The following is a 230,686-nucleotide window of genomic DNA, read 5'->3' as shown; positions in this document are numbered from 1 at the left end:
ACGATCGTGTGCAACCGAATTCGCTGAGCAGGCGGTGGCCCGCGTACAGCACGAGATGCCGCTGCTGTTCCCGGACCCGCAGTCGGTGAAGGAAAACGTCGTCAGCACCGCGGCGAGCCTGCGCAATGTCGCCGACCTCCTCGACATCGGCGGCGACCCTCGTGAGGCCGAGTTGTCTGCGCCGACCCGGGCCGTTGCGCGTGCCGGGGTGAATCGTCAGATCCCGCTGGCCAGCCTGATGCGTTTCTATCGTGTGACCCACGAGCTGTTATGGCAGTGGATGTGGGACCGCATCGCGTCCACCGGGGCGGATCAGGCGGAGCAGGCCGCGACGTTGCGACTGGCCACCAGCTGGATGTTCGGTTATGTCGATGCCGCCCAGAACCGCGCGGAGGAAGCCTACGAATCCGAACGGGAAGTCTGGCTGCGCAACGCGGCGGCCGCCCGGACCGGGGCCATCGAGGAGATCCTGACGCAGCGCGAACGTGACCCGCAGCGGGCCTCGAAAAGGTTGCGCTACGACGTCAACCGCCATCATGTCGGGGCGGTGGCATGGCTGGAAACGGTGGAGGGGGACGTCGATGCGCAGTCGGTCTTGAGTGAGGCGCTGACCACGGTCGCACACGGGGTCGGTGGTGAAACCACCCTGATCCACCCGGCCGGCTCGCTGGTGGCATTCGGTTGGTTCAGCCGTCAAAGTGCTTTCTGCACAGCTGATCTCGATGCGCCCACACTGAAGCTCCCGGCCGGCGTACGGGTCGGCATCGGTGAGCCGGGCTTCGGCCTGAAAGCTTTCCGCTGTAGTCATCTGGAAGCCTCGAATGCGCGCCGGGTCGCGGCGTTGCTGGTGGCCTCCGGCGGCACGGTGACCCGCTATTGCGATGTTGCGGTTGCCGCGCTGGCCAGTTGCAACGCTGAACTCGCTGAAGCGTTCGTGCACCGGGTGCTGGGCCCGCTGGCGGCCGACGACGAGGCGACGTTCCGGGTCGCCACGACCTTATCCGTTTACCTGCAGGAGAATCGGAGCCGGACCCGGGCCGCGCGGCGACTCACCGTGCATCCCAACACCGTCAGTTACCGCGTCGATCAGGCGCAGACGATCCTCGGTCGCAGCATCGACACCGACAGCATCGACCTCGCGGTGGCACTGGCACTGCTGCCCACGTTGCCGGGTCTGACCCGGCAGTTGTGATCTCAGTACAAGCGTGGTGGCCAAGTCTGGTATCGGGCGCCAAGTAAATCGCGGGATTCCTCCCTACCGTCTCAGGCAGTTGGTCAACCGGCCATCAACCTGAAGAAGGAGACCCCGATGCAGACGATGCAAGAACTCGACGTCAACTACATGAGCGGCGCCGACAATCCCTGGATTCCGTTCACCCCGCTCAGCGACCAGGTCTTTCTGAAGTACTGGAAGGTCGATCCGGTCCGGGCCGAGATCGTCGTCTCGATGAAGTTCCCGGCTGGCCTGGAGCTGCCCCCGCACTACCACACGGGCATCGTGGTTGGGCACACCGTCAGCGGCGCGTGGCGCTACCAGGAGAACAACTGGGTCTCGCGCGCCGGTGACACCGTCTACGAGGTCGCCGGTTCCCGGCACACCCCGGAGAGCGTGGAGGACACCGAGGTGTTCTTCTTCATCGTCGGCGAGTTGCTGTTCATTGACGAGAACAACACCATCCTGTGGCAGGAAAACCACAAGACATCGGTTGAGCGCTACACGAATTACTGCGCCAGTCAGGGCATTCCGGCTCGTGACCTGACGAGTTGGGACGCGTAGCCGGCATTCGGCCCCAGGTTGAGAACCGTTCAAGATACGCGGTAAATGGTGCAAAACTGTCCATCGTCCGCATCGGCGGACTTAACCTGGGGACCGTGGTCTGGCAACGCCCGTCGCCGCGGGTGCGGGAACTGATTCGGCAGGGCGCCCGGATCGTCCTGGATGCACCGGCGGAGTGGCTCGAGGAATTCGATCGGGCGACGATGGCGGCCAACCCGTCGGTGGCCGAGGACCCCGTCCTCGCCGAGTCCGCTCGTCGCAGCGTCCGGTCCAGCCTGATGCACTGGGCCGCAGCCAATGTGAGCGATCCCGGTGCTCCGGTACCGGCCAACCTGGGTCCGGAGCCGCTGAGCATCGCTCGTGACATGGTGCGCCGCGGCCTGGAGCCGTTCACCTATCGGCCCGCGCAGAGCGTCGGCTGGCAGATCTGGATGGACACCGTCTTCCGGCTCACGTCGGACGCGGACGAGTTGCGCGAGTTGTTCGAGGTGTCGTTTCGGTCCATCAGCGACTTCCTCGACGCCACGTCCGACGGCATCGCCGCCCGGATTCGGCAGGAGCGGGAGGAATTGCTGCGCGGCACCCACGCCGAACGCCGCGAAGTCACCGCGCTCATTCTCGATGGCGCCCCGATCAGCCGCTCGCGTGCCGAAAGCAGGCTGGGTTACGCCCTGAACCGCAACCACACGGGCGCTGTCATCTGGTGCGACGAACCCGACGGTGACCTCGGCCGGCTCGACCAACTCGCCGACGCGCTCGGCCGTGCCGCCGGGTTCGCGCGCCCACTCACCGTGACAGCTGCCGCAGCCAGCCGCTGGGTGTGGATTCCCGACGCGACCCTGGACATCGAGCGCGTGCAACGGGCGGTGGAAGCTGCCCCGGGAACGCGAATCGCCATCGGCACCCCCGCTCTCGGGATCGACGGCTTCCGGCGCACCCACCTCGAAGCGCTCACCACCCAGCGCATGGTCGCCGGGTTGCGTTCTGCCCAGCGGGTGGCGTTCTTCGCCGAGGTGCAGCTGATCGCGCTGATCAGCCAAAACCCGCAAGCCGCAGACGATTTCATCAAGAACGTGCTGGGCGAGTTCGAGTCGGCCAGCCCCGAGTTGCAACACACGGTGCTGACCTTCATCAACGAACAGTGCAGCATCGGACGGACCACCAAACGCCTTTACGCGCACCGCAATACGCTGCTGCGCCGGCTCGACCGAGCCCAGCAGCTGCTTCCCCGGCCCCTCGAGCACAGCAGCGTGCATGTGGCCGTCGCGCTCGAGGCCCTGCAGTGGCGCGGCAGGCCGACCAGCTAACCGCGTCCCATCCCGCCCATGTGGCCACTGGCCATGCTGGGTCCGCCAAATCCACCCGGGCCGCCGATGCCACCGATCTGGCCGGGAGAGCCGATGCCGCCCGGGGTTCCGGGAGCTCCGGACTGGGGTCCGAACGGGCCGTACAGTTCGCCGGGTGCCGGAGGTCCGCCCGGTCCACCGGGCCCACCCAATCCGCCGGGCCCGTAGAGCCCGCCCGGCGTGCCGGGTGCCGGGGGCAGGGCGGGTGCAGAAGGTGTGGCGGGGCTCTCCACGCACTGCTCCAGTACGGCGTTCCAGACCGTGTCAATAGGGCAGGGCTCGTCCGCGTGGCTGATCGCCGGCAGCCCGATTCCAATCGCGGGCATCAACTCGAGCCCGAGCGCGATCGCGGCGGCTGCGGCACCGTTCCGGAGCAGGTTCCTCATCGTCAGACCTCTTTCTGTGGAGTGGGGTAGCTCCATAGTCGAGGCCGAGGCAACCCTTCCCAAGGGCGTATTTGCCCATATATGCGGACAAAGTAGTGCAGAAGTGTGCAGCTCTGAGCTCAGCCGCCGGGCGGAGTTGTCACCGTCTTGGGCGCCGTGGACGTCGTGGTCGGGGTGCTGCTGACCGTGACGGTGCTGGTGCTCGTGCTCGTGCTGGTAACCGGTGGCGGTACGGCGACCGTGGTGGTGACCGTGCTGACGCTCGTCGTCGTCGTGGACGAGGTGGTCGACGAGGTCGTCGTGGCGGACGCCGCTGCGATGACGCCGCATGCCACCCGCTTGCCGGTCTCTTCCGCCGAACTCTCGCCGAAGCTGCCCGGGTCCGCGGAGATGACCAGCGAGGTGCCGGAACTGTTTCTCAGGTCGGCGGCGGTGAACCCGCTGGTCGTGGTGACCAGTTTGGCCGAGCCGTCGGGCCGCACCTGTAAGGCGGTGAGTTGGCCGCTGGCGGGATAACCGGTGTGGCCGGACGCCTGGTACACGCTGCCGGCGGACTCGAAGGCGGCCGGCTCGCAGCTGCCTACCGCGTGGACCGCCAGGCCGTGGAAACCCGGCGTCAAGACCGAGTTCGGGCCGGCCTCCACCGTCACCGTCGCATAACCGTTCGCGAAATCAAAGGTTGCCGTGGCGATTTGGCTGCCGTCGGTGCCCTTGAGCTGAGTGGTCATCTTCTCCGCGCCACTCTGTCCGCCGGACGTGGACGAGGTGCCGCTCTGGCCGCCCTGCTGCGTCGAGCAGGCGGCCAACGGTGCAATGGTCGTGGCCAGTGCCGCGACAGCGAAGGTTACGCCCTTGTTCATGACGCGTACCTACCCCGATTCATCCAGGTCAAAACGCTCCGGATGCGGGGTGCGGCGCGGCATGTGTCAATGGGAGGGCGCATTACCGCGGATAGCCGAAAAAGGAGCATCCCGTGTCCGAAAAGACGCCCGACGACATCTTCAAAGTCGCCAAGGACGAGAACATCGAATATGTCGATGTCCGATTCTGCGACCTGCCAGGCACCATGCAGCACTTCACAATTCCGATTTACGCCTTCGACGAGAACGTGTTCGAGGAGGGCCTGGCCTTTGACGGATCCTCGATTCGCGGATTCCAGTCCATTCACGAGTCCGACATGCTGTTGCTTCCGGATCCGGAGACCGCGACCATCGATCCGTTCCGCAAGGCCCCCACGCTGAACGTGAACTTCCACGTGCACGACCCGTTCACGCTGGAGCCCTACTCCCGCGATCCCCGTAACGTCGCCCGCAAGGCCGAGAATTACCTGATTTCTTCGGGTATCGCCGACACCGCCTATTTCGGACCCGAGGCCGAGTTCTACATTTTCGATTCGGTGAGCTTCGATTCGCGCACTGACGGCGCGTTCTACAAGGTGGACGCGACGTCGGGTTGGTGGAACACCGGGGCCGCGACGGAGGTCGACGGCAGCCCGAATCTCGGCTACAAGGTCCGTCCCAAGGGTGGGTACTTCCCGGTCGCTCCGACCGACCACTACGTCGACCTCCGCGACGAGATGCTCAGCCATCTGACCAACGCCGGCTTCGCCCTGGAGAAGGGCCACCACGAGGTGGGCAGCGGCGGCCAGGCCGAGATCAACTACCGGTTCAACACGCTGCTGCACGCGGCCGACGACCATCAGATGTACAAGTACATCGTCAAGCAAACCGCTTGGCAGGCAGGCAAAACCGTGACGTTCATGCCCAAGCCGTTGTTCGGCGACAACGGCTCCGGCATGCACTGCCACCAGTCGTTGTGGAAGGACGGCGTGCCGCTGATGTACGAGGAGGACGGTTACGCCGGGTTGTCGGACATCGCCCGCCACTACATCGGCGGGTTGCTGTACCACGCCCCTTCGCTGCTGGCCTTCACCAACCCCACCATCAACTCCTACAAGCGACTGGTGCCCGGATACGAGGCGCCCATCAACCTGGTCTACAGCCAGCGCAATCGCTCTGCGTGCGTACGCATCCCGATCACCGGCAACAACCCGAAGGCCAAACGGCTGGAGTTCCGCTGTCCGGACGCGTCGGGCAACCCGTACCTGTCGTTCGCCGCCATGCTGATGGCCGGCCTGGACGGCATCAGGAACAAGATCGAGCCGCCCCCGCCGATCGACAAGGACCTCTACGACCTGCCTCCGGAGGAGGCCGCGGACATCGCGCAGGCCCCCACGTCGTTAGCCGCGGTGATCGACCGGCTGGAGGAAGACAGCGAATACCTCACCGAAGGAGGCGTTTTCACCCCCGACCTGATCGAGACGTGGATCAACTACAAGCGCGACTATGAACTGGCGCCGTTCAACCTGCGGCCCACGGCTTTCGAGTTCGCGCTGTATTACGACGTCTAGATGTACTGCCCAGGCAGGTTATCTAGACTTCGACGTCCTGTGCCCACCGCGGCGGGCGGACGTCCGGCCGGCGCGCGGCGGCCAGGGTGCTCGTCCGCTCGCCGTTGATCGCGGTCAGCGGGGGCGGTTGGCCCTTGCGCAGCGTGGCGATCAGTTCCCGGTAGGGGCCGATGAGGTAGACGGTGTCGCCGGCCTTGAGCCGGGCGTCGCGGCGGGGGCGCAGCCGGATCGGACCCTCCGGACGGATGATCGCTATGACGCGGGTCTGGGTGGACAGTTCGAGCATCAGCAGTCCGTCCAACTCGCTGCCGGCCGCCACCAGCATGGCGCCGACCATGAAGGAGCGCTGACCGACCCAGAACGTGCCCAGCACCTGCAGGCCCATCGCCGCCCCGATGAACCACGGAGCCGCCAGGTCGACGATCGACCGCACGTTCTCGAAGCCGAATCGCCGGTTGATCGCGGTGCCCAGCGCGCGCCCCTGCACACGCATCACGATCGGCACCTTGGTGTCGGAACCCAGGATCTCGAGCAGCACAATGCCGGTCTCGATGTTCTCCATGTCGTCCTTGGTCACCACCGCCACTCCCCGGGCGTGATCGACCCGCGCGGACTCCAGCGTCTGGCGCATCGTCGAATCACCGAAGATCACCGGCACGTCCAGCTCGGCCACCGTCTGCAGGAACGGGTTGTTCTCGTTCTGCTCCACCACCAGGACGTCGTAACCCGCGGCGGTCAGATCGGTGACCACACGGACACCGATCGAACCGAGTCCGATGACAACGACGTGGCCGCGCATGTGCCTGGCCCGCAGCCGTCCGGTGGTGTTCACGAAACGCCGCGACAGCAGCAGGTCCGCGAGAAAGGCGGTGAGGACCGCGGTGATGATCACGCCGCCGAACATCAGGCCGACGGCGAACAGTCTCAGGAAAGGGGACTGGTAGGCAAAACTGAAATCGCCGTAGCCCACGGTCGTGATGGTCTCCGAGGCGAAGTAGAGGGCGTCGAGCCAGGAAAGTTCCGGGTTGTGATGACCGAGGCGCACCACGACCGTCGAGCCGAGCGTCAGCAGCAGGGTGAATACCAGCGAGGGGTACACCATCGGGTTGAGGTCGTCGAGCATGGCGCGCACCGCATCGATGGCGCGGCGCATCCGGGAGTGGCGTGAGCGCGTCGCGTCCGCAGACGGCACGGTGATGCCGCGGGCCTCCAACTCGTCTTTGACGCCGATCATCGAGGTCCAGTCGCCGGCGTAGACCTTCTGATCCCGCCCCGGGCATGGCACCACCTCCCCGGGCACGGGCGAGTTTTTGCCGTGCACCACCGCCACCGGTGCCAGGTCGGCGTGTATTTCGCGCAGCGTTCCGTCATGCGGCGCCTCGGATCCCCAGACCACGAAATCGATACCGGCGGCGGCGAATTGGTGGGTGTTGCGGGACAGAACCGCCTCGACGATGGAGGGTGTCGCGAGGTCTGCGAGGTCCAGGATGGCCCCGGGGCCGTTGACTCCGGCCACCCCTCTGCGCAGCACCTCGTTGGCCAACCGCGCCACCACGCGCACATTCGGGCTGAATTCCCTTGCCAGTAATGCGATTTCGAGGTTCACCGCATCATTGGGTCCGGCGCAGACGACGGCACGGGCGCGATGCACGCCGGCGGCCCGCAGATCGGCGGCGGTGTTGATCTTGATGATCCGCGCGCCGGCGCCCCGGAGTTCCTCGGCGATCGTCTTCGACAGCGGGTCGTCACCGCTGACGATGATCTCACGATGAAACTGAAAAACCTCACCCATGCCCATTCCTATGTAGTCCCTATGACTATCGGTCACGGGATCAATAAGTGCCACCGGAAGCGGACGTCCTGTTTCGCGAATAGCTGTGGCGCGCAAGCACAGTCGCGAAAGTGCAACGAGATCGACTTGAGTCGGTCACGCACCCGCAACGTTCGCGGTGACAATGACCCGGGACCCCTGCGGATCAGGTGAGTCCGGGATTTAATCGCGGCCTGCCGTGGTTACACCACAACATGACCATTCGACTCGGATTGCAGATTCCCAACTTCTCCTACGGCACCCCGGTCGCCGAACTCTTTCCCGCCGTGAAAGCCCAGGTCCAGGAGGCCGAAAGCGCCGGATTCGACACCGTGCTGCTGATGGATCACTTCTACCAGTTGCCCGGACTGGGAGAACCCGACGAACCCATGCTGGAGGCCTACACCGCGCTGGGCGCCCTGGCCACCGCCACTGAGCGCGTCCAGTTGTCGACGCTGGTGACCGGCAACACCTACCGCAATCCCACGTTGCTCGCCAAAGAGGTCACGACGCTGGACGTGGTGAGCGGCGGCCGCGCCATCCTGGGCATCGGGGCCGGCTGGTTCGAGCTGGAACACCGGCAGCTGGGCTTCGACTTCGACACGTTCACCGAGCGGTTCGAGAAGCTCGAAGAGGCCTTGCAGATCATCCTCCCCATGTTCCACGGCGAACGGCCCAGCTTCTCGGGTAAGTGGTACCGCACGGAGAACGCGGTCAACGAGCCCCGCTACCGCGACCACATCCCGGTCATGCTCGGGGGCAGCGGCGAGAAGAAGACGTTCCGGCTGGCCGCCCGGTACGCCGACCACCTCAACATCATCGCCGACATCGACGACCTGCCGGCCAAGCTGGACGTGTTGCGCCGGCGCTGCGCCGAAATCGACCGCGACCCGGTCACACTGGAGACCAGCTGTCTGTTGACGGTGGTGCTCGACGGCTACGGCGCGTCGGGCGACATCGGCGAGGCGCGTGGTGGGCGGGCCGTCACCGGGACGGTCGAGCAGGTGGCCGAGGAGATCAAGCGCCGGGTGCTCGACGCCGGCATCGACGGTGTGATCGTCAATCTGCCGACCCACCGGTACACCCCCGGGGTCATCACGGCGGTGGGCGAGGCGCTCGGGCCGCTGGTTGGCGCCGGTTAAGCAGGGGTTTAACGGTCTGCCGTCGGAGTCGGCGAAGCTATCGGTGGCGGCGGCGATTGGAGCCAGGATGAGATGGAGTGCAGGCGACCGAGTGGCACCTCGGGCGCTGACAACGATCAACGGTGTCGCGGTGACCATTCCGGCCGCCAGCGGACCGGTGCACCTGCAATTTCGGCGGTTCGCCGCGTGTCCCATCTGCAGTCTGCACCTGCGCGAGGTCGCGCGTCGGCACGACGAGATCGTCAAAGCAGACGTCACCGAGGTGGTCGTGTTCCATTCGTCGGCCGACGCGCTGCGCCGTTACCAAGCCGACCTGCCCTTCGCGGTGGTGGCCGATCCGGATCGGAGTTTGTACGACCAGTTCGGCGTCGGATCCTCGTTGCGTTCGGTCCTCAGTCCCCAGGCGGTGCGGGCCGCCCGCCGAGGTCTGCGCCAGCTGCGATCGGTGCGAGCCGTCGCTGGAAGCCTGGCGCCGACGGAGAATCACCTCGGCAAGCCGGCCGACTTCCTGATCGGGCCAGACGGTGTGGTTCTTGCCTGCAAATACGGCGATCACGCCGACGATCAATGGTCGGTGGACGAACTGTTGAGACTGGTCGCCACCTGAATCCGCGGCACCGACAGAACACAGGCCCGGGGTACTCCACCCGGGCCTGCGTCGTCTCGAGTAATCAGGCCGAGCGGCGGATTCCGCGGTTGCGTCCGAGGGAGCCCTTGAGCAGCATGTCGCGCTCGGACTCTGACAGGCCGCCCCACACCCCGTACGGCTCGCCGACGTCCAGCGCGTGGGTCCGGCACTCATCGATCACCGGGCAACGTCGGCACATCTCCTTGGCCCGCTGCTCGCGCTGCATCCGCGCACGGCCACGCTCGCCGTCGGGATGGAAGAACATCGACGAGTCGACACCGCGGCACAACCCCTGCAACTGCCAGTTCCAGATGTCGGCGTTGGGTCCAGGTAGCTGTTCCGGCTGTGGCATTGCTGATTCCCTCTCTGCACGGCACACCTGAGTGGGCAGGCTCGCGAACGAGGCGAGTTGTGCAACTGAATGGCAGTGGCGTCACCGATGACTACACCGAACACGGTAGACGCTAGGTGGGCTATCGAAATTCAGTCAATAGGCGCACGGTGTGGCGAAATACTGGCCCGTTGTTTGAGAATTAACTCCGCGTTCATCTGTGGCGCTATTGCCGAAGGCTAGGTGTGCTAACCGGATGGTGGCGTTACGCCAAAGTCCCAGCTCAGTGGGGTGATGTGAGCAAGCTGTAATTGGCATCGAAGCCACTGTAGGTAATATCGCGGTAACACAGAGCGCACAAACTTTTTACCAACGATGCGCAGATATCACAGCGATTGAAACCCGTCATACCCGCAGGGTCGAGCGGCCGGTTGCGAGTAGCCGGCAACCGTCGCAGGCAGGCCGGGCGGGCGCATCCTGGACTTGGCCGACACCGACCACCACCGGGCCGGTTACGGTCGCTGCCGCCACCGTCCACGGTCGCGGTCAACGGGGCACAGCCCACCTGCCCGAGTTCGTCATCCGGCATCGGCGTGACCCCATGCAAGCAATTTGCTGTCGCCTCCACCGGGCCGAATGTTACGGCCGCCCGCCGGTTACCGACCGTCGTCGCTTGACGATCACCGTTGACCCGGTGTGCGTGAGTGGATAAGCGAAAAAGCGATGGGCCCTCCTGCGGTCCATTCAACCGCTTTGCAGGTGCCATTACGGCCGGGTGGCGGCCCACTCTCGCGACATCGCTGACCAACTCCGGAGGTATCGGAGGCACTGGCCATTACCGCCGGGGCGACCCAGCCGAACCGCAATACGGATCAAGCTTGTAAAACCGGTTGAGCGACCACGGGCGTGGTGGCGACCGGAGACACGGCGGTGGGCTGGGCAACCACGCTCGGGTCGACGGCGATGGGGGTCGACGAGATGGCACCACCCAGTTGATCGAGCGTCTGGGTGAGCAGAGCGGGATTGACTGCGATGGCGGACAGGTCGCCGGCGACCTGGCTGAGCACGCCGGGGTTGGCCGCGATGGCGGACAGATCGATGGCGACCTGGGTCAACAGCCCGGGGTTGGTCGCGACGGCGGATAGCTGGGCAGCGGCCTGCGTGAGCAGAATCGGGTCGCCGACTCTGACTAGCAGAGCCGGGCTGGCCGCGACTGCGGACAGCTGGGCAGCGGCCTGAGTGAGCACGCCGGGGTTAGCCGCGATCGCCGACAGTTCGCTTGCGGCTTGAGTGAGCAGGCCGGGGTTGGCGGCGACGGCCGACAGTTGGCCGGCGGCCTGGGTTAGCAGGCGAGAGTCGACGATCGATGCAAGCGCGGCGGGGTTGGCCACTGTCGCCGACAGCCGCGATGCCGCCTGGGTGACCAACGCCGGGTCGGCGACGACTGCGGCAAGCACGGTTGGGGCCGCGGCGACGGCGGACAGCTGCGCCGCCGCCTGGGAGAGAATCGCCGGATTGACGGCAATGGCAGACAGTCGGGATGCCGCCTGGGTGAGTTGTGGGTTTGCGGCCACGGCCGAAAGCTGTGCTGCCGCCTGCGTGATCAACACCGTGCGAGCGCCCAATCCCGCGGCCGCATCGGTGAGCTGGCGGAACGCCACCGCCAGAGGCGTGTCGACGGAGGCCACCGTTCGAAGTCCGGATGCGAGCCGGGAGGAAAGGAGTGCCGCAATCAGGCCGTACTCAACCGCTGTGGCAGCGGGCGCCGGCGGCGACGGCGGACTCCCGATGCCGGCTGCTGCCGTGACCTGACCGGACAAGCCCGTCAGGGTGCTCTGCCACGGCGCCAACTGTTCGGCGATCGCGCTGGCGCTGCCGTGGTAGCCGACCATCGCGGCGATGTCGGTGGCCCACATCTCTTCGTATTCGCCGTCAGTGGCGGCGATCGCCGGCGCGTTGAGCCCGAAGATGTTGGTCAAAGCCAGTGACACCAGGCGATCCCGGTTGAGTGCGATCGCTACCGGGTGTACTACGGCGGCCCGCGCCGACTCGTACACGCTCGCAACGGCCTGCGCCCCAGTCGATGCCCCGCCTGCCTGGGTCGCCGCCTTGCCAAGCCACTCCCCGTACGACGCGGCTATGGTGGTCATCGCGGTTGCCGCCGCGCCCTGCCAGGACGACGTCACCAGGTCGGAAATCAACGATGAGAAGGAGTCGGCGGCCGAACCTAGTTCTTCGGCCAACCCGCTCCAGGCGGCGGCCGCGGCCAGCATCGGTCCAGAGCCCGCACCGGCGTACATCCGCGCCGACGTCACCTCTGGCGAAGACATGAAGAAACTCATAGCAACAGTCCTTCCCGGCCGGTGTTTGCGGCCTGCCCGCCACGGCGATGGCGGTCTCGAGGATTACTCCATCCAGTCCCCCGCTGCGCGCCGTCTTTCGGCTCGAGTCGTTGCAATTGCGCACCGCATCCTTTCCGAAGCGGCTTGCATCGACCCGATCACACCGAAATTACGGCAGTAAAAACATAAACGCGGTGACGATAAATGTCAGCCCCCATTTTTCAGGAATGACCTCGCAAATTCGAATGGCATTCGAGTATTTGAAAATCGAGTCAGGGGCTTGCCAGTTCGCGGCGGTTTTCGCGTCGCGGAGGGAGCTGCTGCCCGCGACATGCAGTGCAGTAATCTTTCGGCGGGATTGTCGCAGCATCGGCAGGTGGGGGCGGAATCATCACTTCCAGTGAAATTTTAGGTGTTGCTGAGCTCGAGAAAGCATTCGAGGCCACCGCGTTCGGAGGCCGCTCGGCGGACTGGCCGTTGCCGACGGCCACTACGCCGCGGCAGCTGTGGCTACGAGCCGTCGCCGCCGGGGGACAGGGCCGCTACGCCAGCGCCTACGCCGACCTGGCCACGCTGCGCCGGCGGGTCGGCGCCGGCCCTTTGGCATCGCTGGCCCACAGCACCCACGGATCTTTTCTGCGCCAACTGGGTTGGCACACTCTGGCGCGCGGCTGGGACGGGCGGGCTTTGGCGCTGGCGGGCGACGACCCGGAGGCCCGGGCCGACGCGCTGATCGGGCTGGCCGCCGACGCGCTCGGCATCGGTCGTTTTGCTGCGGCGGCGACGCTTCTGACCCGCGTGGAGGCCGCGCTGGACGGGGCCCCGTTGGCCGCGCCGACGGCGGACCGGCTCGCGGTGCGCCGGGGCTGGGTCGGCGCCGAGCTGGCGATGGCCTCCGGTGACGGCTCGACCGCGGTGCGCCGCGCAGAAGAGGCGGTCGAAAAGGCGCGCGACATGGCCGGCGGGTCGGCGCGGCACCAGGTCAAGAGCGATGTGGTGCTGGCCGCCGCCCTGTGCAGCGCAGGGGCCGTCGAGCGGGCCCGGGCCGTCGCGCAATCGGCATTCGAAACCGCCGCGCCGCTGCGGCTCATCCCGCTGCGCTGGGCCCTCGCTTGCTTGCTGATCGATACCGGAAGCGTCACGGTTGAAGCACAGGGGCTGCCCGAACTCGTTGAAATCCGGGATATTTGCGCAGGTGAGGTACAACGCGCCGGTGGGACCTGGCGCACCGCCTGAGATCCTGTCCGCCCGTTATTGTCGCTCAGCGAGTTAGCCCGGGATGAGTCCCGTCCGTGACTTTGGAGAAACCACCGTCGATGACAATGCAGGGAGAACGTCTCGACGCTGTGGTCGTGGAGGCCGCCGCAGGGGACCGAAACGCGCTTCGGGAGGTGCTGGAGACCATCCGTCCGATCGTCGTCCGATACTGCCGAGCGCGAGTCGGCACCGTCGAACGGGGCGGACTGTCCGCAGATGACGTGGCCCAGGAGGTGTGCTTGGCGACAATAACGGCGTTGCCGCGCTACCGGGACCGTGGGCGCCCTTTCCTGGCCTTTCTGTACGGCATCGCGGCACACAAGGTGGCGGACGCCCATCGAGCCGCCGGCCGCGACCTGGCGTACCCGGCCGAAGAGGTGCCGGAGCGCCGGTCATCGGACGCGGGGCCGGAGCAGCGGGCCATCGAGGCCGACTCGGTGACCCGGATGAACGAATTGCTGGAGATCTTGCCGGCCAAACAACGCGAGATCCTGATCCTGCGCGTGGTGGTGGGTCTGAGCGCCGAGGAGACCGCTGCGGCTGTGGGCAGCACGACGGGCGCGGTTCGGGTGGCCCAGCATCGCGCACTTCAACGGTTGAGAGACGAGATCGTCGCGGCAGGTGAATATGCGTAGTTCTGATTTCGGTAATGATCGGCCGGCCCTGGACGAGGTGGCCCGCACCGACCTGCTGCTCGACGCGCTGGCAGCACGCACCGAGGGCGTGTTCGGCGACCCCGTCGGGTTCGAAGACGAGGCGCTGACGGCGCTGCTGGGCGAGTGGCGCGACGACCTGCGCTGGCCGCCGGCGAGTGCGCTGGTGTCGCAGGACGAAGCCGAGGATGCGCTGCGCGAGGGGATGATGGACAACAACCGCGGCCGGCGCGGCCTGGCCGCGGTCGGCTCGGTGGCCGCGACCCTGCTGATGCTCAGCGGCTTCGGTGCGGTAGTGGGCGACGCCCGGCCAGGTGACCTGTTGTACGGCTTGCACGCCATGATGTTCAACGAACCGAGGGTCAGCGACGACCAGATCATGTTGTCCGCGAAGGCCGATCTGGCCAAGGTGGAGCAGATGATCGCCCAGGGCAAATGGGACCAGGCGCAGACCCAGCTGGCCGAGGTCAGCAGCACGCTGCAGGCCGTCAACGACGGTGGCCGCCGGCAGGGCCTGCTCGACGAGGTGAACCAGCTCAACACCAAGGTGGAAAAGCGCGATCCCAATGCCATGACGCGGCCCGCCTCGCCACCCACCACCGAGTTGGCGGTCCCCGGTGCCCCGGCGAACTCGCGGACTCCGCAGCCGATGGCGCCCGCCACCGAACCTTCACCTCCGGTGGCGGTCGAAGCGTCGACGTCCCCGGAGACACCCGAACCGGTCGATTCCACCACCCCGACACCGACTCCCACGACCACGCCACCGGCGTCCACCACCACGGTGCCCAGCACGTCCCCGACACCGTCGACCACCAAGCCCAAGGCGTCCACCACCACGCCGACCACGAAACCCGCCACCACCACGCCGACCACCACGGCCACGCCCAAGTCGAGTACGTCCGCGTCGCCCAACTCACCGGCGGCGGGACCGGGTTCAACGGCGCCGTCGACACCGTCGGGAGAATTGTGGGACACGACATCCGGGCCCGCTACACCGAAAACACCAATCCCGACCAGCGCCAGGCCGTAAATCAGGGCCTCACATCAAAGATCGCGCCTCAGAGGTGGCGACGGAACCCGTCCGCGTCTGACGTCGCTTCGTTCAGCGAGGCGTCGGCATACCCGCGGCAGTAGTCCCACGTGACGTAGGCGTCCGGCTCGGGGTCGTAGGCCGGCTCGTGCGGACGTACGGTGCCGTCGATGAGCAGCTGCAGCAGGTTCGCCCGCAGCATGTCCCAGTCGTGGTAGTGATCCTGCTGGCACTCGTCACAACAGACCACCAGGCCGCGGATCCCGCGGTGGGCCAACAACGCCTCGTAGACCGCCAGGTCGGCCAGGTCCGCTTCGACGGCCATCCGTTCCTGCTGATCCAGCGGCTGTCCGGGCTCGACGGCCTCCAGAGCCGCCGACGGGTCCATGGGGTCGTCGGCGAAGGGATCGGGCGGCAAACCCGGCGGGAGGTGGTCACGCACCCCCATAGCCTACGCAGCCCGGTAGTCATTTCGCCAGAAATTGCCGGGGCGCGCCTGCCGCCAGCGGGATGACGCCGGAAACCGTTGAGACGGGCCCGCGCCGCTACCCGGATGACACGGCGAAGTCGCGAGTCGGGCTGTCCCCGGAAGCCGATAGGATGATCTTTCTTACCCCAGCCTGCATTTGGAGGGCCCCGCCGATGTCCCGTGGCATGTCCGGCCTCGAAGACAGCTCCGACCTGGTCGGCAGCCCGTACGTGCGCGTGGGCGGCCTGTCCGGGGACCCGGTGCCCACCGGAGGCGACGACCCGCACAAGATCGCGATGCTGGGCCTGACCTTCGACGACGTGCTGCTGCTGCCCGCCGCCTCCGACGTGGTACCGGCCACCGCGGACACCTCCAGTCAGCTCACCAAGCGGGTACGCCTAAAGGTGCCGCTGGTCAGTTCGGCGATGGACACCGTCACCGAGTCCCGGATGGCGATCGCGATGGCCCGTGCCGGTGGCATGGGCGTGCTGCACCGCAATCTGCCGGTGGCCGAGCAGGCCGGTCAGGTGGAGATGGTGAAGCGCTCGGAGGCCGGCATGGTCACCGATCCGGTCACCTGCCGCCCGGACAACACGCTGGCCCAGGTCGACGCGCTGTGCGCGCGGTTCCGGATCTCCGGTCTTCCCGTCGTCGATGACGACGGTGCGCTGGTCGGCATCATCACCAACCGCGACATGCGGTTCGAGGTCGACCAGAACCGGCAGGTCGCCGAGGTGATGACCAAGTCGCCGCTGATCACCGCCCAGGAGGGCGTCAGCGCATCGGCGGCGCTGGGCCTGTTGCGCCGCAACAAGATCGAGAAGCTGCCCATCGTGGACGGCCACGGCCGGCTGACCGGGCTGATCACCGTCAAGGACTTCGTCAAGACCGAGCAGCACCCGCTGGCCACCAAGGACAGCGACGGCCGGCTGCTGGTGGGGGCGGCTGTCGGCGTCGGCGGCGATGCGTGGGTGCGCGCGATGATGCTGGTCGACGCCGGCGTGGACGTGCTGGTGGTCGACACCGCGCACGCGCACAACCGCCTGGTGCTGGACATGGTGAACAAGCTCAAGCTCGAGGTCGGCGACCGCGTCGACGTGGTCGGCGGCAACGTGGCGACCCGCTCGGCGGCCGCCGCCCTGGTCGACGCCGGCGCCGACGCGGTGAAGGTGGGCGTCGGGCCCGGTTCGATCTGCACCACCCGGGTGGTCGCCGGTGTCGGCGCACCGCAGATCACGGCGATCCTGGAAGCAGTAGCGGTCTGTCGTCCTCATGGCGTGCCGGTGATCGCCGACGGCGGGTTGCAGTACTCCGGCGACATCGCCAAAGCGCTGGCCGCGGGCGCGTCGGCGGCCATGCTGGGTTCGCTGCTGGCCGGCACCGCCGAAGCGCCCGGGGAGCTGATCTTCGTCAACGGCAAGCAGTACAAGAGTTACCGCGGCATGGGCTCGCTGGGCGCCATGCAAGGCAGAGGGGGAGCCAAGTCCTACTCCAAGGACCGCTACTTCGCCGATGACGCGCTCTCCGAGGACAAGCTGGTGCCCGAGGGCATCGAAGGCCGGGTGCCGTTCCGCGGCCCGCTCGGTTCGGTGATCCACCAACTGACCGGCGGTCTGCGAGCCGCGATGGGATATACCGGTTCGCCCACGATCGAGGTGCTGCAGCAGGCGCAGTTCGTCCGGATCACTCCGGCTGGTCTGAAGGAAAGCCACCCTCACGACGTCGCGATGACCGTCGAAGCACCGAACTACTACGCGCGCTGACGGTGACCATGGTTGAGATCGGCATGGGCCGCAGCGCCCGTCGTACCTATGAACTCAGCGAGATCAACATCGTGCCGTCGCGGCGCACCCGCTCGTCGCAGGACGTGTCCACGGCGTGGCAGCTGGACGCCTACCGGTTCGAGATTCCGCTGCTGGCCCACCCGACCGACGCCCTGGTGTCCCCGGAGTTCGCCATCGAGTTCGGCCGGCTGGGCGGCCTGGCGGTGCTCAACGGGGAAGGGCTGATCGGCCGGCACGCCGATGTGCAGGGCAAGGTCACCCAGCTCATCGAAGCCGCGACCAAGGAGCCCGAACCCTCGGCAGCCATCCGGCTGCTGCAGGAGTTGCACGCGGCCCCCCTGAACCCTGACCTGCTCGGCGCGGCGGTGGCCCGCATCCGCGAGGCGGGCGTCACCACCGCGGTACGGCTCAGCCCGCAGAACGCCCAGGCGCTGACCCCGGTGCTGCTGCAGGCGGGCGTGGACCTGCTGGTCATTCAGGGCACCATCGTCTCGGCCGAGCGGGTTGCCAGCAACGGCGAGCCGCTGAACCTCAAGACCTTCATCTCCGAGCTGGACATCCCCGTCGTCGCCGGCGGCGTGCAGGACCACCGCACCGCGCTGCACCTGATGCGCACCGGCGCGGCCGGCGTCATCGTCGGCTACGGCTCCACCAGAGGGGTGACCACCACCGACGAGGTGCTGGGCATCAGCGTGGCGATGGCCACGGCGATCGCCGACGCCGCCGCCGCCCGGCGCGAATACCTCGACGAAACCGGCGGCCGCTACGTGCACGTGCTGGCCGACGGCGACATCCACACCTCCGGCGAATTGGCCAAGGCCATCGCGTGCGGAGCCGACGCGGTGATGCTGGGCACGCCGCTGGCCGAATCGGCCGAGGCACTGGGCGAGGGCTGGTTCTGGCCGTCGGCCGCCGCGCACCCGTCGTTGCCCCGCGGAGCACTGCTGCAGATCGCCGTCGGCGAGCGCCCACCGTTGCAGCGGGTTCTCAACGGCCCGTCCGACGACCCGTTCGGCACCCTGAACCTGGTCGGCGGTCTACGCCGGGCGATGGCCAAGGCCGGGTACTGCGACCTCAAAGAGTTCCAGAAGGTCGGTCTGACGGTCGCCAGCTGAGGGTCCGGTTCTGTCGCGAGCAGACATGAAATCGCACGTTGTAGCGCCAAAACACGCGATCTTGCGTCTGCTCGGCAGACTGCTTGACGCGCCCGATGTAAAGCGGGTCATACTGCTCCGATGAAACCGGACTTTGACGTCTTGATTATCGGTTCAGGCTTCGGCGGCAGTGTCAGCGCGCTGCGCCTGACGGAAAAGGGCTACCGGGTCGGGGTGCTCGAAGCCGGCCGTCGGTACGAAGACAAAGACTTCGCCAAAACCTCGTGGGACCTGCGGAAGTTTCTCTGGGCGCCGAAGCTGGGTTGCTACGGCATTCAGCGCATCCATCCGCTGAAGAACGTGATGATCCTCGCCGGCGCCGGCGTGGGCGGCGGCTCCTTGAACTACGCCAACACGCTCTACATCCCGCCGGACCCGTTCTTCAACGACCAGCAGTGGAAACACATCACCGACTGGCGCGACGAACTGATGCCGCACTACCAGCAGGCACAGCGCATGCTCGGCGTGGTCTACAACCCGACGTTCACCGACGCCGACCGCATCTTCAAAGAGGTCGCCGACGAGATGGGCTGCGGTGACACCTGGGTGCCCACTCCGGTCGGGGTGTTCTTCGGTCCCGACGGCACCCAGACGCCGGGGAAGACGGTGCCCGACCCGTACTTCGGCGGCGCGGGACCAGCGCGCACCGGCTGCATGGAATGCGGCTGCTGCATGACGGGTTGCCGGCACGGGGCCAAGAACACATTGCTGAAGAATTACCTCGCACTCGCGGAATCCGCTGGCGCACAGGTCATTCCAATGACCACGGTCAAGGGGTTCGAGCAGCGGGGCGACGGGTTGTGGGAGGTCAAGACGGTCCGTACCGGAAGTTGGGTGCGCCGCGACCGCCGCACCTACACGGCCTCCCACCTGATCCTGGCCGCCGGCACCTGGGGGACCCAGCACCTGCTGTTCAACATGCGCGACAAAGGCAAGCTGCCGCGGTTGTCCGAGCGACTCGGGGTCTTGACCCGAACCAACTCCGAATCCATCGTCGGCGCGGCGACGTTGAAGGTGGATCCCAAGCTGGACCTGACCCACGGCGTGGCGATCACGTCGTCGATCCACCCCACCAGCGACACCCACGTCGAGCCGGTCCGCTACGGCAAGGGATCCAACGCGATGGGCCTGCTGCAGACGCTGATGACCGACGGCTCCGGACCGCAGGGCACCGATGTGCCGCGCTGGCGCCAGCTGCTGGACCAGGCCCGGGCCAATCCGCGGCTGATGCTGCGGATGCTGTACCCCAGGCAGTGGAGCGAGCGGACCACGATCGCGCTGGTGATGCAGCATCTGGACAACTCGATCACCACGTTCACCAAGCGCGGCAAGCTCGGCGTCCGCTGGTTCTCCAGCAAGCAGGGCCACGGCGAGCCGAACCCCAGCTGGATCCCGGTTGGCAACGAGGTGACGCGGCGCATCGCGGAGAAGATCGACGGCGTGGCCGGCGGCACCTGGGGTGAGCTGTTCAACATCCCGCTGACCGCCCACTTCCTGGGCGGCGCGGCGATCGGCGACAGCCCGTCCAACGGGGTCATCGACCCCTACCACCGCGTCTACGGCTATCCGTCGCTGTTCGTCGTCGATGGCGCGGCCATCTCGGCGAACCTGGGCGTGAACCCGTCGCTGTCCATCGCGGCCCAGGCCGAGCGGGCGGCGTCGCTCTGGCCCAACAAGGGCCAGAACGACCAGCGTCCGCTGCAGGGAGACGCATACCGGAGGCTGGACCCGATCGAACCGGAGCACCCGGTGGTGCCCGCCGACGCGCCGGGAGCGCTGCGGTGGCTGCCCATCGACCCGGTCAGCAAGACCAAGACCGGCTGACCAGGTCGCCCGTCAGCTCACCAGAGCCAGCGGCGCCCCGCTGATCACCCGGCTGCGCTGCCCGTGCACATCGACGGGCACGTCGCCCATCAGCGTGATCCGGTTCATCAGCCGGTACTGGTCGTCGTAGTCGTCCACGGCGCGGTGCTGGGTGGCCCGGTTGTCCCAGATAGCGACGTCGCCCGGCTGCCAGTTCCAGCGAATGGTGTTCTCCGGCGCGGTGATCCGGTTCTGCAGCAACTCGAACAGAGCGCTGGACTCGCGGCTGTCCAAGTCGACGAAGCTACGCACGAAGTCGCCGGCAACCAGGGTCCGTTCCCCGGTCTCGGGGTGTACCCGCACCACGGGGTGCTCGGTCCGGAAGTCGGGCATCTCGAATGCCTGCCGGAACGCGCGTTGCAGATCCGTCATCGGCTGCTGCTGGATGTAGTCGTAGCGGTTGGTGTGCACCGCCCACAGGTTGTCGGCCAGGTGCTTCAACGGGTCCGGGAGGTCGGCGTAGGCCGTCGCGGTGTTGGCCCACAGTGTCGAACCGCCGTAGCTGGGCAGGGTAACCGCCCGCAGGATCGACGCGGCCGGGTAGTTGGCGGCGAACGTGACGTCGGTGTGCCAGCGGTTGGCCTTGCCGAGCTCGGAGTTGATCGGGGTGATGACCGGGGCGTCCGGGGCCAGCGCGGTGGCCGCCGGGTGGCCGATCGGGGTGCCGAGCAGCGCGGCGAAGGCGAGTTGCTCACGGTCATCGAGGTGGTGCTGGTTGCGGAAGAAGATCACCTTGTGGGTCAGCAGCGCCGCGCGGATCTCTTCCACCGCATCGGGGGAGAGGTCGCCACTGAGGCGGAGGCCGTCGACCTCCGCGCCGATGCGGCTGCCCAACTTGTGTACTGCTACCAGGTTTGTCATCGCTGTTCCTTCTGCGAGAGGGTGTAGTCAGATGACTACATGACAGCGAGTGTAGTCAACTGACTACGCCACGGCAAGGGGGGTGCCACTGATCACCCGACTGCGCTCGCCGCGGGCGTTGACCGGCACGTCGCCGAGCAGTGTGACGCGGTGCATGAGCCGGCGCTGGTTGTCGTAGTCGTCGACCGCGCGGTGCTGGGTGGCGCGGTTGTCCCAGATGGCCATGTCACCGGACTCCCAGCTCCAGCGAATGGTGTTCTCCGGCTGGGTGATTCGACGCTGCAGCAGTTCGAAGAGGACGTCCGAGTCATGCGGGTCCAGTCCGACGAAGCTGCGCACGAAGTTACCGAGCAGCAGCGTGCGTTCGCCGGTTTCCGGGTGCACCCGCAGCACCGGGTGCTCGGTGCGGAAGTCGGGTTGCTGGAATCCGGTCACCATGGCCCGCTGGGCCTCCGTCAACGATTTCAGGTCGGACTCGCTGATCGCGTAGTCGAACTTGTTGGTGTGCAGTCCCCATAGGTGCTCGACGAGGTGCTGCAGCGGTTCGGGCAGTGCGGCGTAGGCTGCGGCGGTATTGGCCCACAGGGTCGTCCCGCCGTAGCTCGGCAGGGTGACCGCGCGCAGGATCGAGGCCGCCGGCGGGTTGGCGGCGAAAGTCATGTCGGTGTGCCAGGACGTCGCCTTGCCCCACTCGGAGTTGATCGGGGTGATGATGGGGCCCTTCGCCCCGAACGCGGCCGCGGCCGGGTGGCCGACCGGGATGCCCAACAACTCGGCGAACGCGAGTTGCCCGTCATCGTCCAGGTGGTGCTGGCCGCGGAAGAAGATCACTTTGTGAGTGAGCAACGCCTGGTGAATCTCGTCGACGGTGTCCTGGTCCAGGTCGCCGCCCAGCTGCACCCCGTCGAGGCGGGCGCCGATCCGGCTGCTCAGCTTGGTGACGGTAACCGCGTGTGTCATCTCGTGTTCCTTTTCCGGACGATCTGTGTAGTCAGTTGACTACCACGTTAACGTAGACACGTGACTACACGGGCGGCAAGCGTTTCGCGCGGCGCGATTCCCACCGGCCGGGAAGAGGTGGCGGCCGCGGTGCTGCAGGCGGCCGCTGAGCTGTTCGCCGAGCGCGGACCCGCCGCGACCTCGATCCGCGACATCGCCGCAAGGTCAAAGGTGAACCACGGCTTGGTGTTTCGTCACTTCGGCACGAAGGAGAAATTGGTCGGTGCGGTCCTTGACCACCTGAGCACGGCCACCACCAAGGCGCGGCAACAGGGGGCCTCGGACGCAGAAGTCGAGCAAGCCATGGAGCGGCATCTGCGGGTGATAGCCCGCACCCTGCTGGACGGCTACCCGGTCGGGCAGCTGCAGACGCATTTTCCCGGCATGTCGCAGCTGCTGGAGGCGGCGCGACCGCATTTCCCCGACGATCGCAGCGCGCGGCTGGCGGTGGCCAACGCCGCTGCCCTGCAATTCGGCTGGCGGCTGTTCGAGCCGTTCCTGCGGGCTTCGACCGGACTGGATGACTTGTCCGACGATGAGTTGCGGCAGTCCGTGATGGCTGAGCTGGCCCGCATGATCCAACCGCACTGACTCACGAGAGCCGCGCTGCCTGCGGCGCAGGAATTCCGCAAGGTTTTCCCATGGATCGGGCCAGTGGGCCGGCCGATCCTTTGCACATGAAGACGAAGACAGCAAGGCAGTTAAGTTTCGCCGGGGCGCTGGTCGCGCTGGCCACCGCGGGACTGATCACTTTTCCCGCTGCGGCACAAGCTAATCCGGGTGGCGGTGCCGGCCGGATGTATGGCGACCCCGCGGCGGCAGCACCGTTCTGGCGCCGGCAGGCCGACAACCGGGCCTGCGCACTGGTCGCGGTGGCCGATGTGGTCGGTGAGATCACCGGCAACGAACCCACCGAGGGCGAGGTCAAGGCGGTGGCTTCCAACACCCCGAACTCGGCTGGGACCGGACCGATCTTCAACGGCAACGGCACCGACCCTTGGGACGTAGCGGTTCTGCTCGGGCACTACGGTATTGCGACCAACAGGGGCCAGTTCACCATCGGGACGCTGGCACCGGAGTTGGGTGCGGGGCACAAAGTGCTCGCCGCGGTCAACGGCGAGACGCTATGGAATCAGCCTGGCGACCATGCCCACGAGGACCACTTCGTCGTCGTCACCGGCATCGATACCGCCGCAAATGTGGTGCACCTCAACGATCCCGGCGTCGACTACGGCCGCGACGAGGTGGTTCCTTTCGCGGTCTTCGAAGCGTCGTGGGCCACCGGCGCCCACTTCGCCGTCATAGCCAAGTAATCGGGCCGCACTGATCGTCGCGGCGGGCCGTGCCGTACGGTGGGCCCGTGCGGGGGCAGGCATGACAACTCTGATCCTCACCGACAACGTCCACACGCACGCCCTGGCCGTCGAATTGCAGGGACGGTACGGCGAGAGTGACGTTTACCAGTCACTGATCGGCCAACTCCCGGGCGTGCCGCGCATCGACGTCAAGGGCAGCGTGGCGGAGATCTGTCAGCGTTATGACCTGGTCTTCTCGCTGCACTGCAAGCAGATCTTTCCGGCGGCGTTGCTCGACGGGGTCAGATGCGTGAACGTCCACCCGGGGTTGAACCCATACAACCGCGGGTGGTTCCCGCAGGTCTTCTCCATCATCGACGGACAGCAAGTCGGCGTGACGATCCATGAGATGGACGACCAGCTGGACCACGGCCCGATCATTGCGCAGCGGGAATGTCCGGTCGCTTCCTGGGACACCTCAGGCAGCGTGTATGCCCGGCTGCTGGCTATCGAGCGGGAGCTGGTGCTCGAACACTTCGCCGCGATCCGCGACGGAAGTTATCGGGCGGAGCCGATGTCCAAGGAGGGCAACCTCAACTTCAAGAAGGACTTCGAGCGGCTGCGGCAATTGGACCTGGACGAACACGGGTCGTTCGGGCAGTTCCTGGATCGCCTCCGGGCGCTGACGCACGACGAGTTCCGCAACGCCTGGTTCGTCGATTCGTCGGGTCGGAAGGTATTCGTCCGCGTCGTACTCGAGCCTGAAGAGCAGCTCTGACTAGGCCGCTCTCATTATGTTAGGCTTCCCTAACTCGACGGCTTGCGGGACGTCCCGCTGATTCTGGAGGCGGGGTCATGCTGCGCGACAGCGCTGTGCTTCCCGTACCCGCGTTCGACATCGTGTTCATCGGAAGCGGTATCGCGTGCTCGATGACCTTGCTTGAGATGGCCGAGGTCCTCGTGTGTCGCCCCGCGCCCGCCAAACTCCGCATCGCGGTGGTGGAACGTGACGAGCAGTTCTGGTGCGGGATCGCCTACGGGCGGCGGTCAAGTATCCGCTCGCTCGCCATTCAGAAGCTCGACGAGTTCGCCGACGAACCCGAAAAGGGTGCCTACTGCGGCTGGCTGGAGCGGCACAAGGACGCCTGGTTGACATTCGTGCGGGAGGAGGGGGGCGAGGCCGCGGCCCGCTGGCTCGACGACAACCGCAACGCGCTGAGTCAGAACCGGTGGGGCGGGGTCTACCTACCGCGATTCCTGTTCGGCCGGTTCATCTCTGAGCAGATCGCCGACACGATCGCTGATCTCGGCGGCCGCGGACTGGCCGAGATAACGACCATTCACGCCGAAGCCGTCAGCGCGGATGCGGTGGACGGGCACTTCGTCGTCGGCTTGGTCCCGTCGGCCGGCGGCGGTCCCGCGGAGATCCACGCACAACGGGTGGTCGCGGCTATCGGCAGCCCGCCGGCCAAGGCGATCGTCGATGGTGATCGCGAGCCGGCATTCACCTACATCAACGACTTTTACAGCCCTGATGGTGAGAGCAACGTGCAGCGGTTACGCCGGGCGCTGGACGGTGCCCCGGTGCGGGAACAGCGCAACGTCCTGGTCGTGGGATCGAACGCCACCTCACTTGAAGTGCTGTACCTGATGCACCATGAGCCGGCCATCCGCGAACGGATCGGCTCCATCACCGTCATCTCGCGCTCCGGGATGTTGCCCCACATGATCTGCGACGAGCCGCTCGAGTTCGAATTCCCGCGACTCGGCGAGTTGGTGGCGGCGCAGACGGTCAGTGCCGCCGAGTTGATGGACGCCATCCGCGCCGACCTGCGAACCGCCGCGGGACGGTCGCTGAACCTGGCCGACCTGTACCACGACGTCGGCGCGCTGATCGGTGCGGCCTTTCGCAAGATGGGCCCAGAAGAGCTGGAGGAGTTCTTCTGCGTCCACGGCATGGACTACACGAAGCTGGTCCGCCGTGCTGGACGCGACTGCCGACAGGCGGCAGCGGAGTCGGCCGCCGAAGGCAGGTTGACCATGGTTGCCGGAGAGGTGCTGGGTGTCGAGCCGTGCTCCTCCGGCGGACCCTTCGCCCGGGTGCGCTACCGGGCGCAGGGCATCGAGCAGACGTACCCCGAACAGTTTGCGGCAGTGGTGAATTGCGGCGGTTTCGAAGAGCTGGACACCTGTTCGGCACCATTTCTGGCCAGCAGCCTGCGCAACGGTCTGTGCCGGCCCAACCGCACCAACCGGGGTGTCCTGGTGAACGACGAATTCGAGGCCAGCCCGGGATTTTTCGTCATCGGTCCGCTGAACGGTGGCAATTTCAATCCTCGCATCCGCTTCTGGCATGTCGAGAGTGCGCCTCGCATCCGCTCCCTGGCGAAATCGCTGGCCGCTGTCCTGGTTTCATCGGTGCAGCCGAGCCTGGTCGAGAGAGTCGGATGAACGCCCGAGACGCCGAGCGGCTCATCCGGAGCCTGATATTCCGGGGTCCGGGTCGATGCAATCTCTGCGACAAGAAGGTCCGCTTCAAAAGCATCAGCCGCACCTTGGGCCGGACCCTGGCTGAGCGTGAATTCCCCTACTCGCTGGACGAATTCGAGACGTTGAACCATCGCCGGTACCTGTGCCCGGTGTGCGGGTCCACCGACCGGGACCGGCTCTACAAGCTCTATGTCGAGCGGTTCCTGCCGCCCGGCGGGTTGCGCCGGGTGGTTGAATTCGCACCTGCCGCAGCACTGTCTGCATATCTGCGCGGCCGGGACGACTTCCAGTACCGATCCGCCGACCTGATGATGCCCGGCGTCGATGACCTGGTGGACATCACCGATATGCCTCTTTACCCGGATGATTCGCTCGACTTCTTCATCTGCTCACACGTACTCGAGCACGTCACCGATGACGGCCTGGCGCTGGATGAGCTGTACCGGATCCTGGTACCCGGCGGGCGCGGCATCATCATGACACCGGTGACGCCGCAGGGCAGTTTCGACGAGGACCCCGCCGTGGCCGACGAACGTGAGCGATGGCGCCGGTTCGCGCAGGGCGACCACGTGCGGCTCTACGACCGCGCCACCCTCTGCTCGCGGATTCGCCGGCACGGTTTCGGCATCGATGTGCTCGACTCGCGCGACTTCGGCCGAGACACGTTCTCCCGGCACGCTATCGGCTTTGGTTCGGCTCTCTACGTGGTGCGGAAGCCGTTGTCAGTCGGCGCTTGACGCGCGACGAGTACAGATACGCATGCTTGCGAACACTGGCCACGTCGCCGGAGAGGCGATGCTCGAGCCGTCGCCAGCGCGTCTGCGTCCACCGGTGCTGCAGTGAGAGCATCGTTATCCGCGGGTGGTCGGCGACCGAATTCAGCAGTGCGGCGCGTCCTTTGGGGCCCGGTACCTTGGCGATCTCGCCGAGCACCCAATCGGCCACCTTGCCGATGATCTTTTCGCGTGCATGGTCACCGGGGAACAGGTCCGCCATCGCCTCCAGCGTGGCCACCACCCCGTAGCCGCGTGACTGCCAGAACTTCTGCCGGTCGTGATCCGACTCGTACCAAATCCCTTGCGGGTGGCGCCGATACACCGCCATCGTGTCGGGCAGCATCGCGATCTCACCATTGATCGCATGCCGCACATGCAGGTACCAGTCGATCGGCATGATGTTGACGGGGATGTCGTCATAGCGCTGCTGGCGACGGTAGACGACCGAATTGGTCTGGATGAAATTGCGTGCCAGCAGCGCTTCCAGGCTCATGTCGCGACGCCAGCCGACCGGGGGGAACTCCGCGTCGGGTGCATCGTCGTGGATGACCCGCACTGGGTGGAAACACACGCTCGTGCGCGGATTCCGGTCCAGAAACTCCACCTGCTTGCTCAGCTTGAGCGGATCGGTCCAGTAGTCGTCTCCCTCGCACAGCGCGAGGTACTCGCCCCGGGCCGCAGACAGACTCGCGACGAAATTCGCATGCACGCCGATGTTCGTGGACCTGAAAATCGGACGGAAAAGCTGCGGGTGGCGGTCAGCGTAGTCCCGGATGATCGCCGGCGTGGAGTCGGTGGACGCATCGTCGGCGATGACGACCTCGACGGGGAAATCGGTTCGCTGCGCGACGAAGCCGTCCAGTGCTTGGCGGATGAAGTTCTCCTGGTTGTAGGTGATCGACACCACGCTCACCTTCGGGTGGTCGCTCGGTGCGGCCGGCCGGGCGGTCACGCTTCCCGCACCGCCGCGACAACCCGCGCGACATCCGCTGAGGCCATGTGGTCGTGCACCGGCAGCGACACTATCCGTGAGCAGAGGTCTTCTGTGACAGCCAAATCGGTCGACTCGAGCAATTCGTCGTTGGCAACGAAATACGGATGCCGATGTTGGGCCGGGTTGTAGTAATCGCGTGCCCGGATGGCGTTCTGGTGCAGGTTGGCGAGGACGGCGCTCTTGTGGTCGGGTGTCGTGCAACACGCACTGGCAAAGCAGAGCGCGGAGGAGTCGGCGTTCTGCTGGAACCGCATCCCGGTGTCAGCCAGTCCTGCGCGGTAGCTGGCGAGCACCGCGCGGCGGCTTTCCAAGCGGTGATCGAGCCCCGCCAGTTGGCGCAGACCGATGGCGGCGTTGATCTCCTGAAGTTTCGCGTTCATCCCGAAATGGCCCGCCTCGCGGGAGTTTCCGAATCCGAAGTTCGCGAACCGGTAGGTCTGTTCGACCACGCGTGGATCGCGCGAGACCAGAGCGCCACCCTCGCCGACGGCGAACGGTTTGGTCGCGTGCAACGAGAAGATCTCGCATGTCCCGCGTCCGCCGACGCGGTCGCCATCTGGGTAAGTCGAACCGAAGCCGGCTGCCGAGTCGATCACCATGGGCAGATCCCATTCGGCGGCAAGCTCTTCCCAAGCCCCGATCTGAGGGTTGCCGACCCCGAAGGCATTGGCGAGCACGATGCCCGCGATCCGGTCGCGGGCGCGCTCCAGAACGGCGCGGGCGGATTGGGCGCTTGGTTGCCATGAAGCGGCATCGATGTCGATGAACCACGGGCGGTACCCGTTCCACAGTGCAGCCTGGGCGACGCCGACGAACGTGAACGACGGCATCAGCACGTAGCGATCCCGGTCACCGGCACCAAAGGTGACGTGCATCGCGGCGATCAGCGCCATCGTGCCGTTCGCGAGGGTGGCAACATGCAACTCCGGTCCCAGGTATTCGCTGAGCGCGTGGGCGAACTGGCGCTCCTTGGGGCCGAAATTCGTATACCAGTTGGTGTGGGCGATCCGCCGGAAGTCCTCCGCCAGCTCCGCCGGCCCGGGGAAACTGGGGCGGATGAAGGGGATCTCGCCCGTGGCCGTATCGCCGGCCCCGGACCCGGTCCTGGCTCTGTGCGGCGAAATACGTGCCGATGGCCGTTCCAGCATCGAGCCATGGAACGTGCGGAACTTCATGAACGCGGAAGTCAATGTCGGCCTACCAGGGCTCCGGGTGATCGGGGAGTTATGAGGTTAGCCTTACCTGTATCCGATTGTCACGCCGGGGTCGGTCGTTCATGCCAACGGCATAGACACCACCGCGAAGGCGGGACGACGGGCCGAACTACGTCGCGGGCGCCATTCTGGCCAGGCTCCGGCGATGAATCGGCTCGCGGCCCGGCGGCTGCGGCGGCGGAGGCAGCAACGCCTCGCGCTGGCGCACCGCGATGGTCGAGGGCTCTTCGGTGCTCAAGGTGAGATCCTCGCCAGCGTGCTTGATGATCAGCTCACCGCCTGGACCGTCGCGCAGGGTGTAGGTGACGTTCTCGTGGTCAGCGTCCACCGTCACGCGAAAACCGCGCCAGCGCAACCGGAATCGCAGCCGGGAGATGCCGTCGGGCAGCTGTGGGTCGATGGACAGCACGCCCTCATCGTCGCGGAGCCCGCCGAAGCCGGCGACCAGCGCGGTCCACGCCCCGGCCAGCGACGCCATGTGCAGACCGTCGCGGGTGTTGCGGTGCAGATCGCGCAGATCGATCAGTGCCGCCTCATACGCATAGTCGTGAGCCAGCTCCAAGTGACCGACCTCGGCGCACATCACCGCCTGGGTGCAGGCCGACAGTGACGAGTCGCGGACGGTCCGCCGCTCGTAGTAGTCGACGTTGCGCGCCTTCTGTTCGGGGGTGAACTCATGGCTCTGCCACTGCATGGCCAGGACCAGGTCGGCCTGCTTGATCACCTGCGCCGGATAGAGCCGGACGTAGGCCTCGTGCATCAGCAGCGGGTAGGTGGCGTTGGTCTGGAAGTCCCATTCCGCGAAAGTGGTGAATCCTTCGCACTGTTGGTGGACGCCCAACTCCTCGTCGTAGGGGATATGGGCGGCATTGGCCGCGTCGCGCCATGCGGCCATCTCCTCGGTGGTGACGCCCAGGGCCCCGGCCTTGTCGGGGTGACGCTTGGCGGCATCGGCGGCGATGCGCAGGTTGTTGGCCGCCATCAGGTTGGTGAAGACGTTGTCCCGGACGATCGCGGTGTACTCGTCGGGGCCGGTGACCCCGTCCAGGTGCCACACCCCGTGGCGGTCGTGGTGCCCCAGTGACATCCACAACCGGGCGGTCTCGATCAGCACCGGCAGGCCGCACTCTTCTTCCAGGGAATTGTCGCCGGTGACCAGGCGGTAGCGCTCGAAGGCCATGGCAATGTCGGCGTTGATGTGCCAACCCGCGGTGCCGGCCGGCCAGTATGCCGAGCACTCCTGACCCCGGATGGTGCGCCACGGGAAAGCCGCGCCGTCCAGGCCCAGCTCGGCCGCTCGTTCCTTGGCCAGGTCCAGCGTCGAGGCACGCCAGCGCAGGGCGTCGGCGACCGCGTGCGGCACCGTGTAGGTGAGCACCGGCAGCACGAATCCCTCGGTGTCCCAGAAGGCGTGGCCGTCGTAGCCGGTCCCGGTGAGGCCCTTGCTGGGGATGGCGCGGCGCTCCGCGCGGGCGCTGGCCTGCAGCAGGTGGAACATCCCGAACCGCACCGCCTGCTGGCTTTCCGGATCCCCCTCGACCTCCACGTCGGCCGCGTCCCAGAACAGGTCCAGGTAGGCACGCTGTCCGTCGAGCAGACCCTGCCAGCCGCTGTAGCGGGCGCTGGACAACGCCGCGGCCGCCTGGTCCCGCAACCCCGGACGGGACCGCAGGCTGGACCAGCCGTAGGCGAGGTATTTGACGATGCGCAGTTTCTGGCCGGGCCGCAGACCGCAGATCACCGTGGTGCGCGCCAGGTCAGCGCGGACGTCGGTGCTTATCTCACAGCGGCCCGGAACCTCGACCTCGTGATCCATCGCCGCAGCCATCATCAGCGCGCTGCTGCGGGTGCGATGCATGAGAAGCGCTCTGCCCTCGGTGATTTCGTGATCGACGGCCTCCAGCGGGTTCTCCAGGATGGCCGACACCCGGGGGTCGTCGGAGGTTTCCGGCTGGTCCTCGTTGGTGACGAGTTCGGACTGCACGGTGACCCGGGAGAAGTCGTCGATGGCTTCCACTACGTACTCGATGGCGGCGACGCTGCGGTGCACCAACGACACCAGCCGGGTGGATGTCACCTTGACCTGTTTGCCGGTGGGGGAGCGCCAGTGTGCGCAGCGGGTCAGCGTTCCGGCGCGCAGGTCGAGAATGCGCTCGTGGTCCAGCAGTTCGCCGTAGCGGACGTCGAACGGCTCGTCGTCGACCATCAACCGGATGATCTTCCCGTTGGTGACATCGACCACGGTCTGACCGGCTTCGGGATAGCCGTATCCGGCCTCGGCATACGGCAGTGGCCGGATCTCGTAGAAGGAGTTCAGATAGGTGCCCGGTAGCCCGTAAGGTTCGCCTTCGTCGAGATTGCCGCGTAATCCGATGTGCCCGTTGGACAATGCGAACAACGACTCCGACTGGGCCAGCAGGTTCAGATTCAGCCGGGTCTCGCGAATCTGCCACGGCTCAACCGGAAACGCTTCCTCAGAAATCATGTTGTTTCCCCGTCATCGTCGTTCAGCAGTTCGGCGAGATCGGTCACCACCACGTCGGCGCCGTTGTCGCGCAGTTCGTCGGCTTGACCGACCCGGTCGACACCCACCACGAGTCCGAAGTTACCGGCCCGGCCGGCCTGCACGCCGGAGATTGCGTCCTCGAAAACCGCGGCGGCGTCCGCCTCGACACCGAGCAGTTCCGCGCCGCGCAGGTAGGAGTCCGGCGCCGGCTTGCCGGCGATGTCCTCCTCGCGCAGTGTGACGCCGTCCACCCGCTGTTGCACGAACCGGTCCAGCCCGGTGATTTCGAGGACGTCGCGGGTATTGGCGCTGGACGAGACGACCGCGATTTTCAGCCCGGCCTTCTTGACCGCTTCCAGGTAACGGCGCGAGCCGTCGAACACCTTCACGCCGTCCTTGTGCAGAACCGCTTGGAACGCATCGTTTTTCCGCGTGCCCAGGCCGTGGATCGTCTCCGCGTCAGGGGAATCGTCGGGGCCGCCGTCGGGCAGTTCGATGTCCCGGCTCTCCAGGAATGACCGGACTCCGTCCTCGCGTTTCTTGCCGTCCACGTACTGGCGGTAGTCAGAGTCGGCGTCGAAGGGAACGAACTCTTCTCCTGACTGCTCGGCGCGCTGCTTCAGGAAGGCGTCGAACATCTCCTTCCAGGCCCTGGTGTGCACGCTCGCGGTGTCGGTGAGCACACCGTCGAGGTCGAACAGGCAGGCGTGCACTTTCTCAGGCAGACCGAGCGCAGATACCACTGGCGCAACCCCGCTTCCAAGTAGTTGGCGATGTAGTTGGCAACACCCCTCCACATGCCCGGTGAGGCGCAGGCGGCAAACTATGAATCTATTAAGCCGTGTTTGCGGGCCACCTCTTCAAAGCTGCTGCGCACCGCCAGGATCTGTTGAGCATTCAGTGCTGGAGTTATGTGCAATAGCTTCTCGGTAATTGTCTGACGGAATTCTTCGGGCGAAAGCACGTCGAAATATTCGTCGCCAGCCACTGACGGATCGTCGTCAACGGGTCCGGAGCCGTTCGACAAACGTACTTCGCGCGCGAATTTTCCCCGATTTCCCTCATCAATCTCAAAAGACACCTGAGCACCGCGCACGGCGCGGTTCTTCTCCATTTCCAAGTCGTTGACGTGCAAAAACACGTCTTCACCGCCGATGTCGGGGGTGATGAACCCGTAACCACGAACCCCGTCGAACCGCACAATTCTGCCCGTGACCCGCACGCCTTTTACCCCTGATCGATCCGTCGCCTGCTCCGGCGAGCATACCGCCGCAGACCCGTCCGGAGATGGCGGGGCGATTCGACGTCAGCAAGCTGAATTGAGGCTTCAGCAGGTCTAAAGGAGGGCGGTGAGGTCGGCGACGATCGACTTGGCCGCGCCGTAGTAGGCATAGGCGAGGAAGAAGCTCAGGAAGGTCAGTAGTCCGGTGTTCGCGGCGACGGGATAGCCGATGGCGTTGACGATGCCGGCGGGATCTCCTTCGACGGCTTGCCTGATGCCGTCCAGGAAGAGGTTCAGGTCATAGGACGGCAGCGAGACGGCGATGGCGGTCAAGGTGTCCACGGTCGGCAGCAGGGTGGAGTACGCCGACGCCGCGGCATGCGTGGCTGCGGTGGTGATAGTGGTGTTCGCCATCTGCAGGCCTTGGATGAGGCTGTCGACCGACGGCGGCGTGAATGCCGGCAGGGTCAGGTGCGGGAGGCCTGGCGGTGAGACGTTCGGCAGAGACGGTGGGTGCCAGGAGCGGAGGTCGGCGGCGGCGGCGCTGATGCCCTGCTGCGTTCCGCTGACCAGGTCGTTGAAGACCGTCACGGGGCTGACGTCCGGGAAGAGCCCGAACGGGGTGGGGACGTTGGCCGGCCCGGTCGAGTATCCGTAGTCGGGGTCGCCGTAGCCCAGGTTCACGATCACCTTCAGGTCGGGCTGAATCAGATCGGCGATCGTGTTGCCCAGGAACGACGTCCGCAGCGGCTCGAGCAGTGGCAGATTGTGGGTGGGGATCATGTAGTACTTCGTCATCGTCGGTCCCGCGGTGGGCAGTTGGACGGCAGTGGCGACCTGCTCCGCGGTGAGGGTGGGATACAGCGGGTGGACGTAGAGCGCGCCGAGCATGGCGTTGGCGTCGGCGACGATGTTGAGCGGATACCGCGGAAAGTCGGCGAAGCCGTCGTACTCGATCGTGTACATGACGGTCGGATAGTCATTGGCGGGTGTGGATCCCGGAAACGACTTGCCCAAACTCGGCAGGTTCAGACCGTCGAAGCGCGAATACAACCCCCCGTTAGGATTCATCGGGTTTCCGACCAGTGCGAAGCTCACGGCGTCGCTCGGCACCCCGGCGGCCTTCAGGTTCGCCATCTCCAGTGATGCGATACCGGCTCCCTGCGAGAAGCCTTGCACAACAACGGTATTGCCCGATGTCAACTGTGCGTGGATCGCGCTGTCGAGAATAGTCAGCCCCTGGGCCCAGGATGCGTCCTCGGTCAGGGTCTTGATGCCGGTGATCCAGTACGACTGCGCGGGAGTCAGCAGAGCCTGGGCGTTGGTCACGGTGAAGGCGGGGAAATTGGGCGTGACGTAGTTGGCCATCACGGAGTTGACATAGCTCTGCGAGGGCAACGGGAATCCGCTGCCGCCGATGACCAGGGTGACGCCGGAGGCCGCTGGGGCCGTCGGAGCGGCCTGCCACGGGCTGAGCCGGGCGACTGCGGCCGAAGCGCCGGCGTAGTAGTCCGACATGGCAACCACATCCTGGGCCCACATCCGCTCATACTCGGCCTCGGTGGCAGCTATCGCTGGTGCGTTGAGCCCCAAGATGTTTGACACCGCGAGCGAGATCAACTGCATCCGGTTGCCGGTCAGTGTCTCCAGTGGGACGGTGGCGGCGAGCGCCGTGTCGTAGGCGGCAGCCGCGGACGCCGCGTGACGGGCGGCGTCGGCGGCGTTCGTCGCCGCGTCCCGCAGCCAGCAGGTATGCGACAGCGCCAGTTCGGTCATGGCTGTCGCCGAAGGTCCCTGCCACGCCGATTTCGTCAGGCTCGATATCACCGACGAGAACTCAATCGCCGTGGCCGCCAGGTCTTCCCCCAGACCGGCCCACGCCGACGCCGCGGCCAGCAGAGACCCCGATCCCGGCCCGCGTGCGATGCGTGCGGAAGTGATCTCCGGCGGTGAGACCAGAAAATCCACCCAAACCACCTGCCCATTCGAACTGTCAACTTAAGTAGACGATTGGAGGGACTATAGGGGCGGATTGTGATTTCCGTCAACTTGGGTTGACAACCATGGAGTCCGCCGCATGGCTAAACTCGGTCCCCGTGGAATCAGCCTCCCCGCGGCCCGTGTTGGTGGTCGACTTCGGTGCTCAGTACGCCCAGTTGATCGCCCGTCGGATCCGCGAAGCGAGGGTGTACTCGGAGGTGATTCCACACACCACCTCGATCGAGGAGATCCGGGCCCGCAACCCGCGGGCGCTGGTGCTGTCGGGGGGGCCGGCCAGCGTCTATGCCGAGGGCGCTCCACAGCTGGATCCGGGCTTGTTCGACCTCGGCCTGCCGGTGTTCGGCATCTGCTACGGATTTCAGGCCATGGCCCAGGCTCTCGGTGGCACCGTCGCGCACACCGGAACCAGCGAGTACGGCCGAACCGAATTGAAAGTCCTTGGCGGCGAACTGCATTCAGACCTCCCAGGGGTCCAGCCGGTATGGATGAGCCACGGCGACGCGGTCACCGGGGCGCCGGAGGGCTTCGAGGTGGTGGCCAGCAGTGCTGGCGCGGCGGTAGCGGCATTCGAAGCTCGCGAACGTGGCCTGGCCGGTGTCCAGTACCACCCCGAGGTGATGCACACCCCGCACGGGCAACAGGTGCTCAGCCGGTTTCTGCACGAGTTCGCCGGGATCGGCGCGGAGTGGACGCCGGCCAACATCGCCAGCGCGCTGGTCGAGCAGGTGCGCGAGCAGATCGGCGACGGCCAGGCGATCTGCGGCCTGTCCGGGGGAGTGGACTCGGCAGTGGCCGCCGCGTTGGTACAGCGCGCCATCGGCGACCGGTTGACCTGTGTCTTCGTCGACCACGGGCTGTTGCGGGCCGGTGAGCGTGCGCAGGTGGAGCGCGATTTCGTGGCCGCCACCGGAGCAAATCTGGTCACGGTGGACGCCGCGCAGACCTTCCTCGAGGCGCTCTCGGGGGTCAGCAATCCCGAAGGCAAGCGCAAGATCATCGGCCGGCAGTTCATCCGGGCGTTCGAGGGCGCGGTGCGGGATGTGTTGCACGGCAGCCAGATCGACTTCCTGGTGCAGGGGACGCTGTATCCGGACGTGGTGGAGTCCGGCGGCGGCAGCGGCACTGCCAACATCAAGAGCCACCACAACGTCGGAGGCCTGCCCGACGACCTGAAGTTCAAACTCGTCGAACCCTTGCGACTGTTGTTCAAGGACGAGGTGCGTGCGGTCGGCCGGGAGCTGGGGCTACCGGAGGAAATCGTTGCGCGCCAGCCGTTCCCGGGGCCGGGGCTGGGCATCAGAATCGTCGGCGAGGTCACCGCTTCGCGGCTGGACACGCTGCGGCGCGCGGACCTGATCGCACGGGAAGAGCTGACGGCGGCGGGTCTGGACAACCAGATCTGGCAGTGCCCGGTGGTGCTGCTCGCCGACGTCCGCTCGGTGGGCGTACAGGGTGATGGGCGTACCTACGGGCACCCGATCGTGTTGCGGCCGGTCTCCAGCGAGGACGCCATGACCGCCGACTGGACCCGGGTGCCCTATGAGGTGCTGGAGCGCATCTCGACCCGCATCACCAATGAGGTCCGGGAGGTCAACCGGGTGGTGCTTGACGTCACCAGCAAACCGCCCGGCACCATCGAGTGGGAGTGAATCTGATCGGCCCCGAACGCCGCTGACCCGGGATACGATATCGCGATGATCGGGAGCCTTTCCGCTGTTCAGGCGGAGCGTCGCGAGTTCTGGGGCGAGCTGTGCCCGGGGATGTCGATCGAAGGCGGCGGTTACGCCAGACCGGCCGCGGTCGGCGAGATCGACCCACTGCTGGCCAATTTGAAGCGCGAGGGTTACGTCCAGATACCCGACGCGCTTTCGGAAGCGGCCATCGCACCGATCCGCTACGCCGTGTCGACACTGTTCCAGCGCGGCATCCCGCTGGCTTTCGCATTCGTCTATGACGAGTTGTGGCTTGCGTTCCAGGGTCTTTCGCGATTCCTGACGTCCGTGCTGGGCGAGGGTTACCAGGCACTGCCCGACTTCTGGGTCTGGCACGTCAACCCCAACGAGAACGCGCTGGGCTGGGGGCCGCACCGGGATCGGGTGATCCCGACCCTCGATGCCGACAACTCGCCGCACACGCTGACGGTCTGGCTGCCGTTCACCGACGCCACCCCGCTCAACGGGTGCATGTACATGCTGCCCGCCCACCTCGACGACCGGTTCCGGCAGCGCCGGTGGGACGGCGAGAACAACACCGTCGTCTACAACCCGCAGGACATCCGGGCGTTGCCGGCGACGGCCGGATCGGTGCTGGCCTGGAACCAGGCCGTGCTGCATTGGGGCGGGCGCGGCAGCCGGCTGGGATCGGCGCCGCGGATCAGTGCTGCCTTCGAGTTTCAGCGGGCCGACCGGCCGCCGTTCAACAACCCGCTGCTGGATCCGGCCCGGATGCCGACCTTCCAGGAGCGGCTCGGGCTGATCGGCAAGCAGGTGCTGCAGTACCGCCACATGTATCCGCTCACCGATGAGGTCGCGGGGATCGCCACCTCGCTTTTTCAGCGGTTCATGCCGGGTGTGCCGATCCCGACCCCGTTTCCGGTGCCGACGGGCGTCGCGGCCAACTAGCTGCTACCGGACGATCTCGCGGTCGCCGAAAGCGATGACGGCGGTGGCCCAGTCGCCGCCGGACGCCTCGACCAGCCGGTGGGCGATGTCCAGATCGGCTGTGTGCGCGATCAGGATCAGCGTGGGCTCGGCTGTGGTGACCGATCCGCCGAGCAGTCGGCGGTGTGCGTCCTCGTCGGCGGTGAACGCGTCGCGGAAGCGGGCGAAGTCGATGCCGGGCACCGTGATGATGGCCGCCTGCGAGTCGCGCGCCGCCTCGGTCGGGTAGTCGAAGGTCAGCACCGCTTGCTGGTCGAATTGACGGCGCAGCGCCTCGGCGGCGGTGTGCAAGGTGGGTTCGTCGACGACGCACAGATGGAACTGGCGTGCGCGTTCGACGGTGACCTGCTGGCCCTCGTCGGACCAGAACACACCGTCCACGAGCACCGAACCCGTGGCCGGTGCGCTGTTGAGCGCGAGCGTGGCATCGGCCTGGATCTCGAACAGTCGTAGCTCGTCGATTCCGCTCGAGTCACTGTTGTCGGTGGCGAACAGCTCCGCCGGGTGGCACGTGGCTGAGTCGGCGTTTGCTGACGCAGGTGCCACAGCAGTGCCACCGGCTATCAGCAGCCACACCAGCACCAGGGCATTTCGGGCGTCGTGAACCGGGCGTCCCCGCCCGCGCCTTGACGCTGTCGGGGGGTGGGTGTTTACTCGAATCGAATCGAACATACTTTCGAAAAAATTTGGTTGGGAGGCTGGTCATGACTGCGGCTTTTGCCTCCGATCTCCGCCAGGAAAGCCGTGTTGAGCAGCTAAAACAGCTGCGTCAGAAGATCGCCGCATTATCTGGCAAGGATACCGCCCCCGCCGAAGAGCTGGTGCCGTCGGGTCCGGCGCTGCTACCCCGCGGGACGGTGGCGGTGCTGTCGGGAGCGCGGTCGCTGGTGCTGCGCATGGTGGCCACGGTGACGGCGGACGGGGGCAATGCGGTGATCGTCGGGCAGCCGGACATCGGGTTGCTGGCTGCTGTTGAAATGGGGGCGGACCTGAGCCGGCTCGCGGTGGTGCCGGATCCGGGAAACGATCCGGTGGAGGTGGCCGCGGTGCTCATCGACGGCATGGATCTGGTGGTCCTCGGCCTGGGGGGCCGGCGGGTGACGCGGACCCGGGCGCGGGCGGTGGTGGCCCGCGCCCGTCAGAAGGGGTGCACGGTGCTGGTCACCGACGGCGACTGGGAAGGAGCGTCGACGCGGCTGGAGGCCCGCGTCTGCGGCTATGAGCTCGCCGGTGGTGGCCGTCCCGGGGTTGGGCGCATCAGCGGAGTCCGGCTGCAGATCAGCCGGTGCGGACGGTCGGCCGACCGGTCACGAACCGGCTGACTCTGATGTCTTCCCGCGTTTTGGCGATCTGGTGCATGGACTGGCCCGCGGTCGCGGCGGCGGCGGCCGCGGACCGGTCGGCGACGGATCCGGTCGCGGTCACCCTGGCGAACCGGGTGATCGCCTGTTCGGCGACGGCCCGGGCGGCCGGGGTCCGGCGTGGGCTGCGGCGGCGGGAGGCCGCGGCGCGGTGTCCGGAACTGCACATCGTGACCGCCGATGTGGACCGCGACGCCCGCTTCTTCGAAGGGGTGATCGCCGCAGTGGAGGATCTGGTGCCCCGCCCGGAGGTGTTGCGACCCGGTCTTCTGGTGGTGCCGGTGCGCGGCGCGGCCCGATTCTTCGGATCTGAGCAGCAGGCGGCTGAGCGGCTGATCGACGCGGTGGCCGCCGCCGGAGCCGAATGCCAGATCGGCATTGCCGACGGGTTGTCCACTGCGGTCTTCGCCGCCCGTGCGGGTCGCGTGGTGGAGCCGGGAGGGGATGCGCGGTTCTTGTCGGCACTGTCGATCCGCCAGCTTGCCACCGAGCCCAGCCTGTCCGGACCGGGTCGGGACGAGCTGGCAGATCTTTTGTGGCGGATGGGAATTCGTACCATCGGACAGTTCGCCGCGTTGTCCCGCACCGACGTCGCTTCCCGGTTCGGAGCGGATGCGGTGACTGCGCACCGGTTCGCCCGCGGTGAATCGGAACGGGGGCCTTCCGGGCGGGAACCGCCACCAGAACTCTGCGCTGTGCTGGACTGCGATCCACCGATCGACCGGGTCGACGCCGCGGCATTCGCTGGGCGCTCGCTGGCTGCCGCGCTGCATCAGGCGCTGCTGGCCGCCGGCGTGGGGTGCACCCGGCTGGCCATCCACGCCGTCACCGCCACCGGTGAAGAGTTGAGCCGGGTGTGGCGGTGCGCCGAACCGTTGACCGAGGACGCCACCGCCGACCGGGTGCGCTGGCAACTCGACGGGTGGCTGAGTCATCGGATGGCGCGAGGCCGCCCCTTGGACGCGCCGGTGACGCTGTTGCGGTTGCAGGCCGTCGAGGTGGTTTCGGCCGGGGCGCTGCAGCTGCCGCTCTGGGGTGGTCTGGGGGAGGAGGACAGGCTCCGGGCCCGACGGGCGCTGGTGCGGGTTCAGGGATTGCTGGGCCCGGAGGCGGTGCAGGTGCCGGTGCTGTCCGGAGGTCGGGGACCGGCCGAGCGGATCACGATGACCCCGCTGGGTGACGAACCGGTGCCGCGGGCCGATCCCGCTCAGCCGTGGCCCGGTCAACTGCCTGACCCGTCGCCGGCGGTACTGGTCGACGACCCGGTGGAATTGCTTGATGCACAAGGTAATCCGATTCGGGTGACCAGCCGGGGGGTGTTCTCGGCCGATCCTGCCCGGCTGGCCGTCCGGGGACGGGACGACCGGCTGCGCTGGTGGGCCGGGCCGTGGCCCGTCGACGAGCGGTGGTGGGACGACCGGTCTGAAGCCGGTCAGCGGGCCGGTCGCGTCGCTCGCGCCCAAGTGCTGCTGGAGAGCGAGCGTGCGCTGTTGCTGTGTTACCGGCAGAGGAGGTGGTTCCTGGAAGGTATCTACGAGTAATTCGCGCGCTGATCAGCGGAAATGCCGCGGATTTACCGCCGGGTAAAAAATCAGCGATTCGGGCCGGACTCGCCGATTAGGCAAATCCGTTGCGCTGGTGTGAGATTCATCGAGTAGGGCCGGAGCGTTGGTCGCGTCTGTAACAGAAAAGTAATGATGACCGCCGGCTCGGTCTACCCGACGGAGCGGGACTTGCGCTTGTTCAAGAAGCTCGACCACGACACCACGTCGGGGTTCTCCTTGAGCAGGGCCCTGCGCTGACGTTCGGTCATGCCACCCCACACGCCGAATTCGACCTTGTTGTCCAGCGCGTCCGCGCCGCATTCCCGCAGCACCGGGCAGTGCCTGCAGATGGCTGCTGCCTGACGTTGCGCCGCCCCAGTCACGAACAGTTCGTCGGGGTCCTTTGTCCTGCACAAACCCTGCGATACCCAGGCTCGATCCCCGCCATCTTCGGCGTGCTGGGTGCTGCTGACGGCGACAAGGTTCAGCCGCCGAGCGGCCGGGCGTGTTCCTGACACGAAGTGCTCCCCTTAACTATCCGGCCGCGATGTGCGGCCGCCTCCCCGCGGTGCAGACCAAGTTGTGACCAACGCTCCGTTGCTTTGTCGCCTCATACGTGATCTGAATCTCACCGTGCTTATAAGTTAGGGGGTCAGGGGCCAATTGCGCAACAGTTCAACGGTAATTTTTGGGACGCATGTGCCATACGGTCGGTATGGTTTCAGCCGTTTGACCTTGACTTTCGGTCTTATTGCCGGTAGTAGGTGGCCTCGACCAGACCCCGAACACAGGCACCCGGGTCATTGCGTCCGGCGCGCGAAGGCCGCCACCCGCTGCGTGAACCGATCGAAGAACTCAGTCGCGTCAACATCAATGCCTATCTGTGCGTTCGGCTTTCGCGCACCCGACCAATCGGCGCTGGTCATCCCGGGGTTGCCCGACACCTCGACGTCCACCGAGGCGGGCCGGGTCTTGACCAGTTGTGGGTCCAGCGCCACGGCTGCGGCCAGTGGATCATGCAGGTGCGCCAGGTATCCGAGGCCGCGGTCGCGGTACACCTCGAAGTAGAACCGCATCGCATCCTCGACGAACCGAGTCACCGGTGCGGGTGCCGGCAGGCCGTCGAGCATGTCCGGCGTCATAACCACCTTGCGGGTCAGGTCCAGCCCGCACACCACGGGTAGTCGTGGTCGGCCCGCCCAGGCCGCGAATACCTCGGCCGCCGCCTCCGCGTCCACCCGCACGTTCCATTCCGGCGGCCCCTGGCCATCGAACACCCCGCCCATGATCACCAGTCGCTGCAACAGTGCCGGCAGCTCCGGTTCGATGCGCAGCGCCAGCGCCAGGTTCGTCAGCGGCGCGGTCGTCAACCCCACCAGCTCACCGGGGTGGGCGTGTGCCGCGCGCACCCAGGCCGTCGCGGCATCGTGATCGGTGAGCCGCCGGTTGCTGGGCGCCAGCTCGGCATACCCCACACCGTTGGGGCCGTGGAAGTCCCCGCGCCGGGGACGCTCGCCGTTCAACGGCCGATCGGCTCCGGGAGAGACAGGGATGGGGGCGGCCCGGCACAGATCGAGCAGGCCGAGATTGTTCGCACACACCTGATCGACGGCGATATTGCCTCCCGTGGAGGCGATACCTATCAGGTCGGTGTCGCTGGCCAGCAAATAGATCAGGGCGAGCGCGTCGTCGATGCCGGTGTCGACGTCGGCGAACACGGCGCTCACCGGGGCCACGTTACGCTGTGCGGATGCCCGATGATCTGACCCCGCACTTCGACGAAGTTCAGGCGCATTACGACCTCTCCGACGACTTCTTCCGGCTGTTCCTGGACCCCACCCAGACCTATAGCTGCGCGTACTTCGAGCGCGACGACATGACTCTCGAACAGGCGCAGATCGCGAAAATCGATCTGGCGCTGGGCAAACTCGGGCTGCAGCCGGGCATGACCCTGCTCGACGTCGGCTGCGGCTGGGGCGCCACCATGATGCGCGCGGTGGAGCGCTACGACGTCAACGTCGTCGGGCTCACCCTGAGCAGGAACCAGGCCAACCACGTCGAGCAGCTGTTCGCGAAATCCGACAGCCCTCGCACGAAACGGGTTCTGCTGCAAGGCTGGGAACAGTTTGACGAACCGATCGACCGGATCGTCAGCATCGGCGCGTTCGAGCATTTCGGGCACGAGCGCTACGACGCGTTCTTCGCACTCGCGCACCGCCTGCTGCCGGATGACGGAATCATGCTGCTGCACACCATCACCGGGCTGCACCCACTGGAGATGAAGGAGCGCGGGCTGCCGCTGACTTTCGAGTTCGCCCGATTCGTCAAATTCATTGTCACCGAGATCTTTCCGGGCGGGCGGTTGCCGTCGATACCGATGGTGCAGGAGCGGGCCACCGCGAACGGATTCAACGTGACCCGCGTGCAGTCGCTGCAGCCGCACTACGCCAAGACCCTCGACATCTGGTCGGCCGCATTGGCGGCACACAAAGACCAGGCCATCGCCCTGCAGTCCGAGGAAGTCTATGAGCGTTACATCAAGTACCTCACCGGTTGCGCCGAGATGTTCCGCATGGGCTACATCGACGTCGACCAGTTCACCTGCGAAAAGTGATCACCAGTGCACGCCCGGCACCAGCCGGGCCATCTGCTTGACGGGCCTGGGCACCCCCACCCGCGGCACTGCGCGTCCAGCCCGACTCGGGCGCCTGGGCCGACGGCGTTGTGCGGCAACGGGTTCGGCGGGTTCGGCAATCCCGCGCGCGGCAGCTGAATCGGGATACCCCAGATAGAGCTGATGCAGAATGCGGCGGGACAGCCTGGGCGCGAACTGGTGACCGGCCTCGGCCAGGGTGCCCATCGGGGTGTCGATGCGCACCGGCTTCTCCACCAGGCCGCGCACCACCATGGCCGCCGCGCGTTCGGCGCTGATCGCCGGCACCGGGTTCAGCCGCTTCGACGGCGCGATCATCGGGGTCGCTACCAACGGCATGTGGATGTTGGTGAAAGTTATGTGGTCGGACAGCGTCTCGGTGGAGACCACGTCGGCGAACGCATCGAGCGCCGCCTTGGTCGGCAAATACGAGCTGTACTTCGGGTTGCGGGCCTGCACACCGGCGCTGGAGACGTTGACGACATGGCCGAACCGGCGCTCCCGCCAGTGCGGCAGCAGCGCCAACACCATCCGCACCGCACCGAAGTAGTTGACCGCCATGACCCGCTCGTAGTCGTGCAACCGGTCGGTGGAGTTGACCACCGAGCGGCGGATCGACCGGCCTGCGTTGTTGACCAGGTAGTCGACGTGGTCGAAGCGGCCCAGGATGTCTTTGACGGTGTGCTCCACCGACGCCGAATCGGTGATGTCGCAGGTGAAGGCGTACGCCTGCCCACCGCCCGCGCGGATCTCGTCGACCAGATCGTCTAGAGCCGCGCCGTTGCGGGCCAGCGCGAACACCGTGGCGCCGCGCCGCGCCACGGCCAGCGCCGAGGCCCGCCCGATACCACTGGACGCGCCGGTGATGATGACGTGCCGGCCCACCAGCGGCCCGTTCGGGTCGTCGCGCCGGGCCCGGTCGGGATCCAGGTGCTCGGCCCAGTATTGCCACAGTTTCGGCGCGTACGACGCGAACTCGGGGACCTCGATACCGGTGCCGCGCAACGCCTTCTGCGTCTCGTCGCTGACGAACGTCGGAGCCAGGTCGATCACGTCGAGAACCTCGGCCGGCACGCCCAATTGGGTGGCCGCCATGTTGCGCAGCACTTTCGCGCGTCCGCTTACCTTCAGCACCGAGGTGGCCATCGAGCGGGGCAGCGTCCCGCGCAGTGGGGGCAGCCCGGCGGCCCGCGCGATGCCGCGGTAGATGCCGCGCAGCCCCACAGTGGTGGGAGCGGTCAGGTGGAACGTCCGCCCGTCTAAAGAAGCCGAGCCGTCGGCATGCATCAGCGCCACCAGCGCGTCGGCCACGTAGTCGACCGGGACGATATTGGTGCGCCCGGTGTCCGGCAGCATCATCGGGGTGAACGACGGCAGGACGGCCAGCCTGGCCAGCACGCCGAAGAAGTAGTAGGGCCCGTCGATCTTGTCCATCTCGCCGGTGCGGGAGTCGCCCACCACTACCGCCGGGCGGTAGACGCGGTAGCGCAGCCCGGTCGCGTTCCGTACCAGCGCCTCGGCCTCGAATTTGGTCCGGTGGTACGGCGTCGGCAGGCCTTGGCCGACGTCGAAGTCATCCTCGGTGTACTCGCCCCGGAAGTCGCCGGCAACCGCGATCGAGGAAACGTGGTGGAACGTGGCGCCGAGTTGTTGCGCCAGGGCGATGACGGCGCGGGTGCCCTCGACATTGGCCGCGCGTTGTTCGGCCTCGCCGACGGTGATGTCGTAGATTGCCGCGCAGTGCACCAGGTGGTCGACGTGCCCGAGTTCGGCGATCACCGGATCGGCCAGGTCCAGCTCAGGCAACTCGCCGACCAGCGGTCTCACGCGCTCGTCCCAGTCCAGGGCGAGGCGCTCGAAGCGACCCAGCGACGCGCGGCGGACCAACACCCACACCTGCGCATCGGGTTCGCGGTCGAGTAGCCGGGAAACGATTCGGCGGCCAATAAACCCGGTACCGCCGGTAACGACATACCGCATGCAGCCCATCGTGGCGGCATACGGCCGCCCACGTCAACCTCGACGCGCGGCTGAGTTCAGTTGAAGCTGCGCACGCCGTCCCAGTCGACCAATGTCCAGCCGGTTACCGGGTTCCCGGTGATCACCACACGTCCGACGTTGGGCAGCGAGTGGCTGTTCAGCAGGCTCAGCTTGGGGTTCTTGACGTTCATCAGCGTCCACACCATGATCGCCGTGCCCTGGGAGAAGACCGCGGGCTTGTTGTGGCCACTGTCGTAGATCTTGCGAATCGCCGCGCTGAACTGCGAGTTGAAGTCGCTGCCGCTCAACGAGCCCGGGATGCTGGTGTCCACGTCGCCGTCCACCCAGCGCACCGGCGCCAGCATGTAGGTCGAGTTGGCCATCGACTCGGGCTTGCCGTTGTACCAGCCGGCGTTGATGGACTGCAGGCCCTGCAGGACCTCGACCTGCCGGCCGACCTCGGTGGCCAGTGGCCCGGCGGTTTGCTGATCGGCGGCCATGGGGGAGGAATACAGCGCGTCGAACTCGGTGTGTCCAACCTGATGGGCGAGCTGCTGAGCCTGACCCTTGCCGTCGGCTGTCAGGCTGGGACCGGGCACGGCGGTGTCGATGACGCCGTCGGCGTTGGCCTGGGACTGCGCGTTGCGGATGAACGTCAGGGTGATGCTGCGGGCCTGCGGGCTGCTGCTGCAGGCCCCGACGATCACCGCCACGGCGGCCACAGCTACGAATTGGGAGGCCCTCCGGATCAATATGCGCTTCGCCATGGCGATAGCCTGCCCTGCCGACACCGTCGGTGGGAAGGGTTTGCGATGGTTACGTCACCGAAATTGCGGAATTGAAATCTCAGAGGAGACTCGCATGGCGATTGACCCGAGTGCCGTCGGCGCGGTGACCAAGCCGCAGTTGTTCGAGTGGACCGACCGCGACACGCTGTTGTACGCGCTCGGGGTGGGCGCCGGGCTCGAGGATCTGTCCTTCACCACCGAGAACAGCCACGACATCCCGCAGCAGGTGCTGCCGACCTACGCGGTGATCTGCTGCCCGGCTTTCGGCGCGGCCGGCAAAGTCGGAACGTTCAACTGGGCCATGCTTTTACACGGATCGCAGACCGTCCGGCTGCACGCGCCGCTGCCACCGGCCGGCAAGCTGTCCGTGGTTTCGGAGGTGGTCGACATCCAGGACAAGGGCGAGGGCAAGAACGCGATCCTGATGCTGCGCGGCAAGGGGACCGATCCCGAGACCGGCAACCTGATCGCCGAAACGCTGACCACCCTCGTCATCCGCGGCGAGGGCGGCTTCGGCGGTGAGAAAGGGGAGCGGCCGGTGGCCCCGGAATTCCCCGACCGCGATCCCGACGTCCGTATCGAGCTGCCCACCCGGGAGGATCAGGCACTGATCTACCGGTTGTCCGGCGACCGTAACCCGCTGCACAGCGATCCCTGGTTCGCCACCAATTTGGCCGGATTCCCCAAGCCGATCCTGCACGGGCTGTGCACCTATGGCGTCACCGGCCGTGCGCTGGTGGCCGAACTGGGGCAGGGTGTCGCGGCCAACATCACCTCGATCGCCGCGCGCTTCACCAAGCCGGTGTTTCCCGGCGAGACGCTGTCGACGCTGATCTGGAAGACCGGACCGGGCAAGGCGGTCTTCCGCACCGAGGCGTCCGGCGCGGAGGGTCAGGGACCGCGGTTGGTGCTCGACGACGGTGAGGTGGAGTACGTGCCGCCGGCCGTCCGGTAGTAGTGCACATAGGCGATCGCCGGCACCACGACAAAGGTGAGCACGATCAACACGATCGAGTAGTAGTTGGGTCCGCCGTGCGGGCTGAGAATCAGGGTCCGGTAGTCGAAAGACACCGCGAGAGCCACCGAGATCGCCACCGCAACGATCGGTAACACCTTGTCGGTGAAAGTATTTCGCCTGACCTCTGAATGCGGGCCGGTGCGGTCGCGGGCCAGGGCGATCAGTGCGATCGGGACGATGATGAACTGGATGAAGCGCGCGATGACGGCCAGGCCGGTCAGGGTTTCGTTGTCGAAGCGCAGTGCCAGCGGGAAGGCGAGCGCCAGCGCCGCGGTGATGGCGAAAGCCAGCATGGGGACGCCGAACCGGTTCTTGCCGGACAGGCGGGCGGGCAGGGTGTGGGTGTCCGCCAGCGCGGTCCACAGCCGCGGTGCGCCGAACGACGCCGCCACGTTGATGCCGAACATCGACACCAGCGCGCCCAGGATGACGATGCCGCGGAAGGCGTCGTTGCCGATGGCCGCCGCTAGTTTCACCGTGTCCGGCGATTGGACGATCTTGTCCGACCCCAACAACATCGCGACCGTGACGGCGAGTACGTAGACGGTGCCGACCGCCAGAATCGACAGCGGGATGGCCCGGGGCAGGTTGCGGTCTGGTTCCTCCATCTCCTCGGCGGCATTGGCGATCGACTCGAAGCCGGTGAATGCGTAGAGCGCGGCCACGGTGGCCAGGACCACGCCCGTCAGCGTGCTCTGTCCGAGTGGGACGAACCCGAATAAGGCGTACGGAGCCGGTTGGTAGATGCCGGGGGCGCCCGCTGTGTCGTAGTGGTCCACGTGCTGGCTCGTGATCACCCACAGACCGCCCCCGATGAAGACGGTCAACGCGAAAATCTTGCCGGCGGTGGAGATTCCGTTGGCCCACTTGATCGCCCGGTTGCCGAACAGATTGATCACTAGCAGCACGACGATGAACAGCAGGAAGGTCAACGTCTTCACGCTGAACAGGTGCGTTTCCTGAGCCCAATGACGTTGCGGGAAAACAACATTAAGCAGCGTCGAGACGAAGAGTGACGCCAGCACCCCCCAGGCGATGGAGGCGACGATCGCGTGGGTGACACCCACGTAGATGCCGATCCGCTGGCCGAATGCCGCGGTGGTGTAGGCATACGAGGCGCCGTTGGTCCTGACGTAGCGGGCGGCGGTGGCGAAGACGAGCGCCATGATGCCGGCGAACAGCCCCGCCAGGATGTAGGCGACCGGCGCCCAGGTGCCGGCGAGCCTGATCACCGCGCCGGGGGTCAGGAAGATGCCGGCTCCGATGACCGCGTTGACCCCGAGCATGACGATGCTCCAGAAACCGAGCTTGCTGATCGGACACACTCCTAGCCGCGGTCGTCCAAGTTCCTAGCGCCGGAGTGTCCAGCGTGTCACAACTTGCGCGACTGACTGCCAGTGCGACCCTGGTTTGTTCCGGAATCGTCGCTGCCATCGGTTTCAGATAATTGCCGGGCCAGCTGGAGGGTGAATTCGGCGGCCTGGGCGGGACTGTCCAGGGCATACAGCGCCGCGGTAGCGCGATCGCCATCATCGTTGTGCCGCACCAGGATCGGGATGCCGTCGGCGCGGACCGTATCGAACGCGTCTTCATCGGTGATGTCATCGCCGAGATAGATCGGCAGCCGGGAACCCGCTTGCGCGCCCAGATGCTCCATCACCCAGCGCAGGGTCTTGCCCTTGTCCCAATCCAGATCCGGACGCAATTCGATGACTTCGCGTCCCGTCGTCACCCGCAGCGCGTCGCGCTGGCCCGCGGTGCGCACGGCCGCGGCCACCTCGCCCACCCGGTCCCGTTCGGCATTGCGGTAGTGCACCGCGACGCCGAATCTCTTGTGCTCCACCACCACCCCGGGAATTGACCCGAGCTGTTCACGAAGTTCCGCCGCCGCCTGCTCCAGCACCGGTATCGCCGCCGCGGCTTCTTCGTTCTGGTGGTGGGTGCCGTCGGGTGCGGTGAGCTCGAACCCGTGGCTGCCGGCATACCAGATGCCGGGAAGGCCCACGCGTTTGGAGACGTCGGCCAGGTCGCGGCCGCTGAGTATCGCGACCGGGCACCGCGCGGCCAACTCCTGCAGCGCTTCGGATGCACCGGCCACCGGCCGGGCCGCGTCGGGATCGTTCACGATGTCGGACAAGGTGCCGTCGAAGTCGAAGAACACCGCCGGGGCTTTGCCGGCGAGATCGACGGCGTGCCCGGCATCGGGCAGCTCGGACATGCGCTTGTCACCGGTGCGTACCTCGACCTCACGAGGGTCGGCGACCACCGCGTCGGAGCCCGGGACGCGGTCGGGGCCGACCGCGATCACCAGCGCGAAACCGGCGTCGCGCGCGGCGGTGACACCGGCTGCGTCCGACGCGACGACGGCGCACCGACCCGGCCGGGTGGACAACCGCCGGGCCGCCTCGACCTGGCCGTCGGGCGCGCAGACGGCGGTGCCGACACGCACGGAGCGCAGGCGCTCGAGCAGCGGATGGGCGGGCGGCAGCGCCGCGTCGAACAACACCGCATCGTGGTGGCGTGGGTCGATTGTCACCGGCCCCGATTTTGGCATGCCCCACCTTCTCACGGTGGCCGATGCGGGTGTCGGTCAGTGGCGCACTCGGGCGGACGCCGGTGACGGCCGCCACCGCACCGCGCTGTTGGGTAGGGCGCGGCGCTTGCGTCGGCGGTCGAAAAGCACGACCGAGTCCCGGCCGAGCGCGGTCAGGCGCGCCACCCCCGATTCGATGCCGGCGGCAAGGATGTTCGGGTCGGCGTCATAGTCGGTGGTGATGCCGAAGACGAGGTCGCTGCCGTAGCTCAGTACCGCGACCCCGGTGCCGTGTTGCGGCGCCGTCGGCGGGATCGGCAGTAGCCGCTCGAGCCGCCGGCCCATCAGCCACAACTGGTAGCGCGGTCCGGGGGGTGCGGTGGCCAGCGCGACCACGTCCGGCTGCGGAGTTCGGGCCAGCGCGTGAATCATCTTGGCGCACAGCGCCAAAGGTGAGTCTCCCGGTGATCGCCGGCCTGCCTGGGTGCGCACCGCGTGCAGCTGGGCGAACGGGTCCCGGTGCTCGACGGGTAGGTGAGTCAGCGACGTGCCCAGAGTGCGCAGCGAATCTGCTTGTGGTTGTACGCCTCGATCGATGAGAACGGCGCGGAATCCCTCGGTGATCGCCGCCAGGGCGATGTCGTCGGAGGTCGCGCCGAACTTGCGGGCGATGTGGTCCACGGCGCCGCGGGGTACGACGACCGTCTGGTAGCGCAGGACGGTCGGCGGCGGGCCGGCGGACGGCCAGGGTCGCAGGATGCCGGCCGCGGCGGAAAGGCCGTTGACGAGGCGAGTCGCGGCCTGCCGCGTGGCGTCGGCCCAGCCCGGCGTGGGTTCGGGTGAAAAGGTAACTGCGGCAGTCGAATCACTGAAGGCGTCCCGGTCGTGGTCGCAGAGCCGTGCGAGCAGCTGGGCCGGGGACGGGTGCTGGTCCTGGCCCGCACCGACCTTGACCAGCATCGCCCAGCGGCCGTCCTGCAGGCCCTCGATGATCCAGCACTCGCAGAGCGGGAAGTCGGGTTCCAGTGGTCGCTCCAGGGCGTGTGCGATGGCTCGGAACAATTCGCCGTCGTCACCTGGCGCCGGCAGCGCCACCCGTTGCAGGTGCGCGCTGATGTCTGATCCGGATGTAAAGCGTTCGGCCAGCAAATCTTTGATGTCGTGGGATGGTGGGACGGGTCCGGCCAGGACGGCGACCGCAGCCGTCGCCATGCCGGTGTGCCGGTTCGAGTCCGGAGCCCGGGTGAGTCCCGTGCCCGGTGTGATCGGTTGTGCCATGCGTGCCCCCGCCGTCGCTTTTTTCAATCTGTACCAGTATCCGGTTGGTGGGTGCACGTGGCGAGGTCCGTCAGGTTAAGAACATGTTTTTCCGATAAAGGTGCGTTTAACAGCGGCGATGCGGTGCCGTCAGATGCCGTTCGCAAATCGTTTCATCGCCGTTGCGAAGTTGTTCGGCAGTCCGCCCCGTTGTCCTTGGCGCATCGAACATTTGTTCGATAGACTGATGTCATGGGTTGGCACCACGGACCCCCGAGCTGGGCCGAGATGGAACGGGTACTCGACGGCAAGCCACGCCATGCTGGTCAAGCGGCCCCGGTCGTGCCGGCCGGTGACGCTCCGCTCTCGCACAAGCGGGGGTCGTATACAGCAAGACCGGACGGGCGGCGGGTGCGCTCGTCGGTCGCTTACGCCGAGCTCCACGCGCATTCGGCGTACAGCTTCCTCGACGGGGCCAGCACGCCGGAGGAGATGGTCGAGGAGGCCGCCCGCCTGGGCCTGCGTGCCCTCGCGCTGACCGACCACGACGGCCTCTACGGGGCGGTGCGGTTCGCCGAAGCGGCCACCGAGCTCGGCGTGCGCACGGTGTTCGGTGCCGAGCTGTCGTTGTCTTCAGTGGCGCGCACCGAGCAGCCGGACCCGCCCGGTCCGCATCTGCTGGTGCTGGCGCGCGGTCCGGAAGGGTACCGACGGCTGTCCCGGCAACTGGCCGCCGCACACCTGGCTGGTGGCGAGAAGGGCAAGCTCCGCTATGACATCGACACGTTGACCGAGGCGGCCGGCGGGCACTGGCACATACTCACCGGATGCCGCAAAGGAGCGGTGCGACAGGCGCTTTCGGTGGGCGGCCCGGAAGCGGCGAAACGGGCGCTGGCCGATCTGGTGGACCGGTTCACCGCCGGCAGGGTCAGTATCGAACTCACTCATCACGGTCAGCCGCTCGACGACGAACGCAACGCGGTGCTGGCCGAACTGGCGCCGCATTTCGGGGTCGGCGTCGTGGCCACCACCGGGGCCCATTTCGCGGGACCGTCGCGGCGCAGGCTGGCCATGGCAATGGGCGCCATCCGGGCCCGGCAATCCCTGGACGCCGCGGCCGGGTGGCTGGCCCCACTGGCTGGTTCACATCTGCGCTCGGGCGAGGAGATGGCCCGGCTGTTCGCGCATGTGCCCTTCGGGGGCCCTGACGTGGTGGCCGCCGCCGCCGAACTCGGCGAGCAGTGCGCCTTCGGCCTGGCGCTGATCGCGCCGCAGCTGCCGCCGTTCGACGTACCCGACGGGCACACCGAGGACAGCTGGCTGCGGACGCTGACCATGGCGGGCGCCGCCGACCGGTACGGTCCCGCGGACGTCGCCCTACGGGCGTATGCCCAGATCGAGCACGAGCTGAAAGTGATTGCTCAACTGCAGTTTCCGGGCTACTTCCTGGTGGTGCACGACATCACCCAGTTCTGCCGGCGCAACGACATTCTGTGCCAGGGCAGGGGATCGGCGGCCAACTCCGCGGTCTGTTACGCACTGGGGGTGACGGCGGTCGACCCGGTGGCCAACGATCTGCTGTTCGAGCGGTTCCTGTCACCCGCCCGCGATGGGCCACCCGACATCGACATCGACATCGAGTCGAATCAGCGGGAGAAGGTCATCCAGTACGTCTACGACAAATACGGCCGCGACTATGCCGCCCAGGTCGCCAACGTCATCACCTACCGGGCCCGCAGCGCGGTGCGCGACATGGCACGTGCCCTGGGATTTTCGCAGGGGCAGCAGGACGCGTGGAGCAAACAGATCAGCCACTGGAGCGGGCAGCCCGCCGATATCGAGGGTATTCCGGAACAGGTAGTCGACCTGGCCGAGCAGATCCGGAACCTGCCGCGGCACATGGGCATTCACTCCGGGGGCATGGTGATCTGCGACCGCCCGATCGCCGACGTGTGCCCGGTGGAGTGGGCGCGCATGGAGAATCGCAGCGTCCTGCAGTGGGACAAAGACGACTGTGCGGCAATCGGTTTGGTGAAATTCGATCTGCTGGGGCTGGGCATGCTCTCGGCGCTGCACTACGCCCGGGATCTGGTTGCCGAGCACAAGGGCATCGAGGTGGATTTCGCCAGGCTCGACCTCTCCGAACCCGCGGTGTACGAGATGCTGTCCCGGGCCGATTCGGTGGGCGTTTTCCAGGTTGAGTCGCGAGCCCAGATGGCCACCTTGCCGCGGCTGCGGCCCCGGCTTTTCTACGACCTGGTGGTGGAGGTAGCGCTGATCCGTCCCGGGCCCATCCAGGGCGGGTCGGTGCACCCCTACATCCGTCGGCGCAACGGCCTGGATCCGGTGGTCTACGACCATCCCTCCATGGAGCCGGCATTGCGGAAAACGCTGGGTGTGCCGCTGTTTCAGGAACAGTTGATGCAACTGGCGGTCGACTGTGCCGGCTTCTCCGCGGCCGAGGCCGACCAGCTGCGTCGCGCCATGGGGTCCAAGCGGTCGACCGAACGCATGCAACGGCTACGCGGCCGGTTCTACGAGGGCATGCGCTCCCTGCACGGTGCCTCCGATGACGTGATCGACCGGATCTACGAAAAGCTGCACGCGTTCGCCAATTTCGGGTTTCCGGAAAGTCACGCGCTGTCCTTCGCGTCGCTGGTGTTCTACTCGTCGTGGTTCAAGTTGCACCACCCGGCGGCGTTCTGTGCCGCGCTGTTGCGCGCCCAGCCGATGGGCTTCTACTCGCCCCAGTCGTTGGTGGCCGACGCACGCCGGCACGGGGTGCTGGTGCACGGTCCGGACGTCAACGCCAGCCTGGCCCACGCCACCCTGGAAAATGACGGAATGGAGGTCCGCCTCGGCCTGGGCGCCGTCCGCCATATCGGCGACGAGTTGGCCGAGAAGCTGGCCGATGAGCGAAAAGCCCACGGCCCGTTCACCTCTCTGCTGGACCTGACCTCACGGCTGCAACTGTCCGTACCGCAGACCGAAGCGCTGGCGACGGCCGGAGCGCTGGGCTGCTTCGGCATGTCCCGGCGGGAAGGACTGTGGGCGGCCGGGGCCGCGGCCACCCAACGGCCGGACCGGTTGCCCGGGGTGGGCTCGTCCTCACATGTCCCGGAACTGCCGGGGATGAGTGAGCTGGAGCTGGCCGCGGCCGACGTGTGGGCCACCGGCGTCTCCCCGGACAGTTACCCGACCCAGTTCCTGCGGGCTGATCTGGACGCGATGGGGGTGGTGCCGGCGGCCGAGCTGGGTTCGGTGCCCGACGGGGACCGGGTGCTGATCGCCGGGGCGGTGACGCATCGGCAGCGGCCCGCGACCGCCCAGGGCGTGACGTTCGTCAACCTCGAAGACGAGACCGGGATGGTCAACGTGCTCTGTACGCCGGGGGTGTGGGCGCGGCACCGCAAGCTCGCGCACACGGCGCCGGCGTTGCTGATCCGCGGCCAGGTGCAGAACGCCAGCGGTGCGATCACCGTCGTCGCCGAACGGTTGGGCCGCATCAGCCTGGCCGTCGGCTCGAAGTCCCGGGATTTCCGGTGACGGTTTGCGCCGAACGTGTTGTAGTGGACGGATTTCCGCCGATTTCCCGCCCTCATGTCACGTTCGGCGCACCACGATCAGGCCGTCGGCGTGGTCCACACCTTCGTCGGCGTGATCCGCAGCCGGGTGCTGTAGGCGCCCATCGAGTCGGTCAGGCCGAACTGGTCGGACATCTCCCGGAACTTCGCCCAGTACGGCTCGTCATCGCGGCAGTCGACGTCGGTGGCGTCCACCGCGGCCGTCCCGCCGACGACGATGATCCCGCCGCCGTTGCCGTCGGAGTCGAGGTTCAGGCTCACCTGAGGTCGCGCCTTGATGTGGGCGACCTTGGCGGCGCTGGGCATCGTGTACACGATCAGGTCAGCGCCGTCGAAGTAGAACCAGATCAACCGCGGCACCGGCTGTCCCGACTTGGCGACCGTGGTCAGCCAGCCATAGTGATCCGATTCGAGCCTGCTGGAAACCTCTTGCGACAGTTCGATACTCATGAGCTCAACGGTAGCCTCCACCTATGACCCTCAACATGACCGCCGATGAAGTCCTGAGCACGACCCGCTCGGTCCGCAAACGCCTCGACTTCGACAAGCCGGTGCCGCGCGAGGTGTTGATGCAATGCCTCGACCTCGCCCTGCAGGCGCCCACCGGTTCCAATTCGCAAGGCTGGCAGTGGGTGTTCGTCGAAGACGCGGACAAGAAGAAGGCGATCGGCGATGTTTACCTGTCCAACGCCAGCGGCTACCTCAGCTCGCCGGCGCCGGAATACGACGACACCCGCGGCGAGCGGATGGGCAAGGTCCGCGATTCGGCGACCTACCTCGCCGAGCACATGCACGAGGCGCCGGTACTGCTCATCCCGTGCCTCAGCGGCCGGGAAGAGAGCTCGCCCATCGGCGGGGTGTCGTTCTGGGCGTCGCTGTTCCCGGCGGTCTGGAGCTTCTGCCTGGCGCTGCGCTCGCGCGGGCTGGGCTCCTGCTGGACGACGCTGCACCTACTCAACGACGGCGAGCGCAAGGTGGCCGACATCCTGGGCATCCCCTACGACCAGTACAGCCAAGGCGGGCTGTTCCCGATCGCCTACACCAAGGGCACCGACTTCCGGCCGGCCAAGCGGTTACCGGCCGAAAGCCTCACGCACTGGAACAGCTGGTAAATCAGCCGGCCTTCCCGGTCCGGGCTGATTCGTCCCCCAATTGTCCCCCAATCGGAGGACACGGAATTCATCCCGCTTTGTCCCCTATCGGGGGACACCGCGAGCGCCTCGAGTCCGGCAATCTAAGTGACAACAGAGACCAAGCTTCGCTCGAAAGGAAAGACCGAATGAGCTACGAAATCCTCTTCCAGGAGACCGAAGCCGTCTACACCGCGCCGGCCTTCCACGCCGAGGACTGCGCCTGATATCCGCGCCGCGCTAGCGGCGCCCCCAAGCTGTGGCACGTTTCCCCCTGCCCCCCAACGTGCCCTGTGGAAAGCAGGCTCGTGCTTCATGCACGAGCCTGCTTCTGCATTTGCAGCCATCGAACGCCCCGCGTCAGATCGAGCCGCCGTATCCCTGTTGCCGCCACGCCTCGTAGACGGCGACGGCCGCGGCATTGGACAAATTCAGTGAGCGCCGCCCGGCCAGCATCGGGATCCGCACCCGTGCGGTGATATGCGGGTCGGCCAGTGTGGCCGCATCCAGGCCGGTCGGCTCTGGCCCGAACATCAACACGTCACCAGGTGTGTAGGCGATGTCCGCGAAGCGCGCCGTGGCCTGCGCGGTGAATGCGAAAACCCGGGCGCTACCGAGCGCCCGCCACGCCTGTTGCAGCGATTCGTGCACGGTCACCGAGGCCAGGTCGTGATAGTCCAGCCCGGCCCGCCGCAGTTTGGGCTCGGACAGGTCGAAGCCCAGGGGCTCCACGAGATGCAGCTCGCATCCGGTGGCGGCGGCTGTGCGAATGGCATTGCCGGTGTTCGGCGCTATGCGCGGGGAATAGAACAGCAGCCGAAACATGCGTCGATCATGGCAAAGCCGTCGGCTTGCCAAGTTCTTGCGCCTTTCTTGGCGTCGTCGCCAAGCCGTCTCCAAGAACTCGCCAAGGGCTCTGCAGAAATCTTGGGTCAGACCCACCGGGGAGGAGCCGAGATGTCAGTCGAGTCAGTTCAGGTCCACAACGTCTACCCGCACGCCGACAGCCGCTACGAGAACGTGGAGGCGACAGTCACCTTCGCCGTCGACCCCGGATACCAGGCGAATGAGCGCATCGCCGACCTGAAGCTGGCACCGCGCGACGCCGACGGGCTGGTTCGCTTCGACGCCGACCTGCGCCTGCTGCGCCCGGTGAGCGGCGGCAACGGCAAGCTGCTGTTCGTGGTGCCCAACCGCGGTGTCCCCACCAATGCGCCCTGGCTGAAGAACGGGTTCCTGCTCGAGCGCGGCTGGACCATCGCCTCGTGCGGCTGGCAGTGGGACGTGCAGCGCGGGCCGGCGATCCTGGGCCTCACCGCGCCGCAGGCCGACGTCGAACCCGGCTTCCTGCGCCTGGAGTGGCGCTCTGACACCGTCCGGGACGACCACCCGCTCAGCTTCTCGGCACCCGAGATCGAATCGATCCCCGGTGCGGAGGCGCTGTTCACCTTCACCGCCTACCCGACCGTCGACGTCGAGGATTCCGAAGCGGTGCTGACCGTGCGGACCGCACCCGACGCCGAGCCCGTCACCGTTCCGCGGAACACCTGGCGCTTCACCGACGAGTCCCACGTCGCCCTGGACGGCGGGTTCCAGCCGTTTCACATCTACGAGCTGGTGTACCGGAGCGCGCTGGCCCCGGTCGCCGGCGCCGGTTTGCTGGCAATCCGCGATGTGGTTTCGCATCTGCGCGCGGACGGCATCACCCACACCTTCGCCTACGGAGTCTCCCAGGCGGGCCGGCTGTTGCGGCAGTTCCTGTCCGACGGCCTGAACATCGACGAGTCCGGGATGCAGGTGTTCGACGGCGTGTTCAGCGACTTCGCCAGCGCCAACCGCGGCGAGTTCAACCACCGCTACGCCCAGCCCTCCACCCCGGGCAGGAGCAGCGCCGAGGGCCCGTTCAACAGCGCCGACCTGCTCGCCCGGCAGCGCGAACTCGGGTGCGTGCCGAAGACGATCTTCACCAACAGCGCGACCGAGTACTGGCAGGGCGACGGCGCGCTGGTGCACGTCGACCCGGAAACCGGCGCCGACCTGCCCGAGGACCCCGACGTCCGCACCTACCTGCTGGCGGGCACCGACCACTTCGGCAGCAGCAAGATCAAGGACGCCCTGCCCGCCGCCAACCCGGTGCACCACCTCGACGTCACGCCGGTCGCCCGGGCGCTGCTGATCGCGCTGGAGAACTGGGTCGCCGACGGGATCGAGCCCCCGGCCAGCCGGGTGCCCAGGACCGGCGACGGCACCGCGGTGGCCCGCAAGGAAGTGTTGTCCGGCTTCGGCTACGCGAACACCCCCGCCCCCGCGTGGTTGCCCTCGGCGGGACACGTCGACCTGGTGTCGGCGGTCGACGAGGACGGCAACGAGGTGGCCGGCATCCGGCTGCCCGCCGTCGCGGCGCCGCTGGCGACCTACACCGGCTGGAATGCCCGCCGGTTCGTCGAGGACCTCCCGGACGTGATGTACGAGCGCATCGGCAGCAAGCTGCCGTTCCGGCCGGGGCGCCCGTCGGTGGCCGAGCGCTACGCCAGCCGCGACGACTACGCCGCCGCCGTCCGGTCCGCCGCCCAGGCCCTGGTCGCCCAACGGTTCCTGCTCACCGCGGAGGTTGAGTCGGTGGTGAAGAAGGCGGTCGCCGAGTACCCGGCCTGAGTTTGCCGGACCGTGACCTCGTCGCGCGGGCGGTTTGCGGCGAACCTTATCTACTCAGTAACAATTATGGAGACCTCGGCTGGGGGCTGTCATACTCGTCGGATTGCCAGGCATACACGCCCGCGGCCATCTGCCGGCGAATAAAGCAGCAGGAAGTCTCATGAGTCTCTCGTTTCGCGCGACGCCACCGAAGGGTGCGGCCGGCCCGGCCGCCAGCACGTGACCATGTTCGCCCGCCCGACCAATCAGGTCGCGGCGGCTCCTCCCGTCCCGCCGTCCGTCACCCCGGCCAAGCCGGCCAAGCGCCCACCGCGGTGGTCGCTGAGCAACTGGCCGGTGCGCTGGAAGGTGCTTGCGATCGCGCTGGTGCCGCTGCTGGTGGCGACGACATTCGGTGCGTTGCAGGTCCGCAGCGCCATGGCCACCTCCGGCACTCTGCGTCTGGCCGCGGCGCGGGCCGACGTGATACCGACCATCACCAGATACATGTCGGCGCTCGACGTCGCCCTGCTGGCCAGCTCCACCGGCCGCGATGTCGAAGGCGCCAAGAAGAACTTCTCGGCCCGCAAGTACGAGTTGCAGACCCGGCTGGCCGACACCGACGTGATCCCCGATGTGCGCTCCGGGGTCAACACGCTGCTCAACGGCGGGCAGTCGCTGCTGGACAAGGTGCTGGACAACAGCATCGGCCTGCGCGACCGGATCACCACCTACGCGCCGCTGCTGCTGACCGCCGAGGACGCGATCAACGCGTCGGTGCACGTCGACAGCGAGCAGATCCGGGCGCAGGTGGAAGGGCTGAGCCGGGCCGTCGGGGCACGCGGGCAGATGACCATGCAGGAGATCCTGGTGACCAGGGGCGCCGACCTGCCCGAGCCGCAGCTGCGCACCGCGATGATCACCTTGGCCGGCACCGAGCCGTCCACCCTGTTCGGGATGACTGAGGTGCTGGGCACCGGCTCACCGGACGCCAAGAATCTGCAGCAGCAGATGGTGGCCCGGATGGCGATCATGTCCGACCCGGACAGTTCGCTGGTGGACAATTCCGACCTGCTGCGCTCGATCCACACCACCCAGGGCATCGCCGAGCAGATCATCAACGACGCCACGGCGTCGGTGACCAACTCGGTGCAGAGCCAGGCGACGGCGCGACGCGACGCGGCCGTCCGCGACGCTGTGCTGGTGCTGGTCGCCATCGGGCTGGCGCTGGCGGTGGTGCTGCTGGTGGCGCGGGCCCTGATCAAGCCGCTGCGGGTGCTGCGCGACGGCGCTCTGAAGGTCGCGCACACCGACCTCGAGGGCGAGATCGACCGGATCCGGGGCGGCGCCGAGCCCATCCCGCAGCCGCTGGCGGTGTACACCACCGAGGAGATCGGGCAGGTCGCGCACGCCGTCGATGAACTGCACACCCAGGCCCTGCTGCTGGCCGGCGACGAGGCGCGGTTGCGGCTGCTGGTCAACGACATGTTCGAGACGATGTCGCGCCGTAGCCGGTCACTGGTCGACCAGCAGCTCTCGTTGATCGACCGGCTCGAGCGCAACGAAGAAGACCCCGAGCGGCTGGACAACCTGTTCCGGCTGGACCACCTGGCGGCCCGGCTGCGCCGCAACAGCGCCAACCTACTCGTCCTCGCCGGCGCTCAGATCGGGCGTGACCAGCGCGAACCGGTCCCGCTCGCGACGGTGATCAACGCGGCGGTCTCAGAGGTCGAGGACTACCGGCGGGTCGAGATCGCCGCGGTCGCGGACTGCACGGTGCTCGGTGGGGCGGCCGGCGGCATCATCCACCTGCTCGCGGAGCTGATCGACAACGCGCTGCGCTATTCGCCGCCGACCACCCCCGTCAAGGTGTCCGCCGTACGCGGCAGCGAGGGCGGCGTGTTGCTCCGCATCGCCGACGCCGGGCTCGGCATGACCGAGTCCGACCGGCGGATGGCGAACATGCGGCTGCAGGCCGGCGGTGAGGTCACCCCGGAGAACGCGCGGCACATGGGCCTGTTCGTGGTGGGCCGACTGGCCGCGCGGCACGGGCTGCGGGTCGGCTTGCGGGGACCGGCGACGGGCGAGGCCGGCACAGGGACGACGGCGGAGGTCTACCTGCCGCTCGCCGTGCTGGTCGAGGGCCAACAACAGCAGCAACAGCCGCCCCAGCGTCAGTTCTTCGCGGTGAAGCCGCCCGAGCCAGAACCGGCCGGGGTGCCGATGCAGACCGGCGAGACCGGCACGTCGGTGACGTCCCTGCCCCGGCGCAGCCCCGGGTCCAGCGGTATCACCGAGACCCCGGCGGCGGAGGTCCCGCCCGAGGTGCAGCCCAAGCGTCCGTTGCCCACGCCGTGGTGGGAGAAGGGATCCGCGCAGCCAACGGCGCCCGCACCGGAGCCCGCGCAGTCAGGGGCCGGCACGGCGTCGGACACCTCGGCGTTCTTCGCCCGGCGCCCGGCCCCCGCCCAGGCGCCCGCAGCCCGACCCGAGCCGCCCGACCTCACCCCGTCGGACCCGCAGGACGACGACGTGATCTACCAGCGCATGTTGTCGGAGATCATGGGCGACCAAGACCCCCATCAGCTGGTCGACAGCCCCGACCTGGACTGGCAGACGGTGTGGGACCGCGGCTGGTCGGCCGCCGCCGAAGCGGAGAACAAGCCGGTGGAGTCGCGCACCGAGCACGGGCTGCCGAGGCGCACGCCGGGAGCCCGCCTGGTGCCCGGCGCCGCGGAGGCCGAGGAGCCGGCGGTCTCCAACGGCGGCTTCAACGCCCGCGACCCCAACGCCGTCCGTACTTCGATCGGCAGCCATTTCAGCGGTGTGCGCTCCGCCCGGTCACACGCGCGCGATACCCGGGAAGGCGAGCAATGACGGTCCAATCGTCGTACAGCCCACTGGACTGGCTGGTATCGAAATTCGTGCGAGAGGTGCCCGGGGTAGCGCACGCGTTGCTGGTGTCCGTCGACGGGCTGCCGGTCGCGGCCAGCGAACATCTGCCGCGCGAGCGCGCCGACCAGTTGGCCGCCGTGGCATCCGGGCTGGCCAGCCTCGCCAGCGGCGCGGCTCAGCTGTTCGAGGGCGGACAGGTGCTGCAGTCGGTGGTCGAGATGCAGAACGGGTTCCTGCTACTGATGCGCGTCGGTGACGGCTCGCATCTGGCCACGCTGGCGATGCCGTCGTGCGATATCGGTCAGATCGGGTACGAGATGGCCATCCTTGTCGAACAGGTGGGCAACGTGGTGCAGTCCGCCCGCCGCGCCGAGTCCGGACCGCAATGGACGAACGCGAGCCGCCGGTAACCGCCGGCGGGCCGAACCTGGTCCGGCCGTACACTTTGACGGCCGGGCGGACCGGCACCGACGTCGACCTACCGTTGGAGGCGCCGGTGCAGACCCTGCAGGCGGGGCTGGTTCACCAGTGGCCGGCCGGGGATACCCGCGGCAAGATCCTGCAGTTGTGCACCGCGAGCCCGTCGGTCGCCGAAATCTCGGCCCGGTTGGATTTACCGGTCGGTGTTGCGCGCGTCTTGGTCGGCGATCTGGTGACGGCCGGTTACCTTCGGGTGCACAGGACCTTGACCGACCGTTCGACCCGCGATGAGCGGCACGAGCTCATAGGAAGGACCCTGCGTGGCTTACGAGCACTCTGAAGGGGCTCCTGTGCAGCAGGACACCGCCTCGACGAAGATCGTCATCGCGGGCGGTTTCGGCGCGGGCAAGACCACGTTCGTCGGCGCGGTCTCGGAGATCATGCCGTTGCGGACCGAAGCGATGGTCACCGACGCCTCAGCCGGTGTGGACATGATCGAGGCCACCCCGGACAAGCGCACCACCACGGTCGCGATGGATTTCGGTCGCATCACCCTGGCCGAGGATCTGGTGCTCTACCTGTTCGGCACGCCGGGCCAGCGCCGGTTCTGGTTCATGTGGGACGACCTGGTGCGGGGCGCGATCGGCGCGATCGTGCTGGTCGACGTCCGGCGGCTGCAGGACAGCTTCGCGGCGGTGGACTTCTTCGAACACCGCCGGCTGCCGTTCGTGGTCGCGGTCAACGAGTTCGACGGCGCGCCGAAGTATCCGGTCGGTGAGGTGCGCAAGGCGCTGACCCTGCCGGACCACATCCCGGTGATCAGCGTCGACGCCCGCAACCGGCACTCGGCGCGCGACGCGCTGATCGCGGTGAGCGAGTACGCGCTGGCCAGCCTGGCGAGCCACTGACCGCCTTGGAGTGGACCGACCGCGAGTTCACCGGTGAGGATTTCCGGGACGAGGATTTCAGCAGGCTGCACACCGAACGGGTCGTGTTCACCGAGTGTGACTTCAGCGGGGTGAACCTGGCCGAGTCCCGGCACCGCGGATCGGCCTTCCGTAACTGTCTGTTCACTCGAACTACGCTGTGGCACAGCAGTTTTGCGCAGTGCAGCATGCTCGGCTCGGTCTTCGCGCAGTGCCGGCTGCGGCCGGCGACGTTCGACGAGGTGGACTTCACGCTGGCGGTGCTGGGCGGAAACGACCTGCGCGGGGTCGACCTCAGCGGGTGCCGGCTGCGGGAAACCAGCCTGGTGGAGACCGACCTGCGCAAGAGTGTGCTGCGCGGCGCCGATCTGCGCGGCGCACGCACCACAGGCACCCGGCTGGACGACGCCGACCTGCGCGGCGCCAGCGCCGACCCGGCCCTGTGGACCACCGCGTCGTTGACGGGTGCCCGCATCGACGTGCCGCAGGCGCTGGCGTTCGCCTTGGCGCACGGCCTCCGCCTGGACGCCTGAGAGGTGGCGCGAGCAGACGCAAAATCGCACTCCGCGAAGCGGATTCGTGCGATTTTGCGTCTGCTCACCCCACTGGGTGCTCGCGCAACCTCACTCAGCGGCGCAGGCGGATTCGCCACCACACCAGGCCGGAGTAGACCGCCGCCAATACCGCGAGCATCGCCATGTCGAGCAGCCAGGCCCCCGTCGAGTGGTTCCAGTGGCTGTCCTTCGGGCTGAACTCGCTGGGCTGCACCTGGTTCAGGTCGATGGTCGACGCGCAGGCCGCGAAACCCCACCGCGCCGGGGTCAGCCAGGACAGCTGGTCGATCACCGCCCGGTCGGTCACCGGGATCACCCCACTGGAGAACACCAGCTGCGCCATGATGGCCACGACCAGCAGCGGCAGGATGTGGTCGCTGGTGCGGGCCACCGCCGACAGCAGCATCCCGATGATCGCCGCGACGATGCACGTCGCGGCCACCGCGACGTACAACTCGAGGGTGGGACTGCCCAGCAGCACCGCCCCGTGTTTCGGGGTGCCCTTGCCGATCACTGTGATCGTGGTGGCGATCACCGTCTGGGCGATCGCGAACGCGCAGAACACGCCGATCTTCGCCAGCAGGTACGCCTTGGTCGAGAGTCCGAACGCCTGTTCCCGGTGGAAGATGGGACGCTCACCGACCAGGTCGCGGATGGTCAGCGCGGTTCCCATGAAGACAGCGCCCATGCAGAGCAGGACCAGAATCTGTGCCGGTTCGGCCGGGCTCTTGCCATGTGGGTCGGCCAAGCCGAACCCGCTCTGCCCGGGCACCGTCAGCGTGAGCAAACCGATGAGAAACGGCAGCACCGCGAGGAACACCGTGTACCAGCGGTCGGACACCACCAGCCGAACCTGCCGGCGCGCGAGGGTCCAGAGCTGACGCCGCACCTGGATGTGTACCGGCTCGCCCAGGTCCCGCGGCTGGGCGGCGGGCGATTCCGGCTCCGGCCGGCGCTGGGCCAGAAAGCGCTGCTTGGCTTCGTCGGGATCGGCGCCCACCCTGATGAAGATCTCGGCCCAGTTGGTGGTGCCCAGGACGGGTGCGACGCCGTCGGGTGGGCCGAAGTAGGCCGTCTTGCCACCGGGGGCCAGCAGCAGCAGCTGGTCGCACAGGTCGAGGTGGGCCACCGAGTGCGTCACCACCAGCACCGTGCGACCGGCGTCGGCGAGCTGTCGCAGCATCATCATCACCTGGGAATCCAGCGCCGGGTCCAGGCCGGTGGTCGGTTCGTCCAGGATCAGCAGCGAAGGGCCGGTGAGCAGTTCCAAGGCGACCGACGCGCGTTTGCGCTGGCCGCCGGAAAGCTTGTCCACCCTGGTGTCGGCATGCTCGGTGAGATTCAACTCGTCCAGCACCCGGGCGACCGCCGCGGCGCGGTCGACCGGGCTGGTGTCCGGCGGCAGGCGCAGCTCGGCGGCGTAGCCCAGGGCCTGTTTGACGGTGAGCTGGCGGTGCACGACGTCGTCCTGCGGCACCATCCCGATCCGGGTTCGCAGCGTCGCGTATTGGGCGTGGATGTCGTGTCCCTCGAAGGTCACGGAGCCGGAACTCGGCCGGGTGTATCCGGCGAGCAGCCTGGCCAGCGTGGTCTTGCCCGCACCGGAGCCGCCGATGATGGCGGTCAGGGTGCCGGGCCGGGCGCTCAGCGAGATGGTGTCGAGCAACTCCTTGCCGTCGGCGCTGAACTGGACGCCGTTGACTTCCAGGCCGCCGGTGCCGCCGGTGGACTGCGAGACCAGGGTGTCGCCGGTGAAGTGCAGGTCGACGTTGCCGACGGTGACGACGTCCCCCCGGCGCAGGGTTGCGGACCCGACCCGCACGCCGTTGACGAACGTCCCGTTGACGCTGCGGGAGTCCCGTATCTCGGTGCCGAGGTGGGTCGGCACCAGGAAGGCGTGATGGCGCGAGGCCAGCACGTCGGGCACGACGATGTCGTTGTCGCCGGCCCGCCCGATCGTCGCGCAGTGATCGCCGGCCGGGATGGGCTGCGGTCGCGGGGCCGGCCGACTCGGTGGGGCCGGCAGCGGGGACTGCGGAACTGTGGGCGGGTCTGCCGGACGTCGCTGATGCATGGTGGGCAGGGGAGCGGTCGTCGGCGCCGTGCCGTCAAATGGCCGCCCGACGCCGAAGGTCAGGCACGGTCCGTCCGGGTTGCCGACGTTGATGCGCTGGCCATCGCAGATGTCGATGACCCGGGCCCGCCGCCGCGCGACGAATGTGCCCTGCCGCGAAGAGTTGTCGATGGCCCGCCACCGGCCGTTGCCGAAGCGCAGCAGGAGGTGCCGGCGCGAGATCAGCGGGTGGCTGACGCGTACGTCAGCGCGCAGATCACTTCCAACAATGACATCGTGACCTGCGGTGAAGATATGTTCCGCCCCGTTGGCCCGCACTGTGAGCACCGGCGGCGCCGCCGCATTCATCACTGTGAGAGTTAGCCGCCGGCGCCGGGGCCAAACATATGAAAACCCCCAGCGCGTCTCCAAACAACGTGGGCGACAGCGCGCCCGTCACCGCCGCTTGAGCCGGATCCTCCACCACACGACGAGGCTGTAGATGACCGACAGAACGGCCAGCATTGCCATGTCGAACAGCCAGGCCGGGCGGGAGTGGGTCCAGTGGCTGTCCTCCGGGCTCAGTGAACCGGGCACCAGCTCGCGCAGGTTGACCGTGGCCGCCGAGGCCGCGTAACCCCACCGCGCGGGTATCGCCCACGACATCTGGTCCAGACCGACCCGGTCGGTCACTGGGATCATGCCGCCGGCGAGCACCAGCTGCAGCATCAACGACACCACCAGCAGCGGCATGATCTGTTCGTTGGACCGGGCGATCGACGACAGCAGCAACCCGACGACCGCCGAGGCGACACAGGTGGCGGCGACCGTGGTGAACAGCTCGAAACTGGGATTGCCCAGCACCAGCGCCTTCTGGGTGGGAGCACCCTTGCCCACGATCACGATGGCGGTGGCGATCGCGGCCTGCAGGACCGCGAACACGATGAACACCGTGAGCTTGGCGCCCAGATACGCCCACGTGGACAGGCCGACCGCTTGTTCGCGCTGGAAGATCGGGCGCTCCCCGATCAGGTCGCGGATGGTCAGCGCGGTGCCCATGAAGACGGCGGCGATGGAGAGCAGCGTCAGGATCTGGGCGGCCTCATCGGGGGTATTGCTGGTTGGCGAGGCCATCCCGAACCCGGTGTTGCCGGGCACGGTTAGCGCCAGGCCTCCCAGGATGAACGGCAGCACCGCCAGGAAGATGAAGTAGGCGCGGTCGTTGACCACGAGCCGGACCTGGCGCCGGGTGATCGTGGAGAACTGGCGTCGCACGCTGGTGTGGGCGGGAGCGCCGAGGTCGCCCGGGGCGGCTGCCGCCGCGGCCGGCGGCGGTTGCTTCTGGGCCAGGAACCGCCGGTTCGCCTCGTCGGGGTCCGCGCCGACCTTGGCGAAGATGTGCGCCCAGTTGGTGGTGCCCATCACGTCGCCGATCTGGCCCGGCGGCCCCAGATACGCCGTCTTGCCACCGGGTGCCATCAGCAGCACCTGGTCGCAGACGTCCAGATAGGTCAGGGAATGGGTGACCACCAGCACCACCCGACCGGCGTCGGCGAGTTGTCGCAGCATCGTCATGACCTGCAGGTCCAGCGCGGGGTCCAGACCCGACGTGGGTTCGTCGAGGATCAGCAGGGACGGCCCGGTGAGCAGCTCCAGCGCCACCGACGCGCGCTTGCGCTGGCCACCGGAGAGGTTGTCGACCCGGGTTTCGGCGTGCTTGGTCAGCCCGAGTTCGTCGAGGACCTGCGCCACCACCTGGTCGCGGTCCTCTTTGCTGGTGTCGGGAGGCAGGCGCAGCTCGGCCGCGTAGCTGAGAGCCTGGTTGACCGTCAGCTGCCGGTGCACGACGTCGTCCTGCGGGACCATCCCGATCCGGCTACGCAGCGACGCGTACTGCTGGTGAATGTCGTGGCCCTCGAAGGTCACCGCGCCCGAGCTGGGGGTGGTGTTACCTGCGATGAGCCGCGAAAGGGTGCTCTTTCCGGCGCCGGAACCGCCGATGATCGCGGTCAGCGTGCCGGGCCGGGCCGTCATCGACACGTTGTCCAGCAGCCGGTTGTTGTTGATCGAGAAGATGATGTCGCGGACCTCGAGGCCGCCGGTGCGGGTCGCGGCCTCGGTGCGCCGCACCAGGATGCCGCCGACGAACGCCAGGTCGACGTTGCCGATGGTGACCACGTCGCCCTCGGACAGGATCGCCGAGCCGACCCGGATGCCGTTGACGAAGGTTCCGTTGATGCTGTTCAGGTCGCGGATCTGGGCACCGGCCGGGCTGGGGGACAGCTGCGCGTGGTGGCGCGATGCCAGCACGTCGGGGATGACGATGTCGTTGTCGGCGGCTCGGCCGATGCGGGCGGCCGCGGTCGGGGCGGCCGTGCCCGTCGCCTGGTTCGGAACCCGGACCGTGCCGGCCTGCGACTGCGACACCGTGTCGTCCTGGGCCGGCGGCTGCAGGTTGGGCTGGGCGGCCCGGGTGGGTGGCTGCAGGTTGGGCTGGGCGGCCCGGGTGGGTGGCTGGGGGATCGTGGGGATGGCGGTGGTACGCGTGACGTCATCCGGGGCCAGCACCGGCACGCGTTCGGTCGGCGGTAACGCACCCACGTCGCCTCGGTAATGCCCGACTTCGAAGCTGATGCGCGGACCGTCCGGCTGGCCCAGGTTGATGGTCTGACCATCGCGGATGTCGAGTCCCGGCACCCGCTTGCCGTTGACGAAGATGCCGCTCTGCGAATTGTTGTCGATGGCCAGCCACCGGCCCTGGTCGAAGCGCAGTAGCAGGTGGGCGCGGGAGATCAGGGGATGCGCGACGCGCAGGTCGGCGCGCAGGTCGCTGCCCACGACCACATCGGGACCCGCCGCAAACTCGCGGTGTGAACGGTCTGATCGGACGGTCAGCACCGGCGCAGTTGTATTCATCCGGACAGATTAAGCGGCGAATGCCCGCACTAACGGCGCTTCAGCCGGATCTTCCACCACACGATGCTGCTGTAGATGATGCACAACACCGCGAGCATGGCCATGTCGAACAACCAGGCGCTCGCCGTGTGATTCCAGTGCTGGTCTTTCGGGTCGGTCGGCCCGGGGGTGAGGCGGTGGGTGTCGATGGTCGACGACGCCGCTGCGTAACCCCATCGCGCCGGTGTGGCCCACGACAGCTGGTCCAGGCCGGTCCGGTTGGTCACCCAGATCATGCCGCCGGAGAACACCAGCTGGGACATGATCGCGGTGACCAGCAACGGCATGATCTGGTCCTGAGACTTGGCGATCGCGGACAACGCCATGCCCAGGATCGCCGATGCCACACAGGTGGCGGCGACGGTGACGAACAGCTCGAATCGCACGTCACCCAGCAGAACCGCACCCGAGAGCGGCTTGCCCCAACCGACCACCGCGATGGTGGTCGCGATGAAGGCCTGCATGATGGCGAACGCGCAGAACACCACGATCTTGGCCGCCAGGTACGCGCCGGTGGACAGGCCGACGGCCTGCTCGCGCTTGAAGATCGGCCGTTCGCCGACCAGGTCGCGGATGGTCAGCGCGGTTCCCATGAACACCGCGCCGACGTTGAGCATGACCAGGATCTGCCCGGGCTGGTTGGGCGCACTGCTGAGTGGATCGGCCATGCCGAACCCGGTCTTGCCGCGAACCGTCAGCGTCAGTACGCCGATCAAGAACGGCAGCAACGCCAGGAACACCGTGTAACCACGGTCGGAAACCACCAGCCGGACCTGGCGGCGCGCGATGGTGGAGAACTGCCGGAACCCGTTGTTGTGCACCGGCTCGCCGAGGTCGGCGGCGGGGCTGGTCTGCGACGGACGCTCCGGCTCCCGGTTGCCTTCCCGGAAGCGGCGGTTGGCCTCGTCGGGGTCGGCGCCCACCTTGGTGAAGATGTCGGCCCAGTTGGTGGTGCCCATCGCCTCGCCGATCTGGTCCGGCGTACCCAGGAATGCGGTCTTGCCGCCGGGCGCCAGCAACAGGATCTGGTCGCACACGTCGAGATAGGACACCGAGTGGGTGACCACCAGCACCACGCGGCCGGCATCGGCCAACTGGCGCAGCATCATCATCACTTGCCGGTCCAGCGCCGGGTCTAACCCGGACGTCGGCTCGTCCAGGATCAGCAGCGACGGTCCGGTGAGCAGCTCGAGGGCGACCGACGCCCGCTTGCGCTGCCCGCCGGACAGCTTGTCCACCCGGGTCTCGGCGTGCTTGGTCAGCTCCAGTTCCTCGAGGACCTGAGCGACCACCTGGGCGCGGTCGGCCTTGCTGGTGTCGGGGGGCAGCCGCAACTCGGCGGCGTAGCCCAGGGCCTGGCTGACGGTCAGCTGCCGGTGCACCACGTCGTCCTGGGGGACCATGCCGACCCGGCTGCGCAGCGAGGCATATTCGGCGTGGATGTCGTGGCCCTCGAAGGTCACGTTGCCGGTGGTGGGACTGGTGTAGCCGGCGATCAGGCGCGACAGCGTGGACTTGCCCGCGCCCGACCCGCCGATGATCGCGGTCAGCGTGCCCGGCCGGGCGGTCAGCGAAATGTGGTCGAGCAATTGCTTGCCGCCCTCGACGGTGAAGGTCACCGAGTTGACTTCCAGGCCGCCGGTTCGCGACGCCACGGCGGTGCGGCGTGCCAGCGTGCCCCCGGTGAACGTCAGGTCGACGTTGCCGATGGTGACCAGGTCGCCTTCGGTGAGGATGGCCGACCCGACCCGCACCCCGTTGACGAAGGTGCCGTTGACGCTGTTGTTGTCGCGGATCTCCGCACCCAGCGGCGTGAGCGTGAGGAACGCGTGGTGCCGCGAGGCGAGCACGTCCTGGATGACGATGTCGTTGTCGGTGGACCGGCCGATGGTGACCGAACCGGCCGGCTTCTCGTGGGTGCCCGTGCCCAGCAGGGCCTGGAACATCTTGGTGGCGATGTTGCCCTGTTCGGGCGGCTTCGCCCCGGCCGGCGGGCCCGGTAGTCGGCCCGGCGGCCGGAACGGTGCCTGCGGAGTCGGCGGCGGATGGGGGATGTGCGAAGACGACGCGGGGTGCGGTGGCTGCCCGCTCGACGGGTAGCCGGGCGGCGCCCACGGAGCCCCGCTGCTCGGATACATCGGTTGACCCGGCGGCGGCGGTGGGGGACCCCCGGAACCCTGCCGTCCCGGCAGCGGTCCCACCCAGGTGGCCTGTCGACCGCTCGGCGGTGGGGGATGCCCCGGCCCGCCGGGTGGCACGGGACCGGAAGGTCCGGCCGGTCCTGACGGCTGCAGGATCGGCAGCGATTCGGTTTGCGGTGGGCGTCCGGCCGGGCCGCGGTGCCGTCCGACCTCGAAGATGAGCAGCGGCCCGTCCGGGTTGCCGATGTTGACCGTCTGGCCGTCGCTGATGTCGACCACCGGCACCCGCCGCCCGTTGGCGTAGGTGCCGTTGAGCGAGTTGTTGTCGATAGCCAGCCAGCGGCCCTGGTCGAAGCGCAGCAGCAAATGGGCGCGCGAAATCAAGGGATGGGTTATGCGCATGTCGGCGCGCAGGTCGCGGCCGACGACCACGTCGTGGCCCGCCGCGAACGTGCGCTCCGACCCGTCGTATCGAACGGTCAGCGCCGGCGGGGCGGGTGGAGGCATCGCACCAACTTTAGCTCCTGGGAATCCCGCGCAGCCGACCACGGCAAGCCGGAGCACGACGGCGGGATGGCGGGACGGTCCCGGGGTTTCCCCGGCCGATTGTGCACTTTGCACAGTGCCTACGAATTCAATTGGTTATTCCGCCCTTGAGTCGCGGCGACGGAGCCGGGAATTATGTACGCCCTTGGCCGCCGGAGGACTCGGGCATCGACCGTGGCCGAAATTGAACAGGCCGATTGTCGAAAGCATCCGCACTCAGGGACCGGTAATGAGACCATGAACTTCGCCAATGACGAGGGGAGGTCGACCCGTTGAATTTTCAACTGTTGCCTCCCGAAATCAATTCTTTATTGATGCGGGCGGGCGCGGGATCGGCACCGTTATTGGCGGCCGCCACGGCATGGGACGGTCTGGCGGCGGAGTTGGGTTCGGCGGCGGCTTCTTTCGCGTCGGTGACCTCCGGTTTGGTGAGCGGGCCATGGCAGGGCCCGGCGTCGACGGCGATGGCCGCGGCGGCGGCACCGTATGCGGGGTGGTTGACCGAGGTCGCGGCGCAGGCGTCCGTCGTGGCAGGGCAGGCACGCGGGGCGGCGTCGATTTACGAGGCGGCACTGACGGCGCTGGTGGATCCGCTCACGGTCGCCGTCAACAGAATTCAGCGCACGGCGCTGGCCATGACAAATATCTTCGGGCAGAACACCCCGGCCATCGCGGCCGCCGAGGCGGCCTATGAATTGATGTGGGCCCAGGATGTGGCCACCATGGCGGGTTACCACGCCGGTGCGGCCGCGGTGGTGTCGGCTCTGCCCGCGTTCACCGATCTGGTCGGCAGCGCCAACGCATTCGTCAACGCCGTTCTCGCGGACCCGTCGAAGGTGCTCAGCCTGAACGCCGGACTGGCGAATGTCGGCAACTACAACGTCGGACTGGGCGACGTCGGCGCGTTCAACCTCGGCGCGGCCAATGCAGGGGTGCGCAACCTCGGTTTCGGAAACGCCGGTGACGGCAATGTCGGCCTGGGAAATGCCGGGACCGCCAATTGGGGATTAGGGAACTCCGGATTGACGGCGGGCACGGCCGGCCTGGGCAATGTCGGGTTCGGAAATTCCGGCGGCGGCAATTTCGGGCTTGCGAACATGGGTCTGAGCAATATCGGCATCGGCAATACCGGGAACAACAATATCGGTATCGGGTTGACGGGCGACAACCTGACCGGTTTCGGCGGCCTGAATTCCGGTAGCGGCAACATCGGGCTGTTCAACTCCGGAACCGGCAACGTGGGTTTCTTCAACAGCGGCACCGGCAACTTCGGGCTGTTCAACTCGGGGAGTCACAGCACCGGTGTGGGCAACGCGGGTACAGCCTCTACCGGGCTTTTCAATATCGGCAATTTCAATACCGGCCTGGCCAACGTCGGTCATTACAACACGGGCAGCTTCAACGCCGGAAACACCAACACCGGGGACTTCAACCCCGGCAGCCTGAACACCGGATGGTTCAACACCGGCGACGTCAACACGGGCATGGCGAACCCCGGCAACGTCAACACCGGCGCCTTCATCTCGGGCAACTACAGCAACGGCATCTTGTGGCGGGGAGATTTCCAGGGCCTCCTCGGGTTTGCCGCCGGATCGTCGATACCGGCGATTCCCATCGGCATCGGCATCAACGGCGGCGTCGGCCCGATCACGCTGTTACCCATCCCGATCATTCCCGCCATCCCGCTGAACATCCACTACACCTTCAACATCCCGCCGCTGGCTGTTCCCGACATCACGATCCCTTCATTCTCGGTCGGCACCGGCATACCGATCAGCATCGGACCGCTCACGATTTCGTCGATCACGCTGGTGGCCAGACAGCAATTCCCCGCGATCGATTTCTCGGCGGGCCCCTTCAATGCTCTGGGGATTGTCACGATACCGGCGACCACCGCCTCGGACGGGTCGGTTACCGGCCCAATTCATATCGACACGCGAATTCCCGTCCTGAATTTCCACGTCAATTGGAATACGCCGGAGGTGAAGCTCTTCCCGAATGCCATCAGCGTTCCGGACAACCCACTGGCGCTGCTCACCAATCTGTCGTTGGGGACCCCCGGCTTCACCATCCCGGGGTTCAGCATTCCGGGACAACCGATTCCATTCACGATCGACATCGACGGCCAGATCGACGGGTTCACCACGCCGGCGATCACCATCGACCGTATTCCGCTGGACGTGGGCGCCGGCATCCGGATCGGCCCCATCCCGATCCAGGGCGTCAACATCCCGGCGACGCCGGGTTTCGGGAACACGACGACCGCGCCGTCGTCGGGCTTCTTCAACAGTGGCGCGGGCGGAGTGTCGGGTTTCGGCAACTTCGGAACCGGCGTATCGGGCTGGTGGAACCAGGCCTCCGGCGCCCTGCTCGGGACGAGCTCGGGCTACCTCAACGCCGCCTCGTTGAGCTCGGGTGTGCTCAACGTCGGTTCTGGTGTGTCGGGGTTGTACAACACCGCGGCGGTAGGCGTGCCGGCGCTGGTCTCGGGTGTGGGCAACGTCGGTCAGCAGGTGGCGGGGTTGCTGACGGCCGGGGACGGGGTGAGCCGGACGCTGATCGCCAATGTGGGTCTGGCCGATGTGGGCAACTTCAACGTCGGGCTGGGCAATGTCGGGGATCTCAACCTGGGTCTGGGCAATGCCGGATTGGCGAACCTGGGCCTGGGCAACCTCGGGGATCACAATGTCGGGTTGGCCAATATCGGGGACGGCAACTTCGGGTTCGGCAATGGAGGGTTGTCGGCGGGTCTGGCCGGGATGGGCAATACCGGGTTGGGCAACGCCGGCAGCCTCAATGTGGGGTTGGCCAATGTGGGGCTGGGCAATATCGGGCTGGCCAACACCGGCACCAACAACCTGGGTATCGGGCTGACCGGGGACAACCTGACCGGCATCGGCGCGCTGAACTCCGGGTCGGGCAACCTGGGGTTGTTCAACTCCGGCACCGGCAATGTCGGGTTCTTCAACACCGGGACCGGGAACTTCGGGCTGTTCAACTCCGGCAGTTACAACACCGGGATCGGCAATTCCGGGACGGCCTCGACTGGTCTGTTCAATGCCGGGAATTTCAACACCGGCCTGGGCAATGTCGGGCACTACAACTCGGGCAGCTTCAACGCCGGCAGTGTGAACACCGGTGATTTCAACCCGGGCAGCGTCAACAGCGGGTGGTTCAACGCCGGTCATGCCAGCACCGGCTTCGCCAACGGCGGTGACACCGCCACCGGTGCGTTCATGACCGCCAATTACAGCAACGGCATCCTGTGGCGCGGCAACTACGAGGGGCTGGTCGGTGCCTACTTCGCGCCGACCATTTCCCGTTTCCCGGTGACGCTGCACGCGGCCGGGCTGGTCGGCCCGATCCATGTGGCGCCCATCCCGGTCCCGGCGGTCCACGTCGCCGTCACCAATGCGGCGGTCGGTCTGGGGCCGATCGACTTTGCGCCCATTACCGTGCCGGCGATACCCATCGATGCGCTGGGTTCGGTTGACCTGGCGGCCAATTCGATCGCCCCGATCCGGCTTCTCAACCAGCTCAGCGGCGCCGTTTCGGCGCGCATCGACCCCTTCAGATTCAACGACCCCTTCATCGCGATCGACCAGTTCGGCAATCCGAACGGGTTCTTCTTGTCGAATCTGTCACTCGCCGGCGTGCAGATCAGCGGTCCCACTTCTGGCAGCACCATTCCGTTGAGCCTCAACTTCGTCAGCGATGCGCTAACCCTGCTGCCGAACGGCTTCACCATTCCCGGACAGACGGTGGCGACCGTCAATGTGTCCGGCGGCAACGACGCTTTCACCTTCTTCCCGAACGGTCTCACGATTCCGAAAGCGTCCGCCGGGGTCGCGAACCTGTTCGGGGGTATCGACGCCTTCACCCTGCTGCCCAACGGGTTCACCATGAACATCCCGGCCAGTGTCGACGGGGTCGCCTACGTCGGGGATATCCCGATCCCGATCATCAATTTGCCCGCGAATCCGGGGTTCGGCAACGCGACCAGCATGCCGTCCTCGGGTTTCTTCAACACCGGACCGGGCGGCGGATCCGGCTGGGGCAACTCCGGTGTCGGCATGTCGGGCTGGTGGAACCAGGCGCAGAACGCGCTGGCGGGTTCGGGGTCGGGGCTCGCCAACTTCGGCGGCCCGGGATCGGGTCTGTTGAATGCGGGCTCGGGTGTGTCGGGTTTCCTCAATACCGCCGCGCTGGGGTCGCCCGCACTGGTCTCGGGTCTCGGCAATGTCGGCCACCACCTGTCCGGCCTCTTCGCCTCGGGAACAACGCTCAATGCCGGCAGCAGCATCGCGAACATCGGGTGGGCCGACCTTGGCCTGGGCAACGTCGGGTTCGGCAACGTCGGCGATCTGAATCTGGGCGCGGCCAACATCGGCGCCCAGAACCTGGGCCTGGGCAACATCGGCAGCGGCAACTTCGGGTTCGGCAACATCGGCGCCGCCAACTACGGTTTCGGCAACTCCGGCCTCGCTGGGCTGCCCGGCATCGGCAATGTGGGGTTCGGAAATGCCGGCAGCGGCAACTTCGGCCTGGCCAACCTCGGCGCGAGCAACATCGGCTTCGCCAACAGCGGTACCAACAACATCGGGATCGGGCTGGTCGGGGACAACCTGACGGGCTTCGGTGGGTTCAACTCCGGGGCCGGCAATATCGGGCTGTTCAACTCGGGCACCGACAATGTCGGGTTCTTCAACACCGGTACCGGCAACTTCGGATTGTTCAACTCCGGGAGCTACAACACCGGCATCGGCAATAGCGGAACGGCCAGCACTGGGCTCTTCAATGCCGGCAATTTCAACACCGGACTGGCCAACACCGGCCACTACAACTCTGGCAGCTTCAACGCCGGCAACACCAACACCGGCGACTTCAACCCCGGCAACCTCAACACCGGTTGGCTCAACACCGGCCACTCCAACACCGGCCTGCTGAACTCGGGCAGTCTGAACACCGGTGCATTCATCTCCGGTTACGGCAACAACGGTCTGTTCTGGCGGGGCAACTACGAAGGGCTGGTCAGCCTTTACTACGGCATCACCATCCCCGAGTTCCCGATCCGCATCGTCACCACAGGCGGCGTCGGCCCCATCGTCATCCCCGACATCGACATCCTGCCGCCGCTGCACATCGATCTCGCCGGAGCGGCGAACTACGGGTTCACGTTGCCCGACATCCCGATACCCGCGATCCACATCGGGTTCGGCGGGGGCGCCAACGTCAATTTCACCGCTCCGGCCACCACGTTGCTCTCCGCCGTCAACGTCGACGGAAACTTCACCGCGGGCCCCCTCACCGCCTCGAACATCAAAGTCAACCCGTTCAAGATCAACCTGGCCATGCCGCAGGTTCTGCAGGATCCGCCGTTCAACCTGCCGCCGTCGATCGGGATCGAACTCGAAGCGCCGCTGATCCTTGATTTCATAACGCTCGCCGGATTGTCGCTGCCGATCAAACAGGCCATGGATCCGATTGCGCTACAAGCAATCTCATTCACCCAAGCGATACCGATCGACATCCCGCCCATCGATATCCCGGCGCAGACCATCAAGGGCATCTCGATGGCCGACGTTCTGCCGCTCAACTACTCGCTGGACACCCCGGCCGTCTCCATGACCGGAATGACGATTCCGGCGATCCCGCTGAATTTCGACATCCCGCTGACCGCGGGACCGCTGCACATCTCGATCATCGACCTCAAGCCGGTGCCGGGCTTCGGAAACTCGAGCACCGCGCCGTCCTCCGGCTTCTTCAACTCCGGCGCCGGCGGCGGATCGGGCTTCTTCAACGCGGGCTCGGCCATCTCTGGTGTGTTGAACCAGGCCGCCAAGGAATCGATGCTGGGCACGCTCTCGGGTCTGGGCAACACCGGCGGCCTGTCGTCGGGACTGCTGAACTCCGGCACCGCCATTTCGGGCTTCTTCAACGTCACCGGGTTGGAGTTCAACACTCCCGCATTCGTGTCCGGCTTCAGCAACCTCGGCGACCACGTGTCCGGGCTCTCCTACAAGGGCCTGTACGCGATGCTCACCTATCCGAGCAGTCCCAGCGCCATCTCGCAACTCATCGACAACGCCATCGCCGAGCTGCAGCACCTGGACGTCCGCAATGCGCTCAACCTCGGCAACGTCGGCGGCATCAACGTCGGATTCGGCAACCTCGGCGACCTCAACCTGGGTGCGGGCAACTCCGGCAGTGCCAACTTCGGCGGGGGCAACCTGGGCGCGCAGAACTTCGGCTTCGGAAACATCGGCGACGGCAACTTCGGGTTCGGCAACATCGGTGACGGCAACCTCGGCTTCGGTAATTCCGGTCTGGCGGCGGGCTTGGCAGGCCTGGGCAACGTCGGCTTCGGCAACGCCGGCAACGCCAACACCGGTTTCGCGAACGTCGGCCTGGGCAACATCGGCCTCGCCAACAGCGGCAACAACAACATCGGGATCGGTCTCACCGGCGACAACCTCACCGGTATCGGCGCCCTGAACACCGGTGGCGGGAACATCGGCCTGTTCAACTCGGGGAGCGGCAACGTCGGGTTCTTCAACACCGGCACCGGCAACTTCGGATTGTTCAACTCCGGCAGCTACAACACCGGCGTCGGCAATAGCGGAACGGCCAGTACTGGTCTCTTTAACGCCGGCAATGTCAACACCGGGCTGGCCAATGCCGGTCACTACAACACCGGCAGTTTCAACGTCGGTAACGCCAATACCGGCGACTTCAACCCGGGCGACGTCAACACCGGCTGGTTCAACGTCGGAAACACCAACACCGGCCTGTTCAACACCGGCAATGTCAACACCGGCCTGTTCAACTCCGGCAACTTCAACAACGGGGTGCTGTGGACCGGAGACTGGCACGGCACCTTCGGTTTCCGGTACGACCTGCAAATCCCCGGCAGCACCATTTTCGACTTCAACCAGACCTTCGATTTCGGCCCGATCAAAATCAGCGATCCCATCCACATTGCGGGAATGTCCCTGTTCGACATCCACCAGGTGGTCAATGTCGGGCCCTACGTCATTCCGCAGATCGACGTCCCGGCGTTCGAGCTGGATATTCACCAGACCCTGGAGATCCCGCCCATTGTCTTCCTGCAGGGCATGACGCTCGGCGGACAGACCTACACCACGGCGTTCAACAACCCGCCCGGGCTCGCCTCCGAGTTCACCCTGCCGATCATCAAGGTGCGGATACCGCTGATCAGCAACTTCGTCTGGACGATCGGACAACCCAACGGCCTGGGATTCATGGGCAACAACAACTGGGCCCAGGAGCCGGTCAAAGGCATCACCTTGTACACCGGCACCGGTTTCGCCACGTCCGGCTACAACTCGATCACCATTCCGGTCATCAACATCCCGACGATCATGACCGACGCCATTCCGCTGAATATCGATATCAGCGGTGGTCTACCCGCCTTCACTTTGTTCCCGGGTGGACTCAACATTCCGCAGAACGCCATTCCATTCAATATCGACGCCACCGGAATCCTCGACCCGATCACCATCTTCCCGAACGGTCTCACAATCGATTCGCTGCCCCTGCACGCGGCGCTGAATGTCACCATGCCGCAGAGCAGCGTCACGCTGATCGACATCCCGCGGACCGCGGGCTTCGGCAACACCTCGCCGACGCCGTCGTCCGGCTTCTTCAACAGCGGCGCGGGCGGCGTGTCGGGCTTCGGCAACTTCGGCGCGGGGGTGTCGGGCTGGTGGAACCAGGCATCGAGCGCGTTGGCCGGGTCGGCGTCCGGCGTGCTCAACGTGGGCTCGCTGCATTCGGGACTGATGAACTTCGGCTCGGGTGTCTCCGGCCTGTTCAACACCAGCACGCTGCCGTTCGGCACGCCCGCGGAACTCTCGGGTATCGGCAATGTCGGCCAGCACCTGGCCGGGTTGTTCACCGCCGGGACGACAGGCGCCCAGAGCCTGATCGTCAACCTCGGGCTGGCCGACCTGGGCAACCTGAACGCGGGGCTGGGCAACATCGGCACGCTGAACATCGGCGCGGCCAACATCGGCCTGCAGAACCTGGGCTTCGGCAACGTCGGTGACGGCAACCTCGGGCTGGGCAACATCGGCACCAGCAACTTCGGCTTCGGCAACGCCGGTGTGTCGGTGGGTCTGCCCGGCATCGGCAACGTGGGATTCGCCAACGCAGGCAGCGGCAACTTCGGCCTGGCGAATGTGGGTCTGAGCAACATCGGCTTCGCCAACAGCGGCAACAACAACATCGGCATCGGGCTGGTCGGGGACAACCTGACGGGAATCGGTGGGCTCAACTCCGGGGCCGGCAATATCGGGCTGTTCAACTCCGGCACCAACAATGTCGGGTTCTTCAACACCGGCACCGGAAACTTCGGGCTGTTCAACTCCGGCAACTACAACACCGGCGTCGGCAACTCCGGCATCGCCAGCACCGGGCTGTTTAATGCCGGCAGTTTCAACACCGGCCTGGCCAACCCCGGTCACTACAACACCGGCAGCTTCAATGCCGGCGACACCAACACCGGCGACTTCAACCCGGGCAACATCAACACCGGCTGGTTCAACACCGGCGACTCCAACACCGGATTCGTCAACACCGGCAACGTCGGCACCGGCGCGTTCATGTCGGGCAACTACAGCAACGGACTTTTCTGGCGCGGCGAGTACCAGGGCCTGTTCGGCATGCACTACGACTACCCGCTGCCCAAGATCCCGCTGCTCGAGATCCACGGCAGCGGCGAGTTCGGTCCCGTCGTCATCCCGCCGATCCCGATCCCCGCCACCCACCTGCAACTGGGCGGGAACGTCGCGATGGGGTCGTTCACCATTCCGCAGATCGACATCCCCGCGCTCAACCCCGACATCCTCGGCAGCATCGGTTTCGGTCCCATCCACGTCCCGTCCGTCCACATCCCCGGCATCGACGCCATCAACGTCGTCATGCACACCGACCCGGTGCGGGGACCGAACACCGCCACCAGTCCCTTCCTGATCTGGACGGCAGGCGACACGTCCGGCATCTATCTCGGCCCGACCTACTACTCGATCGGCGGATCGGGCGGCAACCCGTTCTCGACCGGCAACATCACCGCCAACGGCGGTTTCGCCGGCGAAGCCAACACTTTCATCAAGATCATCAGCGAAGGCTTCGACACCCCCGAACTCAACATCGGACGCATCCCGGCGGGTTTCCACGTGCCCGGCTTCGTCGACCCGATCACCGTCTTCCCGGGCGGCGTGACGTTCCCGGCGGCCAACCTCATCAACCTCGGCATCAATGCGGGCAACCTGGGCGTCGACATTCCGGCGATCACCTTCCCGCAGATCCTGGGCAACGTCGACGGCACCGTGTATGTCATTTCCAGCAACATCCCGTTCGTCAACATCCCGGCGACACCGGGCTTCGGCAACACCACGACCGTTCCGTCGTCGGGCTTCTTCAACAGTGGCGCGGGTGGGGGATCGGGTTGGGGCAACTTCGGTGCCGGGCTGTCGGGTTGGTGGAACCAGGCCCACGACGCATTGCTGGGGACCGGCTCGGGTTACTTCAACGTCGGGACCCTGAACTCCGGCCTCCTGAACTTCGGGTCCGGGGTTTCGGGGTTGTACAACACCGCGGCGCTGGGCGCACCGGCGTTGGTGTCCGGTGTGGGCAATGTGGGCCACCACGTGGCGGGGTTGTTGACGGCCGGGGACGGGGTGACCCGGACGCTGCTGGCCAACGTCGGTCTGGCCGACGTGGGCAACTTCAATCTCGGCCTGGGCAATGTCGGGGACCTGAACCTGGGATTGGGCAACATCGGGCTGCAGAACCTGGGCCTGGGCAATATCGGCGACCACAATCTCGGGTTCGCCAATATCGGCGATGGCAACATCGGGTTCGGCAACGGCGGAATGTCTGCCGGACTGGCCGGGACGGGCAACAACGGGTTCGCCAACGCCGGCAGCTTCAACGCCGGGCTGGCCAATGTGGGGCTGGGCAATATCGGGCTGGCGAACACCGGCAACAACAACCTGGGCATCGGGCTGACCGGGAACAACCTGACCGGGATCGGGGCGCTGAACTCCGGGTCGGGCAACCTGGGGTTGTTCAACTCCGGGACCGGCAATGTCGGGTTCTTCAACACCGGGACCGGCAACTTCGGGTTGTTCAACTCCGGGAGCTACAACACCGGCATCGGCAACAGCGGAACGGCCTCGACCGGTTTGTTCAACGCCGGCAATTTCAACACCGGGCTGGGCAATGCCGGGCACTACAACTCGGGCAGCTTCAACGCCGGCAGCGTCAACACCGGCGACTTCAACCCGGGCAACACCAACAGCGGATGGTTGAACACCGGGCACGCCAGCACCGGCATCGCCAACGCCGGCAACGTCGACACCGGCGCCTTCATGTCCGGCAACTACAGCAACGGCCTCCTCTGGCGCGGCAACTTCCAGGGCCTGGCCGGGTTCGCGCTCGGCTACACCGTGCCGCAGTTCCCCGCGGTCGGCGGCGACCTGCTGGGCGGCGTCGGCCCGATCACGGTGCTGCCGCCGATTCACATACCGTCAATCCCGTTGTACATCACCACATCCGGCGGTATCGGCCCGGTGAGCATCCCGTCGATCCCGATCCCGTCGATCCACCTGGGCGTCAACCCGACACTCGACGCCGGCCCGGTCAACGTCGGCCCGTTCACCATCAGCACGCCGAACTTCACCGTCAACTACAGCACCGCACCCAGTACCTCGGTGTCCGGCGGCAGCTCGGACCTCTACGTGGTGGCCAGCTACGCACTGGTGATTCCGGGACCGATCAAGATCGCCGGCAGCCCCGCCGGGGTCCAGGTCACGTCGCCGGGATTCGTCGTGAATCCCATCTCGATCCTGGCCGGAACCGCGACGTTCCCCGGGTTCACCATTCCGCTCGAACCCATCCACGTCGGATTGCCGCTGTCCCTGACGATTCCGGGCTCCGGCATCCCGGGCGGGGGGATCCCCAGCATCCCGCTGAACTTCGGGTTGAACTTCGCCACTCCCGCCTTCGGGCTCCCGACCGCCGTCATCGACCGGATCCCGCTGGAGTTGCACGTGGCCTCCACCCTGGGTCCGATCGAGATCCCGATCGCCGGCTTCGGCGGAACTCCAGGCTTCTGGAATACGACCCTGCTGCCGTCCTCGGGCTTCTTCAACATCGGCGGCGGCGGCGGTTCGGGCTTCTGGAACTCAGGGTCAGGCTTGTCAGGGTTCCTGAACGCGATCTCGGATCCGCTGCTGGGCTCGGCCTCGGGTGCCCTCAACTTCGGCACCCAACTCTCCGGTCTGCTCAACCGCGGCGCCGGCATGTCGGGGGTATTCAACACCACCACGCTCGACCTGATCACGCAGGCTTTCAACTCCGGCTGGATGAACGTCGGCCAGCGGCTCTCCGGCCTGATCTATACGGGTACGGGGCCCTAGTCCGGCGCCCCGGTGACCACACAGTGGGTGCGGCTGTAGATCGTGGGCATGCACCGGTTGCAGTGGGTGCAGGCCGACCGCACGCTCGCGCCGTCCCGGGCGATCTGGTTGATCAGGTCGGGCTCGGCCAGCAGCGCGCGACCCATCGCGACGAAGTCGAACCCCTCGGCCATCGCCAGGTCCATCGTCTCCCGGTTGGTGATGCCGCCCAGCAGAATCAGCGGCAGCTTCAACTCGGCGCGGAACAGCTTGGCCTCTTTGAGTAGGTAAGCCTCTTGGTAGGGATATTCGCGCAGGAACTTGGTGCCCGTCATCCGCATGCCCCAGCGCAGCGGCGGCTTGAAGGCGCCGGCGAACTCCTTCAGCGGCGCGTCGCCGCGGAAGAGGTACATCGGGTTGACCAGCGAGCTGCCCGCCGTCAGTTCGATGGCGTCCAGCCCACCGTCCTCCTCCAGCCACCTGGCCGTGATCAGCGACTCCTCGTTGGAGATGCCGCCGCGCACACCGTCGGACATGTTGAGCTTGGCGGTGACGGCGATCTGCCGCGGGCCCTGGTCGACTGCCCGGCGCACCGCCATCACCAGCCCGCGAGCGACCTTGGCCCGGTTCGCCAGCGAACCGCCGAACTCGTCGGTGCGGCGGTTGATCAGGGGGGACAGGAACGCACTCGCCAGATAGTTGTGCCCCAAATGGATTTCGACGGCGTCGAAACCGGCCTCCACCGCGAATCGGGCTGCCTTGGCGTGATCGGCCAGCACCTCGTCGATGTCGTCGGCGCTTGCCTTCTTGGCAAACCGCATGCCGATCGGGTTGAAGAACCGCACCGGGGCCAGCGCGGTGGCTCCGTTGCTGCGGGCGTTTGCGACCGGGCCGGCGTGGCCGATCTGGGCGCTGACGGCCGCCCCTTCGGCGTGGATGGCGTCGGTGAGGCGCCGGAAGCCCGGCACCGCCTCGGGCCGCATCCAGATTCCGTTGCCCTCGGTGCGCCCGCCCTGGGAGACGGCGCAGTAGGCGACCGTCGTCATCCCCACCCCGCCGGCGGCGGGCTGTCGGTGGTACTCGATCAGGTCGTCGGTCACCAGCGCGTTCGGGGTGCGGGCTTCGAACGTCGCGGACTTGATGGTCCGGTTTCGAAGTGTCAACGGACCGAGTTTGGCGGGGCTCAGAACGTCTGGGGCTGCAGACATATAGGCAGCCTAACCGTCGTCATGAGACCGGCGACGTGGGGTGCAGCTGCGGGACGCCAGGGGCGCCGCCGACACCGCGATCAGCGCTCCGAGCCTGCGCCGAAAGCGCCGATTCGGGCTGTATGCGCGCTTGAATACAGGTTCGGTGCCGCCACCGCGGTCTCGACTCGGAGATCGCACTCGTCGAGGCGCGCGCCGGGCATGCCAGACTGTCTGGCGTGGGCGCAATCACGCTGGACGGCAAGGCCACCCGTGACGAAATCTTCGTCGACCTGACCGAGCGGGTCGCGGCGCTGACTGCCGCGGGCCGCACTCCGGGGCTCGGCACCATTCTGGTCGGTGACGACCCGGGCTCGCAGGCCTACGTCCGCGGCAAGCACGCCGACTGCGCCAAGGTGGGCATCACCTCGATCCGGCGCGACCTGCCCGCCGACATCTCGACCGAAACGCTCAACGAGACCATCGACGAGCTCAATGCCAACCCCGAGTGCACCGGGTACATCGTCCAGTTGCCGCTGCCGAAGCATCTCAATGAGAACGCGGCTCTGGAGCGCGTCGGCCCCGACAAGGACGCCGACGGCCTGCACCCCACCAACCTGGGCCGGCTCGTGCTCAACATGCCGGCGCCGCTGCCGTGCACCCCGCGCGGCATCGTCCATCTGCTGCGCCGCTTCGACGTGCCGATCGCCGGCGCGCACGTAGTGGTCATCGGGCGCGGTGTGACGGTGGGCCGTCCGCTCGGGCTGCTGCTCACCCGGCGTTCGGAGAACGCCACAGTCACCTTGTGCCACACCGGAACTCGCGATCTGCCCGCGCTGACGAAGCAGGCCGACATCATCGTCGCCGGGGTCGGGGTGCCGCACATGCTGACCGCGGACATGGTCCGCCCGGGCGCTGCCGTCGTCGACGTCGGTGTCAGCCGCGTGGACGGCAAGCTCACCGGGGACGTGCATCCTGACGTGTGGGAGGTCGCCGGTCACATCTCACCCAACCCCGGTGGCGTCGGTCCGCTGACCCGTGCGTTCCTGCTGACCAACGTCGTCGAGCTGGCCGAACGGCAGTGACTATCCGATGACGGTCCGGGCCATTCTGGGGCGCGCGGTGCGTGCCCAATGGCCGATCCTGCTCGTCGGGCTCATCTTCCTGGTGGCGTTCGTGCTGGCCGGCGCCAACTTCTGGCGCCGCGGCTCGCTGCTGATCGGCATCGGTGTCGGGGTGGCCGCCGTGCTGCGGCTGGCCCTGCCCGACGAGCGGGCCGGCCTGCTGGTGGTGCGCAGCCGGGGGACCGACTTCCTCACCACCGCGTCGGTGGGGGCCGCGATGGTCTACGTCGCGTGGACCATCGACCCGCTGGGCACGGGTTAGACCGTCTCAGGACCCGGGCATCCCCGGAATTCCGGCTAGGCCCGGAATGCTGCCGACGCCCGGGATCTGCTGCAGTGCGCCCGGCACCTTGCCGGCGGCGACGTCGGCCATCACCGACGGGCAATACATCTGGATCGCGATGGTGGTGAACATCCCGGCCATCTCGGGCGACATGCCGCTCTGGCTGGCGAACACGCGGGAAGCGGCCGTGTTGAACGACCCGCCGGGCTGGGCCAGGATCGGACAGACCGACTTGCCCAGGTTCTCGGCGTTGATCGGGTCGCCGTAGTTGACGCCGGCGTTGCTCAGCGCGGTGATGAATGCGTCGTCGACGGGGCTGGCCTCTGCCGGGGCGGCGAATGCCGCGCCCGCGGTCAGCAGGCAGGCGGTTCCGGCCAATAGCCGGACGCTCAGGGGTTGGTGACGCCATGGATGCATGGTGCGGCTCCCTCAGGATTGTTGGAGAGCACCCTCTGGCGGCACTCAAGCGACCTCTCGAACCTTCGTCCTTCACAGTCTCATTCGGGACACGATGGCGTAAAGGTTTGGCAGGACCGGCGTTTTGCGACCGCGGCGGGGCGGCCGGACCGGCTTGCGGACACAATAGCGTCACGCTGTGCCGCGACACGTGGACGGAGGGTCGCTTCCGGTGCCCGGGCGAAGAACAATGCGGCTCATGATTTCTCGCCAGGCATTTCTTCGGGGGTCCGCCGGAGCGTTGGCGGGCTCGGCACTGTTCGGAATCTCCCCTGGTATTCGAGGCCCGCGCGCCTGGGCGGAACCGACCGGCGCGTGGAGCAGCCTGGCCTCCTCGATCGGTGGCAAGGTACTGCTGCCCGCCGACGGAGCCTCTTTCACCTCCGCCAAGCAGGTCTTCAACTCCAACTACAACGCCGCCACCCCAGCGGCGGTCGTGGTGGTGACCTCACCGTCGGATGTCGCGAAGGCGGTCGCGTTCGCGGCGGCCAACAAGCTCAAGATCGCCCCGCGCGGCGGCGGGCACTCCTACACGGGTGCCTCGACCGCCAACGGCGCCATGGTCCTGGACCTGCGCGGGTTGCCCGGCGGGGTGAATGTCGACAGCGCCGCCGGCACGGTCACGGTGCCCGCCGCGACAAACCTGTACGCGGTGCAGCAGGCGCTGGCGTCTGCCGGGCGGGCGATTCCCACCGGCAGTTGCCCCACCGTCGGGACCGCCGGGCTGACGCTGGGCGGTGGGATGGGTGCCGACTCCCGGCACGCCGGGTTGGCGTGCGACGCGTTGCGGTCGGCCACGGTGGTGTTGCCCAGCGGGGAAACCGTGACCGCGTCCGCCGAGGACCACCCCGACCTGTTCTGGGCATTGCGCGGCGGAGGCGGTGGCAACTTCGGGGTGACCACGTCGCTGACGTTCTCCACCTTCCCGGTCGCCGACTCCGACGTGGTGCGGGTCGACTTCGCCCCGGCGGCCGGCGCGCAGGTGCTCACCGGCTGGCAGACCTGGCTGGCGGCCGCCGACCGCAACACGTGGGGGCTGGTCGATCTGTCGGTCAGCGGCACCGAGGGTAACTGCCATGTGCTGGCCACCTGCCCCGCCGGCTCGGGCCAGGCCGTCGCCCAGGCGATCACGTCCGCGGTGGGCGCGCAGCCCACCGCGACCGAGCGCAAGACGATGACGCATCTGGACCTGGTGATGTACCTGGCCGGCGGGAGCGCGACGAGCTCCCCGCGTGGCTTCGTGGCCGGGTCCGACGTGATCGGCACCATGAATTCGACTGCAGCACAAGCGATTGTCGCGGCACTCGGAAAGTGGCCGCCGGCCGGCGGCCGGGCGTCGGTGATCGTCGACACGCTGAGCGGCGCGGTCGGCGACGTCGAGCCGGCCGACTCGGCCTTTCCATGGCGCCGGCACGCCGCCGTCGCGCAGTGGTACGTCGAGAACGGCAGCGGACAAACCTCGACGGCCAGCACCTGGGTGGCCACCGCGCACACGACGGTGCAACAGGTTTCGGCCGGCGGGTACGTCAACTACCTGGAGCCCAATACACCGGCGTCACGGTACTTCGGTGCCAATCTGGCGCGGCTGGCCTCAGTGCGGCAGCAGTATGACCCGAACGGGCTGATGTATTCGGGGCTTTCCTTCTGAGTTGTCGGCTCCATCGCGCGATTTCCCCACCTCGACGCACGTCGGCCCGGTTCAATGGCGGTAGCCCACCGCAGTCGAGGGAGGCGGAAGGAGGGCGCGTCGGTTGGAAGCGAGCGAATTCGGTCGATACCAACTGTTCGAGCTGATCGGCCAGGGCGCCATGGGCGAGGTGTACAAGGCCCACGACACCGTCATGGGACGCGACGTGGCCATCAAGATCCTGCCTGGCGAGCGGAGCCGCGTTCCGGGGTTTCGCGAGCGATTCAGCCGGGAGGCGCTGATCTCGGCGCGGTTGACCGAGCCGCACATCATCCCCATTCACGACACCGGTGAAATCGACGGACGTCTCTATCTGGTGATGCCGATCATCCGTGGGCTCGATGTGGACGCCGCGTTGCGGCGCGACGGTCCGATGGCTCCGGCGCGAGCCGTGCGGGTCGTCGAACAGATCGCCGCCGCCCTGGATGCGGCGCACGCCCATGGTCTGGTCCACCGCGACGTCAAGCCGTCCAACGCCCTGATGACCGACCACGACTTCGTCTACCTGATCGATTTCGGTATCGCTCAAGACAATTCGGCCTCCAAATTGACCACCGCGAGCCGCACCGTCGGCACCTGGGCCTACATGGCGCCGGAACGATTGATGAGCGACGTCGCCGATGCGCGCACCGATGTCTACGCGTTGGCCTGCGTGCTCTACGAATGCCTGACCGGCGACCGGCCGTTCCCCGGAGAGCTTGTGGCACAACAGATGACGGCCCACCTGACCACGCCGCCCCCGCGGCCGAGCGAGCGCCAGCCCGGAGTGCCGGTCGGGTTCGACGACGTCGTCGCCCGCGGAATGGCGAAGGACCCCGCCGACCGCTACCAGAGCGCCGGTGATCTGGCGGTGGCCGCGGCCGCCGCTTTGGCGACGCCGCGGCGCGGGGAAGCCGGCGACAGCCTCGACCCTGTCGAGGTGGGCGCGCGCGTCGAGTCACCGCGCAGCGGTGCCGCCGCGTTCGCTGGGCTGGCCAACACGCTGCAGAGCGGCGGCATCGGCGCGGCGTCGTTCCCGTGGCCACCGCCCTCGGAGCCGGACCGGCCGCCCTATCGCGGATGGGAGCAATTCCAGCCGGTCGACGCCGGGGTGTTTTTCGGTCGCGACGCCGAGTTGGTGCGGGCCATGGACGCACTGCACGGCATGCGGGACAGCGACGAGGCGCTGTTCGTCGTGCTGGGGGCGTCCGGCGCGGGCAAGTCGTGTTTTCTGCGCGCGGGCATCGTGCCCCGGCTGCAGAGAATCAAGCGCAGCTATCTGGTGCTGGACATCGTCCGGCCCGAGCTCAGGGCGCTGACCGGGGCGTGTGGCCTGGCGCAGGCGATTTGCGCCACCCGGCAGCGAATCGGCCTGCACGAGCCGCCGTTGGGCGACATCAAGGACGCCTGCACCCGCGGCGACGCCGCGGCGCTGCGGACCTGGCTGCTGGAATGCCGGGACGCCGGGGGCTCGCCCGATGCGGCTGCCGAGCGCGAAGCGCCGACCATCGTGCTGCCGCTGGATCAGGCCGAAGAGCTGTTCACCGCCGACAGCGGTGGCGAGGCCGCCGGTTTCCTGGCGCTGATCCGAGATCTGGCGCTCGCCGGGGACGGCGAGGACCGGCTGCCGTTCATCGTGGCGGCGACCATCCGCACCGACCGCTACGAGGTGATGCAGACCGCGCCGCAGCTTTCCGGGCTGCAGACCCGACAGTTCGACCTGCGGCCGATGGACGCGACCCAGTTCCACAGCGTGATTACCGGCCCGGCGCAGCGATCCACCGACGGTGGGCGTCCGCTGTACCTCGACGAGGATCTGGTGCGCCGCCTGCTGGCCGACGCCACCGCCGGCGCCGACACCCTTCCGTTGCTGTCGCTGACCCTGGCATGGCTGTATCGCGACTACGGGTCGACGGGCCGGCTGACCGCCAAGCCCTATGACGAGCGGGGCGGTATCGACGGCGTCGTGCAAGCTGAGATCCACGAGCTGCTGGCATCGGAACCCGGTGAGCGTGCCGAGCAGCTGCACCGGCTGCGGGCGGCCTTCATTCCGTGGCTGGCCACCGTCAATCCCGACAACGACCAGCCGATGCGACGGCTGGCACGCTGGGACGACCTGCCGGCTGACAGTCATCCGCTGCTGGAGCGTTTCATCGAGCGCCGGTTGCTGATGAAAGACCTGCGCGACGGGGTGGTGGTTGTCGAGGTCGCGCTGGAAAGCCTGCTGCGGCTGTGGGAAGAGCTGGCCGGCTGGCTGGCGGAGGAGAGCGAAGACCTCAAGGCTGCTGACGCTCTGGAACGCAGTGCCGCGGAGTGGCGCAAGAAGCAGCGTGAGGACGCCTGGCTGCTGCACGGACCCCGGCTGACCGCAGCCGAAAACCTGGCCGCCAAGCCAGGATTCTGTGACCGCCTGAACAACGTCCGCGACTACCTGCTCGCCTCGCGTCAGCATGAGAACGAACAGGCGGCGCTTGAACAGCAGCGCCAGGTCGCCGAACTCGAGGCCGCCAAGAAGCTCGCCGCCGCGGAAACCCAAGCGCGCGAACAGGTTCAGGAGAGCGCGGCGGCGCTACGCCAGCGCAGCCGGATCCTGCGCGCGGTCCTCGCCGGAACGTCCGTCATCGCCGTCATCGCCGTCGTCGGCGCGGTGGTGGCTGTGATCATGTTCAAGGAGGCCACCCGCGAAGCGCGCAACGCGCTGGCCGCGGAACTCGATGCCCAGGCCGCCGCCGTGTTCTCCGGAACCATCACGGACAGCAACATTCGCGCGCTGACCGCCACCCTGGCCGCGCAACGGTTGCGTTCGGACCCCGCCGCCGGACTCGGCGCGCTCTACACCGCGGCCACTGTGCTGAATACCACGCGCATCATCATCTCCACCCCGGCCCCGGTCGCCACGGTGGCGATGAGCCCGGACGGACGCGTCCTGGCTTCCGGTGGCGGCGACGCCGTCGTGCGTCTGTGGAACGTCAGCGACCCGGCACACCCGCGCCCACTGGGTTCACTGGGTGCAGTGGGGCAGGGCGCCGCGGTGGCCAGTGTCGCGTTCAGTCCCGATGGACGCCTGCTGGCCTCCGGTGGCGCTGATGGCGCGGTGCGGTTGTGGGACGTCGCCGACCCGGGGCATGCGGGTCCGCTGGGCGAACCTTTGCAGGGCCAGAGAGCTGGGGTGGCCAGCGTGGCGTTCAGCCCCGGCGGACGTGTGCTGGCCTCCGGCGGCGGTGATGGCACGGTGCGGTTGTGGGACGTCGCCGACCCGCGGCATGCGGGTTTGCTGGGAGCGCCCCTGCTCGGCCAGGGCAAAGGTATTGCCAGTCTGGCGTTCAGTCCCGACGGGCACCTCTTGGCCACCGGTGGCAGCGACGGCAGGGTGCGAATGTGGAATCTCGCCGACCCGGCACGTCCGGCCCCGCTGGGCGAACCCCTGTCGGGTCACACCCGTTTCGTGCAGGACCTGGCCTTCAGCCCGGACGGGCGGGTGCTGGCTTCCGGCGGCGGTGACGGCGACATCCAGTTGTGGGATTTCGCCGACCCGACGCACCCGAGGCCACTGGGTGAGCCGCTGCTGGGACACACCGGAATTGTGCAAAGCCTGGCCTTCAGCCCGGATGGACACGTCCTGGCCTCCGGTAGCGACGACGACACCGTGCGACTGTGGAACGTCTCAGATCCAGGACACGCCGGCCCGTTGGGCGGGCCATTGGCCGGTCACAGCGGAAATGTGCCCAGCATCGCGTTCACCCCGGACGGACGCACACTGGCCTCGGGGAGTCAGGACGGCAACATCCAGCTGTGGAACCTGGACACCGCGCTGCCGCTCCAAACGCAGGCCGGCGCCGTGCACAGTGTGGTGTTCAGTCCGGATGGGCGCACCCTGGCCTCGGGGAACGAGGACGCCACCATCCGGTTGTGGGATGTCGCGGACCCGGTACACCCGCGAGGGCTGGGTCAGCCGCTGGGGGGTCACACCGGCGCCGTGGAAAGTGTGGCGTTCAGTCCCGACGGGCACACGCTGGCTTCCGGTGGTGACGATGGCACCGTCCGGTTGTGGGATGTCGCGGACGTGGCGCATCCGGTTCCGTCGGGCGGGCCGCTCACGGGTGGCGGCGCACCGGTGCGCAGTGTCGCGTTCAGCCGTGACGGGCACACCGTGGCCTCCGGTGGCGACGATGCCACTATCCGGTTGTGGAATGTCGCGGACTCAGCGCATCCGGTTCCGTTGGGCGGGCCGCTCACCGGTCACAGCGCGCCCGTGCGCAGTGTCGCCTTCAGTCCCGACGGGCGCACCCTGGCCTCCGGTGGCGACGATGCCACCATCCGGTTGTGGAACGTCACTGACCATGCGGCGCCGCTGAGCCAGCCGTTTCGCCGGTATATGACCGCGGTTTACAGCGTGGCCTTCAGCCCCGACGGACACATACTCGCTTCCGGCAGTGGCGATGACACCGTCTTGCTGTGGAACGTCAACGACCCGGCGCGCCCGAGCTCGCTGGGCCGTCCGCTGCATGGAAACACCGGTTACGTCTATCAGGTGGCGTTCAGTCCGGACGGTCACACATTGGCGGCGGGCAGCGCCGATCACGATGTGCAGCTGTGGGACCTGGACGATCCGGCCCACGCGCACCCGCTGGGCCAACCCCTGATGAGCGACACCGACTCCGTCCTCAGTGTCGCGTTCAGTCCCGACGGCCGGAGCCTGGCTTCGGGTAGTGCCGACGCCACCGTGCGACTTTCACCCACCCCGCTCGACGCGACCGCCAAGCTGCTCTGTTCGAAGCTGACGTCGAACGTCAGTCACGAGGACTGGCAGCAGTGGATCTCGCCGAAGGTCGGGTACATCACGCTGTGTCCGGAGTTGCCCGTCGCGCAGTAGTGGCTTTCGGGCCGGCTCGATTTGACTATCACATCCGTCACTTCCGTACCCGGAGGTGAGTGGCACCCGTCCCGGCAAAGCGCTATCGCCAGCGATATCACTCCGGTTCTCGTCACATCAGTGGCCCGTCATTCGTCGTCATAGCGGAAAGGGGGAATACCACCGCAATGACCGACATCACTGAACTGCATCGGGCACTCGTCGCGCGCATCCTCGGCGGCGCTGCACAGACTCCAATCGAGCTGCGCCGGGCCGCATTCGAGAACGCTGCTACCAGCGACCCGCTCCGAACGTTGATCGACAAAGTCGCGCACCACTCCCACCAGGTGACCGACGACGACGTCGCCGCCGCGAGGGACGCGGGTTTCAGCGAAGACGAGATCTTCGAGATCGCGGTCTGCGCCGCCGTCGGACAAGCCGGCCGTGACTACGACAGCGCACTGGCCACTCTCGCCGAGGCCACGGGTCGATGAGGCTCGCAGTCCTGGAACGCGGCCATTCCCTCCCGGCCAGGGCGCTGTTCGCGGTGATCCGGCTGATGACCCGCCAGCCCGTGGTCGACGCCGTCAAGCTCGCCCTCTACCGCAGCGACTTCTACGGCGCCGGGCCATTGACGCACGAGGCCATGCGCGGACCCTCGCAATGGTCCGTCGGCGACCGCGAGTTGATGGCTGCCGTTGTCTCCCAGGCCAACCGCTGCCCGTTCTGCGTCGCCGCGCACTCCGCCACGTCCAGTCAGTGGTACGGCGACCCGGCGAAAGTGGATGCCGTCCTCACAGAGGTGGATACCGCACCCGTCGGCGAGTCGCTGCGAGCCACCTTGCGTATGTTGGCCAAGCCCTGCACCGCGGATGACGTCCGCGCCGTGCTCGCCGAAGGCGTTACCCCACAACAGATCACCGACGCCCTCAATGTCGCGCTGGTCTTCGGTATCACCAACCGGCTGGCCAACGCCTTCGATTTCGACGTTGCCGGACCGGAGGCCATGAACGCCGGAGCCAAGCATCTGCTCAGGCGCGGCTACCGGTGAGATTCAGGACAGGGTGGCCCGTACGCACACCGTGACGTACGGCAGCGCCAGCCCCGCGGAATTCGCCAGCGCCGGGTGGGTGGCCAGCAGTTCGCGGACCTTGTCGAGCGTCTTGGTCCGTACCTCGGCCGGCGAGTTGATGCAGTAAGTGCGGGAGGCAACCAGATCGATAAGTGCTTGCGGCGTCAGGTAATTCGTCCACTCCACCTGATGGCGCTGCATGTCGGTGAACGGCTCGGGCAGCGTCGCGCGGTCACGCAGCGGATCCTCGTCACGACCGATGATCTCGCCCAGCTCGCGCACCCAGCCCAGCCGCTCGTCCCGGGTGTTCCACACCAGACCCAGCCGGCCACCCGGCCGCAGCACCCGGGCCACCTCCGGAATCGCGCGGGCGGGGTCCACCCAGTGCCACGCCTGGGCCACCAGCACCGCGTCAACGCTGTTGTCCGGCAACGGAATCTCTTCCGCCGTGCCCAACAGCGCGCGAGTGTCGGGCAGCGAGGCGGTCAGCACTTCCAGCATCTCGGGAACCGGATCGACGGCCACCACGTCCAGCCCGCGCTCGACGAGCCGGGTGGTGAGCTTGCCCGTCCCGGCACCCAGGTCCAGCACCTGGCGTGCGCCACCGGGCAGCAGCCAGTCGATGGCATCCGGGGGATAGGTCGGGCGTCCCCGCTCGTAGGCGGCCGCCGCCGAGCCGAACGACAGGGAGCGGTCACGCCTGGAGCGGGTCACCGCGAACACGCGCCTTGGGCGAGCGCCAGGTCGAGGGTCTCGCGGATCAACACACCGACGGCGTCGGATTCCACCAGGAAGCCGTCGTGCCCACAGACGGACTTGACCACCCGCACACCGCCACAGCCCGGCAGCAGCTCAGCCAACTCGTCCTGCAACCGCAACGGGTAGAGCCGGTCGGAGGTGACCCCGCCGACCACCGCCGGCACCGGGCACCGGGTGAGTGCCGCGTGCAGACCCCCACGACCGCGCCCGACGTCGTGGCTGTTGAGCGCCTCGGTCAGGGCCACATAACTGCCCGCGTCGAAGCGAGACAGCAGCTTGTCGCCCTGGTGCTCCAGGTAGCTCTGCACGGCATAGCGTCCGCCGGCCGTCGGGTCCTCGCCGTCCTGCGGGTCGTTGCCGAAGCGACGGTCGAGTTCGACCTCGCCGCGGTAGGTCAGGTGCGCGATGCGGCGCGCGATCCGCAGGCCGTCATCGGGGGACCGGCCGGTTTCGTAGTAGTCGCCACCCTGCCAGTTCGGATCGGCCTTGATGGCCGCGATCTGGGTCGTCTGGGTGCCGAGCTGGTCGCCGGTGGCGCGCGCCCCGACCGCCAGCAGCAGCCCGGCCCGCACCCGTTCCGGGTGACCGACCATCCACTCCAAAGCCCGGGCACCGCCCATGGATCCGCCAACGACCGCGGCCACCTGAGTTATTCCCAGCGCAGCCAGCGCGGCCAGGTCCGCCTCCACCTGGTCGCGCACCGAGATCTGCGGAAACCTTGAGCCGTAAGGCTTTCCGTCGCGGGCCAGCGAACTCGGGCCGGTGGAGCCACGGCACCCGCCGAGCACGTTGGTGGCCACCGCGCACCAGCGTTCGGTGTCGATCGGCGCACCCGGCCCGGCCACCCCGTCCCACCAGCCGGGGGTCGGATGCCCGGGTCCGGCGGGTCCGGTGATGTGTGAGTCGCCGGTGAGCGCATGCAACACCATGACGACGTTGTCCCGCGCCGGTGACAGCTCACCCCAGCGCTGAACTGCGATGTGGACATCGTCGATCACCGCGCCGCTCTCCAGCCGCAGCGACCCGATGTCGACGACGCCGGTCTCGCCTTCGGCGGGCAGCGTCTGGGTAGGCACGTCGGAGATCGTCATGTCAGGTCTCCTCAGAAGGCCGCCACGGTCTGCGGGTCGCTGCCGGTCTTAGAGGCGCTATATACCCCGGCGGCAGCAAATCCACGCTCCAGGTCGGCCAGGATGTCGTCGATGCCCTCGATGCCGACGGCCAGGCGCACCAGACCGGGGGTGACGCCGGTGGCCATCTGCTCGGCGGCGCTGAGCTGGGCGTGGGTGGTCGACGCCGGGTGGATCACCAGCGAACGAACGTCGCCGATGTTGGCTACGTGGCTGTGCAACTGCAGCGCGTCGACGAAAGCCTTGCCGGCCTCCGCGCCGCCGGCCAGCTCGAAGGCCAGGACGGCGCCGGTGCCCTTGGGCGCCAGCCTCTTCGCCCGTTCGTGCCACGGCGAACTCGGCAGTCCCGCGTAGTTGACCGACAGCACGTCGTCGCGGGCTTCCAGGAACTCGGCGACCCGCTGGGCGTTGGCGACGTGCCGCTCGATGCGCAGGCTCAACGTCTCCAGGCCCTGGGCCACCAGGAACGCGTTGAACGGCGACGCGGCGGAGCCGAGGTCGCGCAGCAGCTGCACGCGGGCCTTCAGGGCGAAGGCTGGCGGCCCCAGCTCGGCGTAGACCACGCCGTGGTAGCTGGGGTCGGGGGTGGTGAAGCCGGGGAAGCGGCCCTGGGTCCAGTCGAAGGTTCCGCCGTCGACGATCACCCCGGCGATCGCCGAGCCGTGCCCGCCCAGGTATTTGGTGGCCGAGTGGACCACCACGTCGGCACCCTGGGCCAGCGGCTGGATCAGGTAGGGCGTGGCGATGGTGTTGTCCACGATCAGCGGCACACCGTTGCGGTGCGCGACCTCGGCGACGGCCGGGGTGTCCAGGATGTCGATCTGCGGGTTGGAGATGGTCTCGGCGAAGAACGCCTTGGTGTTCGGCCGGACCTCGGCCTGCCAGGCGTCCAGGTCGTCGGGATCGGAGACGAAGCTGACCTCGATACCGAGCTTGGCCAGCGAGTAGTGGAACAGGTTGTAGGTGCCGCCGTACAGCCGGGGACTGGACACGATGTGATCGCCCGCACCCGCGACGTTGAGGATCGCGAACGTCTCCGCCGCCTGTCCGGAGGACAGGAACAGCGCCGCGACGCCTCCCTCGAGGGCGGCGATGCGCTGCTCGACCACGTCGGTGGTCGGATTGCCGATGCGGGTGTAGATGTTGCCCGGCTCGGCCAGCGAGAAGAGTGCGGCGGCGTGTGCGACGTTGTCGAAGGTGTACGACGTGGTCTGGTAGATCGGCAGGGCGCGCGCGTTCGTCGTCGGGTCCGGCCGCTGGCCGGCGTGAATCTGCTTGGTCTCGAAGGACCACTGCGCGGTCGGGTCCGTCTCGGCGGTGCCGTCAGTGCTCATGAGAATGCTCCCCTGTCTGGCTCAGGGGTCCGATCACGGCGGACCCGCGCTTGCCGCGTAGCCGTTGCGGCTACTCAACCTGGTCATCACCCGGGGCACCCCACCGCGGTTGGAGGGTTGCCGGCCAGCAAGCCGGGGCTAAACGCTGGCACTCATGACCGATTCGCAGCTTATCGTATGGCTGCGGTGTCCCGCCAAATCGACAGGCGAGGCGGCTCAGCCGGCCGGTGGTTCGAGGGCGCGGACGGGCGGCGACACTTCTTCCAGGAACTCCAGGATCACCTCGGTGACCCGGCCCGGCGCCTCGAACATCGGTACGTGTCCGACGTTTTCGAGCACGGTGAACTGGTGGTCGTCGGGCAGGTGGTGGCGGAAGTGCTTGCTGAACCTGGGCGACGGGACGATGCGGTCCTTGGTGCAGATCACCAGGTGTGCCGGCACGGCGTTCTCGGCCAGTTCCTGCAGACCGGGCATCAGCAACGCCTTGAGCAGGAGCTGGAAGTAGGCCGGGCAGTGCGCGACGTCGTCGATGATGACGCTGAGCTCGCGCTCGCTGACGCCCTCGGGTTTCGCGCTGATCGCGTACGTGGCCAGCTGACGACTGAACGGCACGCGCATGACGTTCGGGCCGAACAGCCAGGCGAACACCAGCAGCGGAATGCCCAGGATGAACTTGGCGATCACCTCGAACTTGGCCGGGCTCCAGCGCGTCCAGCCGCCGGCCGGGGCGATACCGGTGACGCTGCGGGCGCGGCCGCGCCGCTCCAGTTCGAACGCGACCCAGCCGCCCAGCGAGTTGCCGACGATATGGGCGGTCTCCCAGCCGAGCTCGTCCATCTGACGTTCGACGTGGTCGGCCAGGACCTGCGAGGACAGGAACCAGGTGCCGGCGCGGGGGCCCCCGTTGTGGGCGGCCATGGTGGGTGCGAACACCTCGTAGCGGCCGGTGTCGGCCAGTTGTTGGGCGACGACCTCCCACACCGTCTGGGACATCAGGAACGGGTGCAGCAGCAGGATCGGCTCCGCGGAGCCGTCCGTGGGTCCGAGGTGGATGGGCTGCCGGGTGGCGCCCGCCGATGACGGTCTACGCAGACGGAGCATAAATCCGACAGTAAATGCGGTACCGCCGGTACCGCAAGCCGCCCCCGGGGCCTCCGGTCGTCGCCCAGAGTGAAGCTGTCTTCACGCTCGACGCCGAACGTGAAGACAGCTTCACGTTCGGCGCTTGAGGGACCCGTGAAAAGATCGGGGCATCATGAGCACCCCTACCGGAACCCGCCGGATCTTCTCCGGCGTGCAGCCCACCTCCGACTCTCTCCACCTCGGCAACGCCCTGGGCGCGGTGGCCCAGTGGGTGGGGCTGCAGGACGGGTACGAGGCGTTCTTCTGCGTCGTCGACCTGCACGCCATCACCATTCCGCAGGACCCCGAGGCGCTGCGGCGCCGCACGCTGATCACCGCCGCGCAATACCTGGCGCTGGGCATCGACCCGAACAGCGCCACCATCTTCGTGCAGAGCCACGTGCCGGCCCACAGCCAACTGGCGTGGGTGCTGGGCTGTTTCACCGGCTTCGGCCAGGCCTCGCGGATGACGCAGTTCAAGGACAAGTCGACCAAGCAGGGCGCCGATTCCACCACCGTCGGACTCTTCACCTACCCGGTGCTGCAGGCCGCCGACGTGCTGGCCTATGACACGGATCTGGTGCCGGTGGGGGAGGACCAGCGCCAGCACCTGGAGTTGGCGCGCGACATCGCGCAACGGTTCAACAGCCGCTTCCCGGACACCTTCGTGGTTCCCGATGTCCTGATCCCCAAGGTCACCGCCAAGATCTACGATCTGCAGGACCCGACGTCGAAGATGAGTAAATCGGCGTCCACCGACGCCGGACTGATCAGCCTGCTCGACGATCCAGCCAAGTCCGCCAAGAAGATTCGTTCGGCGGTCACCGACAGCGAGCGTGAGATCCGCTATGACCCGGTGGCCAAGGCCGGTGTCTCGAACCTGCTGAGCATCCAGTCGGCGGTCACCGGGGTCGCGATCGACACTCTGGTCGACGGCTACGCCGGGCGTGGCTACGGCGACCTGAAGAAGGACACGGCCGAGGCGGTCGTCGAATACATCAGGCCGATCAGGGACCGGGTGGCGGAGCTGACGGCCGATCCGGCCGAGCTGGAGTCAGTGCTCGCCGCCGGCGCGCAGCGCGCCAACGATGTCGCCAGCAAAACCCTGCAGCGGGTCTACGATCGGTTAGGTTTCCTGCCGCAAAGGGAATGAATTGACCGTCGATCAGCAGACCGGGCCAGGGCTCCTGGATCGGCTCCGGGCGCGGTATGGCTGGCTGGACCATCTCATCCGCGCCTTTCTGCACTTCAGGGCGTGCAATGGCAACCTATTCGCGGCGGGTCTCACTTACTACACGCTGATCGCGTTGTTCCCTTTGCTGATGATCGGTTTCGCGGTGGGCGGCTTCGCATTGTCGCGGCGTCCCCAACTGGTCGACGCGATCGACGATCGCACCCGGTCCTGGGTGTCGCCCGAGCTGGGTCAGCAGCTGGTCACGTTGATGAATTCGGCGATCAAGGCACACACCTCCGTTGGCGTGATCGGGCTGGTCTTCGCGGCGTGGATGGGCCAGACCTGGATGTACCGGCTGCGGGAAGCGTTGTGCAGGATCTGGGGCCATCAGCCCGACAGGCTGGGCTTCGCGCGCACCATCGCGTCCGATCTGGCCGCCGTGCTGGGCACCTTCGCGGTGGTGGTGGCCAGCATGACGCTCGCCGCGCTGGCCCATGCCGAGCCGATGAAGATGGTGCTGAATCTTCTTGGCATACCTGAACTTTCGGTATTCCACTGGGTATTCCGCACCATCTCGGTGGTGATATCTTTCCTGGTGTCGTGGCTGGTGTTCAGCTGGGTCATCGTTCGATTACCGCGGGAGTCGGTTGGTGTGGCCACCTCGATGCGGGCCGGTCTGATGGCGGCCGCCGGGTTCGAGTTGTTCAAATGGGTGGGCTCGCTGTACCTGCGGATGGTGCTGCGCAGCGTCGCTGGGGCGACGTTCGGGCCGCTGTTGGGCCTCCTGGTATTCGCCTATGTGACCTGGGTTTTGGTGCTGTACAGCACCGCATGGGCCGCGACCGCGCCGGGTGCGACGTGACCGAGCCGACTGACAAGCCCGGGTTTTTGCAGCGGCTGCGCACCCGCCACCCGCGGTTGGACCATATCCTGCGGGCATACCAGCGCTTCGCCAAGCAGAAGGGCACGTTCTTCGCGGCGGGCCTGACGTACTACACCATCTTCGCCCTGTTCCCGTTGCTGATGGTGGGTTTCGCGGCGGCGGGCTACGTGCTGGCGGGCCGGCCGCAGTTGTTGCAGACGATCGACGGCCGGATCCGGTCCGCGGTGTCCGGCGAATTGGGACAGCAGATGGTCGATCTGATCAACTCGGCGATCGATGCGCGCGCATCGGTCGGGTTGATCGGTCTGGCCACGGCGGCCTGGGCCGGGCTCGGCTGGATGTGGCATCTGCGCGAGGCGCTCAGCGAGATGTGGGAACAACACATCGAGCCCGACGGTTATGTGCGCACCAAACTGTCCGATCTGGCCGCGATGGTGGGTACCTTCCTGGTGATCATGGTCACGGTCGCGCTGAGCGCGCTGGGGCAGCAGAGACCGATGGCGGCTGTCCTGAGATGGCTTCACATTCCTGACTATTCGGTGTTCGACGAGATCTTCCGTGGTGTGTCCGTACTGGTTTCGGTGCTGGTGACGTGGCTTCTCTTCACCTGGATGATCGCCAGGCTGCCTCGGGAGTCGGTGCGATTCACCACCTCCGTCCGGGCCGGGCTGATGGCGGCGCTGGGTTTCGAGGTGTTCAAACAAGTGGGTTCGCTCTACCTGCAGACGGTGGTGCGCAGCCCGGCGGGAGCGGCGTTCGGTCCGGTGCTGGGGTTGATGGTGTTCGCGTTCGTGACGTGGTCGCTGCTGTTGTTCAGCACCGCGTGGGCGGCCACGGCGGCACCTGAGGACCCGCGGGACCGACACGTCGACCCGCCACCCCCGGCGGTCATCAGTCCGCGGATCCTGGTGGAAGAGGGTTTGCGCCCGCGGCAGACTGTTGCCGCCATGGCGGCGGGAGCCGTTGGCGCGCTGACGCTTTCGCGGATCTTCAGGCGCCGTCGCTGAGTTCGGTGCGCATCCTGGCGGCGAACGCGGTAACGGCTTTGAGCGGACGCATCATCACGGTGATCTCATCGACCAGTCCGTCGTCGTCGGTGTGCAGGAAATCGCAGCCCTGGATCCAGTCCGTCGACGGTCGCTCTGAACATGAGCGCCGCCCAGCTCCCGCTCGAACCGGAAGTCGTCGAGCACCTTGGCGACGGTGCCGACCACCGATCGTTTCGGATGCAAAGCTATGACGCGCCGGGCCGCCCAGGTGTGACAGTCGGTTATCGATCGCCGCGCCAGGAGCCTTCGACCATGACCTCGCGCACCCGCAGATCCTGGCCCAGCACAACCAGATTCGCCTGGTAGCCGGCGCGGATGGCGCCCACCCTGTCGAGTCCGAGCGTACGGGCCGGGGTGGCCGAGGTCGTCCGCACTGCGGCAGCCAGGCCCGCGCCCTCGGCAACGGCGCGGAAGAGTTGATCCATGGTCGCCAAACTGCCCGCGATGGTGGAGGTGCCGCGCACCGTGGCCACCCCGCCGGCGACGACGATCGGCACCGTTCCCAGCCGGTACTCACCGTCACCGCTGCCGGCCGCCGCGGTCGCATCGGTGATCACCGCGACGCGGTCGGGGCCGGCCCACTGCAGCACCGCATGGGCCATCTCGGGGCGCACGTGCACGCCGTCGGCGATCAGCTCGACCGTCACCGCCGGGTTCTGCAGCAGGGCCAGCGCCGGTCCGGGTTCCCGGTGACCCATCGGCGGCATCGCGTTGAACAGGTGGGTGCCGACGGTGGCGCCCAGGGCGATCGCATGCTGGGTCTGCTCATAGGTCGCCTCGGTATGTCCAAGCGCGACAACGACGCCCGCGTCCAGGAAACGCCGGATCGCGTCGTCGCTGCCGGGCAATTCGGGCGCCAGGGTGACCATCCGGATGGTGCCGTCGGCGGCGGTGAGCACGGCGTCGATCTCTGCGGGGTCCGGGTGCCGGATCTGGGTGTGGTCGTGGGCGCCGCAGCGCGCAGTGCTGAGCCACGGTCCCTCCAGATGGGTGCCCGCCACGACGCCGTTCCTGGTCGCCTCGGCGAGCAGGCGGACGGCGGCGAGCAACTCGGCGGGGGCGGCGGTGACCAGACTGGCCAGGGTGGTGGTGGTGCCGTAGCCCCGGTGGAACCGCGCGGCCGCCTCCGGCGCGTCGCTGAACGACGCGCCGCCGCCACCGTGTACGTGCATGTCGATAAAGCCGGGCACCACAAGGGAATCCGGCAGCACCAGGTCGGCCGGTGTGGGCGGCGCTCCGGTGCCGCAAGCGGCGATCCGCCGGCCGTCGACATGCACCCAGCCCGGCCGGCAGACCTCGTCGTCGATGACGACGGTGCCCGCACTGATCAGTGTCACGGGTCCTCGGTGGGCCAGCGGCCACCGTTCTCCCAGAACTGCCGGATGTCCTCGAGTTCGCGGCCTTTGGTCTCGGGCGCGAACCGGTACACCACGACGAAGGCCACCACCGTCAACCCGGCGAACACCGCGAAAACCCCTGCGCCGCCAAGCAGCTGCAGCATGGTGAGAAAGAATCCGGCGATCAGCGCGTTGCCCGTCAGCGTCGAGGTGAGCATCACACTGGACCCCAGCGAGCGCAGGCGCGAGGGGAAACTCTCGCCGGCGTACACCCACACCAGCGAACCGAAGCCGAAGTTGAAGCCGACGATGAACAGCAGGATGCCGCCGAACCCGAGGACCAGCCCGCTGCCGGCGCTGTTGGCGAAGATGACGATCAGCGTGATGTCGGCAACGATCATCATCACGATGCCGGACAACAGAATCGGGCGTCGGCCCAATCGGTCCACCGAGAACAGCGAGACGAAGACGGCGGACAGCCCGGCCAGTTGGACCAGCGCGGGCAATCCGAGCAGCGCGAAATCGCCCTGGAAGCCCATTTCGGCGAAGATCGTGGGGCTGTAGTAGATGATCGCGTTGATCCCGGTGATCTGGACCAGGAAGCCGAGCGCGACGACGAACATCGTGGCCCGCAGGTACGGCCGGCGGACCATCTCCGTGATCTTCCCGCTGCCCTCGACTTCGAGAGCGTCGGCGATCTCGGCCAACTGGGTCTCGACGGCATCCGCAGGCTCGAGCCGTAACAGGGCTTGCCGCGCATCCTCGACGCGACCCTTGAGCATGTACCAGCGCGCGGTGTCGGGCAGCCGCATGAGCAGGGGGAGCAGCACGACGGCGGGCACGGCGGCGATGCCCAGCATCCAGCGCCAGGCGTGCGCGCCGGCCAGCAGGTAGCCCACCAGGTATCCCAGGATGATGCCGCCCAGGATCGTCACCTGATAGGCGGTCAGCAGCGAGCCGCGCACCGCTGTCGGCGCTGACTCGGCCACATACACCGGTATCACCACTACCGCGACGCCGATGGCCACGCCCAAGAGCAAACGGGCGGCCAGCAGCATGGGCAGCGACACGGCGCAGGCTCCGAGGATCGCGCACAGCGCGTACCCCGCGGTGAGCAGGACCGTGGACCGCTTGCGGCCTATCGCGTTGGCGGTGACGCCGGCCACCAGGGCGCCCACGATCTGACCGATCACCACCATCGTGGTGAGCAGCTCCTGTTGCCGCGTGCTCAGCTGGAAGTCCTGGGCGATGAACAACCGCGCGCCCGCGATGCTGGAAAGGTCGTAGCCGTAGATGACCCCGACGCCGGCCGCGGTCAGCCCGACCAGCAGCCCCCGGCCGGTCAGGCTTTGACCTTGGCTTTGAGGATGGCGATGACCTTCTCCGGGTCGTCGGGGGTGATGCACACCCGCACCCGGCGGCCCACGTCGATCACCAGCAGGGTCGACTTACGGCCGCGGCGGGGGTCCAGGGGGAACCAGTAGCGCGGATCGCCGGCGCCCCAGATCCGGCCCTTGCCGGTCGCCCAGCTCATCTTCTCGCGCCTGATGCCCTGGATGTCGGAGTAGGCGATCCGCTTGGCGTTGGCGAACGGGAAGTAGTAGCGGTTGACGGTGATCCCGTCCTCGTCCAGCGTGAGTCCGGCGTCTTCGTACAGGGCGGTCATCCGGCAGATTGTAGTTCTTTTCAGTGTTGTGTCCGGCCGTTCATCGAGCGCGCTACCAGGATCAATCCGAACACGACGACGGTCCCGATGACGGCGACGCCGACGCGGATCGGCAACGAGTCGGCCGAGGACATCAGACCCGCGGCCTGGTTGCTGTCGGGCGCCCGGCTGGCAGGGCTCGCCTTGGTGCTCACCAGCGAGGGGTCGGGTTCGATCAGCGAGCCGACCTGGGTGCCCTGGGCGGTGCTGAACCCGTAGTCCAGCAGGTGCGCGGCCTGCTCCCACGGCGCGATCGGCTGCCGGGTGCCGTGCAGCAGCACCGCCATCAAGCGCCGCCCGTTGCGGTTGGCCGCACCCACGAAGGTCTGGCCGGCGTCGTCGGTGTAACCGGTCTTGCCGCCCATCGCCCCCGGGTAGTGGTAGAGCAGCTGGTTGTCGTTCTCCAGCTCGTAGCCGGGGTGCTCACCGTGGCCGGGGAAATCGAAGGTCCGGGTCGCGACGATGTCGGCGAAGACCGGGTTGCGCCAGGCGTACCGGTAGAACAGGCCGATGTCGTAGGCCGAGGTGCTCATGCCGGGGCCGTCCAATCCGGACGGCGTGGCCACCCGGGTGTCGTGCCCGCCCAGCTTGGTGGCCAGTACGTTGAGCTTCTCCAGCGCCTGCTGCATGCCGCCGAGCTGCATGGCCAGCGCGTGCGCGGCGTCGTTGCCGGAGTGCATCAGCAGGCCGTGCAGCAACTGGTTGATGGTGTAGGTGCCCCCGGCATCCACGCCGACCTTGGTGCCCTCGGCGGCCGCGTCATCGTCGGTTCCGGGGACGGCCTTGCTCTGGCTGAATGCGTTGATCGACGCCATCGCCACCAGCACCTTGATGATGCTGGCGGGGCGGTGCCGGCCGTGCGGGTCGCGGGCGGCGATGACGGCGCCGCTGTCCAGGTCGGCGACCAACCACGCCTCGGCGGAGACGTCACCGGGCACCGGGGGAGTGTCGGGGGCGGCGATGATGCCGCAGCCGCTCAGTGCGTTGCCGCCGACCGGAGTGGGGGGCAGCGCAAGGGGCAGGGGCGGTTCACCGGCGCGGGGGACCTCGGAGGAGTCGACGGCCGGTGGGGTGTTGATCCGGTACGGGCAATTGGCGGCCTGCGGATTCACCTCGGCACTGGGCTCGGCGTTGGCCAGTGCACCGGAGCCGCTGATCGCGAAAACCGCCGCGGCCAGGCACGACGCTGCGCGTAGAGAGGTCCGTGTGGAGGGCATCGCTGTGCAGATTAAGGGATGGGAACGCCGAACTCCGGGAGCCTCGCTGTGACGGGTGGTGCGGAAGTTGCGAATGTCCACGCTGATTTGACAGTGTCGAGAGAGTAGATGACACTGTCAAATATCATGACACTGCTCACCCTGCCCGAATTCGCCGCCGCGGCCGCCGACGCCGTTCAGGCGTCCGGTGCCGCGCCGGACAACCGGCAGGCAAAAGCCATTCCGGCCGAGCGCATGGTCCGCTACTACACCTCTCGGGGCCTGTTGCCCCGGCCCGGGAACCGGGGCCGTGCCCTGACCTACGGACGCACCCACCTGGTCCGGCTGGTCGCGATCAAGCGCCTGCAAGGTCAGGGCCTGTCTCTGGACGAGATCGCCGAGCGGCTGAAGGCTATGTCGTCGGATCAGGTCGAGGAGCTGGCCGCGATCCCCGACAGCGCCATTCCGGATGGACTGGGGGATCCGGAGCCGGCTCCCGAACCCGCCCGCGCGGCCGGGGCCTTCTGGCGCGCCGTCCCGCAAGCCGTCCCCGACACTGCTCCGCAGCCGGCCGTCACCCGCCTGCAGGCCGTTCGGCTTTCCGACACTGTCACCTTGCTGATCGACGGGCCGCTGCCCGCACTCGACTCGCTGCGCCGCGCCGCCGCGCCGCTGTTGGACCTGCTCGCTGATCCAGGAAAGGATTCTCCATGAATACCCAGCTGTTGCCCCTGCTGCCGGCCGAACCCATCCGACCGGTCCGGGCCGGCCGGCCCGGCTGCGGTCAACTGAGCGCCGACGACGGCCGCTCCCTGCCGCTCAAGGCGCTCACTGTGCAGACCGTGCTGGTCGGCATGACGGCCAGTTCGACGGTGCGGCAGCGGTTCGTCAACGCCGGCGACACCACGATCGAGGCCACCTATGTGTTTCCGCTGCCGGCCCGCGCGGGCGTCACCGACTTTTCCGCCGAACTCGCCGGCCGACGCGTGATCGGTGTGCTCAAGGAACGCGGGCAGGCGCGCGCGGACTACGAACAGGCGCTCGTCTCCGGCCAGCGCGCCGCGATTGTCGAGGAGGACCGCTCGGACGTGTTCTCGGTGCGGGTGGGCAATCTGGGCCCCGGCGAGGAGGCGGTCATCGAGATGCGGCTGACCGGGCCGCTGTCCTTCGAGGACGGCGAGGCCACGTTCCGTTTCCCGCTGGTGGTCGCGCCGCGCTACACCACCGGGACGCCGCTGCCGGGTGACCAGACCGGCCCGGGTCTGGCGGCCGACACCGACTCGGTACCCGACGCATCGCGGGTGACTCCGCCTCGCCTCCTGGAATCCGACGAGCGTCCGGACCTGCGGATCTCGCTGAGCCTGGATGGCGCCGGACTCGCGGTGTCCGATCTGCGGTCGTCCCTGCCGACCGCGGCGACCCGGGCCGACGGGGTGACACACCTGCAGGTGGAGGCGGGTGCGCGCGCCGACCGGGACTTCGTGCTGCGCTTCCGGGTCGACCGCAGCGAGCTGTCGTCGTCGGCGCTGGTTGTCCCGGACGAGGACGGCCCCGAGGGCACCTGGTCGGTGACAGTGGTACCGCCCGTTGAGACATCCAGTGCGCCAAGGGATGTCGTGGTGTTGCTGGACCGCTCGGGTTCGATGCACGGCTGGAAGATGATCGCCGCACGGCGGGCCGCCGGCCGGATCGTGGACATGCTCGACACCGCCGACCGATTCTGCGTGCTGGCCTTCGACGATCGGATCGACACACCCACCGGTCTACTGGACGGTTTGGTGGACGCGACCGACCGCAACCGGTTCGCCGCGGCGTCGTGGCTGGGCTCCCTGGAAAGCCGTGGCGGCACGGAGATGGCCGAGCCGCTGTACAAGGCGGCCGACATCCTGGCCGGGACGGGTGAGGACCGCCAGGCCAGTGTCGTGCTGGTGACCGACGGCCAGATCACCGGGGAGGACCACCTGCTGCGCACCCTGGCGCCCGCCGTCGGACGGTCCCGCATCTACTGCGTGGGCATCGACCGCGCCGTCAACGCCGGTTTCCTCGACCGGCTCGCGGGGCTGGGGCACGGGCGCTCGGAGTTGGTGGAATCCGAGGAGCGTCTCGACGAGGTGATGGCCCGGCTGGCCCGGACCATCGGCCGTCCGGCGCTGACGTCGCTGCGGGTACGTGCGGAAGGAGTCTCGCTCCTCGACGACACGGTGACGCCGGCCCGCCTACCCGACGCCTTCGCAGGAATACCGTGTGTGATCTCGGGGCGCTACCGGGGTGCCGGCGACGTGACCTTCCACGTCGACGCCGACGAGTCGTTCACGACCGCGCTGCCCGCCAGGGTCGCACCGGAAGCCGTTGCGGTGCGGACGATTTGGGCGCGTTCGGTGGTCCGTGACTTGGAGGACGAGTACGCGGCGTACTCCGCCGACGACGAACTGGCCGCTCGGTTGGTCGCGCACTCGGTGCGCTTCGGCGTGCTGTCACGGTTCACGGCGTTCGTCGCGATTGACCCCGAGCACACCGACGCCGGTCCGCTGACCGAGGTGGTTCAGCCCGTCGAGGAGCCATCCGGGTGGGCGACGACCGTTGGATTTGCCCGCGGGGGCGCGGCCTACGCACTGGCCGACGCGGACCTCGTCATGCCGGCACCGGCGGGTGCCATGCCGGAGTCGGCGGGTGCGGCGCCGCTCCCTGCCAGCGTCGTACCGGAGCAATTGGCACCCAGCAAGCCCGCCACTCCGCGGCCGCTGGACAAATTGCTGAAGCAGGTCGAGAAGTCGATGCAGGTGCGGCGTTCCGGCCTCGACGCGGTGCTCGACGAGTTGAAGCGGCATCGCGACGCGGCCGGCGACCCTGAACTGCGGGCGGCGCTCGACCAGTTGTGCGCCGCGCTGGCGCGCTTCCTGGCGGAGCCGAAGGCGCCGCAGAGCCGGCAGGTGCTGGTGGCCCTCGACGCGGTCAGGCGGGCCATGACGGAGCGGCCGGGCAAGCGGCGCTTTTGGAGGTGACGTGGTCGGTCGGCCGCGGGCCCGCGATCCAGCGCAGAAAAATTCACGAAAATATTGACATGTAATTGGTTTCCTATAATCTGGCCTCATCGCGTGTCGGAGGGAGGCTTGCCAAATGACGATGGTCGATATCCCCGCCGCCATGCATGTCGGCGCCGACGAACTGCCGTTCGTCGACGTCGGTGACGGGTCGCTGCTCAAAGTGATCCAGGTCAGAGCGGCCGAGGGTCTGTGGATCGTGGAGAACATATTCCAGGCCGGCTATCAGGTGCAGCGGCACAAACACACCGGACCGGTGTACGCCTACACCACTTCGGGAGCCTGGCGATACCGGGAGTACAGCTACGTCAACCGCGCGGGATCGTTCCTGTACGAACCCGCGGGCTCCATCCACACCCTGCAGGTACTCGAGGACGACACCCATGTGTGGTTCCAGATCTACGGCGCCAACCTCAATCTCGACGCCGTGGGAAATGTGGAGAGCGTCTTCGACGGAACCAGCACCCTGGTGAACTACCTGTCCCTGTGCGAGGCCGCAGGTTTGCCCCGGCCGAACGTACTCGTGCAATGAGCGCACCCACCGCATCCGGTCTTCTTGACCTCGCCAGTCCGGATGCCTTCGTCAACGGCGTTCCGCACGAGGCGCTCGCGGGGTTGCGGCACACGGATCCGGTGCACTGGCAACCGATGAATGGTGAGCCCGGCTTCTGGGCTGTGCTGCGTCACGCTGATGTGGTCGAGGTCGCCCGCCACCCGGAGGTCTTTTCGGCCACCGAAGGCGGCATCGTCATCGAAGACCTACCACCAGTGACGCTGGGCAGGATGCGAAACATGTTGGCGGCGATGGACCCGCCCCGTCACCATGCGTATCGCGCGCCGATGTCACCGCACTTTCGCCCACGCGCGATAGCACGTCTCGAGGGTCGGGTACGCGATATCTGCCGTTCGATCATGGCCGATGCGCAGGAACGCGGCGAAGTGGAGTTCGTTCACCAGGTCGCGGCTCCGCTGCCGGCCCACGTTATCGGCGAGCTCTTCGGACTGCCCCGGAAAGATTGGCCCTACCTGCAGCAGTTGGCTGAGCGCATCACCTCCAATCAGGACCCGGACCTGGCGGGTCCGGCATACGGCGACGGCGAGGGCGGGGCCGAGATGGCGGCCTATGCGGTCGAGCTGGCCGCCGCGCGTCGGACGGCCGAACCGGTCGCCCATCTGACCGGGGCCATCCTCCACGGCGATTTCGGCGGCCGGCCGATGACTGACCTTGAATTCGGCGGCTTCTTCGTGCAGCTGGTTACCGCGGGCAACGACACCACCAAGGGAATGTTGTCGTCAGGCTTGTTGACCCTGCTGCGACACCCCGACCAGCTGGCCGAACTGCGAGCCGATCCGTCGCTCATCGGGCGTGCGATCGAGGAGATTCTCCGTTACGACAACCCGCTGCACTATTTTCGGCGGACGGCGCTCGTCGACACCGAACTCGCCGGAGTCCACATCAGGGCCGGCGACAAGGTAGCGATGTATTACACGTCCGCCAATCGCGACGAAACCGTCTTTGAAGACCCTCAGCGATTCAACATCCACCGCCATCCCAATCCGCACCTGTCGTTCGGGATGGGCGCTCACTTCTGCCTGGGCGCGCACCTGGCCAGACTAGAGGCCCGCGTCTTCTTCGAAGAGCTGTTGGCCACCTTCCCGGGCATCGAGCTCAGCGGCGAGCCCGTGCGGATCCGCTCGAACCTGAACAATTCACTGAAGCGCCTGCCCATCATGCTGAGCGGGAACCGTCGTGCGTCTGGTATTTGAACGCCTCCGCTTTCTGATCGTCATCGCCGTCTGCGGGCTGGCGGTGACGACCCTGGTGACGTTGCTGTGGGCGTCTGGACGCGCCGTGGACCTGGTCGTGGTGTTGGCACATGGGGGGTGGCGCCAGGATTCCGCGGTGATCAGCCTGCTGGAAGTTGTCGACCTGTTCCTGCTGGCGACTGTGCAACTCATCGTGGCGCTGGGTCTGTTCGAGCTCTTTGTCGCCGACCTGCACCTGCCCGAGTGGCTGACCGTGCACAATCTGGGCGATCTCAAGCGACCGATCATCCAGGTGCTGGTGGTCATCGTCGTCATAAAATTCGTCGAGCGCATGTTGCTGACCGGCGCGCTGGAGACGCTGTACGTCGGCACCGCGACAGCGGTGGTCACCGTCGCCCTTGCGGTGTTCATCCGGCTGGGTGAGCGGACTTGAGCACTTCCCGCAGGATCGACTCGATGGTGTCGAATTCGGCCTGACCGCTGATCAGCGGCGGCGCCAGTTGGATCACCGAATCGCCGCGATCGTCGGTGCGGCAGTACAGGCCGGCTTCGAACATCGCCGACGACACCCGGCCGAGCAGGGCGGAGCGTTCGTCGTCGTCGAAGGTCTGCTTGGTCGCCTGGTCCTTGACGAGTTCGATCCCGAAGAAGAACCCCTCGCCCCGCACGTCGCCGACGATGGGCAGGTCGTACAGCTTCTCCAGGGTTGCCCGCAACGCGGGGGACAACTCCTTGACTCGGTCGTTGAGGCCTTCGCGCTCGAAGATGTCGAGGTTGGCCAGCCCGACGGCCGTCGACACCGGATGCCCACCGAACGTATAACCGTGCGGGAACATCGTCTCGCCGTCGTTGAACGGCTCGAACAGCCTCTCGCTGGCGATCATGGCGCCCAGCGGCGCGTAGCCCGACGTCAAACCTTTCGCGCAGGTGATCATGTCGGGTACATAGCCGAAGTCGTTGCACGCGAACATCGATCCGATTCGGCCGAAGGCGCAGATCACCTCGTCGGACACCAGCAGCACGTCGTATTCGTCGCAGATCTCCCGTACCCGCTCGAAATAACCCGGCGGCGGCGGAATGGAGCCGCCGGCGTTCTGCACCGGTTCCAGGAACACCGCCGCGACGGTGTCCGGTCCTTCGAATTCGATCGCTTCGGCGATCCGGTCCGCCGCCCACCGGCCAAACGCTTTGGCGTCCGCGGCATGCGGTTCGGCTGCGCGGTAGAAGTTCGTGTTGGGCACCCGGAAACCGCCCGGCGTCACCGGCTCGAAGGGGGCGGTGAACTTCGGCAGGCCGGTGATCGCCAGCGCGCCCTGCGTGGTGCCGTGGTAGGCGACCGAACGCGAAATCACCTTGTGCTTACCGGGTTTGCCGGTCAGCTTGAAATATTGTTTTGCGACTTTCCATGCCGTTTCGACGGCCTCGGTGCCACCGGTGGTGAAGAACACCCGGTTCAGGTCACCCGGGGCGTACCCGGCGACGCGTTCGGCGAGTTCTATGGCCGTCGGGGTGGCGTATCCCCAGAGCGGGAAGAAGGCCAGCGTCTGCGCCTGCCGGGCCGCGACTTCGGCGAGTTCGGACCGGCCGTGACCGACCTGCACCACGAACAATCCGGACAGCGCGTCGAGGTAGCTCTTACCGCGGTCGTCGAAAATCGTGACGCCGTCGCCGCGGGTGATCACCGGCGGGGTGAAGTCCGGGCCGTGCCGGGTGAAGTGCAGCCAGAGGTTGCTCATCTCACCGATGGTAGGGATGCCGTCAGTTCGGCTCCTCGGCACCGCGCATCAGCCGTGCCAGCGCGGCGCGTCCACTGACGCCGGCCTTGGTACTCGCCCGGTAGATGTGGCTCTCGACGGTCCGTACCGACAGCGACACCGCCTTGGCGATCTGCCGATTCGACAGCCCCCGCGCCACCAGCACCGCGACCTCCCGTTCGCGGGCGGTGAACGGCGGCGCGAAAGAGGCCGCCGCGATCGCCGGACTGGTCGCGCCGCCACATCGGGCCGCCAAACTGCGCACGCGGGTGGCCAGGGTTATGGCGCTGCCCGCCCGCCCCGCCCGCCGGTGTGACACCGCGGCTTGGCCGGCGGCGTCGGCGGCCGCCAGTAGATCGCCCATGTCTTCGAATTCCGTTGAGGCTCTTTCGAGTTCAGCGGAATCGTCAGCACCCAGCGCCGCGGCGTAGCGCGCGGCGATCGCGGCGCGGGGTCCTTGCACACGCGTAGCCAACTCGGCCAGTCGCGCGGCCGCATCGACGTCGTCGAACTGCACCGCGGTCTGCAGGTACCACACTTCGCGGGCGAACTGATCGTGCTCGCGCGCTAACTCGGCCGCTTCGCGGGCCAGTTGACGTGCTTCGGTGGTGCGTGAGCGCACCGCCGCCAGCCACGCGGCGGTGAGCATTTCGAGGGATTCGACGTACACATAGGCCGGATGTCGGTGGGTACGGGCGGTGCTCAATGCGCGTTCGGCCGCATCGACGTCACCGCAGCGGGCCAGCGCCTGGGCGCGCATCAGGTGGAACCGGTAGAAGCTGTTGGCCAGGTTGAAGTTGTTCGTCATCTCGTCGTCGATCTCGTTGGGCAGCAACCGCAGCGCGGCAACGAGATCTCCGGCAGCCAGCATCGCCATTCCGAGGATCTCGGATGCGACTGTGCGGATGGCGACCGGTTCGTCGCGCTGGGTACGGCGGTGCCGTTCGGCGACCTCGATGGCCTCGGAAATCTGCCCGGCAGCCGCCAGGGCGAAGGTGTGGAACTCCGTCAGGGGCTGCTGAAGAAATTTGCCCTGCTCGCTCAAGACGAGCGCCGCCGACGCATCGACTGCCCTGGCCACGGCCCGATCGAGGTGGCCCAGTTCCGCGTTGGCCAGGCACTCGGCGGCGTAACCCATTGTCATGCCGTACCAATCGAGTTGGTCATAGTCCACCTCCGCTACCGTCGCCAGGACCTGCACCGGCCGGGCGGCCAACGAGAGCTGATTCGCGCGGAAAATGAGCAACTGCTGCCGTCGGGCGCCTTGGGCGGTTTCCAGCGCATCGTCGATCAGCCGCCAAGACCGCTCGGGCGATCGCAATCCCCACAGCAAGTTGGACGCACGCATCACCATGTAGTTGATGAACGCGGATTCGGTGGCCTCGTCGACCTCCACACCGTCGAGCACTTCCAGCGCGAGCTCGCCCTTTTCCATCATGAACAGCGAGTAGGCCAAGGGTATGCGGGCCTGCGCGCCGGCACCCGTCGCGGCGACCGCGCTGAAAAGCTGTTCCGCTGTCTCGAAGTCCAGTAGTGAACTGGCCGCCGTGGCAGCCGACAACAGCACGCCCGGCTCGGGCGGCAGGTCGGACTCGAGCCATAGCAGGCCCCGCTTGACTGTCTTGGCGATGCCTCCGCCGTCCTTCATCGCGGCCGCGACCTGGCCGCGAAGGCGGCGCAGCCGCGACGAGCCGCAGCGGTTCAGGCGGCTCTCGGCGTATAAGGGGTGCCCGATGTACACGTCGCCGCCCGACACCCGAATGAGGTCGCGCTGTTCGGCATCTTCGATGGCGTCCTGATCGGCGATTAGCCTCAGGCAGTGCCAGTCCACCGGTTCGGACACGGCCACCAGATCGACGACGTCGCGTACGGCCGCCGGAATGGCGCCGATATGCGCGTCCAGCAATTCGGCGAGGGATCGGGAGATTTCGGTGTCTCCGTGCCAGCGCACGGCGCCGTCCCGGATCGTCATCCGTTCCGCCCGGCGTTCCTGTTCGATGAGCTGACGCAGATACAGCACGTTGCCGTTCGTAAGGTGCCACAGCCGCTCCGCGCACTGCTGATCGGGGGCCGCGCCGAAGACCTCCGCCAACAGGTCTTCGACCTCGCTGCGTTGCAACGGCTCCAGGTCATGACGCAGTAACAGGCCGTCCTTCCACAGCGCCGTCAGCGCGGCCGGAACGGGCGCGCCGGCACGGATCGCGAGGATCAGAGCAGCGGCCCGCGAATGTGCCAGTTGGTGTACGACGAGGGCGGAGATTTCGTCGAGCAGGTGGGCATCGTCGACGAATACCAGCAGGCGGTCCGGTTGCACGCCGTCGGTCAAGGCGCCGATGACACGGCGCGCCAAGGCAAGTGGCGCGTTCTCCACATCGTCGGTCCACTGCGCGAAGGCGCCGAGCGGGATCGGCCTGCTGGTGGCGGTGGCGGCGATGGTTCGCACGGTCCAGCCGTCGGCCACCGCGGCCCGTATCGCCTCGCGAGCCAGTCGCGACTTGCCTACCCCGGCCTTGCCGGCCAGCGCGACGCCCCGCATCTCGGCAATGGAGCCCATGACGGAGCGGACGTCCTGCTGTCGGCCGATCATGGGCCAGTGATCGACCACAGCAGAACCTTACCGAAGGAGTTGAATTTATTCATGAAAATCACTGCACCATAGGCCGGCGTTACGCTCAGGTCATGGTCGCGACGACGCAGGTCACCGAATTCGAGTCGCTGCGACCGCATCTCATGTCGGTCGCCTACCGGCTGACCGGAACCGTGGCGGACGCCGAGGACATCGTTCAGGAAGCCTGGCTGCGCTGGAGCGCGCAGGACGGTGTGATCCACGACTTGCGTGCCTGGTTGACCACGGTGGTGAGCCGGCTGGGTCTGGACAAGTTGCGTTCGGCGGCACACCGACGGGAAAGCTATACCGGCAATTGGCTGCCGGAACCGGTCGTGACGGGCTTCTCGGACGCCCAAGCGGCTGACCCGTTGTCGGCCGTGGTGTCCGCCGAGGACGCCCGGTTCGCGGCGATGGTGGTGCTCGAGCGCTTGCGACCCGATCAGCGGGTGGCGTTCGTGCTGCACGACGGGTTCGCCGTGCCGTTCGCTGAGGTCGCCGATGTGCTGGGCATCAATGAAGCCGCCGCGCGGCAACTGGCGTCGCGGGCCCGCAAGGCCGTCTCCGCGGCGCCGCCGCCGGAGCCCGACCCTGCGCATGCCGAGGTGGTCGGCCGGCTGATGGCCGCGATGGCCGCCGGTGACATCGAGACCGTGGTCTCGCTGCTGCACCCCGACGTGACGTTCACCGGAGACTCGGACGGCAAGGCGCCCACCGCGGTTCAGACCATCCGCGGAGCGGACAAGGTGGTCCGGTTCATGATGGGCCTGGCCCGCCGCTACGGCGACGCGTTCTACACCGCAAATCATCTGGCGTTGGTCAATGGCGAATTAGGCTCATACACAACGGGATTCCCAGCTTCCGAAGGGCGCAGGGAGATGGCGCCGCGGATCACGGCGATGACGGTGCGCGACGGCAAGGTGGTCGCGCTCTGGGATGTCGCCAATCCCGACAAGTTCACCGGCTCGCCGCTGCGGGCTACACCGGCAGGATGATCGCCGTGGCCGGCGGGAGGGAGATCGACTGACCGCCGGGCGCCACGTAGTTATAACTGGGTGCGGGTCCGTAGATGCCGACGTGACCGGGGCTGGTCGGACCCAGCCCGGCCCACATGTCGTTGATCCAGCCCGTCGAGAGCGTGTACACCGCCGCGGTGGCGCCCGGCGGGGAGAACTGGGTGATCACCTGTAGGGCCAAGTCGATCAGCGGGCCACGGCCCAGCATCGAGTCGACATGGGAGCCGCCCGCAATCTCCGCGCCGACGAATTGGCCCGGGTATAGGCTGACCAACTGATTTGTGGTGTTGCCGAAGGCATTCCACGACTGCGGCGGCGCCGCCACCGTGTAGATCGGAACATTGGCCGCCTGCAGTTGGCTGATCGCGCCGGCGAATACCGCGTTGTTGTTGGCGACGCCGTCGAACATCACCACGCCCTTGAGGTGGTTCGTGGCGCCATTGAGATTCGCCAGGTAGTTGCCGGCGGCGATCGAGGTGAGCCCTCCTCCGGCGGAGTGTCCGGACAGGATGAAATCCTGCGGCAGCGTGCCGACTAATCCCGCGTGTTGCGCGCTCATGTTCAGTGCCGTCTGGGGGCCTTGGAACAACGACGCCACGCCCTGTTGCATCTCCGGGCTGCCGATCCACAGGCCCAACGGCAACGGAATCGACGGCACGGTCGGAGTCACGACCGCGCTGTTGGTCTGCCCCGCCAGTTCGATGGCAAGCGGCTGGTACAACCAACCGAACGCGCCGAAGCCGTGCGAAAAATACACAGTGCCGGTGGGGGCCACCGTTCCGTTCGCCTGTGTCGGGAAGTACCAGAACGCCGGAGCGGGGTAATTGAACTGGGGGATCGGGAGCCCGAGGAAAGAGGTTGGGCCGATCGGGATTGGCATGAACGAGAAGCCGACCCGGACGCCGGTCACTCCGCCCGTACCCGTCACGGGCAACGTGGTGGGGAAATTGATGAACTTGCCCAGGCCCACGGCATCGGCGCCGAAGTTGAGCAGCGCTCCCACCGTCGCGGCGCCCGTGCCGTTGAACAGCGGGCAGGTGGACAACGCGCTGCCGAGTTGTTGCAACAACCCCTGCAGCGGCGCGGCGTTGGCGGCCTCGGCGGCTGCGTACGCAGCCCCGGCCGCACTCAACGCGCGCTCGAACTCGGACTGGAACAGCGTCGTATTCGCCGTCAGGGCCTGCAACTCGGTGGCGTAGCTGCCGAAGAACTTCGCGACCGCAGCCGACACCTCGTCGGCAGCCGCGGAGGCGATGTTCGTCGTCGAAGGAGCCGCCGCGGCGGCGGCCCCTCTGATCGCCTCCTCGATCTTGGTCAACTCACCCGAAGCCAAGGCTAAGGCCTCAGGTGCGGCGATCACGTACGACGACATTGCGGCTCCATTCCCCGGTGGCCCCGACAACCAAAGGACTGCTGCCAAATGCTACGAGTTCAGGAACGATTTAGTTCACTTTTTGAATGATTCGGCGGAATCAGCCCACGGTACCCGGCACGCATCGCCCGAATTGAAGCCCTGCTCGGTGATCCCCAGGGCCGAATACATCCGCGCGCGCATGTTCTCGACGCCGATCTGATAGGTCAGCTCGATCACTCCTGCGTCGCCGAAGCGAACCCGCAGATCCTCGACCTGCTCGTCGGTGATCGCATGCGGGTCGGTGGTCATCGCGTCGGCATAGGCGATCGCGGCGCGCTCGTCGTCGGAGTAAAGCGGTGAAGTCGCATATCCATCTATGTCCCTGAGGCGCTCTGTGTCCAGGCCGTCCAGCCGCTGCAACATCTCTCCGAAGTCCACACACCACGAGCAGCCGACGGTGCGCGCGGTCCAGAACACCGCCAGTTCGCGCACGTTGGCCGGCAGGGTCCGCGAGGCGTTCTGCAGCATCGTTTCGTGCACGGCGTTGGCGACCAGCAGCCGCGGATGGCGAGCGGCGACGGTGAACGGTTCCGGCACCTCGCCGAAGCGGCGTTTGGCGACCCGGTACATGGTGCGCACCAGCAGTCCGGCGCGCTTGGGAGGCAGGGGCTGAATGCGTGTTTTCTGCGTCATACCCCTCAGACGAGACAGCCCGCCTTCATGTGACAGGTTCGTGTGACAGAGCGCCGCCAAGAATTCGCCAAGGATTTTCCAAGGGCGGCGGCGGACTCTGGACAGGTGGAGCACGCAACGTCGTCTTACTGGTCTTTTACCGAATTCCCGCAGCTGACCGAACTCGAGGACTGGGCGCACGAGGAGGTGCTGATCGCCGACTCGCGGCTGGACCAGACCGGAATCCGCGCTGCGGTGGACGCGGTCTTCGAGGCGAACCCCGCCCTGGGTGCGGTGTTCGAACCCAGTCGCGACCGGTGGCTGTCCCGTCCCGGTGGCAGCTGGAGCTGGGCGGTGGAGCCACCCGGGGTCACAGTGCCCGAGGTGATCGCCCGCCAACGTGCCAGCTACGACATGCGCACCGGCCGGTTGTTCGCCGTGTCGCTGCTGCCGGGGACACCCGACCGGCTGGTGCTGACCGCGAGCCGGTTGTGCGTCGACGAGGAGTCGTGGAACGGGGTGATCGAGAATCTCGTGGCGGCGTACGCGGAAGCCAAGGACGGCGCCGCACTGGCACTGGACGCTGAGTTCAAAAATCGAGGCGGGCACTCATGGGTGTGGCGGCGGGCACGTCGCCGGCGGCGATCACCGTCCGCGCGACCGGCGTCAGCGCGCTGAACAAGGCCTGCAGATCGTCGTCGTCGAGACCATCGAACACCCGCAAAGCCAATGCGTCAGTGGTGGATTCGAGCTGAGACTTGAGGTCACGCCCGTCCGGCGTCAACGAGCCATCGGAATCGAGCAACCCGCGGTCGGCGAGGCTCTGGCGGCAGGACTGCCACTCGTCGTCGTCGTAGTGGCGGGAACGCTTCATGAATTCCTCGGAGACCGCGCTCGCCGCGGTATGGAAGACGTTCGACTCTCGCCCGGAGATCCCCGCGGCTACCAGCGACGCGACGTGCCCGTCGCCGCGGTGCTCGCGCAGCAGGGTGGTCGCGTGCCAGAGCGCGGCCACCGGATCGGAGGGCACCGGCAACGCGACGTTGGCCGCGAACAGCGACCGGCCGTCCACCGGTGCGCACTGCGCGGTACGACACGCCAATTCTGCTGCGGTGCTCACGTTTTCGTCGTCGGTGACGCCGCATCGGCGCAAGGCCGCGACGGTGGAGTCCTGGCGGGCGCGTAATGCGCTGTCCGGACCGGCGATCTGCCACGCGGCCGGCAGCGACTTGGCCACCCGGGCGTGTGCGAAGTTGTAGAACACCGCTGTCACCACCTGCGGCGCCACCGCGCCCAGCGGCGCCGAACGTGCGGCGAAGTACCCCATCCAAAATCCGCGATAACCCAGGCCGTCCAACGCCGTTCGTACCTCGGGAGCAAAGTAGGTCAGGGCATGGATCGGCTCGAAACGGTCATAGAGGTGCCTGGCGAGCGCGGGGGTTCTTTGCATACCTGCGTTGATAGCATCCAGACACCGCTCCGGAGGAGGCTTGGTGACGGGGGACGTGGAAGGCGAGGTCTTCGGGCGCTACCGACTGCTCGAAGTGCTCCGCTGGGGCGGCATCGGCACGGTCTATCGGGCCCGGGACACCATGATGACCCGGGAAGTGGCCATCAAGCTGATGCCCGCCGAGCCGCCGTTTCAGGACCGGTTCCGGCAGGAAGTGGCCGTCGCGGCCCGCCTGCACAACCCGAATATCATCCCGATCTACGAGGCCGGCGAGATCGATGGCCGCTTGTACCTGGTGATGCCCGTCGTCGACGGTGTCGACCTGCAAACCATGCTGCACCGCGACGGGCCGATCAGCCCGAAGCTGGCCGTGCGGGTGATCGAACAGGCCGCCGCGGCGCTGGAGGCCGGCCACGGGTGCGGGCTGACGCACGGTGATGTCAGGGCCGCGAACATCTTCGTGGTCGGCGGCGAGTTCGTGTACCTGCTCGATTTCGGTGCCACCGCCGACAGCTCGGCCCCGGGTGACCCGGCCGGCGACATCCACGCCCTGACCGGCGTGCTCTATGAGTGCCTGACCGGCCGGCCGGCAGACCCCGCCGGCCAGACGCCCAAGCCGAGCGACGTCCACTTCACCATCCCGGCCGGATTCGACGAGGTCGTGGCGCGCGGCCTGGCCGATGATCCCGACAACCGCTATCCAACCGCCCGCGAGTTGGCCGTCGCCGCCCGAGAGGCGCTGGCGCCGGTGGTGACGCCGGTGGTCATGGCCGAGGAAACGGACTTCGGGCGGTACCGGCTGTTCGAATTGCTCGGCGCCGGTGGCATGGGCTCGGTGTACCGAGCCCACGACACCTTGCTGGGACGTGACGTGGCGGTCAAGGTGCTGCGAACGGAACTGGCCACCGAGCCCGGCTACCAGGAGCGGTTCCGGCGCGAGGCATATGCCGCGGGCAGGTTGGCCAACCCGCACATCATCCCGATCTATGAGGCCGGTGAGATCGACGGGCGCCTGTATCTGGTGATGCCGATCGTCGACGGCGTCGACCTGCACCACGTGCTCGACCAGGCCGGGCCGATGAGCCCGCAGCAGGCGGTCCGAGTGGTCGAACAGGTCGCCGTGGCGCTGGACGCTGCACACAAGTCGGGGCTGGTGCATCGCGATGTGAAGCCGTCGAACCTGCTGATGGTCGGCGAAGAATTCGTGTATCTCATCGACTTCGGGCTGGTGCACGAAGCAACTGCGTCGCGCTTGACGCGCACCGACATCGCCCCGGGAAGTCCGGCGTACATGGCCCCGGAGCGGTTCAGGTCCGGGACGATGGCCGACGCTCGCTCCGACGTGTACTCGCTGGCCTGTGTGCTCTACGAGTGCCTGACCGGGCGGCCGCCCTTCCGCGGTGGCGGGGTGGAGGGGTTGACCGCCGCGCATCTGTTCGACGAGCCACCCAAGCCGAGCAGCTCCGACCCCGCGATGCCTGCCGGGTTCGACGAGGTGATCGCACGCGGCATGGCCAAGCACCCCGATGAGCGGTACCAGTCCGCGCAGGAGCTCGCCGTCGCCGCCCGCGCGGCCCTGGCCACGAAACCGGCGCCGCCGTCCGCGCTCCCCGACGCGCTGCATTCGACGCAGGATGCCCGCACCGTCCCGTCGCCGTCACGCGGCCGTCGCCGGGCCCTGACAGTCGGCACGGTCGCCGCCGTGGTGCTGCTGATCGCCGCAGTCCTGGCGCTCACCAACGGATTTCCGTTTCGCTCCGGGACCACGCAGACGCAGATTGTCTTGCCGTTCACCGGGCTCGACGGGCCCCTCGGTGTGGCGGTCGACATCAGCGGCAACGTCTATGTCACCGATACCGGCCACAACCGGGTGCTGAAACTGCCCGCAGACTCGACCACCCAGACCGTCGAACCGTTCGCAGACCTGAATCATCCGGGTGGCATAGCCATCGATGAGCAGGGCAATGTGGTGATCACCGAGCCGACGAACAATCGGGTGCTGGAGCTGGTGCCGGGAGCCGGCCAGACGGTGCTGCCGTTGACCGATCTCGCGCGCCCTGCGGGGGTGGCCCTGTATCGACGCAACCCCGAGACGGACCGGATCGTCGTCGCCGACCTGGGGCACGACAGAGTGCTGGCGCTGAACGGGGCACATTCCGCGCAGCGGGAATTGCCTTTCACCGGCCTTGACGATCCTGCGGGTGTGGCGGTGGGCAGCGACGGCGGCCTGTTCGTTATCGACAGCGCGAACGAGCGGATACTGAAGCTGCCCTGGACGGCGTCGGTGGCGACCGTGTTGCCGTACGCGGTCGGGCACCCCGACTTCGTCGCGGTCGACGCCGCCGGCGACCTCTACGTGACCGACAGCCACGCCAACCGCGTCATGAAGCTGACGAAGGACACGACGACGTCAATCACGTTGCCGTTCAACGGACTCAAGGGACCGCAGGGTGTCGCGGTGGACTCCGCCGGGAACGTCTACGTCGCCGACGCCGGCAACAATCGCGTGCTCAAGCTGCCGCCGAGCTGACTCTCATCGCCGTGGCGGCGGCGGGCGGTATTGCCCAGGTTGCGGTGGGGGATAGTGCGGTGGGGGATAGTGCGGTGGGGGATGGTGCGGCGGGTAGTAGTACTGGCCGGGTGGCTGCGGTCGGTAGTTCGGCGGTCCAGCGCCCGGCGGAGGATTTCCCGATGGGTAGGACTGCTGCGGCGCAGTAGAACGGCGGCGGGTGGATTTGACTGTCTTCACGATGGCCCAAACGATCACAGCGCAACCCAGCCCGGCAATGATCCATCCCACCACCTGCTGGGTGGTACGCAGCTCGCCGTAGGTTCCTGAGGGGTGTCTGTATTGCCCCTTGCAGACATCGCCGCTGTGCATGACGGTCTTGTCGTTGCACTTCACTGGGGCAACGGTGGCCTCGTGAACGCCGCCGACAATCATGGCCAGCCCGACAAACAGGACAAGAACCAGTGCAGCGGTTCTGCTCATGAGACCCTCCCGAGTCGCCGCCAACAGACGTAAAAACCCCGGGCTCTTGCGTCTTCCGCGCAAGTTAGCGCGAGAACATCACCGCGCGCTTGACTTCCTGGATCGCCTTGGTCACCTGGATGCCGCGCGGACAGGACTCGGTGCAGTTGAACGTGGTGCGGCACCGCCACACCCCGTCCACCTCGTTGAGGATGTCGAGGCGCTGCGCGGCGGCCTCGTCTCGGCTGTCGAAGATGAACCGGTGCGCGTTGACGATCGCGGCCGGGCCGAAGTAGCTACCCTCGTACCAGAACACCGGACAGCTGGTGGTGCAGCAGGCGCACAGGATGCACTTGGTGGTGTCGTCGTAGCGGGCGCGGTCGGTGGGGCTCTGAATGCGTTCGCGGGTAGGCGGATTGCCGGTGGTGATCAGGTACGGCTTGATCGCCCGGTAGGCGTCGAAGAACGGCTCCATGTCGACCACGAGGTCTTTTTCCACCGGCAGCCCACGGATCGGTTCGATCGTGACGGTGAGTTTCTTGCCGGGCTTTTTCGGAAGCAGGTCGCGCATCAACACCTTGCAGGCCAACCGGTTCAGCCCGTTGATCCGCATGGCGTCGGAGCCGCACACGCCGTGGGCGCACGAGCGCCGGAAGGTCAGCGTCCCGTCCAGGTAGCCCTTGACGTAGAGCAGCAGGTTCAGCAGCCGGTCACTGGGCAGGCACGGCACCCGGAAGCTCTGCCAGCCGCCGGTGGCCGCGAACTTGTCGGGGTCGTCGGGGTTGAAGCGGGCGATCTTCAGGGTCACCATCACCGCGCCCTCGGGAACCGGCGGCAGCGGCGGGTCCTTGACTACCTCGACTTCTGCATCGGCGGTCATCAGTACTTCCGCTCCTTCGGCTCGTAGCGGGTCTGCACGACGGGTTTGAAGTCCAGCCTGATGTCGCTGAGCAGGTCGGTGCCCTCCTTGTACGCCATGGTGTGCCGCATGTAGTTGACGTCGTCGCGGTTGGGGTAGTCCTCGCGGGCGTGGCCGCCGCGGGATTCCTTGCGGTTCAGCGCACCCACCACGGTGACCTCGGCCAGCTCCAGCAGGAAGCCGAGCTCGATGGCCTCCAGCAGGTCGCTGTTGAAACGCTTTCCCTTGTCGTGCACGGTGATTCGCGAGTACCGCTCCTTGAGGGCATGGATGTCGGTCAGTGCTTGCTTGAGCGTCTCCTCGGTGCGGAACACCGCGGCGTTGTTGTCCATCGACTGCTGCAGGGCGCTGCGGATGTCAGCGACGCGCTCGTTGCCGTGCTCGGACAGGATGTCGCGCACCCAGCCGACCACCATCGCCGCCGGGTCCGGCGGCATGTCGGCGAAATCGTGGCTCTGTGCGTAGCGGGCGGCGGCGATGCCGGCGCGGCGGCCGAAGACGTTGATGTCCAGCAGCGAGTTGGTGCCCAGCCGGTTGGCGCCGTGCACCGACACACACGCGCACTCGCCGGCCGCGAACAACCCGGGCACGGTGTTGGTGTTGTCGCGCAACACCTGTCCGCTGACCGTGGTCGGGATGCCGCCCATCACGTAGTGACAGGTCGGGTAGACCGGCACCAATTCTTTCACCGGGTCCACCCCGAGGTAGGTGCGGGCGAATTCGGTGATGTCCGGCAGCTTGGCTTCCAGCACGTCCTCGCCGAGGTGCCGGACGTCGATGTACACGTAGTCCTTGTTGGGTCCGGCGCCGCGGCCCTCCAGCACTTCCAGCACCATGGAGCGGGCGACGATGTCGCGCGGCGCCAGGTCGACGATGGTCGGGGCGTAGCGCTCCATGAACCGCTCGCCGTCGGCGTTGAGCAACCGGCCGCCCTCGCCGCGCACGGCTTCGGAGATCAGGATGCCCAGGCCGGCCAGACCGGTCGGGTGGAACTGGTGAAACTCCATGTCCTCCAACGGAAGTCCCTTGCGGAACACGATGCCGATGCCGTCGCCGGTCAGGGTGTGCGCGTTGGAGGTGGTCTTGTACATGCGGCCGGAGCCGCCGGTGGCCAGCACGATCGCCTTGGCGTGGAAGACGTGGATGGTGCCGGTGGCCAGTTCGTAGGCCACCACTCCGGTGGCCACCGGGCCGGTCGGGGTCTGGGTGAGAGCCAGGTCCAAAGCGTAGAACTCGTTGAAGAACTGGACGTCGTGCTTGACGCAGTTCTGGTAGAGCGTCTGCAGGATCATGTGGCCGGTGCGGTCGGCCGCATAGCAGGCCCGCCTTACCGGGGCCTTGCCGTGGTCGCGGGTGTGGCCGCCGAAGCGGCGCTGGTCGATGCGGCCCTCGGGGGTGCGGTTGAACGGCATCCCCATCTTCTCCAGGTCCAGGACCGCATCGATGGCCTCTTTGCACATGATCTCCACCGCGTCCTGGTCGGCGAGATAGTCGCCGCCCTTGACGGTGTCGAAGGTGTGCCACTCCCAGTTGTCCTCTTCGACGTTGGCCAGCGCGGCACACATGCCGCCCTGGGCCGCGCCGGTGTGGCTGCGGGTCGGGTAGAGCTTGGTGAGAACCGCGGTGCGGACCTGCGGGCCCGCCTCCACCGCGGCACGCATGCCGGCACCGCCGGCGCCGACGATCACCACGTCGTATCGGTGTTGCTCGATCACGGCGCGCCTTTCACGAAAATGTCGTCTTTCACGAAATGTTCGGGTTGAACGTCATCAACACATAGGTCCCGAGCATCAGCGTGAACACCATCGACACCGTCAACAACGCGTTCAGCCAGAACCGGGTGATGTTCTTGCGGCTGTAGTCGTCGATGATGGTGCGAATGCCGTTGCCGCCGTGCAACTGTGCCAGCCACAGCAGCAGCAGGTCCCATACCTGCCAGAACGGTGAGGCCCATCGCTGTGCGACGTAGTTGAAGTCGATGCGATACACGCCGTTGTCCCACATCAGCATGATGAACAGGTGGCCGATGGCCAGGAACACCAGCACGATGCCGGAGAACCGCATGAACAACCACGCGAACTTCTCGAAGTTCGGGATGCCCGCGCGGCGGCGCGGCGAGCGCGGGTTGTCCAGGCTGGCGGGGCGGTAGTAGCTGCGCTGCTTCACCGGTGCGGTCTGGCCGGGTCCTAGCTGAAGATCGGGGCTGCTCATTTGAAGTGCTCCCACATATGGATTCCGGTGACCACGCCGGCCATCACCAGCATCACCAGGAACGTCACGGCGACGATCCATAACATCCGACGCTGATAGCGCGGACCTTCGGACCAGAAGTCGATCAGGATGACCCGGATCCCATTGAGCGCGTGGAATCCCACGGCGGCCACCAGCCCGTACTCCATCAAGCCGACAATCGGGGTCTTGTAGTCGGCGAGCACGGTGTTGTAGGCCTGCGGGCTGACCCGCAGCACCGCGGAGTCCAGGACGTGTACGAACAGGAAGAAGAAGATGGTGGCGCCGCTGATGCGGTGCAGCACCCACGCCCACATGCCGGGGTCTCCGCGGTAGAGCGTCCTGGGCGGCTTGCGTTTGCGTGACGATTCCGGCGCCGGCGGATCCGTGGTTGTCGTCTTCAGAACCACCTGACAGCTCACCTCATTCACGCCGTTGGGAATCCGGCGGATAGGCGGCTATCGCCGGGCAATCGCGAGCTTAGCCCGGTAAACGTTGCCCGCGGTAGCGCCACGATGTGATCCATATCCCGTGTCACAGCCGGGCTAGGGTGGTGTGGTTCAGCCAGCACAACGCCGAGCGGGGTCGCCAATGTCGGAAGTCGATTGGAAGGTGCTGCGGGACAAGGCAATTGAAGTTTCCGCCGGAGCCTACGCGCCGTATTCGCGGTTCCGGGTCGGCGCGGCGGCGTTGGTTGACGACGGCCGGATCGTGACCGGCTGCAATGTGGAGAATGTCTCATATGGTCTTGGTCTCTGTGCCGAGTGCGGCGTCGTGTGCGCTCTGCATTCCACCGGGGGTGGCCGGTTGCGGGCGCTGGCGTGCGTGGACTCCGGCGGTGCGCTGTTGATGCCGTGCGGGAGATGCCGGCAGGTACTGCTCGAGCACGGCGGCCCGGAGATGTTGATCGACCATCCCGCCGGTGCGCGGGCGCTCGGGGAGCTGCTGCCCGACGCCTTCGGTCCCGGCGATCTTTTCCGGGACTCCCGTTGAGCGAGTTCGCTTTCGATGCGCCGACGGTGATCCGCATCAAGCGGGACGGCGACCGGTTGTCCGATGCCGCCATCGATTGGGTTGTCGCCGCCTACACCGACGGCACGGTTGCGCCCGAACAGATGTCGGCACTGCTGATGGCAATCTTCCTGCGCGGCATGGATCGCGACGAGATCGCCAGATGGACCGCCGCCATGCTGGCCTCGGGCCCGCGGATGGATTTCACCGATCTGGGCCTGCGGACCGTCGACAAGCACTCCACCGGGGGAGTGGGTGACAAGATCACACTGCCGGTGGTGCCGGTCGTGGCGGCGTGCGGTGCCGCGGTGCCGCAGGCGGCCGGGCGCGGCCTGGGGCACGCCGGCGGCACCCTGGACAAGCTGGAGTCAATTCCGGGATTCAGTGCCAATCTGTCCAACCAACGGCTGCGCGAACAACTTTGTGACGTCGGGGCCGCCATCTTCGCCGCGGGTGAGCTCGCGCCGGCCGACGCCAAGCTGTACGCGCTGCGTGATATCACCGGCACCGTCGAGTCGCTGCCGCTGATCGCCAGTTCGATCATGAGCAAGAAGCTGGCCGAGGGGGCGGGCGCGCTGGTGCTCGACGTCAAAGTCGGCTCGGGGGCCTACCTGAAGCCCGAAGCGCGTTCCCGCGAACTGGCCCACACCATGGTCGAGTTGGGCATCGCGCATGGGGTGCCCACCCGCGCGTTGCTCACCGACATGCAGTGCCCGCTGGGCCGCACCGTCGGCAATTCCGTCGAGGTCCAGGAGTCGCTGGAAGTGCTGGCCGGCGGCGGGCCGCCCGATGTGGTGGAGCTGACACTGCGACTGGCCGCCGAGATGCTGGAGCTGGCCGGCATCGACGGGGTGGACCCCGCGCAGACGTTGCGCGACGGCACCGCGATGGACCGGTTCGTCCGGTTGGTGGCCGCCCAGGGCGGTGATTTGTCGAAACCGTTGCCAATTGGTGGGTGTTCGGAAACCGTGACGGCCGCGCGGGGCGGCACAATGAGCGACATCGACGCGATGGCAGTGGGGCTGGCGGCCTGGCGCCTCGGTGCGGGCAGATCCCGACCAGGGGCGCGGGTGCAACACGGCGCTGGCATCCGGATCCACCGGCGGCCGGGCGAGCCGGTCACGGCGGGTGAGGCGTTGTTCACGCTCTACACCGAAACGCCGGAGCGTCTGGGACCCGCGCTGGCGGAGTTGGACGGTGCCTTCAGCGTGAGTGACACCCCGCCCGTTCCCAGGACGTTGATTATTGATCGGATCACGCGATGAACCTGACCCTCGAGCAGATCCAGCAGGCACCCAAGGCGCTACTGCACGATCACCTGGACGGCGGGCTGCGGCCGGCTACGGTGCTGGAGATCGCGCGCGAGGTGGGCTACGACGAGTTGCCGGCCACCGATGCCGATGAGTTGGCGACGTGGTTTCGCACCCGCTCGCACAGCGGTTCACTGGAGCGCTACCTCGAGCCGTTCTCGCACACCGTCGCGGTGATGCAGACGCCGGACGCGCTGTACCGGGTCGCCCACGAAGCGGTGGAGGATTTGGCTGCCGACGCCGTCGTGTACGCCGAAATCCGCTTCGCCCCCGAGTTGCACATCAACCGTGGGCTGTCCTTCGACGAAGTCGTCGACGCGGTGCTGGCCGGTTTCGCGGCGGGGGAGAAGGCGTGTGCGGCCGCGGGCACCCCGATCAAGGTGCGCTGCCTGGTGACCGCGATGCGGCATGCGGCGATGTCGCGCGAGATCGCCGAGTTGGCGGTCCGGTTCCGCGACCGGGGCGTGGTCGGATTCGACATCGCCGGCGCCGAGGCCGGGCACCCGCCCACCCGGCACCTGGACGCTTTCGAATACATGCGAGACCACAACGCGCGCTTCACAATTCATGCGGGCGAGGCGTTCGGATTGCCGTCTATCCATGAGGCGATCGCGTTCTGCGGGGCCGACCGGCTGGGCCACGGGGTGCGTATCGTCGACGACGTCGAGGTCGACCCGGACGGGCGCGTGGTGTTGGGCCGGCTGGCGGCGATCGTGCGGGACAAGCGGGTTCCGCTGGAGCTGTGCCCGAGTTCCAACGTGCAGACCGGCGCGGTGGCCAGCATCGCCGACCACCCGTTCGACCTGTTGGCGCGCAGTCGCTTTCGGGTGACCGTCAACACCGACAACAGGTTGATGAGCGACACGACGATGAGCCTGGAGATGCACCGCCTGGTCGAGGCCTTCGGCTACGGCTGGGCCGACCTGCAGCGCTTCACCATCAATGCGATGAAGTCGGCGTTCATCCACTTCGACGAGCGGCTGGCGATCATCGACGAGGTGATCAAGCCTCGGTATGCGGTGCTGATCGGGTAGGGGCTGGTAGCCGGGCGCGCTGTGCGTGTCGTGTGCGTCAGTTCAGTGTCGCGGAGTGCCCTCGGCGGCGGTCCTAAGCCGGCGCCCCGTCGATACCGGCTCCGCCACCTGTGCCGTCTGCGCCTTTGATGCCATGGCCGCCTCCGCCACCTGCGCCGTTGTCCGCGCCGCCGCCTGCCTGGCCGAAGAGCAATCCACCGGCTCCCCCCGACAGTGAGCATCACGCAGAACGGAATGATAGCCGCACACGTCCGGAGTATTTGTGTTTCACCAGATTTCGCTATGCCCAGTTTGCAACGGCAACTTGGCATTTGGTGACGTTCGGAGGGACACCGATTTCGCCGATGATTATGTCCCGCGCGTCGGACCGTTTCTGACTAGCATCGTCGGCGTGCTGCCCGAGCGACTTCGCACCGACGAGGCGCAGCTTCATCGCCTGGCCGATGGCCGTGAGTTGGCCTACCTGGAATGGGGCGAGGCCACCGGTTATCCCGCCTTCTACTTTCACGGAACCCCGAGCTCCCGGCTCGAGGGTGTGTTCGCCGACGGTGCAGCCAAGCGGAACGGTTTCCGCCTGATTGCGATCGACCGCCCCGGATTCGGACGTTCGACTTTCCAGCCCGGACGCAGATTCCGCGATTGGCCGGCCGACGTCTGTGACTTGGCCGATGCGCTGGGTCTGCGGGAATTCGGGGTGGTCGGGCATTCCGGAGCCGGGCCGCACCTGTTTGTCTGCGGCGCTCTGATACCGCCGACGCGGCTCCGCTTCATCGGCGCCTTCGCGCCGTGGGGTCCGCTGGCGACGCCGGAGATCGTGAGTGCCCTGAACGCGACCGACCGCGTCTACAGCGCTCTCGCGAATCTCGGAGCCTGGACCTTCGACGCCGCGTTCGTCCCACTGGGCTGGTGCGCGAAGTACCGACCCGGCCTCTTCTGCCGCTTGCTGACGGCGTGGGTGCCGTCCGCGGAGCGCCAGCACCTGGGTGACGAACTATTCCTCCGGCACTTCCTCGCGACACAGCTCGAAGGCTTCCGGCAGGGTGGTCGCGCGGGAGGCTACGAATCGTTCCTGCTCTATCGTCCGTGGGGGTTCGAGGTCAGCGAGGTCGCCGTGCCCACCCACATTTGGCAGGGCGACCGCGACTCTTTTGTCCCATCGGCCATGGGGCATTACTTCGAGCGCACGATTCCAGGAGTGGAGCTGAACTGGTCTGAAGGCGAGGACCACTTCAATGTCGAAGACTGGGACGCAATCCTCGCGGCCTGCGCGGCTGATCTCTAGGTCAACCCGAAAAGCGAGCCCAGGAGGGCGACCGGCAGCCACAGCGCCAGCGCGGCGTAAATCGGGATGAGGAGCAAGAAGCCCAGATAGTAGAGGTAGGCCAGCGCCTGCCAGAACAGCCCCGTCACCGTGCTGATCAACGACGAGAACACCTGGTCGAGGGATGGAAGGCCGGCGGCGGCGGTCGCGGGCAGCAGCAACGATACGTTGGCCGCTTCCGCGCCGGCATAGGAGTTCGCTGCCGCGCTGAGGTGCTGGACGAACTGCTGCTGATAGGCCGCGGCCTGCCGGGCCGCCGTCTGATAGTCCTGCCCGAACTGGGAAAACAGCTGTGCGACAGCCGCCGAAACCTCGTCGGCGGCCGCGGGAAGCACCGCTCGGGTCGACGCGGCTGTCGTCTGGCTGGCCGCGCCGAGCGTTTGGCCAATAGTGGCCACGTGCGTTGCGGCCTGGGCGAGCAGGTCCGGCACGGCGACTACCGCGGACATGGCCATCATGGAAACAGGGTCATGACCCGGGGGCAAGACGCGAGCCGGTCAGCTATCCAGTCGTGGTGCGAACGGAATCTGGTTGAGACATCACAAGTTGTACGGCGGAAATATCGAGACCCCGTTGTAGGCCAACAGCGCGAACAACAGCGGGACGCTGAGTACGAATATCACGGCGAAAGGAACGAGCAGTGCATAGAACGGAGCGGTGATCGCCGTTGCGAAAATCTGCGAAAATGGCTGAGGCAAGGTGGCGGTCCACGCCCATAATTGCATGTACGCCGAAAATCCGTCGGCCATCACTCTATTGGCAGCTGTTCCCAGCAATTGCCACAACGACTCTGCGTTGACCGCCTCGGCGCCGGCGTAGGAGCCCGCCGCCGCCGTCATTGTCTGTACGAACTGGTCGTGGTAAGCCGACGCCTGCGCGGCCGCGTGCTGGAAGTCCTCGGCATGCTGGGAGAACAGCTGGGTGATGCCCGCCGACACCTCGTCGGCAGCGGGCGGCAGCAGCGCCTTGGTGGGACCCGCTGCTTGCAGGCGACCCGCGATGAGCGTCGAGTCGATGGCCGTGAGGTCCGTCGCCGCCTGGGCGATCGTTGCCGGGTTCGCGATCATGAGATCAGTGTCGGGCCGGGCGAACCGTGCCGCCCTCCGTAGTCGCCTACTTAATCTGCGGCGCTATTCGCGCCTTAGCCGCGACTCCACGAACGATTCGAGCTTCTCCCACGCCCGCACCGCCGACGCGTACGGCCCGGCGGGCTTGCTCGCCGAGTCAGGCTCGAGCACGTACGCGATCAGTTTGCCCAGCGGTTTGCCCTTGTCCAGGGCCTTATCGACCGTGCTCTCCTCGGAGTAGTCGCCGATGTCGCGCAGCAGCTCCACGGCCAGGTCGAGTTGTTCGCGATCCACTGCCTCCGGCCCGTCGGCGAAATCGTCGGCCAGCCCGCTGAGCACGTAGACGTTCTCGTCGGTGATGTCGATCTTCAGCGAGCCGTCGGTGGCCGCGGTGCGGATGTCGTCGTAGGTCGCCAGATCCGACAGGTCATGGTCGTGCTCGTCGGCGAGATAGCGGGCCAGGGCCCGCTCCGAGGAGAACACACTGATGCGACCGTTGCGGCCCAGGAAGATCGGGCGGTCATCGAGGTAGCAGCGCAGCGTGTAGAACGTGCCGGCGCCGGTCATGATCCGGATCGGATCGATGCCTACCTGTGCCCAGAAGTCCTCGTCGCTGCCCAGGACGACGGTGTCGCCCTCGGCGCGCTCGTCGTCTTCCTCGTCTTGTTCCTCGCTGTCCTCGTCGTCCTCTTCCGCGGACTCCTGTGCGCTCTCTTCGGCCTCGTCGGTCGCTTCATCGGACTCCTCGGCGGCCTCGTCTTCTTCTTCTTCCTCGAGTTCCTCTTCGAGTTCTTCCTCGGCCCGTTCCGACAGCTTCTCGTCCACCTCGGGCGTGCTGACCACGTCGTCGATGGCCTTGAGCACGTCGTCCCAGCTGCGGCCGATGATCTCGGCGATGGCGTTCCAGCGCTTCTGGCCCGCTTTGCCGGTGAAGTGGTCGATCCCCCCGGACACCGTGCCCAGGGTGGGATTGCCGTTGAAGAACTTCGAGATCGCCGGCAACTCGCAGACCGACCCGATGGACGACACGATCGCCAGCGTTCCGGCCAGCGCGGCCACCGACTCCTCGGTTGGCTTCTCGGCCACCAGTTCCTCGACGGCCACCAGATCGAACCGCTTGTCGTCGGCCGGGTCCAGCTTCTGCGCGTGGGCTTCGGTGATGTCCTGCCACCCCGGGTGGTCGACCAGGTCGTTGTCCTCATCGGTGCGGACGAACGCGACCAGATCCGCAACGCTGTCGAAAACGTAGAGGTCGTCGTCCTTGCCCAGGAACGCCTCCCACTCGTCCCCGGAGTCGCGCCAGCGGGGCGCCCACAACGTGTAGCGGTCGCCTTCGGACAGGCTCAGGCGGATGGGCACGAGGTCAGCAGCCATGCGGCACACAATAGCGACCCGGCCTTTTGGCGCTTACCCGCCCCAAATAGTTGTGATCACCGGAGCGGTTGCTGCATAACCCGTTTTGGGCAGGCCGTACATCTCCTCCAGCGTGGACAGCACGTTGTAATGACTGATGGTCTCGTTGTAGCTGCCGGGTTGCACGTGCGCTCCGTAGAACACGGTCGGGATCTGATTGCGCGGTCCGCCGTCGTCCTCGTCCCAAGTCAGTATCAGCAGGCTGTTGTTGGCCCGGGCCCAGTTGGCGTAGGCCGACATCCGGCTGTTCAGCCAGGCGTCGCCTTGGGCGATCGAGCCGTCGTGCATGTTGTTGTCGTTGTTGGGAATGACGAACGACACCGTGGGCAGGCTCGCGTAGTTCCCGGGGGCAGGGAACGCGGAAAACGGCACGGAGACGGTGGCCGGGACGTTGCTGAAGTTGACCCAGGGCACGTGCTTGCGCGCATATTTGCCGGCGCTGCAGGCGGTCGAGCCCACCGCGGGCAGGTCCTCCGAGTAGCCACCGAAGGTGTGCCCGCTGGCCAGCAGCTCGGACGCGAGGTTCGGTTGGGCACCGACATCCACCGGGCAGCTGTCCTTGGTGAGCCCGAAGGTGGTCCCGGCGAACAACGCCAGGTAGTTCGGTTCGCTGGGATGCGTCTCGGCGAACGACTGCGCCATCATCGCCCCGCCGGCCGCCAGCGCGTTGATCCACGGCGCCGCCTTGTTGCCGATGATGTTGGCTTGCGAGCGGTTCTCCTCGATCACGACCACCACGTGCGCGTACGACGGCAGCGTCGCCGCGGCCAGCGCCATCCGGGGAACCGGCACGATCACCGCACCCACCGCCGCCAAGGCGCAGAAACCCCTGGTCAGACGACGTCCGAGCGCTCGCATGCCGGGAGTATATGGGCGGCCCGACCCCGCTCCGGGGACAGAAACCCGCGTGTCAACAGGCCTGAACCCGATCGTTATATAGGGTCACACCCCGTGGACGTCCACGTCATAGACCATCCGCTGGCCGCGGCCCGGCTGACCGTGTTGCGTGACGAGCGCACCGACAACGCCGCCTTCCGGGCCGCGCTGCGCGAACTGACCCTGATGCTGGTCTACGAAGCCACCCGCGACGCACCCACCGAGCCGGTGCGGATCCGCACCCCGGTCGGCGACACCGTCGGGGTCCGCTTGGCCAGACCGCCACTGCTGGTGCCGGTGCTGCGGGCGGGGCTGGGCATGGTCAACGAGGCTCACGGTGTGCTGAGCGAGGCGCACGTCGGATTCGTCGGCATGGCCCGCGACGAGAAAACCCATCAACCCGTGCCCTACCTCGAGTCGCTGCCCGACGACCTGACCGACGTGCCGGTGATGATCCTGGACCCGATGCTGGCGACCGGAGGGTCGATGGTCTACACCCTCGGCCTGTTGCTGTCCCGTGGGGCGACGGACATCAAAGTGCTGTGCGTGTGCGTGGCGCCGGAGGGCATCGCCGCGGTCGAGAAGGTGGCGCCGAACGCGCGGCTGTACACCGCCGCGATCGACGAGGGGCTCAATGAGACGGCCTTCATCGTGCCCGGGTTGGGTGACGCGGGGGACCGTCAGTTCGGGCCGCGCTAGCCGGGCGCGGCGGGTCGCCGCCATCGGGCTGAACTACCAGCTTCGAACCTGTCTGACCAACTCCCCGGACAGCGCGCGTGCCCGGTGCCGCGCGGCCACCAGGTCACCGTGCACCCCACACCGGACTTCCAGGTAGCACTTGAGTTTCGGTTCCGTGCCCGACGGTCGCACCACCACCCGCACCGACGTGTCGTCGTCGCCGCCGGCGAGGATCAGGGCGTCGGCGATGTCTTTGCTGGCCGCGACGAAACCGGCCAGCCGATCCGGCGGATCGTCGCGCAACCGGGTCAGCAGGGCGGCGGCTTCGGCACTGTCGGCGACGCGGCGGGGCACCGCGGCCACCTCGTGCACTCCGTAGCGGCGGGCGAGGTCGTCGAGCAGTTCGGGCACCGGACGGCCGCGCAGCGAGGCAACCAGATCACACACCAACACCGCCGCGCTGATGCCGTCCTTGTCCCGCACTGCCTGCGGATCGACGCAGTGGCCGATCGCTTCTTCGTAGGCGTAGACCAACGTCCCGGGACGCTCGGCGTCGGCGCGCGCCAGCCATTTGAAACCGGTGAGGGTTTCGACGTGCTGCGCACCATGGTGAGCGGCGATCGCAGCCAGCATGCGCGAGGACACCACCGTGCTGGCCACTGTCCTGGGCCCTGTCGCGGGCTGCGAGAGGATGTAATCGCCCAGCAGCCAACCGGTTTCGTCGCCCGAGAGCATCCGCCAGCCGGACGGCGCCGGGATCCCCACCGCACACCGGTCGGCGTCGGGATCCAGCGCGATCGCGACGTCGGCGCCGACGCCGGCCGCCAGGGCCAGCAGCGCATCGGCGGCGCCGGGCTCCTCGGGGTTGGGGAACGCGACGGTGGGGAAGTCGGGGTCCGGTGCGAACTGCGCGTCGACGACGTGCACGTCGTCGAAGCCGGCCCGGTGCAGCGTCTCGACCGCCACCGCGCCGCCCACCCCGTGCATCGGGGTCAGTGCGACCCGTATCGAACCGGCGCCCCGCCGCACGCCTGCCGCCCGGCGGATGTATCGCTCGACCAGATCGGTGTCGGCGGGTGTGACGGTGCGGCGCGGGATTTCGTCGGCCGGGGGAGCGTTGGTGATCGCGGCTTCGATCTGGCGGTCGGTCGGGGAGACGATCTGGATGCCGCCGTCGAGATAGACCTTGTAGCCGTTGTCGGCGGCGGGGTTGTGTGACGCCGTGATCTGGATGCCCGCGACAGCCCCGGTGGCCCGCACGGCGAAGGCCAGCACCGGAGTCGGCACCGTGCCGGGAAACAGCAGTACTGAAAACCCTTGCGCAGCAAGGGCTTCGGCGGCAGCGGTGGCGAATTCCGCTGAGCCGCGCCGGGCGTCGCGGCCCACGATCACGGTGCCGGACCGCTCGAGCACCTGCGCCAGCGCCCAGGTGGCCCGCAGCACCACGGCCAGGTTCATCGCGTCCGGTCCGCCGCGCACCGGCCCACGCAGGCCGGCGGTGCCGAACGTCAGCGGCCTGGCGAACCGCGCGGCGAGTTCGGCCGGACCCAGTGCGGCAAGCTCGGCGGCCGTCTGCGGATCGGGGTCGTGGGCGATCCAGTCCTCGGGCGTCACGAATCAGAACCGGGCTATCACGTCGGCCAGCAAGGAACCCATGCGCTCGGCCGACGCCGCCCCGGCGGCCAGCACCTCGGCGTGGCTCAGCGGCTCACCGGTGATCCCGGCCGCCAGGTTGGTCACCAGCGACACTCCGAGCACTTCGGCGCCCGCCGCCCGCGCCGCGATGGTCTCGTGCACCGTCGACATCCCCACCAGGTCGGCGCCCAACAGTCGCAGCATCCGGATCTCGGCGGGCGTCTCATAGTGCGGGCCCGGCAGGCCCGCGTACACGCCTTCGGCCAGCCTCGGGTCGCACTCGCGCGCCAGCGCCCGCAACCGCGGAGCGTATGCGCCTGTCAGGTCGACGAACTGCGCGCCCACCAGCGGCGACCGTGCGGTCAGATTGAGGTGGTCGCTGATCAGGACCGGTTGTCCGACCTCCATGTCGGTGCGCAGTCCGCCTGCTGCGTTGGTGAGCACGACGATCCGCGCCCCCGCCGCGCAGGCCGTCCGGACCGGGTGCACCACGTGTTGCAGATCATGGCCCTCGTAGGCGTGGATGCGGCCAGCGAGCACCAGCACCCTCCGCGCGCCGACCGGCACCGACAAGACTTCACCCGCATGCCCCTCCGCCCTGGGTGGCGTGAATCCGGGGATTTCGGCCTGCGGCAGCACGGCGGCCGGGGAGCCCAGCGCGTCGATCGCCGGCGACCATCCCGAGCCCAGCACCACGGCGACGTCGTGGGTGCCGATGCCGGTGCGTTCGGCGATGACGTCCGCCGCCTGGGCTGCGAGTTCGCTGGTCACACTCGGCGAGACTACTTGCTCGGGCACCGGCGCCCGGCGTGTGTGATGATCTGCCTTGTGCGGCATCACAAATCGCTTTACGTTCTCGCCGCGGCGGCCGTGTTGGCCGTCAGCGCGCTGGTCGGCGGCCCGATACCCAGGGCGGTCGCCGACGACTGCCCCAATGTCGAGCTCGTGTTCGCCCGGGGGACCGCTGAGCCACCCGGGATGGGCGTCGTCGGCGACGCGCTCGAGGCCGCGCTGCGGCCAAAACTGGGCGCGCGCAGTCTGGGCGTCTACCCGGTCAACTACGCGGCCAGCTACAACTTCCTGACGACCGCCGACGGTGCCAACGACGCGCGCGACCACATCGCCTTCATGGCCGACCAGTGCCCTCGGACGAGGATTGTGCTGGGCGGGTTCTCACAGGGTGCCGCCGCGGTCTCGATGCTGGCGGGGGTGCCGCCGCTGGGAGACACCGTCGGCGAATTCGGCTCGGCCCCCGAGCTCGATCCGGTCTTGGCCCAGCGGGTTGCCGCCGTCGCGGTGTTCGGCAATCCGGGCATCCGGTTCAACGTCCCGCTGGCGTCCACCGGCCAGTTCGCCGGCAGGGCGATCGACCTGTGCAGCCCCGGGGACCCGGTGTGCACGGTCGGCGGGCGCGACCGGCTCGCGCACCGCGAGTACGCGGACCCGCCGTACCCCGGCCAGGCGGCGGGGTTCATCGCCGGGCGGGTTTGACCGTCGGTGAGATACTGCGTGGATGCCCGCCATTAGCCCGCTGGACACCGTCGAGGCGACAGTGCGGCGCCGCGGCGGCGACCTGGTCGAGCTGTCCCACGCCATCCACGCGCAACCAGAGCTGGCGTTCGACGAATACCGCAGCTGCGCCAAGGCCAAAGAGCTGGTGGCGCAACGCGGTTTCCAGATTGCCCCGGTCGACGGCCTGGACACCGCTTTCCGCGCCGATTTCGGCAGCGGGCCGCTGGTCGTCGGGGTGTGCGCGGAGTACGACGCCCTGCCGGAGATCGGCCACGCCTGTGGCCACAACATCATCGCGGCGTCGGGAGTGGGTACCGCGCTGGCTCTGGCCGAGGTCGCCGACGAGCTGGGACTGACGGTGGCGCTGCTGGGCACTCCCGCCGAGGAGTCCGGCGGCGGCAAAGCGCTGATGCTGCGGGCCGGCACATTCGACGACGTCGCAGTGGCGGTGATGGTGCACCCGGGGCCCACCGACATCGCCGGCGCGCGGTCGCTGGCGTTGTCCGAGGTCACCGTGGACTACCGGGGCAAGGAGTCGCACGCCGCCGTCGCACCGCATCTGGGTCTCAACGCCGTCGACGCGGTGACCGTCGCGCAGGTGGCCATCGGTTTGTTGCGTCAGCAGCTGGCGCCCGGTCAGATGATGCACGGCATCATCACCGACGGCGGGCAGGCGGTCAATGTCATTCCCGGGCGGGCGGCGTTGAAGTACGCGATGCGCGCCGTCGAGTACGACTCGTTGCGTGAGCTGGAAGGCAGGATGTATTCCTGTTTCGCCGCGGGCGCGCTGGCCGCGGGCTGCGAGTACGAGATCAACGAGGCCGGCCCCGCCTACGCGGAGCTGAGGCCCGACCAGTGGCTGGCGGATGTGTGTCGGGAGGAGATGCGCCGCCTCGGGCGCGAACCGGTGCCGGCCGCCGTAGAGGCGGCGCTGCCGTTGGGCAGTACCGACATGGGTAACGTGACGCACGTGCTGCCCGGTATCCACCCGGTGATCGGCGTCGACGCCGGGGGCGCGACCGTTCACCAGCGTGCCTTCGCGGCCGCGGCGGCGGGGCCCAGTGCCGACCGCGCCGTGGTCGAGGGCGCGATCATGCTGGCCCGCACTGTCGTCGCGCTCGCCGCGGACCCCGCTCAGCGGGACCGGGTGCTGGCGGCCCGGCAGCACAGGGCGGCCGCGTCGTGAGTCTGGTCGACAGCGCCGAGTCGTGGCTGGCCGCCCACTACGACGACCTTGTGGACTGGCGCCGGCACATCCACCGCTACCCGGAGTTGGGCCGCCAGGAGTTCGCCACCACACAGTTCGTCGCCGAGCGCCTGGCCGACGCGGGGCTCAATCCCAAGGTGCTGCCCGGCGGGACCGGTCTGACCTGTGATTTCGGGCCGGAGCATGCGCCCCGCATAGCGTTGCGCGCCGACATGGACGCGCTGCCGATGGCCGAGCGGACCGGCGCGCCGTACGCCTCGACGATGCCCAATATCGCGCACGCCTGTGGCCACGATGCGCACACTGCGATCCTGCTCGGGACGGCGCTGTCGCTGGCCTCGGTGCCCGAACTTCCCGTCGGGGTGCGGTTGATCTTCCAGGCTGCCGAAGAGCTGATGCCCGGTGGCGCGATCGACGCGATCGCGGCTGGGGCGTTGACCGGGGTGTCGCGGATCTTCGCGCTGCACTGCGACCCCCGGCTGGAGGTCGGCAAGGTGGCCGTGCGGCTGGGGCCCATCACCTCGGCGGCCGACCAGCTCGAGATCACGCTGTACTCGCCCGGTGGTCACACGTCGCGCCCGCACCTGACCGCGGATCTGGTTTACGGGTTGGGCACCTTGATCACCGGGCTGCCCGGGGTGCTGTCCCGTCGCATCGATCCGCGCAACAGCACCGTGCTGGTGTGGGGCGCGGTCAATGCGGGTGTGGCGCCCAATGCGATTCCGCAGTCCGGCGTGCTGGCGGGGACAGTGCGCACGGCCAGCCGCCAGACCTGGATCGACCTGGAGGCGATCATCCGCGAGGCCGTCACCGGCCTGCTGTCGCCGCTGGCCATCGAGCACACCCTGGAATACCGGCGTGGGGTGCCGCCGGTGGTCAATGAAGACATCTCGACGCGCATCCTGACCCACGCCATCGAAGCCGTCGGCCCCGACGTGCTGGCCGATACCCGGCAGTCCGGGGGTGGGGAGGATTTCTCCTGGTACCTCGAAGAGGTTCCAGGGGCGATGGCGCGACTGGGGGTGTGGTCGGGGGATGGGCCGCAGCTCGATCTGCACCAGCCGACGTTCGACCTCGACGAGCGGGCGTTGGCGATCGGCGTGCGGGTGATGGTCAACATCATCGAGCAGTCCGCCGCTTTCTGAGGGCGGGCCGCGGGCGCCTTTCCTTGTCTTCGCGAGCGCCCGCGTTTTGACATCGACACGCCGTGCCGGCTGACAATTTGGGGACGGTCACGAGGTGAATTGTGGGCGTGTCGTTGGCCGTTGACGATGGACGGCGTGCACGAAGAGCTGAATCGGTTGCTCGAGGCCCAAGGGGGCGTCGTGTCCAGCGCCCAGCTGCTTCCCTTCTTCAGCCGTCGCGCACTGGATGCGCACCTCGATTGCGCAGTGTTGCAGAGGATTTGGCACGGGATCTACGGCCGCGGCGAGATAACCACCGCGTTACGCCTGCGAGGGCTCGATCTCGTCGCCGGGACAACCGTCGCTGCTTGCCTGGGCACCGCGGCGGGCGCCTACGGGTTCGACACCGAGCAGTCCGCCGAACTACATGTCCTCAGTCCTGCCGGGCGGCGGCTGCGCTCGACCGACGGTTTGGTGGTCCATCGGCGCGAGGGTGCTCCGTTGAATGTGTTCGCGGGGCGTCCGGCCACCGCGCCGGCTTGGACGGCGATCGAGGTGGCGCGTGGCCTGCGCCGACCTCGGGCACTGGCAACGCTGGATGCCGCGCTGCGCAGTGGGACATGCAGTCGCGCCGAACTTGCGCAGACTCTTGTCACGCAGTCCGGTCGCCGCGGCATCGTGACCGCACGCGAAATGCTCTCGATCGCTTCGCCTTTGGCCGAGTCGCCGATGGAAAGCGAGGCGAGACTGGTCATGCTCGACGGGGGATTGCCACCGCCAGAACTCCAGTACGAGATCGTGGACCTGGTTGGCCGTCTTTGGCGGCTCGATTTTGCATGGCCGGAGTACCGCGTCGCTGCCGAATACGACGGTGTCGACTGGCACAGTGGCGCCGACGCATTCCGCCGGGACCGCACCCGCGCCGCAGCCCTGCAGGATCTGTCCTGGGTACTCGTACCGATCATCGCTGAGGATGTCCGAGGTCGTCCCGAACAATTAGTTCGCCGAATCGAGTCGCGACTGGCGGGTGCGCGAGCCGCGTAACCGGGGGGTGGTGGGGGGCCGCAAATTGTCGGTGGTGGCGGCGTGTTGGCGGCAAAATGCGGGCGTTCGGCGGGGTGGGGGTGGGCCGGGGGTGGTGAGGGGCCGCAAATTGTCGGTGGTGGCGGCGTGTTGGCGGCAAAACGCGGGCGCTCGGCCGGGTGGGAGTTAGCGGCGCGAGTGCACGCTCGCGCCCGGGGAGGAGAGCCCCTACTCCGGGCTGGCGGGCCCCGGGCCGATGTTGCGGGCCGGCCGGGTGCGTAGGTCATGCACGTAATCCGCGGGAGCCCCGGCTATTTCGGCAGCGTCGGCCATGACGCCCAGGTACTGCGCCGAGGGCAGGCCACCCTCCCAGCCGTCCAGCACATAGAGCCATGCCAGCACCGGGTCGATGTCGGTGTCCGACGACTCACGCTCCACCCGGCAGCGGATCTTCTTGTGGACGCCGAACTCGGAGCCCTCCCACTGATCCAGCTTCATCTCGTCGGCCGGCGTCATGTCGTACAGCACGACGAACACCCGCGAGTCCGGGTCCTCGACGATGGTGGCCAGTGCGCCTTCCCAGCCGATGTCCTCGCCGCCGAAGGTCAGGCGCCACCCCGGTAACCAGCCAGTTCCCGCCATCGGCGAGTGGGGTGCACGCTTGAGCATCTGCTCGGGATGCATGTTCGACCCGTAGGCGGCGTAGAGCGGCACGGAGAAAGCTTAAACTCCGCCCTGCGCGGGGCGGCACCGCCGGACTAGGTTGATGGTCCGGCTCCTCCTCACTCCGCCCTGCGGAGTGCATCGTCGCCGGACGGATCGGATGGTCCGGCTCCTCCTCACTCCGCCCTGCGGAGTGCATCGTCGCCGGACTAGGTTGATGGTCCGGCTCCTCCTCACTCCGCCCTGCGAAGCGAGCGGAAGCCGGACTAGGTTATGGGCTGTGGTGACCCGCATCGTGATCCTCGGTGGAGGCCCGGCCGGCTACGAAGCGGCCCTGGTGGCCGCCAACGCTAAACCCGACGACGTCGAAGTCACCATCATCGATTCCGATGGTGTCGGCGGCGCGGCGGTCCTCGACGACTGCGTGCCGTCCAAGACGTTCATCGCCTCGACCTGGCTGCGCACCGAGCTGCGACGCGCGCCGCGGCTGGGCTTCGAGATCGACATCGACGACGCCAAGATCGACCTGCCGCAGATCCACGACCGGGTCCGCAGGCTCGCCTCCGAGCAATCGGCAGACATCGCCGAACAGCTACGCAGCGTCGGCGTCAAGCTGGTGCATGGTCGCGGGGAACTCGTCGACCCCACCCCCGGCCTGGCCCGCCACCGGCTCAAGGCGACCGCCCCCGACGGCACCGTCACCGAGCACGACGCCGACTTCGTGCTGATCGCCACCGGGGCCAGCCCGCGGGTGCTGCCGTCGGCCCAGCCCGACGGCGAACGCATCCTCACCTGGCGCCAGCTCTACGACCTGAAAACCCTGCCGGAACACCTGATCGTGGTGGGCTCCGGCGTCACGGGCGCCGAGTTCGTGCACGCGTACACCGAGCTCGGGGTCCAGGTCTCGGTGGCGGCCAGCCGGGACCGGGTGCTGCCCTACGAAGACGCCGACGCCGCCGCGGTGCTGGAGGAGTCGTTCGCCGAACGTGGCGTCAACCTGTTCAAGAACGCCCGCGCCGAGTCGGTCACGCGCACCGAGGACGGGGTCCTGGTCACGATGACCGACGGCCGCACCATCGAGGGCAGCCATGCCCTGATGACCATCGGCTCGATCCCCAACACCAGCGGCCTGGGCCTGGAGCGCGTCGGTATCGAACTGAGCCCCGGTGACTACCTCAAGGTGGACCGGGTGTCGCGGACCTCGGTACCGGGCATCTACGCCGCCGGCGACTGCACCGGCCTGCTGCTGCTGGCCTCGGTCGCGGCGATGCAGGGCCGCATCGCGATGTACCACGCGCTGGGCGAGGGCGTGAACCCGATCCGGCTGCGCACGGTGGCGGCGACGGTGTTCACCCGCCCCGAGATCGCCGCGGTCGGGGTGCCGCAGTCGGCGATCGACGACGGCGAGTTCAGCGCCCGGACCATCATGCTGCCGCTGCACACCAACGCGCGGGCGAAGATGTCCGGCTTGAGACAGGGTTTCGTCAAGATCTTCTGCCGCAAGTCCACCGGCGTCGTGATCGGCGGCGTCGTGGTGGCGCCCATCGCCTCGGAGCTGATCCTGCCCATCGCGGTGGCCGTCACCAACCGCATCACGGTCAACGAGTTGGCCCAGACGCTCGCCGTTTACCCGTCGTTGTCCGGTTCGATCACCGAGGCGGCACGGCGCCTGATGGCGCACGACGATCTGGACTGAAGACCGCCCCAACGGCCGCCGACGAACTAGCCTGGTTGGGCGAACGCCTACCGACAAGTAACCGACAGGAGTCCTTCGTCGTGAGCAACCCGAGCAAGGCAGCCGACAGCGAGCAGACCTGGTCCGATGGGTCGCTGGGACCGCAGCAGCGCGCGCAGGCCTGGGAGCGCCTCGGCTCCGAGCAGTTCGACGTGGTGGTGATCGGCGGTGGTGTGGTGGGCGCCGGGTGCGCCTTGGACGCCGCCACCCGCGGACTCAAGGTCGCCCTCGTCGAAGCCCGGGATCTGGCCTCGGGCACGTCCAGTCGCTCGTCGAAGATGTTCCACGGCGGCCTGCGCTATCTCGAACAACTCGAGTTCGGTCTGGTGCGCGAGGCGCTCTTCGAACGCGAACTGTCCCTGACCACTCTGGCGCCGCATCTGGTCAAGCCGCTGCCTTTCCTGTTCCCGCTGACCAAGCGCTGGTGGGAGCGTCCCTACATCGCCGCCGGCATCTTCCTGTACGACCAGCTCGGCGGCGCCAAATCCGTTCCGGCGCAGAAGCATCTGACCCGCGCGGGCGCACTGCGGCTGAGTCCCGGCCTCAAGCGCAGCGCCCTGATCGGCGGCATCCGCTACTACGACACCGTGGTCGACGACGCCCGTCACACCATGACGGTGGCGCGTACGGCTGCGCACTACGGCGCGGTGGTGCGCTGCTCCACGCAGGTGGTCGCGCTGCTGCGCGAGGGCGACCGGGTCACCGGCGTGCGGGTGCGCGACTCCGAGGACGGCTCGATCACCGAGGTTCGCGGGCATGTCGTGGTCAACGCGACCGGGGTCTGGACGGATGAGATCCAGGCGCTGTCCAAACAGCGCGGACGGTTCCAGGTGCGCGCCTCCAAGGGCGTGCATGTCGTGGTGCCGCGCGACCGCATCGTCAGCGACGTCGCGATGATCCTGCGCACCGAGAAATCGGTGATGTTCATCATCCCGTGGGGCAGCCACTGGATCATCGGCACCACCGACACCGACTGGAACCTCGACCTGGCCCATCCGGCCGCCACCAAGGCCGACATCGACTACATCCTGACCACGGTCAACGCCGTGCTGGCCACTCCGCTGACGCACGCCGACATCGACGGGGTGTACGCCGGGCTGCGCCCGCTGCTGGCCGGGGAGAGCGACGAGACCTCCAAGCTCTCCCGCGAACACGCGGTGGCGGTGCCGTCGGCGGGTCTGGTCGCCATCGCCGGCGGCAAGTACACCACCTACCGGGTGATGGCCGAGGATGCGATCGACGCCGCGGTGCAGTTCATCCCGACCAGGGTGGCGCCGTCGATCACCGAGAAGGTGAGCCTGCTGGGTGCCGACGGGTACTTCGCGCTGATCAACCAGGTCGAACACGTCGGCGAGCGGGTCGGACTGCACCCCTACCGGGTCCGCCATCTGCTGGACCGCTACGGCTCGATGATGGACGACGTGCTGGCGCTGGCGGCCGACCATCCCGAACTGCTGACCCCGATCAAGGACGCGCCCGGCTACCTGAAGGTGGAAGCGGTGTACGCCGTCGCGGCCGAGGGGGCCCTGCACCTCGAGGACATCCTGGCCCGGCGGATGCGCATCTCCATCGAGTACTCGCACCGCGGCGTGGATTGTGCCCGCGAGGTGGCAGACCTGGTCGCACCGGTGCTGGGCTGGAGCGCCGACGACGTCAACCGCGAGGTCGCCAACTACAAGGCGCGGGTGGAAGCCGAGGTGCTCTCGCAGGCCCAGCCCGACGACGTCTCCGCCGACGAGCTGCGAGCAAGCGCACCCGAGGCACGCGCCGAGATCCTGGAGCCCGTCCCGCTGAACTGAGGACTCATGTCACTAGCCAGGTGTCGGTGGCCCGGGTGAGCATGAGGGCGTGAAACGACACTCCGTGAGTGCTGTGCTGGGAACGGGCATCGCCGGGCTGGCCGGCTGGGACCTCTGGCAACGCCGGCACACCATCCTGCGCAACTACCCCATCGTCGGCCACCTGCGGTTCATCCTGGAGGCCGTCGGGCCGGAGCTGCGGCAGTACATCGTCACCGACAACAACGCGGAGAAACCGTTCAGCCGCGACCAACGGCGCTGGGTGTACACCTCGTCGAAGATGAGCAACCGTTACTTCGGTTTCGGCACCGACAACGACCTGGAACGCGCCCACAACTACCCGATCATCAAGCATGCGGCGTTTCCGGTGTCGGCCCCGGACGGCGAGCCTGGCCACCCCGACCCGAAGGTGCCGCTGCCGGCGGCCAAGGTACTCGGCGGAGCGCGCAACCGCACCAAGGCATTTCGGCCGGAATCGCTGGTCAACGTATCGGGGATGAGTTTCGGGGCGCTGGGCGGTGCGGCGATCACCGCGCTGAACCAGGGTGTCGCGATGGCCGGCGCCATGCAGAGCACAGGCGAGGGCGGAGTGTCGCCGTATCACCTGCACGGCGGCGACCTGGTCTGGCAGATCGGCACCGGGTATTTCGGCTGCCGCAACGACGACGGCACCTTCAGCCTGCCGCGGTTGATCGACCAGGTGGCCGCGACCCCGTCGATCCGGGCCATCGAGATCAAGCTCAGCCAGGGCGCAAAGCCCGGGCTGGGCGGAATGCTGCCCGGCGCCAAGGTCACCGACGAGATCGCCAAGATCCGCGGTATCCCGGTGGGGGTGGACTGCAAGAGTTCGGCCGGGCATTCGGCCTTCCGCGACGTCGACGGTCTGCTGGAGTTCGTCGAGACGATCGCCGCCGAGACTGGGCTGCCGGTGGGCATCAAATCGGCGGTCGGCGAAGACGCGTTCTGGCCGGAGTTGGCGGCGCGGATGGCCCGTACCGGGCGCGGCGTGGACTTCGTGACGGTCGACGGCGGCGAGGGCGGCACCGGCGCGGCGCCGCTGGTGTTCAGCGACCATGTCGCGCTGCCCTTCAAGTGGGCGTTTCCGAGGGTCTACCGCGCCTTCGCCGAGCAGGGTCTGCACCACGACGTGGTGTTCATCGGGTCGGGCAAGTTGGGCATTCCGGAGAACGCGCTGCTGGCCCTGGCGCTGGGTTGCGACCTGATCAACGTCGGCCGTACCGCGATGTTCGCCATCGGGTGCATTCAGGCGCAGCGCTGCCACACCGGCCGCTGCCCGACCGGCGTCGCGACGCAGTCGGCCTGGCTGCAGCACGGCCTGGACCCGGCCCTGAAGTCGGTGCGCTGCGCCAACTATCTGGCCACCCTGCGCTTCGAGTTGCTGTGCCTGGCCCGGGCCTGCGGCCACGTGCACCCCGCCCTGGTGCCGTTGAACGCGATCGAGGTGCTCGACGTCGACCTGCAGTCGGCGCGGGCCGAGGATTTGTTCGACTACAAGCCAGACTGGGGGCTGCCCGGGCCGGCCGACGTCGAGGCGATCACCGCACTGGCTAACGCCCTAGGAAGCTGACGCCGCTGCCCGCAACTCCATCAACCGGCCACGCACGATGTGCTCGACGAGGATCGGGACGAACTGCTGCACCGGCGCGTCGACGAACTGCTGAGCGGCGTCTTCGCACCATTGCCTGATCTGTGGGCGCAGAGCCGCCGTGCGCTGCTGGTCGCCGCGGCCTTCATGCTGGGCCAGTTTCTCTGCCACGTCAGCTACCGATCGTGCCACCAGCGAACGGCTCGCGGCGTTGACCTCGTCGTCGGAGCCTGAGCGTGCCTCCTGCAGGGCTTGCTCGCCACTCTGTTCGCTGGCGTCCGGCGGGATGACCTGCAGGCTCAGGTGGTGTCCGTCGTGTCCTATCAGGATGATGCCGGCCGGCTCGTCGCCGCTGAAGCCCAGCAGTTCGATGGTGCGTCCGCCGATCTCGAGCACCGATGCGGCGCCGTCCCAGCTGCTGAGGTGGTAGCCGACCATGGCGATCGGCCCCAGTTCCTCGGCCAACGACGTCACCAGGCCGGGCAGTTCGTCGGTCAGTCGTCTGGACCGCGGCCACCAGGCCCCGTCAACGTGCTCAGAAATTCGCCGAAAAGGCTTGATTTCCAACCGGGTTGGACGCTGCATCACATAAAAATACGGTCGTCGTGAACGGCTCGCGAGCGCAGCGGCCCAACAGCGGGCGAACTTTCGGTTAAGCGGGCGCGAAATCGTTGACCCGGCCGATGATCTGGCGAGCGCCGTACGACGCGCGAGCCAACAGGCCGGGTGCGAGCACCGCCACCAGGCAGGCAGCCGCCGCGGCCAGCAGCCCCTGACCCCACCCCAGCGGGCCCACCGGGGTGCACCCGAACAGCTGGCTCAGACCAGGAGTGGATATCACCACCGCGAGCACGACGAGGGAGCCACCAGCGGTGGCCACCACCAGCCCGCTGCGCGAATCGGCCAGCGTCTGCACGAGCTGGGTGGCTACCAGCCCGATCAGCGCCACCGTCGCCGCCCGGCGGCGGGTGCCGGTGGCGCGGCCCATCGCCCACGCCAGCATGGCGCCGATCGTGGTGGCGACCCCACGGATGCCGATGGCGCGCCACATCGCCGCCTCGTCGCGGTCGACCGCGCCGTCGTGGTTCTGCGGGCTCACCGCGAGCGCGGCGGCCGGCAGCGCATCGGTGAGCATGTTGACCAGAAGCATCTGCCGGGCGTTGAGCACCGATCGGCCGGTCAGCAACGTGGTGATCAATGCGAAGCACAGTTCCCCGGTGTTGCCGCCCAACAGCACCGACACCGCCGAGTGCACCCGCCGCCACAGCTGCTGGCCTTCGTCGAGCGCGTCGAGCAGCCCTTCGATCCGCCCGTCGAGCAGCACCATGTCGGCGGCGGTGCGGGCGGCGTCGCTGCCGCGCGCGGCCATCCCGATCCCCACGCTGGCCGCCCTGATCGCGGCGGCGTCGTTGACGCCGTCCCCGACCATCGCGGTGACCAGCCCGGCCTTCTCCAGCGCCTGGACCACCTCCACCTTGTGTTCTGGCGACATCCGGGCGAACACCAGCCTGGATTGCACGGCGGCCGCGCGCTGCCTGGCATGCAGCGCCTCCCAGTCACTTCCGGTGATGACCTGACCGGCGGAGACGTCCATGCCCAGGTCCCGGGCGATCGCGGTCGCGGTGGCGGGATGATCCCCGGTGATCAACCGGACCCCGATCTCGCGCTTGGCAAGCTCGGTGAGCACCGCCTGCGCCAACGGCCGCGGCGTATCGGCGAGCCCGAGCAGCCCGACAGCGGTGAGTTCAGCGCCGCACAGGCTCTCCAGCAGATCCGGATCCGCCGCGGCGGCCGTGGCCTGGTCGTGGGTGAGCCGGCGTTCGGCCACCGCCAGCACCCGGAAACCGTCGCCGGCCATCTCCTCGATCGCCCGAGCCAACGGTCCGTCGCGGTGGGCGAGCGCCGATACGAGCACCTCCGGTGACCCTTTGATGGTCAGCCGGGTGCCGACGAGCGCGGCCGCGTACGGACGGCCGGACTGGAAAGGCAGGAACGCGTCCCGGGTCGGCCGCGGGCGCGGCCGCGAACCGTCGGCGGCCTGGACGATCGCGTCGTCGGTGGCGTGTTCGACGCGGTGCGCGTGCCTGGAATACGTTGTGCTCAGCGCCGTGTCGAGCACCTCGTCGGCGTCGAAGCCCGCCGCCGGACGCACCGCCTTGACCGTCAGCCGGTTCTCGCTCAGCGTGCCGGTCTTGTCGAAGCACACCACGTTCAACCGGGCCAGCGCCTCGACCGAGTGGGCGTTGCGGATCAGCACCGAATCGCCGGTGAGCCGGCGCGCGGCGGCCAACTGGGCCAGCGTCACCACCAGCGTCAACCCCTCCGGGATCGCTGCCACGATCAACGTGACCGCGCCGGCCACCGCCTCCCGCAGGGGGGTGCCCCGGGCGACGCTCAGCAGTCCGACCATGGCCCCGCCGCCGACGCTGAACGGCAGTGCGCGCCGGGTGATTCGGCTCAACTGCCGCTGCAGCCCGATCTCGCGGGACTTTCGCGGCGTCATCGCCAGCGCCCGGCGCATCTCGGTCCGCGAGCCCACCGTGGTCACCACGGCCACCGCCGTGCCCGCGACCATCGTGGTTCCGGCGTAGAGCATGCAGGTCCGTTCGGCCAGCGGCGCGCCCGGCGTCGCCTCGGTCTGCTTCGACACCGGCAGCGACTCGCCCGTCAGCGTCGATTCGTCGACGTCCACGCTGGAGGCGTGCAGTAGTCGCGCGTCGGCCGGAACCACCTCCCCCGCATGGACTTCGATGATGTCGCCCGGACGCAGCCGTTTGGCGGGCACCTTCTCGCGGCGCCGCTCGTCGAGCGGGCCCACCCGCCGCCGCGCCGGTGGGTCCTGCACCGCCAGAAGGCGATTGAGAATGCGTTGGGCGCGCAGCTGCTGCTCGGCCGACAGTGCCGCGTTGAGCAGCAACACGTTACCCACCAGGAACGCGTCCAGCGGTGAGCCGAGCAGCGCACTGGCCGCCGCACCGGTGGCCAGCAGCGGGGTGATGGGATCGGACAGGTCGTTGCGCATCTCGTCGGTGAAATCGCGCGCGAGGCGCCACGATTTGGTCGTCGCGCCGCCCAGCACCCGCACCGGCAACGACCGTCGCCACCAGGCGAGCGCCGCTTCGCCGGCTTGGTCGGGCGGGCGCGGCAACAGCCGCCGCACCTCCCGCACCGGCAGCCCGTGCCAGTCGTGTCCGGCTTCCGGCTCGGGTATCGGGTCCCCGAAAATCTTTGCAGCCGAACGTAAACCGAACCACAGGCTGGCCGCCATGCCCAGGTTCACCGATACCGAGCTGCGCCCCGGGACGCCCGGGATCAGCATCAGCGCACCGACGGCCGAGGCCGGCGCGGACAGCCTGATCGCGTTGTCGGTGGCAGCCCGGGCGGCGGGCAGCGCGTGCAGCATCCGCCAGGCGCCGGTGAGGTCGGCGACCACGACGTCGGCGCCCCAGGGGAGGGTGTACCCCTGCCGCAGCACGCCGATGGTGACGTCGGAGTTATGGGCGGCCCGCATCGCCGAGGTGGTCAGCAACGCCACGGTGGCCCCGCCGGCCTTCAGTTCCGCCACGGCTGCGGCCAATGCGTCGTCGACCGACCCGTCCAAGGGGTAGAGGTGGTCGAATCCCTGTGCCAGCGAACGCAATCCGTCGTCTTCGAGGCAGAGTACCCGCGGTCGCGAGCGGCGCGCCTCGGTGACGACCGCCGCGGCGTACGGATCTCGCACCGGACTGATCAGCGCCTGACCATCCTCGCCGGCTCCGGGAATGTCCGCCAGCCGGTGCCATCCGGGTGTCAGCCCGTCCTCCGCCAGTGCGGCGCGGACCGCGTCCCAGGCGGTGGTGCGCTGCGAATCCGTCACTCCCAGAACGCGACTCACTGTCAGGTCGTTGGTGTACAGGGCCCGAGGGTCGATCATGACGGCGTCGACCCGGTCGAGTAGGCGCAGGACGCGTGGGTGCAGCACCAGGGCGTCGTGCCGGTTCGTCAGGCCCCGGCTCATCGCGCAGCCGAATCCCTCGCGGATGGCGCGCAGCGGTTTCGGCACGGCGGCCAGCGCCGCCGCGCCGGCCGCATCGGCGTTGCGCGACAACAGGCCTATCGTCGCGGCGGCGGCGACGCCGGCCGCGCCGGCCCGGTTCGCATAGCGCTCCGCGGGACCGTCGGGGAACGTCGGGGCGATCTTCGCCGCGCCGGTCTCCGGACCCGGGTGACTGCCCAGCCCGGGTTCATGCCGGTTCCACGCCAGCCGGCCGTTCCACGCCTCGGCCGCCAGCAGCACGCGGGTAGCGGCTTCGGCGGCCGCCGCCGCGGGCGACACCGTCAGTGCCGCAGCGGTCGCGTTGACGACGCCGAACAACAGGTCGGCGCCGTCCGGTCCGAGCCGGCGGTCCACCTCGCGGCGCAACCGCGGCAGGTGGTCGGCCAGCGTCGGCGGCACCGCAAGCAGGTCAGGCAGTCGGGGTAGCCGCAGCAGGCTGCCGGTCAGCGAAAGGCCAAGGCCCACAGTGGCGGCGGTGGCCGCGGCCACTCTGCCCAGCAGGACCGCGTCGTCCCCGGGCAGGCTGATCGGTTGCTCCCGGGGCAACCCCCGACGGCCACGGCGTTCGGCCTCGCCGACGATCCGGCACAGCTGGGCCGTGGACGGTGCGGCGGCCTCGGTGTCCAGCGTGACGACCACCCGGGCCAGCGTCGGGTTCAGGTGTGCCGCCCGCACACCCGCGGTGGCGCGGACCGCCGCCAGCACGTCGGCGGCGGTCTGCGCGGCGTGCTCGTCGCGCAGCCCTCGCACCTCGATCCAGCGCCGGTCGCCGTTGCTGCTGGTACGGCGCACCGATGGGCCACCGATCGCCTCGATCGCCACGCCTGCGGCGGTGCGCGCCAACGCCGGAATGTCGGGCGTGGCATGCGCCACCGACCTGCCCACCCGTGTTGCCGCGCCGCCTCCCAGCAGCGCGGTGCCCGCCACCAGGCCCCATCCGGGCAGACGCATAGGCAGCAGAGTAGTCCCGCAACGCGGGCGCCGCAGGAGCGTTTGGGTGGCCGTTCAGATGCCCTTCGTCACTTGTGCAATCCGGTCAAATGCGCGAGAGTCCTGCCGTGCCGCCCGCATTGACCGCGAATGAGGTTGCCGCGGCTCCGATTGACGACGTCCTGCGCCGGCTGGACAGCTCGGACGTCGGCCTGTCCGGGGCCGAGGCCGCGGCCCGGCTGCTGCGGTACGGCCCCAACGTGGTGCGCATCCATCGCGTCCGTGCGCTGGCGATCCTGGCCCGGCAATTGCGCAATGCGGTGCTCATCCTGCTGGCGGTCACCGCGGCCGTGTCGTACTTCCTCGGCGACAGCACGCAGGCCTTGATCATCGGCGTGATCCTGCTGGCCAGTACCGGGCTGAGTTTCTTCAACGAATACCGTGCCGAGAACGCCGCTGCGCGACTGCACGCCGGGGTACACCACAGCGCCCTGGTCCGCCGTGACGGTGAATACGTCACCGTCGACGTCACCGCGCTGGTGCAAGGTGACGTGATCCGGCTCTCGCTGGGCGAGGCCGTCCCGGCCGATGTCCGGCTGATCGAGGTCAGCGGCCTGGAATGTGACGAGGGCATCCTGACGGGAGAATCGACGGGCGAGGAGAAGTCGCCGCAGCCGGTTCCGGCCGGTACCGCGTTGGCCGACCTGACCGACCTGGCCTTCATGGGCACCATCGTGAGCGCCGGCGAGGCCACCGCGGTGGTGTACGCCACCGGCCGCGACGCCGAATTCGGGCGCATCGCAGCGGGTTTGGACACCCGACAGCCCGAGACGGAGTTCCAGGTCGGATTGCGCCGGTTCTCCTATCTGCTGCTGCAGGTCGCGATAGCGCTGATGGTGGTCATCCTGGCCAGCAATCTCCTGCTGCATAAGCCGGTGATCGACTCGGTGCTGTTCTCGCTGGCCATCGCGGTGGGTATCACCCCGCAGCTGCTGCCCGCCGTGGTCAGCACCAGCCTGGCGACCGGGTCCAGGCAGCTGGCCAAGGCGAAGGTGCTGGTGAAGCGGCTGGTCTGCATCGAGGACCTGGGTGACATCGACATCCTGATCACCGACAAGACCGGGACGCTGACCGAAGGGCGGATCCGGCTGGTCGAGACGATCGACGCGGCCGGCGCACCCGCCGATGCGGTGTTGCGGCTGGGGCTGCTGGCCACCGACGTCGACCCGGAATCCGGCGGGGCCAGCGCGAACGCCCTCGATGCCGCGCTCTGGGACTCGCCGCAGTCGTCGCGGCTGGTCGCCGGCGTGCGCCGCATCGCGATGTCGCCGTTCGACCATGAGCGCCGGGCGACCTCCGCTCTGGTCGACGGCCTCGACGGCAACCGCCTGCTCATTGTCAAGGGCGCGCCCGAGCAGGTGCTGAGCCGCTGCCCGGAAACACCTCAAGCGGCGCAGGAAACTCTGGCGACGCTGTTCGCCGCCGGGCGCCGCGTGGTGGCGGTGGCGACCCGGCCCGCCGACGACCTGACGGCGATCACAGCCGACGACGAACACAGGCTGACGCTGGCCGGCTTTCTGGTTTTCGCCGATGAACCCAAGGCGGCCGCGCGCCAGTCCCTGGCCGCCCTGGCCGGCCTCGGCATCGAACTGAAGATCGCCACTGGCGACAACCCGCGGGTCGCCGAAAAAGTCTGCAAGGATTTGGGTCTGGCGTCCAAGGGCACCGTCACCGGCGCCGAGCTGGAAGCGCTGGACAACGATGACGAATTCGCCGACGCGGCGCGCCGGCACACCATCTTCGCCCGCATCTCGCCCGAGCAGAAGGCCCGGTTGATCGCCGCACTGCGGCGCAGCGGACGCTCGGTGGGCTTCCTCGGAGACGGCGTCAACGACGCGCTGGCTCTGCACGCCGCCGACGTCGGTATCTCCGTGGACAGCGCCACCGACGTCGCCAAGGATGCTGCCGACGTGCTGCTGCTGGAAAAGGACCTGGGGGTGCTGGCCACCGGGGTGGCCGAGGGACGGCGGATCTTCGCCAACACCATCAAGTACGTGCTGATGGGCACCTCGAGCAACTTCGGCAACATGTTCAGCGCGGCCGCGGCGTCGGCGCTGCTGCCGTTCCTGCCGATGCTGCCCAGCCAGATTCTGCTCAACAACCTGCTCTACGACAGCTCCCAGCTGCCGATCGCCACCGACCGGGTCGACGAAGAGCAACTGCACGCGCCATCGCACTGGAATGTCGCGTTCATCCGCCGGTTCATGATGATCTTCGGCCCGATCAGTTCGCTGTTCGACTTCATGACCTTCGGGTTGATGCTGGGCGTGCTCGACGCCGGTGCCGTCGAGTTCCGCACCGGCTGGTTCGTGGAATCGCTTGCGACGCAGACGCTCATCATCTTCGCGATCCGCACCCGCAAGGTCCCTTTCTTCCGCAGCAGACCGAGTGGGCTGCTGACGGCGACCAGCCTGACGGTGGTGGCCGTCGGGGTCGGCCTGACGGTGTCTCCGCTGGCCTCCCAGCTGGGCTTCACCACGTTGCCGTGGCAGTTCTTCGCCGCGCTCGGCGGCTTCGTGGTGGTGTACCTGATTCTCGTGGAACTGGCCAAGGCGATGTTCTACGCCGAACCGATGCGTCTTGCCGATCAACCGCATCGCACGCGGGGGCGCGCCCACCGGATCCGGCGACGCGCGGCGCGTTTCCACCACCACCGGGTCTAGCGAATTTCCCCGCATGCACCCGTCCCGGTCGATAGTCTGCTCGCGATGGAGCCTGCACTGATCGGCGTTCGGGACGCCCTGGGGCCGGTGCGGGTGCGCCTGCACGGCGGTCCGGTGCTGGCCGAACTCGTCGGCCGATTCGGTGCCCGGGCCGGTGCGAAGGTGCGATCCGGCGAAGTCGTGGATGCCGACGGCGGGGTTGTCGACGAGGCCACCGTATTGCCCGCGGGTGCCAGCGTGTATCTCTACCGGGATCTGCCCGACGAGGTGCCGGTGCCCTTCGACGTCCCGGTGCTGCACCGCGACGACGACATCGTGGTGATCGACAAGCCGCACTTTCTGGCCACCATGCCGCGGGGGCGCCACGTTGCGCAGACCGCGCTGGTGCGGTTGCGGTGCAGCCTCGGCCTGCCCGAGTTGAGTCCGGCGCACCGGCTGGACCGGCTGACGGCGGGTGTGTTGCTGTTCACCACCCGGCGGGAGCTGCGGGGCAGGTATCAAACACTTTTCGCGCGCGGGCTGGTGCGCAAGACGTACCTGGCGCGGGCCGCAGTCGACCCCGCGCTGGCGCTGCCGCGGGTGCTGCGCAACCGCATCGTCAAGCGCCGCGGCAACCTGCAGGCGGTCATCGAACCCGGCGAGCCCAATGCCGAGACACTGATCGAACTCCTGTCTCCCGACGGCCTCTACCGGTTGACACCGCGCACCGGCCGTACCCACCAACTCCGGCTGCAGATGGCCGAGCTGGGCGTGCCGATATACGGAGACCCGTTGTATCCCAGGGTGTTACACACCGAAGACGACGACTTCAGCACGCCGCTGCAGTTGTTGGCCCACCGCATCGAGTTCGACGACCCGGTCACCGGGTCGCGCCGCGAGTTCGTCAGCCGCCGAGAGGAAGTCTGGTTATGAGTGAAGACAACGCGCTCGTCATCGTTGCCGGGTATCAGGACATCGACACCGCGCGCAGCGACTTCGAGAACCTGACCGGACGCGCCAATGCCAAGACGCTGCCGTTGCAGGGCGCGGTGCTGGTAGGCAAGGACGCCGAGGGCAACGGGGTGTTGCTGGACACCGGCAACAAGCTCGGCCGCCGCGGCGCCGCGTGGGGCGCGGGTGCGGGCCTGGCCGTCGGCCTGTTCTCGCCGGCACTGCTGGCCACCGCCGCGTTCGGTGCCGCGGCCGGTGCGCTGGCGGGCACCTTCGCCCACCACCGGATCACCAGCGGGCTGGGCGACAAGATCGGAGAGGCCCTGTCGGCGGGCAGCGCCCTGATCATCGCCGTGACGCCGGCGCAGGGCCGGCTTCCGGTGGAACAGACGATGGCCGGATCGCCGATGAAATCGGTTGCCGAGCTGAGTCGTTCGACGCTGCGGTCACTGGGTTCGGCGCTGGAAGAGGCGATGGGCAAGTTCAACCCAGACCGCACCAAACTGCCCATACCGCAACGCAACTTCGGCGGCACCATCGGGCGCACCGTCGCCGAGTCGGTCGGTGACTGGACCATTGTCCCGGGGGCCATGCCGCCGGACAACGCGCCCAACGTGCTGATCGTGCTGATCGACGACGCCGGATTCGGTGGTCCGGACACCTTCGGCGGCGGCATCAGCACCCCGGCGCTGTCCCGGGTGGCCGAAAACGGGTTGGCCTACAACCGCTTTCATGTCACTGCGGTGTGCTCGCCGACCCGTGCGGCGCTGTTGACCGGACGCAATCACCACCGGGTGGGTTTCGGGTCGGTCTGCGAGTTTCCCGGCCCCTACCCCGGCTATGCCACCGTCAAACCCCGCAGTTGCGCCGCGCTGCCCCGGATCCTGCGCGACAACGGTTATGTGACGGGCGCTTTCGGTAAATGGCATCTGACCCCCGACAACGTGCAGGGTGCGGCCGGCCCGTTCGACAACTGGCCGCTGGGTTGGGGATTCGATCACTTCTGGGGTTTCCCCAGCGGGGCCGCCGGCCAGTACGACCCGATCATCACCCAGGACAACACGGTCATCGGCATACCGGAGGCGCCCTCGAGCGACCGGCCGTACTTCTTCCCCGACGACCTCACCGACAAGGCCGTCGAGTGGTTGCACACCGTGCGTGCCCAGAACGCCACCAAGCCCTGGATGATGTACTACGCGACCGGTGCCACCCACGCGCCGCACCACGTGTTCAAGGAATGGGCGGACAAGTACCAGGGGAAGTTCGACGAGGGCTGGGATGTGTACCGGCAGAAGACGTTTGAGCGCCAGAAACAACTGGGTATCATCCCGCCGGACGCCGAGCTTACCGAGCGGCCGGACCTCTTCCCGGCCTGGGACAGCCTCACCGACAGTCAGCGCAAGCTGTACGCGCGGCAGATGGAGGTGTTCGCCGGGTTCTCGGAGAACGCGGACTACAACGTCGGCCGGCTGCTCGATGCCATCGACGAACTCGGCGAGGCCGACAACACGCTGGTGATCTACATCTGGGGCGACAACGGCGCCAGCATGGAAGGCACCAACACCGGCTCCTTCAACGAGATGACGTTCCTCAACGGCCTGGATCTCGACGCCGACCAGCAGTTGGCGCTGATCGAGCAGTACGGCGGGATCGAGGCGCTCGGCGACGAGTTCACCGCGCCGCACTTCGCCTCGGGTTGGGCGCACGCCAACAACACGCCGTTCCAGTGGGGTAAGCAGATGGCCAGCCACCTCGGTGGCACCCGCGACCCGATGGTGATCGCCTGGCCGAGCCGCATCCGGCCGGACGGCAAGTTGCGAGGTCAGTTCACGCACTGCATCGACATCGCCCCAACGGTGTTGGAGGCCATCGGTTTACCGGTGCCGACGAGCGTCGACGGGGTCGAGCAGGAGCCGATGGACGGCACGAGTTTCCTGCAGAGCTTCCACGACGCGGCGGCTACGGAGCACCGCACGGTCCAGTACTTCGAGATGTTCGGCAGCCGCGCCATCTACAAGGACGGATGGTGGGCATCGGCCCGGCTGGACCGGGCGCCGTGGGATCTTTCGCCGGAAACCATGCAGCGGTTCGCGCCCGGCACCTATGACCCCGACCAGGATGTCTGGGAGCTCTACTACCTGCCCGACGATTTCTCGCAGGCCAACAACCTCGTCGCCCAGCATCCCGACAAGCTCGCCGAGCTGCAGGAGCTGTGGTGGCAGGAAGCCGAGCGCAACCGGGTGTTGCCGCTGCTGGGTGGGCTCGCGGTGATGTTCGGTGACCTGCCGCCGCTACCCACCACCACCCGGTTCGCGTTCAAAGGTGACGTCCAGAACATCCAACGCGGCATGGTGCCTCGCATCTACGGCCGTTCCTATGCGATCGAGGCGCGGCTGACGGTGCCCGAGGACGCAGAGGGCGTGATCGTCGCCAACGCCGACTTCATGGGCGGGTTCGCGCTGTGGGTGGACGAGGAGCGCCGGCTGCACCACACCTACTCGTTCCTTGGCGTCGAGACCTACCGGCAGGTGTCCACCGAACCTATCCCGACCGGGGAGGTCACCGTCCGGATGCTGTTCGACTCGGCTCAGCCCGTCGTCGGCTCGGGTGGCCGCGTCACGTTGTGGGCCGACGACCGTCAGATTGGGGAAGGTGAACTGCCGCAGACGGTCAGCTTGTCGTTCACGTCATACGCCGGCCTCGACGTCGGCCGCGACAACGGGCTCGTCGTCGACCGCGAGTACGAGGACAAGGCGCCGTATGCGTTCAAGGGCACCGTCAAGGAGGTCGTTTTCGACCTCATGCCGGTCTCACCCGAGAACGAGATGGCGCTGCACGAACACGCCTCGGTGCAAGCAGTGGGGCGCGGCGCCGCCGGTTAGCCCTGGGGACCCAGCAGGTCGGTCAGGCCGTTCTCGATCCCGGTGTCGATCTGCTCGTTCATCGTGCCGCGAGGCTGGAACGAGGCACTACCGTCGCAGCTGCAGTTCAGAACACTGAACGGGCTGGGTTCGGCGACGACTGGACTGGCGGTGGCTGTCGCGGTAGTCACGATGACGACCACACCGAACAACACTTTCCTGATCACTCATCACTCCCGGTGATATGCGTATCGAAAGTCTAGGTGTTGCGGCGCCGCCGCCTGGTTACGACTCAGTAAACGTTGGCTAGTTCGTCTGGTGATGCCTGGGGCAGTAAGCGGCGATGCTGACACCCACGAAATACCCGGAGTGGTAACCGTCCAGGTTGCTGCTACCCGCCACTTCATTAGCGACATCGGCCTTCAGTCGACCGGCGTCGAGTTCGTCGCACACCTTGTGCGCGGCCAGTATCGCGGCCTGCGGTGTCCCGAAATTGATGGCGTGCGACTGAAGCGCGTTGAGGAATTGGTTATCGACGCCGTCGGCGTGGGCGGTCGGCAAAACCGTCGCTGTCACCAGCGTGAGCGCCGCTGCCGGCACGAGAGCGCGTGAGAGTGACCGGCACAGCGCCATCACTGGGACCTCCCCGCGGACAAGTGCGACGTAACACGATGCTTACATCGCGATCATTGCACGTTACGAAGGGAGATGGGTGCCATCCCCTCGATCCGTGACGGTGAACGGGTGAGTTTTCCAGACCGTGAACCGGTCGCGAACTGGAGCTGAAATCGTCGAATCGGCATGGTGCCGGCCCGCTGTAGAACAAATCTCGGTGCTCCGAACTTGTTAGTGTTCCGCATGACTACGCGTCGGTATCCGTCGAGGAATTGATTTGGACCTCAATCGATTCGGCGCCGGGCTGACGGTGTTGGCCATCGGTGCGGGAATGGTGTCGGCGTGTGCCGGTGACACCGGCGTCAGAGCCTGCGGCGGCCACTCGACGCTCAAGGCCAGCGGCTCCACTGCCCAGGAAAACGCGATCACCCGCTTTGCCAAGGCTTTCGAGCAGGCCTGCCCGGGGCATTCATTGAACTACACCGCCAACGGCTCCGGCGCCGGCATCAGCGAATTTCTGGGCGGCCAAACCGATTTCGCCGGCTCGGATTCACCGTTGAGCAAAGACGAGTATGGCAGGGCCCAGCAGCGGTGCGGGTCGCCGGTCTGGAACCTGCCGGTGGTGTTCGGCCCGATCGCAATCGCCTACCACCTGAGCGGCGTCCCGTCGTTGAACCTGGACGGACCGACCGCGGCCAAGGTCTTCAATGGTGCCATCACCACCTGGAACGATCCGGCAGTCGCTGCGCTCAACAGGGGCGTTGCACTGCCGGCCGAGCCGATCCGCGTGGTCTTCCGCAGCGATCAGTCCGGCACGTCGGAGAACTTCCAGAGGTATCTGGACACGGCCGGTAACGGTGCGTGGGGTAAGGGCGCCGCCAAGGAATTTCACGGCGGCGTGGGGGAGGGCGCGGCGGGCAGCGACGGCGTCGCGGCGGCCGTGGCGAGCGCCGACGGGTCGGTCACCTACGTGGAATGGTCGTTCGCCCTGGCCCGGCAGCTGAGCGTGGCCAAGGTCGTCACCTCGGCCGGTCCGGATCCGGTCGGCATCGACACCGCCTCGGTAGGCAAGACGATCTCGTCCGCCTGGTTCATCAGGGAAGGCAACGATCTCGCCTTCGACACGATTTCGTTCTACCGGCCCAATCAAGCCGGCGCCTACCCGATCGTGCTGGCCACCTACGAGATCGTCTGCTCGAAGTACCCCGACGCCCAGGTCGGTGCGGCCGTGAAGGCCTTCCTGGAAAGTGCCACCGGCGCCGGTCAGACCGGCCTGGCCGACAACGGATACGCGCCCGTGCCCGAGGAGTTCCGGCCGCGCCTGGCGGCCGCGGTCGGCGCCGTCTCGTGACCGACGACGAGGCCTGACGCGCAATGTTCCTGGGTATTTCCTCTCGAAGACAACGCAATGTTTCGCAAAAATTTACCTGAGTTGACATTGTGTAAGGCATGGATTTCATCGGCCTGCCGCCCGAGGTCACCTCGGCGCTGATCCACTCGGGGCCCGGCGGGGAACCGCTGCTCGATGCCTCGTATGCGTGGCAACGGCTCGGTTACGACTTGGAGGAGTCGATTCGCGCCTATTCTCCGGTGCTCGGGGCGGTGGCCGAGGCCTGGAACGGCCCGGCGTCCACAGCCATGATCGAAGCGGTCGGCACCTACCTCACCTGGCTGGGCGGTACCGCACAACAGTGTCTGGCACTGGGGTCTGCGGCGCAGGCCGCCGCGGGCGCGTTCGGGGTGGTGCAGTCCGCTGTCGTGCATCCGTCGGTAGTGGCTGCCAACCGTGCCCAGTTGGCGCGGTTACTCGCGACCAACGGGCTGGGCAAGAATGTCGCGGCTATCGCCGAAACCGAGGCGCAGTACGAACGCATGTGGGTCAGCAACGCCTCGGCCATGTATCGCTACCAGGCGGCCTCGGCGCAGGCCCTGCAGCTGCCGGTCTTCACCTCCCCGCCGTCGATCACCACGCCGGAGGGACCGGCGGCTCAGGCAGAGGCGGTGCAGACGGCGACGGCCCAGGCGACGTCGAGCAACGTCTCGACGGCGCTGGCCAATGCCGCCGCTGCGGCGGCGCCGGCCGACGCGGTTGCGCCGCCGGTGTCCCCGGTCGACACGCTGCTGCAGGCGATCGGTGTCACCTTCGACCCCAACCAGGGCTGGTTCGGATTGGCCAATACCTATGCCAACCAGTTCATCTCGTCCGGATTCCCGATCAACATGCTGAGTTACTTCGCGCAGTTCTCGTCGGCACAGGCGTTGCAGTCGGTCGCCCCCGACATCGCCGAGGGCCTCTCGGAGGGCGAGTCGGCCATCGGATCACTCACGAGCGCGACCACGGCGCTGGGTTCGGCAGAACCGGCGGCAGCGATGGGCGTCGCCGTTTCGATGGGAAGCCTGTCCGCCCCGCCGGCCGCCACCGCGGTGCTGACCGGCGCGCACATGCCGGTGCAGCTCGCGTCGGCGGCGTCGCCGCTGCCCGCCGGGGATGCCGGCTCGGACTTTTCGATGCTGCCGCCGCTGATGGCGCCGCCGATCACACCCTCGGCGGGCAGCGGCTGGAAGAAGCGCAAGGAACAGAAGTACGAGGACCTCGCGATGGGCTTGGAGCTCAAGGGCACCTTCATGACCCGTCCCCCCTCAGCGGGGTGAGCAAAGTCGGTACGTTTGACGGCATGCCCTGGGCGCGACTGCTCTTGCTGGCCGTTCTACTCGCCTGCCTGGTCGGGTGCGGTGAGCGGCAGGTTGCGGCGGCCCGGGCGCGGGATCAGGCGGGGATATTCCCCTATGGCGGCCTGAACCGGACCTATCTGGTACACGTGCCGCCGGGTCCGCCGGTCGGGCTGGTGCTCAATCTGCACGGCGGCGGCGGCACCGGCGCGGGTCAGCGCGGCCTGACCGATTTCGACTCCGTCGCCGATGCCAACGGCCTGCTGGTGGTCTACCCCGACGGCTACGACAAGAGCTGGGGCGACGGCCGGGGCGCGGCGCCGGCCGACCGCAAACGTCTCGACGACGTCGGTTTCCTGGTCTCACTGGTCACCAAGCTGCGCGACGATTTCAAGGTCCCTCCCGGGCACGTCTTCGCCACCGGCATGTCCAACGGCGGCTTCATGTCCAATCGACTGGCCTGCGAGCGTGCCGATGTGTTCGCGGCGATCGCGCCGATCTCAGGCACCCTGGGCGTCGGCGTGTCGTGCAACCCGTCGCGGCCGGTGTCGGTGCTGGACGCGCACGGCACCGGCGATCCCGTGGTCCCCTACAACGGCGGTGACGTCCGTGGTCGAGGCGGGCTGAGCCACTCCATCTCGGTCAACAGCCTGCTCGACCGGTGGCGGGCCGTCGACCGTTGCCAGGGCCCGCCGACGATCGAGGATCTGCCTCCGGTCAACGACGGGACGGTGGTGCGCCGGTACGACTCGGAAGGGTGCGCGGACGGCACCGAAGTGATCCTGTACCAGATCGAGAAGGGCGGGCACACGTGGCCGGGCGGCAAACAGTACCTGCCGAAGACGGTCATCGGGGCCACCACCCGAGTGTTCGACGGCTCCCAGGTCATCGCCGAGTTCTTCCTGACACACGGCCGCGACTGAGCGCAGCCCTACCGCTGGCAGGACGGGCACCAGTACTGCACCCGCTCGGCGTCACCGTCGTAGGCGATGGGGGTACCGCACCGCCGGCACGATTGCCCCGCCCGCCCGTACACCCAGACCTGCCGGCCGGCCCGGGTGTCGCCGGTGGTGGTGCGGTTGCGGCGAGAGCGGTTGGCCCACAACATCTCCCGCGCTCGCGAGACCAGTCGTAGCGGATCGGCGATGGCGCGCACCGGCGCGGTCGGCAGATGCCCGCTGATGAAACACAACTCGTTGCTGTAGACATTGCCGACCCCGGCCATGACGCGCTGGTCCAGCAACGCGGCGGCGATGGGGCGATCCGGCTCGGCCATCAGGTTGGCGGCGGCGAGTTGAGGGTCCCAGTCCGGGCCGAGGAGGTCCGGGCCCAGATGCGCGACGACGACACCGTCGTGCTCGCGCTCGAGTATCTCTAGCACACCCAGATCGATTCCGACGGCACGAATATCACCGGCTTCCAAGATGATTCGTGCCCGGTGATCCACCCGCTGACGGCCGACCCGCCAGCTGCCGTCCATCTTCAGGTGGGAGTGGATGCTGGCCGGCCCGACCCTGATGAACAGATGCTTGCCCCTGCTGACGACCTCGTCCACCACCTGCCCGGTGAGGTCCACGGTGGCGAACTTGGGCACCCGGACGTCGCAGCGGGTGAGGGTGCGACCGACCAGGTGCTCGCGCAGATTGGCCGCGGTGTGCCAGACGGTGTCGCCTTCGGGCATGGTTACCTCAGCCGCAACCCGCGCGGCGTCCGGGAGAAACCGGCCAGGACCAGCGCGTCCAGCGCGACCGCGGCCGGCCCGTCTGGCGTCAGCACCGACACCCCGTTGGCCCGCTCGACCAGCAGGGACGCCACCCGTCGGGCCGAAACGAGTTCGGCCAGCGCCATGGCCGCCGCGCGGTTGGCATCCGGGTCGTCGGCGAATGTGAGCAGCGACCGTCCGCCGCGTTCGGAGAACCAGCACAGCTCGCCGTCCACCAGCACCACCAGCGCCCCGGCCTTGCGGCCCGGCCGCGCCGACCCCTCGGCCTGCAAAGTGGGCCAGGGCAGCGCCGCGCCGTAGGGGTTGGCCGGGTCGGTTGCCGCCAGGACGACGGCGCGGTAGTCCGGACGTTGCGGGTCGATGCCGTCGAGGTAGCTGCGCAGCCGGTCCACCGTCGAGGCGACGGCGAACTGCGCACCGCCCAGTGACTCGACGAAATAGCCGCGCTGGCAGCGCCCGGCATCTTCGAAACCGCTGAGCACCTTGTACAGCGTGGCGAACCCGCCCGGTACGCCCTCGGCGGCCACGGCGCCCTTGGTCAGCACCCCGTGCCGGTTCAACAGCAGCTCGGCCTGGAAATGTGCCCGCAGCGTGGAGTCCGGCTCCGGCGCGGGCAACGCCGACCACCGCCCGGCCACCGTCGGGTCGGCGGAGCGGACCTGCGCGTGCGCGACGCTGTAGCGGCTCAGTCGCGGCGCCCGCTGGCTGCGGTGTGAGGGCGCCGAGCGTTTACGCGGGCCTGTGCTGCCACCCAGCAGCGCGCGCACCGGAGCGAACGTGTCGCCGGTGACCCAACCGGCCCAGACGAGCTCCCAGAGTGCCGCCTTCAACTCAGCCTCGGAGCCGCCGGCGCCGGCGAGCTGACGGAAGAAGTACGCGCCGCCACCGGACAGCGCGTCCAGGATGCCCCGGTGCACGTCGGTGAACTCGATCTCGGCGGCCGTGGACAGTGTCAGCGGCGCGGAGTCTGCGGGGTGCAGCGCGACCCAGCCGTCGCTGCCCGAGATCGACCCCGCGCCCGACCAGGTGACCTCGCCGGTGGCGAGCAACTCGTCGAGCATGGCGGGGGAGTAGTCGCGCACGCGCGGCGCCAGCACCAGCGGCTCCAGCGCCGACGCAGGTATCCGCACCCCGGCCAACTGGTCTATCACGGCCGCCAGCCGGTCCACCCCGGTTTCGGAGGTCCCCACCTGATGCCAGGCCGGCAGGAAACGCCCGTAGGCGGCGGTGCTGACCGGCTCGACCTGGGCGCGCAGCGCGGCCAGCGAACGGCGCCGCAGAATCCGCAGCACGTCGGCGTCGCACCACTGCTCGGATCCCGGGCCACCGGTGGGCGCGGCGACGAACTCCCCGCGCACCAGGCGGCCGTCCGCAGCCAGGCGGCCCAGCACGTCGGCGGTCACCCGCAAGCCCAGGCCGAAGCGGCCAGCCGCTTCGGCGGTGGTGAACGGTGTGTGGGTGCGCGCGTAGCGGCCGAGCAGCTCGCCCAGCGGATCGGCCACCGATTCGGTGAACGCCGCCGGCAGTCCCACCGGGACCGCCGCCCCGACCCCGTCGCGCAGCCGGCCGATGTCCTCGACGGCAACCCACCAGCTGCGCCCGGCGAACGACACGGTCAGCGCCCGCCGGGCGGCGCGCAGACCTTCCAGCCAGCCCCCGACGTCCGCGGCGCTTGCCCGCGCTGCCACTTCCTCCTCGGTCAGCGGGCCCAGTAGCCGGAGCAGGTCGGCGACGCCCTCGGCATCCCGCGCGGCCCGATCGGAGGAGAGGTGCTGCAGCTGGCGCCCGGTGCCGGCGATGACGTCGGGGTCGAGCAGCTCGCGCAGTTCGACGCGGCCGAGCAGTTCGGCCAGCAGGGAGCTGTCCAGCGACAGAGCCGCCGCCCGCCGCTCAGCCAGCGGCACGTCGCCCTCGTACATGAACGCGCCGACGTAGCCGAACAGCAGCGACGCGGCGAACGGGGACGGACGGGGCGTCTCGACCTCGACCACCCGCATCTTGCGCTGGCCGATCTGCGCCATCAGGTTGGTCAAAGTCGGCACGTCGTAGACGTCCTGCAGACATTCGCGGATGGTCTCGAGCACGATCGGGAAGTCGGGATACTTGCGCGCGACCGCCAACAGCTGCGCGGCGCGTTGTCGCTGCTGCCACAACGGCGAACGGCGTCCGGGATGGCGTCGGGGCAGCAGCAGGGCCCGGGCGGCCGACTCCCGGAACCGCGAAGCGAACAGCGCGGACTCGCCTACTTCCGCGGTGACGATCGGGTCGATCTCGTCGGGGTCGAACACGAACAGCTCGGCGCCGGGCGGGCTATCGCCGTCGGTGGAAAAGCCGGTATCGGGCAGCCGCACCACGATCCCGTCGTCGGATGCGGTCGGCTTCTCGTCGAGGCCGTAGCGTTCCCGCAGCCGCCGGCCGACCGCCAGAGCGAGCGGGCCGTGCACCTGCAGCCCGTAGGGCGAGTGCAGTACGACCCGCCAGTCGCCCAGCTCGTCCCGGAACCGCTCCACCAGCAACGTCATATCGGTGGGGACCACCTGGGTCGCGGTCCGTTGCTCGTCCAGCAGACCCCACAGGTTGTCGCGCGCGTATTCGTCGAAACCCCAACCCGCACAGCGCTTGTCGAATTCGTCGCGGGTGAGGGCGGCCAGCTCGCCGGTGAGCGCGCCGAGCGCGGCGCCGAGCTCGGCGGGGCGGCCCGCGTCGTCGCCGCGCCAGAACGGCAACCGCGCGGGCTGCCCGGGCGCGGGTACGACGAGCACCCGGTCGTGGGTGATCTCCACGATGCGCCAACTGGTGGCACCCAGCGAGATGACGTCGCCGGGTCGCGACTCGTAGACCATCTCTTCATCGAGTTCGCCTACCCGCGAGGGCTTTTCGGAATCGGTGGCGAGGTAGACGGTGAACAGCCCGCGGTCGGGAATGGCGCCGCCGGAGGTGACGGCCAGCCGTTGGGCGCCGGGCCGGGCGGTGAGCGTGCCGCTATCGCGGTCGTACACCAGCCGCGGCCGCAGCTCGGCGAAGTCGGTCGACGGGTACTTGCCGGACAGCAGGTCCAGCGTCGCCTCGAACACGCTGCGCGGCAACGTCGCGAACGGCGCGCTGCGCCGCACGGTGTCGAACCAGCGGTCGGCATCCAGGGGCTCCAGCGCGGCGGCGGCCACGGTGTGCTGGGCCAGGATGTCGAGCGGGTTGGCCGGCACCCGCATGGTCTCGATCTGCCCGGTGAGCATCCGCTGCACGCTCACCGCACAGCCGATCAGGTCGGTGCGGTGCTTCGGGAACAACACACCGCGCGACACCTCACCGACCTGGTGGCCGGCGCGCCCGATCCGCTGCAGGCCGCTGGCCACCGACGGCGGTGCCTCCACCTGGATCACCAGATCGACCGCGCCCATGTCGATGCCCAACTCGAGGCTCGAGGTCGCGACGACCGCTTTGAGCTGCCCGCTTTTGAGGTCCTCCTCGACGATCGCGCGCTGTTCCTTGCTGACCGACCCGTGGTGCGCGCGGGCCAGCAACGTGGGCGCGCCGAAGCTCTGTCCGCTGCCCATCACGTAGGCCGGGGCGCCGCCGGCCACCTGTGTGTTGCCTCCCGTCGGCAGCTCGACTCCGGCGCGCTCCGCGTGAATCTCGTTGAGCCGTGCGGTAAGTCGCTCGGCCAGCCGCCGGGAGTTGGCGAACACGATCGTCGAGTTGTGCGATTCGATCAGGTCGACCAGGCGCGCCTCGACATCGGGCCAGATGGAGTTGTTGGCCAGGTTGGCCATGTCGGGCACCGGCACCTGCACCGACAGCTCGACCGTCTTGGCCGACGGCGGCGCCACGATGGTGGTGGGGGACTGCCCGGACAGGAACCGGGCCAGCTCCTCCGGGGGGCGCACGGTGGCCGACAGTCCGATGCGCTGGGCTCCCCGCCCCTCGCGCAGTTCGTCGAGCCTTTCCAGCGAGAGCGCAAGATGCGCGCCTCGCTTGGTGGCCGCGATGGCGTGGATTTCGTCGACGATGACCGTCTGTACGCCGGCCAGGGTCTCGCGGGCCGCTGAGGTCAGCATCAGGAACAGCGACTCGGGGGTGGTGATCAGCACGTCGGGCGGTGAGTTGATGAGCTGGCGGCGCAGCGCCGGCGGAGTGTCTCCGGACCGGACGCCCACGCTGATCTCGGGCGCGGGCAGACCGCGAGCCTGCGCGAGTCGGGTCAGCCCGGCCAGGGGAGTGCGCAGGTTGCGTTCGACGTCCACCGCGAGCGCTTTGAGCGGCGACACATACAGCACCCGGGTGCCGCGCGGCCGATCCGGCGCAGCCGCCAGGCTATCGAGTGCCCACAGGAAAGCGGCCAGCGTCTTGCCCGAGCCGGTCGGGGCGATGACGAGCGTGTTGTCGCCGTTGGCGATCGCCGTCCACGCCTGCGCCTGCGCGGTGGTGGGCGCGGCGAAGGTGCTGGCGAACCAGTCACGGGTGATCGCGCTGAATCGCGTCAGACCCGGCTCGGGCGAAAAACTGCTCACCTTGCCATGGTGCCAAGGGGCACCGACAAGTGACTAAACCTGCGGCTTGAACCGTGCGGTCGCCATCGCCTCGGCCAGCTGAGGCGGGATGTCTTTGACGCGGGCGATCGCGTCCAGCAGCGTGTGCGCGCAGGCGTCGGCGAGCCGGTCGGCTTCCAGCGTCTGATCCATGATCCGCTGCCGGCAGGTTTCGAAGGTGAACGCCAGCCAGCCATTCAGGATGACCCGCAGGTCGCGTTCGACCTCGGCCTCCAGCGCCGCCTGTCCGGGTATGCCACCCACCACTTCCGCGATGCGGGTCATGATGTGTTGCATCTGGCGGTTCTTGGCCTCGTCGTCGATGCCGAGCAGGACCGGGTCGGAGCGGCCGAGTCCCACGTATGCCGCCCAGGCGGCCTCCGGATTCTGTTCGTGGTAGGCCATGTAGGCCAGCACGCCCATCCGGATCTCCTCGAACATCGTCATGCCCGGGGAAGGCTGGGTGTTGGTCGCCGCGTAGAGCCGGTCCGCTTCGTCCTTGACCACCGCGGCGAAGAACGCCCGCTTGTCAGGGAAGTAGTGGTACATGAGCGCACGCGAAACACCGGCGCGCTCGGCAATCTCGTCGATCCGCACCTCGTCGTAGGGTCGCTTACCGAAGACTTCCGCCCCCAGAGCGAGCAGTTCGGCGCGTCGATCCTCAGGGGATAACCGCCTCCTGGCTGTCGCCATAAGGACAGATATTACTCACGGTGGATATGAAGACCGCCACGGCGGATGGATCCGCCGGATTTCGTTCGTCTTCCGGCGCCGGTCGGGGCTGTGAAATGGGCCCGACACGGACTACAGCCGGTTTGCCCAGCGGGCGCGCGGGGTATTGGACGAAAACGCGTCGCGGTTAACGAAAACCGGCAGCTGCCGCGAGCGATTGGCGAGATACAGAGGTGCTCCGATGCGTACAGCAGACGAGAGAATACGCGGCGATCGCGCAAATCAGGACGACAGCGAAGTCCACGCCGCCATCCGCTTCGCCGCCCTGGCCACCGCCGCCGCGGCGGGTTTCGTGGTGATAGCGGCCCTGTGGGTCAGCACCTGCGGAGGGGGCAGCGCGGACACCGTGGCCTGCGGTCCGCCCGAGCGGGGCATCCTCGCGTTCGGTGGTCCGCTGATTCTGCTGATCGCCGGGTTGTGGGCTTTCCTGCGCACCTACCGGGTATGGCGGGACCAGGGCACCTGGTGGGGCTGGCACGGCGCGGGGTGGTTCCTGCTGACCTTGATGCTGGTGACACTGTCGATGAGCGCGCCGCACATCGCCGGCCCGGCCCTGGCGTTGGCTCTCTGACGTCTGCACTGCCCCAAATTTGCCAGGTCTGCGGCCTCCCAATCCCGTTCCAGGAGTTCTACCGTTAGTTGTAGAGCCCGTTGCACAGGCTCTTCGGAATGGAATGAGGAGGAGTCATGGGGGACACATTTCGTGACCCCGTCGACCACTTGCGGACGACGCGGCCACTCGCCGGCGAATCGTTGATCGACGTCCTGCACTGGCCGGGGTACTTCCTGGTGGTGGCCGGGATCATCGGCGGTGTCGGCTCGCTTGCGGCCTTCGCCACCGGACACCACTCGCAGGGCGTGACCTCAGGCATCGCGGCGGCCGTCGTCGCGGTGATCGGCGCCCTCTGGCTGGCCGTCGAGCACGCGCGGATCCGCAGGATCGCCGACCGCTGGTACGCCCAGCACCCGGAAGTTCAGCGTCAGAGGCTGGCGAGCTAACGGATTGTCTGCCCGGGCCCGCCGTGCGGCCGGGTCGGGAAGGTCACAGCAGGAAACCAGGTCGGCGGCGTTTTTACGTACCGACAACTGGGTATCAAGTTTGCACCATGATGAGTACCGGCAATTCTGCGTTAGCGTGGTCACCCCATCATGGGGCACAGAATCACGACGACACCGACACAAACCCTTATCGCAACCAGGGCCGTGCCGGTTATGCCTGCGTCGCCCGCAACTGGTTAGATACCCGGTGGCGATCATGACCAACCGGCTCGACCCCTTGGTCCACGGCGGGCCGCAATCCGGCGCCCCTGCCGGAACCCCTGCCAGGAGTAGTGTCGGCCGAATATTGCCGGGAGGCCAGATGACCGATGCGGATCAGCGCGCTGACGGGCGCCAACGCGGATACCGCGCCGTCGAATTGAACGTTGCTGCACGCCTGGAGAACCTGGCCATGCTGCGCACGTTGGTCGGTGCCATCGGCACCTTCGAAGACCTGGATTTCGACGCCGTGGCGGACCTGCGGCTGGCGGTCGACGAAGCGTGCACGCGTCTGATCCGTTCGGCCACACCCGGTGCGATCCTGACCCTGGTGGTGGACCCGCGGGACGACGAGCTCGTGGTCGAGGCCTCCGCGGCCTGCGACACCCACGACGTGGTGGCGCCGGGCAGCTTCAGCTGGCATGTCCTGACCTCCCTGGCCGACGATGTCCAGACTTTCCATGACGGTCGCGAACCCGATGCAGCGGGCAGTGTCTTCGGCATCTCGTTGACCGCGCGACGGGCGGCCCCCAGTAAGTGACTGCCAGTTGACAGAGCAAACTGCCGGCGGTTCCAATTCGCGTCCCAACGAATACGCCGATGTCCCGGACATGTTCCGCGAGCTGGCCGGCTTCACCGCCGGCTCGGCGGACTTCCAGCGCCACCAGGACAAGATCGTGGAGCGCTGCCTGCCGCTGGCCGATCACATCGCTCGGCGGTTCGAGGGGCGTGGCGAGCCACGCGATGACCTGATCCAGGTCGCACGCGTCGGTCTGGTCAATGCCGTCGTCCGCTTCGACGTCGAAACCGGTTCGGATTTCGTCTCTTTCGCGGTGCCCACCATCATGGGCGAGGTCCGTCGTCACTTCCGCGACAACAGCTGGTCGGTCAAGGTTCCGCGCCGGCTCAAGGAACTGCACCTCCGGCTGGGCACCGCCACCGCCGAGTTGTCGCAGCGACTGGGCCGGGCGCCCACCGCGACCGAACTCGCCGCCGAGCTGGGTATGGACCGCGCCGAGGTGGTCGAGGGCCTGGTTGCCGGCAGCTCCTACAACACGCTGTCCATCGACAGTGGGGGCGGCAATGAAGACGACGACGCGCGCGCCATCGCCGACACCCTGGGCGACGTCGATCAGGGCCTGGATCGCATCGAGAACCGCGAGGCGCTACGCCCATTGCTGGAGGCGCTGCCGGAGCGGGAACGAATGGTGTTGGTGCTGCGGTTCTTCGAGTCGATGACGCAGACGCAGATCGCCGAGCGGGTGGGCATCTCGCAGATGCACGTGTCCCGGTTGCTGGCGAAATCGCTAGCTCGACTCCGGGATCAGTTGGAGTAGCCGCGACTGCGCGGACCGCTTCGGCTCGGTGACCGGCAGCACGCCATCCGGGTCGCAGATGCGTAGTAGCCGGGACACGGCCAGACTGGGCACCATCGCCCACCGCACATCGGCTCCCGAGCAGCCCACATTGATCCGGTGCAAAGCCGAAAAACCGGCTGTGCCAATGAATTTCAGGCCGGTCAGGTCCAGTGTCAGCCAGCGGCAGTGCTTGATGCAGCGCGCGACGTATTCGGCGAGCAGGTCAGCGTTGGCGGCATCAAGCTCGCCGTACGCGCTGACCGTGCCCGAACCGTGTTCCCACTGGGCGGTGAACTCGGCGTTTTCGCATTTCAGCCAGGTTTGGGATATAGACATTTGTGAACTCCATCAGTCGACGGTGGTCGTTGCTGTGGATCACATCAAGTGGGCGAGATGCCGCTTTTAGAAATCGCACCTACCGGACGTTGTTTCCGGGGGGCTGTGAACTCAACCTATTTACGACCCTACCCGCGATGCGTAAGGCCGACAAACGAAGGCGCCGGATTCACAGAAAGGCCAGCCAGGCGACCGCCGCGGCCTTGAGTGTGCGGCCACTGCGCGCCCGCCGGCGTGTCGGCCGTGGTGAGCGCACACCCAACGCGGTGAGCGCACACCCAACGCGGTGGACGCACACCCAGCGCGCCCCGGCTACTTGATCTCGGCGAGCACCGTGCCCTGGGTGATGGCGGCACCGGGTTCCACGGCCAGGCCGGTGATCACACCGTCCTTGTGCGCGGTGACCGGGTTCTCCATCTTCATGGCCTCCAGGACCACCACCAGGTCTCCGGCGGCGACCTCCTGGCCTTCCTCCACGGCGACCTTCACGACGGTGCCCTGCATCGGTGCCGTCACCGCGTCACCGGAGGCCGTTGCACCGGAGTGCGCACCCCGCTTGCGCGGCTTGGGCTTGCGGCGCACCACCCCCACGGCGTCGGGCGCGCCATTGGACAGCGCCAAATCCCCGGGCAGCGAAACCTCGACCCGGCGGCCGTCGACCTCGACAACCACCTTGTGCCGTGGCCGACTCTCTTCCTCATCGATGGGTTCCCCGCCGGTGAAGGGCTCAATGGTGTTGTCCCACTCGGTCTCGATCCATCGGGTGTGGACGGTGAAGCCGTCGTCGTCACCGATGAACGCCGGGTCGGAGACCACGGCGCGGTGGAACGGGATCACCGTTGCCAGCCCCTCGACCTGGAACTCGTCCAGGGCACGACGGGCGCGCGCCAGGGCCTCGTGACGGTCGGCGCCGTACACGATCAGCTTGGCCAGCATCGAGTCGAACTGGCCGCCGATCACCGAGCCGGTCTCGACGCCGGAGTCCAGCCGGACACCTGGGCCGCTCGGCGGGTGGAACTTGGTGACCGGGCCGGGGGCGGGCAGGAAGCCGCGTCCGGCGTCTTCGCCGTTGATCCGGAACTCGATCGCGTGGCCACGGGGCGTCGGGTCCTCGGTGATGTCCAGCTTCTCGCCGTTGGCGATCTTGAACTGCTGCAGCACCAGGTCGATGCCCGCGGTCTCCTCGGTGACCGGGTGCTCGACCTGCAGACGGGTGTTGACCTCGAGGAAGGAGATCAGGCCGTCCTGGCCCACCAGGTACTCGACGGTCCCGGCGCCGTAGTAGTGCGCCTCTTTGCAGATCCGCTTGGCCGATTCGTGGATCTCCTTGCGCTGCGCGTCGGTCAGGAACGGCGCCGGCGCCTCCTCGACCAGCTTCTGGAAGCGGCGCTGCAGCGAGCAGTCGCGGGTGCCGGCCACGATGACGTTGCCGTGCTGGTCGGCGATCACCTGCGCCTCGACGTGGCGGGGCTTGTCGAGGTAGCGCTCCACGAAGCACTCGCCGCGACCGAAGGCGGCGACGGCCTCACGCGTGGCCGACTCGAACAGCTCGGGGATCTCCTCGATGGTGCGGGCCACCTTCATGCCGCGTCCACCCCCGCCGAACGCGGCCTTGATGGCGATCGGCACGCCGTACTCCTGCGCGAAGGCCACCACCTCGTCGGCGTCCTTGACCGGATCCGGCGTGCCGGGCACCAGCGGGGCCTGGGCGCGCGCGGCGATATGGCGGGCGGTGACCTTGTCGCCGAGGTCGCGGATCGACTGCGGGCTGGGCCCGATCCAGATCAGCCCGGCGTCGATCACCGCCTGGGCGAAGTCGGCGTTCTCCGAGAGGAAGCCGTAGCCAGGGTGCACGGCGTTGGCGCCGGACTTGGCGGCCGCATCCAGTAGCTTGCCGAAGTCCAGGTAGGACTCGGCCGAGGTCTGCCCGCCCAGCGCGAACGCCTCGTCGGCGAGGCTGACGTGTGGCGCCTCGGCGTCGGGTTCGGCGTAAACAGCCACGCTGGCCAGTCCGGCGTCCCGGGCCGCCCGGATGACCCGGACCGCGATCTCACCGCGGTTTGCGACCAGAACTTTGGAGATCCTCGAGCTGGCGTGACTGGGCACTGGCGCCTCCTGTATCGACGTCTTCTGGGAGTCTCTGGAAGAGATTTCTCTTTAAGAGATTTTCTTACAAGTCTTGTCGGGGGAAGTTTATGCGGCGCGCCGCGGACCCGGGCAGGCGGTTCCCTATTCAGGCGCCTTCGCGCAGCCGCCTCTTGATTCGCGTCAGCATCGCCGACATGCCGCGCAGCCGAAGTGGGCTGATCAGAGCGGCCAGACCGAGTTCTGTGTAGAAATCCTCCGGCACCGCCAGGATCGCGGCGGCCGGTTGCTCGTCCAGCCCCGCCGCCAGGATGGCGGCAAATCCGCGGGTAGTGGGTGCTTCGGCGGGAGCGCTGAAGTGCAGTCGCACCCGCTGCGGGTCGCTGGCGTCGACATGCAGAAACAGCGGCGACTGACACTCGGGGACCGGCTCCATCGCCGCCTCGGCCAGATCGGGCGGCAACTGGGGAAGCTCGTTGGCGAACTCCAGTAGCAGCTGCAACTTGTCCTGGCCCTGGACCTCGGCGAAGTCGGACACCACTTCCGCCAGGGGCGCCGGCATGCTCATCAGCCGGCGACGGCTCCGGGGTCGGACCCCGCGACGATCGGCACCCGCACGGTGTTGCCCCACTCGGTCCACGAGCCGTCGTAGTTGCGCACGCCCGGCTTGCCCAGCAGATGGGTCAGCACGAACCAGGTGTGGCTGGATCGCTCGCCGATACGGCAGTAGACGATTGTCTTGTCGTCGGGCTCGAGGAACCCGTACAGCTCGTCCAACTCCTCGCGGCTGCGAAATCGCCCGTTCTCATCGGCCGCCTTGCCCCACGGGATGGAGCGCGCGGTGGGGATGTGGCCGGCGCGCAGCGCCCCCTCCTCGGGGTAGTCGGGCATATGGGTGCGCTTACCGGTGTATTCGTCGGGGGAGCGCACGTCGATCAGCGGCTCGCTGCCCAGGGCCTGCAGCACGTCGTCCTTGTAGGCGCGGATCGGTGCGTCGTTGCGCTGTACGACCGGGTAACCGGACGAGGTTCGGTGGGGGACGTCCAGCGTGGTGTCGCGCCGCTCGGACAGCCAGAGATCACGTCCACCGTTGAGCAACCGCACATCGGGGTGACCGAACAAGGTGAAGACCCACAACGCGTAGGCCGCCCACCAGTTGCTCTTGTCCCCGTAAATCACCACGGTGTCGTCGCGGGCGATGCCCTTGCTGTCCATCAGCGCGGCGAACTGCTCGCCGTTGATGTAGTCGCGGACGCGCGGGTCATTGAGGTCGGTGTGCCAGTCGATCTTGACGGCGCCGGGGATGTGGCCGACGTCGTAGAGCAACACGTCCTCGTCGGATTCGACGATCGCCAGACCAGGCGAGCCCAGGTGGGCGGACAGCCAGTCGGCGGTGACGAGCCGTTCAGGATGGGCGTAGGCCTGCAGGGTGGGGCTGGGATCGGGTGGAAGCGGCACGTTTCAAAGCCTACTCAGTGCTTGCGCACCACCCGCTCGGCCTGTCCCGGCTTCCAGATGGTGACGTCCAGGTGGCCGTCGCTGACGTGGACCGCCGACGCCCCGGTGAGGTCGACGCCGATGAGGTCGAACTTTTGGCCGCGCAGATCCAGGCCTATGTCGTCGAACAATGCGTCGGCGAAGCGCTGATGTGATCGCCGTAGGGCACCGTGTAGGCCCGGCCCCACAGCTTCGCGTCGCCGTCGGTGACCTCGGTGTCGACCGTCGCGGTGTGCAGGCACAACCTTGGGTCCCGTTGCAGGTCACGGTATTTCGTAGTGTCCGGCATGCCGGTGATCCACAGCGTGTCCTCGAATATCCGCGGCTCCATCGGGCTGATCCGCGGGAAGCCGTCCGAGCGCAGCGTGGCCAGCATGCACAAATTGCGCGCGGCCCGGTGACGACGGATGAAGGTGGCGGCGATCTGCGTTGCCTGCGCGGTGAACTCGGTCCAGGTGGCCATGGTGGACCAGGTTAGGACGGGGGGCGACATTTCCCGCCCACACGTCGGCGACCGACAGACCGCACCGAGCCAGCAGCGAGCGCAGCAGCGGCAGGCTTACGCCGATCACGGTCGACGGATCGCCGTCGACGCCGTCGATGAACCACCCGCCCAGGCCGTCCACGGTGAACGCTCCGGCGACCCGCAACGGCTCCCCGCTGGCCAGGTAAGCCTCGAGGTCGGAATCCGTCGGCGAGCCGAAATGCACCGTGGTGACCGATGTTTGCGCCTCCACCCGAGCGACGCCGTGGTCCTGCAGACGAATCACGCAGTGCCCGGTGTGCAATTGCCCGGCGCGCCCGGCCATCGACCGCCACTGCCGGCGGGCCTCCTCGGTGGAGGCCGGCTTGCCGCACAACTGGCCGTCCAGGTAGAGCATCGAATCGCAGCCGAGGACGACGCAATCGGCGGTCACCTCGCGCTCCTCGAGCGTGGCCGTCACGTGTTCGGCCTTGGCGCGCGCCAGCGCGCAGACCACCTCGTCGGCAGGCGCTGCGGGTCCCAGGGCCGCGATCAGCGCGTCCTCGTCGATGCCGGAGACCCGCACCAGCGGGTCGACGCCGGCCTGACGCAGCACTTTGAGCCGGCCGGCGGAGGCCGACCCGAGCACCAGCCGCGTCATTGGCGCATGTGTGTCATTTCCTGCAGGGTGATGCGCTGCCAGCTGTAGACCGGGTAGCGCAACTTGTCCACCGGCAGGCCCCAGCGGGACGGCTCGGGCGGGGCCGGCTCGGGTGCGTGGCCGATGGTGCCCAGGACGGCGACCAGGGCGGCGAGCTCCTGGTCGGTGGGGTGCCCCCGCAGGACCTGGAGGTGCGGCTCGTGCGGGTGCGGCGCCTCGGTGCCGTCGGTCACGTCGCTCATGTCACTCGCGTCGCTCACGTCGCTCACTCCGCTCGCTCGACTCACAGGGGAATGTTCCCATGCTTCTTCGGCGGCAGCTGCGCGATCTTGCGTTCCAGCAGCCGCAGCGCCGTCCCGATGTAGCCGCGGGTGTGCGACGGCGGGATCACCGCGTCGACGTATCCGCGCTCGGCGGCGATATAAGGGTTGACCAGCGTGTCCTCGTACTCCTGCTGCAACTCCAGCCGCAGCGCGTCCACGTCCTCGCCGTTCTTCGCCGCCTCGGCCAGCTTCTGCCGGTAGACGAATCCGACGGCACCCGAGGCGCCCATCACCGCGATCTGCGCGGTCGGCCACGCCAGGTTCACGTCGCAACCCATGTCCTTGGAACCCATGACGCAGTAGGCGCCGCCGTAGGCCTTGCGGGTGATGACGGTGATCTTCGGCACGGTCGCCTCGCCGTAGGCGTACAGCAGCTTGGCACCGCGGCGGATGATGCCGTTGTATTCCTGGCCGGTGCCCGGCAGGAAGCCCGGCACGTCCACCAGCATGACGATCGGGATGTTGAAGCAGTCGCAGGTCCGGACGAACCGGGCGGCCTTCTCCGAGGCGTTGATGTCCAGGCAGCCCGCGAACTGGGTGGGCTGGTTGGCCACCAGCCCGACCGGCCGGCCGTCGATGCGGCCGAACCCGACCACGATGTTCTGCGCGTAACCCGCCTGGATCTCCAGGAACTCGTCGTCGTCGAGGATGCGGGTGATCACTTCGTGGATGTCGTAGGGCTGATTGGGCGAGTCCGGGATCAGCGTGTCCAGTTCGATGTCCTCGTCGGTGAGGTTGTCCTCGATCGCGCCGACGGGCACCGGGAACGGCTCGCGGGGGGCATCGGTGGCGTTGTTGGGCGGCAGGTAGCTCAGCAGGTCACGGACCCAGTCGAAGGCATCCTGTTCCCCGGACGCGACATAGTGCAGCGTGCCGGACTTGGCCATGTGCGTGTGGGCGCCGCCGAGTTCTTCCATGGTGACGTCTTCGCCGGTGACGGTCTTGATGACGTCGGGCCCGGTGATGAACATCTGGCTGGTCTGGTCGACCATGATCACGAAGTCGGTCAGGGCGGGGGAGTAGACATGCCCGCCGGCCGCGGCGCCCATGATCAGCGAGATCTGCGGGATGACGCCGGAAGCCAGGATGTTGTTGCGGAAGATGCGGCTGTACAGGCCCAGGGAGACGACGCCTTCCTGGATGCGGGCGCCGGCGCCGTCGTTGATGCCGATCAGGGGCCGGCCCGTCTTGATGGCCAGGTCCTGCACCTTGACGATCTTCTCGCCGTAGACCTCACCCAGGCTGCCGCCGAACACGGTGGCGTCCTGGCTGAAGATGCACACGTCGCGCCCGTCGATGGTGCCGTAACCGGTGACCACACCGTCGCCGACCGGACGGTTCTTCTCCAGGCCGAAGTTGGTGCTGCGGTGCTTAGCCAGCGCGTCCAGCTCGACGAACGAGTCCTCGTCGAGCAGCGCGGTGATGCGCTCGCGGGCCGTCAGCTTGCCCTTGGCATGCACCTTGTCGACGGCGGCCTCACCGACCGGATGCAGCGACTCTTCCCGGCGCTTGTGCAGTTCGGCGAGCTTGCCCGCCGTCGTGTGGATGTCGATGGTGTGCTCGGCAGCGGGTTCCGCCGTGTGGTCCGCAACGCTTGTCATGGGAGTCGATGTTATCGGCAGCCCCCTGCCCGGTCCTTAAGCAGCCCTTAAGTAGTCTCCGGTCATGGGTGGCCCTGGTGCGATGGACTGGTCAGAGGAGCACGATGTTCTGGTCGCCGGGTCCGGCGGAGGGGGTGTCACCGGCGCCTACACCGCAGCCCGCGAAGGTCTCGACGTGCTGCTCATCGAGGCGACCGACCGGTTCGGAGGCACCACCGCGTACTCCGGTGGCGGCGGAGTGTGGTTTCCCTGCAATCCGGTGCTGCAGCGTGCCGGCACAGACGACACCATCGAGGACGCGCTCACCTACTACCACGCCGTCGTAGGGGACCGGACGCCCCGCGAACTGCAGGAAACCTTCGTCCGCGGCGGCGCCCCGCTGATCGAATATCTGGAGCAGGACCCTGACCTGAAGTTCGTGCCGCTGCCGTGGCCGGACTATTACGGCAAGGCGCCGAAGGCCCGCCTCGACGGCCAGCGCCACATCGCGGCGAAGCCCCTGAAGGTGGCCGCCGCCCCCGAGCTGCGCGACGCCATCCGGGGTCCGCTGGACACCGACCGGCTCGGGGCGCCCACCCCGCCCGACTACTACATCGGCGGCCGGGCGCTGATCGCTCGTTTCCTCAAGGCCATCGGCCAGTACCCCAACGCGTCGCTGCGGCGCGATACCGCACTCGTCGAACTCGTCGTCACCGACGGCGCCGTTCAGGGCGCCATCGTCGAGAGCGAGGGCACGCGCAGGGCTATCCGCGCCCGTCGCGGCGTGCTGCTGGCCGCCGGCGGTTTCGAGGGCAACGATGAGCTGCGCAGACGCTACGGCGTGCCCGGAGTCGCGCGCGACACCATGGGCGGGCCGGGCAGCCAGGGCCGAGCGCTGCAGGCGGGGATCGCGGCGGGTGCGGACACCGACCTGCTGGATCAGGCGTGGTGGTCGCCGGGCATGACCCATCCCGACGGCCGCTCCGCCTTCGCGTTGTGGTTCACCGGCGGCATCTTCGTCAACCAGGACGGCAACCGGTTCGTCAACGAGTCCCGGGCTTACGACCGGGCCGGCCGCGAGATCATCGCCCAGTTGCAGGACGGCTCGCTGACCCTGCCGTACTGGATGATCTACGACGACAAAGAGGGCGAACGGCCGCCGGTCAAGGCCGCCAACGTCTCCATCGTCGAGACGCAGAAGTACGTCGACGGCGGGCTGTGGCACACGGCTGACACCCTCGAAGAGCTGGCCGCCAAGATCGGGGTGCCGGGCGCGGGGCTGGCCGCCACCGTGGCCCGTTTCAACGACTTCGCCGCCGCCGGGGTGGACGAGGATTTCGGTCGCGGCGACGAGGCCTTCGACCGAGCTTTCTCCGGCGGCGCCTCACCGCTGGTGCCGGTCGACACGCCGCCGTTCCATGCCGCGGCCTTCGGCATCTCGGACCTGGGCACCAAGGGCGGGCTGCGCACCGACACCGCCGCGCGGGTGCTCGATACCGATTCCCGGCCGATTCCCGGCCTGTATGCGGCCGGCAACACGATGGCCGCTCCCAGCGGCCTCGCCTACCCCGGCGGCGGCAACCCGATCGGCACCAGCATGTTGTTCAGTTACCTGGCTGTGCGGGACATGCTGGGGCGTTGAGTGTGCTTCCAGGGCGTTGCGTGTGTACGGAGGGCGGTGCGGAGCCGATTTTTGCGCCCGGAACGCACAATCGAAGCCGACGTTTCACACGCGATGGCTATTCGGCATCGGCCACGCCCATCCCGACATGCTGGATAGGGTGAACCGATGAGTGATCAGCTCACCCCGCTCGACGAGGCCGCCCTGCGGGCCCACGTGATCGGCGGGCCATCCTACTGGAAGCGACTGGACGTCGTCGCGCAGACCGGTTCCACGAACGCCGACCTGCTGGCGCGCGCCGCGTCCGGGGCCGACATCGACGGTCAGGTGCTGATCGCCGAGCACCAGACCGCCGGACGCGGGCGCCATGACCGCCAATGGGCATCTCCCGGCGAGCAGATCACCATGTCGGTGGGCGTGCGGGTCGAAGACGTCTCGACCGCCGGCTGGGGCTGGTTGTCGCTGGCCACCGGCCTGGCGGTCGCCGACGCGGTGGCCACCGCCACCACCGTCGAAGCCGGTCTCAAATGGCCCAACGACGTGCTGGCCGGGCACGGCAAACTGGCCGGCATCCTGGCTGAGGTCACGCGGCCGTTCGCGGTGATCGGGATCGGCCTGAACGTCACCGCGGCCCCACCCGGAGTGCCGGGGGCCACCTCACTGCGCGACGAGGGCGTCGCGCAGCCCGAACGGGACGTCCTGGTCTGCCGGATTCTGCGCGAACTCGGGGAGCGGATCACCGGCTGGCGTGCCGCCGACGGCGCCGACCCCCAGCTGGCCAACGACTACCGCGCCCGCAGCCTGACCCTTGGCTCCCGCGTGCGCGCCGAACTCCCCGGTGGCCGGCAGATCGTCGGGATCGCCCGCGACGTCGACGACCAGGGCCGGCTGTGCCTGGAAACCTGGGACAGCGACGCCGCCAAGTCCGGCGAGACCGTCGTGATTTCCGCCGGCGATGTGGTGCACCTGCGGTAATCTCGCGCGACATGGGCTACCCCGACAACGCGCTGGCTGCCGGCGAGCAGGTCGTGATTCACCGCCACCCGCACTGGAAGCGGCTGATCCTGCCGGTCCTGACGTTGCTGCTGGTGACGGGCCTGGCGGCGCTCGGCTCGGGCTTCGTGAACTCGACCCAGTGGGCGCAGCTCACCAAGAACATCCTGCAGGGCGTCATCTGGGGTATCTGGCTGATCATCATCGGCTGGCTGACGGTGTGGCCGTTTCTGACCTGGCTGACCACTCACTTCGTCGTCACCAACCGGCGGGTGATGTACCGCCACGGGGTGCTCACCCGCAGCGGCATCGACATCCCGTTGGCCCGGATCAACAGCGTGGAGTTCCGGGACAAGATCTTCGAGCGGATGTTCCGCACCGGGACGCTCATCATCGAGTCGGCGTCCCAGGATCCGTTGGAGTTCTACAACATTCCGCGGCTACGCGAGGTGCACGCGCTGCTGTATCACGAAGTCTTCGACACCCTGGGCTCGGAGGAGTCACCGAGCTGAGCTGACCCGGGCGCTGCCAGCCGGCCGGTCCCCTTGCCGCGCCGGTTGCGCCACGACTTCAGCAGCGTGACGTTCCCGCCTTCCAGCTCGTCTTCGAACACCTCGGCGATTCCGCCGGCCGTCAGCGCCGATTCCAGCGCCTTGTCCGGGTTGCGGGCGAACTGGTCGGGGAACACCCAGCGCCGGAACGCCCAGAACCGGAACGCCATCTGCAGCAGGTTGCCGACGATGTACGCCGACAGGAAGTCGGCCAGGTTCTCCATCGTCAGGGTCACGTTCGGCACCCGCAGTTGCAGAACGTAGCTGGAGAACCACAGCGGGGCCATGCTCAACAGCACGCCCACGCCGCTGAAAGCGAAGAACAGCAGCGCTTCGTGGTGGCGCTCACGGCCGCCCCGGTCCCGGAAGCTCCATTCCCGGTTCAGCACGTAGGAGGCGATGACCGCGACGATCCCGGCGATGACCTTCGCCGTGACCGGCTTCGATTCCAGAATTGTGAGCTTCAGCGTGTAGAAAATCGCCGAGTCGATGATGAATGTGGTGCCGCCGACGATGGCAAATTTGATCAGCTCGTGGTGGCGCATCGCAAAGGGTTGAACCACCCCGGGGAGGCGCGCAATTGTGGCATCGGCAAAGGACACAGCACGCCAGTCTACGGACGATCTCGAATTCGGCGCAAAATGGTACATAACGATTTGGTACGAGAGCCGGAAAACACGCCGGTCAGGTGCCGTGACAACATGATGGCCGTGCCGAGACCCCGTACCCCGCTGGTGGCCATGGTCGGCGGTGGCCAACTGGCCAGGATGACCCATCAGGCCGCCATTGCGCTCGGGCAGAGCCTGCGCGTGCTGGCTAACACCGCCGACGAGCCGGCCGCCCAGGTCGCCCCCGACGTGGTGCTCGGCTCCCATACCGACCTGGAGGACCTGCGCCGGGTCGCGGCCGGCGCCACGGCGCTGACCTTCGACCACGAGCACGTGCCCACCGAATTGCTGGAGAAGCTGGCAGCTGAAGGCGTCAACGTGCTGCCGCCGCCGGAAGCGCTGGTGCACGCGCAGGACAAGCTGGTCATGCGGCGGCGTTTGCAGGCCCTGGGCGCCCCGGTACCGCGCTACCTCGGCATCGAAGACCCCGACGCACTTGGGGAGCTGGACGGGTTCGCGGCGGAGATCGGTGGCCCGCTGGTGGTCAAGGCGGCCCGCGGCGGCTACGACGGCCGCGGCGTCGAGATGACGCGTGATCTTGCCCACGCCCGCGAAGTCGCGGGTGACTATCTGGCCGGCGGGGTATCGGTGCTGGTCGAGGAGCAGGTGGCGCTGCGTCGCGAACTGTCCGCGCTGGTCGCCCGCTCGCCGTTCGGCCAGGGCGCGGCGTGGCCGGTGGTGGAGACGGTGCAGCGCGACGGTATCTGCGTGCAGGTGATCGCTCCGGCGCCGGAACTGGCGCCGGAAGTCGCCGCCGATGCCCAGCGGCTCGCGCTGCGGCTGGCCGCGGAGCTGGGCGTGGTCGGGGTGCTGGCCGTCGAACTGTTCGAGACAACGGGGAGCGCTGCTGGGCCCCTCCTAGTCAACGAGCTGGCGATGCGGCCGCACAACTCCGGGCACTGGACCATGGACGGTTCCCGCACCAGCCAGTTCGAGCAGCACCTGCGGGCCGTGCTGGACTACCCGCTGGGCGACACCGACGCCACGGTGCCGGTGACGGTGATGGCCAACGTGCTGGGCGCGGCGCAGGCCCCGGAGATGGGCATCGACGAACGCCTGCACCACCTGTTCGCCCGGATGCCCGACGCGCGCGTGCACCTCTACGGCAAGACCGAACGTCCCGGCCGCAAGGTCGGGCACATCAATTTCCTCGGCACCCACGCGGACGGCCCGCACGACCTCGCCGAGCTGCGCGAACGCGCCGAGCTCGCGGCACACTGGCTGTCCCACGGGCAGTGGACGGACGGATGGGATCCACATGACCATGACTAATCCCCGGGTCGGCGTGATCATGGGCAGCGACAGCGACTGGACGGTGATGCAGGACGCCGCGGTCGCACTGGCCGAGTTCGACGTCGCCTTCGAAGTCCGGGTGGTGTCAGCGCACCGGACCCCCGATGTGATGTTCGACTACGCGCGGCAGGCGGCCGAGCGGGGCATCGAGGTGATCATCGCCGGGGCCGGCGGCGCAGCGCACCTGCCGGGCATGGTCGCCTCCGCGACCCCACTGCCGGTCATCGGCGTGCCGGTACCCTTGGCCCGGCTCGACGGACTGGACTCGCTGCTGTCGATCGTGCAGATGCCGGCCGGTGTGCCGGTGGCCACGGTGTCGATCGGTGGGGCGCGCAACGCCGGTCTACTGGCGGTGCGGATGCTCGGATCCTCTGATCCGGAACTACGGACGCGCGTCGTCGCGTTTCAGAATCAGCTGGCCGAGACCGTGCGGGCCAAGGATGCGGAACTGCAGAGACTTGCGGGTAAGTTAGCCCGCGAATAGGAAAGAGGAGGCTGGCGAAGATGGCTGGTTGGGCCGGAGACGCGTCGTTCGATTTGTTCCAGTTGCCGGAGGAACACCAGGAGTTGCGGGCCGCGATTCGCGCGCTGGCCGAAAAGGAGATCGCGCCGCACGCCGCCGATGTTGACGAGAATTCCCGGTTCCCGCAGGAGGCATTGGACGCGCTGACCGCCTCAGGCTTCAACGCCGTGCACGTCCCCGAGGAATTCGGCGGCCAGGGCGCGGACTCGGTGGCGGCCTGCATCGTCATCGAGGAGGTGGCCCGCGTCGACGCCTCGGCTTCGCTGATTCCCGCGGTCAACAAGCTGGGCACCATGGGCCTGATCCTGCGCGGCTCCGACGATCTGAAGAAGCAGGTGCTGCCCTCGATCGCGGACGGCTCGGCATTGGCCTCCTACGCGCTGAGCGAACGCGAGGCCGGCTCGGACGCCGCCTCCATGCGCACCCGGGCCAAGGCCGACGGCGACGACTGGATTCTCAACGGCGCCAAGGCGTGGATCACCAACGGCGGCAAGTCGTCCTGGTACACCGTCATGGCGGTGACCGACCCGGACAAGGGCGCCAACGGCATCTCGGCGTTCATGGTGCACATCGACGACGAAGGCTTCACCATCGGCCCAAAGGAGCGCAAGCTCGGCATCAAGGGCTCGCCCACCACGGAGTTGTACTTCGAGAACTGCCGGATCCCGGGCGACCGGATCATCGGCGATCCCGGCACCGGGTTCAAGACGGCGCTGGCCACGTTGGACCACACCCGCCCGACGATCGGGGCGCAGGCGGTCGGCATCGCCCAGGGCGCGCTGGACGCCGCCATCGCCTACACCAAGGACCGCAAGCAGTTCGGCCAGTCGATCAGCGACTTCCAGGCGGTGCAGTTCATGATCGCCGACATGGCCATGAAGGTGGAGTCCGCGCGGTTGATGGTCTACTCCGCGGCGGCGCGTGCCGAACGCGGTGAAGGCAACCTCGGCTTTATCTCCGCGGCGTCGAAGTGTCTGGCGTCCGATGTGGCGATGGAGGTCACCACCGACGCCGTGCAGCTGTTCGGCGGCGCCGGATACACCGTCGACTTCCCGGTCGAGCGCATGATGCGTGACGCCAAGATCACCCAGATCTACGAGGGCACCAACCAGATTCAGCGGGTGGTCATGTCACGGGCGCTGCTGCGCTGAACGGAGCGCCGGCACAAAAAATGCAGTTTCCTCAACTGGGGAGAAAACCCCAGTCCAACCGCCTATTATCCAGCTGACGACCAAGTCCCCGCGATTGAGCAGCCAGTCGGGGTGGCAACGAACGCGCAGGGCCGGTGTCGGTGTATTCGCCGTCGCCGTCGCGCTGTCGTGCCGCTCAATTGTTTGCACTGCCCAGGGGGGTGTGAGGTGACTGATCCAATGGCGCCTGCGCACCCGGAAAAGACGGGTCTTTCATGACGGTGGCTGGTCCATTGGACCCGGCGGCGAGTTGGCAATCGCTGTCATTGCTCCTGGTCGAAGACGACCGCGCGGACGCCGTGCTGGTCGAGGAATTGATCGCCGACACCGTCGCCGACATCGAGGTGGTGTGGGCGCAGTCGATGGAGCACGCCGAGCGTCAGCTAGCCTCGGCCCGTCCCGACTGCGTCCTGCTCGACCTGAACCTGCCCGACGCGAACGGGATCGACGCGCTGGACCGCATCCTCAAGAGCGACGCCACCGTGCCGATCGTCGTCCTGACCGGTCTCAACGACGAGTACTTCGGTGCGTCCGCGGTCGCCGCCGGCGCCCAGGACTACCTGGTCAAGGGCCGCGTCGAACCCGAGATGCTGCGGCGCGCGCTGTTCTACGCGATAGAACGCAAGCGTGCCGAGTTGATCGCCGCCGACCTACACGCCAGCCAGCTGCGCGCGCGGGAGAACGCGCTGCTCGAGCGCGGCCTGCTGCCGTCTCCGCTGTTGCTGGACGACCCGGGCGTCGACATCGTGGCCCGGTACCGGCCGAGCCGGGAGAACGCCCTGCTGTGCGGCGACTTCTACGACGTGGTGCAGACGCCGGACCGGGTCACCCACGTGCTGATCGGCGACGTCGCCGGGCACGGGCCAGACGAGGCGGCGCTCGGCGCGGCGCTGCGGATCGCTTGGCGCACATTGACTTTCACCGGAATCCACGGAGTCGAGCAGATGCGTCAGCTGGAACGGGTGCTGCACGCCGAACGTGCCGAGAACGGCGTCTTCGCCTCCGTGCTGAGCCTGGCGATCCCCGCTCGAGGGGCCATCACCGCGATTCGCGCGGGGCATCCGGGAATGTTGCTGCACGGCCCGGGTTCAGTGGAGTGGATCGAGCCGCCGCACGGTCCGGCGCTGGGCCTGCGCGGCAGCGACTGGCCGCAGCACGAGCTGGAGGTACCGGCCGGGCACGGGTTGCTGCTGCTCACCGACGGGCTCTTCGAGGGGTACGCGGGGCGCGGCCCACGCCGGCTCGGCGAGGACGGGTTGCTGGCGCTCGCGCGTGGGCACGCGCACCTGGGCGGCGCGGAGTTCGTCGACGCGCTCATCGACGGGGCGCAGGAGCTGGCTCAGGACCAGGGCGGGCTTACTGACGACATCGCGGTGGTGCGGGTGCAGCGGACCGGGCGCCCGTGAGGAACGACGCGTCGGGTTCGCTGCCGAAGAAGCGGCTCACCGTGCGCGGGTGGCTGGCCGTCGTGCTCTCTACGATGGGCCTTCTGGTGTTGCTGGGTGCGGTCATCGGCGCGGTACTGCTGGAGCGCACCGACGAGCTGGCGCGCGAACTGAGGGACAACATCCAGCCGGCGCGGGTGGCGGCCTATCAGCTGCAGTCGGCGTTGCGTGATCAGGAAACGGGGCTGCGGGGCTACCTGATCTCCGCCGACAAACAGTTTCTCGTCCCGTATTACGAGGGAGTGGCCGCCGAAAAGGGTGTCGCCCAAGAGCTCCGGAGCCGGGTTGCCCGGAACCCGAAGCTGATCTCCGACCTGGACGCCATCGAGGCCGCCGCGGCCAGCTGGCGCAAAGACTATGCCGAGCCGCTCATCGCGAAGGTGACCCCGAAAACTCCCACGGTCGTTCCGGCCCCGACGGCGGCACTGGGCAAAGCCGAATTCGACTACATACGGCAACTTTTCACCACCCAGAACGACCATCTCACCCAGGCCCGCGAACAGGGAGCGGCCAGGCTCGTGCGCATGAACGACTGGCGTGACCGGGTGCTGGGCGCCATGGTGCTCATCTTCGTCGCCACGGCCGGCCTGCTGGGGTTCCTGGTGCAGCGCGCGGTGACCCGCCCGCTGGCCAGGCTGGCCGCATCGTGTCGGCAGATCACCGACGGCCACTTCAGCGACACCATCGAGCCGCCGCGCCGGCCCGCGGATATCCGGGGCATCGCCGTCGACGTGGAGAACATGCGGCAGCGGATCGTGGCTGAACTGGAGGCGTCGCAGTCGGCGCAGGAGCGGCTCGACGAGCAGGCGGCCGAGTTGCGCCGGTCCAATGCCGAGCTCGAACAGTTCGCTTACGTCGCGTCGCACGACCTGCAGGAACCGTTGCGCAAGGTGGCGTCGTTCTGTCAGCTACTGGAGAAGCGCTACGGCGACCAGCTCGACGAACGGGGCACCCAGTACATCGCCTTTGCCGTCGACGGGGCCAAGCGGATGCAGGTGCTGATCAACGATCTGCTCAGCTTCTCCCGGGTCGGCCGCCTCAACACCAAGTACACCAAGGTGGAACTCGGCACGGCCTTGGACACGGCGATCGCCAACCTCGGCGCGGCGATCGAGGAATCCGGGGCCGAGGTGGTTCACCCCGGGCAGCCGCTGCCGCAGGTCTTCGGTGATCCGACGTTGCTGACCATGCTGTGGCAGAACCTCATCGGCAATGCCGTGAAATTCCGCCGCGAAGACCGGGCGCCGCGCATCGAGATCGCGTACCGCCGGGGTGCCGGCAACCACACCGACAACTGGGTTTTCAGCGTGTCCGACAATGGCATCGGAATCCCGGAGGAGTTCGTCGGTAAGGTCTTCATCATCTTCCAGCGCCTGCACGGCCGGGACACCTATGGTGGAACCGGGCTGGGGCTGGCGATGTGCAAGAAGATCGTTGAGCACCACGGCGGGACCGTGTGGATCGACACCTCTTACACCGATGGAACGCGATTCGAATTCACGCTTCCCATCGCTGACACCAACGCTGAGGCCATTTCAAAAGGAGCAGACGCATGACATCACCCGGCCGCGCAATCGACATCCTGCTCGTAGAAGACGACCCCGGCGACGAACTGATCACCCGGGAAGCGTTCGAGCACAACAAACTCAACAACCGCCTGCACGTGGCGCACGACGGTGAGGAAGGCCTGAACTACCTCTACCGCCGCGGCGCCTACGAACACGCGCCCCGTCCGGATCTGATCCTGCTCGACCTCAACCTGCCGAAGTACGACGGCCGGCACCTGCTGGAGAAGATCAAGTCCGACCCCGAACTGAGCCGTATCCCGGTCGTCGTGCTGACCACGTCTTCGGCCGAAGAAGACATTCTGCGCAGCTACAAACTCCACGCCAACGCTTATGTCACCAAGCCGGTCGACCTGGACCAGTTCATGAATGCGGTCCGCCAGATCGATGAATTCTTTGTGCAGGTCGTGCGTTTACCGAACGGCTGACGCCACCGCTTCGCGAGCCGGTTCCGCGTGCACGATGCCGTGTTCGTTCACCTCGTGCACGTGGACGGTCGCAAAATCGAAGAATATGCCGACGACGCGCAGTTGCCCGGACGCCACCAACGGCGCCAGGATGGGATGCCGCGTGAGTCGCTGCACCTGCATGGCGACGTTCACGATCGACAGCTGGTCGAGTTCGCTGAAGGTGAAGCCGTTGGATGTGCTGCTGATCCGGGCGGGGTGATTGTCCCGGTAGGCAACCAGGCTGTCTTCGGCGTACTGCAACCAGCGGCCGATCGGACGGTCGGTCACACCGGCGTCGTCGTTCAGCACCACCTGCATCGCGCGGCAGGACGAATGTCCGCAGACGACAACGTAACTCACGCCAAGCTGGTTGACCGCGAAGTCCAGCGCGGCGTCCACCGAGCGCTCGGCCGGATCGGTGGGCACCAGATTGCCCACATTGCGGACGATGTAGAGGTCGCCGGGACGGCTGGCGGTGATGGTGTCCGGCAGGATGCGGGAGTCGGCGCAGGTGAGAAACAGGGTGTCCGGGTTGGGCGAACCGACCAGCTCCGCCACATGGCGGTGCAGCGCCCCGACGCCGTTGCGGTGATATTGCTTGACGCCGTCGAGGATAGACGCGTCGGTGCCTTCGCCGTTGCTGTCACGCCGCGATGGCCAGGGCGCCTCGCGCAGCGACCGCGCGGTGTAGTGCCGTTTGGGTGGGCTGCTGTGCGCGCTCGACAGATTCGCCGGCGATGTCTCGACGATGTGCACCGCTCCGCCGGTCGCCTCATGGGAGGCCTTCCAGTCCGAAATCGCCTCGGAGATCGAGTGATCGATGTAGTCGGCATTGAGGTTGAGGGTGACATCGCTGCCCGGCGGCAGCGTGGAGAGCACATTGGTCAGCCGGGGCAGCAGCAGAAAACTGAGGGTGCCGTCGATGTCCACATGCCACTGCTTGGATTCGCCCCCGATCGGCCGGGCCTCGATGGGAGCGCGTACGAGGCGCACCAGCAGAAACAGGATCGCGATGGCAAGACCGATCGCCACGCCTTCCAGCAGGTTGAGGAACACCACGCAGACGATGGTGATGGCGTAGATCACGAAGTTGCCGGTGCGCACCGCGACCCTGATGTGGGCCAGTTTGATGAGCTGAATGCCGATGACGATGAGCAGGCCGGCCAGCGCCGCCTTCGGGATCAGCTCCACCAGGTTGGTGAGCAGCGACGCGAACAGCAGGATCCAGATGCCGTGCAACACCGCCGATGTGCGGGTGCGGGCACCCGCGGCCACGTTGGTGGAGCTGCGCACGATGACGCCGGTGACCGGTAAGCCGCCGAGCAGTCCGGAGACGACGTTGGCGCTGCCCTGTCCGAGCATCTCCCGGTTAAAGTTGGTGCGCGGTCCGCTGTGCAGCTTGTCGATGCCGACCGCGGACAGCAGCGACTCGACGCTGGCGATCAGGGCGACCGTCACCACTCCCAGTGCGACGGCGCCGATCTCCTGGGTCCACGGGTGCCCACCCGGCGCCAGCGGCGGTAGGTGCGGCAGGCCGATGGCCTCGAAGAAGTTGCCTGACAGTTTGATTCGCTCGACGTCCAGGTTCACCACCAGTGACAAGGCGGTAGCCGCCACGATGGCCACCAGGGCGCCCGGGATGAACCTGACCTTGGCTGGCAGCTTCGGCCACAGCAGCAGGATGGCGATCACAACGCTGCCGACGATCACTTCGTGCAACTCGTGGTTCATGATTCCGCTGGGCAGCGCCTCGATGTTCGCCCACGCGGAACTGCGCGACGATCCGCCCAGCAGCACGTGAATCTGCTGCAGCACGATGGTGACTCCGATACCGGCCAGCATGGCGTGCACCACCACCGGGGCCACGGCGAGCGCGGCACGCGCCACCCGCACCAGGCCCAGCAGGATCTGCACAGCGCCCGCGCAGACGGTGATTACGCACGTCATTTCCCAGCCGAACTCGTCGATCAACCCGGCCACCACCACGGTCAGACCCGCGGCCGGTCCGCTGACCTGTAGCACCGACCCGCCGACCGAGCCGGCGATGATGCCCCCGCTCACCGCGGCGATCAGCCCGGCCATCAGTGGTGCCCCCGACGCGATCGCGATACCCAGCGACAGTGGCAGCGCCACCAGGAAGACGACCAGCGACGCCGGGACGTCGTAACGAAGGTTGGGCACGAGCTTCTGCATGAGTCTCCTCAGGGCCGGTCCGCTCAGGCAATCGAACCGGCGTGAACAGGTGGGGTGTATCGGGTGTCCACCCGGCATCGGCAACCCGGATTCGCCATATATTTGTGATCAGCAAATTCTTTGAATCCGACTACCGACGCCTGACCAAATGGTCCATGTGACCCCCGGCAATTCGGCAAATCCCACGCTGATTCATTCGTAATTCAAAGAAAGCCGGCTACCGCGGCGGGCCCGGCCCGCGCAACGTTGGTGTTCGGTGAGAGTCCCCACTCCTGATCTAAGGTGAGGTCGCCGCCTACCGGGAGAGGAATATGGCCACCGACAAATCGCCCAGTCGCATGGACCTCCGCAAGCAGCGCACCCGTGCCGCACTGATCACGGCCGCCCGGACTTTCATCGCCGACGGTCAGCTCGAGGTGCCGGTGCAGGACATCTGTGTGGTCGCCGATGTCGGCGTCGGATCGTTCTACAACCACTTCGACAGCAAGGAAGAACTCTTCCGGGCGGCCATCGTCGACGTGATCGACGCTCAGGCGGGTCTGCTGGACGCCCTGACGGACGCCGTCGAGGATCCGGCGGAGAAGTTCGCCGCCCGATTCCGCTTGACGGGCCGGATGTTCCGGCTGCGCCCGAAGGAAAGCCGGATCGGGCTCGCGCTGGGCATGCCGCTGATCATGTCGGAGAAGGGGCTGGGTCCGCGCGGTGTCCGGGACATCGGCGCGGCCGCGGCGGCCGGGCGGTTCACGATCAAGGACCCCGAGCTGGCGATGGTGCTCGGCGCGGGATCGCTACTGGCGCTCGGCCAGTTGGTTTATGACCAGCCGGCCCGCGACGACGAGGAGACGATAGACGACGTGGTCGACAGCCTGCTCAGGCTCTTCGGACTGGAGCCGGAGGAGGCGCAGCGCATCAGCCGTACGCCGTTGCCCGACCTCAGCTGGATCCGCGACGTCGATTTCAACCAGTTAAGCTAGCCCGCCTTGCCGGATATTCCGATGAGGCCGCCGCTACCAGCTGCGCCGGCGGTCCCGTCGTCCGCCGCGGCCCCGCCCGTTCCAGCGATGCCGCCGGCCGCTCCGTCACCGCCGATTCCGACCAGGCTGTCGGCGTTTCCGCCGTTGCCGCCGTTGCCGCCGGCACCGCTGTGGCTGTTGCTGCCACCGTTGCCGCCGGCGCCGCCCACCCCGCCGTCGCCGCCGTAGCCGATCAGCCCGGCGGTCGAGCCACCGTTGCCGCCGGCGCCGCCGGCGCCGCCTTGACCGCTCGACAATCCTGCGTTGCTGCCATGACCACCGGCGCCGCCGTTGCCGGCGATGCCGCCCAGGCCGACGTCACCACCGTTTCCGCCGTTGCCGGCGGTGTTGATCGAGCTGACATTGCCGCCGAAGCCGGCGTCGCCACCGTTGCCGCCGGCGCCGCCCACACCCCAGAGGTATCCGCCGTGGCCGCCGTCGCCGCCGTTGGTGCCGGCGCCACCGGCGGCCTGGCTGGCGTTGCCGAACAGGTTGATGGCGCTGCCGCCGATGCCGCCGTTGCCGCCGACCCCACCGACACCCACCAGGCCCACGTCGCCTCCCGCGCCCGCGGTGCCGGCACTGCCGCCGGCGATCTGCACGCCGTTACCGGCGATCCCGTAGCCGCCGTTGCCGCCGCTGCCACCGTTTCCGCCGACGCCCCAGAGGTATCCGCCGTGCGAACCGCTGCCGGCGGCGCCGCCGGCGCCGCCGGTCGCGCCGGTGCCGGCGGTGTAGTAGGTGGTGCCGCCCGCTCCGCCGTTGCCGCCGTCGCCGCCCGCGCCGTAGATGAGCCCGGCTGTGCCGCCGGTGCCGCCGGTGCCACCACCGCCACCGGCGGCGGTGCCACCGCCGTCTCCACCGCGCGCACCGTTACCGCCGTCGCCGCCGCTGCCCCACAGCCCGACGGAACCGCCCTGACCCCCGTTACCGCCGTGGCCGGAGACTTCCACCGACCCGCCGTCGCCGCCGTCGCCGCCTACCCCGTACAGATAGCCGCCGCGACCACCGGTACCGCCGTCGGCACCGTTGGTGCCAGAGGGGTTGGGGCCGTCGAGGTTGCCCGCGTTGCCACCGTCGCCACCGGCTCCGATCAGCCAGCCGGCGTCGGCACCGCGACCGCCGGCCGCGCCAGCACCTGAGTCGCCGCCGTTGCCGCCGTTTCCGCCGATGAAGCCGGCCGCGCCGCCGTCGTGGCCGGATACGCCGGCGGTGAAGGTGTTGCCGCTGTTGCCGCCGTTGCCGGTCAGGTATCCGGCCCTCGCGCCCTGGGAGCCGAGCCCGCCGTCGAAGCCGTAGGCGCCGGGGGCGCCGTTGCCGCCGGAGCCGCCGTCGCCGATCAGCAGCCCGGCGCTGCCCGCGGCCCCGCCGTTGCCGCCGGTGCCGCTGTCGCCGGCCCCGCCGTTGCCACCGCTGCCGCCGTCGCCGAACAGCAGGCCACCGCTACCGCCGGCGCCGCCGTTCGCCCCGGCCCCGGCGTTGCCTCCATCGCCGCCGACGCCGTAGAGGTAGCCGCCGCGACCGCCCGCGGCGCCGGCCGTCGCGGCGGCGGAGCTGTCGCCGCCGCGGCCTCCGGTGCCGAAGACTTGCCCGGCGTCGGCCCCGGCCGCACCCTGCAGGCCGCTGCCCCCGGCGCCACCATCGCCGATCAGGTATCCGGCTCGGCCCGCCGCGCCGCCGGCTACCGGGCCGTAGCCACCGTCGCCGCCGTCGCCGAACACCCACGCCGACCCGCCGGCGCCGCCGTCACCGTTGGCGCCGGCGCTGCCCGCGGCGCCGTTGCCATGACCGCCGGTTCCGGCCTGGCCTGCGGCGCCGCCGGTGCTGCCGGTCCCGCCGTTGCCGCCAGTGCCGAATAACCGTCCGGAGTCTGCGCCCGCTGCGCCGATGGCGCCGGCGCCGCCGCTGCCGCCGTTGCCGCCTGTGTTCGAACTGCCGATCCCCGCGCCGCCGTTGCCGGCACCGCCGCCGTTGCCGCTGTTCCCGCCGGCCCCACCGCTACCGATCAGCCAGCCGCTGGCTCCGCCCCTACCGCCCGTCGCGCCGGCGCCGCCGTTCCCGCCGTCACCGCCAGGATTGGACCAGTTGACGGTGGTGGCGGCGCCGTCTGCGCCGTGGCCACCGGCACCGCCCGTTCCGCCCGCGCCACCGTCACCGAACAGCCAACCGCCGGTACCACCCGCACCGCCTAGCCCGCCGCCGGCGCCGGCGCCGCCGTTGCCGCCCTCGGGCCCGCCGGAGCCACCTGCGTTCGGCTCGACGGTGCCGGCGATGCCGGCCTCGCCGCCATTCCCGCCGAGGCCCCCCGTACCTCCGGCGCCGCCGGTGCCGAACAACCGACCGCCACCGCCCCCGGTACCCCCGTTGCCGCCGCCGCCGGCTCTGCCGCCATCGCCGCCGCTTGCCGCGGTAACGCCCAGACCGCCGGCCCCGCCGGTGCCGCCGTGCCCGCCGCCGCCACCGGCGCCACCGGTGCCCAGCAGCCAGCCACCGTCACCCCCGACGCCGCCACTGCCGCCCGACGCGCCGTAGCCGCCGAATCCGCCGCTGCCGGACCAGTCAGTGGTGGCGAGCCCACCCGCACCACCATCTCCGCCGCGACCACCGAGGCCGGCTGCCCCGCCGTTGCCGAACAGGCCCGCGGACCCGCCGCCGCCGCCCGTACCGCCGACACCACCGTTCCCGCCGGTCCCGCCGAACGCTTGGACCTGGTACTCGGTGCCGTCAGCGCCGGTGCCGCCAGTGCCGCCCGCACCGCCGACACCGCCGGCCCCGCCCTGGCCGTAGAGCCATCCGCCGGCGCCGCCCGCGCCGCCCGCACCGCCGACGCCGCCCGTGCCACCGTCACCGGTTGGATTGCTGGGCGAGCCTGTGCTGCCGCCGCCCTGCCCCGCGGCACCTCCAGCACCGCCCGCACCGCCGGTGCCGAACAGGCCGGCGGCGCCACCGGCGCCGCCGGTTCCTCCATTGCCGCCGGGGCTACCCGTGACGTGCGCGGCGCCGGTGGCACCGGTGCCGCCGATACCGCCCGCGCCGCCCGCGCCACCGTTGCCCCACAGCCAGCCGCCGCTCCCGCCAGAACCGCCGCTGCCGCCGGCCGCACCGGTCCCGGCCGCGCCGTTGGCCCCGCTGCCGCCTGCGCCGCCGTTGCCGATCAGCCCGGCGCTCCCGCCGTTGCCACCCGCGCCGTTGTAGCCGTTACCGCCGTTGCCGTACAGCCAGCCGCCGTCCTGGCCGTTGGGGCTGGCCGCGGTGCCGTCGGCCCCGTTGCCGATGATCGGCCGCGACAGCAGCGACTCGATGGATTGCAGCGGGCCGGCGTTGACCGCCTCGGCCGCGGCGTAGGAATTCGCCGCGCCGGCGAGTGCCTGGGTGAATTGCGAGTGGAACCGGGCCGCCTGGGCGCTGACCGCCTGGTAGTCCAGGGCGTGACCGGAGAACAGCGACGCGAGCGCTGTCGAGACCTGGTCGGCACCCGCGGCCAGCACTCCGGTGGTGCTGGCGGCGGCCGCCGCGTTCGCGTCCCCGAGTGCCGAGGCGATGTTCTGCACGTTCGCCGCCGCTGCCGTCAGCGCCTCTGGGGCAATCGTCGTAAAGGACATCGCTGCCGCACACCCCGTCCGTAGTCGGTATCTCGTCGAAGACAGAAGGACCCTAATCCCATTCGCCGAAGAATTGCAGCATTTTTATCAATAAAATGGCGTGAGAGGAAAACTGAATAATCTTCAGGATTTGAAATTGAATATTCCTCAGAAGATTCGCGATGCGGTCTTTCTGAATTGTGCCGAAAGCGGCGTTTTCCAGCGAGAACGTGAGGGCTGCGTCAGAAACCTACGTCAGAAACTGACCATTATGCTGGCCGGCGGCCGGAGGGAGCTCGGTGACCCGGGCGTCGAAGCTCGAGTAGCGTGCCGGGGTGCGGATGACCGTAATGGTGTCGTCGCCGCTGCCCACTTCCAGGGCCAGGTCGTTCTCGGCGAACAACGGTGTGTCGACCACCTGCTTCCAGGTGTAGGCCAGACACGCCATCAGGCCACCCTCCTGCAGCAGTCGCACCCATTCCGCGGCAGTCTTGGTGGCCAGTGCCGATTCGAGTTCGTCGGTCAACTCGGGGTAGTTGATCGCTCGCGAGCGCTGATCGGCGAACCGCTCGTCGTCGATCAGATCGGGGCGGCCGATGATCTCGCACAGCTTCGCCCAGTGCTTGGGCACGTAGGCGCTGATCACCAGGTAGCCGTCGGAGGCTTGGTAGGCGTCTGACGGTTGCGTGGCGAAGCCGACTCCCTTGCGCTTCTTCGCCGGGGGCACGGCAGGCGTGGGCCTGGCGGGTTGCTCGCTGGGCTTGTTCAGATGAATGGTCAGCTGGTTGGCCTGCAGGCTGACGGCGACGTCGTACATCGCGACCTGCACCAGATCACCCACCCCGTGCCGCTCGCGATTGAGGAGCGCGGCCAGCACCGCCTGCGCGAGCACGTGCCCGCTGGCGTTGTCGACCAGCTGGAACGGAATGATCTGAGGCTTGCCGGTGGGCGTGACCATGCCGGTGCACATTCCTGCCTCGGCGGCCACCATCAGGTCGACGCCCGGGCGGGTGCCGTTGGGGCCGTTTCCCCCGAACGCGCTCAGGCGCGCGTAGATCAGTTTGGGGTTGCGGGCACGCAACTCGTCGGGGCCCAGGCCCAGCCGTTCCATCACCCCGGGGCGGAACCCTTCCAGGACGACGTCGGCGGTGTCTGCAAGCCGCAGGATCTGCTGTCTGGCCGCCTCGTCAGTCAGGTCCACCGCGACCGATTTCTTGCCGCGGTTGTTCGGCAGGAAATAGGTGGCCAGCGGCGGGCGGCCGGGCAGCACCGAGGTGAGTCGCCGGGACTGTTCGCCGCCGGGCGCTTCGATCTTGACGACCTCGGCGCCCAGGTCGGCCAGGATCTGACCGGCCAGCGGCCCGGCCACATTCTGGGTGAAGTCGAGTACCCGGAAGCCGTCGAGCGGCTTGGCGGAGTTCGGCATCAGCTGGGCCTCCCTGGCAGCACCGCGGTGCAGTAGTAGTTCTCGGTGAACATGGTTTCGTCGGTGGACCGGCCGGTGGCGTGCGGCCGGAACCCGTTGGCGACCAGCAGCTCGTTGAGCAGGGTGCGCGAGACGTGCCAGCCGTGCCGCTGCAGGTAGGTCGCGACGTCGTTGCGGTCGCCGGAGTAGCCCAGCCGGTCCATTTCGACGTCGAGGCCGTGCTCGTACCACCGGGCGAAGATCGCGTCGTACAGCTCCCGGCTGGCCGGAGCGGCGAAGAACACCTCGGCGAGCAGCCGGCTGCCGGCGGCGCTGAGCGCGGAGATGTTGTCCAGCAACAGGTCCTGGCCCGTGGGCGGCAGGTAGCCGAACAGGCCCTCGGCGGCCCAGGCGGTGGGCCGGGTGGGGTCGAACCCGGCCCCGCGCAGCGCTGCCGGCCAGTCTGCGCGCAGGTCGACTGGAACACCGCGCACGTCGGCAGTGGCAACGGCGCCGATGGCCGCCAGCGTCGCGGCCTTGAATTCGATCACCTGCGGGACGTCGATCTCGAAGACGGTCGTGCCCGCGGCCCAAGGCAGGCGATAACCTCGGGCGTCGAGGCCGGACGCCAGGATCACGGCCTGCCCTATCCCTGCTTGCTGGCCGGCGACGAAAAACTGGTCGATGTGACGGGTGCGGGCGGCCTGTTGGTCGGTCATGCGCTGCATGCCCCAGGGGGCGTCGGGGAAGTCGACGTCGGCGGTGTCGAGTTCGCCGCTTGCCCATCGGGTGAAGAAGTCGATGCCGACCGCGCGCACCAGCGGTTCGGCGAAGGGATCGTCGATCAGCGCCGATCTGCTGGCCCGGGCGCGGCCCGCGGCCACCATGGTGGCCGTCGCGCCCACACTGGACGCCAGGTCCCAGGTGTCGTCGTCGGTGCGCACCATCAGCACCTTAACGCCCGCCCCCGCGCGTACCTGCACGCCCGGTGGCCGCACCGCCTCTACCATCATGGGATGGAGATGGCCACGGGCGCCCACAATCACGAGGTCTGTGCCGAGACGCCCGCGGTGGTTCTCACCGAAGACTGGCAGCACGACGTCGTCTGGGCCCGCCGGTTGGCCTGGATCAGCCTGGCTGTGTTGCTGACAGAGGGCGGCCTGGGCCTGTGGGAGGGCTTATCGGTCGGATCGGTCGCACTGACCGGGTGGGCGCTGGGTGGCGCATCCGAAGGACTGGCCAGCGCGATGGTGCTCTGGCGGTTCACCGGCGACCGCACCCTGTCACAGACCGCCGAGCGGCGCGCCCAACGTGGTGTCGCGGTGTCCTTCTGGTTGGTGGCGCCCTACGTGGCCGCCGAATCGGTCCGCCATTTCATGGGCGGAGAGCATGCGGAGGCCTCCGTGCTCGGCATCGGTCTGACGGCGCTGGCCCTTGTGCTGATGCCGGTTCTGGGTTGGGCCAACCATCGCGTCGGTGCCCGGCTGCACTCTGGCGCGACCGAGGGGGAAGGGACCCAGAACTATCTGTGCGCCACGCAGGCCGCCGGGGTGCTGGTTGGACTCGCCGTCACCGCGGCCTGGCCCGCTGGGTGGTGGATCGACCCGGCGATCGGGCTGGCCGTGGCGGGCGTGGCGATGTGGCAGGGCGTGCTGGCCTGGCGCGGCAAGGATTGTTGCTGATCCGCGGGTGTGCGCGGGCCATTTTTTTGACGCCTCGGCAAGCACGATCTGTTTGAAGGATGTACCGTGGCGTTCCAGTGATTTTGCTGGGGGCGGACAGACCACGAGCAGCGCGATGAGCCTTTGACCACGGTGCCTCGAGGAGCATTGAATTATGGATTTCGCAAGCTATCCGCCGGAGGTCAACTCGGCTCGGATGTTTGCCGGTCCCGGATCAGGACCGTTGTTGGTCGCGTCCGAGGCATGGGCTGCGCTCGCCGCCGGCCTGAATTCGGCGGCTGATTCGTACCAGGCGGTGGTATCGGGACTGAGTGCCGGCCCCTGGCTGGGGCCGTCGTCGGCGTCGATGAGCGCTGCGGCCGCGTCGTACGCGGCGTGGTTGCGAGTCACCGCCGCACAGGCCGAAGAAACCTCCGCGCAGGCCAAGGCCGCGGCCGCGGCCTACCAGACCGCATTTTCCGCGACGGTTCCGCCGCCGATCGTGGCAGCCAACCGCAGTCAACTGATGATCCTGATCGCGACCGATGTATTCGGAATCAACACCCCGGCGATCGCAGCCACCGAAGCGCAGTACGCGGAGATGTGGGCCCAGGACGCGGCGGCGATGTACGGCTACGCGGCCTCATCGGCCTCGTCGACGTCGCTGACGCCGTTCAACCCGCCCCCGCAGACCACTGACCCGGAGGGCCTGGCCAACCAAGCCGCCGCTGTCGCTGCCGACGGTATCGCCGGCACCGTGGGGAGCCGGGTACAAGAAGCCTTCTCCGCGGTGCCCAGCGCGCTGCAGAGCGCGGCGGCCCCGGCAGCGGCCACGGAGGACCCACTGTTCCTCCTGTCCCTGCTGGCCGATCTGTCCGCCGTCACCTTCGGCGTAGCGGGGGGAATCGCTACCCTCGGTATCGGCGTGCCTGCCGGTGTGCTCGGGGTGGTGAGTCTTCCGGTGGCCGTCTACAGCACCCTGGTGGGTCTACACAGCGACGAGGTCCTCAGCGACTTGGATGACGTGGAGGCCTTTCCGGGTTCGGAGGTGGCGCCGGTGAAGCCGTTGCCGTCGCCGCCGCTCAACTTGCAGGCAGGCGCGGCGCAAAGGTTGTCGGCGGGACTGGGCGAGGCGAACGCCGTCGGGGCGTTGTCGGTGCCGGCAGCGTGGACCGCTGCAACGCCGGCGGTGCGCCCCGTGGCGTACTCGCTGCCGGCGCTGGGCGGGACCCCGTCCGGCGCCGCCGCCGCACCGGCGGTGGGAGCCGGGACAGGCACCATGCTTGCCCAGATGGCGATGGCGGGCATGGCCGGACGAGCAATGGCCGGAACCGTTGGTACCCGCCGAAGCGCCGGCAAAGAGGTCACGAAGGCAACCGGGGCCGCTCGCACCAGAGCCGCGGCCGGTGACAAGGCGGCGCATGGTGAGAACGGCGAGGTACCCAGCGACAAGCCTCGGGCAGTGGTCACCGGAGTCGCGGCCGAGCTGCGTGAATTCACCAAGCTCCGCGACGAGGGGATTTTGACCGACGAGGAATACACCGAACAGAAGAACCGGCTGCTCGGTCGCTGAACCGCCCGTCGGGCACCTGTCGTAGTCATCGAGAAAAGGCAAGCGCAGCAATGGATTTCGGGATCTATCCGCCGGAGGTCAACTCCGGGCGGATCTATGCCGGTCCAGGCGCGGGCCCGATGCTGGCGGCTGCACAGGCCTGGCAGGGCGTCGCGGACCAGCTGTACACGACGATCAGCGGATATCAGTCGGCGGTGTCCGAACTCACCGAAGGGGCTTGGTCAGGTCCGTCGTCCGTGGCGATGAGCGCAGCGGCCGGTTCCTACGTGGAATGGCTGAGCGCCACCGCTGCGCGGGCGGAGCAGACCGCCGCTCAAGCATGGACCGCGGTCGCCGCCTACGAGGCGGCGTTCGCAGCCACAGTGCCGCCACCGGAGATCGCCGCCAACCGCGGCCTGCTGGCGGTGCTGGTGGCGACTAATTTCCTAGGGCAGAACACGCCGGCGATCGCGGCCACCGAGGCGCTTTACGCCGAGATGTGGGCGCAGGACAGCCTGGCGATGTACAACTACGCAGCTTCGTCGGCAGCCGCGTCGGTGCTGACCCCTTTTACCCCTCCGCACCAGAACACCGACCCGGGCGGGATGGCCGGCCAAGCCGCCGCGATCAGCCAGATCGGCACCCCCGCCGGCAACATGCAAGGTGCCATATCGGTTGTGCCGCAGGCCTTGTCGGCGATGGCGGTACCGGCCGAGGTAGAACTCGTGACGCTCTTGCTCGATCTCTTTTTCATTACGCCAATCGACGTGGCGGCCCTTCTCGCGGTCGTCCCGGTAGACGTGATCGGTACCTTCGGGGATTTTCCTCTCGCCGCGTTCACCGCTGTTTCCGGTGCCGATGACGATGAGACCGTCAGCGAGTGGGACGGGGTAGAGCCGTTGGTGGCGCCCCCAGCGGACCTGCCCTCTGACGGTATTCCCACGCCGACGCTGTCAGCGGCCTTCGGCCAGGCGAACATGGTCGGGGGATTGCGGGTGCCCGCTAGCTGGACCCGAATCGCCACTGCCGCAGTCGAAGTGCGGCCGGCTGCACTGGTCACACCGCTGGCGAGTGTGAATCCGGCAGCGGGGCCGGCGGCAGAGTTCGACGTGGCAAACACGGTGAACCAGATGGGAATCGGCGCCATGGCCGGGCAACCGATGCCAGGCCCGTCGGCCGCCGCGGGCGGGCCGAAGAATGCCGCCGCGGCGCAGCTCATCGGTTCCAACGAGGATGCGCCGGCCGAGGAGGTCGAGGTGATAGCAGCGCCGCGGACCGTTATGACCGGCGTTGCCGCCGCGATCCGCGACCTCGCCGGACAGCGCGCCGCTGGACTGCTGAGCGAACAGGAATACACCGAGCAGAAGAAGATGCTGCTGGAAATCTCGTTTGGCTCGTAGCTCAGTGCGGCTCAGTCCAACCGGTACCGGATCAGCCGGGAGCTGTTGGCCACCACCGCGACCGATGACGCGTTGTGCAGGATCGCGGCCAGTACCGGCGACAGCGCGCCGCCGGCGCCGATGAGCAGTCCGGCGGCGTTGACCGCGATCGACATGCCGTAGTTCTCCCGGATGACGTCGACGGCGCGGGCGCCCAGATCCCGCACGTCGAGCAGGCGGTAGAGGTTGTCGTTGGCCAGCGCCACGTCTGCGGTCTCGACGGCGACGTCGGTTCCGGCCAGGCCCATCGCGATGCCGATGTCGGCGGCCGCGAGCGCCGGGGCGTCGTTGACGCCGTCGCCGACCATCCCGACCACGTGTCCCTCGTCCTGCAGTTGGCGGACGACCTGAAGCTTGTCCTCGGGCATCACCTCGGCGCGCCACTCGTCGATGCCCAGTTCTGCGGCCACCACCGCGGCGATGTCGGGGTGGTCGCCGGTGAGCATGACGATCCGGCGAACGCCGCTGTCGCGCAACCGAGTCAGAACCTCGGCCGCATCCGGCCGCACCTCGTCGCGCAAGCTGATCACCCCCACCAAGGTGCCGTCCACGGCCAGCAACAGCGGCGTCTCGGCCTCGCGGCGCAGCTTGTCGACCCATTCCTGCGCCTTCTTGGACACCTTGACCTTCTCGGCGCGCAGCAGACCCGGGCTGCCCAGCAGCAGGGTGCGCCCGTCGGCCCACGTCCGCATGCCCAGGCCGACCAGCACCTCGCACTCCTCGTGCGGCGGGATGCTGATGTGGCGTTCCTCGGTCGAGCGGATGACGGCCTCGGCCAGCGGGTGGCGCGAGTGGATCTCCGAACTGGCGGCATACGCCAGCACCTGCTCGGGCTCCCAATCCTTATGCAGTGAAACGATATTGGTCACCACCGGGCGACCTACGGTCAGCGTGCCGGTCTTGTCGAAGACGATCGCGTCCACCCGGCCGGCCTGTTCGAGGTGCGACCCACCCTTGATCAGGATGCCGCGGCGGGCGCCGTTGCCGATCGCGGCGCTGATGGCCGTCGGGGTGGAAAGGCCCACCGCGCACGGGCAGGCGATAAGCAGCATCGTCATCGCGCGCCGGACGTCACCGGTGACCAGCAGGGTCAGCGCCGAGACGACGAACGAGGTGGGCACGAAGCGGCGGGAGAAGTTTTCCCCGACGGTCTGGATCGGAGCCCGATCATGTTGCGCCTCTTCAACTCTGGTGATGATGCGTCCGATGGTGGTCTGGTTGCCGACGGCCTCGGCGCGGACCACCAGGCGTCCGCGCACCACCACCGAGCCGGCGTGCACGTGCGCCCCGGCCGTGATGCTGACCGGCAGGTTCTCGCCGGTGATCGCGGACTGGTTGACCACCGCCTCGCCCTCGATCACCTCGCCGTCGACCGGGATGGCGACGTGGTCGTGCACCACCACCTCGTCGCCGATCTCCAGGGTGTCGATCGCGACCTGCACCTCGGCGCCGTCCGGCAGCCGGATCCAGGCCGTGTCCTGGTTGCCGCGCAGCAACTCCGAGATGGCCCGCCGGGTCCGGCGCAGCGTCAGGTCCTGAAGGTATTCGCCGATGTTGAGCAGCCACAGGACGGTCAGGGCGACGACGTTCTCGCGCAGGATGAGGCTGGCCACCGTCGCCGCCGACACCAGTGCGTCGGTGCCGAGCTTGCCCGAGCCCACCGAGCGCAGCGCGCCACGCAGGAAGGGGTAGCCGGTGAAGACGGTGACGCCGGTCGCGACCATCCGGCCAGTCGGCCCGAGCAGCGGCGGCCGCGCGAAGACGTAGCGGCGCACGCCGAGCAGGGCCAGCGCCGCGCCGCCGATGACCATGCGCAGCACGTCGGTGTTGCGGATCTCCTCAGAATGGGGTGAGCGGGCGGGGATCAGTTCCGCGGCGACGTGTGCAGCGCCGCTGATCGCCTCCAGCACCGCGGCACGGTCACAGCGCCTGGGGGAGTACCAGACGACGACCGAACCGGTGCGCGGGTAGGCGTGTACGACGCGCACCCCTTCGCATTTGGCGACGGCGTCCTCCACGGCCACGGCGCGCCGCGAGTTGGCGCGAACCCACTCCACCCGTACCCGCATGCGACCGGCCGCATCGGAGATCACCTGCAGCGCAGGGTCTTTAGCAGCCGGCGCAAGCTCTGGAACCAGCGCGAGGGCCACCGGATCAGTGGTCGTGGTCGTGGGCGTCGCCGACGGCCGGCGTCGGTGCCTCCTCGCCGATGCGTTCGCGCGCCTCGGCCATCACGTCGGCGATCTTGAGTCTGGCCGACTCGGCGGCCTCCTCGGCTTTGCGGGTACTGCGCAGGCCCAGTTCGGCGCCCTTGACCGCGGTTTCGTGCAGGGGTGCCTTCTTGGCGGCCTTCTTGAGCACCTCGTACGCGGTTACCCCCGCCAGACCGGTGATCACCGTCGACGCCGCCTTCGCCAAAAGCACCTGCACCGCCATCTTTCTGAACCCTTCCCGTCAGTGGTCTTCGGACCGACGGTACTATCCAAATATTGCGATATCAACATGTGTGTGGCGGAATGGTAGGCCTGCAGATGCGTCGAGCCGGTCAATCTGGTGGCCTGTACTCGCATTTTTGCTGCAGATTTACAGTGTCGGTGAGGCCTGTCCACTGCTGAGGCGGCACCTCATCGAGGCTGCAGATTTTCAGCCTCGGCGACAGGTCACAGCACTCGGGTGACCTTCTCCATCTCGACCCTGCGCTGCAGCGCCGCCGCATCCGGATTGGCCACCTGCACCAGCGATCCGCCGACCGATAACACCGCCAGCAGCCCGTCCACCAGCTTCTCCGGCCGATCCCACGTAGCCGTGGACAGCACCCGGTCGCCCGGCGTCAGGCCCTGCATCGCCGCCGATTGCACGCACGCCGCCACCAGTTGAGCGGCCGACTGGCCGGCCAGCGCCGGTCCCGGCGCGGGTTCGGGAACGATCTGGTCGCCGTGCACCCGCACCGCGGTGGCGTAGTCGGTGACGCCGATCGGCAGGTCGGGGACCGGCCGGCCGAACGGATCCAGCGACAGCACCGCGACCTCACCGCCGGCCACACGGCCATCCGCCTCGTCGAGCCGGTCAAGCGTGCACAACGCGATATCCGCCGGACCGTCCAGCACCGCCTCGGCGCCGATCCACCACACCCCGAACAGCACCGCTGCCGTCTGCCAGTGCGCCGGCAACAACACCGCGACCCGGCTGCCCGGCCCGGCGCCCAACTCGTCGCGCAGCAGGTTGGCGGTCTTGGCGGCCCAGTTGGCCAACGTCACCGCGGACAGCTCGATGCGCTCGCCGGTCGAGTCGTCGTAGTAGGTGATGCGCGGGCCGACCGGGTCGGCGCGCAGCAACGGGTCCAGGATCGCTCCGGACAGGGTCGGGTTCAGTTGATGCACTCCGGCTGCTCCGAGCCCGCGGTGAGGATCGGTGACGGTGCCGGAACGTTGCTGCTGTTGACCGACCCGACGGTCGATGCGCGCGCGGGTGTGGGCGTCGAACCGTCGAGGCCTGAGCCCGGTCCCGTGTAGTCGTTGGCCAGCACCACCCGCACCTGCCCGGCCGGAATCGAGGAGTCGGCGACGACGGGCAGTCCACCCAGTTGCCGGGCGATTTCCTGGGCGCCCAGGTCGTCGGTCTTCGCCGCCCGCACCTGGCTGTTCTTGACGTGGCCGCCCTCGTTGTTGCCGGCCGAACCGGCAGCGAATCCCTTGGTGCTGAGCACGTCGAGCACCGCGGAGGCCAGGCCGTTGATGTCGGTGTCGTTCATCACGTTGGCGGTGGTCTTGCCGGGTGTGTACGCGAGTTCCTCGGTCTTGCCCTGGTCCTGCTCGTGCAGCAGGCCGCCCACCCATTCCTGCACCGCGTGCGGATCCACCCGCACCACACTCTGCATGCCGTCGTCGCTCCAGCCGGCCCCGTCGAGTACCGGGATGGTGGCGAACGCGACGTTGCCGCCGGTCAGCTTCGATACCTGCTGGACGAAGTCCATGATGTTCCAGCCCTCCGAGATCACCACCGAGCGTTGCACGGCCGCCTCGAGCCGCTTGAGCGTGGCCGGGCTGGACAGCGTCTTACCGGAGATCACCCGGTGGGCCAGCGACGCCATCACGACCTGCTGGCGCACCACCCGGTCCAGGTCGCCGCGCGGCAGCTCGTGGCGCTGCCGCACGAAGCTCAGGGCCTGTGGGCCGTTCAGCCGCTGCTGGCCGGCCGGGAAGTCGGCGCCCGAAAGTGGTTCGTAGACGGCGTCCTTGAGGCAGACCTCGACGCCGCCGAGAGCGTCGGCGATCAGGGCGAAGCCGAGCAGGCCGATCTCGGCGTAATGGTCGACGGTGACGCCGGTGAGGTCGGCCACCGTCTTGATCAGCGCCTCGCGGCCGGCCTGGGTGCCTGCGGTGGCGGCTTCGGCGGGCGAGGCGCCGGCCTGCACCAGGCTGGTGCGCTTGATCTCGCGGGTCTGCCCGTAGACGCCGTTGATCTTGGTCTTGCCCAGTCCGGGGGCCTGCACGTAGGAGTCGCGGGGTATCGAGATCGCGGTCGCCGACTTCCCGTTGTTCGGAATCCGGACCAGGATGATGGTGTCGGTGTTGGTGGCTTCCTCGTCGCCGGCGCGCAGCGTCGCCAGTTCCTCAGCGGTCAGGGGGTTGCCGTGCGCGTCGGTGCGGCTGTCCAGGCCAACCAGCAGGATGTCGATCGCGCCGTCGTCGGCGCCGTGGCCCAGTGAGGCCGCCGACATGTGGAAGATGCCGTCCTCGAAGGAGCGGACGTTGCTCCAGGCCACCCCGGTGCCGATCACGACCACCAGGGCCAGAGCCGTCGAGACCACACGAGTCACACGAGCCACACTTTGCGCAGGCATCACTGTAGGCTACTTGTGCAACAGCCGCTTTCCGGGTAGCCGGGCTCGGCGTGCCAGACTCGAACACATGTCGGACAGGCTTGTCATTACCGGTGCGGGGGGGCAGCTGGGCACCCTGGTGGCGGCTCAGGCCGTCCGCGAGGGTCGGGACGTGCTGGCCAAGACGTCGGGGGAGTGGGACGTCACCGATCCGGCCCTGGCCGACGAGATCATCCAGCCTGGCGATGTCGTCATCAACTGCGCGGCCTACACCGACGTCGACGGCGCCGAGACCGACGACGCCCGCGCCTACGCCGTCAACGCCAGCGGCCCGGAGAACCTCGCCTGTGCGTGCGCCCGCGCCGGAGCCTCGCTGATCCACGTCTCCACCGACTACGTCTTCAACGGCGATTTCGGCGGCGCCGACCCACGCCCCTACGAACCTGACGACACCACCGGCCCGCAGGGCGTCTACGCGGCAAGCAAGTTGGCCGGGGAGCGGGCCGTGCTGGCCGCGCTGCCGGAGGCGGTGGTCGTGCGCACCGCCTGGGTGTACACCGGCGGGTCCGACAGGGGTGATTTCGTCGCCGTCATGCAGCGGTTGGCCGGCCGGGACGGCCCGATCAAGGTGGTCGACGACCAGACCGGCTCGCCCACCTACGCAGCAGACCTGGCCGCCGCGCTGCTGGAGCTGGCCGCCAGTCCCGTGCGGGGACGCGTGCTGCACGCCGCCAACGAGGGTGTGGTGTCACGCTTCGAATGGGCACGGGCGGTGTTCGAGGAAAGCGGCGCCGACCCCGCGCGGGTGACCCCGTGCAGCAGCGACGAGTTTCCGCGGCCCGCGGCGCGCCCGTCGTACTCGGCGTTGTCCGGGCGGTCGTGGGCGGCCGCCGGCCTCACCCCGCTGCGTCCGTGGCGTGCTGCCCTCAACGCGGCGCTGACGGCGGCCGCCGACCGACCGTTACCCTCTACGCGTGACTGACGTTCTGCCGGTCGTCGCGGTGACCTATTCGCCGGGCCCACACCTGGAGCGGTTCCTGGCCTCGTTGTCGCTGGCCACGGACCGGCCGGTGGGCGTGCTGCTGGCCGACAACGGCTCCACCGACGGCACCCCGGAAGCGGCTGTCGAGCGCTACCCGAACGTGCGCCTGATGCCCACCGGTGCCAATCTCGGCTACGGCACGGCGGTCAACCGCACCATCGAGCACCTGAGCCAGGCGCGCGGCGGGGAATGGGACCGGTTCGACCGGGAGTGGGTGATCGTCGCCAACCCGGACGTGCAGTGGGGTCCGGGCAGCATCGACGCCCTGCTGGAGGCCGCCGCCCGATGGCCGCGTGCCGGCGCACTGGGTCCGCTTATCCGGGACCCGGACGGGTCGGTATACCCGTCGGCGCGCCACCTGCCCAGCCTGATCCGCGGCGGCATGCACGCCGTGCTCGGGCCGGTGTGGCCGCGCAATCGGTGGACGCGAGCCTACCGGCAGGAGCACCTCGATCCCAGCGAGCGGCCGGTCGGGTGGCTGTCCGGCTCGTGTCTGCTGGTGCGGCGGTCGGCGTTCGACCAGATCGGCGGCTTCGACGAGCGCTACTTCATGTACATGGAAGACGTCGACCTCGGCGACCGGCTCGGAAAAGCCGGCTGGCAGTCCATCTACGTGCCGACGGCCGAGGTGCTGCACCACAAGGGACACTCGACCGGCCGTGACCCGGGCCGCCACCTGGCCGCCCACCACCGCAGTACCTATATCTTTTTGGCCGATCGCAACACCGGGTTTTGGCGGGCCCCGCTGCGCTGGACTTTGCGCGGATCGCTGGCGGTGCGGTCGCGGGTGATGGTGCGCAATGCGGTGCGAAGGTCCCGGCGGGCGGCGCGCGAAGAACTGGCAGAAGGGCGGCGCTGAAGTGGCAACCCATGACGTGGATGCGGTGGTCCTGGTCGGCGGCAAGGGCACCCGATTGCGGCCGCTGACGTTGTCGGCGCCCAAGCCGATGTTGCCGACGGCCGGCCTGCCGTTCCTGACCCACCTGTTGTCTCGGATCGCCGCGGCCGGCATCGAGCACGTGGTGCTGGGCACCTCCTACCGGGCCGAGGTGTTCGAGGCCGAGTTCGGCGACGGCTCCAAGCTCGGGTTGCAGATCGACTACGTCACCGAGGAGAAGCCGCTGGGCACCGGCGGCGGCATCGCCAATGTCGCCGAGAAGCTGCGGCACGACACCGTGATGGTGTTCAACGGCGACGTGCTCTCCGGCACCGACCTGGGCGAGCTGCTGGCTTTCCACCGCGATCACCAGGCCGATGTGACATTGCACCTGGTGCGGGTGAGCGATCCCCGCGCATTCGGATGCGTGCCGACCGACAGCGACGGCCGCGTGACCGCGTTTCTGGAGAAGACGCAGGACCCGCCAACCGATCAGATCAACGCCGGCTGCTACGTGTTCCAGCGGCCGATCATCGACCGGATCCCGCGCGGTCGGGAGGTGTCGGTGGAGCGCGAGGTGTTCCCGGCGCTGCTGTCGGACCCGGACGTGAAGGTGTGCGGCTACGTCGACGCCACCTACTGGCGCGACATGGGCACCCCGGAGGACTTCGTGCGCGGGTCCGCGGACCTGGTGCGCGGCATCGCCCCGTCGCCGGCGCTGCACGGTCAGCGCGGCGAGAGCCTGGTGCACGACGGCGCCGCCGTGGCCCCCGGGGCGCTGCTCATCGGCGGCACGGTGGTGGGGCGCGGGGCCGAGATCGGTCCGGGCGCGCGGCTGGACGGCGCGGTCATCTTCGACGGCGTCAAGGTGGAGGCCGGCAGCGTTATCGAGCGCTCGATCATCGGCTTCGGCGCGCGCATCGGCCCGCGGGCGCTGATCCGCGACGGCGTGATCGGAGACGGGGCGGACATCGGCGCGCGCTGCGAACTGCTGCGCGGCGCGCGAGTGTGGCCGGGCGTATCTATTCCCGACGGCGGCATCCGTTACTCGTCAGACGTCTGAGCCCTCTCGGCGCGCGAACGTGCGGCCAGCTTCACGTTCGCGCGCGAACGTGCGGCCAGCCTCACACTCGGCGCGTTGCTTGAGTCACCAGGTATTCCAGCGCGTGATCGGTGCCCGGCGGCAACTCGTCGGCCGGCCACCACCGCAGGTCGTCGGACTCGTCGCTGAGTACGATCTGCGCCCCGGCCGGGGCATGCGCCATGAACTGCAGGTCCAGGTGCCGGGTCGGAACCCCCAGCGAGCAGGTGACCGGATGTACATGCACCGCAACCAGTTCCGGCCGCAACCACAGATTGGCGACGCCGGACTCCTCGGTCGCTTCCCGCAGTGCGGCGGCCAGGATGTCCTCGTCGTCCTCGCAGTGCCCGCCGAGTTGAACCCAGCGGCCCAGCCGGGGATGCAGGGTGAGCAGGACGCGCTCGCCGGTGTCGTCGAGCACCAGGGTGGACGCGGTGACGTGGCCCGGTTCGCACTCGCGCAGGCAGGAGTCGTCGCGGGCGAGCACGAATCCCAGCACCGCCTCCCGCAACGAGTCCTGCGCCGGGTTGGGTGCCTCCCAGTCCGTGAGCAGCGTGATCACCGATTCCCGCACGCTCATCGCGACTCCCTCCTGGCCCGCCTCGCGGTCCTCCGGTGCCGCAGCGCGAGCCACGCCGCGCGGCATTGCGCCACCACCTCCGGCGACACACCGAGCTTCTCGATCAGCACCCGCCGGTCCACCAGGTCGAGCGCCTTCTCGATCTCGTTGGCCCGCAACAGCAGATCGACGTCGCCGGCCAGGTCGGGATCGGCGCATGCCGGCGGCGGGACGGGCAACCGCTCGGCCTCGGCGGGTTCGAGCTCCTGAATGCCGCCGCCGTAACTGCGGCCCATGATCTCGGCGAATGCGAAGGTCGCGCTGTTGTGGAACACCGCGGCCAGCGCGTGGGGTTCGGTGCCGGGCGCGACCCGCACCCGGTGCACGGTGTCCGTGCTGGTGGCGCCCGCCCCGTTGACCGTCAGCCGCGCAGACAGGTGAATTTGGCGCAACATGAACAGATCGGGGACCCACAGCGACGGCGTCACCCACCACGGCTTGCGCAGCGAGCACTTGTAGCCACGGTGCACGCCGGCCGCCTCGCCGGCCGCGATGTGGGCCAGCAGCGCGCCGTCCTGCGGCTGCGCCGGCGCATGCAGCAGCCAGGCGCGCTGACCGGCCGTCAGATCGATTGTGCGGCAATCATTGTCGTAAACCAGTCCGGACAGCTGGGCGCTGCGCGAGACCAGCGGCACACAGTACGGCGTGAGTCCCAGCTCGTGCGCCTGTGCGTCGGTGAAGGTGAAGAAGCTGTTGCGGCCCGTCACGATGCCGACGTCCACCTCGGCAAGCAGGCCCAGCCGGGTCAGCCGGCCGGATTCCTTGAGGCCGCGCAGCGTGCATATCTGCGACGGTTCCAGGAAATAGGTGGTCCACTTCTCGTGGTCGTGCCGCAGCGCCGGAGCGGACGGCACGTCCAGGTTCGCCGCGACCAGCGCGTCGGCGTCGTCGAGCTGCACGGTGCGGATGCGGGCCGGCCCGGGACCGACGACGCCGCAGAACAACACCACCTCCTGCAAGACGCCCTCGAACACCAGGCGCCCGAAGCTCAGCAGCGTGATCTCCCGGTAGCGGCTCACCAGGAAGTCGCGTAGCTGCGCCGCATACCCGACCTGCAGCAGCTCGGCGGGCAGCACCAGGCCAACCCGGCCGCCCTCGCGCACCAGGGTGGTGCTCGCCACCACGAACGGCACCCAGGCATTGGTCAACCGGTTGGGGCGCAACCCTTCTCGATGCAGGGCGGCCAGCGCGGGCTCGCGCTGCCGCGCCGGCCAATGCCCGAAGCGGATGTAGGGCGGGTTGCCCGCCACGCCGTCCCAGTCCCGGCCACCCGACCACGAAAACAGGTCCGCGGTGTCAACGGGGGCGAACGTCCGTGCCTTCGCCGCTTCAGCGGCAACGAGTTCCACGCCGCGTGCCTGATCGCTGAGCGCGGCCAACTCGCGCAGGATCTGCCCGTCACCGCAGGACGGTTCCAGCACCCGGGGTCCGGCGTGGGTGACCCAGCCGGCCAGGAAGCGGGCGATGGGCGCCGGCGTGTAATAGCCGCCGCGAATCTTGTCGGCCGTCACGGCGGCCTTGCCCGCGAACGTCTTCATTTGCGGATCAACAGCTCCGTGATCGGCACCGGGTCGCGTAAACCCGCGGGCTCGGCGGCATAGCCGATCGCCACGGCGCCCAGCGGCTCCCACTCGGCGGGCAGCGAAAGCTCGTCGCGGACGAGGTCGGCAGCGAAGATCGTCGAGCCGATCCAGCAACTGCCCACCCCGCGCACCGCCAGCGCAACCAGCAGCGCCTGCACGGCCGCACCCACCGCGACGGTGAACATGGTGTGCTCGGCCTCGGTGCGGGCGGCGTCCGGATAGCTGTGTGCCCCATCGGGCACCAGGAACGGAATGATGACCTCGGGTGCGTCGTAGAGGATCTGGCCGCGTGCGACGCGGCGTTCGACGGAGTCCGCGGGGCGGCCGTCGCCGGTGAGGTCGGCACGCCACTTGTCTTTCATCCGGTCCAGCAGCCGCGTCCGGGTGTCCTGGTCCTGCAGCCATACGAACCGCACCGGGCGGGTGTGGTGCGGGGCGGGCGCGGTGAGCGCTTCGGCGACAGCGGATTCGACGACTGCCGGGGGCACCGGCTCGGCGCTGAATCGCCGCACCGACCGGCGCAGCAGCTGGGCCTGCCCGCGGCCCAACTCGATGGCCTCGGCGGTGCCCAGCCAGAACAGGTCCTCGGTGCCCGCGCGCACCAACTGCCGGGCCGTCGAACCGTCGTCGACCGGGTTGAGCCCGCGCAGCACGGCCACCGGCATGGCCGTGAGCTTGCCCTTGACCAGGTCGGCCGCGGCCGCGATCTCGTCGGCGACCGCCACCTCGGTGACCACCAGTTCGTTGCCGTGCCGGTCGACGGCACCCGAATAGTTGTGCAGTACGGCCAGACCCGCGGTGCCGACGGCCGCGTCGATCTGTCCGTTGCGCCAGGCGCGGCCCATGGTGTCGGTGATCACCACGGCGACGGTGACGCCGAGCCGCTCGCGCAACCCGGCCCGCAGCGCCGCCGCGCTGGCGTCCGGGTCGAGTGGCAGCAACGCCAACTCGGTTCGCCCGACGTTGGATCCGTCCACTCCGGCCGCCGCCTGAATCAGCCCCAGCCGGTTCTCGGTGATCAGGGTCCGTTCCTTGCGGGCCAGCACCCGCACCGCTTCGTCGTCGACCAGCTTGCGCCGCAATCGGTCTCGTTCTTCGTCGTCCTCGGGCGCCGGGACCAGTCGGCCCTCGCACTTGGACACCACCTTGCTGGTCACCACCACCACGTCGCCGTCACGTAACCACGGCGCGGCCGCACTCAACGCAGCACCCAAATCGTCACCGGGACGAAACTCGGGAAGCCCGGTGACTGGCAGGATCTCGATGGCGGCGGCGGCGCCGTGCTCACCTGCCGGGGGCAGGGCGGTCACACCGTCACCCCGGCAAGGTCGAGTCCGGCACGCACCATGTCGGCGGTGGCCGCCGGGTCGCTCATCAGCAGCGGCACGGCGCGCACCGCCACTCCGTCGATGTCGGCCGCGTCGCCGTCGTGCACCAGCCAGCAGTCCAGAATCCCGGTCGCGCTGCGGGCGCCGTAGTGCTGGCCCACCGCCTGCGCGGTGGAATCCACCCCGATGACGGACAGGCAGGCATCGGCCATGCCGCGCAAGGGCTTTCCGCCGATGATGGGGGAGTAGCCGACGACCGGAGCGGGGGTCGACCGCAGCGCGCCGCGGATGCCGGGGACGGCCAGGATGGCGCCGACGCTGACCACCGGATTCGACGGCGCCACCAGGATGACGTCGGCTTCGGCGATGGCCGTCACCGCTTCGGTTGTCGCGGAGGCTTTTTCGGCCCCGACGAAGGCGAAGCTGTGGGTGGGCACCTGGGCACGGTGACGCACCCACCACTCCTGGAAGTGGATCGCCCGCCGGCTTCCGGTGGCTGGATCGGTGATCACCACATGCGTCTCGCAACGGTCGTCGCTGGCCGGCAGCAACCGTGCGCCCGGTTGCCACCGGTCGCACAGTGCGGCGGTGATCTGCGACAGCGGATAACCGGCGTTGAGCATCTGGGTGCGCACCAGGTGCGTGGCCAGATCGCGGTCGCCGAGCATGAACCAGTCGGGCTGCACGCCATAGCGGGCGAGTTCCTCTTTGGCATGCCAGGTTTCGTCGCGGTGGCCCCAGCCACGCTCCGGGTCCACGCCACCACCGAGGGTGTACATGCACGTGTCGAGGTCCGGGCAGATGCGCACGCCGTGGATCCATGCGTCGTCGCCGATGTTGACGACCGCGTTCAGTTCGTGGCCGGCGTCCTCGCCCTGAGCAAACTGGCCCAGGCCGAGCAACCGCTGCACTCCGAGCAGAAAACGCGCGCCCCCGACGCCCCCGACCAGAACAGTGACTTTCACACCAGGACAGTACCTGCCCGGCGGGACACGTTAGGGTGGGGTGAATCTTGGTAACCAATGTGGCGCAAGGGACTTGTGATCAATTCGTACTCGACACGCCGTGTTTCGTGGACAACAGAATCGCCGAAATTCGATCACGAGATGGTATGGAATTACGCCGAAGTGCTTGACCAGGGTCCCTGGCCCGTGTCTAATCACATCAGTGTCATTTCCCGGTTGGCCGGCCGGTTCCGGTGTCGCAGACCGAGATTCGATCACTTGTTCGAATTGGGCATCTGTACATCAAAACAGTGGGAAACCATTTCAATCTCTATTAGTGAGGAGGCGGAGCATGTCCTATGAGTACCTTCGGGGCGTAATGGGAGGCACACCGCACACCACTCCCGAGCCGGCTGAAACCATCATGCCGCCAGTCCGTCCTCATCTGAGCGTTGTTCCCGATGCGCCCGCCGTGTTCGAGCCGGAGCCGATCGAGGAGATCCCTGCCGATCAGTGGCAGGACAAGGCGCTGTGCGCCCAGACCGACCCCGAAGCCTTCTTCCCGGAGAAGGGCGGTTCCACCCGCGAGGCCAAGAAGATCTGCCTGGGTTGCGAGGTCCGGCACGAATGCCTCGAATACGCCCTCGCGCACGACGAGCGGTTCGGCATCTGGGGAGGCCTGTCCGAACGCGAGCGTCGCCGCCTCAAGCGCGGCATCATCTAAACGCCGATCACCTGCTCAGTCGTCGATCGAGGGGTCGATGACTGAAGGCTCCACGTCCAGATAGATGGCCACCTGGGCCACCAGGATTTCATGCAGCAAGTCGCCGAGTTCGACGGTGTCTTTGGCTCGTCGTTCAATTGGCTTGCGGAACAACACAATTCGCGCTCGTGTCGCGTTTCCGCGGACATCGACGCCGGCCGGTATCAGGCGGGCCAGCGCGATCGGCCCGTCGGCAATCACCTCCGGCGGCCACTGCACACTGTAGGGATCCTTGGCGGAGATACGCGGAATCTCGTCGACTGCGACGTCGAGTTCGCCGACCCGCTCCTGCCACCGCCGCTCGATCGGTTCGTAGGCCTCCAGGACCGCCATGTCGAACCGCTCGGCCCGGCTGCGCCAGCCCGGCACCGTCGGCGGCAGCAACGGGCCGCGCAGATCGCGGCCCCGCCGGCGTCCGGGCCGCCCGTACGGCTGAGCCGATCTTTCCCCGCTCACGCGCCGATGGTAACGGTTGGACGCCGATGGTAACGGTTCCACATCGCCCCCGCCCATGCGCGTGTCCGCCGCTGTGGCGGCGTTTTCCCGCGATAGCCTTTCGAGCGTGAACGTACCCCGACGCTGCTGCCGGCCCGGGTGTCCGCATTATGCAGTGGCAACGTTGACGTTCGTCTACTCGGACTCGACGGCGGTGGTCGGCCCACTCGCTACCGCGCGGGAACCGCACTCGTGGGATCTGTGTGTCAACCACGCCGGCCGCATCACGGCACCGCGCGGCTGGGAACTGATGCGCCATGCCGGCCCGCTGCCCACCCATCCCGACGAGGACGACGAACTGGTGGCGCTGGCCGACGCCGTGCGCGAGGGCGGAGCAGTTCCCGCCCGTACCCCCGCCCGGGTCAACGGTTTCGTCGCCAGTGACGGCTTCGACGACGTGCCGCAGTCCATCGGCGCGCACGCCACCGCGCCGAGTACCGGTCTGCTCGCACCGCCCGAGCACCGCTCCGGACGCCGACGTGGCCACCTACGGGTCCTGCCGGATCCTCCCGGCTAGCCGATAGGCTGGCGGCCGAAGAGTTCTACCCACCCAGGTCGTCAGGAGCACCGGAGAATGTCGTGGCCCGCCGAGGCTGTCCACCGTGTCATCAAGGCCTATGACGTCCGAGGCCTGGTCGGCGAGCAGATCAACGAGGCGCTGGTCACCGACGTCGGGGCCGCATTCGCGCGGCTGATGCGCGGCGAAGGCGCGAGCCGGGTGGTGATCGGCCACGACATGCGCGACAGTTCACCCTCGCTGTCGGCGGCCTTCGCCGCCGGCGTCACCGGCCAGGGTCTGGACGTGGTGCGCATCGGGTTGGCCTCCACCGACCAGTTGTATTTCGCCTCGGGGTTGCTGGACTGTCCCGGAGCCATGTTCACCGCCAGCCATAACCCGGCGGCGTACAACGGCATCAAACTGTGCCGGGCCGGGGCCAAGCCGGTCGGCGCCGACACCGGGCTGACGACCATCAGCGAGGACCTGATCGCCGGCGTGCAAGGGCACGACGGGCCGCGCGGTGCGGTCACCGACAAGGATGTGCTGACCGACTACGGGGTGTTCCTGCGCTCGCTGGTCAACACCGAGGGACTGCGCCCGCTGCGGGTCGCGGTGGACGCCGGCAACGGCATGGCCGGTCACACCGCGCCGGCGGTGCTCGGCGCGATCGACTCGATCACGTTGTTGCCCTTGTACTTCGAGCTCGACGGCACGTTCCCCAACCACGAGGCCAACCCGCTGGACCCGGCGAACCTGGTCGACCTGCAGAACTTCGTGCGCGAGACCGGCGCCGATATTGGGCTGGCGTTCGACGGCGACGCCGACCGCTGCTTCGTCGTCGACGAGCGTGGCCGGCCGGTCTCGCCGTCCACCGTGACCAGCCTGGTGGCGGCCCGCGAGCTGGGCCGGGAGATCGGCGCCACGGTGATCCACAACGTGATCACCTCGCGTGCGGTGCCGGAGCTGGTCGCCGAGCGCGGCGGCACGCCGCTGCGTTCGCGGGTCGGCCACTCCTACATCAAGGCGCTGATGGCCGAAAGCGGCGCGATCTTCGGCGGTGAACACTCGGCGCACTATTACTTCCGCGATTTCTGGGGCGCCGACTCCGGCATGCTGGCCGCGCTGTACGTGCTGGCCGCGCTCGGCGAGCAAGACCGGCCCTTGTCGGAACTCACCGCGGATTACCAGCGCTATGAATCCTCCGGCGAGATCAACTTCACCGTCGCCGACGCGCCGGCGTGTGTGGACGCCGTGTTGAAGACATTCGCGAGCCGGATCCAGTCCATCGATCATTTGGACGGCGTGACGGTCGACCTGGGTGACGGCAGTTGGTTCAACCTGCGCAGCTCCAACACCGAGCCGCTCTTGCGGCTGAATGTGGAGGGGCGCAGCATCGAGGATGTGGACGCCGTGGTCGCACAGGTCAGCGCCGAAATCGCCGCGCAGGCAACCGGAGCCGGACCGTGAGTGCGGTCGGGGCCGTCGATCTCGAGGATGCCGACGGCCTGATCGCCGCCGACCGCGACGGGTTGCTGCGGGCGGCGTCGATGGCCGGTGCGCAGGTGCGTTCCGTGGCGGCCGCCGTAAGTGAAGGCGAGTTGGACTCGCTGCGCGGGGAGGACCGGGTGCGCAGCGTCATCTGGGTGGCCGGGCGCGGCGCCGCCGAGACCGCGGGCGCCCTGCTTGCCGCGACGCTGGCCACCGCGGCGGCCGAGCCGATCGCGCTGGTCACCGAGGCGCCTCCGTGGGTCGGCCCGCTCGATGTGCTGATCGTCGCCGGCGACGATCCCGGTGATCCCGCGCTGGTGGGCGCGGCCGCGACCGGGGTGCGCCGGGGCTCGCGGGTGGTCGTGGTGGCGCCGTTCGAGGGCCCGTTGCGGGACTCCACCGCCGGTCGGGTCGCGGTGCTGTCCCCGCGCCTGCCCGCGCCTGAGGAGTTCGGGTTGTGCCGGTATCTGGCCGCCGGCCTCGCGGTGCTGCAAACCGTCGACTCCCGGCTGAGTGTCGACCTGGCCGCGCTGGCCGACGAACTGGATGCCGAGGCGTTGCGTAACAGCGCGGGCCGGGATCTGTTCACCAACCCGGCCAAGACGCTGGCCGCCCGGATGACCGACTGCCAGGTCGCGCTGGCCGGAGACAGCGCCGCGACCCTGGCGCTGGCCCGGCACGGCAGCTCGGTGTTGCTCCGCGTCGCGCAGCAGGCCGCGGCGGCCGCCGGTCTGGGCGACGCACTGGCCGCACTGCGCAGCGGGCCGCGCGGGTTCGCCGATCCCGCCGAAGCGCTCTTCCACGACGAGCAGATCGACGGCCCGCTGCCCCAGCGGCTGCGGGTGCTGGCACTGACGCTGGCTGCCGAGCGGACCGTGGTCGCCGCCCGGGTGGCCGGGTTCGACGACGTGCATCTGCTGGGGGCGGAGGATATGCAGGAACTGCCTTCCGCACCAACCGCGGCGTCCCGCGCCGAGCAGCAACTGGCAGTATTGGCCGTTCGGCTGGAGATGGCCGCGGTTTACCTGCGACTGGCACGGGGATAGATAAACGGTGGAACTGCTACGCGGAGCGTTACGAACGTACGCCTGGGGATCACGCACCGCCATCGCCGAATTCACCGGCCGCCCGGTGCCCGCCGCACACCCCGAGGCCGAACTGTGGTTCGGTGCCCACCCCGGTGACCCGGCCTGGCTGGAGACACCAGAGGGCGAGACCTCGCTGCTGGCCGAGCTCACCGACGATCCCGAGGGGCAGCTGGGGCCCGCCTCGCGGGCGCGGTTCGGCGACGTGCTGCCGTTTCTGGTCAAGGTGCTGGCCGCCGACGAGCCGCTGTCGCTGCAGGCGCACCCGAGCGCCGCGCAGGCGCTCGAGGGTTTCGCGCGCGAAGAGCGGCTGGGTATCCCGGTGAACTCGCCGGTGCGCAACTACCGCGACACCAGCCACAAGCCGGAGTTGCTGGTGGCGTTGCAGCCCTTCGAGGCGCTCGCCGGCTTCCGTCAGGCCTCCCGGACCACCGAGTTGCTGCGCGCACTCAACGTGTCCGATCTCGATCCCTTCATCGACCTGCTCAACGACCAGTCGGACGCCGACGGCCTGCGCGCCCTGTTCACCACCTGGATCACCGCGCCGCAACCCGACCTCGACGTGCTCGTGCCGGCGGTGCTCGACGGCGCTATTCAGTACATCAGTTCCGGGGCAACGGAATTCGCGGCTGAGCTCAAGACGCTGCTAGAGCTGGGGGAGCGGTACCCCGGTGATGCCGGGGTGCTGGCGGCGCTGTTGCTCAACCGCATCACCCTGGCTCCGTGCGAGGCCATCTTCCTGCCGGCGGGCAACCTGCACACCTACCTGCGCGGTTTCGCGGTAGAGGTGATGGCCAACTCCGACAACGTGTTACGCGGTGGCCTCACGCCCAAGCACGTCGACGTGCCCGAGCTGCTGCGGGTGCTGGACTTCACGCCGACGGCCGAGGCGCAGCTGCGGCCGTCGATGCACCGTGACGGCCTGGAACGGATCTACGACACGCCGGCCGACGAGTTCGCGCTGGCGCTGCTGGTGCTCGACGGCGATCACCTCGGCCACGAGGTCGACGCGCCGTCGAGTCACGACGGGCCCCAGATCCTGTTGTGCGCCGAGGGCTCGCTCACCGTGTACGGCAAATCCGGGTCGCTGACGCTCGAGCGAGGCGCGGCCGCGTGGGTCGGCGCCGACGACGGCCCGATCCGGCTGTCCGCAGAGCGTCCCGCCAAGCTGTTCCGGGCTACCGTGGGCTTGTGACCAGCCCGCGCTGACGACCCTGAGCGCGCAACTCCTTGCGCTCTTTAACCCACAGCCGCATGTTGTGCGCCATCGTCCGCCCGATCAGCTTCGCCGGCGGAATCATGTAGAGACTGTCCAGCAGCGAGAACCGCCGTAAGAACCATTCCGCCAGAACGGGATCCGTCTCGGCGGCACCGAGGAACTGGTCGAACAGCCCGCCCACTGCCCGCCACCACCGTGGCTCGGGGTCGCCGGTGGCGTGGTGCAGGGCCACGTCGCCGATCGCGTTCATCATCCAGACCGGGAACGTGGTCTTGGCAGTGAACCGGGCGAGGGTGCCCGCCAGATCCCCTTCCGGTGCCGCAAGCGCCCGGCGCAGGTTGCCGGCCTGGATCGACGTCATCGTCATGCCCTGGCCGAACGTCGGGTTGAAACTGGCCACCGCGTCCCCGAACGGGATGATGCCCGCCGGGAAGCGCTCGAGCTTGTGGTAGCGACGCCAGCGGCTCACCGGGAAGGCGTGATAGGCCGGTTCCCCCAGCGGCTCGGCATGCGCGAGTGCGGCGTTGAAATGCTCCGGGAGTAGCTCCTCGGCCAGGGCCAGCATCTCGGGGAAGGTCCGCGGCGGCTTCTCGTGGGCCACCCCGAACGTGGTCAGCACCCAGGTGCCGTCCTCGTAGTACAGCATGCCCAGCCCCAGTGACTTGTCGTGCGAGGCGCCCGCGACCACCACCTTCTCGGCGATCAGCCCCTCGGGCATGCGGAATTGGTGCGTGGCGTAGTTGATTCCGATGTCGACTGTCGCCTCCGGGGCACGCTGATAGCCCCACTGGTCCAACCACACCGGCAGCCGGGTACCGCGGCCCGCGGCGTCGACCACCAGGTCGGCGGCGACAAACTCCGGCTCTTCACCCCGCACCGCCGGGTCCAGCAGCACGCCGGTCACCCGCTGCAGGGCCGGTTCGAAACGCGGTTCGGCGACCGGGCGCCGGACGATCTCCACGTTGTCGATGTCAAGCACGCGGCGCCGGATCTGCCACTCCAGGTGCGGGCGGCTGGGCACGTAGGCGGTGAACTCGTCGCGCAGGGTGTGCCCGGTGCCCAGGACGTGGCCGGCGGCGCCGAGATGAATGCAGTCCGGCCGGTTCTCGAGCATTGGCACGCCCGCCGCCACCATGTCTTCCAGCAGACCGGGAAACAGGCTCTCGAATTCGTTGGCGCCGCGCGCCATCAGCATGTGCAGATGACGGTCCTGGGGGACGGTGGCGCGGTTGGCCGGCGTCCCCGGCAGGTCGTCCCGCTCGAATACCGTCACTCGCCCGTAGAAGTCGGAAAGCACCCGGGCCGCGGACAGCCCCGCGATGCTCGCTCCGATCACCACCGCATGATTCTTGTTCTCTACGCTCCCCACCATTCCCGCAGAGTACCCAGTACTGTGCGGACACAACTGCAGGTGAGGAGAAGGGGAGGGCAGATGTCCGGTCGCTGGCGCACGAAATCGGTCGAGCAGTCGATCGCCGACACCGACGAGCCGACGACCCGGCTCCGCAAAGACCTGACCTGGCTTGACCTGGTGGTCTTCGGCGTCTCGGTGGTGATCGGGGCCGGCATCTTCACCGTCACCGCATCCACCACCGGCGACATCACCGGTCCGGCCATCTGGATCTCGTTTCTGATCGCAGCAGGCACCTGTGCGCTGGCGGCGTTGTGCTACGCCGAATTCGCCTCCACCCTGCCGGTGGCCGGCAGCGCCTACACCTTCTCCTACGCCACCTTCGGAGAGTTTCTGGCCTGGATCATCGGTTGGAATCTGGTGCTGGAGTTGGCAATCGGCGCGGCGGTGGTCGCCAAGGGCTGGTCCAGCTACCTCGGGACGGTGTTCGGGTTCGCCGGCGGCACCGTCGCCCTGGGGCCGATCGACTTCGACTGGGGCGCGCTGCTGATCGTCACTCTGGTGGCGATTCTGCTGGTGTTGGGCACCAAGCTGTCGTCGCGGTTCTCCGCAGTGGTCACCGCGATCAAGGTGTCGGTCGTTATCCTGGTCGTGATCGTCGGCTCCTTCTATATCAAGGCCTCCAACTTCACGCCGTTCATCCCCAAACCCGAAGCCGAGCATCAGGGCAGGGGCATGGACCAGTCCGTGCTGTCGCTGCTGACCGGCGCCGGTGGCAGCCACTACGGCTGGTACGGCGTGCTGGCCGGCGCCTCGATCGTGTTCTTCGCGTTCATCGGGTTCGACATCGTGGCGACCATGGCCGAGGAGACCAAGAACCCGCAGCGCGACGTCCCGCGCGGCATCCTGGCCTCACTCGGCGTCGTGACGCTGCTTTACGTGGCGGTCGCGGTCGTGCTGTCCGGAATGGTGTCCTACACCCAGCTGCGCACCGTCCCGGGGCGCGGACAGGCGAACCTGGCCACCGCGTTCCAGGCCAACGGCATCTACTGGGCCAGCGGAATCATCTCGGTGGGAGCGCTGGCCGGCCTGACCACGGTGGTGATGGTGCTGATGCTCGGCCAGTGCCGGGTGCTCTTCGCGATGGCACGCGACGGTCTGCTGCCCCGCGGGCTGGCCAAGACCGGCTCCCGAGGGACACCCGTGCGGATCACCGCACTGGTCGCGGTGGTGATCGCGGCGACGGCGTCGGTTTTTCCGATCAACAAGCTCGAAGAGATGGTCAACGTGGGCACCCTGTTCGCCTTCGTCCTGGTGTCGGCCGGCGTCATCGTGCTGCGCCGGACCCGCCCTGACCTGCCTCGCGGGTTCAGCGCGCCCTGGGTGCCGGTGCTCCCGATCGCGTCGGTGTGCGCGTGCCTGTGGCTGATGCTCAACCTGACCGCGCTGACCTGGGTGCGGTTCGGCGTCTGGTTGCTGGTGGGCGTCGCGATCTACTTCGGCTACGGCCGCCGGCACTCAGTGCAGGCGCGACGCGAGAAGGGCGATGCCGACCTGGACATTTAGGTTGTATTTGGATACTTAGTTTACAAAACAACGTCCCGTGTCTAGACACGAGACGTAAACCGTTGTAATGTCCAACCTCAAGTGGTGAGACTCACACAAGGAGGTTTGGCGTATGACCACACAAATCGACGGCACTCCGGAGGTGCCGGTGTACGAATGGCGCGACAAGAAGCGCTATCTGTGGCTGATGGGATTGATCGCCCCGACGGCGCTGTTCGTGATGCTGCCCGTGATCTGGGGGCTGAACCAGCTCGGCTGGCACACCGCGGCGCAACTGCCGCTGTGGATCGGGCCGTTCCTGGTCTACATCCTGTTGCCGCTGCTGGACCTGCGGTTCGGTCCAGACGGGCAGAACCCCCCGGATGAGGTCATGGAGCGGCTGGAAAACGACAAGTACTACCGCTACTGCACCTACATCTACATCCCGTTCCAGTACGCCAGCGTGGTCCTGGGCGCCTACCTGTTCACCGCGTCGAACCTGCACTGGCTGGGCTATGAGGGCGGACTGGGCTGGCTGGGCAAGATCGGCGTGGCGCTCTCGGTCGGCGTGCTCGGCGGCGTCGGCATCAACACCGCGCACGAGATGGGCCACAAGAAGGACTCGCTGGAGCGCTGGCTGTCCAAGATCACCCTGGCGCAGACCGCGTACGGCCACTTCTACATCGAGCACAACCGCGGCCACCACGTCCGCGTTTCCACCCCGGAGGACCCCGCCTCGGCCCGCTTCGGTGAGACGTTCTGGGAATTCCTGCCCCGCAGCGTCATCGGCAGCGCCCGCTCCTCGGTTCACCTGGAGGCGCAGCGCATCCGCCGCCTCGGGAAGAGCCCCTGGGACCCGCGTACCTACCTGGGCAACGACGTGCTGAACGCCTGGGCGATGACCGTGGTGCTGTTCGGCGCGCTGATCGCGGCCTTCGGCGTGAGCGTGATCCCGTTCCTGGTCATCCAGGCGATCTTCGGCTTCAGCCTGCTGGAAGCCGTCAACTACCTCGAGCACTACGGACTGTTGCGGCAGAAGAACGCCAACGGCCGGTACGAGCGCTGCGCCCCGGTGCACAGCTGGAACTCCGACCACATCGTCACCAATTTGTTCCTGTACCACCTGCAGCGGCACAGCGACCACCACGCCAACCCCACGCGCCGCTACCAGACGCTGCGCAGCATGGAGGGTGCGCCCAACCTGCCCAGCGGGTACGCGTCGATGATCTCGCTCACCTACTTCCCGCCGCTGTGGCGCAAGGTGATGGACCACCGGGTGCTGGACCACTACGACGGCGACATCACCAAGGTGAACGTGCAGCCCCGGCTGCGGAAGAAGCTGCTCGCCAAGTACGGAGTGGCAGCATGAGCGCGGCCTACAAGTGCCCCGTCTGCGACTACCGCTACGACGAGGCCAAAGGCGATGCCCGCGAAGGTTTTCCGGCCGGCACCGGCTGGGACCAGGTTCCCGATGACTGGACTTGTCCGGACTGCGCCGTCCGCGAGAAGCCCGATTTCGAACTAGTCCAGGAAGGATGAGATGACATGAGTGACTACAAGCTCTACCAGTGCGTGCAGTGCGGTTTCGAGTACGACGAGGAGCTGGGCTGGCCGGAAGACGGCATCGCGCCCGGCACCCGGTGGGACGACATCCCCGAGGACTGGAGCTGCCCGGACTGCGGTGCCGCGAAGTCGGACTTCGTGATGGTGGAGGTCGCCCGGTCATGATCGGCACCAACTTCGCTGCGAAAACAGATATCGTCGCGCCTGTGAAGCGGATTCCCTACGCCGAAGCGTCCCGCGCCTTACTGCGGGATTCGGTGCTCGACGCGATGCGGGATCTGCTGCTCACCCGCGACTGGTCCGCCATCACACTGTCCGACGTGGCCCGGGCCGCCGGCATCAGCCGGCAGACCATCTACAACGAGTTCGGGTCCCGGCAGGGCCTGGCGCAGGGTTACGCCCTGCGCCTGGCCGACCGGCTGGTCGACACGGTAAAGGGCGCGCTGGACGCCAACATCGGCAACATCTACGAGTCGTTCCTGCAGGGCTTCCGGGCCTTCTTCGCCGAGTCGGCGGCCGACCCGTTGGTGATCTCGCTGTTGACGGGCGTCGCCAAGCCGGATTTGCTGCAGCTGATCACCACCGACAGCGCGCCCATCATCAGCCGGGCGTCGGCACGTCTGGCGACCGCGTTCACCCAGACGTGGCTGGCCACCAGCGACGACGACGCCGGGGTGCTGTCGCGGGCGATCGTCCGGCTGTGCTTGAGCTACGTGTCGATGCCGCCCGAAGCCGACCACGACGTCGCGGCGGATCTGGCCAGGATGATGACCCCGTTCGCGGAGCGTCACGGCGTCATCAACGTGCCCTGACCAGGACGGCTATTGGCCGGAGGCTAGAGTGAGTCCAGAGAGTTACTGGGCCGACGCGCCTACTCAGACTCAAAGAAGCCCCCAAAGAAGGATGTAAACCCCTATGACGACGCTCGAAAATTCGCTCACCCCCGACGTTCTGAACGGCATCGACTTCAAGGTTGCCGATCTGTCGCTGGCGGATTTCGGCCGCAAAGAGCTCCGGATCGCCGAGCACGAGATGCCCGGCCTGATGTCACTGCGCCGCGAGTACGCCGAGGTGCAGCCGCTGAAGGGAGCCCGGATCTCGGGTTCGCTTCACATGACCGTCCAGACCGCGGTGCTGATCGAGACCCTGACCGCGCTGGGTGCCGAAGTTCGGTGGGCGTCGTGCAACATCTTCTCGACCCAAGACCATGCGGCGGCCGCCGTCGTTGTCGGCCCGCATGGCACACCCGAAGAGCCCAAGGGTGTCCCGGTGTTCGCCTGGAAAGGCGAGACGCTCGAGGAGTACTGGTGGGCCGCCGAGCAGATGCTCACCTGGCCGGACGAGGACAAGCCGGCCAACATGATTCTTGACGACGGTGGCGACGCCACCATGATGGTGCTGCGCGGCATGCAGTACGAGAAGGCCGGCGTCGTGCCGCCCGCCGAGGAAGACGACTCGGCCGAATGGAAGATCTTCCTGAGCGTGCTGCGCAACCGCTTCGAGACCGACAAGGGCAAGTGGACCAAGATCGCCGAGTCGGTCAAGGGCGTCACCGAGGAGACCACCACCGGTGTGCTGCGCCTGTACCAGTTCGCCGCGGCCGGTGACCTCGCCTTCCCCGCGATCAACGTCAACGACTCCGTCACCAAGTCGAAGTTCGACAACAAGTACGGCACCCGCCACTCGCTGATCGACGGCATCAACCGCGGCACCGACGCCCTGATCGGCGGCAAGAAGGTGCTGATCTGTGGCTACGGCGACGTCGGCAAGGGCTGTGCCGAGGCCATGAAGGGCCAGGGCGCCCGGGTCCAGGTCACCGAGATCGACCCGATCAACGCGCTGCAGGCGATGATGGAGGGCTTCGACGTCGTGACCGTCGAGGACGCCATCGCCGACGCGGACATCGTGGTGACGTCGACCGGCAACAAAGACATCATCATGCTCGACCACATCAAGGCGATGAAGGACCACTCGATCCTGGGCAACATCGGCCACTTCGACAATGAGATCGACATGGCCGGCCTGGAGCGCTCCGGCGCCACCAAGACGAACATCAAGCCGCAGGTCGACCTGTGGACCTTCAAGGAGACCGGCCGCTCGGTCATCGTGCTGTCCGAGGGCCGGCTGCTGAACCTGGGCAACGCCACCGGCCACCCGTCGTTCGTGATGAGCAACAGCTTCGCCAACCAGACGATCGCCCAGATCGAGCTGTGGACCAAGAACGACGAGTACGACAACGAGGTGTACCGCCTGCCCAAGCACCTCGACGAGAAGGTGGCCCGCATCCACGTCGAGGCGCTCGGCGGAACGCTGACCAAGCTGACCAAGGACCAGGCCGAATACCTGGGCGTCGACGTCGAGGGCCCGTACAAGCCCGACCACTACCGCTACTGAGTCGCGGTGCCCCCGCGAGCGTGAAGCCAGCTTCACGTTCGACGCCCACTGTGAAGCCAGCTTCACGGTGGGCGGGGGATAGGCTCGCGCCGTGCTGATCGCGATCGAAGGCGTCGACGGCTCCGGCAAGCGCACGCTGACCGACGGCCTGCGCGCGCACCTGCACCGCGCCGGCAAGTCGGTGGCGACGCTGGCGTTCCCGCGCTACGGGCAGTCCATCACCGCTGACCTCGCGGCCGAGGCGCTGCACGGTCAGCACGGTGATCTCGCGCAATCGGTGTACGGGATGGCGACATTGTTCGCGCTCGACCGGGCCGGGGCCGTCGCGGATGTACAACGGCTGGGGCGCGAGCACGACGTGGTGATCCTGGACCGCTACGTCGCCTCCAACGCCGCCTACAGCGCGGCCCGGTTGCATCAGGACGCGGCCGGGGACGCGGTGGCGTGGGTGCACGCGCTGGAATACGAGCGGCTTGCGCTACCGGTGCCGGACTGGCAGATCCTGCTCGCGGTGCCGGCGGAACTGGCCGGGCAGCGGGCCCGCGACCGCGCCGAGAGCGACCCGGGCCGGGCGCGCGACAGCTACGAACGCGACGACGGACTGCAACGCCGGACCGGCGAGGTGTACGCCGGACTGGCCGCCGCGGGGTGGTCCGGGCGATGGCTCGTGGTGGACGCGGACGTCGATCCGGCCGCTCTGGCGGCCGAGTTGACGGCTGTTTAGCACAAATTCGGCGCTATTTGCCCTTATCAATCAAGAAACACCCGTGTGGTAGCCGAGTTTTGTCCGGATCTGGTGACACCATGGACTCCATGAGGCAAAGGATTCTGGTCGTCGACGACGACGCTTCGCTGGCCGAGATGCTCACCATCGTGTTGCGTGGGGAGGGTTTCGACACCGCGGTCATCGGCGATGGCACTCAGGCCCTGACCGCCGTGCGCGAATTGCGTCCGGATCTGGTGCTGTTGGACTTGATGCTGCCGGGCATGAACGGCATCGACGTCTGCCGGGTGCTGCGCGCCGATTCCGGCGTGCCGATCGTCATGCTGACCGCCAAGACCGACACCGTGGACGTGGTGCTCGGCCTGGAGTCCGGTGCCGACGACTACATCATGAAGCCGTTCAAGCCCAAGGAGCTGGTGGCGCGGGTGCGGGCGCGGTTGCGGCGCAACGACGACGAGCCGGCCGAGATGCTGTCCATCGCCGACGTCGACATCGACGTGCCGGCGCACAAGGTCACCCGCAACGGTGAGCAGATCTCGCTCACGCCGCTGGAATTCGACCTGTTGGTCGCGTTGGCGCGTAAACCCCGCCAGGTGTTTACTCGTGATGTGCTGCTCGAACAGGTCTGGGGATACCGGCACCCGGCGGACACCCGCCTGGTGAACGTGCACGTCCAGCGCCTGCGCGCCAAGGTCGAAAAGGATCCCGAGAACCCGACCGTGGTTCTGACCGTTCGAGGAGTGGGTTACAAGGCCGGCCCCCCGTGATCCGGCGGCCGGGAGAGTGCGGTGTAGGTGATCTGGCGCTCTCCACGACGTAGTCGAGGTCGCTGGGGCCGTTCGGGGCCCCTGCCGCGCGGCTTGAGTGCTGTGAGCCGTGCCGTCGCTGTGGTTTGGCGGCGTTCCCTGCAACTGCGTGTCGTTGCGCTGACCCTCGGGTTGTCGCTGGCTGTGATTCTGGCGCTGGGTTTCGTGCTGACCAGTCAGGTCACCAATCGCGTGCTCGACGTCAAGGTCAAGGCCGCCACCGACCAGATCGAGCGGGCGCGCAACACCGTCAGCGGAATCGTCAACGGTGAGGAAACCCGCTCACTGGACAGCAGCCTGCAGTTGGCCCGCAACACGCTGACCTCGAAGACCGATCCCGCCTCCGGCGCCGGCCTGGCCGGTGCCTTCGACGCGGTGCTCATGGTGCCGGGGGACGGCCCGCGGGCCGCTTCGACGGCCGGACCCGTCGACCAGGTGCCCAACGCGTTGCGGGGCTTCGTCAAAGCAGGTCAGGCCGCGTACCAGTACGCGACGGTGCACACCGACGGGTTCTCCGGGCCGGCGCTGATCGTCGGGACACCGACATCGTCGCGGGTGGCGAACCTCGAGCTGTACCTGATCTTCCCGCTGGCCAACGAGCAGGCCACCATCACGCTGGTGCGCAGCACGATGGCCACCGGCGGGCTGGTGCTGCTGCTCTTGCTCGCGGGCATCGCCCTGCTGGTCTCCCGCCAGGTGGTGGTGCCGGTGCGGTCCGCCTCGCGGATCGCCGAGCGGTTCGCCGAGGGACATTTGTCCGAGCGCATGCCGGTCCGCGGTGAGGACGATATGGCGCGGCTGGCGGTCTCGTTCAACGACATGGCCGAGAGCCTGTCCCGGCAGATCACCCAGCTCGAAGAGTTCGGCAACCTGCAACGCCGGTTCACCTCCGACGTCAGCCACGAACTGCGCACCCCGCTGACCACGGTGCGGATGGCCGCCGACCTGATCTACGACCACAGCGCCGACCTGGATCCCGCCCTGCGCCGCTCCACCGAATTGATGGTCAACGAGTTGGACCGCTTCGAGACGCTGCTCAACGACCTGCTGGAGATCTCCCGGCACGACGCCGGGGTGGCCGAGTTGTCCGTGGAGGCGGTCGACCTGCGCACCACCGTCAACAAGGCCCTGACCAACGTCGGCCACCTGGCCGAGGAGGCCGGCATCGAGCTGCTGGTAGACATGCCGACCGAGGAAGTGATCGCGGAGGTCGACGCCCGCCGGGTGGAACGCATTCTGCGCAACCTGATCGCCAACGCCATCGACCATGCCGAGCACAAGCCGGTGCGGATCCGGATGGCGGCCGACGTGGACACGGTCGCAGTCACCGTCCGCGACTACGGCGTCGGCCTGCGGCCCGGTGAGGAGAAGCTGGTGTTCAGCCGGTTCTGGCGCTCCGACCCGTCCCGGGTGCGGCGCTCCGGGGGTACCGGGCTGGGCCTGGCGATCAGCATCGAGGATGCCCGGCTGCACCAGGGCCGCCTGGAAGCCTGGGGCGAGCCCGGCCAGGGCGCCTGCTTCCGGCTGACGCTGCCGCTGGTGCGGGGGCACAAGGTGACCACCAGCCCGCTGCCCATGAAGCCGATCCCGGCGCCTGCTCCGGCGGCCAACCCGGCTGCCGTCGCCGATCAGCGCACCCGGGAGCACGCCGGATGAGACGCGCGATGATTGCCTTGCTCACAGCGGTGAGCGTGCTGTCGGGCTGTGCGAGCGTGCCCAGTTCGTCGGCGCCGCAGGCCATCGGCACGGTCGAGCGGCCGGCGCCGTCGAACCTGCCCAAACCCACCCCGGGGATGGATCCCGACGTGCTGTTGCGCGAATTCCTCAAGGCCACCGCCGACCCGGCGAACCGGCACCTGGCGGCCAGGCAGTTCCTCACCCAGTCGGCCTCCAACTCCTGGGACGACGCCGGTAGCGCGCTGCTGATCGACCATGTGGTGTTCGTCGAAACCCGTGGCGCCGAACGTGTTTCGGCCACGATGCGGGCCGACATCCTGGGCTCGCTGTCCGACATCGGAGTTTTCGAGACCGCCGAGGGCCAGTTGCCCGACCCGGGGCAGATCGAGTTGGTCAAGACCTCCGGCGGGTGGCGTATCGACCGGCTGCCCAACGGAGTGTTCCTGGACTGGCAGCAGTTCCAGTCGACCTACAAGCGGAACACGCTGTATTTCGCCGACCCCACCGGCAAGACCGTGGTGCCCGATCCGCGCTACGTCGCGGTGTCCGACCACGACCAGCTGGCCACCGAGCTCATCTCGAAGCTGCTGGCCGGCCCCCGCCCCGAGATGGCGCATACGGTGCGCAACCTGCTGGCTCCGCCACTGCGGTTGCGTGGGCCGGTCACCCGGGCCGACGGGGGCAAGAGCGGAGTGGGCAAGGGCTACGGCGGCGCCCGCATTGAGCTGGAGAAGCTGTCCACCACCGATCCGCACAGCAGGGCTCTGCTTGCCGCGCAGATCATCTGGACGCTGGCGCGGGCCGACATCCGCGGGCCCTACGTCATCAACGCCGACGGCGCCCCGCTGGACGACCGGTTCGCCCAGGGCTGGAACACCTCCGACGTCGCCGCCACCGACCCGGGCGTGGCCGACGGTGCCGGCGCGGGCCTGCATGCGCTGGTGGGCGGATCGCTGGTGGAGCTGGACGGCCAGCACGTCACCACGGTGCCGGGGGCCTTCGGTCACATGGGGGATCAGACCGGTGCCGCACTGTCGCGCAGTGGGCGGCAGGTGGCGTCGGTGGTGACGCTGCGCCGCGGAGCGCCGGACATGGCGGCATCGTTATGGATCGGGGACCTCGGCGGCGAAGCGGTCCAGTCCGCCGACGGGCACAACCTGTCGCGGCCCAGTTGGTCGCTGGACGATGCGGTCTGGGTGGTCGTCGACGCCAACAACGTGCTGCGGGCGATCCAGGAACCCGCCACCGGACAGCCCGCCCGCATTCCCGTGGACTCCACCGCGGTGTCCAGCCGCTTCCCCGGGCCCATCACCGATCTGCAGTTGTCCCGGGACGGGACGCGCGCGGCAATGGTGATCGGCGGACAGGTGATCCTGGCCGGTGTCGAGCAGACGCAGGCCGGACAGTTCGCCCTGACCTACCCGCGGCGGCTGGGCTTCGGCCTGGGAACGTCGGTGGTGTCGCTGTATTGGCGAACGGGTGACGACATCGTGGTGACCCGCAACGACGCCACCCACCCGGTGTCCTACGTAAACCTGGACGGCGTCAACTCGGATGCGCCCGCGCGCGGGCTGCAGATCCCGCTGTTCGCGATCGCGGCAAGTCCGTCCACCGTGTATGTCGCCGGTCCGCAGGGCGTGCTGATGTACTCCGCGTCTGCGGCCGAGAACCAACAGGGCTGGTCGGAGGTGGCCGGTCTGATGATCGGCGGGGCCGCGCCGGTCCTGCCGGGATAACTGCGCCGGCACCGGCTAATCTGCTGGTGAGGAGGCGCTTGCCGATGTCGCCCAAGGTTCCTTTCCTGCGTTGGGACGACCCGTTCCGCGCCTTGGAGATGCTGGCTTCCCTCTGGTCGTCGACCGGGATACCGTCGGTCGGCGCCCACGCGGTCGCAATGCCCTACCGGACCCTGTTCGCGACCTTGCAGCAGCTGCTGGTCGGCAAGGAAGTCACCGTCCGCATCGGCGATCAGGACGTGACGCTGACCGTCGTCGAGCTGGAATCGGAGCTGGATCCCCAGGGGTTGCCGGTGGGCCAGCTCGGCGAGGTGCGGGTGGCGGCCCGCGACATCTGCTGGGCCGACAACCGTCTGCAGAGTGCGGTCGCCGTGATGCGCAACGTGCACATCCGTCCCGGCGTGCCGCCGCTGGTCATCGCGGCTCCGACGGAGTTGACGACCGAGCTGCCGAAAGACGTCTTCGACCATGTGCTGGAGCAGGCGGCGCCCCATCTGCGCAGCGAGTCGGGGGAGGACGGGACCGCGCTGTTGAGCTGGGCACGCCGTCCGGGCCTGGGTGGGCTCGAGGTGGACGCCGACGTGGTCGGCTCGACGTTGTGGCTGCGCCCGCGCGCGGTGGTGGCCGGGCAGCGGCGGTGGAAGTTGCCGTTGCGCGCACCCGCGTACCAGGTGCCGTTGCCGGAGTTGCCGCACGGCCTGATGATCACCGGCGTCGAGCTGACGCCGGAATCCCTGCACCTGTCCGGACTGCTGCCCGAATGGCGAATGGAACTGCCGCTGCGGGCGCTCGAAGACCTGATCACGCGACTGAGTCAGGGGGCGCTGAGCTTCAGCTGGCCGTCACTGTGGTGGGGTTCCGACTCCGGCGAGTGAATTACATTAATGTAAATTACACCGCTGTAATTTATGCCTCGATTTTGCTGGCCGGCCATTAATCGATCGAATTTTGCGGTCTGCCGATTGACCGTGTACAGGTCACGAATTGGTCGCGTAGCACAGCTTCGGTGCCCAAAACCCTTCGCTGCGTAACTATTTGGGAAAGACACCGTCACGGCGCGGCTGGGGCTCGGCATCGGTTCGGCAACCATCAACCTAGGCCTCTAGGCAAGAATTCGGCGCGCCGATACGGTTCCCCATTGTCATTAATTGCGGGGGCAATTGGGGAGATTGAACGGAGTTGGCGTTGCGGATAATCGATCGATTCTGCGTAGCGGTTGCGGCCGGCGCGGGGTTGTGCGGAGCTGCGCTGGCATTGAGTCCGGGCGCGGTGGCCACTCCGCTGCGGACCGGTGGTGGGAACTGCATTGAGCAACAGATGGGCTTCGCTGCGGGGCCGGTAGCAGCGGCGCCCGTAGTGCTGCCAGGTCCGGTGCCGATCGCGCCGGCGGTGCCGGTCGTGCCGCCGGTGCCGGTCGTGCCGCCCGTGCCCGTGGTGCCTCCGGTGGCGCCGGTGGTCCCGGTCGCGGGCGCGGGAGCCGGCGCGGCCGAGGCGGCGCCGGCGGCTGCACCGATCGCGACGCAGGCGGGGACGGGCAAGGGTGCGCCGATGACTCCCTCGAGTGGCAAGGCCGCTGACCCGGTCGTGCTGCCCGGGCCGCAGGCTCCGGCGCCGCAGGCCGTTGCCGCCGAGGTGCCCTCGGCGCCGATTCCAGCCGTCTTGGCCGGCACGACGACGGCGC

182 protein-coding genes, 6 pseudogenes and 1 riboswitch (2 of these 189 only partly in view) are annotated in these 230,686 nt (G+C 67.9%); of the genes and pseudogenes, 104 read left to right on the top strand and 84 right to left on the bottom strand.

The window, feature by feature from the left end:
- From ACNQS7_RS14085 to ACNQS7_RS14075, 3 genes are all read left to right on the top strand, one after another.
- A protein-coding gene (locus ACNQS7_RS14085; RefSeq protein ID WP_418013014.1) for a PucR family transcriptional regulator crosses the window boundary here: on the top strand, positions 1-1,192 show its 3' portion. 83 nt of this gene lie to the left of the window's left edge; the window shows 1,192 of its 1,275 coding nt (coding positions 84-1,275); its start codon lies beyond the left edge, outside the window; it ends in the stop codon at positions 1,190-1,192.
- Between the two features lie 117 nt (positions 1,193-1,309).
- Positions 1,310-1,777, top strand: a complete 468-nt coding sequence (locus tag ACNQS7_RS14080) for a 2,4'-dihydroxyacetophenone dioxygenase family protein (protein WP_055579195.1) — start codon at positions 1,310-1,312, stop codon at positions 1,775-1,777.
- 95 nt (positions 1,778-1,872) lie between these two features.
- Positions 1,873-3,084, top strand: coding sequence for a PucR family transcriptional regulator (locus ACNQS7_RS14075; protein ID WP_418013013.1), 1,212 nt, complete (start codon positions 1,873-1,875; stop codon positions 3,082-3,084).
- Here ACNQS7_RS14075 and ACNQS7_RS14070 read toward each other — a convergent pair.
- Both ACNQS7_RS14070 and ACNQS7_RS14065 read right to left on the bottom strand, forming a co-directional pair.
- A complete protein-coding gene (locus ACNQS7_RS14070; RefSeq protein ID WP_418013012.1) occupies positions 3,081-3,509 on the bottom strand; it encodes a hypothetical protein in 429 nt (142 codons plus the stop codon). The genes ACNQS7_RS14075 and ACNQS7_RS14070 overlap by 4 nt on opposite strands.
- A gap of 119 nt (positions 3,510-3,628) precedes the next feature.
- Positions 3,629-4,369, bottom strand: coding sequence for a superoxide dismutase family protein (locus tag ACNQS7_RS14065; RefSeq protein ID WP_418013011.1), 741 nt, complete (start codon positions 4,367-4,369; stop codon positions 3,629-3,631).
- 113 nt (positions 4,370-4,482) lie between these two features.
- Between ACNQS7_RS14065 and glnA the strand changes: the two genes are divergently transcribed.
- The gene (gene glnA / locus ACNQS7_RS14060; RefSeq protein WP_418013010.1) at positions 4,483-5,919 is read left to right on the top strand and encodes a type I glutamate--ammonia ligase; all 1,437 of its coding nucleotides are present in this window, start codon (positions 4,483-4,485) and stop codon (positions 5,917-5,919) included.
- A 22-nt stretch (positions 5,920-5,941) separates the two neighbouring features.
- On the opposite strand, the gene ACNQS7_RS14055 is transcribed toward glnA, so the two are convergent.
- Positions 5,942-7,711, bottom strand: coding sequence for an NAD-binding protein (locus tag ACNQS7_RS14055; protein ID WP_418013009.1), 1,770 nt, complete (start codon positions 7,709-7,711; stop codon positions 5,942-5,944).
- Positions 7,712-7,944: 233 nt separating this feature from the next.
- On the opposite strand from ACNQS7_RS14055, the gene ACNQS7_RS14050 reads away from it, so the two are divergent.
- Positions 7,945-8,871: an LLM class F420-dependent oxidoreductase gene (locus tag ACNQS7_RS14050; RefSeq protein ID WP_418013008.1), complete on the top strand. Its 927-nt coding sequence runs from the start codon at positions 7,945-7,947 to the stop codon at positions 8,869-8,871.
- Between the two features lie 67 nt (positions 8,872-8,938).
- Positions 8,939-9,478 (top strand): peroxiredoxin-like family protein, encoded by a 540-nt coding sequence (locus ACNQS7_RS14045; protein WP_418013007.1) that lies wholly within the window; start codon positions 8,939-8,941, stop codon positions 9,476-9,478.
- A gap of 64 nt (positions 9,479-9,542) precedes the next feature.
- Here ACNQS7_RS14045 and ACNQS7_RS14040 read toward each other — a convergent pair whose 3' ends face one another.
- Together ACNQS7_RS14040 and ACNQS7_RS14035 are read right to left on the bottom strand one after the other, a co-directional pair.
- Positions 9,543-9,851, bottom strand: coding sequence for a WhiB family transcriptional regulator (locus tag ACNQS7_RS14040; RefSeq protein ID WP_310783978.1), 309 nt, complete (start codon positions 9,849-9,851; stop codon positions 9,543-9,545).
- A gap of 851 nt (positions 9,852-10,702) precedes the next feature.
- On the bottom strand, positions 10,703-12,172 hold the full coding sequence (locus ACNQS7_RS14035; protein WP_418013006.1) for a PPE family protein: 1,470 nt from the start codon (positions 12,170-12,172) through the stop codon (positions 10,703-10,705).
- Between the two features lie 405 nt (positions 12,173-12,577).
- On the opposite strand from ACNQS7_RS14035, the gene ACNQS7_RS14030 reads away from it, so the two are divergent.
- The 3 genes and pseudogenes from ACNQS7_RS14030 to ACNQS7_RS14020 all read left to right on the top strand — a co-directional run.
- The gene (locus ACNQS7_RS14030) at positions 12,578-13,408 is read left to right on the top strand and encodes a hypothetical protein (RefSeq protein WP_418015990.1); all 831 of its coding nucleotides are present in this window, start codon (positions 12,578-12,580) and stop codon (positions 13,406-13,408) included.
- A gap of 80 nt (positions 13,409-13,488) precedes the next feature.
- A complete protein-coding gene (sigD, locus tag ACNQS7_RS14025; RefSeq protein WP_055579203.1) occupies positions 13,489-14,064 on the top strand; it encodes an ECF RNA polymerase sigma factor SigD in 576 nt (191 codons plus the stop codon).
- Positions 14,057-14,956 (top strand): annotated as a pseudogene (locus tag ACNQS7_RS14020) (anti-sigma-D factor RsdA); the annotation flags it as partial. The gene sigD and the pseudogene ACNQS7_RS14020, both read left to right, overlap by 8 nt.
- Before the next feature lie 184 nt (positions 14,957-15,140).
- Here ACNQS7_RS14020 and ACNQS7_RS14015 read toward each other — a convergent pair.
- Positions 15,141-15,554: a DUF5319 domain-containing protein gene (locus tag ACNQS7_RS14015; protein ID WP_055579226.1), complete on the bottom strand. Its 414-nt coding sequence runs from the start codon at positions 15,552-15,554 to the stop codon at positions 15,141-15,143.
- Between the two features lie 200 nt (positions 15,555-15,754).
- Between ACNQS7_RS14015 and guaB the strand changes: the two genes are divergently transcribed.
- The 3 genes from guaB (at position 15,755) to ACNQS7_RS14000 (ending at position 20,343) form a co-directional block, all read left to right on the top strand.
- Positions 15,755-17,344, top strand: a complete 1,590-nt coding sequence (gene guaB, locus ACNQS7_RS14010) for an IMP dehydrogenase (RefSeq protein ID WP_310783988.1) — start codon at positions 15,755-15,757, stop codon at positions 17,342-17,344.
- Positions 17,345-17,352: 8 nt separating this feature from the next.
- Positions 17,353-18,480 (top strand): GuaB3 family IMP dehydrogenase-related protein, encoded by a 1,128-nt coding sequence (locus ACNQS7_RS14005; protein ID WP_418015989.1) that lies wholly within the window; start codon positions 17,353-17,355, stop codon positions 18,478-18,480.
- Between the two features lie 120 nt (positions 18,481-18,600).
- Entirely contained in the window at positions 18,601-20,343 is a 1,743-nt protein-coding gene (locus ACNQS7_RS14000) for a GMC family oxidoreductase (RefSeq protein ID WP_310783991.1), read from the top strand.
- 12 nt (positions 20,344-20,355) lie between these two features.
- Here the strand turns inward: ACNQS7_RS14000 and ACNQS7_RS13995 are convergent, their stop codons facing one another.
- Positions 20,356-21,243: a TauD/TfdA dioxygenase family protein gene (locus ACNQS7_RS13995; RefSeq protein ID WP_418013005.1), complete on the bottom strand. Its 888-nt coding sequence runs from the start codon at positions 21,241-21,243 to the stop codon at positions 20,356-20,358.
- Between the two features lie 63 nt (positions 21,244-21,306).
- A complete protein-coding gene (locus ACNQS7_RS13990) occupies positions 21,307-22,203 on the bottom strand; it encodes a TauD/TfdA dioxygenase family protein (protein WP_418013004.1) in 897 nt (298 codons plus the stop codon).
- Positions 22,204-22,263: 60 nt separating this feature from the next.
- Between ACNQS7_RS13990 and ACNQS7_RS13985 the strand changes: the two genes are divergently transcribed.
- The 5 genes from ACNQS7_RS13985 (at position 22,264) to ACNQS7_RS13965 (ending at position 26,764) form a co-directional block, all read left to right on the top strand.
- Entirely contained in the window at positions 22,264-22,833 is a 570-nt protein-coding gene (locus tag ACNQS7_RS13985) for a TetR/AcrR family transcriptional regulator (RefSeq protein ID WP_418013003.1), read from the top strand.
- 86 nt (positions 22,834-22,919) lie between these two features.
- Entirely contained in the window at positions 22,920-23,555 is a 636-nt protein-coding gene (locus ACNQS7_RS13980) for a C39 family peptidase (RefSeq protein WP_418013002.1), read from the top strand.
- A 61-nt stretch (positions 23,556-23,616) separates the two neighbouring features.
- On the top strand, positions 23,617-24,315 hold the full coding sequence (locus ACNQS7_RS13975; protein ID WP_418013001.1) for a dTDP-4-amino-4,6-dideoxyglucose formyltransferase: 699 nt from the start codon (positions 23,617-23,619) through the stop codon (positions 24,313-24,315).
- Positions 24,316-24,392: 77 nt separating this feature from the next.
- Positions 24,393-25,988 (top strand): FAD/NAD(P)-binding protein, encoded by a 1,596-nt coding sequence (locus tag ACNQS7_RS13970; RefSeq protein WP_418013000.1) that lies wholly within the window; start codon positions 24,393-24,395, stop codon positions 25,986-25,988.
- Complete coding sequence (locus ACNQS7_RS13965; protein ID WP_418012999.1) at positions 25,985-26,764, top strand: methyltransferase domain-containing protein; 780 nt, start codon at positions 25,985-25,987, stop codon at positions 26,762-26,764. The genes ACNQS7_RS13970 and ACNQS7_RS13965 overlap by 4 nt, the downstream gene beginning before the upstream one ends.
- Here the strand turns inward: ACNQS7_RS13965 and ACNQS7_RS13960 are convergent.
- From ACNQS7_RS13960 to ACNQS7_RS13935, 6 genes are all read right to left on the bottom strand, one after another.
- A complete protein-coding gene (locus tag ACNQS7_RS13960; protein WP_310786618.1) occupies positions 26,706-27,716 on the bottom strand; it encodes a glycosyltransferase in 1,011 nt (336 codons plus the stop codon). The two genes, ACNQS7_RS13965 and ACNQS7_RS13960, sit on opposite strands and share 59 nt — an antisense overlap.
- A 35-nt stretch (positions 27,717-27,751) precedes the next feature.
- Positions 27,752-28,972 carry a DegT/DnrJ/EryC1/StrS family aminotransferase gene (locus tag ACNQS7_RS13955; protein ID WP_418012998.1) on the bottom strand — a complete coding sequence of 407 codons (1,221 nt, stop codon included), beginning with the start codon at positions 28,970-28,972 and terminating at the stop codon, positions 27,752-27,754.
- Positions 28,973-29,120: 148 nt separating this feature from the next.
- Positions 29,121-31,496: a glycoside hydrolase family 65 protein gene (locus ACNQS7_RS13950; protein ID WP_418012997.1), complete on the bottom strand. Its 2,376-nt coding sequence runs from the start codon at positions 31,494-31,496 to the stop codon at positions 29,121-29,123.
- The gene (locus ACNQS7_RS13945; RefSeq protein WP_418012996.1) at positions 31,493-32,260 is read right to left on the bottom strand and encodes a beta-phosphoglucomutase family hydrolase; all 768 of its coding nucleotides are present in this window, start codon (positions 32,258-32,260) and stop codon (positions 31,493-31,495) included. The genes ACNQS7_RS13950 and ACNQS7_RS13945 overlap by 4 nt, the downstream gene beginning before the upstream one ends.
- Positions 32,261-32,340: 80 nt before the next feature.
- Positions 32,341-32,739 (bottom strand): cold shock domain-containing protein, encoded by a 399-nt coding sequence (locus ACNQS7_RS13940; protein WP_310784022.1) that lies wholly within the window; start codon positions 32,737-32,739, stop codon positions 32,341-32,343.
- 114 nt (positions 32,740-32,853) lie between these two features.
- Positions 32,854-34,707 (bottom strand): PPE family protein, encoded by a 1,854-nt coding sequence (locus tag ACNQS7_RS13935; protein ID WP_418012995.1) that lies wholly within the window; start codon positions 34,705-34,707, stop codon positions 32,854-32,856.
- Between the two features lie 128 nt (positions 34,708-34,835).
- Between ACNQS7_RS13935 and guaA the strand changes: the two genes are divergently transcribed.
- Together guaA and ACNQS7_RS13925 are read left to right on the top strand one after the other, a co-directional pair.
- Positions 34,836-36,389 (top strand): glutamine-hydrolyzing GMP synthase, encoded by a 1,554-nt coding sequence (gene guaA, locus ACNQS7_RS13930; protein ID WP_418012994.1) that lies wholly within the window; start codon positions 34,836-34,838, stop codon positions 36,387-36,389.
- Positions 36,390-36,434: 45 nt separating this feature from the next.
- On the top strand, positions 36,435-37,361 hold the full coding sequence (locus ACNQS7_RS13925; protein ID WP_418012993.1) for a phytanoyl-CoA dioxygenase family protein: 927 nt from the start codon (positions 36,435-36,437) through the stop codon (positions 37,359-37,361).
- Between the two features lie 3 nt (positions 37,362-37,364).
- Here ACNQS7_RS13925 and ACNQS7_RS13920 read toward each other — a convergent pair whose 3' ends face one another.
- Positions 37,365-38,072: a hypothetical protein gene (locus tag ACNQS7_RS13920; protein WP_418012992.1), complete on the bottom strand. Its 708-nt coding sequence runs from the start codon at positions 38,070-38,072 to the stop codon at positions 37,365-37,367.
- A 32-nt stretch (positions 38,073-38,104) separates the two neighbouring features.
- On the opposite strand from ACNQS7_RS13920, the gene ACNQS7_RS13915 reads away from it, so the two are divergent.
- The gene (locus ACNQS7_RS13915; protein WP_418012991.1) at positions 38,105-38,722 is read left to right on the top strand and encodes a hypothetical protein; all 618 of its coding nucleotides are present in this window, start codon (positions 38,105-38,107) and stop codon (positions 38,720-38,722) included.
- Between the two features lie 5 nt (positions 38,723-38,727).
- Complete coding sequence (locus ACNQS7_RS13910; protein WP_418012990.1) at positions 38,728-40,302, top strand: DNA polymerase Y family protein; 1,575 nt, start codon at positions 38,728-38,730, stop codon at positions 40,300-40,302.
- 173 nt (positions 40,303-40,475) lie between these two features.
- On the opposite strand, the gene ACNQS7_RS13905 is transcribed toward ACNQS7_RS13910, so the two are convergent.
- Entirely contained in the window at positions 40,476-40,823 is a 348-nt protein-coding gene (locus ACNQS7_RS13905; protein ID WP_055579221.1) for a WhiB family transcriptional regulator, read from the bottom strand.
- Positions 40,824-41,105: 282 nt separating this feature from the next.
- Positions 41,106-42,041: a nucleoside hydrolase gene (locus ACNQS7_RS13900; protein WP_418012989.1), complete on the bottom strand. Its 936-nt coding sequence runs from the start codon at positions 42,039-42,041 to the stop codon at positions 41,106-41,108.
- Between the two features lie 14 nt (positions 42,042-42,055).
- Here ACNQS7_RS13900 and cmaA1 point away from each other — a divergent pair, with 14 nt between their 5' ends.
- Positions 42,056-42,919: a cyclopropane mycolic acid synthase CmaA1 gene (gene cmaA1 / locus ACNQS7_RS13895; RefSeq protein ID WP_418012988.1), complete on the top strand. Its 864-nt coding sequence runs from the start codon at positions 42,056-42,058 to the stop codon at positions 42,917-42,919.
- Here the strand turns inward: cmaA1 and ACNQS7_RS13890 are convergent, their stop codons facing one another.
- Together ACNQS7_RS13890 and ACNQS7_RS13885 are read right to left on the bottom strand one after the other, a co-directional pair.
- A complete protein-coding gene (locus tag ACNQS7_RS13890) occupies positions 42,920-44,938 on the bottom strand; it encodes an SDR family oxidoreductase (RefSeq protein ID WP_418012987.1) in 2,019 nt (672 codons plus the stop codon).
- Between the two features lie 56 nt (positions 44,939-44,994).
- Positions 44,995-45,705, bottom strand: coding sequence for a histidine phosphatase family protein (locus ACNQS7_RS13885; protein WP_418012986.1), 711 nt, complete (start codon positions 45,703-45,705; stop codon positions 44,995-44,997).
- Positions 45,706-45,799: 94 nt separating this feature from the next.
- Between ACNQS7_RS13885 and ACNQS7_RS13880 the strand changes: the two genes are divergently transcribed.
- Positions 45,800-46,681: a MaoC/PaaZ C-terminal domain-containing protein gene (locus tag ACNQS7_RS13880; RefSeq protein ID WP_418012985.1), complete on the top strand. Its 882-nt coding sequence runs from the start codon at positions 45,800-45,802 to the stop codon at positions 46,679-46,681.
- Here the strand turns inward: ACNQS7_RS13880 and ACNQS7_RS13875 are convergent.
- The 3 genes from ACNQS7_RS13875 to ACNQS7_RS13865 are packed head-to-tail and all read right to left on the bottom strand — an operon-like array spanning position 46,618 to position 50,555.
- On the bottom strand, positions 46,618-48,069 hold the full coding sequence (locus ACNQS7_RS13875) for an APC family permease (RefSeq protein ID WP_418012984.1): 1,452 nt from the start codon (positions 48,067-48,069) through the stop codon (positions 46,618-46,620). The genes ACNQS7_RS13880 and ACNQS7_RS13875 overlap by 64 nt on opposite strands.
- A gap of 47 nt (positions 48,070-48,116) precedes the next feature.
- A complete protein-coding gene (gene otsB, locus ACNQS7_RS13870; RefSeq protein ID WP_418012983.1) occupies positions 48,117-49,298 on the bottom strand; it encodes a trehalose-phosphatase in 1,182 nt (393 codons plus the stop codon).
- A gap of 36 nt (positions 49,299-49,334) precedes the next feature.
- Positions 49,335-50,555 carry a wax ester/triacylglycerol synthase domain-containing protein gene (locus ACNQS7_RS13865; RefSeq protein WP_418012982.1) on the bottom strand — a complete coding sequence of 407 codons (1,221 nt, stop codon included), beginning with the start codon at positions 50,553-50,555 and terminating at the stop codon, positions 49,335-49,337.
- A gap of 231 nt (positions 50,556-50,786) precedes the next feature.
- Here ACNQS7_RS13865 and ACNQS7_RS13860 point away from each other — a divergent pair, with 231 nt between their 5' ends.
- Positions 50,787-54,080, top strand: coding sequence for an error-prone DNA polymerase (locus ACNQS7_RS13860; protein ID WP_418012981.1), 3,294 nt, complete (start codon positions 50,787-50,789; stop codon positions 54,078-54,080).
- 77 nt (positions 54,081-54,157) lie between these two features.
- On the opposite strand, the gene ACNQS7_RS13855 is transcribed toward ACNQS7_RS13860, so the two are convergent.
- Positions 54,158-54,568, bottom strand: a complete 411-nt coding sequence (locus tag ACNQS7_RS13855) for a TIGR03667 family PPOX class F420-dependent oxidoreductase (RefSeq protein ID WP_418012979.1) — start codon at positions 54,566-54,568, stop codon at positions 54,158-54,160.
- A 23-nt stretch (positions 54,569-54,591) separates the two neighbouring features.
- Here ACNQS7_RS13855 and ACNQS7_RS13850 point away from each other — a divergent pair, with 23 nt between their 5' ends.
- The gene (locus ACNQS7_RS13850; RefSeq protein WP_418012978.1) at positions 54,592-55,230 is read left to right on the top strand and encodes a nitroreductase family protein; all 639 of its coding nucleotides are present in this window, start codon (positions 54,592-54,594) and stop codon (positions 55,228-55,230) included.
- Between the two features lie 378 nt (positions 55,231-55,608).
- Here ACNQS7_RS13850 and ACNQS7_RS13845 read toward each other — a convergent pair whose 3' ends face one another.
- Complete coding sequence (locus ACNQS7_RS13845; protein ID WP_418012977.1) at positions 55,609-56,073, bottom strand: tRNA (cytidine(34)-2'-O)-methyltransferase; 465 nt, start codon at positions 56,071-56,073, stop codon at positions 55,609-55,611.
- Positions 56,074-56,205: 132 nt separating this feature from the next.
- Here ACNQS7_RS13845 and ACNQS7_RS13840 point away from each other — a divergent pair, with 132 nt between their 5' ends.
- The 6 genes from ACNQS7_RS13840 to ACNQS7_RS13815 all read left to right on the top strand — a co-directional run bounded on the left by ACNQS7_RS13840 (position 56,206) and on the right by ACNQS7_RS13815 (position 62,656).
- A complete protein-coding gene (locus tag ACNQS7_RS13840) occupies positions 56,206-57,903 on the top strand; it encodes an alpha/beta hydrolase domain-containing protein (RefSeq protein WP_418012976.1) in 1,698 nt (565 codons plus the stop codon).
- A 219-nt stretch (positions 57,904-58,122) separates the two neighbouring features.
- Positions 58,123-60,759 carry an ATP-binding protein gene (locus ACNQS7_RS13835; protein WP_418012975.1) on the top strand — a complete coding sequence of 879 codons (2,637 nt, stop codon included), beginning with the start codon at positions 58,123-58,125 and terminating at the stop codon, positions 60,757-60,759.
- On the top strand, positions 60,756-61,187 hold the full coding sequence (locus ACNQS7_RS13830; RefSeq protein WP_055578300.1) for a roadblock/LC7 domain-containing protein: 432 nt from the start codon (positions 60,756-60,758) through the stop codon (positions 61,185-61,187). Before ACNQS7_RS13835 ends, ACNQS7_RS13830 begins: the two co-directional genes overlap by 4 nt.
- On the top strand, positions 61,163-61,537 hold the full coding sequence (locus ACNQS7_RS13825) for a DUF742 domain-containing protein (RefSeq protein ID WP_055578299.1): 375 nt from the start codon (positions 61,163-61,165) through the stop codon (positions 61,535-61,537). Before ACNQS7_RS13830 ends, ACNQS7_RS13825 begins: the two co-directional genes overlap by 25 nt.
- Positions 61,518-62,105 (top strand): GTP-binding protein, encoded by a 588-nt coding sequence (locus tag ACNQS7_RS13820; protein WP_418012974.1) that lies wholly within the window; start codon positions 61,518-61,520, stop codon positions 62,103-62,105. Before ACNQS7_RS13825 ends, ACNQS7_RS13820 begins: the two co-directional genes overlap by 20 nt.
- A 5-nt stretch (positions 62,106-62,110) precedes the next feature.
- Positions 62,111-62,656, top strand: coding sequence for a pentapeptide repeat-containing protein (locus ACNQS7_RS13815; RefSeq protein ID WP_418012973.1), 546 nt, complete (start codon positions 62,111-62,113; stop codon positions 62,654-62,656).
- Between the two features lie 94 nt (positions 62,657-62,750).
- Here the strand turns inward: ACNQS7_RS13815 and ACNQS7_RS13810 are convergent, their stop codons facing one another.
- The 3 genes from ACNQS7_RS13810 to ACNQS7_RS13800 all read right to left on the bottom strand — a co-directional run bounded on the left by ACNQS7_RS13810 (position 62,751) and on the right by ACNQS7_RS13800 (position 70,333).
- Positions 62,751-65,099 carry an ATP-binding cassette domain-containing protein gene (locus ACNQS7_RS13810; RefSeq protein ID WP_418012972.1) on the bottom strand — a complete coding sequence of 783 codons (2,349 nt, stop codon included), beginning with the start codon at positions 65,097-65,099 and terminating at the stop codon, positions 62,751-62,753.
- Positions 65,100-65,186: 87 nt separating this feature from the next.
- Positions 65,187-67,646, bottom strand: coding sequence for an ATP-binding cassette domain-containing protein (locus tag ACNQS7_RS13805; RefSeq protein ID WP_418012971.1), 2,460 nt, complete (start codon positions 67,644-67,646; stop codon positions 65,187-65,189).
- 29 nt (positions 67,647-67,675) lie between these two features.
- On the bottom strand, positions 67,676-70,333 hold the full coding sequence (locus tag ACNQS7_RS13800) for an FHA domain-containing protein (RefSeq protein WP_418012970.1): 2,658 nt from the start codon (positions 70,331-70,333) through the stop codon (positions 67,676-67,678).
- Positions 70,334-70,644: 311 nt separating this feature from the next.
- On the opposite strand from ACNQS7_RS13800, the gene ACNQS7_RS13795 reads away from it, so the two are divergent.
- Positions 70,645-81,816 (top strand): PPE domain-containing protein, encoded by an 11,172-nt coding sequence (locus ACNQS7_RS13795; protein ID WP_418012969.1) that lies wholly within the window; start codon positions 70,645-70,647, stop codon positions 81,814-81,816.
- Here the strand turns inward: ACNQS7_RS13795 and ACNQS7_RS13790 are convergent.
- Positions 81,813-83,003 (bottom strand): NADH:flavin oxidoreductase, encoded by a 1,191-nt coding sequence (locus ACNQS7_RS13790; protein ID WP_418012968.1) that lies wholly within the window; start codon positions 83,001-83,003, stop codon positions 81,813-81,815. The genes ACNQS7_RS13795 and ACNQS7_RS13790 overlap by 4 nt on opposite strands.
- A 218-nt stretch (positions 83,004-83,221) precedes the next feature.
- Here ACNQS7_RS13790 and ACNQS7_RS13785 point away from each other — a divergent pair, with 218 nt between their 5' ends.
- Both ACNQS7_RS13785 and ACNQS7_RS13780 read left to right on the top strand, forming a co-directional pair.
- Positions 83,222-84,067, top strand: coding sequence for a bifunctional methylenetetrahydrofolate dehydrogenase/methenyltetrahydrofolate cyclohydrolase (locus ACNQS7_RS13785; protein ID WP_418012967.1), 846 nt, complete (start codon positions 83,222-83,224; stop codon positions 84,065-84,067).
- A gap of 7 nt (positions 84,068-84,074) precedes the next feature.
- Positions 84,075-84,368, top strand: coding sequence for a DUF3017 domain-containing protein (locus ACNQS7_RS13780; RefSeq protein WP_055578287.1), 294 nt, complete (start codon positions 84,075-84,077; stop codon positions 84,366-84,368).
- A 6-nt stretch (positions 84,369-84,374) separates the two neighbouring features.
- Here the strand turns inward: ACNQS7_RS13780 and ACNQS7_RS13775 are convergent, their stop codons facing one another.
- A complete protein-coding gene (locus ACNQS7_RS13775) occupies positions 84,375-84,806 on the bottom strand; it encodes a DUF732 domain-containing protein (protein ID WP_418012966.1) in 432 nt (143 codons plus the stop codon).
- Positions 84,807-85,035: 229 nt separating this feature from the next.
- On the opposite strand from ACNQS7_RS13775, the gene ACNQS7_RS13770 reads away from it, so the two are divergent.
- The 4 genes from ACNQS7_RS13770 (at position 85,036) to ACNQS7_RS13755 (ending at position 92,414) form a co-directional block, all read left to right on the top strand.
- Entirely contained in the window at positions 85,036-86,493 is a 1,458-nt protein-coding gene (locus ACNQS7_RS13770; RefSeq protein WP_418012965.1) for an FAD-binding protein, read from the top strand.
- A gap of 103 nt (positions 86,494-86,596) precedes the next feature.
- A complete protein-coding gene (locus ACNQS7_RS13765) occupies positions 86,597-91,384 on the top strand; it encodes a protein kinase domain-containing protein (RefSeq protein ID WP_418012964.1) in 4,788 nt (1,595 codons plus the stop codon).
- Between the two features lie 167 nt (positions 91,385-91,551).
- Positions 91,552-91,857: a hypothetical protein gene (locus ACNQS7_RS13760; protein WP_418012963.1), complete on the top strand. Its 306-nt coding sequence runs from the start codon at positions 91,552-91,554 to the stop codon at positions 91,855-91,857.
- Positions 91,854-92,414 carry a carboxymuconolactone decarboxylase family protein gene (locus ACNQS7_RS13755; protein ID WP_418012962.1) on the top strand — a complete coding sequence of 187 codons (561 nt, stop codon included), beginning with the start codon at positions 91,854-91,856 and terminating at the stop codon, positions 92,412-92,414. The genes ACNQS7_RS13760 and ACNQS7_RS13755 overlap by 4 nt, the downstream gene beginning before the upstream one ends.
- A 3-nt stretch (positions 92,415-92,417) precedes the next feature.
- Here ACNQS7_RS13755 and ACNQS7_RS13750 read toward each other — a convergent pair whose 3' ends face one another.
- The 4 genes from ACNQS7_RS13750 to ACNQS7_RS13735 form a co-directional block, all read right to left on the bottom strand.
- The gene (locus ACNQS7_RS13750; RefSeq protein WP_418012961.1) at positions 92,418-93,149 is read right to left on the bottom strand and encodes a class I SAM-dependent methyltransferase; all 732 of its coding nucleotides are present in this window, start codon (positions 93,147-93,149) and stop codon (positions 92,418-92,420) included.
- Positions 93,146-94,285, bottom strand: a complete 1,140-nt coding sequence (metX, locus tag ACNQS7_RS13745; RefSeq protein WP_418012960.1) for a homoserine O-acetyltransferase MetX — start codon at positions 94,283-94,285, stop codon at positions 93,146-93,148. Before metX ends, ACNQS7_RS13750 begins: the two co-directional genes overlap by 4 nt.
- 11 nt (positions 94,286-94,296) lie before the next feature.
- The gene (locus tag ACNQS7_RS13740) at positions 94,297-95,658 is read right to left on the bottom strand and encodes a bifunctional o-acetylhomoserine/o-acetylserine sulfhydrylase (RefSeq protein WP_418012959.1); all 1,362 of its coding nucleotides are present in this window, start codon (positions 95,656-95,658) and stop codon (positions 94,297-94,299) included.
- A gap of 41 nt (positions 95,659-95,699) precedes the next feature.
- Positions 95,700-95,818: riboswitch (SAM riboswitch) on the bottom strand.
- A gap of 56 nt (positions 95,819-95,874) precedes the next feature.
- Positions 95,875-96,672 carry an alpha/beta fold hydrolase gene (locus ACNQS7_RS13735; RefSeq protein ID WP_418015988.1) on the bottom strand — a complete coding sequence of 266 codons (798 nt, stop codon included), beginning with the start codon at positions 96,670-96,672 and terminating at the stop codon, positions 95,875-95,877.
- 241 nt (positions 96,673-96,913) lie between these two features.
- Between ACNQS7_RS13735 and trpS the strand changes: the two genes are divergently transcribed.
- Genes trpS through yhjD (ACNQS7_RS13720) form a run of 3 tightly spaced genes read left to right on the top strand, consistent with a single transcriptional unit; the run spans position 96,914 to position 99,844 of the window.
- A complete protein-coding gene (gene trpS, locus ACNQS7_RS13730) occupies positions 96,914-97,933 on the top strand; it encodes a tryptophan--tRNA ligase (protein ID WP_055578279.1) in 1,020 nt (339 codons plus the stop codon).
- Between the two features lies 1 nt (position 97,934).
- On the top strand, positions 97,935-98,816 hold the full coding sequence (yhjD, locus tag ACNQS7_RS13725) for an inner membrane protein YhjD (protein WP_418012958.1): 882 nt from the start codon (positions 97,935-97,937) through the stop codon (positions 98,814-98,816).
- Positions 98,813-99,844 (top strand): inner membrane protein YhjD, encoded by a 1,032-nt coding sequence (yhjD, locus tag ACNQS7_RS13720; protein WP_418012957.1) that lies wholly within the window; start codon positions 98,813-98,815, stop codon positions 99,842-99,844. The genes yhjD (ACNQS7_RS13725) and yhjD (ACNQS7_RS13720) overlap by 4 nt, the downstream gene beginning before the upstream one ends.
- A gap of 263 nt (positions 99,845-100,107) precedes the next feature.
- Here yhjD (ACNQS7_RS13720) and nagA read toward each other — a convergent pair whose 3' ends face one another.
- Genes nagA through ACNQS7_RS13700 form a run of 4 tightly spaced genes read right to left on the bottom strand, consistent with a single transcriptional unit; the run spans position 100,108 to position 104,145 of the window.
- Positions 100,108-101,223, bottom strand: a complete 1,116-nt coding sequence (gene nagA, locus ACNQS7_RS13715; protein WP_418012956.1) for an N-acetylglucosamine-6-phosphate deacetylase — start codon at positions 101,221-101,223, stop codon at positions 100,108-100,110.
- The gene (locus ACNQS7_RS13710) at positions 101,220-102,569 is read right to left on the bottom strand and encodes a sugar porter family MFS transporter (RefSeq protein WP_418015987.1); all 1,350 of its coding nucleotides are present in this window, start codon (positions 102,567-102,569) and stop codon (positions 101,220-101,222) included. The genes nagA and ACNQS7_RS13710 overlap by 4 nt, the downstream gene beginning before the upstream one ends.
- Positions 102,566-102,889, bottom strand: coding sequence for a hypothetical protein (locus ACNQS7_RS13705; RefSeq protein WP_418012955.1), 324 nt, complete (start codon positions 102,887-102,889; stop codon positions 102,566-102,568). The genes ACNQS7_RS13710 and ACNQS7_RS13705 overlap by 4 nt, the downstream gene beginning before the upstream one ends.
- Positions 102,890-102,909: 20 nt before the next feature.
- Complete coding sequence (locus tag ACNQS7_RS13700; protein ID WP_418012954.1) at positions 102,910-104,145, bottom strand: D-alanyl-D-alanine carboxypeptidase family protein; 1,236 nt, start codon at positions 104,143-104,145, stop codon at positions 102,910-102,912.
- A 126-nt stretch (positions 104,146-104,271) separates the two neighbouring features.
- Here ACNQS7_RS13700 and ACNQS7_RS13695 point away from each other — a divergent pair, with 126 nt between their 5' ends.
- The 5 genes from ACNQS7_RS13695 (at position 104,272) to ACNQS7_RS13675 (ending at position 109,365) form a co-directional block, all read left to right on the top strand.
- On the top strand, positions 104,272-104,838 hold the full coding sequence (locus ACNQS7_RS13695; RefSeq protein ID WP_418012953.1) for a MerR family transcriptional regulator: 567 nt from the start codon (positions 104,272-104,274) through the stop codon (positions 104,836-104,838).
- Complete coding sequence (locus ACNQS7_RS13690) at positions 104,835-107,126, top strand: VIT domain-containing protein (protein WP_418012952.1); 2,292 nt, start codon at positions 104,835-104,837, stop codon at positions 107,124-107,126. The genes ACNQS7_RS13695 and ACNQS7_RS13690 overlap by 4 nt, the downstream gene beginning before the upstream one ends.
- A gap of 115 nt (positions 107,127-107,241) precedes the next feature.
- The gene (locus tag ACNQS7_RS13685; RefSeq protein WP_418012951.1) at positions 107,242-107,697 is read left to right on the top strand and encodes a 2,4'-dihydroxyacetophenone dioxygenase family protein; all 456 of its coding nucleotides are present in this window, start codon (positions 107,242-107,244) and stop codon (positions 107,695-107,697) included.
- Positions 107,694-108,932: a cytochrome P450 gene (locus ACNQS7_RS13680; protein WP_418012950.1), complete on the top strand. Its 1,239-nt coding sequence runs from the start codon at positions 107,694-107,696 to the stop codon at positions 108,930-108,932. Before ACNQS7_RS13685 ends, ACNQS7_RS13680 begins: the two co-directional genes overlap by 4 nt.
- Positions 108,916-109,365: a YqhA family protein gene (locus ACNQS7_RS13675; protein ID WP_418012949.1), complete on the top strand. Its 450-nt coding sequence runs from the start codon at positions 108,916-108,918 to the stop codon at positions 109,363-109,365. The genes ACNQS7_RS13680 and ACNQS7_RS13675 overlap by 17 nt, the downstream gene beginning before the upstream one ends.
- Here ACNQS7_RS13675 and ACNQS7_RS13670 read toward each other — a convergent pair.
- The gene (locus tag ACNQS7_RS13670; protein ID WP_418012948.1) at positions 109,340-110,668 is read right to left on the bottom strand and encodes an aspartate aminotransferase family protein; all 1,329 of its coding nucleotides are present in this window, start codon (positions 110,666-110,668) and stop codon (positions 109,340-109,342) included. The genes ACNQS7_RS13675 and ACNQS7_RS13670 overlap by 26 nt on opposite strands.
- 22 nt (positions 110,669-110,690) lie before the next feature.
- Positions 110,691-113,291 (bottom strand): LuxR C-terminal-related transcriptional regulator, encoded by a 2,601-nt coding sequence (locus tag ACNQS7_RS13665; protein WP_418012947.1) that lies wholly within the window; start codon positions 113,289-113,291, stop codon positions 110,691-110,693.
- A 74-nt stretch (positions 113,292-113,365) separates the two neighbouring features.
- On the opposite strand from ACNQS7_RS13665, the gene ACNQS7_RS13660 reads away from it, so the two are divergent.
- Complete coding sequence (locus ACNQS7_RS13660) at positions 113,366-114,286, top strand: sigma-70 family RNA polymerase sigma factor (protein WP_418012946.1); 921 nt, start codon at positions 113,366-113,368, stop codon at positions 114,284-114,286.
- Here ACNQS7_RS13660 and ACNQS7_RS13655 read toward each other — a convergent pair.
- Entirely contained in the window at positions 114,270-115,679 is a 1,410-nt protein-coding gene (locus ACNQS7_RS13655; RefSeq protein WP_418012945.1) for a PE domain-containing protein, read from the bottom strand. The two genes, ACNQS7_RS13660 and ACNQS7_RS13655, sit on opposite strands and share 17 nt — an antisense overlap.
- A 75-nt stretch (positions 115,680-115,754) precedes the next feature.
- A pseudogene (locus ACNQS7_RS13650) lies at positions 115,755-116,411 on the bottom strand (carboxymuconolactone decarboxylase family protein); the annotation flags it as partial.
- A 48-nt stretch (positions 116,412-116,459) separates the two neighbouring features.
- Between ACNQS7_RS13650 and ACNQS7_RS13645 the strand changes: the two are divergent.
- Entirely contained in the window at positions 116,460-117,011 is a 552-nt protein-coding gene (locus tag ACNQS7_RS13645) for a hypothetical protein (protein ID WP_418012944.1), read from the top strand.
- Here ACNQS7_RS13645 and ACNQS7_RS13640 read toward each other — a convergent pair.
- Positions 116,923-117,783 (bottom strand): SCO6745 family protein, encoded by an 861-nt coding sequence (locus tag ACNQS7_RS13640; protein ID WP_418012943.1) that lies wholly within the window; start codon positions 117,781-117,783, stop codon positions 116,923-116,925. The two genes, ACNQS7_RS13645 and ACNQS7_RS13640, sit on opposite strands and share 89 nt — an antisense overlap.
- A gap of 43 nt (positions 117,784-117,826) precedes the next feature.
- Between ACNQS7_RS13640 and ACNQS7_RS13635 the strand changes: the two genes are divergently transcribed.
- A complete protein-coding gene (locus ACNQS7_RS13635) occupies positions 117,827-120,313 on the top strand; it encodes a serine/threonine-protein kinase PknD (protein ID WP_418012942.1) in 2,487 nt (828 codons plus the stop codon).
- A 3-nt stretch (positions 120,314-120,316) separates the two neighbouring features.
- On the opposite strand, the gene ACNQS7_RS13630 is transcribed toward ACNQS7_RS13635, so the two are convergent.
- The 5 genes from ACNQS7_RS13630 to sdhC all read right to left on the bottom strand — a co-directional run bounded on the left by ACNQS7_RS13630 (position 120,317) and on the right by sdhC (position 124,219).
- Positions 120,317-120,775, bottom strand: a complete 459-nt coding sequence (locus ACNQS7_RS13630; RefSeq protein WP_418012941.1) for a hypothetical protein — start codon at positions 120,773-120,775, stop codon at positions 120,317-120,319.
- A 64-nt stretch (positions 120,776-120,839) separates the two neighbouring features.
- The gene (locus ACNQS7_RS13625) at positions 120,840-121,634 is read right to left on the bottom strand and encodes a succinate dehydrogenase iron-sulfur subunit (RefSeq protein WP_310784190.1); all 795 of its coding nucleotides are present in this window, start codon (positions 121,632-121,634) and stop codon (positions 120,840-120,842) included.
- Positions 121,634-123,388, bottom strand: coding sequence for a succinate dehydrogenase flavoprotein subunit (gene sdhA, locus ACNQS7_RS13620; protein ID WP_055576385.1), 1,755 nt, complete (start codon positions 123,386-123,388; stop codon positions 121,634-121,636). The genes ACNQS7_RS13625 and sdhA overlap by 1 nt, the downstream gene beginning before the upstream one ends.
- Before the next feature lie 28 nt (positions 123,389-123,416).
- Positions 123,417-123,884, bottom strand: coding sequence for a succinate dehydrogenase hydrophobic membrane anchor subunit (locus tag ACNQS7_RS13615; RefSeq protein ID WP_055576386.1), 468 nt, complete (start codon positions 123,882-123,884; stop codon positions 123,417-123,419).
- The gene (gene sdhC, locus ACNQS7_RS13610; protein WP_055576390.1) at positions 123,881-124,219 is read right to left on the bottom strand and encodes a succinate dehydrogenase, cytochrome b556 subunit; all 339 of its coding nucleotides are present in this window, start codon (positions 124,217-124,219) and stop codon (positions 123,881-123,883) included. The genes ACNQS7_RS13615 and sdhC overlap by 4 nt, the downstream gene beginning before the upstream one ends.
- Before the next feature lie 274 nt (positions 124,220-124,493).
- On the opposite strand from sdhC, the gene ACNQS7_RS13605 reads away from it, so the two are divergent.
- From ACNQS7_RS13605 to ACNQS7_RS13590, 4 genes are all read left to right on the top strand, one after another.
- Positions 124,494-124,895 (top strand): cytidine deaminase, encoded by a 402-nt coding sequence (locus ACNQS7_RS13605; RefSeq protein WP_418012940.1) that lies wholly within the window; start codon positions 124,494-124,496, stop codon positions 124,893-124,895.
- Complete coding sequence (locus tag ACNQS7_RS13600; protein WP_418012939.1) at positions 124,892-126,178, top strand: thymidine phosphorylase; 1,287 nt, start codon at positions 124,892-124,894, stop codon at positions 126,176-126,178. The genes ACNQS7_RS13605 and ACNQS7_RS13600 overlap by 4 nt, the downstream gene beginning before the upstream one ends.
- Positions 126,175-127,257 (top strand): adenosine deaminase, encoded by a 1,083-nt coding sequence (locus ACNQS7_RS13595; protein WP_418012938.1) that lies wholly within the window; start codon positions 126,175-126,177, stop codon positions 127,255-127,257. The genes ACNQS7_RS13600 and ACNQS7_RS13595 overlap by 4 nt, the downstream gene beginning before the upstream one ends.
- A gap of 394 nt (positions 127,258-127,651) precedes the next feature.
- A complete protein-coding gene (locus ACNQS7_RS13590; protein WP_418015986.1) occupies positions 127,652-128,539 on the top strand; it encodes an alpha/beta fold hydrolase in 888 nt (295 codons plus the stop codon).
- Here the strand turns inward: ACNQS7_RS13590 and ACNQS7_RS13585 are convergent.
- From ACNQS7_RS13585 to ACNQS7_RS13570, 4 genes are all read right to left on the bottom strand, one after another.
- On the bottom strand, positions 128,536-129,027 hold the full coding sequence (locus tag ACNQS7_RS13585; RefSeq protein ID WP_418012937.1) for a PE family protein: 492 nt from the start codon (positions 129,025-129,027) through the stop codon (positions 128,536-128,538). The genes ACNQS7_RS13590 and ACNQS7_RS13585 overlap by 4 nt on opposite strands.
- Positions 129,028-129,117: 90 nt before the next feature.
- A complete protein-coding gene (locus ACNQS7_RS13580; RefSeq protein WP_418012936.1) occupies positions 129,118-129,645 on the bottom strand; it encodes a PE family protein in 528 nt (175 codons plus the stop codon).
- Positions 129,646-129,708: 63 nt separating this feature from the next.
- Positions 129,709-131,019 carry a primosomal protein gene (locus ACNQS7_RS13575; protein ID WP_418012935.1) on the bottom strand — a complete coding sequence of 437 codons (1,311 nt, stop codon included), beginning with the start codon at positions 131,017-131,019 and terminating at the stop codon, positions 129,709-129,711.
- A 33-nt stretch (positions 131,020-131,052) separates the two neighbouring features.
- The gene (locus ACNQS7_RS13570; protein WP_418012934.1) at positions 131,053-131,916 is read right to left on the bottom strand and encodes an alkaline phosphatase family protein; all 864 of its coding nucleotides are present in this window, start codon (positions 131,914-131,916) and stop codon (positions 131,053-131,055) included.
- A 93-nt stretch (positions 131,917-132,009) separates the two neighbouring features.
- Here ACNQS7_RS13570 and upp point away from each other — a divergent pair, with 93 nt between their 5' ends.
- Positions 132,010-132,633, top strand: coding sequence for a uracil phosphoribosyltransferase (gene upp, locus ACNQS7_RS13565; protein WP_418012933.1), 624 nt, complete (start codon positions 132,010-132,012; stop codon positions 132,631-132,633).
- A 33-nt stretch (positions 132,634-132,666) separates the two neighbouring features.
- Here upp and ACNQS7_RS13560 read toward each other — a convergent pair whose 3' ends face one another.
- Positions 132,667-134,226, bottom strand: a complete 1,560-nt coding sequence (locus tag ACNQS7_RS13560; RefSeq protein WP_418012932.1) for a phospho-sugar mutase — start codon at positions 134,224-134,226, stop codon at positions 132,667-132,669.
- A gap of 3 nt (positions 134,227-134,229) precedes the next feature.
- Positions 134,230-135,084, bottom strand: a complete 855-nt coding sequence (locus ACNQS7_RS13555) for a purine-nucleoside phosphorylase (RefSeq protein WP_418012931.1) — start codon at positions 135,082-135,084, stop codon at positions 134,230-134,232.
- Here ACNQS7_RS13555 and ACNQS7_RS13550 point away from each other — a divergent pair.
- The 4 genes from ACNQS7_RS13550 to ACNQS7_RS13535 all read left to right on the top strand — a co-directional run bounded on the left by ACNQS7_RS13550 (position 135,064) and on the right by ACNQS7_RS13535 (position 139,134).
- On the top strand, positions 135,064-135,738 hold the full coding sequence (locus tag ACNQS7_RS13550; protein WP_418012930.1) for a cutinase family protein: 675 nt from the start codon (positions 135,064-135,066) through the stop codon (positions 135,736-135,738). The two genes, ACNQS7_RS13555 and ACNQS7_RS13550, sit on opposite strands and share 21 nt — an antisense overlap.
- Before the next feature lie 22 nt (positions 135,739-135,760).
- Positions 135,761-136,945, top strand: coding sequence for a M20 family metallopeptidase (locus tag ACNQS7_RS13545; RefSeq protein ID WP_418012929.1), 1,185 nt, complete (start codon positions 135,761-135,763; stop codon positions 136,943-136,945).
- Positions 136,942-138,111 carry a M20 family metallopeptidase gene (locus ACNQS7_RS13540; protein ID WP_310784228.1) on the top strand — a complete coding sequence of 390 codons (1,170 nt, stop codon included), beginning with the start codon at positions 136,942-136,944 and terminating at the stop codon, positions 138,109-138,111. Before ACNQS7_RS13545 ends, ACNQS7_RS13540 begins: the two co-directional genes overlap by 4 nt.
- 135 nt (positions 138,112-138,246) lie before the next feature.
- Entirely contained in the window at positions 138,247-139,134 is an 888-nt protein-coding gene (locus ACNQS7_RS13535; RefSeq protein ID WP_418012928.1) for a hypothetical protein, read from the top strand.
- 207 nt (positions 139,135-139,341) lie between these two features.
- Here ACNQS7_RS13535 and ACNQS7_RS13530 read toward each other — a convergent pair whose 3' ends face one another.
- Positions 139,342-139,827 carry a gamma-glutamylcyclotransferase gene (locus ACNQS7_RS13530; RefSeq protein WP_055579329.1) on the bottom strand — a complete coding sequence of 162 codons (486 nt, stop codon included), beginning with the start codon at positions 139,825-139,827 and terminating at the stop codon, positions 139,342-139,344.
- Between the two features lie 229 nt (positions 139,828-140,056).
- Between ACNQS7_RS13530 and ACNQS7_RS13525 the strand changes: the two are divergent.
- The 3 genes and pseudogenes from ACNQS7_RS13525 to ACNQS7_RS13515 all read left to right on the top strand — a co-directional run.
- Positions 140,057-141,534 (top strand): annotated as a pseudogene (locus tag ACNQS7_RS13525) (NAD(P)H-quinone dehydrogenase); the annotation flags it as partial.
- A gap of 18 nt (positions 141,535-141,552) precedes the next feature.
- Positions 141,553-143,310: a glycerol-3-phosphate dehydrogenase/oxidase gene (locus ACNQS7_RS13520; RefSeq protein WP_055579331.1), complete on the top strand. Its 1,758-nt coding sequence runs from the start codon at positions 141,553-141,555 to the stop codon at positions 143,308-143,310.
- Positions 143,311-143,359: 49 nt separating this feature from the next.
- Positions 143,360-144,898 carry a glutamate synthase-related protein gene (locus tag ACNQS7_RS13515; protein ID WP_418012927.1) on the top strand — a complete coding sequence of 513 codons (1,539 nt, stop codon included), beginning with the start codon at positions 143,360-143,362 and terminating at the stop codon, positions 144,896-144,898.
- Here the strand turns inward: ACNQS7_RS13515 and ACNQS7_RS13510 are convergent.
- On the bottom strand, positions 144,887-145,501 hold the full coding sequence (locus ACNQS7_RS13510) for a DUF5994 family protein (RefSeq protein WP_418012926.1): 615 nt from the start codon (positions 145,499-145,501) through the stop codon (positions 144,887-144,889). The genes ACNQS7_RS13515 and ACNQS7_RS13510 overlap by 12 nt on opposite strands.
- Positions 145,502-145,568: 67 nt before the next feature.
- Entirely contained in the window at positions 145,569-149,903 is a 4,335-nt protein-coding gene (locus tag ACNQS7_RS13505) for a cation-translocating P-type ATPase (RefSeq protein ID WP_418012925.1), read from the bottom strand.
- Positions 149,904-149,992: 89 nt separating this feature from the next.
- Between ACNQS7_RS13505 and mgtA the strand changes: the two genes are divergently transcribed.
- From mgtA to ACNQS7_RS13490, 3 genes are read left to right on the top strand one after another with little or no spacing between them, the layout of a single operon-like run.
- Positions 149,993-152,605: a magnesium-translocating P-type ATPase gene (mgtA, locus tag ACNQS7_RS13500; protein ID WP_418012924.1), complete on the top strand. Its 2,613-nt coding sequence runs from the start codon at positions 149,993-149,995 to the stop codon at positions 152,603-152,605.
- 45 nt (positions 152,606-152,650) lie between these two features.
- Positions 152,651-153,517, top strand: coding sequence for a pseudouridine synthase (locus tag ACNQS7_RS13495; protein ID WP_418012923.1), 867 nt, complete (start codon positions 152,651-152,653; stop codon positions 153,515-153,517).
- Complete coding sequence (locus tag ACNQS7_RS13490; RefSeq protein WP_418012922.1) at positions 153,514-156,417, top strand: arylsulfatase; 2,904 nt, start codon at positions 153,514-153,516, stop codon at positions 156,415-156,417. Before ACNQS7_RS13495 ends, ACNQS7_RS13490 begins: the two co-directional genes overlap by 4 nt.
- On the opposite strand, the gene ACNQS7_RS13485 is transcribed toward ACNQS7_RS13490, so the two are convergent.
- Complete coding sequence (locus ACNQS7_RS13485; protein ID WP_418012921.1) at positions 156,414-156,623, bottom strand: hypothetical protein; 210 nt, start codon at positions 156,621-156,623, stop codon at positions 156,414-156,416. The genes ACNQS7_RS13490 and ACNQS7_RS13485 overlap by 4 nt on opposite strands.
- 79 nt (positions 156,624-156,702) lie before the next feature.
- Entirely contained in the window at positions 156,703-156,972 is a 270-nt protein-coding gene (locus ACNQS7_RS13480; protein WP_306242027.1) for a DUF732 domain-containing protein, read from the bottom strand.
- 316 nt (positions 156,973-157,288) lie between these two features.
- Here ACNQS7_RS13480 and pstS point away from each other — a divergent pair, with 316 nt between their 5' ends.
- The 3 genes from pstS (at position 157,289) to ACNQS7_RS13465 (ending at position 160,604) form a co-directional block, all read left to right on the top strand.
- Entirely contained in the window at positions 157,289-158,362 is a 1,074-nt protein-coding gene (gene pstS, locus ACNQS7_RS13475) for a phosphate ABC transporter substrate-binding protein PstS (RefSeq protein WP_418012920.1), read from the top strand.
- A gap of 98 nt (positions 158,363-158,460) precedes the next feature.
- Complete coding sequence (locus tag ACNQS7_RS13470) at positions 158,461-159,663, top strand: PPE family protein (protein ID WP_418012919.1); 1,203 nt, start codon at positions 158,461-158,463, stop codon at positions 159,661-159,663.
- Positions 159,664-159,686: 23 nt separating this feature from the next.
- Positions 159,687-160,604, top strand: a complete 918-nt coding sequence (locus ACNQS7_RS13465) for an alpha/beta hydrolase family esterase (protein WP_418012918.1) — start codon at positions 159,687-159,689, stop codon at positions 160,602-160,604.
- A gap of 8 nt (positions 160,605-160,612) precedes the next feature.
- Here the strand turns inward: ACNQS7_RS13465 and nei2 are convergent, their stop codons facing one another.
- From nei2 to ACNQS7_RS13450, 3 genes are read right to left on the bottom strand one after another with little or no spacing between them, the layout of a single operon-like run.
- Positions 160,613-161,362, bottom strand: coding sequence for an endonuclease VIII Nei2 (gene nei2, locus ACNQS7_RS13460; protein ID WP_418012917.1), 750 nt, complete (start codon positions 161,360-161,362; stop codon positions 160,613-160,615).
- A 2-nt stretch (positions 161,363-161,364) separates the two neighbouring features.
- Positions 161,365-165,912 (bottom strand): ATP-dependent helicase, encoded by a 4,548-nt coding sequence (locus ACNQS7_RS13455; RefSeq protein WP_418012916.1) that lies wholly within the window; start codon positions 165,910-165,912, stop codon positions 161,365-161,367.
- Between the two features lie 33 nt (positions 165,913-165,945).
- Positions 165,946-166,623, bottom strand: a complete 678-nt coding sequence (locus ACNQS7_RS13450; RefSeq protein WP_055579343.1) for a TetR/AcrR family transcriptional regulator — start codon at positions 166,621-166,623, stop codon at positions 165,946-165,948.
- A gap of 220 nt (positions 166,624-166,843) precedes the next feature.
- Here ACNQS7_RS13450 and ACNQS7_RS13445 point away from each other — a divergent pair, with 220 nt between their 5' ends.
- The 4 genes from ACNQS7_RS13445 to ACNQS7_RS13430 all read left to right on the top strand — a co-directional run bounded on the left by ACNQS7_RS13445 (position 166,844) and on the right by ACNQS7_RS13430 (position 169,256).
- Complete coding sequence (locus ACNQS7_RS13445; RefSeq protein WP_418012915.1) at positions 166,844-167,233, top strand: hypothetical protein; 390 nt, start codon at positions 166,844-166,846, stop codon at positions 167,231-167,233.
- A gap of 116 nt (positions 167,234-167,349) precedes the next feature.
- Complete coding sequence (usfY, locus tag ACNQS7_RS13440; RefSeq protein ID WP_055579345.1) at positions 167,350-167,661, top strand: protein UsfY; 312 nt, start codon at positions 167,350-167,352, stop codon at positions 167,659-167,661.
- Between the two features lie 361 nt (positions 167,662-168,022).
- Entirely contained in the window at positions 168,023-168,460 is a 438-nt protein-coding gene (locus ACNQS7_RS13435; protein WP_310784277.1) for an ATP-binding protein, read from the top strand.
- Between the two features lie 7 nt (positions 168,461-168,467).
- Positions 168,468-169,256 carry an RNA polymerase sigma factor SigF gene (locus tag ACNQS7_RS13430; protein WP_418012914.1) on the top strand — a complete coding sequence of 263 codons (789 nt, stop codon included), beginning with the start codon at positions 168,468-168,470 and terminating at the stop codon, positions 169,254-169,256.
- Here the strand turns inward: ACNQS7_RS13430 and ACNQS7_RS13425 are convergent.
- From ACNQS7_RS13425 to ACNQS7_RS13390, 8 genes and pseudogenes are all read right to left on the bottom strand, one after another.
- Positions 169,227-169,613, bottom strand: coding sequence for an STAS domain-containing protein (locus ACNQS7_RS13425; RefSeq protein ID WP_418012913.1), 387 nt, complete (start codon positions 169,611-169,613; stop codon positions 169,227-169,229). The two genes, ACNQS7_RS13430 and ACNQS7_RS13425, sit on opposite strands and share 30 nt — an antisense overlap.
- A 312-nt stretch (positions 169,614-169,925) precedes the next feature.
- Positions 169,926-171,719, bottom strand: coding sequence for an acetyl/propionyl/methylcrotonyl-CoA carboxylase subunit alpha (locus tag ACNQS7_RS13420; RefSeq protein WP_418012912.1), 1,794 nt, complete (start codon positions 171,717-171,719; stop codon positions 169,926-169,928).
- A gap of 127 nt (positions 171,720-171,846) precedes the next feature.
- On the bottom strand, positions 171,847-172,266 hold the full coding sequence (locus tag ACNQS7_RS13415) for a SufE family protein (RefSeq protein WP_418012911.1): 420 nt from the start codon (positions 172,264-172,266) through the stop codon (positions 171,847-171,849).
- Complete coding sequence (locus ACNQS7_RS13410; protein ID WP_418012910.1) at positions 172,266-173,156, bottom strand: sulfurtransferase; 891 nt, start codon at positions 173,154-173,156, stop codon at positions 172,266-172,268. The genes ACNQS7_RS13415 and ACNQS7_RS13410 overlap by 1 nt, the downstream gene beginning before the upstream one ends.
- Positions 173,157-173,170: 14 nt before the next feature.
- A pseudogene (locus ACNQS7_RS13405) lies at positions 173,171-173,658 on the bottom strand (pyridoxamine 5'-phosphate oxidase family protein).
- Between the two features lie 28 nt (positions 173,659-173,686).
- Positions 173,687-174,319 (bottom strand): annotated as a pseudogene (locus ACNQS7_RS13400) (Maf family protein); the annotation flags it as partial.
- A pseudogene (locus tag ACNQS7_RS13395) lies at positions 174,316-174,612 on the bottom strand (acyl-CoA carboxylase subunit epsilon); the annotation flags it as partial. The pseudogenes ACNQS7_RS13400 and ACNQS7_RS13395, both read right to left, overlap by 4 nt.
- A complete protein-coding gene (locus tag ACNQS7_RS13390) occupies positions 174,603-176,243 on the bottom strand; it encodes an acyl-CoA carboxylase subunit beta (RefSeq protein WP_418012909.1) in 1,641 nt (546 codons plus the stop codon). The pseudogene ACNQS7_RS13395 and the gene ACNQS7_RS13390, both read right to left, overlap by 10 nt.
- A gap of 64 nt (positions 176,244-176,307) precedes the next feature.
- On the opposite strand from ACNQS7_RS13390, the gene ACNQS7_RS13385 reads away from it, so the two are divergent.
- From ACNQS7_RS13385 to ACNQS7_RS13375, 3 genes are all read left to right on the top strand, one after another.
- Entirely contained in the window at positions 176,308-177,864 is a 1,557-nt protein-coding gene (locus ACNQS7_RS13385) for an FAD-binding protein (protein ID WP_418012908.1), read from the top strand.
- A 147-nt stretch (positions 177,865-178,011) separates the two neighbouring features.
- Entirely contained in the window at positions 178,012-178,818 is an 807-nt protein-coding gene (locus ACNQS7_RS13380) for a biotin--[acetyl-CoA-carboxylase] ligase (protein ID WP_418012907.1), read from the top strand.
- 11 nt (positions 178,819-178,829) lie between these two features.
- Entirely contained in the window at positions 178,830-179,348 is a 519-nt protein-coding gene (locus ACNQS7_RS13375) for a PH domain-containing protein (RefSeq protein WP_055576732.1), read from the top strand.
- Here ACNQS7_RS13375 and ACNQS7_RS13370 read toward each other — a convergent pair.
- Positions 179,303-179,989: a GtrA family protein gene (locus ACNQS7_RS13370; protein WP_055576733.1), complete on the bottom strand. Its 687-nt coding sequence runs from the start codon at positions 179,987-179,989 to the stop codon at positions 179,303-179,305. The genes ACNQS7_RS13375 and ACNQS7_RS13370 overlap by 46 nt on opposite strands.
- Positions 179,990-180,088: 99 nt before the next feature.
- Here ACNQS7_RS13370 and ACNQS7_RS13365 point away from each other — a divergent pair, with 99 nt between their 5' ends.
- The 6 genes from ACNQS7_RS13365 (at position 180,089) to ACNQS7_RS13340 (ending at position 186,499) form a co-directional block, all read left to right on the top strand.
- Positions 180,089-181,327 (top strand): 5-(carboxyamino)imidazole ribonucleotide synthase, encoded by a 1,239-nt coding sequence (locus tag ACNQS7_RS13365; protein ID WP_418012906.1) that lies wholly within the window; start codon positions 180,089-180,091, stop codon positions 181,325-181,327.
- The gene (gene purE, locus ACNQS7_RS13360) at positions 181,314-181,832 is read left to right on the top strand and encodes a 5-(carboxyamino)imidazole ribonucleotide mutase (RefSeq protein ID WP_418012905.1); all 519 of its coding nucleotides are present in this window, start codon (positions 181,314-181,316) and stop codon (positions 181,830-181,832) included. The genes ACNQS7_RS13365 and purE overlap by 14 nt, the downstream gene beginning before the upstream one ends.
- 20 nt (positions 181,833-181,852) lie before the next feature.
- A complete protein-coding gene (locus ACNQS7_RS13355) occupies positions 181,853-183,022 on the top strand; it encodes an acyl-CoA dehydrogenase (protein WP_418012904.1) in 1,170 nt (389 codons plus the stop codon).
- 254 nt (positions 183,023-183,276) lie between these two features.
- On the top strand, positions 183,277-184,467 hold the full coding sequence (locus ACNQS7_RS13350) for a PP2C family protein-serine/threonine phosphatase (RefSeq protein WP_418012903.1): 1,191 nt from the start codon (positions 183,277-183,279) through the stop codon (positions 184,465-184,467).
- Between the two features lie 74 nt (positions 184,468-184,541).
- The gene (locus ACNQS7_RS13345) at positions 184,542-186,062 is read left to right on the top strand and encodes a sensor histidine kinase (RefSeq protein ID WP_418015985.1); all 1,521 of its coding nucleotides are present in this window, start codon (positions 184,542-184,544) and stop codon (positions 186,060-186,062) included.
- On the top strand, positions 186,059-186,499 hold the full coding sequence (locus ACNQS7_RS13340) for a response regulator (protein ID WP_205876722.1): 441 nt from the start codon (positions 186,059-186,061) through the stop codon (positions 186,497-186,499). The genes ACNQS7_RS13345 and ACNQS7_RS13340 overlap by 4 nt, the downstream gene beginning before the upstream one ends.
- On the opposite strand, the gene ACNQS7_RS13335 is transcribed toward ACNQS7_RS13340, so the two are convergent.
- Entirely contained in the window at positions 186,485-188,713 is a 2,229-nt protein-coding gene (locus ACNQS7_RS13335) for a SulP family inorganic anion transporter (protein ID WP_418012902.1), read from the bottom strand. The two genes, ACNQS7_RS13340 and ACNQS7_RS13335, sit on opposite strands and share 15 nt — an antisense overlap.
- 311 nt (positions 188,714-189,024) lie before the next feature.
- Here ACNQS7_RS13335 and ACNQS7_RS13330 point away from each other — a divergent pair, with 311 nt between their 5' ends.
- Positions 189,025-189,687, top strand: a complete 663-nt coding sequence (locus ACNQS7_RS13330; protein ID WP_418012901.1) for a TetR/AcrR family transcriptional regulator — start codon at positions 189,025-189,027, stop codon at positions 189,685-189,687.
- On the opposite strand, the gene ACNQS7_RS13325 is transcribed toward ACNQS7_RS13330, so the two are convergent.
- The 3 genes from ACNQS7_RS13325 to ACNQS7_RS13315 form a co-directional block, all read right to left on the bottom strand.
- Positions 189,684-193,328: a PE family protein gene (locus ACNQS7_RS13325; RefSeq protein WP_418012900.1), complete on the bottom strand. Its 3,645-nt coding sequence runs from the start codon at positions 193,326-193,328 to the stop codon at positions 189,684-189,686. The two genes, ACNQS7_RS13330 and ACNQS7_RS13325, sit on opposite strands and share 4 nt — an antisense overlap.
- Before the next feature lie 229 nt (positions 193,329-193,557).
- Positions 193,558-194,733 carry a CoA transferase gene (locus ACNQS7_RS13320; protein ID WP_418012899.1) on the bottom strand — a complete coding sequence of 392 codons (1,176 nt, stop codon included), beginning with the start codon at positions 194,731-194,733 and terminating at the stop codon, positions 193,558-193,560.
- Positions 194,733-195,659 (bottom strand): class I SAM-dependent methyltransferase, encoded by a 927-nt coding sequence (locus ACNQS7_RS13315; protein WP_418015984.1) that lies wholly within the window; start codon positions 195,657-195,659, stop codon positions 194,733-194,735. The genes ACNQS7_RS13320 and ACNQS7_RS13315 overlap by 1 nt, the downstream gene beginning before the upstream one ends.
- Before the next feature lie 69 nt (positions 195,660-195,728).
- Here ACNQS7_RS13315 and ACNQS7_RS13310 point away from each other — a divergent pair, with 69 nt between their 5' ends.
- From ACNQS7_RS13310 to ACNQS7_RS13300, 3 genes are all read left to right on the top strand, one after another.
- Positions 195,729-196,394, top strand: coding sequence for a cation transporter (locus tag ACNQS7_RS13310; RefSeq protein ID WP_418012898.1), 666 nt, complete (start codon positions 195,729-195,731; stop codon positions 196,392-196,394).
- A 154-nt stretch (positions 196,395-196,548) separates the two neighbouring features.
- On the top strand, positions 196,549-197,946 hold the full coding sequence (locus tag ACNQS7_RS13305; RefSeq protein WP_418012897.1) for a PPE family protein, SVP subgroup: 1,398 nt from the start codon (positions 196,549-196,551) through the stop codon (positions 197,944-197,946).
- A gap of 50 nt (positions 197,947-197,996) precedes the next feature.
- The gene (locus ACNQS7_RS13300) at positions 197,997-199,325 is read left to right on the top strand and encodes a PPE family protein (RefSeq protein ID WP_418012896.1); all 1,329 of its coding nucleotides are present in this window, start codon (positions 197,997-197,999) and stop codon (positions 199,323-199,325) included.
- 11 nt (positions 199,326-199,336) lie between these two features.
- Here ACNQS7_RS13300 and ctpC read toward each other — a convergent pair whose 3' ends face one another.
- The 4 genes from ctpC to ACNQS7_RS13280 form a co-directional block, all read right to left on the bottom strand.
- Positions 199,337-201,433 carry a manganese-exporting P-type ATPase CtpC gene (ctpC, locus tag ACNQS7_RS13295; RefSeq protein ID WP_418015983.1) on the bottom strand — a complete coding sequence of 699 codons (2,097 nt, stop codon included), beginning with the start codon at positions 201,431-201,433 and terminating at the stop codon, positions 199,337-199,339.
- An 85-nt stretch (positions 201,434-201,518) separates the two neighbouring features.
- Positions 201,519-201,800, bottom strand: coding sequence for a DUF1490 family protein (locus ACNQS7_RS13290; RefSeq protein WP_310784346.1), 282 nt, complete (start codon positions 201,798-201,800; stop codon positions 201,519-201,521).
- A 224-nt stretch (positions 201,801-202,024) separates the two neighbouring features.
- Positions 202,025-202,744 (bottom strand): TIGR03089 family protein, encoded by a 720-nt coding sequence (locus tag ACNQS7_RS13285; protein ID WP_418012895.1) that lies wholly within the window; start codon positions 202,742-202,744, stop codon positions 202,025-202,027.
- Entirely contained in the window at positions 202,732-204,210 is a 1,479-nt protein-coding gene (locus tag ACNQS7_RS13280; protein ID WP_418012894.1) for an LCP family protein, read from the bottom strand. Before ACNQS7_RS13280 ends, ACNQS7_RS13285 begins: the two co-directional genes overlap by 13 nt.
- A gap of 64 nt (positions 204,211-204,274) precedes the next feature.
- Between ACNQS7_RS13280 and rfbD the strand changes: the two genes are divergently transcribed.
- The 3 genes from rfbD to ACNQS7_RS13265 are packed head-to-tail and all read left to right on the top strand — an operon-like array spanning position 204,275 to position 207,168.
- A complete protein-coding gene (gene rfbD / locus ACNQS7_RS13275; RefSeq protein ID WP_418012893.1) occupies positions 204,275-205,168 on the top strand; it encodes a dTDP-4-dehydrorhamnose reductase in 894 nt (297 codons plus the stop codon).
- Complete coding sequence (locus ACNQS7_RS13270) at positions 205,161-206,087, top strand: glycosyltransferase family 2 protein (RefSeq protein WP_418012892.1); 927 nt, start codon at positions 205,161-205,163, stop codon at positions 206,085-206,087. The genes rfbD and ACNQS7_RS13270 overlap by 8 nt, the downstream gene beginning before the upstream one ends.
- A gap of 1 nt (position 206,088) precedes the next feature.
- Positions 206,089-207,168: a sugar phosphate nucleotidyltransferase gene (locus ACNQS7_RS13265; protein ID WP_055582035.1), complete on the top strand. Its 1,080-nt coding sequence runs from the start codon at positions 206,089-206,091 to the stop codon at positions 207,166-207,168.
- A gap of 61 nt (positions 207,169-207,229) precedes the next feature.
- Here the strand turns inward: ACNQS7_RS13265 and ACNQS7_RS13260 are convergent, their stop codons facing one another.
- The 4 genes from ACNQS7_RS13260 to cofD are packed head-to-tail and all read right to left on the bottom strand — an operon-like array spanning position 207,230 to position 211,681.
- Positions 207,230-207,766 (bottom strand): NUDIX hydrolase, encoded by a 537-nt coding sequence (locus ACNQS7_RS13260; RefSeq protein WP_418012891.1) that lies wholly within the window; start codon positions 207,764-207,766, stop codon positions 207,230-207,232.
- Positions 207,763-209,343, bottom strand: a complete 1,581-nt coding sequence (locus tag ACNQS7_RS13255; protein ID WP_418012890.1) for an Eco57I restriction-modification methylase domain-containing protein — start codon at positions 209,341-209,343, stop codon at positions 207,763-207,765. The genes ACNQS7_RS13260 and ACNQS7_RS13255 overlap by 4 nt, the downstream gene beginning before the upstream one ends.
- On the bottom strand, positions 209,340-210,689 hold the full coding sequence (locus tag ACNQS7_RS13250; protein WP_418015982.1) for a coenzyme F420-0:L-glutamate ligase: 1,350 nt from the start codon (positions 210,687-210,689) through the stop codon (positions 209,340-209,342). The genes ACNQS7_RS13255 and ACNQS7_RS13250 overlap by 4 nt, the downstream gene beginning before the upstream one ends.
- Before the next feature lie 5 nt (positions 210,690-210,694).
- A complete protein-coding gene (gene cofD / locus ACNQS7_RS13245) occupies positions 210,695-211,681 on the bottom strand; it encodes a 2-phospho-L-lactate transferase (protein WP_418012889.1) in 987 nt (328 codons plus the stop codon).
- A gap of 358 nt (positions 211,682-212,039) precedes the next feature.
- Between cofD and ACNQS7_RS13240 the strand changes: the two genes are divergently transcribed.
- A complete protein-coding gene (locus ACNQS7_RS13240; protein ID WP_055582021.1) occupies positions 212,040-212,384 on the top strand; it encodes a WhiB family transcriptional regulator in 345 nt (114 codons plus the stop codon).
- 15 nt (positions 212,385-212,399) lie between these two features.
- Here ACNQS7_RS13240 and ACNQS7_RS13235 read toward each other — a convergent pair whose 3' ends face one another.
- Positions 212,400-212,819: a metallopeptidase family protein gene (locus ACNQS7_RS13235; protein WP_055582032.1), complete on the bottom strand. Its 420-nt coding sequence runs from the start codon at positions 212,817-212,819 to the stop codon at positions 212,400-212,402.
- 166 nt (positions 212,820-212,985) lie between these two features.
- Here ACNQS7_RS13235 and ACNQS7_RS13230 point away from each other — a divergent pair, with 166 nt between their 5' ends.
- Genes ACNQS7_RS13230 through manA form a run of 4 tightly spaced genes read left to right on the top strand, consistent with a single transcriptional unit; the run spans position 212,986 to position 217,185 of the window.
- On the top strand, positions 212,986-213,435 hold the full coding sequence (locus ACNQS7_RS13230; protein WP_306237444.1) for a DUF3499 domain-containing protein: 450 nt from the start codon (positions 212,986-212,988) through the stop codon (positions 213,433-213,435).
- Positions 213,436-213,492: 57 nt separating this feature from the next.
- Positions 213,493-214,884 carry a phosphomannomutase/phosphoglucomutase gene (locus ACNQS7_RS13225; RefSeq protein WP_418012888.1) on the top strand — a complete coding sequence of 464 codons (1,392 nt, stop codon included), beginning with the start codon at positions 213,493-213,495 and terminating at the stop codon, positions 214,882-214,884.
- Entirely contained in the window at positions 214,881-215,951 is a 1,071-nt protein-coding gene (locus ACNQS7_RS13220; RefSeq protein WP_418012887.1) for a TobH protein, read from the top strand. The genes ACNQS7_RS13225 and ACNQS7_RS13220 overlap by 4 nt, the downstream gene beginning before the upstream one ends.
- 7 nt (positions 215,952-215,958) lie before the next feature.
- Positions 215,959-217,185 carry a mannose-6-phosphate isomerase, class I gene (gene manA, locus ACNQS7_RS13215; protein WP_418012886.1) on the top strand — a complete coding sequence of 409 codons (1,227 nt, stop codon included), beginning with the start codon at positions 215,959-215,961 and terminating at the stop codon, positions 217,183-217,185.
- Here manA and ACNQS7_RS13210 read toward each other — a convergent pair.
- Positions 217,169-218,548 (bottom strand): FAD-dependent oxidoreductase, encoded by a 1,380-nt coding sequence (locus tag ACNQS7_RS13210; protein ID WP_418015981.1) that lies wholly within the window; start codon positions 218,546-218,548, stop codon positions 217,169-217,171. The genes manA and ACNQS7_RS13210 overlap by 17 nt on opposite strands.
- Before the next feature lie 93 nt (positions 218,549-218,641).
- Here ACNQS7_RS13210 and ACNQS7_RS13205 point away from each other — a divergent pair, with 93 nt between their 5' ends.
- From ACNQS7_RS13205 to ACNQS7_RS13150, 12 genes are all read left to right on the top strand, one after another.
- Complete coding sequence (locus tag ACNQS7_RS13205; protein WP_418012885.1) at positions 218,642-220,126, top strand: amino acid permease; 1,485 nt, start codon at positions 218,642-218,644, stop codon at positions 220,124-220,126.
- A gap of 112 nt (positions 220,127-220,238) precedes the next feature.
- Positions 220,239-221,474 (top strand): alkane 1-monooxygenase, encoded by a 1,236-nt coding sequence (locus tag ACNQS7_RS13200; RefSeq protein ID WP_418012884.1) that lies wholly within the window; start codon positions 220,239-220,241, stop codon positions 221,472-221,474.
- A complete protein-coding gene (locus ACNQS7_RS13195; RefSeq protein ID WP_055576521.1) occupies positions 221,471-221,644 on the top strand; it encodes a rubredoxin in 174 nt (57 codons plus the stop codon). The genes ACNQS7_RS13200 and ACNQS7_RS13195 overlap by 4 nt, the downstream gene beginning before the upstream one ends.
- A gap of 6 nt (positions 221,645-221,650) precedes the next feature.
- The gene (locus ACNQS7_RS13190; RefSeq protein WP_055576520.1) at positions 221,651-221,833 is read left to right on the top strand and encodes a rubredoxin; all 183 of its coding nucleotides are present in this window, start codon (positions 221,651-221,653) and stop codon (positions 221,831-221,833) included.
- A complete protein-coding gene (locus ACNQS7_RS13185) occupies positions 221,830-222,480 on the top strand; it encodes a TetR family transcriptional regulator (protein WP_418012883.1) in 651 nt (216 codons plus the stop codon). The genes ACNQS7_RS13190 and ACNQS7_RS13185 overlap by 4 nt, the downstream gene beginning before the upstream one ends.
- Positions 222,481-222,583: 103 nt before the next feature.
- On the top strand, positions 222,584-224,062 hold the full coding sequence (gene ahcY / locus ACNQS7_RS13180) for an adenosylhomocysteinase (protein ID WP_055576518.1): 1,479 nt from the start codon (positions 222,584-222,586) through the stop codon (positions 224,060-224,062).
- Between the two features lie 91 nt (positions 224,063-224,153).
- Positions 224,154-224,786, top strand: a complete 633-nt coding sequence (locus ACNQS7_RS13175) for a dTMP kinase (protein ID WP_418012882.1) — start codon at positions 224,154-224,156, stop codon at positions 224,784-224,786.
- 80 nt (positions 224,787-224,866) lie between these two features.
- Positions 224,867-225,553 carry a two-component system response regulator MtrA gene (gene mtrA, locus ACNQS7_RS13170; protein WP_055576516.1) on the top strand — a complete coding sequence of 229 codons (687 nt, stop codon included), beginning with the start codon at positions 224,867-224,869 and terminating at the stop codon, positions 225,551-225,553.
- A gap of 27 nt (positions 225,554-225,580) precedes the next feature.
- Positions 225,581-227,248: an MtrAB system histidine kinase MtrB gene (gene mtrB, locus ACNQS7_RS13165; RefSeq protein ID WP_055576515.1), complete on the top strand. Its 1,668-nt coding sequence runs from the start codon at positions 225,581-225,583 to the stop codon at positions 227,246-227,248.
- 8 nt (positions 227,249-227,256) lie between these two features.
- Entirely contained in the window at positions 227,257-229,005 is a 1,749-nt protein-coding gene (lpqB, locus tag ACNQS7_RS13160) for an MtrAB system accessory lipoprotein LpqB (protein ID WP_418012881.1), read from the top strand.
- A gap of 44 nt (positions 229,006-229,049) precedes the next feature.
- Complete coding sequence (locus ACNQS7_RS13155) at positions 229,050-229,880, top strand: LmeA family phospholipid-binding protein (RefSeq protein ID WP_310784384.1); 831 nt, start codon at positions 229,050-229,052, stop codon at positions 229,878-229,880.
- 310 nt (positions 229,881-230,190) lie between these two features.
- Positions 230,191-230,686, top strand: the 5' portion of a protein-coding gene (locus tag ACNQS7_RS13150) for a hypothetical protein (protein ID WP_418012880.1). The gene runs 38 nt beyond the window's last position; the window shows 496 of its 534 coding nt (coding positions 1-496); the start codon lies at positions 230,191-230,193; its stop codon lies beyond the right edge, outside the window.

It is taken from the genome of Mycobacterium sp. 23 (assembly GCF_048287075.1).
GTDB classification, from domain to species: Bacteria; Actinomycetota; Actinomycetes; order Mycobacteriales; family Mycobacteriaceae; genus Mycobacterium; species Mycobacterium gordonae_B.
Note: the sequence above shows the minus strand (reverse complement) of the source record. Positions and strands in the feature narration are given on the sequence as shown.

Excerpts from the sequence above, each read along its gene's own strand:
- ACNQS7_RS13390 (WP_418012909.1), bottom strand. The coding sequence starts at position 176,243 with ATGACAAGCGTTGCGGACCACACGGCGGAACCCGCTGCCGAGCACACC.
- ACNQS7_RS13510 (WP_418012926.1), bottom strand. The coding sequence starts at position 145,501 with ATGCAGCGTCCAACCCGGTTGGAAATCAAGCCTTTTCGGCGAATTTCT.
- ACNQS7_RS13660 (WP_418012946.1), top strand. The coding sequence starts at position 113,366 with ATGGTCGCGACGACGCAGGTCACCGAATTCGAGTCGCTGCGACCGCAT.
- metX (WP_418012960.1), bottom strand. The coding sequence starts at position 94,285 with ATGACGATCTCCGACGTGCCTACCCAGACGCTGCCCGCCGAAGGCGAG.
- ACNQS7_RS13425 (WP_418012913.1), bottom strand. The coding sequence starts at position 169,613 with ATGTCTATATCCCAAACCTGGCTGAAATGCGAAAACGCCGAGTTCACC.
- ACNQS7_RS13755 (WP_418012962.1), top strand. The coding sequence starts at position 91,854 with ATGAGGCTCGCAGTCCTGGAACGCGGCCATTCCCTCCCGGCCAGGGCG.
- ACNQS7_RS13505 (WP_418012925.1), bottom strand. The coding sequence starts at position 149,903 with ATGCGTCTGCCCGGATGGGGCCTGGTGGCGGGCACCGCGCTGCTGGGA.
- ACNQS7_RS13155 (WP_310784384.1), top strand. The coding sequence starts at position 229,050 with ATGTCGCCCAAGGTTCCTTTCCTGCGTTGGGACGACCCGTTCCGCGCC.
- ACNQS7_RS14000 (WP_310783991.1), top strand. The coding sequence starts at position 18,601 with ATGAAACCGGACTTTGACGTCTTGATTATCGGTTCAGGCTTCGGCGGC.
- rfbD (WP_418012893.1), top strand. The coding sequence starts at position 204,275 with ATGTCGGACAGGCTTGTCATTACCGGTGCGGGGGGGCAGCTGGGCACC.
- ACNQS7_RS13315 (WP_418015984.1), bottom strand. The coding sequence starts at position 195,659 with ATGGTGCGCACCGACGACGACACCTGGGACCTGGCGTCCAGTGTGGGC.
- ACNQS7_RS13365 (WP_418012906.1), top strand. The coding sequence starts at position 180,089 with ATGATGGCCGTGCCGAGACCCCGTACCCCGCTGGTGGCCATGGTCGGC.
- ACNQS7_RS14040 (WP_310783978.1), bottom strand. The coding sequence starts at position 9,851 with ATGCCACAGCCGGAACAGCTACCTGGACCCAACGCCGACATCTGGAAC.
- ACNQS7_RS13855 (WP_418012979.1), bottom strand. The coding sequence starts at position 54,568 with ATGAGTATCGAACTGTCGCAAGAGGTTTCCAGCAGGCTCGAATCGGAT.
- ACNQS7_RS13465 (WP_418012918.1), top strand. The coding sequence starts at position 159,687 with ATGCCCTGGGCGCGACTGCTCTTGCTGGCCGTTCTACTCGCCTGCCTG.
- ACNQS7_RS13830 (WP_055578300.1), top strand. The coding sequence starts at position 60,756 with ATGACGGTCCAATCGTCGTACAGCCCACTGGACTGGCTGGTATCGAAA.
- ACNQS7_RS13975 (WP_418013001.1), top strand. The coding sequence starts at position 23,617 with ATGACAACTCTGATCCTCACCGACAACGTCCACACGCACGCCCTGGCC.
- ACNQS7_RS14070 (WP_418013012.1), bottom strand. The coding sequence starts at position 3,509 with ATGAGGAACCTGCTCCGGAACGGTGCCGCAGCCGCCGCGATCGCGCTC.
- ACNQS7_RS13920 (WP_418012992.1), bottom strand. The coding sequence starts at position 38,072 with ATGTTCGATTCGATTCGAGTAAACACCCACCCCCCGACAGCGTCAAGG.
- ACNQS7_RS13550 (WP_418012930.1), top strand. The coding sequence starts at position 135,064 with ATGATCTGCCTTGTGCGGCATCACAAATCGCTTTACGTTCTCGCCGCG.
- ACNQS7_RS13290 (WP_310784346.1), bottom strand. The coding sequence starts at position 201,800 with ATGGCGGTGCAGGTGCTTTTGGCGAAGGCGGCGTCGACGGTGATCACC.
- ACNQS7_RS13595 (WP_418012938.1), top strand. The coding sequence starts at position 126,175 with ATGAACCTGACCCTCGAGCAGATCCAGCAGGCACCCAAGGCGCTACTG.
- ACNQS7_RS13825 (WP_055578299.1), top strand. The coding sequence starts at position 61,163 with ATGGACGAACGCGAGCCGCCGGTAACCGCCGGCGGGCCGAACCTGGTC.
- nei2 (WP_418012917.1), bottom strand. The coding sequence starts at position 161,362 with ATGCCCGAAGGCGACACCGTCTGGCACACCGCGGCCAATCTGCGCGAG.
- ACNQS7_RS13790 (WP_418012968.1), bottom strand. The coding sequence starts at position 83,003 with ATGTCTGCAGCCCCAGACGTTCTGAGCCCCGCCAAACTCGGTCCGTTG.
- ACNQS7_RS13240 (WP_055582021.1), top strand. The coding sequence starts at position 212,040 with ATGGGAGGCACACCGCACACCACTCCCGAGCCGGCTGAAACCATCATG.
- ACNQS7_RS13850 (WP_418012978.1), top strand. The coding sequence starts at position 54,592 with ATGACCCTCAACATGACCGCCGATGAAGTCCTGAGCACGACCCGCTCG.
- ACNQS7_RS13685 (WP_418012951.1), top strand. The coding sequence starts at position 107,242 with ATGACGATGGTCGATATCCCCGCCGCCATGCATGTCGGCGCCGACGAA.
- ACNQS7_RS14055 (WP_418013009.1), bottom strand. The coding sequence starts at position 7,711 with ATGGGTGAGGTTTTTCAGTTTCATCGTGAGATCATCGTCAGCGGTGAC.
- ACNQS7_RS13345 (WP_418015985.1), top strand. The coding sequence starts at position 184,542 with ATGGGCCTTCTGGTGTTGCTGGGTGCGGTCATCGGCGCGGTACTGCTG.
- ACNQS7_RS13375 (WP_055576732.1), top strand. The coding sequence starts at position 178,830 with ATGGGCTACCCCGACAACGCGCTGGCTGCCGGCGAGCAGGTCGTGATT.
- ACNQS7_RS13995 (WP_418013005.1), bottom strand. The coding sequence starts at position 21,243 with ATGACAAACCTGGTAGCAGTACACAAGTTGGGCAGCCGCATCGGCGCG.
- ACNQS7_RS13490 (WP_418012922.1), top strand. The coding sequence starts at position 153,514 with ATGAGTGAAGACAACGCGCTCGTCATCGTTGCCGGGTATCAGGACATC.
- ACNQS7_RS13950 (WP_418012997.1), bottom strand. The coding sequence starts at position 31,496 with ATGATTTCTGAGGAAGCGTTTCCGGTTGAGCCGTGGCAGATTCGCGAG.
- ACNQS7_RS13805 (WP_418012971.1), bottom strand. The coding sequence starts at position 67,646 with ATGAATACAACTGCGCCGGTGCTGACCGTCCGATCAGACCGTTCACAC.
- ACNQS7_RS13990 (WP_418013004.1), bottom strand. The coding sequence starts at position 22,203 with ATGACACACGCGGTTACCGTCACCAAGCTGAGCAGCCGGATCGGCGCC.
- ACNQS7_RS13925 (WP_418012993.1), top strand. The coding sequence starts at position 36,435 with ATGATCGGGAGCCTTTCCGCTGTTCAGGCGGAGCGTCGCGAGTTCTGG.
- ACNQS7_RS13310 (WP_418012898.1), top strand. The coding sequence starts at position 195,729 with ATGGAGATGGCCACGGGCGCCCACAATCACGAGGTCTGTGCCGAGACG.
- ACNQS7_RS14050 (WP_418013008.1), top strand. The coding sequence starts at position 7,945 with ATGACCATTCGACTCGGATTGCAGATTCCCAACTTCTCCTACGGCACC.
- ACNQS7_RS13190 (WP_055576520.1), top strand. The coding sequence starts at position 221,651 with ATGAGTGACTACAAGCTCTACCAGTGCGTGCAGTGCGGTTTCGAGTAC.
- ACNQS7_RS13670 (WP_418012948.1), bottom strand. The coding sequence starts at position 110,668 with ATGAGCAACCTCTGGCTGCACTTCACCCGGCACGGCCCGGACTTCACC.
- cmaA1 (WP_418012988.1), top strand. The coding sequence starts at position 42,056 with ATGCCCGATGATCTGACCCCGCACTTCGACGAAGTTCAGGCGCATTAC.
- ACNQS7_RS13605 (WP_418012940.1), top strand. The coding sequence starts at position 124,494 with ATGTCGGAAGTCGATTGGAAGGTGCTGCGGGACAAGGCAATTGAAGTT.
- ACNQS7_RS13450 (WP_055579343.1), bottom strand. The coding sequence starts at position 166,623 with ATGGCGACAGCCAGGAGGCGGTTATCCCCTGAGGATCGACGCGCCGAA.
- ACNQS7_RS13320 (WP_418012899.1), bottom strand. The coding sequence starts at position 194,733 with ATGCCGAACTCCGCCAAGCCGCTCGACGGCTTCCGGGTACTCGACTTC.
- ACNQS7_RS13700 (WP_418012954.1), bottom strand. The coding sequence starts at position 104,145 with ATGCCCTCCACACGGACCTCTCTACGCGCAGCGTCGTGCCTGGCCGCG.
- ACNQS7_RS13840 (WP_418012976.1), top strand. The coding sequence starts at position 56,206 with ATGTCAGTCGAGTCAGTTCAGGTCCACAACGTCTACCCGCACGCCGAC.
- purE (WP_418012905.1), top strand. The coding sequence starts at position 181,314 with ATGACCATGACTAATCCCCGGGTCGGCGTGATCATGGGCAGCGACAGC.
- ACNQS7_RS14005 (WP_418015989.1), top strand. The coding sequence starts at position 17,353 with ATGGTTGAGATCGGCATGGGCCGCAGCGCCCGTCGTACCTATGAACTC.
- ACNQS7_RS13970 (WP_418013000.1), top strand. The coding sequence starts at position 24,393 with ATGCTGCGCGACAGCGCTGTGCTTCCCGTACCCGCGTTCGACATCGTG.
- ACNQS7_RS13350 (WP_418012903.1), top strand. The coding sequence starts at position 183,277 with ATGACGGTGGCTGGTCCATTGGACCCGGCGGCGAGTTGGCAATCGCTG.
- ACNQS7_RS14045 (WP_418013007.1), top strand. The coding sequence starts at position 8,939 with ATGAGATGGAGTGCAGGCGACCGAGTGGCACCTCGGGCGCTGACAACG.
- ACNQS7_RS13885 (WP_418012986.1), bottom strand. The coding sequence starts at position 45,705 with ATGGCGAAGCGCATATTGATCCGGAGGGCCTCCCAATTCGTAGCTGTG.
- ACNQS7_RS13615 (WP_055576386.1), bottom strand. The coding sequence starts at position 123,884 with ATGAGCAGCCCCGATCTTCAGCTAGGACCCGGCCAGACCGCACCGGTG.
- ACNQS7_RS13695 (WP_418012953.1), top strand. The coding sequence starts at position 104,272 with ATGACACTGCTCACCCTGCCCGAATTCGCCGCCGCGGCCGCCGACGCC.
- ACNQS7_RS13880 (WP_418012985.1), top strand. The coding sequence starts at position 45,800 with ATGGCGATTGACCCGAGTGCCGTCGGCGCGGTGACCAAGCCGCAGTTG.
- ACNQS7_RS13845 (WP_418012977.1), bottom strand. The coding sequence starts at position 56,073 with ATGTTTCGGCTGCTGTTCTATTCCCCGCGCATAGCGCCGAACACCGGC.
- ACNQS7_RS13335 (WP_418012902.1), bottom strand. The coding sequence starts at position 188,713 with ATGCAGAAGCTCGTGCCCAACCTTCGTTACGACGTCCCGGCGTCGCTG.
- ACNQS7_RS13415 (WP_418012911.1), bottom strand. The coding sequence starts at position 172,266 with ATGAGCATGCCGGCGCCCCTGGCGGAAGTGGTGTCCGACTTCGCCGAG.
- ACNQS7_RS13760 (WP_418012963.1), top strand. The coding sequence starts at position 91,552 with ATGACCGACATCACTGAACTGCATCGGGCACTCGTCGCGCGCATCCTC.
- ACNQS7_RS13810 (WP_418012972.1), bottom strand. The coding sequence starts at position 65,099 with ATGAATGCGGCGGCGCCGCCGGTGCTCACAGTGCGGGCCAACGGGGCG.
- ACNQS7_RS13325 (WP_418012900.1), bottom strand. The coding sequence starts at position 193,328 with ATGTCCTTTACGACGATTGCCCCAGAGGCGCTGACGGCAGCGGCGGCG.
- mgtA (WP_418012924.1), top strand. The coding sequence starts at position 149,993 with ATGCGCGAGAGTCCTGCCGTGCCGCCCGCATTGACCGCGAATGAGGTT.
- ACNQS7_RS13470 (WP_418012919.1), top strand. The coding sequence starts at position 158,461 with ATGGATTTCATCGGCCTGCCGCCCGAGGTCACCTCGGCGCTGATCCAC.
- ACNQS7_RS13690 (WP_418012952.1), top strand. The coding sequence starts at position 104,835 with ATGAATACCCAGCTGTTGCCCCTGCTGCCGGCCGAACCCATCCGACCG.
- ACNQS7_RS13705 (WP_418012955.1), bottom strand. The coding sequence starts at position 102,889 with ATGACCGCCCTGTACGAAGACGCCGGACTCACGCTGGACGAGGACGGG.
- ACNQS7_RS13200 (WP_418012884.1), top strand. The coding sequence starts at position 220,239 with ATGACCACACAAATCGACGGCACTCCGGAGGTGCCGGTGTACGAATGG.
- ACNQS7_RS13580 (WP_418012936.1), bottom strand. The coding sequence starts at position 129,645 with ATGATCGCGAACCCGGCAACGATCGCCCAGGCGGCGACGGACCTCACG.
- ACNQS7_RS13770 (WP_418012965.1), top strand. The coding sequence starts at position 85,036 with ATGCGGCTCATGATTTCTCGCCAGGCATTTCTTCGGGGGTCCGCCGGA.
- ACNQS7_RS13655 (WP_418012945.1), bottom strand. The coding sequence starts at position 115,679 with ATGTCGTCGTACGTGATCGCCGCACCTGAGGCCTTAGCCTTGGCTTCG.
- ACNQS7_RS13965 (WP_418012999.1), top strand. The coding sequence starts at position 25,985 with ATGAACGCCCGAGACGCCGAGCGGCTCATCCGGAGCCTGATATTCCGG.
- ACNQS7_RS13780 (WP_055578287.1), top strand. The coding sequence starts at position 84,075 with ATGACGGTCCGGGCCATTCTGGGGCGCGCGGTGCGTGCCCAATGGCCG.
- sigD (WP_055579203.1), top strand. The coding sequence starts at position 13,489 with ATGACAATGCAGGGAGAACGTCTCGACGCTGTGGTCGTGGAGGCCGCC.
- ACNQS7_RS13640 (WP_418012943.1), bottom strand. The coding sequence starts at position 117,783 with ATGCAAAGAACCCCCGCGCTCGCCAGGCACCTCTATGACCGTTTCGAG.
- ACNQS7_RS13305 (WP_418012897.1), top strand. The coding sequence starts at position 196,549 with ATGGATTTCGCAAGCTATCCGCCGGAGGTCAACTCGGCTCGGATGTTT.
- ACNQS7_RS13575 (WP_418012935.1), bottom strand. The coding sequence starts at position 131,019 with ATGGCTGCTGACCTCGTGCCCATCCGCCTGAGCCTGTCCGAAGGCGAC.
- ACNQS7_RS13330 (WP_418012901.1), top strand. The coding sequence starts at position 189,025 with ATGGCCACCGACAAATCGCCCAGTCGCATGGACCTCCGCAAGCAGCGC.
- ACNQS7_RS13355 (WP_418012904.1), top strand. The coding sequence starts at position 181,853 with ATGGCTGGTTGGGCCGGAGACGCGTCGTTCGATTTGTTCCAGTTGCCG.
- guaB (WP_310783988.1), top strand. The coding sequence starts at position 15,755 with ATGTCCCGTGGCATGTCCGGCCTCGAAGACAGCTCCGACCTGGTCGGC.
- ACNQS7_RS13555 (WP_418012931.1), bottom strand. The coding sequence starts at position 135,084 with ATGCCGCACAAGGCAGATCATCACACACGCCGGGCGCCGGTGCCCGAG.
- ACNQS7_RS13495 (WP_418012923.1), top strand. The coding sequence starts at position 152,651 with ATGGAGCCTGCACTGATCGGCGTTCGGGACGCCCTGGGGCCGGTGCGG.
- ACNQS7_RS13260 (WP_418012891.1), bottom strand. The coding sequence starts at position 207,766 with ATGAGCGTGCGGGAATCGGTGATCACGCTGCTCACGGACTGGGAGGCA.
- ACNQS7_RS13545 (WP_418012929.1), top strand. The coding sequence starts at position 135,761 with ATGCCCGCCATTAGCCCGCTGGACACCGTCGAGGCGACAGTGCGGCGC.
- ACNQS7_RS13625 (WP_310784190.1), bottom strand. The coding sequence starts at position 121,634 with ATGACCGCCGATGCAGAAGTCGAGGTAGTCAAGGACCCGCCGCTGCCG.
- ACNQS7_RS13860 (WP_418012981.1), top strand. The coding sequence starts at position 50,787 with ATGGGTTGGCACCACGGACCCCCGAGCTGGGCCGAGATGGAACGGGTA.
- ACNQS7_RS13225 (WP_418012888.1), top strand. The coding sequence starts at position 213,493 with ATGTCGTGGCCCGCCGAGGCTGTCCACCGTGTCATCAAGGCCTATGAC.
- ACNQS7_RS13300 (WP_418012896.1), top strand. The coding sequence starts at position 197,997 with ATGGATTTCGGGATCTATCCGCCGGAGGTCAACTCCGGGCGGATCTAT.
- ACNQS7_RS14080 (WP_055579195.1), top strand. The coding sequence starts at position 1,310 with ATGCAGACGATGCAAGAACTCGACGTCAACTACATGAGCGGCGCCGAC.
- ACNQS7_RS13865 (WP_418012982.1), bottom strand. The coding sequence starts at position 50,555 with ATGGCACAACCGATCACACCGGGCACGGGACTCACCCGGGCTCCGGAC.
- ACNQS7_RS13910 (WP_418012990.1), top strand. The coding sequence starts at position 38,728 with ATGTCTTCCCGCGTTTTGGCGATCTGGTGCATGGACTGGCCCGCGGTC.
- ACNQS7_RS13570 (WP_418012934.1), bottom strand. The coding sequence starts at position 131,916 with ATGCGAGCGCTCGGACGTCGTCTGACCAGGGGTTTCTGCGCCTTGGCG.
- ACNQS7_RS13385 (WP_418012908.1), top strand. The coding sequence starts at position 176,308 with ATGGGTGGCCCTGGTGCGATGGACTGGTCAGAGGAGCACGATGTTCTG.
- ACNQS7_RS13740 (WP_418012959.1), bottom strand. The coding sequence starts at position 95,658 with ATGAGCACTGACGGCACCGCCGAGACGGACCCGACCGCGCAGTGGTCC.
- ACNQS7_RS13980 (WP_418013002.1), top strand. The coding sequence starts at position 22,920 with ATGAAGACGAAGACAGCAAGGCAGTTAAGTTTCGCCGGGGCGCTGGTC.
- ACNQS7_RS13205 (WP_418012885.1), top strand. The coding sequence starts at position 218,642 with ATGTCCGGTCGCTGGCGCACGAAATCGGTCGAGCAGTCGATCGCCGAC.
- ACNQS7_RS13340 (WP_205876722.1), top strand. The coding sequence starts at position 186,059 with ATGACATCACCCGGCCGCGCAATCGACATCCTGCTCGTAGAAGACGAC.
- ACNQS7_RS13955 (WP_418012998.1), bottom strand. The coding sequence starts at position 28,972 with ATGAAGTTCCGCACGTTCCATGGCTCGATGCTGGAACGGCCATCGGCA.
- usfY (WP_055579345.1), top strand. The coding sequence starts at position 167,350 with ATGGGGGACACATTTCGTGACCCCGTCGACCACTTGCGGACGACGCGG.
- ACNQS7_RS13775 (WP_418012966.1), bottom strand. The coding sequence starts at position 84,806 with ATGCATCCATGGCGTCACCAACCCCTGAGCGTCCGGCTATTGGCCGGA.
- ACNQS7_RS13800 (WP_418012970.1), bottom strand. The coding sequence starts at position 70,333 with ATGCCTCCACCCGCCCCGCCGGCGCTGACCGTTCGATACGACGGGTCG.
- trpS (WP_055578279.1), top strand. The coding sequence starts at position 96,914 with ATGAGCACCCCTACCGGAACCCGCCGGATCTTCTCCGGCGTGCAGCCC.
- ACNQS7_RS13255 (WP_418012890.1), bottom strand. The coding sequence starts at position 209,343 with ATGAAGACGTTCGCGGGCAAGGCCGCCGTGACGGCCGACAAGATTCGC.
- otsB (WP_418012983.1), bottom strand. The coding sequence starts at position 49,298 with ATGCCAAAATCGGGGCCGGTGACAATCGACCCACGCCACCACGATGCG.
- ACNQS7_RS13435 (WP_310784277.1), top strand. The coding sequence starts at position 168,023 with ATGACCGATGCGGATCAGCGCGCTGACGGGCGCCAACGCGGATACCGC.
- lpqB (WP_418012881.1), top strand. The coding sequence starts at position 227,257 with ATGATTGCCTTGCTCACAGCGGTGAGCGTGCTGTCGGGCTGTGCGAGC.
- ACNQS7_RS13195 (WP_055576521.1), top strand. The coding sequence starts at position 221,471 with ATGAGCGCGGCCTACAAGTGCCCCGTCTGCGACTACCGCTACGACGAG.
- ACNQS7_RS13380 (WP_418012907.1), top strand. The coding sequence starts at position 178,012 with ATGAGTGATCAGCTCACCCCGCTCGACGAGGCCGCCCTGCGGGCCCAC.
- ahcY (WP_055576518.1), top strand. The coding sequence starts at position 222,584 with ATGACGACGCTCGAAAATTCGCTCACCCCCGACGTTCTGAACGGCATC.
- ACNQS7_RS14065 (WP_418013011.1), bottom strand. The coding sequence starts at position 4,369 with ATGAACAAGGGCGTAACCTTCGCTGTCGCGGCACTGGCCACGACCATT.
- ACNQS7_RS14035 (WP_418013006.1), bottom strand. The coding sequence starts at position 12,172 with ATGAGTTTCTTCATGTCTTCGCCAGAGGTGACGTCGGCGCGGATGTAC.
- ctpC (WP_418015983.1), bottom strand. The coding sequence starts at position 201,433 with ATGCGGGTACGGGTGGAGTGGGTTCGCGCCAACTCGCGGCGCGCCGTG.
- ACNQS7_RS13915 (WP_418012991.1), top strand. The coding sequence starts at position 38,105 with ATGACTGCGGCTTTTGCCTCCGATCTCCGCCAGGAAAGCCGTGTTGAG.
- ACNQS7_RS13890 (WP_418012987.1), bottom strand. The coding sequence starts at position 44,938 with ATGCGGTATGTCGTTACCGGCGGTACCGGGTTTATTGGCCGCCGAATC.
- ACNQS7_RS13445 (WP_418012915.1), top strand. The coding sequence starts at position 166,844 with ATGCGTACAGCAGACGAGAGAATACGCGGCGATCGCGCAAATCAGGAC.
- mtrA (WP_055576516.1), top strand. The coding sequence starts at position 224,867 with ATGGACTCCATGAGGCAAAGGATTCTGGTCGTCGACGACGACGCTTCG.
- ACNQS7_RS13185 (WP_418012883.1), top strand. The coding sequence starts at position 221,830 with ATGATCGGCACCAACTTCGCTGCGAAAACAGATATCGTCGCGCCTGTG.
- sdhC (WP_055576390.1), bottom strand. The coding sequence starts at position 124,219 with ATGTGGGCGTGGGTGCTGCACCGCATCAGCGGCGCCACCATCTTCTTC.
- ACNQS7_RS13680 (WP_418012950.1), top strand. The coding sequence starts at position 107,694 with ATGAGCGCACCCACCGCATCCGGTCTTCTTGACCTCGCCAGTCCGGAT.
- ACNQS7_RS13585 (WP_418012937.1), bottom strand. The coding sequence starts at position 129,027 with ATGTCCGCGGTAGTCGCCGTGCCGGACCTGCTCGCCCAGGCCGCAACG.
- ACNQS7_RS13630 (WP_418012941.1), bottom strand. The coding sequence starts at position 120,775 with ATGAGCAGAACCGCTGCACTGGTTCTTGTCCTGTTTGTCGGGCTGGCC.